At 45.2% G+C, this 230,686-nt stretch carries 161 protein-coding genes, 4 pseudogenes, 1 riboswitch and 1 other annotated feature (2 of these 167 only partly in view); of the genes and pseudogenes, 38 read left to right on the forward strand and 127 right to left on the reverse strand.

Going from position 1 to position 230,686, the window contains the following annotated elements:
- On the forward strand, positions 1-672 hold the 3' portion of the coding sequence (locus E8L90_RS08160) for a DUF4261 domain-containing protein (protein WP_137028810.1). Its footprint begins 264 nt before the window's first position; only the last 672 of its 936 coding nucleotides appear in the window; the start codon falls outside the window, past its left edge; it ends in the stop codon at positions 670-672.
- 112 nt (positions 673-784) lie between these two features.
- On the opposite strand, the gene E8L90_RS08165 is transcribed toward E8L90_RS08160, so the two are convergent.
- Complete coding sequence (locus E8L90_RS08165; RefSeq protein ID WP_137028812.1) at positions 785-2,020, reverse strand: hypothetical protein; 1,236 nt, start codon at positions 2,018-2,020, stop codon at positions 785-787.
- A 119-nt stretch (positions 2,021-2,139) separates the two neighbouring features.
- On the opposite strand from E8L90_RS08165, the gene E8L90_RS08170 reads away from it, so the two are divergent.
- The gene (locus tag E8L90_RS08170; protein ID WP_137028813.1) at positions 2,140-4,086 is read left to right on the forward strand and encodes a hypothetical protein; all 1,947 of its coding nucleotides are present in this window, start codon (positions 2,140-2,142) and stop codon (positions 4,084-4,086) included.
- Positions 4,087-4,264: 178 nt separating this feature from the next.
- Here the strand turns inward: E8L90_RS08170 and E8L90_RS08175 are convergent, their stop codons facing one another.
- Together E8L90_RS08175 and E8L90_RS08180 are read right to left on the reverse strand one after the other, a co-directional pair.
- Positions 4,265-5,296, reverse strand: a complete 1,032-nt coding sequence (locus E8L90_RS08175) for a YkvI family membrane protein (protein WP_137028815.1) — start codon at positions 5,294-5,296, stop codon at positions 4,265-4,267.
- A gap of 155 nt (positions 5,297-5,451) precedes the next feature.
- Positions 5,452-6,846 (reverse strand): hypothetical protein, encoded by a 1,395-nt coding sequence (locus tag E8L90_RS08180; RefSeq protein WP_137028816.1) that lies wholly within the window; start codon positions 6,844-6,846, stop codon positions 5,452-5,454.
- A 233-nt stretch (positions 6,847-7,079) separates the two neighbouring features.
- Between E8L90_RS08180 and E8L90_RS08185 the strand changes: the two genes are divergently transcribed.
- The 3 genes from E8L90_RS08185 to E8L90_RS08195 all read left to right on the forward strand — a co-directional run bounded on the left by E8L90_RS08185 (position 7,080) and on the right by E8L90_RS08195 (position 10,568).
- Positions 7,080-8,381 carry an AAA family ATPase gene (locus E8L90_RS08185; RefSeq protein WP_137028817.1) on the forward strand — a complete coding sequence of 434 codons (1,302 nt, stop codon included), beginning with the start codon at positions 7,080-7,082 and terminating at the stop codon, positions 8,379-8,381.
- A gap of 12 nt (positions 8,382-8,393) precedes the next feature.
- Positions 8,394-10,112, forward strand: a complete 1,719-nt coding sequence (locus E8L90_RS08190; protein ID WP_137028819.1) for a VWA domain-containing protein — start codon at positions 8,394-8,396, stop codon at positions 10,110-10,112.
- Positions 10,113-10,268: 156 nt separating this feature from the next.
- Complete coding sequence (locus E8L90_RS08195; RefSeq protein ID WP_069844930.1) at positions 10,269-10,568, forward strand: MarR family transcriptional regulator; 300 nt, start codon at positions 10,269-10,271, stop codon at positions 10,566-10,568.
- A 60-nt stretch (positions 10,569-10,628) separates the two neighbouring features.
- Here the strand turns inward: E8L90_RS08195 and E8L90_RS08200 are convergent, their stop codons facing one another.
- Complete coding sequence (locus E8L90_RS08200; protein ID WP_137028821.1) at positions 10,629-11,507, reverse strand: 5'-3' exonuclease; 879 nt, start codon at positions 11,505-11,507, stop codon at positions 10,629-10,631.
- Between the two features lie 249 nt (positions 11,508-11,756).
- Here E8L90_RS08200 and E8L90_RS08205 point away from each other — a divergent pair, with 249 nt between their 5' ends.
- The 9 genes from E8L90_RS08205 to E8L90_RS08245 all read left to right on the forward strand — a co-directional run bounded on the left by E8L90_RS08205 (position 11,757) and on the right by E8L90_RS08245 (position 18,910).
- The gene (locus E8L90_RS08205; protein ID WP_015891328.1) at positions 11,757-11,963 is read left to right on the forward strand and encodes an alpha/beta-type small acid-soluble spore protein; all 207 of its coding nucleotides are present in this window, start codon (positions 11,757-11,759) and stop codon (positions 11,961-11,963) included.
- 186 nt (positions 11,964-12,149) lie between these two features.
- Entirely contained in the window at positions 12,150-12,407 is a 258-nt protein-coding gene (locus E8L90_RS08210) for a hypothetical protein (protein ID WP_137028823.1), read from the forward strand.
- Between the two features lie 104 nt (positions 12,408-12,511).
- Positions 12,512-13,387, forward strand: a complete 876-nt coding sequence (locus tag E8L90_RS08215; RefSeq protein ID WP_137028825.1) for a M23 family metallopeptidase — start codon at positions 12,512-12,514, stop codon at positions 13,385-13,387.
- Positions 13,388-13,402: 15 nt separating this feature from the next.
- A complete protein-coding gene (locus E8L90_RS08220) occupies positions 13,403-14,218 on the forward strand; it encodes a GTP pyrophosphokinase (RefSeq protein WP_137028826.1) in 816 nt (271 codons plus the stop codon).
- A 71-nt stretch (positions 14,219-14,289) separates the two neighbouring features.
- Positions 14,290-15,504 (forward strand): D-alanyl-D-alanine carboxypeptidase family protein, encoded by a 1,215-nt coding sequence (locus tag E8L90_RS08225; RefSeq protein WP_137028828.1) that lies wholly within the window; start codon positions 14,290-14,292, stop codon positions 15,502-15,504.
- Positions 15,505-15,661: 157 nt separating this feature from the next.
- Positions 15,662-16,537: a glycosyltransferase gene (locus tag E8L90_RS08230; protein WP_137028830.1), complete on the forward strand. Its 876-nt coding sequence runs from the start codon at positions 15,662-15,664 to the stop codon at positions 16,535-16,537.
- Positions 16,497-17,252 carry a glycosyltransferase family A protein gene (locus tag E8L90_RS08235; RefSeq protein WP_137028831.1) on the forward strand — a complete coding sequence of 252 codons (756 nt, stop codon included), beginning with the start codon at positions 16,497-16,499 and terminating at the stop codon, positions 17,250-17,252. Before E8L90_RS08230 ends, E8L90_RS08235 begins: the two co-directional genes overlap by 41 nt.
- A 177-nt stretch (positions 17,253-17,429) precedes the next feature.
- Positions 17,430-18,137: a purine-nucleoside phosphorylase gene (gene deoD / locus E8L90_RS08240; protein ID WP_137028833.1), complete on the forward strand. Its 708-nt coding sequence runs from the start codon at positions 17,430-17,432 to the stop codon at positions 18,135-18,137.
- An 80-nt stretch (positions 18,138-18,217) separates the two neighbouring features.
- Positions 18,218-18,910 (forward strand): DUF4241 domain-containing protein, encoded by a 693-nt coding sequence (locus E8L90_RS08245; RefSeq protein WP_137028835.1) that lies wholly within the window; start codon positions 18,218-18,220, stop codon positions 18,908-18,910.
- A 1,258-nt stretch (positions 18,911-20,168) separates the two neighbouring features.
- Here the strand turns inward: E8L90_RS08245 and E8L90_RS08250 are convergent.
- From E8L90_RS08250 to E8L90_RS08260, 3 genes are all read right to left on the reverse strand, one after another.
- Positions 20,169-21,608 carry a competence protein CoiA gene (locus E8L90_RS08250; protein ID WP_162309066.1) on the reverse strand — a complete coding sequence of 480 codons (1,440 nt, stop codon included), beginning with the start codon at positions 21,606-21,608 and terminating at the stop codon, positions 20,169-20,171.
- Between the two features lie 121 nt (positions 21,609-21,729).
- Positions 21,730-22,173 (reverse strand): hypothetical protein, encoded by a 444-nt coding sequence (locus E8L90_RS08255; RefSeq protein WP_137028838.1) that lies wholly within the window; start codon positions 22,171-22,173, stop codon positions 21,730-21,732.
- Between the two features lie 216 nt (positions 22,174-22,389).
- Positions 22,390-24,000, reverse strand: a complete 1,611-nt coding sequence (locus E8L90_RS08260; RefSeq protein ID WP_137028840.1) for an RES family NAD+ phosphorylase — start codon at positions 23,998-24,000, stop codon at positions 22,390-22,392.
- A gap of 305 nt (positions 24,001-24,305) precedes the next feature.
- Between E8L90_RS08260 and E8L90_RS08265 the strand changes: the two genes are divergently transcribed.
- Together E8L90_RS08265 and E8L90_RS08270 are read left to right on the forward strand one after the other, a co-directional pair.
- Entirely contained in the window at positions 24,306-24,521 is a 216-nt protein-coding gene (locus E8L90_RS08265) for a hypothetical protein (protein ID WP_137028842.1), read from the forward strand.
- Between the two features lie 30 nt (positions 24,522-24,551).
- Positions 24,552-25,583, forward strand: coding sequence for a PIN domain-containing protein (locus tag E8L90_RS08270; RefSeq protein ID WP_137028844.1), 1,032 nt, complete (start codon positions 24,552-24,554; stop codon positions 25,581-25,583).
- Between the two features lie 450 nt (positions 25,584-26,033).
- On the opposite strand, the gene E8L90_RS08275 is transcribed toward E8L90_RS08270, so the two are convergent.
- The 10 genes and pseudogenes from E8L90_RS08275 to E8L90_RS08320 form a co-directional block, all read right to left on the reverse strand.
- Positions 26,034-27,050: a hypothetical protein gene (locus tag E8L90_RS08275; RefSeq protein ID WP_137028845.1), complete on the reverse strand. Its 1,017-nt coding sequence runs from the start codon at positions 27,048-27,050 to the stop codon at positions 26,034-26,036.
- Positions 27,051-27,115: 65 nt separating this feature from the next.
- Positions 27,116-27,295, reverse strand: a pseudogene (locus E8L90_RS30690) (thioredoxin-disulfide reductase); the annotation flags it as partial.
- A 59-nt stretch (positions 27,296-27,354) separates the two neighbouring features.
- Positions 27,355-27,816, reverse strand: coding sequence for an ArsI/CadI family heavy metal resistance metalloenzyme (locus tag E8L90_RS08285; protein ID WP_425267127.1), 462 nt, complete (start codon positions 27,814-27,816; stop codon positions 27,355-27,357).
- A gap of 17 nt (positions 27,817-27,833) precedes the next feature.
- On the reverse strand, positions 27,834-28,259 hold the full coding sequence (arsC, locus tag E8L90_RS08290) for an arsenate reductase (thioredoxin) (protein WP_137028849.1): 426 nt from the start codon (positions 28,257-28,259) through the stop codon (positions 27,834-27,836).
- A 37-nt stretch (positions 28,260-28,296) separates the two neighbouring features.
- Positions 28,297-29,595 carry an arsenic transporter gene (locus E8L90_RS08295; RefSeq protein WP_137028851.1) on the reverse strand — a complete coding sequence of 433 codons (1,299 nt, stop codon included), beginning with the start codon at positions 29,593-29,595 and terminating at the stop codon, positions 28,297-28,299.
- 16 nt (positions 29,596-29,611) lie between these two features.
- Positions 29,612-29,935 carry an ArsR/SmtB family transcription factor gene (locus E8L90_RS08300; protein WP_056487403.1) on the reverse strand — a complete coding sequence of 108 codons (324 nt, stop codon included), beginning with the start codon at positions 29,933-29,935 and terminating at the stop codon, positions 29,612-29,614.
- 240 nt (positions 29,936-30,175) lie between these two features.
- A complete protein-coding gene (locus E8L90_RS08305; RefSeq protein WP_137028852.1) occupies positions 30,176-31,792 on the reverse strand; it encodes a hypothetical protein in 1,617 nt (538 codons plus the stop codon).
- A complete protein-coding gene (locus tag E8L90_RS08310; protein WP_244297180.1) occupies positions 31,779-32,807 on the reverse strand; it encodes an ATP-binding protein in 1,029 nt (342 codons plus the stop codon). Before E8L90_RS08310 ends, E8L90_RS08305 begins: the two co-directional genes overlap by 14 nt.
- 13 nt (positions 32,808-32,820) lie before the next feature.
- Positions 32,821-34,803 (reverse strand): transposase family protein, encoded by a 1,983-nt coding sequence (locus tag E8L90_RS08315; protein ID WP_137028854.1) that lies wholly within the window; start codon positions 34,801-34,803, stop codon positions 32,821-32,823.
- Positions 34,781-35,458, reverse strand: coding sequence for a TnsA endonuclease N-terminal domain-containing protein (locus tag E8L90_RS08320; protein ID WP_137028855.1), 678 nt, complete (start codon positions 35,456-35,458; stop codon positions 34,781-34,783). The genes E8L90_RS08315 and E8L90_RS08320 overlap by 23 nt, the downstream gene beginning before the upstream one ends.
- Positions 35,459-35,898: 440 nt before the next feature.
- Here E8L90_RS08320 and E8L90_RS08325 point away from each other — a divergent pair, with 440 nt between their 5' ends.
- Positions 35,899-36,807, forward strand: a complete 909-nt coding sequence (locus E8L90_RS08325; protein ID WP_279633707.1) for a tyrosine-type recombinase/integrase — start codon at positions 35,899-35,901, stop codon at positions 36,805-36,807.
- 282 nt (positions 36,808-37,089) lie between these two features.
- Here E8L90_RS08325 and E8L90_RS08330 read toward each other — a convergent pair whose 3' ends face one another.
- From E8L90_RS08330 to E8L90_RS08355, 6 genes are all read right to left on the reverse strand, one after another.
- Entirely contained in the window at positions 37,090-38,874 is a 1,785-nt protein-coding gene (locus E8L90_RS08330; protein WP_137028859.1) for a M3 family oligoendopeptidase, read from the reverse strand.
- Positions 38,875-38,892: 18 nt separating this feature from the next.
- Complete coding sequence (locus tag E8L90_RS08335) at positions 38,893-40,047, reverse strand: M20 family metallopeptidase (protein WP_137028860.1); 1,155 nt, start codon at positions 40,045-40,047, stop codon at positions 38,893-38,895.
- Between the two features lie 90 nt (positions 40,048-40,137).
- On the reverse strand, positions 40,138-41,025 hold the full coding sequence (locus E8L90_RS08340) for a serine hydrolase (RefSeq protein ID WP_137028862.1): 888 nt from the start codon (positions 41,023-41,025) through the stop codon (positions 40,138-40,140).
- Between the two features lie 73 nt (positions 41,026-41,098).
- Complete coding sequence (menC, locus tag E8L90_RS08345) at positions 41,099-42,208, reverse strand: o-succinylbenzoate synthase (RefSeq protein WP_137028863.1); 1,110 nt, start codon at positions 42,206-42,208, stop codon at positions 41,099-41,101.
- Between the two features lie 27 nt (positions 42,209-42,235).
- Complete coding sequence (locus E8L90_RS08350; protein WP_162309067.1) at positions 42,236-43,093, reverse strand: MurR/RpiR family transcriptional regulator; 858 nt, start codon at positions 43,091-43,093, stop codon at positions 42,236-42,238.
- A 319-nt stretch (positions 43,094-43,412) separates the two neighbouring features.
- A complete protein-coding gene (locus tag E8L90_RS08355) occupies positions 43,413-43,967 on the reverse strand; it encodes a cupin domain-containing protein (protein ID WP_137028867.1) in 555 nt (184 codons plus the stop codon).
- Between the two features lie 155 nt (positions 43,968-44,122).
- Here E8L90_RS08355 and E8L90_RS08360 point away from each other — a divergent pair, with 155 nt between their 5' ends.
- A complete protein-coding gene (locus E8L90_RS08360; RefSeq protein ID WP_137028869.1) occupies positions 44,123-45,511 on the forward strand; it encodes a D-serine ammonia-lyase in 1,389 nt (462 codons plus the stop codon).
- 395 nt (positions 45,512-45,906) lie between these two features.
- Positions 45,907-46,839 (forward strand): aldo/keto reductase, encoded by a 933-nt coding sequence (locus E8L90_RS08365; protein WP_137028870.1) that lies wholly within the window; start codon positions 45,907-45,909, stop codon positions 46,837-46,839.
- Between the two features lie 163 nt (positions 46,840-47,002).
- On the opposite strand, the gene E8L90_RS08370 is transcribed toward E8L90_RS08365, so the two are convergent.
- From E8L90_RS08370 to E8L90_RS08385, 4 genes are all read right to left on the reverse strand, one after another.
- Positions 47,003-47,380 (reverse strand): hypothetical protein, encoded by a 378-nt coding sequence (locus E8L90_RS08370; RefSeq protein WP_162309068.1) that lies wholly within the window; start codon positions 47,378-47,380, stop codon positions 47,003-47,005.
- 53 nt (positions 47,381-47,433) lie between these two features.
- Positions 47,434-48,021, reverse strand: a complete 588-nt coding sequence (locus E8L90_RS08375) for a heparan-alpha-glucosaminide N-acetyltransferase domain-containing protein (protein ID WP_162309069.1) — start codon at positions 48,019-48,021, stop codon at positions 47,434-47,436.
- 257 nt (positions 48,022-48,278) lie between these two features.
- Positions 48,279-48,566 carry an NUDIX domain-containing protein gene (locus tag E8L90_RS08380; protein ID WP_137033337.1) on the reverse strand — a complete coding sequence of 96 codons (288 nt, stop codon included), beginning with the start codon at positions 48,564-48,566 and terminating at the stop codon, positions 48,279-48,281.
- 155 nt (positions 48,567-48,721) lie between these two features.
- Positions 48,722-49,513 carry a VWA domain-containing protein gene (locus E8L90_RS08385; RefSeq protein ID WP_137028876.1) on the reverse strand — a complete coding sequence of 264 codons (792 nt, stop codon included), beginning with the start codon at positions 49,511-49,513 and terminating at the stop codon, positions 48,722-48,724.
- A 417-nt stretch (positions 49,514-49,930) separates the two neighbouring features.
- Here E8L90_RS08385 and E8L90_RS08390 point away from each other — a divergent pair, with 417 nt between their 5' ends.
- Positions 49,931-50,587, forward strand: coding sequence for a UPF0016 family protein (locus E8L90_RS08390; RefSeq protein WP_137028878.1), 657 nt, complete (start codon positions 49,931-49,933; stop codon positions 50,585-50,587).
- Positions 50,588-50,613: 26 nt separating this feature from the next.
- Entirely contained in the window at positions 50,614-51,720 is a 1,107-nt protein-coding gene (locus E8L90_RS08395; protein WP_137028880.1) for a toxic anion resistance protein, read from the forward strand.
- A gap of 129 nt (positions 51,721-51,849) precedes the next feature.
- Here the strand turns inward: E8L90_RS08395 and E8L90_RS08400 are convergent, their stop codons facing one another.
- Together E8L90_RS08400 and E8L90_RS08405 are read right to left on the reverse strand one after the other, a co-directional pair.
- Entirely contained in the window at positions 51,850-52,506 is a 657-nt protein-coding gene (locus tag E8L90_RS08400) for a DJ-1/PfpI family protein (protein ID WP_137028882.1), read from the reverse strand.
- Positions 52,507-52,532: 26 nt separating this feature from the next.
- Positions 52,533-54,218, reverse strand: a complete 1,686-nt coding sequence (locus E8L90_RS08405) for an amidohydrolase (RefSeq protein WP_137028884.1) — start codon at positions 54,216-54,218, stop codon at positions 52,533-52,535.
- A 197-nt stretch (positions 54,219-54,415) separates the two neighbouring features.
- On the opposite strand from E8L90_RS08405, the gene E8L90_RS08410 reads away from it, so the two are divergent.
- Entirely contained in the window at positions 54,416-55,507 is a 1,092-nt protein-coding gene (locus tag E8L90_RS08410) for a LuxR C-terminal-related transcriptional regulator (RefSeq protein ID WP_162309070.1), read from the forward strand.
- Between the two features lie 138 nt (positions 55,508-55,645).
- On the opposite strand, the gene E8L90_RS08415 is transcribed toward E8L90_RS08410, so the two are convergent.
- The 12 genes from E8L90_RS08415 to E8L90_RS08475 all read right to left on the reverse strand — a co-directional run bounded on the left by E8L90_RS08415 (position 55,646) and on the right by E8L90_RS08475 (position 68,547).
- Positions 55,646-57,124, reverse strand: coding sequence for an FMN-binding glutamate synthase family protein (locus E8L90_RS08415; protein ID WP_137028888.1), 1,479 nt, complete (start codon positions 57,122-57,124; stop codon positions 55,646-55,648).
- 596 nt (positions 57,125-57,720) lie between these two features.
- Positions 57,721-58,287 (reverse strand): SLOG family protein, encoded by a 567-nt coding sequence (locus tag E8L90_RS08425; RefSeq protein ID WP_137028890.1) that lies wholly within the window; start codon positions 58,285-58,287, stop codon positions 57,721-57,723.
- A gap of 98 nt (positions 58,288-58,385) precedes the next feature.
- Positions 58,386-59,834, reverse strand: coding sequence for a YcdB/YcdC domain-containing protein (locus E8L90_RS08430; protein WP_137028891.1), 1,449 nt, complete (start codon positions 59,832-59,834; stop codon positions 58,386-58,388).
- Between the two features lie 177 nt (positions 59,835-60,011).
- Positions 60,012-60,794 carry a 2-keto-4-pentenoate hydratase gene (locus E8L90_RS08435; RefSeq protein ID WP_137028893.1) on the reverse strand — a complete coding sequence of 261 codons (783 nt, stop codon included), beginning with the start codon at positions 60,792-60,794 and terminating at the stop codon, positions 60,012-60,014.
- 12 nt (positions 60,795-60,806) lie between these two features.
- Positions 60,807-61,829, reverse strand: a complete 1,023-nt coding sequence (dmpG, locus tag E8L90_RS08440; protein ID WP_137028895.1) for a 4-hydroxy-2-oxovalerate aldolase — start codon at positions 61,827-61,829, stop codon at positions 60,807-60,809.
- Between the two features lie 25 nt (positions 61,830-61,854).
- Positions 61,855-62,742 (reverse strand): acetaldehyde dehydrogenase (acetylating), encoded by an 888-nt coding sequence (locus tag E8L90_RS08445; protein WP_137028897.1) that lies wholly within the window; start codon positions 62,740-62,742, stop codon positions 61,855-61,857.
- 23 nt (positions 62,743-62,765) lie between these two features.
- The gene (locus E8L90_RS08450) at positions 62,766-63,551 is read right to left on the reverse strand and encodes a 2-keto-4-pentenoate hydratase (protein ID WP_137028899.1); all 786 of its coding nucleotides are present in this window, start codon (positions 63,549-63,551) and stop codon (positions 62,766-62,768) included.
- 32 nt (positions 63,552-63,583) lie between these two features.
- Complete coding sequence (locus E8L90_RS08455) at positions 63,584-65,050, reverse strand: aldehyde dehydrogenase (RefSeq protein WP_137028900.1); 1,467 nt, start codon at positions 65,048-65,050, stop codon at positions 63,584-63,586.
- Between the two features lie 10 nt (positions 65,051-65,060).
- Positions 65,061-65,522 carry a RidA family protein gene (locus E8L90_RS08460; protein WP_137028902.1) on the reverse strand — a complete coding sequence of 154 codons (462 nt, stop codon included), beginning with the start codon at positions 65,520-65,522 and terminating at the stop codon, positions 65,061-65,063.
- Positions 65,519-66,523 carry an amidohydrolase family protein gene (locus tag E8L90_RS08465; protein WP_137033339.1) on the reverse strand — a complete coding sequence of 335 codons (1,005 nt, stop codon included), beginning with the start codon at positions 66,521-66,523 and terminating at the stop codon, positions 65,519-65,521. Before E8L90_RS08465 ends, E8L90_RS08460 begins: the two co-directional genes overlap by 4 nt.
- The gene (locus E8L90_RS08470; RefSeq protein ID WP_137028904.1) at positions 66,514-67,050 is read right to left on the reverse strand and encodes a 3-hydroxyanthranilate 3,4-dioxygenase; all 537 of its coding nucleotides are present in this window, start codon (positions 67,048-67,050) and stop codon (positions 66,514-66,516) included. Before E8L90_RS08470 ends, E8L90_RS08465 begins: the two co-directional genes overlap by 10 nt.
- 30 nt (positions 67,051-67,080) lie before the next feature.
- On the reverse strand, positions 67,081-68,547 hold the full coding sequence (locus tag E8L90_RS08475; protein ID WP_137028906.1) for a 4-hydroxyphenylacetate 3-hydroxylase family protein: 1,467 nt from the start codon (positions 68,545-68,547) through the stop codon (positions 67,081-67,083).
- A 333-nt stretch (positions 68,548-68,880) separates the two neighbouring features.
- Here E8L90_RS08475 and E8L90_RS08480 point away from each other — a divergent pair, with 333 nt between their 5' ends.
- Together E8L90_RS08480 and E8L90_RS08485 are read left to right on the forward strand one after the other, a co-directional pair.
- Positions 68,881-69,528, forward strand: coding sequence for a Crp/Fnr family transcriptional regulator (locus E8L90_RS08480; RefSeq protein WP_137033341.1), 648 nt, complete (start codon positions 68,881-68,883; stop codon positions 69,526-69,528).
- Positions 69,529-69,554: 26 nt separating this feature from the next.
- Positions 69,555-70,187: a Crp/Fnr family transcriptional regulator gene (locus E8L90_RS08485; RefSeq protein ID WP_137028908.1), complete on the forward strand. Its 633-nt coding sequence runs from the start codon at positions 69,555-69,557 to the stop codon at positions 70,185-70,187.
- A gap of 78 nt (positions 70,188-70,265) precedes the next feature.
- On the opposite strand, the gene E8L90_RS08490 is transcribed toward E8L90_RS08485, so the two are convergent.
- From E8L90_RS08490 to epsC, 16 genes and pseudogenes are all read right to left on the reverse strand, one after another.
- Positions 70,266-72,221, reverse strand: a complete 1,956-nt coding sequence (locus E8L90_RS08490; protein ID WP_137028910.1) for an elongation factor G — start codon at positions 72,219-72,221, stop codon at positions 70,266-70,268.
- Positions 72,222-72,751: 530 nt separating this feature from the next.
- Positions 72,752-73,225, reverse strand: a complete 474-nt coding sequence (locus E8L90_RS08495; protein ID WP_137028912.1) for a DUF4358 domain-containing protein — start codon at positions 73,223-73,225, stop codon at positions 72,752-72,754.
- Between the two features lie 5 nt (positions 73,226-73,230).
- The gene (locus tag E8L90_RS08500; RefSeq protein WP_137028914.1) at positions 73,231-74,370 is read right to left on the reverse strand and encodes a DHHW family protein; all 1,140 of its coding nucleotides are present in this window, start codon (positions 74,368-74,370) and stop codon (positions 73,231-73,233) included.
- A 15-nt stretch (positions 74,371-74,385) separates the two neighbouring features.
- Positions 74,386-75,792, reverse strand: a complete 1,407-nt coding sequence (locus E8L90_RS08505; RefSeq protein WP_137028916.1) for an MBOAT family O-acyltransferase — start codon at positions 75,790-75,792, stop codon at positions 74,386-74,388.
- Between the two features lie 21 nt (positions 75,793-75,813).
- Complete coding sequence (locus tag E8L90_RS08510; RefSeq protein WP_137028918.1) at positions 75,814-76,500, reverse strand: GDSL-type esterase/lipase family protein; 687 nt, start codon at positions 76,498-76,500, stop codon at positions 75,814-75,816.
- Between the two features lie 113 nt (positions 76,501-76,613).
- On the reverse strand, positions 76,614-78,434 hold the full coding sequence (locus tag E8L90_RS08515) for a sensor histidine kinase (RefSeq protein ID WP_137028920.1): 1,821 nt from the start codon (positions 78,432-78,434) through the stop codon (positions 76,614-76,616).
- Positions 78,431-79,105 (reverse strand): response regulator transcription factor, encoded by a 675-nt coding sequence (locus E8L90_RS08520; RefSeq protein ID WP_137028922.1) that lies wholly within the window; start codon positions 79,103-79,105, stop codon positions 78,431-78,433. The genes E8L90_RS08515 and E8L90_RS08520 overlap by 4 nt, the downstream gene beginning before the upstream one ends.
- Before the next feature lie 313 nt (positions 79,106-79,418).
- Positions 79,419-80,081 carry a hypothetical protein gene (locus tag E8L90_RS08525; protein ID WP_137028924.1) on the reverse strand — a complete coding sequence of 221 codons (663 nt, stop codon included), beginning with the start codon at positions 80,079-80,081 and terminating at the stop codon, positions 79,419-79,421.
- Between the two features lie 376 nt (positions 80,082-80,457).
- Positions 80,458-80,682, reverse strand: a complete 225-nt coding sequence (locus E8L90_RS08530) for a hypothetical protein (RefSeq protein WP_137028926.1) — start codon at positions 80,680-80,682, stop codon at positions 80,458-80,460.
- Positions 80,683-80,685: 3 nt separating this feature from the next.
- Positions 80,686-81,003: a heavy metal-binding domain-containing protein gene (locus tag E8L90_RS08535; protein WP_137028928.1), complete on the reverse strand. Its 318-nt coding sequence runs from the start codon at positions 81,001-81,003 to the stop codon at positions 80,686-80,688.
- Between the two features lie 458 nt (positions 81,004-81,461).
- Positions 81,462-81,587: pseudogene (locus E8L90_RS30695) on the reverse strand (ABC transporter ATP-binding protein); the annotation flags it as partial.
- A 231-nt stretch (positions 81,588-81,818) separates the two neighbouring features.
- A complete protein-coding gene (locus tag E8L90_RS08545) occupies positions 81,819-82,289 on the reverse strand; it encodes a hypothetical protein (protein ID WP_137028930.1) in 471 nt (156 codons plus the stop codon).
- Positions 82,290-82,906: 617 nt separating this feature from the next.
- Positions 82,907-97,558, reverse strand: a complete 14,652-nt coding sequence (locus E8L90_RS08555; protein ID WP_137028932.1) for a non-ribosomal peptide synthetase — start codon at positions 97,556-97,558, stop codon at positions 82,907-82,909.
- A 16-nt stretch (positions 97,559-97,574) separates the two neighbouring features.
- Entirely contained in the window at positions 97,575-100,865 is a 3,291-nt protein-coding gene (locus E8L90_RS08560; protein ID WP_137028934.1) for a non-ribosomal peptide synthetase, read from the reverse strand.
- 149 nt (positions 100,866-101,014) lie between these two features.
- Positions 101,015-102,028 carry a SagB/ThcOx family dehydrogenase gene (locus E8L90_RS08565; protein WP_137028936.1) on the reverse strand — a complete coding sequence of 338 codons (1,014 nt, stop codon included), beginning with the start codon at positions 102,026-102,028 and terminating at the stop codon, positions 101,015-101,017.
- Positions 102,029-102,105: 77 nt separating this feature from the next.
- Positions 102,106-102,606, reverse strand: a pseudogene (gene epsC, locus E8L90_RS08570) (serine O-acetyltransferase EpsC); the annotation flags it as partial.
- 342 nt (positions 102,607-102,948) lie between these two features.
- Between epsC and E8L90_RS08575 the strand changes: the two are divergent.
- Together E8L90_RS08575 and E8L90_RS08580 are read left to right on the forward strand one after the other, a co-directional pair.
- On the forward strand, positions 102,949-103,506 hold the full coding sequence (locus E8L90_RS08575; protein WP_137028940.1) for a PadR family transcriptional regulator: 558 nt from the start codon (positions 102,949-102,951) through the stop codon (positions 103,504-103,506).
- A 27-nt stretch (positions 103,507-103,533) separates the two neighbouring features.
- The gene (locus E8L90_RS08580) at positions 103,534-104,721 is read left to right on the forward strand and encodes an MFS transporter (protein ID WP_137028942.1); all 1,188 of its coding nucleotides are present in this window, start codon (positions 103,534-103,536) and stop codon (positions 104,719-104,721) included.
- A gap of 326 nt (positions 104,722-105,047) precedes the next feature.
- Here E8L90_RS08580 and E8L90_RS08590 read toward each other — a convergent pair whose 3' ends face one another.
- The 10 genes and pseudogenes from E8L90_RS08590 to E8L90_RS08635 form a co-directional block, all read right to left on the reverse strand.
- Positions 105,048-105,467, reverse strand: a complete 420-nt coding sequence (locus tag E8L90_RS08590; RefSeq protein ID WP_244297181.1) for a ribosomal maturation YjgA family protein — start codon at positions 105,465-105,467, stop codon at positions 105,048-105,050.
- An 87-nt stretch (positions 105,468-105,554) separates the two neighbouring features.
- The gene (locus E8L90_RS08595) at positions 105,555-106,790 is read right to left on the reverse strand and encodes a sensor histidine kinase (RefSeq protein ID WP_137028948.1); all 1,236 of its coding nucleotides are present in this window, start codon (positions 106,788-106,790) and stop codon (positions 105,555-105,557) included.
- A 4-nt stretch (positions 106,791-106,794) separates the two neighbouring features.
- Positions 106,795-107,493, reverse strand: a complete 699-nt coding sequence (locus tag E8L90_RS08600) for a response regulator transcription factor (RefSeq protein ID WP_137028950.1) — start codon at positions 107,491-107,493, stop codon at positions 106,795-106,797.
- Between the two features lie 53 nt (positions 107,494-107,546).
- Positions 107,547-109,535: an ABC transporter permease gene (locus E8L90_RS08605; protein ID WP_137033343.1), complete on the reverse strand. Its 1,989-nt coding sequence runs from the start codon at positions 109,533-109,535 to the stop codon at positions 107,547-107,549.
- A gap of 24 nt (positions 109,536-109,559) precedes the next feature.
- Complete coding sequence (locus E8L90_RS08610; RefSeq protein ID WP_137028951.1) at positions 109,560-110,246, reverse strand: ABC transporter ATP-binding protein; 687 nt, start codon at positions 110,244-110,246, stop codon at positions 109,560-109,562.
- Positions 110,247-110,272: 26 nt separating this feature from the next.
- On the reverse strand, positions 110,273-110,992 hold the full coding sequence (locus E8L90_RS08615; protein ID WP_137028953.1) for a lipoprotein BA_5634 family protein: 720 nt from the start codon (positions 110,990-110,992) through the stop codon (positions 110,273-110,275).
- Between the two features lie 190 nt (positions 110,993-111,182).
- Positions 111,183-113,372 (reverse strand): catalase/peroxidase HPI, encoded by a 2,190-nt coding sequence (gene katG, locus E8L90_RS08620; RefSeq protein ID WP_137028955.1) that lies wholly within the window; start codon positions 113,370-113,372, stop codon positions 111,183-111,185.
- A 305-nt stretch (positions 113,373-113,677) separates the two neighbouring features.
- A pseudogene (locus E8L90_RS08625) lies at positions 113,678-115,221 on the reverse strand (serine hydrolase domain-containing protein); the annotation flags it as partial.
- A 143-nt stretch (positions 115,222-115,364) separates the two neighbouring features.
- Positions 115,365-116,102, reverse strand: a complete 738-nt coding sequence (locus E8L90_RS08630; RefSeq protein WP_137028957.1) for a GNAT family N-acetyltransferase — start codon at positions 116,100-116,102, stop codon at positions 115,365-115,367.
- Positions 116,099-116,704 carry a class I SAM-dependent methyltransferase gene (locus E8L90_RS08635; RefSeq protein ID WP_137033345.1) on the reverse strand — a complete coding sequence of 202 codons (606 nt, stop codon included), beginning with the start codon at positions 116,702-116,704 and terminating at the stop codon, positions 116,099-116,101. The genes E8L90_RS08630 and E8L90_RS08635 overlap by 4 nt, the downstream gene beginning before the upstream one ends.
- Before the next feature lie 258 nt (positions 116,705-116,962).
- Between E8L90_RS08635 and E8L90_RS08640 the strand changes: the two genes are divergently transcribed.
- The gene (locus tag E8L90_RS08640; RefSeq protein ID WP_137028959.1) at positions 116,963-117,739 is read left to right on the forward strand and encodes a MerR family transcriptional regulator; all 777 of its coding nucleotides are present in this window, start codon (positions 116,963-116,965) and stop codon (positions 117,737-117,739) included.
- 34 nt (positions 117,740-117,773) lie between these two features.
- On the opposite strand, the gene pepT is transcribed toward E8L90_RS08640, so the two are convergent.
- From pepT to E8L90_RS08725, 17 genes are all read right to left on the reverse strand, one after another.
- Positions 117,774-119,006 carry a peptidase T gene (pepT, locus tag E8L90_RS08645; RefSeq protein ID WP_137028960.1) on the reverse strand — a complete coding sequence of 411 codons (1,233 nt, stop codon included), beginning with the start codon at positions 119,004-119,006 and terminating at the stop codon, positions 117,774-117,776.
- 320 nt (positions 119,007-119,326) lie between these two features.
- Entirely contained in the window at positions 119,327-119,881 is a 555-nt protein-coding gene (locus E8L90_RS08650) for a dihydrofolate reductase family protein (RefSeq protein WP_137028962.1), read from the reverse strand.
- Positions 119,882-119,985: 104 nt separating this feature from the next.
- Positions 119,986-120,828 carry a diaminopimelate epimerase gene (dapF, locus tag E8L90_RS08655; protein ID WP_137028964.1) on the reverse strand — a complete coding sequence of 281 codons (843 nt, stop codon included), beginning with the start codon at positions 120,826-120,828 and terminating at the stop codon, positions 119,986-119,988.
- 88 nt (positions 120,829-120,916) lie between these two features.
- The gene (locus E8L90_RS08660) at positions 120,917-121,900 is read right to left on the reverse strand and encodes an ABC transporter ATP-binding protein (RefSeq protein ID WP_137028966.1); all 984 of its coding nucleotides are present in this window, start codon (positions 121,898-121,900) and stop codon (positions 120,917-120,919) included.
- A complete protein-coding gene (locus E8L90_RS08665) occupies positions 121,897-122,892 on the reverse strand; it encodes an ABC transporter ATP-binding protein (protein ID WP_137028968.1) in 996 nt (331 codons plus the stop codon). The genes E8L90_RS08660 and E8L90_RS08665 overlap by 4 nt, the downstream gene beginning before the upstream one ends.
- A gap of 36 nt (positions 122,893-122,928) precedes the next feature.
- Positions 122,929-123,822: an ABC transporter permease gene (locus tag E8L90_RS08670; protein ID WP_137028969.1), complete on the reverse strand. Its 894-nt coding sequence runs from the start codon at positions 123,820-123,822 to the stop codon at positions 122,929-122,931.
- A 1-nt stretch (position 123,823) separates the two neighbouring features.
- A complete protein-coding gene (nikB, locus tag E8L90_RS08675; protein WP_137028971.1) occupies positions 123,824-124,762 on the reverse strand; it encodes a nickel ABC transporter permease in 939 nt (312 codons plus the stop codon).
- A gap of 35 nt (positions 124,763-124,797) precedes the next feature.
- Positions 124,798-126,099, reverse strand: coding sequence for a serine hydrolase domain-containing protein (locus E8L90_RS08680; RefSeq protein WP_137028973.1), 1,302 nt, complete (start codon positions 126,097-126,099; stop codon positions 124,798-124,800).
- Positions 126,100-126,131: 32 nt separating this feature from the next.
- A complete protein-coding gene (locus E8L90_RS08685) occupies positions 126,132-127,775 on the reverse strand; it encodes an ABC transporter substrate-binding protein (protein ID WP_137028975.1) in 1,644 nt (547 codons plus the stop codon).
- Positions 127,776-127,815: 40 nt separating this feature from the next.
- A complete protein-coding gene (locus E8L90_RS08690) occupies positions 127,816-128,895 on the reverse strand; it encodes a M42 family metallopeptidase (RefSeq protein ID WP_137028977.1) in 1,080 nt (359 codons plus the stop codon).
- A gap of 25 nt (positions 128,896-128,920) precedes the next feature.
- A complete protein-coding gene (locus tag E8L90_RS08695) occupies positions 128,921-130,492 on the reverse strand; it encodes an AMP-binding protein (protein ID WP_137028979.1) in 1,572 nt (523 codons plus the stop codon).
- 20 nt (positions 130,493-130,512) lie between these two features.
- Positions 130,513-131,283, reverse strand: coding sequence for an enoyl-CoA hydratase/isomerase family protein (locus E8L90_RS08700; RefSeq protein ID WP_137028981.1), 771 nt, complete (start codon positions 131,281-131,283; stop codon positions 130,513-130,515).
- On the reverse strand, positions 131,270-132,154 hold the full coding sequence (locus E8L90_RS08705) for an amidohydrolase family protein (RefSeq protein ID WP_137028982.1): 885 nt from the start codon (positions 132,152-132,154) through the stop codon (positions 131,270-131,272). Before E8L90_RS08705 ends, E8L90_RS08700 begins: the two co-directional genes overlap by 14 nt.
- Positions 132,141-132,803 (reverse strand): TetR/AcrR family transcriptional regulator, encoded by a 663-nt coding sequence (locus E8L90_RS08710; protein ID WP_137028984.1) that lies wholly within the window; start codon positions 132,801-132,803, stop codon positions 132,141-132,143. The genes E8L90_RS08705 and E8L90_RS08710 overlap by 14 nt, the downstream gene beginning before the upstream one ends.
- Positions 132,804-133,077: 274 nt before the next feature.
- A complete protein-coding gene (locus E8L90_RS08715; protein WP_137028986.1) occupies positions 133,078-135,330 on the reverse strand; it encodes an ATP-binding cassette domain-containing protein in 2,253 nt (750 codons plus the stop codon).
- Between the two features lie 281 nt (positions 135,331-135,611).
- Positions 135,612-135,803, reverse strand: a complete 192-nt coding sequence (locus E8L90_RS08720) for a hypothetical protein (protein ID WP_137028988.1) — start codon at positions 135,801-135,803, stop codon at positions 135,612-135,614.
- A 25-nt stretch (positions 135,804-135,828) separates the two neighbouring features.
- Positions 135,829-136,788, reverse strand: a complete 960-nt coding sequence (locus E8L90_RS08725) for a PLP-dependent cysteine synthase family protein (RefSeq protein ID WP_137028989.1) — start codon at positions 136,786-136,788, stop codon at positions 135,829-135,831.
- Between the two features lie 128 nt (positions 136,789-136,916).
- Between E8L90_RS08725 and E8L90_RS08730 the strand changes: the two genes are divergently transcribed.
- Complete coding sequence (locus tag E8L90_RS08730; RefSeq protein ID WP_137028991.1) at positions 136,917-137,474, forward strand: helix-turn-helix domain-containing protein; 558 nt, start codon at positions 136,917-136,919, stop codon at positions 137,472-137,474.
- A 61-nt stretch (positions 137,475-137,535) separates the two neighbouring features.
- On the opposite strand, the gene E8L90_RS08735 is transcribed toward E8L90_RS08730, so the two are convergent.
- From E8L90_RS08735 to E8L90_RS08785, 11 genes are all read right to left on the reverse strand, one after another.
- Positions 137,536-138,468 (reverse strand): D-alanine--D-alanine ligase, encoded by a 933-nt coding sequence (locus E8L90_RS08735; RefSeq protein ID WP_137028993.1) that lies wholly within the window; start codon positions 138,466-138,468, stop codon positions 137,536-137,538.
- Positions 138,469-138,514: 46 nt separating this feature from the next.
- Positions 138,515-140,005 (reverse strand): aminotransferase-like domain-containing protein, encoded by a 1,491-nt coding sequence (locus E8L90_RS08740; RefSeq protein ID WP_137028995.1) that lies wholly within the window; start codon positions 140,003-140,005, stop codon positions 138,515-138,517.
- A 199-nt stretch (positions 140,006-140,204) separates the two neighbouring features.
- Entirely contained in the window at positions 140,205-140,435 is a 231-nt protein-coding gene (locus E8L90_RS08745) for an aspartyl-phosphate phosphatase Spo0E family protein (RefSeq protein ID WP_137028997.1), read from the reverse strand.
- A 358-nt stretch (positions 140,436-140,793) separates the two neighbouring features.
- A complete protein-coding gene (locus tag E8L90_RS08750) occupies positions 140,794-142,191 on the reverse strand; it encodes a helix-turn-helix domain-containing protein (RefSeq protein WP_137028999.1) in 1,398 nt (465 codons plus the stop codon).
- A 213-nt stretch (positions 142,192-142,404) separates the two neighbouring features.
- On the reverse strand, positions 142,405-143,667 hold the full coding sequence (locus E8L90_RS08755) for an aminopeptidase P family protein (protein ID WP_137029000.1): 1,263 nt from the start codon (positions 143,665-143,667) through the stop codon (positions 142,405-142,407).
- A gap of 421 nt (positions 143,668-144,088) precedes the next feature.
- A riboswitch (SAM riboswitch) is annotated at positions 144,089-144,193 on the reverse strand.
- 95 nt (positions 144,194-144,288) lie between these two features.
- A complete protein-coding gene (locus E8L90_RS08760) occupies positions 144,289-145,080 on the reverse strand; it encodes a sulfite exporter TauE/SafE family protein (protein WP_137029002.1) in 792 nt (263 codons plus the stop codon).
- A gap of 33 nt (positions 145,081-145,113) precedes the next feature.
- Entirely contained in the window at positions 145,114-146,532 is a 1,419-nt protein-coding gene (locus tag E8L90_RS08765) for an MBL fold metallo-hydrolase (RefSeq protein WP_137029004.1), read from the reverse strand.
- Positions 146,533-146,558: 26 nt separating this feature from the next.
- Positions 146,559-147,125 (reverse strand): DUF1641 domain-containing protein, encoded by a 567-nt coding sequence (locus E8L90_RS08770; protein ID WP_137029006.1) that lies wholly within the window; start codon positions 147,123-147,125, stop codon positions 146,559-146,561.
- A gap of 34 nt (positions 147,126-147,159) precedes the next feature.
- Complete coding sequence (locus E8L90_RS08775) at positions 147,160-148,359, reverse strand: FAD/NAD(P)-binding oxidoreductase (protein WP_137029008.1); 1,200 nt, start codon at positions 148,357-148,359, stop codon at positions 147,160-147,162.
- A gap of 132 nt (positions 148,360-148,491) precedes the next feature.
- A complete protein-coding gene (locus E8L90_RS08780) occupies positions 148,492-149,136 on the reverse strand; it encodes a response regulator (protein WP_137029010.1) in 645 nt (214 codons plus the stop codon).
- Positions 149,133-150,209 carry a PAS domain-containing sensor histidine kinase gene (locus tag E8L90_RS08785; protein ID WP_137029012.1) on the reverse strand — a complete coding sequence of 359 codons (1,077 nt, stop codon included), beginning with the start codon at positions 150,207-150,209 and terminating at the stop codon, positions 149,133-149,135. Before E8L90_RS08785 ends, E8L90_RS08780 begins: the two co-directional genes overlap by 4 nt.
- A gap of 300 nt (positions 150,210-150,509) precedes the next feature.
- Here E8L90_RS08785 and E8L90_RS08790 point away from each other — a divergent pair, with 300 nt between their 5' ends.
- Both E8L90_RS08790 and E8L90_RS08795 read left to right on the forward strand, forming a co-directional pair.
- The gene (locus E8L90_RS08790; RefSeq protein WP_137029014.1) at positions 150,510-151,709 is read left to right on the forward strand and encodes an MFS transporter; all 1,200 of its coding nucleotides are present in this window, start codon (positions 150,510-150,512) and stop codon (positions 151,707-151,709) included.
- Positions 151,710-151,995: 286 nt separating this feature from the next.
- Entirely contained in the window at positions 151,996-152,277 is a 282-nt protein-coding gene (locus tag E8L90_RS08795; RefSeq protein WP_137029016.1) for a hypothetical protein, read from the forward strand.
- 320 nt (positions 152,278-152,597) lie between these two features.
- Here E8L90_RS08795 and E8L90_RS08800 read toward each other — a convergent pair whose 3' ends face one another.
- The 3 genes from E8L90_RS08800 to E8L90_RS08810 all read right to left on the reverse strand — a co-directional run bounded on the left by E8L90_RS08800 (position 152,598) and on the right by E8L90_RS08810 (position 156,044).
- On the reverse strand, positions 152,598-154,418 hold the full coding sequence (locus E8L90_RS08800) for a PAS domain S-box protein (RefSeq protein WP_137029017.1): 1,821 nt from the start codon (positions 154,416-154,418) through the stop codon (positions 152,598-152,600).
- A 156-nt stretch (positions 154,419-154,574) separates the two neighbouring features.
- Positions 154,575-155,144, reverse strand: a complete 570-nt coding sequence (locus E8L90_RS08805; protein WP_137029018.1) for a cupin domain-containing protein — start codon at positions 155,142-155,144, stop codon at positions 154,575-154,577.
- 216 nt (positions 155,145-155,360) lie between these two features.
- Positions 155,361-156,044: an MOSC domain-containing protein gene (locus E8L90_RS08810; protein WP_137029020.1), complete on the reverse strand. Its 684-nt coding sequence runs from the start codon at positions 156,042-156,044 to the stop codon at positions 155,361-155,363.
- A 127-nt stretch (positions 156,045-156,171) separates the two neighbouring features.
- Between E8L90_RS08810 and E8L90_RS08815 the strand changes: the two genes are divergently transcribed.
- Positions 156,172-157,068 (forward strand): LysR family transcriptional regulator, encoded by an 897-nt coding sequence (locus tag E8L90_RS08815; RefSeq protein WP_137029021.1) that lies wholly within the window; start codon positions 156,172-156,174, stop codon positions 157,066-157,068.
- Positions 157,069-157,215: 147 nt separating this feature from the next.
- Here the strand turns inward: E8L90_RS08815 and E8L90_RS08820 are convergent, their stop codons facing one another.
- The 3 genes from E8L90_RS08820 to E8L90_RS08830 form a co-directional block, all read right to left on the reverse strand.
- Positions 157,216-157,653: a hypothetical protein gene (locus tag E8L90_RS08820; protein WP_137029022.1), complete on the reverse strand. Its 438-nt coding sequence runs from the start codon at positions 157,651-157,653 to the stop codon at positions 157,216-157,218.
- A 135-nt stretch (positions 157,654-157,788) separates the two neighbouring features.
- Positions 157,789-159,153, reverse strand: coding sequence for a sensor histidine kinase (locus E8L90_RS08825; protein WP_137029023.1), 1,365 nt, complete (start codon positions 159,151-159,153; stop codon positions 157,789-157,791).
- A 12-nt stretch (positions 159,154-159,165) separates the two neighbouring features.
- The gene (locus E8L90_RS08830; RefSeq protein ID WP_137033346.1) at positions 159,166-159,852 is read right to left on the reverse strand and encodes a response regulator transcription factor; all 687 of its coding nucleotides are present in this window, start codon (positions 159,850-159,852) and stop codon (positions 159,166-159,168) included.
- A 147-nt stretch (positions 159,853-159,999) separates the two neighbouring features.
- Between E8L90_RS08830 and E8L90_RS08835 the strand changes: the two genes are divergently transcribed.
- The gene (locus E8L90_RS08835) at positions 160,000-160,707 is read left to right on the forward strand and encodes a C40 family peptidase (protein WP_208759419.1); all 708 of its coding nucleotides are present in this window, start codon (positions 160,000-160,002) and stop codon (positions 160,705-160,707) included.
- Between the two features lie 224 nt (positions 160,708-160,931).
- Positions 160,932-161,594: an S-layer homology domain-containing protein gene (locus E8L90_RS08840; RefSeq protein ID WP_137029025.1), complete on the forward strand. Its 663-nt coding sequence runs from the start codon at positions 160,932-160,934 to the stop codon at positions 161,592-161,594.
- Between the two features lie 55 nt (positions 161,595-161,649).
- Here E8L90_RS08840 and E8L90_RS08845 read toward each other — a convergent pair whose 3' ends face one another.
- The 14 genes from E8L90_RS08845 to tycA form a co-directional block, all read right to left on the reverse strand.
- Entirely contained in the window at positions 161,650-162,486 is an 837-nt protein-coding gene (locus E8L90_RS08845; RefSeq protein ID WP_137029027.1) for a M55 family metallopeptidase, read from the reverse strand.
- A gap of 24 nt (positions 162,487-162,510) precedes the next feature.
- The gene (locus E8L90_RS08850; RefSeq protein ID WP_137029028.1) at positions 162,511-163,932 is read right to left on the reverse strand and encodes a serine hydrolase domain-containing protein; all 1,422 of its coding nucleotides are present in this window, start codon (positions 163,930-163,932) and stop codon (positions 162,511-162,513) included.
- A 268-nt stretch (positions 163,933-164,200) separates the two neighbouring features.
- The gene (locus E8L90_RS08855) at positions 164,201-166,075 is read right to left on the reverse strand and encodes an ABC transporter ATP-binding protein (protein ID WP_137029030.1); all 1,875 of its coding nucleotides are present in this window, start codon (positions 166,073-166,075) and stop codon (positions 164,201-164,203) included.
- Positions 166,072-167,811: an ABC transporter ATP-binding protein gene (locus E8L90_RS08860; protein ID WP_137029032.1), complete on the reverse strand. Its 1,740-nt coding sequence runs from the start codon at positions 167,809-167,811 to the stop codon at positions 166,072-166,074. The genes E8L90_RS08855 and E8L90_RS08860 overlap by 4 nt, the downstream gene beginning before the upstream one ends.
- A gap of 171 nt (positions 167,812-167,982) precedes the next feature.
- Positions 167,983-169,095 carry an NADH:flavin oxidoreductase gene (locus E8L90_RS08865; RefSeq protein ID WP_137029033.1) on the reverse strand — a complete coding sequence of 371 codons (1,113 nt, stop codon included), beginning with the start codon at positions 169,093-169,095 and terminating at the stop codon, positions 167,983-167,985.
- Positions 169,096-169,384: 289 nt separating this feature from the next.
- On the reverse strand, positions 169,385-169,813 hold the full coding sequence (locus tag E8L90_RS08870) for a MarR family winged helix-turn-helix transcriptional regulator (protein ID WP_137029035.1): 429 nt from the start codon (positions 169,811-169,813) through the stop codon (positions 169,385-169,387).
- 209 nt (positions 169,814-170,022) lie between these two features.
- Positions 170,023-171,609 carry a lipase family protein gene (locus E8L90_RS08875; protein ID WP_137029037.1) on the reverse strand — a complete coding sequence of 529 codons (1,587 nt, stop codon included), beginning with the start codon at positions 171,607-171,609 and terminating at the stop codon, positions 170,023-170,025.
- A 51-nt stretch (positions 171,610-171,660) separates the two neighbouring features.
- A complete protein-coding gene (locus E8L90_RS08880; protein WP_137029039.1) occupies positions 171,661-172,389 on the reverse strand; it encodes a thioesterase II family protein in 729 nt (242 codons plus the stop codon).
- Between the two features lie 27 nt (positions 172,390-172,416).
- Positions 172,417-173,124, reverse strand: a complete 708-nt coding sequence (locus E8L90_RS08885) for a 4'-phosphopantetheinyl transferase family protein (protein ID WP_137029041.1) — start codon at positions 173,122-173,124, stop codon at positions 172,417-172,419.
- Positions 173,121-174,920: an ABC transporter ATP-binding protein gene (locus E8L90_RS08890; protein WP_137029043.1), complete on the reverse strand. Its 1,800-nt coding sequence runs from the start codon at positions 174,918-174,920 to the stop codon at positions 173,121-173,123. The genes E8L90_RS08885 and E8L90_RS08890 overlap by 4 nt, the downstream gene beginning before the upstream one ends.
- A gap of 2 nt (positions 174,921-174,922) precedes the next feature.
- Positions 174,923-176,704, reverse strand: a complete 1,782-nt coding sequence (locus E8L90_RS08895; RefSeq protein WP_137029045.1) for an ABC transporter ATP-binding protein — start codon at positions 176,702-176,704, stop codon at positions 174,923-174,925.
- An 83-nt stretch (positions 176,705-176,787) separates the two neighbouring features.
- Entirely contained in the window at positions 176,788-196,251 is a 19,464-nt protein-coding gene (gene tycC / locus E8L90_RS08900; protein ID WP_137029046.1) for a tyrocidine non-ribosomal peptide synthetase TycC, read from the reverse strand.
- 104 nt (positions 196,252-196,355) lie between these two features.
- Entirely contained in the window at positions 196,356-207,125 is a 10,770-nt protein-coding gene (gene tycB / locus E8L90_RS08905; protein WP_137029047.1) for a tyrocidine non-ribosomal peptide synthetase TycB, read from the reverse strand.
- Positions 207,126-207,219: 94 nt separating this feature from the next.
- Positions 207,220-210,498: a tyrocidine non-ribosomal peptide synthetase TycA gene (gene tycA / locus E8L90_RS08910; protein WP_137029049.1), complete on the reverse strand. Its 3,279-nt coding sequence runs from the start codon at positions 210,496-210,498 to the stop codon at positions 207,220-207,222.
- A 1,205-nt stretch (positions 210,499-211,703) separates the two neighbouring features.
- Here tycA and E8L90_RS08920 point away from each other — a divergent pair.
- Entirely contained in the window at positions 211,704-213,818 is a 2,115-nt protein-coding gene (locus tag E8L90_RS08920; RefSeq protein WP_137029051.1) for a hypothetical protein, read from the forward strand.
- Positions 213,819-213,890: 72 nt separating this feature from the next.
- Here the strand turns inward: E8L90_RS08920 and tyrS are convergent, their stop codons facing one another.
- From tyrS to E8L90_RS08960, 9 genes are all read right to left on the reverse strand, one after another.
- Entirely contained in the window at positions 213,891-215,153 is a 1,263-nt protein-coding gene (tyrS, locus tag E8L90_RS08925; protein WP_137029053.1) for a tyrosine--tRNA ligase, read from the reverse strand.
- Between the two features lie 63 nt (positions 215,154-215,216).
- Positions 215,217-215,446, reverse strand: a binding site (T-box leader).
- 75 nt (positions 215,447-215,521) lie between these two features.
- Positions 215,522-216,364, reverse strand: coding sequence for an ATP-binding cassette domain-containing protein (locus E8L90_RS30705; protein ID WP_244297182.1), 843 nt, complete (start codon positions 216,362-216,364; stop codon positions 215,522-215,524).
- A 164-nt stretch (positions 216,365-216,528) separates the two neighbouring features.
- On the reverse strand, positions 216,529-217,074 hold the full coding sequence (locus tag E8L90_RS30710) for an ATP-binding cassette domain-containing protein (RefSeq protein ID WP_244297183.1): 546 nt from the start codon (positions 217,072-217,074) through the stop codon (positions 216,529-216,531).
- A gap of 263 nt (positions 217,075-217,337) precedes the next feature.
- The gene (locus E8L90_RS08935; protein WP_137029055.1) at positions 217,338-219,002 is read right to left on the reverse strand and encodes a DUF6138 family protein; all 1,665 of its coding nucleotides are present in this window, start codon (positions 219,000-219,002) and stop codon (positions 217,338-217,340) included.
- A gap of 29 nt (positions 219,003-219,031) precedes the next feature.
- The gene (locus E8L90_RS08940) at positions 219,032-220,093 is read right to left on the reverse strand and encodes a suppressor of fused domain protein (protein ID WP_137033349.1); all 1,062 of its coding nucleotides are present in this window, start codon (positions 220,091-220,093) and stop codon (positions 219,032-219,034) included.
- A gap of 136 nt (positions 220,094-220,229) precedes the next feature.
- Positions 220,230-220,868 carry an RNA ligase family protein gene (locus tag E8L90_RS08945; RefSeq protein WP_137029057.1) on the reverse strand — a complete coding sequence of 213 codons (639 nt, stop codon included), beginning with the start codon at positions 220,866-220,868 and terminating at the stop codon, positions 220,230-220,232.
- A 14-nt stretch (positions 220,869-220,882) separates the two neighbouring features.
- Positions 220,883-221,845 carry an AAA family ATPase gene (locus E8L90_RS08950; protein ID WP_137029058.1) on the reverse strand — a complete coding sequence of 321 codons (963 nt, stop codon included), beginning with the start codon at positions 221,843-221,845 and terminating at the stop codon, positions 220,883-220,885.
- 110 nt (positions 221,846-221,955) lie between these two features.
- A complete protein-coding gene (locus E8L90_RS08955; RefSeq protein WP_137029060.1) occupies positions 221,956-222,774 on the reverse strand; it encodes a VHS/ENTH/ANTH domain-containing protein in 819 nt (272 codons plus the stop codon).
- A gap of 106 nt (positions 222,775-222,880) precedes the next feature.
- Positions 222,881-224,356 carry a protein adenylyltransferase SelO gene (locus E8L90_RS08960; protein WP_137029062.1) on the reverse strand — a complete coding sequence of 492 codons (1,476 nt, stop codon included), beginning with the start codon at positions 224,354-224,356 and terminating at the stop codon, positions 222,881-222,883.
- Positions 224,357-224,643: 287 nt separating this feature from the next.
- On the opposite strand from E8L90_RS08960, the gene E8L90_RS08965 reads away from it, so the two are divergent.
- The 3 genes from E8L90_RS08965 (at position 224,644) to E8L90_RS08975 (ending at position 226,590) form a co-directional block, all read left to right on the forward strand.
- Entirely contained in the window at positions 224,644-225,063 is a 420-nt protein-coding gene (locus E8L90_RS08965; RefSeq protein WP_208759420.1) for an SRPBCC family protein, read from the forward strand.
- The gene (locus tag E8L90_RS08970; protein ID WP_137029065.1) at positions 225,064-225,435 is read left to right on the forward strand and encodes an ArsR/SmtB family transcription factor; all 372 of its coding nucleotides are present in this window, start codon (positions 225,064-225,066) and stop codon (positions 225,433-225,435) included. It begins immediately after the preceding gene.
- A gap of 189 nt (positions 225,436-225,624) precedes the next feature.
- Complete coding sequence (locus E8L90_RS08975; protein WP_137029067.1) at positions 225,625-226,590, forward strand: DHH family phosphoesterase; 966 nt, start codon at positions 225,625-225,627, stop codon at positions 226,588-226,590.
- Between the two features lie 57 nt (positions 226,591-226,647).
- Here E8L90_RS08975 and E8L90_RS08980 read toward each other — a convergent pair whose 3' ends face one another.
- Entirely contained in the window at positions 226,648-228,126 is a 1,479-nt protein-coding gene (locus tag E8L90_RS08980; RefSeq protein ID WP_137029068.1) for an Lsa family ABC-F type ribosomal protection protein, read from the reverse strand.
- Positions 228,127-228,720: 594 nt separating this feature from the next.
- Here E8L90_RS08980 and E8L90_RS08985 point away from each other — a divergent pair.
- Complete coding sequence (locus E8L90_RS08985; RefSeq protein ID WP_137029070.1) at positions 228,721-229,350, forward strand: hypothetical protein; 630 nt, start codon at positions 228,721-228,723, stop codon at positions 229,348-229,350.
- Positions 229,351-229,482: 132 nt separating this feature from the next.
- On the opposite strand, the gene E8L90_RS08990 is transcribed toward E8L90_RS08985, so the two are convergent.
- Both E8L90_RS08990 and E8L90_RS08995 read right to left on the reverse strand, forming a co-directional pair.
- Positions 229,483-230,331 (reverse strand): VOC family protein, encoded by an 849-nt coding sequence (locus E8L90_RS08990; RefSeq protein ID WP_137029072.1) that lies wholly within the window; start codon positions 230,329-230,331, stop codon positions 229,483-229,485.
- 207 nt (positions 230,332-230,538) lie between these two features.
- Positions 230,539-230,686, reverse strand: partial view of a YdhK family protein gene (locus tag E8L90_RS08995; protein WP_137029074.1) — the final stretch only. It continues 347 nt past the right edge of the window; 148 of the gene's 495 nt are visible here — the last part of the coding sequence; the start codon falls outside the window, past its right edge; it ends in the stop codon at positions 230,539-230,541.

The following is a 230,686-nucleotide window of genomic DNA, read 5'->3' on the forward strand; positions in this document are numbered from 1 at the left end:
TCGATGGGCTTTTTCGGTCCGTTTACGTTCCCGAATAGCCTGGAGCGGGCAACTCAGCAGTCATGGGGATATCCCGAAGGGCGGCAAGCTGCATCCGAGCACGGAGCGTTTATCCGTATCCGCTCTTCTTTCGTGTTGGGCGAGTCGGACGATCAGGCTCCTGTAGTACCTGAGGATTATGAAGCACTCCCGGAGTTGATGACTGTCACTGCCATTGCTGAGTCGCTGTTGAAAATGCCAGAAGCCCTTTGCTTTTTTAATCCGAATGGGGAGTGCCTCGCGTCTGCCGAGCTGATGCAAGAGCTGAATCAACGCTATGAGGAAATACAGCTCCTTCCGCTGGAGCTGTGGTCCAATGTCCGGTTGTTCAATCTTCCAGAAGGATGGCTCTTGATGGATACAGTCGGCATGCAGCAGTTGGATGCGATCGATCATGAGGCGGTATTTAATGGGGATGCCTACGATCCAAATGAGGTCGCGAGTTTCCTGCGGAATATCTCGAACTATGTATACGAGAATGGTCCTGTTATCAATGACGGAGATACAACGGATGGGCCGGGTGAAGAAATTTGGAAGTGTGTCTTGTTGGAGGAAGGGTTGGCAAGCCCTCCGCGTGATGTGCTTCGCTGGTATCCATTAGATGGAAGGGAAAAGCCTGCGGGATTGGAATAATGAGCAAGAGAACTTGATAGGAAAAAGCACGACCATCCCCCTTTACCGGGCATAGTCGTGCTTTTATACGTTACTTTGAGTATTTTAGAGAAGCTAGGCTCACTGTAACTACTTATTTGATCATCTCCTCGTAAATTAGTTTGCCGTCATGCGTATATACGCCGATCTTTTTGGTCCCTGAGATGGTGTACTCGATGGCGACTGTCTCATTCGTAGGGCTAATCAGCAATTGATGTGGAAAGTTGAAGCTTTGATTGTTAACTGTGTTCGCAATGATCTGGGAATCAGTATGAAACACTTGTCCCGTCTGCTTGAGCTCTTTTATTTGTTCTGGCTTGGTTAGAACATATTGTTGCGGTGAGACGACTTTATCTGCCGCATTAATTTTGGTAAAGGTATATTGCTTGTTGGTTTTCGTCACAGCGAGAAAATGACCATCGGAGGTTGGGCGGATAAACGCATACTTTTTGGAAGCAATGAGTCCCTTTTTATTCATCAGCACATAAAATTCTTCGTTCCCCAGCTTGCCTGAGACAATAAATGCTCCACTGTGCATATTCGATTCGACTTTATAGTTACGGGAAGGCTTCAGCATAATTTTGCCTTCATTACTGATAAAATGCGTTTGGCCATTTATTTTCACACGATGCCAGCCTTCACCATATCCGAAATATTCATCGAAAAATGGCTTGCTCAGTATTTTTCCATGAATATTTCTCATGCCCATCTTGTAGTATTCGTCCCCTTTTGCGTCTTTTACCATTTCACCATAGGGCAAGTAATACGGATCAAACGTTTTCGTAGTCGGTTCGGCTAAGTAGTATGGATGATCCGCATCGGGAAACTTCTTGGTAATTTTCCCTGTTTTGGCATTGTACAGATACGGCAGGTTTCCCGGATAGTCCGTGCCCGTAAACCATTCCCCATGTATCTGCTTGAAAGTGCCAATATCGCAACAAGTAGTCATTTTCTTAACATTGCCCTGTTTATCGTAAAGGAAATAGTCCATATGTTTAAAAAAGGGGGAATCAAAATAATATCCGTATCCATTTCGGAGCGGGTACACTTCACTCTTATAAGCGAGATAATTGCTTTTTATTACTTTTCCAGACGGTGAAACCAATGACATGGTGTAACTCTTTGGAGGTGAATCATACTTGTAAAGTGGTTGCTTCGTGAAAAGAAAGAATGGCTCTGTCAAATGAGACGGTATTTGCAGGTTTTGATACACCACTGGTAATTGCTGTTCTCTTGATGGGTCTTGCTGCTCTTCGGCCTTGATTGGCAAAGTAGAGAAGAAGGTGAGAAATAGAATCAGCATGGTTTTTAATAGAGTAGAAAATTTCATGATAGGAATTCCTTTCTAGGAGGTTGATGAGTTGGCCTTAATCAATGACGGTTCAACTGTGACAAATGTTACCATTCGTGTAAAAATTAAATCAAAAATCTCGAAAGGAGGCTACGAATTTGCCAGACAGTGACAAATTGTCAGAAACAGCGAAGGCTTTTATTCAGCAATGTACAAGAAGGGAAACCATTACGGACAGAGAGCAAGTAAGAAAAATCCTACAACAGAAGGGTATTCCAGCTTTTGATGCTTTGTTGGATGTGCAGGAAAAGTATGGAGGTTTGAGCTATTCATTTGGGGGAGAGATTGACAATAGTTTTTGCATCGATTTATGGGGGAACTTTGCTCATCGAGATGGAGAGGAACGGAGAATACCCGAGGTTTTGAATTATGAAGGACGACCAGTGGTAGAGTGCTTTCATGTAATGGATGATCGGTTGAGTAAGGCTGGATATATAGATGAGGACGGCAAGCTGTATACGTTACTCTATACTACATTTCAGGTATTTGCTGAAAATATTGAGGAACTGCTAGAGAGTGAAGGTGTTAAATACAGTCTGCTGCGAGAGAAAAAACAATGGGTAGTAAAATGGATAGAACAGTCAGAAGTTGCGCATTGGCTCTCACGTATTGAACAGAAACCAATTCTTATTGAGCAGGCGAGTCAGGGATATCAAAAGTGGTGGAAGAGCCATGATGGCCGGTTATATGTTCATGTTCGAAATGGAAGGGGAATATATGCGGTGGCGTATGCGATGGAGGTCGCTGATCTTACGCAGCTCGGTCTTAGCAGTTATTCCATTCTGCGTGGGTTTCCGTTTGATTGCTCCTACCAATATGATCGTGAATGTGCCGAAGTCAAGAATACGATGGAAATGTTTCATTTTCAATCTCGTTTATATAAAACCTGCGATTATTCCATGATCACCGTTCCTCAAGTAAAGGAAGCGAAAGACATCTATTTGTATGTAACGGGACAGAAAACCTACCAAAGAGAGCGACCAATCGAAGACTTTTTATTGAAATTTCCAGCGCTTGAGCTGCCTATCGAAGATTTTGATCATAGTCTGCTGGAATTTGCTTTGTGTAACGGAGATGAACGGATTTTAAAGCTGATCACATATATAGCCAACCTGGCAAACCATCATAGCCATAGAAGTACTTCAGCTGAGAATAACGTGGATTATTTCCTGTTCCATGAATATTTGCGACGGATCCACGTATTCATCAAAGCTCATCCAATGAATGTTCATCCATTGTACTTTCATCCTTATCGTGCAGCAGGTGTACCAGCCGAGCATGATATCGTAAAGAAAAATACAGTCGTGGCAAGAATGAGGGGTAACCATGCACAATCCGTTAGTGAGTTAACACTGTACTATATGACTTGTGCCAAAGAAGGAAATGAGATCGCTGCTCACATCTATCGAATCTATGAACCTATCCTTTTACTATTTGCACTCGAAGGAAGTATACGTGTAGATCATGGGCTTATTGAGGTTGGCGGGAACGCCTTTCATCCCTCAAGTTGGCAGGCGAGGGCTGGTAAAGATCCATTCGATGTGTATCACAGAACAGCTGAAGCCTGGAGAAATCGGAATGTTGAGTATGCCATTGATCAAATCAAACGCGTGAAATGGGATAAGAAAATCAGGAACACGGTGGAGTGGGACTTTGGTAAATCAAAGAGAAGTGACGAAGCGTTGAAAGCTGCGTTTACACGTTTAGAAAGACGTCTAGGGAATGCTCTTTCTGAATCGCCTTTCGCTTCTGTTCATAGAGATCAAATCCTGTCAAAGCTATGCTATGATTACCCGCTGTTACAGACTGATGACGGCACCCTCGCTTACTCGATTTGCCAACGATATCTAGAGTGGGCTCATTTAGTGGACCGAAAACATCCTGCCGCAACCAAAAGCCCGTGTTTGTACGAACCATTCATTGAAATGCTATATGAAGAGGATCAAATAGAGAAATGGGAAAGTAAGGCGATGAATTTGATTCGGCTCATGGAACTGGAATCCATAGAAAAGTATGCAGAAGTATTACGAAAGAAAAATGTATGAGATAACGAACTCCGTACTTTGTATCGATACAAAGAATAATTGTTCGGTTTTTAAGGAGGTATTTTGCTCGTTGTTAAAAAAATTACGGGGGTAATACTTTTGGATGGACCATTCGATCACCTTAAATCCGAACATTCTTGACATGGATGAAGAGTGGAACATTTTAATGGTCGTCCAATCAAAACCGCTTTCTGATTACATTCCCTGGAAGCGAGATCCGACAGAGCGTAGACAACCCCAAATACCCAAACAGCGGATACAAAAACATGAGCAACTGACTATACCCAATCAGGCACAATACGAAAGCACTAGAAAACAAATACAAGTATAGCTGCGTTTCCGGAACATCCAATAATTCACGCAGCTGCTGACCAATCCCGAACACGTTGGAAATCAGTGTGGTAAAAATCTCAGAATAGAGCACGAAAACAAAGAACAGCTGGAGCCACTCGTTCCATTGGTCTGTTACAAAAAGGATCGGGATATTCATGAGACGGACATCGTCCCAGTTGGCCAACATGGCAGTGTGGACGACGAGGAGCATGAATCCAAGTACGACCCCGCCAATGACGGCTGCCCGAAACAAAACAACCTTGTCGCGGATCGCATAGCCGATCGGGATGAGAACGGATTGGGCCATGGCTAGATTAAAGGACACGTATAAGACGGTTTTCCATAAGAAGGAGTAATCGGATGGGGTCGAGAGAGGCATGGGAGATTCTGCGGTGCCATCCAGCAAAATGAGCAAAGCGAACAATACCATGGACGGAACGACAATCGCATTCACGACGAGTAGCTGCTCCAACCCTTTTCGTAAAATCAACAGGGCGAACAAAACGGTGGCTGTGGTTCCGACCAAATACGGAATGTCAAACTGCTCCTCCAAGACTGAGCCCGCTCCTGCCAACATGACAGTCGTGACGCCAAAAAGGGTGAGAAAGACCAAAATATTCATCGTACGACCGATCATCGGTCCAAACAGTTTTTGATTAAACGATTCATAGGAGGGTGTGCGCAAATGATGAGCGATTAGCATCATCTTGTAGCCCAGCCAAACAAAAAGAGATGTTGCGAGCAGGATGCCGATTGTTCCGGCATGGCCGTAGGCGGTGAAAAACGCGAGTATTTCTTGACCGCTCGCAAACCCGGCGCCCACGACGGTTCCAATGTACGTTGCTGCGACCTGGATACTTTTTCCCCACAACTTCATACTGTTTTTTTCCTTTCCCATCCAAATAGATGCTAGTACAAGTGTATGAGTCTCGGAGAAAAACAGAATGGGAAAACTCGTCTATCTCATAACCTAACCAAGGAAAAAAGCGAACGGCTCGTGTCCATTCGCTTTTTCGCATAGATACCGACATTTTACAGAAGAAACATCGCTACGATTGTCGTCACCAAAAGTCCGATCGCTACGGGATACAGATTTCGTCTCGCCAGCTCAAAAGGGTCTACGCCACAAATCGCCGCAGCGGGAATCAACGCCCAGGGAATAATCGTTCCACCGCCGACCCAGATGGCGGCAATTTGTCCAAGCGCTGTTAACGTAGCCACACCGGCACCCAAAGCAGTTGCGAACAGTTGAGCCAAAGAGCCAGCCAGGGTAATCCCGGAGAAGCCTGAGCCATCCAGCCCTGTGATGACACCTACGGCGGATACAGTGAGAGCAGCTATTTCTTTGCTAATAGGAATCGTCTGTGCAAGCGCCATGCCGAGGTCATTTACGATTCCGTGCGAACCTTGCGGCAGGACCTCCCCAAACACCTTGTTAAACCCACTGTCCCCCATATAAAAGAAGGCAGCAATTGGGATGACCGGACCAAATACTTTAAAGCCGAACTGAAAGCCTTGAATGAGATGTGTGGTTACCTGCTCGAGACCACTTTGCTTATGCGCAAGCATCGTTGCGATGATGAGAATGAGCAAGGCGGTTCCGCCCACTAGCGCCGTTGCATCGCCTCCGCGTAAATCAAAAGCAAACATGGCCACGACATCGAGGACAAATAATACCGGCACAAGTCCAGCCAAGGAACGCCGCACGCCATCTGACAAAGGGACTCGTGTGGAAGTAAAAACAGCATCGGGTACAACTGTCTCTTTGGGGGATGCAAGCACGCCGAGCTTCATGTCTTTTTTCAAATACCAGAATGCGATTGCAGTTGTCACGACGCCCATAATAATCACAAGAGGGACACTGGCTGAAATCACGTCCGAGACAGGAATCCCTGCGGCTTTAGCCGTTAAAGTAGGAGCCCCTTGAATAATATAATCGCCGGACAGCGCAATCCCGTGTCCAAACAGGTTCATCGAAACGGCGACACCCATCGCTGGCAGACCAGCACGCAAAGCCACAGGCAACATGACGGCTCCGATCAGTGCGACAGCTGGAGAAGGCCAGAAAAACCAGGAGATGACCATCATCACGATCCCGATAACCCAATAAGCCAATGTAGGATTTCGAACCAAATGGGTCATCGGCCGAATCATTGTTTCATTTACGCCCGTATCGGTCAAAACGTGACTCATGGCAACGATGATGCAGATGACTAAAATCGTCGGCAATAGCTCGGTAATCGCATAGATGAAGCTACCGAATATTCCGCCGACGGCTGTTGTCACAGAGCCTGTTGCGACGAAACCGAGGATCGCTATGCCCACGATACTAATCAGACTCGTGTCTTTTCGCAAAACCATCACGAGAATAATGCCAATCACGAACAAGACATACACACCATGTATCCACAAAAGCTCGATTCCCATGTCGCACCCTCCTTTTTCGTTACTCCGCTGAAAGTACATTGATGCCACAATATATGCGAAAAATAGGCCATGGGTGATCCTACATCCTCGTGCAGACGGGTGAATCAACTGGAAACTGGCATTTTTGTCCATGATATGCCACTATTAATGAATGACGTACATTTGGGTTCCAAGCAAGAGAGGGGGATCGGCACAGCGACGTACGTAACCAGTCCGTCGTGCAGCCAACTACGATGAATTCGACTACACCCATCCAACGTAAAATGGACCAGGCAATTGAGCTTTTGGAGCGCCGATTCCTGGAAAGAAGTGAACTGATTCGCCTTTTAATGCTCGGCATCATGAGCGGGGAAAATGCTTTATTAGTCGGTCCGCCGGGTACAGCCAAATCTCAGCTAGCACGATCAGTCTCTCAGCTTTTTGGATCGGAACATTGGTTCGAGTATTTGCTTACCCGTTTTACGACGCCTGATGAGATATTCGGTCCAGTATCTCTTCAGCAATTGAAATTGGACCAATACGTACGAAAGACAGCAGGCTATTTGCCCAACGCTCAATTTGCGTTTTTGGACGAAATTTTCAAAGCGAACAGCGCGATTCTGAATGCGCTGCTTTCTATATTAAACGAGCGAATTTATTTCAATGGCAGAGAAAAAGAGGAGGTTCCGTTGCAGTTTTTAATTGCTGCTTCGAATGAACTTCCGGATGACGATGATCAATTGACTGCTCTTTATGACCGCTTCCTGTTTCGCTATGAGGTTCACTATTTGAAGCATGCTGCAAGCTATGAACGCATGTTTTCATTGCCAACGACGTCTCTTCCTGTTGTGTTCTCTCTATACGACGTGAAGGATATTCAAGCGGCAGCGAAGCAAGTGGTCATTCCAGAAACCATTATTTATTTCTTGTACCGCCTAAAACAAGACTTGGAAGCAAGAGAGTATGTGCTCTCCGACCGTCGCTGGAGCAAAATAGCTCATGTATGGCGTACTTCTGCTGCCTTGCATGGGCGTGAGCAAGTGACGATCTGGGACACGGTTTTCACTCCGCATATGCTGTGGAATGTTCCTGAGGACTTGACGGTCATGCAAGAAGCGTTTGAACAACAATTTACGGAAATGCTGAAGAATGATATGGAGAATGAATTGCCACTCCAACGCTTCGGACAAATTGCGGATAAATGGAAGGAAAAAGAATCCGAGCTGCATGCTTTCCAGTTTAAAAAGGAAGTGGGCGCAAAGCTCGGCAAGGAAGCGATGGAGCGCAATGTCCGGTTGTTAGAGGAGAGTCGCGATGAGGTAGAAGACACGGCGCGAGATTTGCGTAATCGTCTCATTCAGTGGGAGAAGCGGGAGCATGATCTGCATGCCTATGTCCTGGAAAAAAACCGTTTGATTCCCTATGCAGAAAAATACGCGGTCAAATATTCGTACCTGCGCATTGAAGGCGAACGGATTTTGCAGCAACTCCATCGCACGTATCAGACGATTTTTGACAAGGAAATCCCCGGAGCGGATTATGATTTTACGTTGTAGGGGGTAGCTCGTATGATCATTCGCGCTAGTGGTGTTGATCGTTATGTATTTGAAACATACCTCGCCTCTTCGCGCACGGCTCAGGAATGGGTTCATGAAGCGCGGGCACGAGCAGCATGGTTTAATTTGGAGCTCTTGGCCGATTTTTTCCTCGTCTTTTATTTGGAAAAGCCAGAGATCGATCTGACGCAAGAATCCACTCCTTTTCATCATTGGATGATTCGTACGCTCATGAAGCAGTATTTTACACGCATGATTCATCCGCGGACAGTCGGGCAGGAAAGTGCGTCGTTCAAAACCGCAATCAAGGCCTTGCTGTGGCTGACAGAGACGTTTTCTGAGGAAGTGAAGCAGCGGGAGAAGGATCAACGGCCCTCTCCGCTCTTAACTGGCTTGAAAGACCAGCAAGGCCAGGAGGGAAGTCAACAAGCACAGCTTTCCGAGCTGCTGACAGAAAAACAAAAGGCCAAGCTTGAGTTAGTTGGTTATACGCTTCAACAGGGGAAGCGGGTCGTGGAAGACAAGCAAGAGGCTATGGACACTAAGCCGTTAGTGAGGGCAGAGGTAGTATCTTTGCAAAATCGGATAACGGAACTGCAAGAAGAAATGAAAGTCCACTTCACGAAACGGACCAAGCTCCTGCAAAAGGTCAAAAAACTGGAGAGTGACCTCGCTCAGAGGGAAAAGCAGCTAGATCGACTGCAAAAGCAAGAGAAAGAAGCGATCGCCGCTTTTGAAAAAGAGCTGGGACAATGGCTGGAGCAATCGTTAAAGGCGACGCTATCCACTGAAGAACTCGATACGCTTTTTGTTGAAGAGGTATTTGCGGCCAGTCAGCGTTTTGCTAACCGAAGCTGGGGCCATGAGCTAGGTAAGCTGCGCAGGCAAAGCTTTGAGCAGTATTTGAAATGGATTGAGAAATTGAAGCGCCATCCCGACCTAGTCGCTTTTCTGAGCGAGGTAGGTAGGCAAGTACATCGCTTCCGTGTAAAGCGCAAAGAAATTCGCTCCAGGCATTTTCCTGAGGAATACTATGATTTGCGGCAATCGAGCGATATTGCACACATGCTGCCTGGTGAAGCTGTGCTTCTCGCTGATCCGGACTTCGAGAACTACTTCATGCTCAAATGGCTGGATCAAAAGCTCATGACCTACGATACTGCGGGATGGGTAGAAGAACCGCCAAAAGGTCCGGTGATCTGCATGCTGGACACATCCCATTCGATGCGCGGAAGTAAGCTGCGGCTTGCGCAAATCTTCCTCATGACGTTTGCCGCCCTGTCGATGCTGGAAAAGCGTGATTTTATCCTCCTCTTGTTCGGGGCAAAAGGCGAAATTAGAGAGCAACCGCTCTATCACAAAAAGCCAGATTGGGCTGCCTTTTACGGCCTGGCGCAAATGGCATTTGGCGGTGGGACTCACTTCGACGCCCCGATGAAGCGAGCTATTGAGCTGGTGGAAAAGGAACAAGCGTGGCGTGGTGCAGATTTTGTCATGGTAACGGATGGAATTGGGGGCATTTCTCCTTATGTCCAAGAAAAACTAATCTCTTTGGGCCAGCATAAACAAGTTCGCTTGCACAGCTTGATTGTGGGTTCTGCGAGGCAGCATCTTGTTCAAGCGTATAATTTGCTGGGCGTTTCTCACCGTGTCAAATTTGCGACGAGCTGGGAAGCGGATGGGGAGGAGAATACAGGGCTACTCCTGGATGTATTTCAAACAGCTAAATAAGTGGTTCGACGTCACTTCCAAATCTCGTCTCCTCTCGTGGGACGGGATTTTTTAATGAAGCTTAAGAAAAAATTTATCTCTTACCCACTTTTTTCTTTAATGATTTGGCCTATGCTAAGCGTAGCTAGGCAAGGAAAATGGCAAAAGGAGGACACCATGAAGGAACTAATAAAGTTGGCCAAGCTTATACGAGGAGCTAATGTCTTGTTTTCAAATATTGCACAAAAAGAGCTGGAGACAAATGAAATCAATTGGCAACAAGTATTGATTCTCGAAATTCTTGGAAATGGGCCAAAAACAATGGGGGACATCAGCAAGGCTGTCGATTTGTCAAACAGCACAACTTCAGGCTTGATTAGTAGGCTTGAGGAGGAAAATTTGGTACGAAGATTCCGAGACCAAACGGATCGCCGAATCGTGTGGGTTTCACTGACGGAGAGATTATGCAGTGCATAAAAAAATCGGCTGAAAAAAGTGGATAGACCGCTCCTTCTCAGCCGATGCTCATGATCCCAATTAGCCAACTCTCGCTGCCATCGTACGTCCGAATTCAAGCTCATCGAATTTGTTCTGAACGACTTGACGATCGTATTCCCATAAGGCATCCTCCAGCGCATACTCCACCGGAACATCCCGAATAATCGTAGCGAGCTTTCTGCTCAAGTACACCTGATCGCGGTTCTCTTCCAGCTTTCCGCGCATTTTAGGCGTACAGCTTGCCAGATTTACATATAGGTTGTCCAGATCACCATGCTCAGTAATCAGTTTTGTCGCTGTTTTCTCACCAATTCCTGGACAGCCTGGGATACAGTCAGATGCATCTCCCATTAAAGCTTTGACATCAACGACCTGTTCAGGTGTAATTCCACGCAATGCCAAGAGGCTCGCTGGATTATAATGCTCATGTTTGCCACCATTTTTGAGGATTTTTACGCTGACTCGCTCAGATATCAACTGCAAGCTATCGTAATCACCTGTTGCAATGATGACCTCGTGTCCTTCTTCGGAAAGACGTGTAGAGAGCGTACCCAATACATCATCGCCTTCAAAGCCTGGGCAGCCCAAGTTCGGAACTGAGAACGCATCCGTTACTTCTTTTACCAAATCGAATTGTGGAATGAGCTCATCCGGTGCTGCTTGGCGATTTGATTTATAACCGTCATACCATTGACTGCGCACTAAGGACTCGCGCGAAGCGACATCCCAGCCGACCACGAGATGAGTAGGACGTGTCAACTCTGCGTAATCGAGCATCATTTTGGTAAATCCATAAACCGCATTTGTGTACACACCTGTTGAAGTCTGGCGATAGGCTCCACCCCAAGCAGAACCATAAAAGGCGCGAAATAAAAAGCTCATGCCATCGATGAGCAGTACTTTTCCTGAATTACTCACAAAACCTTGCCCCTCTCACTACCAAACTATACGCACCATTATAGCATAAAGGAGCGGGACAACCTTGTCAGATTTTACAACAGAAATATCGTGAGAAACGTGAATGTACTTTTGTTACGGTGGGATGATAGTACCACAAGAGGTCAACAACCACCTCTTGAATATAACTTCCGGTCTCAAAGCGAGAAGCAAAACGCAGACGGTTCAAACCCGTCCCGGGAGAAAAAAACGCGTCGGGAGGAATCAATCATGGCTAACAACAACTCTGGCAGCAACAACCTGGTAGTTCCTCAAGCGAACCAAGCTTTGGATCAACTGAAGTATGAGATTGCATCTGAATTCGGTGTAAATCTCGGACCAGACACTACTTCTCGCCAAAACGGTTCTGTTGGTGGAGAAATTACCAAGCGTCTGGTAAGCTTCGCAGAGCAACAATTGGCAGGTCGTCAAGTTTAACGTACTGACAAGTAAATAGCTGGATGAAGAGAGGTCCCTTTTTAGGGGCCTTTCTATGTTTCCCATGAATAGCCCTTTTCTTTCCTGTGTGGTGCAAACACACAAGCACATTCGCGGACTAGTCATATGGTGTAACGAACAGTTAACTATCCTCGTTTGTCCAGTGGAAAGGAGAGACGTCCGGCTATGAACAAAAAAGAAGTCAAGCAGCTTTTAAAAATGCATCCCGAATTTGAAGCGTGGGTCCTCGAAGATTCCATGCGGATTAGAGCGGTCAAAAGCAACCCCGGTATGGCGGAAGAATTGTTTAAAAGATGGAACGACCGCAAAAAAGGGATATTTGATTTTGAAGGCATCTCGCAAAAAACCAAACGTGCGAGCGAAATGCTGACAGGCGTGCAATCCATCATGGATATGATGTCGGATTATTCGAAGAAACAGTAAGAGTACATTTGGAATGATTGGAGAAGGCTAGCTCATTAGCCTTCTTTTTCTTTTTCCTTTCAGGGTGTGTTTTGTTATACTAGATAATGGGAGGGAGCATGTCTATGTTCAAATCAATGGTTAGTCTCATGTTGGTCTCAGCATTGACGCTCGTCTCTGGGACAAGTATATTCAGCCAGACAGTAGAAGGGGTTTACGCCCAAACAACGAAACAACAACCAGCAATCAGCGTAACGCCAGCCAAAACATATCCTGGGGACGTTATTTTTGTACGCAGTAAAGAGCCACAAACCGTAACGGTATTCTCTCAGAATTATCGTTTGCAAAAGACACAGGATGAGTATGCCCGGTTTATCCCAATTCCTTTTGACATGAAAGCAGGGACCTATAAAGTCACCTCTGCTGACAACAAGCATTCCGTAACGGTGACAATCGCACCGAAAAAATTCGAAGTAGACAAGCTCACGGTAAGTAAACAGCTCAACAAAATGCGACAGGATACGAAGCGAATCAATGCCGATCAAAAAAAGATCAATGCAGCCAGATCAAGCTCAAGTGCGATTCCGTATTTCTCTGAGCCGTTTCAACAGCCAGCAGTCGGAACATTAACGACTCCATTCGGCTACCAGCGCGTAGTAAATGGTGTACCAGCCAACCGGCACGCGGCGATTGACATCGCGAACAAAACAGGAACGCCAATTGGGGCGAGCAACCACGGGAAAGTGGTTCTGGCCGACTCTTTATACTTAACAGGCAATACGATCATCATCGATCACGGGTTAAATATTTTTTCCATATATGCTCACTTGTCCAAGCTAGATGTCAAGACAGGGCAAGAAGTGAAACAGGGACAGGTGATTGGACAAATAGGTAGCACCGGTTTTTCTACAGGTCCTCACCTTCATTACGGTATGTTAGTGGGTAATACGTATGTAAATCCGCAGCCGTTTTTTGATGCATCACCTTTCCTCTGGAAGTAATTTGGAGGTGTCTTCATGAGAGTCACAAATGTGCCAAGCAAAGTGCTCAACAACATGGTTCATTTCTTGGCGCCGTATGAACAGGCAGTTGAAGAGCTAAAGTTAAAACTAAAGGGAATTAAATACGGCTTTCAAAAAAGCGGCCGTTATTCTCCCATTGAATTTGTTGTCGGACGAGTGAAAAAAGTCGACAGTTTAGTAAAGAAGGCGAACGAAAAAGGAATCGACTTTTTGGGAGATCATTGGCAAAGTGACGTCGCCAAGGAAGTCCAGGATATCGCGGGCCTTCGAATCGTATGCCGCTATGTAGACGACGTGCGCGAGGTGCAGCAGTTGTTGCAGGAGCGGGAGGATATTGTCATTCACGATGTCAAAGACTATATAGCAGCTCCGAAGGAATCCGGCTACCGAAGTATTCACATGATCGTTTCGTATACGGTCTACCATGGCAGTGAAAAGAGAACACTTTTTTGTGAGATCCAAATCCGTACATTGGGAATGAACTTCTGGGCGACAAATGAACATGAACTGCGCTACAAATATGCGGGCAATATTCCGACAGACGTGTTGGAGCAGCTTCATGAAGCGTCTGTAATCACACATCAGCTCGACGTGTTGATGAACAATTTGCGCCAAGAGATTCTCACACCGGCAGAAGTTGATACGACATTGGAAGAAAAATTGGAAGAAATATTTTCTTTGTACGTTAAGCAGGATTTGGATTCCGCGGCAGCCTTGTACAGGGAACATGTCAGTGGTTTCGAAGAGGCTTTTGCGGACAATCCTAAGTTTAAAATGATTCACGATTTGTTGGGAATACGGTTGAAATAACGTCTTTTGTTGTCTACAGACTAAATGTAACCTGAAAAAACGCGACAAAGTAGGAAAGGATATAGACTAACATGCGCTTTTTACTAACGAACCTACTCGTTGTGGTGATGGTTTTGTTCAACCTAGGCATGCCTTCTGCTTTTGCCGAGGAGACATCAAGCCTGGAGCCTAACACTCTCACTGGACAATCAGCCATTCTGATTGATGCTACAACGGGACAAGTCTTGTTTGAAAAGAACCCTCATGAGAAGTTGTACCCTGCTAGTATTACGAAAATCGCAACAGGTATTTACGCGATTGAAAAAGGGAATCTGGATGACACTGTCACCGTCTCAAAAAAAGCACGTCGTGAAGAAGGAACACGTGTTTATTTGGAAGAGGGAGAAAAGATTTCCCTCCGCAATTTGTTGTACGGACTGCTCATGAATTCGGGTAACGACGCTGGTACAGCGATTGCGGAGCATATGAGCCAGACGACAGAGCGTTTTGCAGTGGACTTGAACGCCTATTTGAAAGAAAAAGTAGGTGTCACCGAAACGAATTTTAGCAATCCACACGGACTGCATGATCCGAATCATTACACGACTGTCGCTGACATGGCCAAAATTTCACGGTACGCGATGAAAAATCCCGTTTTCAGGGAAATTGTCGGTACAAAGCGCCTGCCTTGGCATGGGCAAACGTGGGAAACAGTGCTAGTGAATCATAACAAGCTCTTGCGCGATTACGAAGGGGCGACTGGCATCAAAAACGGTTTCACAGATCAAGCGATGCATACGCTGGTAGGCTCCGCCAAGAGGGGAGACATGGAGCTCATCGCTGTCACGATGAAGGCCTCTACGAGTGCAAATGCATACAAAGATGTAAAAAAGCTACTGGACTTTGGTTTTCAAGGATTTGAGACCAAACCAATCGCCAAAAAAGGCGATTCCTTTTCAGAAGCAGCTGTTCCGGGCAACAACTCGGCTGTGACTTATACAGCCAAGGAGGACTTGTATGCGACGGTTCCCAAAGGTGTGGAGCCTTTGGTAGAGCTAAAAGCAGATGGGAGCCTGTCTGTCCAGGCTGGCAAGCTAGCGATCTCTTATCCGTTGCTTCGTCATGATCCGCCAGCTCCAGCTCCTGTATTTGGGGATGCAGAAAGTGGCAACGCACATCCACTGGCCCGCTATAGCGTATTAATCGTCTGGTTAGGAATGAACCTTTTCTTAATCGTGTATACGTTTTCCCGTGTGCAGAGGAATAAACGAATTCGCGAGCGCAGTCTTCAACGGCGGTTCTACTAATACAAAAATGAGAATCCAAACAGGACGTGGTACTATGCGCGTCCTGTTTTTTTGTTAGGTCATCTCTTATTGAATTGTGAGGGATAGATGCCGTGTCCAATCGTGGAAAACGAGCGTACATTAGAGTAATAACTTATCTCTGGTGAGGGGGAGTGAGATGGACAACCGAATCTTTAATTGCCCTGCCGTGTCCGTCATCATCCCAATGAGTGACAACGCCAGGAATATGAAGAAACTGCTCACTTTTGTCAAAAGAATAGATCCACACACGGAAGTAATCGTCGTGTGCAACGGAGTCGGCTCCCAAGAAGCTATCCTGTCCAATGAATGGGGAGCACAAGTCATTTCAACGGATTTGGACGTAGACAGCCATGAGGCAAGAGTGATCGGCTCTGCTCACGCGAGGGGAGACGTTGTTCTTTTTATCGACGAGTACCTCGCCATGCCTCTCTTATACTTGAAGAAATATGTCACCCTGGTTAAAAAGGGATCGGATGTCATTATCACAACATGCCCTGACCATTGGGTAACGAAAAGAGGAAAACGTTCAGCACTCAGTGCCTATTGCCTGTTGAATCATCTTCTATGTCAAAAAAGCATGGGCTCGGCTTCCTTTGAAAATATTCCCTTTGCCTTGAGCAGAAATGCTCTGGAGGCACTTGGTTCCAAGAATTTATGCAATCCAGCAGTTGCGTTGGTTCTAGCGTCTGTCTTGGGGCTCAAAATAACGACAATCGCCCCGTTTGCCGCGGAAAAACAATCAACAGGCACTCGTGATATCCTGCGAAAAGACATCCGTACGATTTTTCGGGAGCATGCGAAGGCAATCCAGTTACTAACGGGTGGAACGAAGCTGCGAAGCGCAGAGCAGGATGGCCAACGACACCGCGACTTGGTGCTTTCATCGGACGTTTTGCATTTGCGCTCGGTCATTCATCTAGAATCGCGGGTTAAGGAGGGCGGTGGATGGGGTGGCAAACGCAAAGCGAAATATGCGAGATCCCACAAAAAAACGCAGAGAAGAGCACATTAATGACAAAGAAAAATGTCAGAATATAAATCGATTAAGTGTCATTCTCTGTGTTCACCACGAGCAGACGATCCAAAAAGTACTCAAACAAATTGAGAAGCTCCGGCCCATGGAAATCGTACTCGTTGTGGATGGTTGCCCAGATCAATCGGTGAAAAAGATACTGACTTATTCCACTTGTCCACTCACAGCGTTTGTGTATCCGTTTCCTTTAGGCGATGATGTATGGAGAGCAATTGGTGCCAAGGAGGCCACAGGAGATGTGTGGCTGTTTCTCGATGCGGCTCACGTCGTAGCTGCAAATGACATGCAGTCATTTGTCAGAACGTGTTACCAGGGAGCAGACATCGTCTTGAGAAAGCCCATGACACCACTTCGACAACAACCATCAATGGAACCGGATACCGTTTTGCTAGCGAAGACATTTCTCAATACCTTGGTTTCACGGCATGAACTTGGAACCTCCTCGATGTACGATTTACCTTTTGCCATGACGCGACAAGCTGCCTCTATCATCGGCGTTCAACATTTGGTCGTACCTGCCGTTGCGCACGCCATTGCTCTGCATAATCAATTGCGAGTCGTGCCATCTCCTTACATTGCCTCAGCAAAGCTTACAAAAAAAAGAGCGACACAAAGAAAGAATAGACCGAGCGTTAACTGGACGATCCTGGGAGATCACCTGGAAGCAATGGATTATGTAATGTCCCTCAAATGAATGAAACCGTTGTCGAGGCGATGCCATCTATGGGTATCGCTTATTCATTATTCTCAAAAGGCAAACGCGCCATCATAAGTAGCTGGAATCATTTGATCTCTTGACTTTGCATTGTTCGGTTTTTGTAGTACGATAGGCAAGTAGGTCATTTTTTCTTGATAAAGGAGCAAACAGATTATGAGTATTCATATTGGAGCACAGCAAGGTCAAATTGCTGAAACCATCCTACTGCCGGGCGATCCGCTACGGGCCAAATACATTGCTGAAACTTTCCTCGAAGGAGCGGAGTGCTACAACAACGTGCGTGGCATGCTCGGCTTCACAGGTACATACAAAGGTAAGCGCGTTTCTGTACAAGGAACGGGCATGGGAGTTCCTTCTATCTCGATCTACGCCAATGAGCTCATGCAATCATATGGCGTTCAAAACCTGATCCGCGTAGGTACTTGTGGCGCGATCCAGGAAGACATCAAAGTACGTGATGTGATTATTGGTATGGCTGCATCATCCGATTCCCAAACGAATCGTCTCCTGCTTAATCAGGTTGATTTTGCTCCTACTGCTAACTTTGATTTGCTGCACAAAGCGTATCAAGCAGCGACAGAGCGCAATCTGTCTGTTAAAGTGGGCAATATCTTTACGAGCGACAGCTTCTATCGCGAGAACTTAGATTTGTACAAAAAATTGGCTTCCTATCAAGTGCTTGCTGTTGAAATGGAATCTTCCGCGCTGTACACATTGGCTGCAAAATACAAGCGCAACGCATTGTCTATTCTCACCGTAAGTGATCACATCCTGACCGGTGAAGAAACTTCCGCGGACGAGCGCCAAACAACCTTCAATGAAATGATTGAAGTGGCGCTGGAAGCAGCTCTGATCAAGTAAATTAGCATGCAGACGACATCCCACTGGCAAACTATCGTCAGTGGGATTTTATGTAGAGGATAGAAGAAGGGGATGGAATCATGAAACATAACTGCCCTGCCTTTTTTGAAACGGCATTTGACGAAGGGTATACGCAAGAGCAGGATGGCTATTTATATCGGTTTTTCCGCCAAGATATGGGCAAGCTTCAGATAAAAACAGGAAAAATTGTGGCGAACGATCCGTTTGTCATGTTTGAAACGGAACCGTTTGTGGAGGTTTTCCCAAAGGGGAGCTTCACCGTACAGCTTGCTATCGCGCAGGTTCAATCCCAGTCAAAGGAAGAACAAACGGCTGACTCTCTGGAGCCAGATGAACGGGTAGCATTGGCACGGATTGTGTTCTCAGAGAAACCTGTCGTGTCTTGGAAAATGGCTGTTTGGCCGGAGTCAGATGTGTCACAGCTTGGCGAAGGTGAATTTTTTGGCTACGGTGTGGATGCGGGCACAGGCTCGTTCATGGATGCAGAAGCTTGCGCGCTTTTGGAACGAGAAATGGAGAAGGACGAGCTGTTCTTTGAGACGTTGACGAAGAAAATGGATCAAACGTATAAACATACGCGGAGTTGGGGGCTAATAGATTTAGCGGAAGGCTGTAATGTTGCCATGTTTTCAACAGGTTGGGGAGACGGCAGCTACGCGAGCTATATCGGTTATGATGCCGAGGGACAAATCGCACGTTTGGTGACAGATTTTTACTTGCTGGATTGGATGGGAACGGCTGCTGAAGAATAGAAGTCGGGGTAACAGGGAAGGAAGAGAGAAGAAAAGCTTATACACGCCAAAGTAGAGTGCCTCCAGTGGCACTCTTTTTATTGGTTATTTTTTCTTATTTCGTTCGAGGTACTGTGCCAGGTTATTTAAAGTATTTTCGTACGATCTTTTTTTCAGTGTAGTGGTGATCGTTTTGGATTTTGGGATTACTTTGGTCATTTGGGACCTCCGGGCGTTTTTTAGTTATAGTGACCTTAATTATACTATATATAAATTTACAATAAATGTAAACAGTATTTTTTACTTTTAATGAATTTTTTTATTCTAGTGAAAATACGTTGTCTTATTCGATGATGGATGGTTCAGACAGCAGTTTTGTTGCTGCTTGTTAATGTGCTTACAGTGAAACTGACAAACATATTGGAATCGCTCCTGATTATTAATCAGGTTTTTTATAAGAGCAAATTTCCGTGCATGTATGATGTCGTATGGCAGTGACAGATGAGAAAAAGCTAATTATTTTGCAGCATCATTCAATTAGATCCATGCACGAACAAGTTTATAACAATAAAATTTATAAACAGGTGAGTACCCCTCTCAGAAATTATGCATTTCATTTTGAGTCCGATAATATATATTATGTAAACTCATAAAAAGAGCAAGTTGGACAATAACTAAAGGCTTTAAGTTCCGATTGTCTAGTGACACAATCATGTATACCAAAGTGACACAAACATGTATACTAACAGTTCTTTGTGGTTACTGTGACACAAACATGTATACTAAATTTGGATCATTGGTATACTTGTTTGTGTCACAGTTTTAATGATTGTTTACGGACACGAGTGCCTGACGACACCAACATACCGCTATAACATACGTGATTATTGCATATAAATACATTGGAGGGTCTTAAAGCCCACAAGTACAAATGTAGAGGCACAATGTACAGGTTCTTCTCCTAGTGAATGATTCATTTTGTTTTCAGTTCATGAAATGTAGTTTTCATGAACTGAAATGAAACAAAAAAAGAACCTTCTTTTTTTACAGAGCACTGCAAAAGTCCATTTTTTTCAGAACAACATATCAGTCAAAGAAAAACGAGCGTCTAGAATCGCTTCTAAGGCTCGTTTCACGTTTAGGGAGACATATTTGTACCCCCTAAAATCTTTGGTTTTTCAAAAAACACGACTTTTGCAGCAGTCTCTTTTTTATGGGTTCTTTTTTTGTTTGTCAATTTACTTTATTAAATTCATGTTATTGTTTTTCTAAAAAGTTTTCATTCATTTTTCAATAAGTACTTTTTGAGATTTATATGATACGGAGATTTTCTTCTGTAATGTGAGTCCCATTGATCTACTATTCCTCCACCTGAAATATCCTCCCATACTCCCTCCCAATGCATCTGTAACAGGATATTTTCCTTGTGGTTATGAATAAGAAAATCTAATGGATGAACCAATTCCTTCAGATCTCCTAAAAACTCAATTAATCCTATTTTGTTTATTTTAAACTTATAATAGTGTAGCGGAATTGCAAATTGCTTTCCAAGGATCTGTGCTCGAAATACCCTTTTTAGCATATTATTCACAAAATTTCGTTCTATAGTATCCCATGGAATTCGGCTATCCCTTGTTGTTTCAAAAAGTTGATCATATAGCCATAATTGCCACAGTTGGCTGGGTGTTTCTATATGCTCTTGCCCTTCCACTGTTAATAAAAATAATCCAGGAAAGCTTTCTGGAGTAAGTTGGTATTTTTTTGTCAAAGCTCGGAAAAGTTCTGATTCCTCGTCCGTTAAATTCTTTAATAAGTTACCTCTTCTGTCCATAAGATTTTGAAAATATGCCTTTTGAGCAGCCTTTTTTTGTTTAACTTTCTCTTGTTCTTGTTGTTTAGCTAGCTCTTCTTCTGCATGTTTGCTTTCCACATAACCGGTTAGATGGTTTCTAAATTTCTCTTCTTGTTGTTCATAAAAATCGTTTAGTTCTTGAATCCATAAAGTTAAAGGACTCTCCTGTGATTGAAGCTCTCTGATTGCCCCGGGGCCCTTTTCCGGTTGAATTAAAACTGCGGATAAGTTACTTGTTATGAATACATCAGGACTAACATCAAAGTTGAAACCGTTAAACTTATATAGAAAACGTTCATGTAGTATTACTTTTTTCGTTATGGTATCTAAGTAAAACACACGTTGGTTATCTTGGTAGATTGCATTTTCTAACGGGGATTTTTTCTCCTTGTTTCTGTGTAATACAGAGATCCCTAGCATCCAAAATGCTTTAATTCCAGCTGATTTATATAAATTGTTTCTCTTACTCCAAACGTCTTTAGAGATTGGGGAGCATTGAAATTCAATTGCCCATTTTTCACCATTTGGATGGATAACGATTACATCACTACGTTGTTCGGTTTCTTTAACACGATATTCCAACTCTACTTGCGATTTAGGATACAATTCTTTCAAATGTTTATACAGTAGATACTTTCCATTTTGATGCTCTATTGTTTCGTTTTCGCCGTATTTATCATCTAAACAGTTTTCTTTTGATTTATGCTTGAAATGTGGGCGAACACTATCTGTTTGAGACCAATATCGTACTTCCTCATGGCAAACTGGGCACATCAATTCCCCACTTTTAGCTAGTGGCTGTAGTTCATCTTTCGATTGTTCTAAGGTACATACACGATACCCTGCAATCGTTCGAGCAACAAACATATCTTCACCTGCTCTCAACCGCGTAATTAAAGTTTGGTTATTGCCCTACTATTTACATTTCAATGACCAACAATCGATACAAGACTTCTCCATATGATTAGTGAAGCTAGGATAAGTCCCATTATATTCTGCTGTATTTTTCTCTATGATTCTGATTCAAATATGGCTTATACACACTTTTTATAGTTCTTTTTTTCTCTGCTTCAATTAAATTATCGATTAGCTCGTTATACAAAAGAGTTCCTTTTAATACTTTTGTTGGTAATGGATAAAAACCAACCCAAGGAAAATGATACCGCATATGCCAGCTGTTTTCATCCACGTACTTTGAAAAAGTCTGTCCGTGAATAGATACAAAGAACGTGTTGAGAACAAGTACAATTGTACATTTCCGGTTTACTCTTACATTGCAGAACTCTTTTGCAGATCTTATTGATGTATTTTCGAACAAACAATGTTTCTCATACCAAACGGAATAGAGGTTTAGATCATCATACATGATTTTATAATCACCTATGCTTTCAATGAAGATGGGCCTAAGAATACTTGCTATTTGATAGTACATGAGATTGCTCCTTATTAGATTCTTGTTATCAGTCCTTTCCAATAAAAGCTCACTTTAAAATAGAAGATGTGGAATGCATATATGTGCTGTCTCCTCCCCGTTGTCACGTTAGTACTTATTTCCTCTTTAGGCGGAGGACTAGAAGAGCAAAACAAGCATTACATTAAAATAAAAAAAGGCAGCCGTTAGAAGGCTGCCTCAGATAAGAGTAAAAACTCAATTAAGGGTGATATAATTCCGTTCTAAGTTTACTGTTTTGAAGTAGCTATGCTCAAAATCAAAAAAGACATAATTTATGACTTGGTTATTCATGCTACTTCTAAATCTAATTCCATGAATGCCAACAAATTTTGCACATTGGGAAAGGAAGTTAGGGACTAAATATTCTAGATTTGTCGCTGTTTGTTTAGTATAACTACAGAATCGTACGAGTGGTGAATCGACCTCAACAAGATCTAATACATCTAAAGGAGTTTGTAATCTCCACGTTACCACATCAACACATGATGTACTCGAAACTTTCAATTCTTCGATGGCAGTTTCTTTACTATCACAAGTATATAACTCTCCTTGTCCCCAAACATTAAATCTTCCATGCCCAGCTAATCCAAACGGAGCTTCAAACATTTCAATGTCCGAAAAAGGTAATTCACGCTTGCGTTCCCGAGCTCGATATATGGTCAAATCTGTAGCTGTAAAACGTTTAGAATGTTCTATCTGTTCCAATATTCGTTTTCCTACTTCATGCTCTAAACCCAACATCGGATATTTTACCAAATGATCATAGAAGGAAAAGATCTCATCACTCGTAATATTTGAAACTACATCAATGACACCGAGAGTACTAGGAACATCCCCCAAAGGAATACTAACTTTTGATTCAGTACTCTCGATATGACAACTTTTTTCATACTCATCATTCTCATCAATTTTTAGTTTATAGGGTTCTGGTAATGTGGCCAGGGCATCTCTTACTTTATCTTCTTCTTCATCTGTTAAATTAAATGCCCAGTTATCCCTTAGAGACTTCCAGCGTTCTATATTATTTACGATCTCTGATAATCCATTTCCACTCAAGGATAGTAGTTTATCCATACGCTGTTGCTGCTGAGCAATCGCGTTTAAGGGTGAATTCTGTATGTGACGAGTATATCCAGTTGCACCTAATAGTCTTTCCATGTCTAGTTGCTGCTGAGCAATCGCGTTTAAGGGTGAATTCTGTATGTGACGAGTATATCCAGTTGCACCTAATAGTCTTTCCATGTCTAGTTGCTGCTGAGCAATCGCGTTTAAGGGTGAATTCTGTATGTGACGAGTATATCCAGTTGCACCTAATAGTCTTTCCGTGTCTAGTTGCTGCTGAGCAATCGCGTTTAAGGGTGAATTCTGTATGTGACGAGTATATCCAGTTGCACCTAATAGTCTTTCCGTATCTAGTTGCTGCTGAGCAATCGCGTTTAAGGGTGAATTCTGTATGTGACGAATATATCCAGTTGCACCTAATAGTCTTTCCGTGTCTAGTTGCCACTGAGAAATGGCGCTAACGGGTGTATTTTGTATGAACCTAGCCATACTCTGTTGTTGCGCAACTCCTCTTAGGCCTAGATCTATGAGTTTTTGCATATTCTCTTGTTGCTGAACTAATGCACTTACGCCAACTTTTTTTTTGACTTTGCTACGGTTCGGTTGTTTCTGTACTACTGAAGCTTTGCTTTGGAAGTTCTCGTCTGATTCTTGTTTTGTTGTTTCTCCGTTGTCATTCTCTTCGTCACCTTGGGCGGTGTGCTCTAAATTAATATGACTTGTAGTAATATCTTTGCGTTTCAATACTTGTACCCCTCCCGAGAGTTAAATTTACCAAATATATGGATCTTAATAAAATTCAATCAGTCTTTTTATGTATGTAATTTAATCTTACACAATTTATTTAATCGTTATCAAGGTTTGGCTCAGTCCTTATTAGTGCCCTTCAAGTACCATCAATGATATAATAAACTGAAAATGGTCAACCAGTAAAAACTGGCTGACCTAATAATACTAGCGTTAGAAATAGATAATATAAGCGAATACAAGTAAGACGTAAACCAAATTTATTTAAAAATTATTATGATCGCCTGGTAAATGGCAGAGGAATGAGCAAACGGAAAGCAATTGGACATGTTTGTGGAAAGATTGCTCAAGTAATGTACTCCTGTTTAAAAAATAACGCTATGTACGACCCATACGTTCATGCCAAGCAATTAGGGGTTTCCTGGGGTGAGACGGAAGTCAACGTAATTAAATTACCTGACAATATTGATGAACTTGAAAACGATGCTTCTGAAATGGCTGAGGAAATAGATTCCTAACCGTTTGATGTAGAAAAGGAGTAGTTACTAATGTATAAGATTCTTATTGATACTTGTGTTTGGCTTGATCTCGCGAAGGATTATCAGCAACAAACAATTTTGACTGCTCTTGAAGAATTAATTCAACAGGGAGAAGTAGAGCTGATTCTGCCACGTATCATTGTTGATGAATTTGCGCGCAACAAAGATCGTGTCATTGAGCAGAATAGCCGCAGTATGTCTAGTACTTTGAAACGAGTAAAGGATGTAGTGGAGAAATTTGGCGATCCACAACAAAAAGACATTGTAATTTCACAGCTAAACGACGTTGATCATCGGCTTCCTATTTTGGGTGAGGCTGCCGTAGATACGGTTAGCCGGATAGAAAGGTTATTTACTAACACACCAATAATTGGAATTTCGGACGCAGTGAAGATTCGTGCAGCACAGCGAGCTATCGATAAACGCGCTCCCTTTCACAGACAACGTAATGGAATTGACGATGCTATTCTGATTGAAGTATACACAGATGTGCTCGAAGAAGAAGAGTTGGCTGGAAATCGGTTTGCCTTTATCTCTCATAACACTAATGACTTTAGTCACCCGACAGCAAGTAAAAAGTTACCTCACCCAGATATTGAGGCTTGTTTTTCACGGGCTAAATCGTTTTATTTTATAGCCTTAAGTGAAGCTCTACGACATATTCTTCCAGATCAATTTGATGACATTATGACTGAACAATATTGGGGTGAAGAACCGAGGCGGCTGACTGAAATAATCGAAGCTATGGATGAACTTGTTACCAAAGTTTGGTACAACCGACATCAGATTACGCGAGAAAAAATTGAAGCAGGAATTATTCAAATTGTCGAGAAAGAGAGCTTTCCCATTAAAGATCATGCTACTCGACCGATCCAACGTAACATCTGGGAAGGGGCACTTAGAGCGGCTGAGAGGGTCGAAGAAAGATTTGGTTTAGACACCTTAGGTCCATGGGATGACTTTGAGTGGGGAATGATTAACGGCAAGCTTTCTGCATTACGATGGGTTCTTGGTGATGACTGGGATATGTTGGATACATAACACTTGAATTTACTAAAAGCAAACCTAAGAAGGCTGCACTAACCGGTTCAATGGTTAAACAAGCACAACGGATAGCTGCAAAAATCTGTTGTGCTTATTTGTTTTTTCGTATCCCCTACACGTACTTAAAAATACAAAAATGATCACACGTTATCTAAAATTCGGTATTATAACAAGGTAAAAATTCGAGGTCCTAATCTCATAAGCAGTACACTACATTGTAGACTGTAAAGCTTGATATTACGGGGATTAAAAGATTGAAAATTGACAGCCTTATAATTTTAAGTATTAGACTTGACCAAAAATCAAACAGCAGCGGACTAAGGCCTGAAAAATAAAGTCTTAGACTGCTGCTATTATCATTGAACTATCCTTCTTGCGTGAGTTTGGAAAACGACAGGGGTTAAACAGCTTCGTCTTATCAATGTTATTACTTAATCTGTACCCGGGTTACATTGTAAAATGAGGGAGACGAAGCCAATTTATTAACAAATATGAAGTGGTAAAATACCAAAGTTTAAAAATTTTAATGAATTGTTCGTCAGTAGGCAATTGGTTGTTCTTCCACCATTCATCAATAATCTTCTTACAATCAATATCGCCCTGATTATTTACACCAGTAATGCTTACAATTTCACCACTACTATGACGAGAATATGCACCTAATAAATTTGAAGCGTTAAAAATACCGAAGAAGTATTTTCTCCAAGAGCTTTTATTAACTTGTGTATCAAGTGAATAAACTAATTGATTAATCATGGGTTTTGTAGATTTGCGATCATATTCATCTTTATTTCTTTGTATATCATTTGTAATAACTTCTAAAATGTTGCTTAATCTCTTTATGAAATCAGGTTGAAGAAAACTAGTTATGTTAGCCCACTCGTATAAAACTACACTGATTTCCTTTTTTACGATTGCACCTTTAAATAAATAGCTCGAATCCAAAATATTATCTCTAGTTATAGTAACCGTATCAAAAGCTGAAATGTTATACGAATTGAAAAGTTCATTCATCTGTATTGACCATAAATATTCTTGAAATGGATTTACTTCCATGTATTTTTTGTGGCCATTGTTACGTATATAATTTGCATATTTTAGGGCAATTGAGTCGTTAATGTATAAATCATGCGATTTTAGCATATTTTCTATGTCACTTATTGCTAAGTGTTCACCTTTTTTTGTAATTTCTCTAGTAATTGGATAATTCCAAAAGTCTCTAAGCTTATTCAATGCTTCGTAGTAACTCAAAAAAACTCGATGCAAAGAAAAGAAATTACTCTCGCCCATTTCTGCTATGAAACCATTTAATTGTTTATGATTGATCCAAAACAATCGTTCAGGTTTAGTGTCATATCCACCTTCAACATTTTCTGATTCGTCGCATTCATATTCCATATAAAAACTTTCTAACGAAGGTAAAGTACGAAGTCTTGTATCAACAATAAGTCCGAAGTCATGCATAAAATTCCTCCATCAACATATATTGAATACCTAACTCATAACATTATAATCGAATACAAGAATTTTAGCTCTGCCCCCATGATTCCATCAGGGAATCCCAGAAAGTTCACTACTTCTGTTGTGAGGGTCAATTGACATCCCCGTTCATTTCCTTCGATCACAAGTGGATTCATATTCGCTCGGGCAAGATAAATAGCAGCAGTTAGACCAGCAAGGCCTGTATCGCGGACAACAACTTTATTCAGATTTCCCTTCCTGATTGGTTTAGTAAAATACCCCTCATTAGAGAGGGGTATGAATGTAATTACTTTTTCCACGAACCGAATTCAATGGATACAGGACCAGAAGAAGGTGTACAGCATAAGGAAATATCTCGTTGTTCCCCGGCCGATTCAAACTCAGAATCCGCCTTTGTATAGAAGATCTCCCACGCATTACCGTCTGGATCATATACCCACACTTTATCTTGGATTGCATAACAGCACGTGGTACCCATTTCGTCAATTGTCAGTAGATTTGCCTTGCGCAGGCGTTCTCCCATTGCTAAGACATCCTCCGTATTATCCACTTGAAAACCAAGATGGTTTAGCACGCCTTTCTTTTCAAATGGTCGTACATTTAAGGAGAAATGCAAAGCCGGAGAATCTAGCTCAAATTTAGCGTAGTTGTCTTTTACTTTAGTCGGTTCAGCATTGAAAAAAATACGATAGAAGTTCAGAGAGGCTTCCAAGTGGCTGCAATTCACAGCTACATGCATCCGTTTGATCACATTTATCCCTCCAACTATTTACTTTCTTTTACGAACTGCTCCATTCGGTTTTTGATGGCGTCACGGACCGTCCGGAAGCTATTCATAATTTCTTCTTCCGAGCCGGTTGCTTTCGCTGGATCGTCAAAGCCCCAATGCCACTTCACTACATTTTTGTTAGGGATCACTGGACAATGCTCATCAGCGTGACCACACAGAGTAATCACATAATCCGCACCTCCCAAAATTTCAGGGTCGATCACATCAGAAGTGTGGTTGCTGATGTCTACACCAGCCTCTTTCATTACCTGAACAGCTTTTGGGTTCAGACCATGCGCTTCGAGACCAGCGCTTTTCACTTCGTAACGCTCTCCCCCCAACGCTTTTAAAAAGCCATCTGCCATCTGGCTGCGGCAAGAGTTCCCCGTGCAAAGGAAATAGATAAGTGGTTTTTTCTCCATGTTGTTCAGTCTCCTTTATTACGAATAGTCGTAGATGTTAAACGATGATTTGTAGCCACAGATATAGCCCAACAAGCGTGATAAACAACGTTGGAATTGTCAGGATGATTCCTGTTTTGAAGTATTGTCCCCACGTAATCGTAACGTTCTTACGGGACAACACATGCAGCCATAGCAATGTTGCGAGTGAACCGATAGGAGTAATTTTAGGCCCCAAATCACTTCCGATCACGTTTGCATAAATTAACGCCTCTCGAATAATACCAGAGGTATTCGTTCCTTGGATGGCCAAAGCGTCAATCATTACGGTTGGCATGTTGTTCATGATCGAGGAAAGGATCGCAGACAGGAATCCCATGCCTACTGTTGCTATAAACAACCCTTGGTCCGCAAGCGCTTGAATCAATTGTCCAAGCATGTCAGTCAATCCAACATTACGCAGGCCGTAAACAACGACATACATCCCGATGGAGAAGACCACTACTGCCCATGGTGCATCTTTGATGATTTTCCTAGTCTCAATACCTTTACTGCTCCGTGCAGCCACGATAAAGATAATGGCTGCAATCCCTGCTGTGACAGATACCGGGATGGCTACGACTTCATTCATCAAGTATCCAATCAGAAGAATACCTAAAATGATCCAGGAGAGACGGAAGAGACGAACATCTTTTATCGCTTCATGAGGTTGTTTTAACGCATCCAAATCATATTGTTTGGGAATATCGTTTTTGAAATAAAGATACAACACAAGTAAGCTTGCACCCAGCGCAAAAAAGTTGGGTACAATCATACGGGTAGCATACTCAACAAAACCGATATTAAAAAAGTCCGCGGAGACAATGTTGACAAGATTGCTAACGATCAATGGCAACGAAGTAGTGTCCGCAATAAATCCACTGGCCATAATGAACGGCAAAATCATTTTATCCGGGAACTTCAGTGCTCTCACTTGTGCAAGAACAATTGGTGTCAGTATGAGTGCCGCGCCATCATTTGCAAAAAAGGCTGCAACTGCTGCTCCCAATAGAACGACATAGACGAACATCCGGCGACCATTTCCTTTAGCCAACCGAGCCATATGCAAGGCAGACCATTCAAAAAATCCGATTTCGTCCAAGATCAGCGATATCAAAATAATGGCGACAAACGCCAGCGTTGCATTCCAAACAATTCCCGTTACCGTCACAACGTCAGCAAAACTGACAACACCAAAAACTAAGGCTAGGATAGCACCACCTGTTGCCGACCAGCCAATGTTAAGTCCTTTCGGTTGCCAGATGACAAAGGTCAATGTCACAGCAAAGATCAGAAAGGCAATCCATACAGAAAACATGCTCTCTCTCCTTTCGCTATTCGCAGGTTACGAGGAGTCCCTGTGCCGCCAACTTCTCGAACTCCTCTGAGTAATCGGGGAGATTCCCTAAAGCGAAGCGAAGTTGTTCTAAACGCTCTTGATTCAGAGTGTAGATGACCCACTGTCCTCTTCTGGATTCAATGACTAAATCTGCACTTTTTAACTTACTCATGTGCTTAGACACGGCAGGCTGCGAAATGCCAAAAATGGGAACTAGTTCACAAACACAGCAACTTCGATGGTTTAATAAACTAATTATTTTTAACCGGGTAGGGTCCGCAAGTGCTTTTAATGCGTTGACCATTTGCTTTGTGTCCATGTCTATTTTTTACCTCCTCTCCATTCATCAACAATAACCTTATACTATTATAACCATATGGTTATTTAAATATGTCGATTGTAAAGATTTCAGTCCCTTCTTCTTTCTATTCAACGTTACAGCTTCTTCATAATTTGCAATAGATCTGAGAAATTCGCATTAGCAATACGTATAATACTCTAATTATGTCAGGAAGGTTCCTCGACCTTAATCAATCGATTTAATAAAGCTGTTGTGGTGTTAATCCCATTTTAAAGAGTTGGAATAATTCGGCTTACTTATTTTGTAGTAGCGTAGTTGCTGTTTGGCATGTTGTATCTTTTCTCTCCTTTTAGGATCTCTTCTGCTCTTTACAGTTTGAAAAGGGCATATTTGCTCACTGATAATTTTTATTTTGTCAGGAATTGCTTCAGAATGAATCTCATATACCTTTTGTTCACCGAACGGAAGAACGAGAAAAAACGGTGACAGGTATTCGTATGAAAACGGTGGCAACTGTAACATTATGAATTTAGTCATAAGCTTTTTAGCTATAGATAACCACGTCCAGAAAAGGGAGATGGAAACATGAGCAATGCTCCGTCCCAGTACCCACTTTAACGAAGCTCTACTTTCATTGCTAATATCTTCTACTTGTGATCTCCATAAATCCACTACATCCTCAAAAAACTCTGAGTACAAGGTAAACGGAAATTGAACAAATCGATGATCAACCGTTTTAGGGCGTTTGTATCTAGCCGTGACATGTCTTGGCGATTGGAAGCCTTGGACAAATGATCTCCAATGTACATAAGCAAACGCATAAGGACATTTAGGGGCTGCATTGTCACCAAGAAAATAACGTTCTATGCAAGTTTTGTGTTTCATTAGTACGGTTTTACGGAGATTTCTTGCGATAGAAGAAATTAGCTGATTATACGAAAGGAATAAGTCCTCTTGTTGTACACGCAATCGACTTTTTCCCAATGAATACTCACCGATATGGGGATAACTTTTCTTGGAATATGTCATATTTTCATATTTCTCTTGATCCCCTTTAATCATACTAATTTTTGGGGTAGTTATCTGAGATATATACCGTTTTGGTGTCTTGCTGTTTTCATTAGTAAGAAAACTTAATACTCCATCAAACAGAGTTGGAGATTGATGTAATCCCTTTTCTGTAAACAAATAGATAGATTCCATCTTCTTACTGTTGTAATTAACTTCGGATAACCAAGTTTTTACCTTGTTACAGCGAATAGCATCATCTGTCCCCCATTCCTTATAAAAAAAACGAGCAGCGCTTTCTTGTAGATAAAAATGGCCACATTTGCACACATAAGGGGATAGAAATCCATCATCAGTCATTTCGTATGTATAGATTTGACTACAATTCGGGCATGCGAAATGTAGTGGAGATAAGTGAAAGGGGCAGTAGTGTAGGAACCTCCATTGATGGAATATGCTATGGTAGCCTGTTTTAAGACATGCTTCACAAATGGCGAGATCTTCGCGGAGAAAAAAAGTAGTACGATGCCTTTCTAATAACGGTGATAAGAGTTGGTTTATTATTTTTTGATGGAAAGAAACCATATCAAAGCCTAGCACATCTTGAACTGTATGTGAATCAAAGCCTGCTAAAGTTATCAGATTTCGATGGCAACTCCCAATTCCTGCCTTCAGACTTTTTACCCGGTCCGTTCCGAGTATTTTCAATACTTCTCTGGCTGTTAATGTATTGGCGAATTTGAACTTTTCAAGAATAGACCAGGATGATTCATACGGCCGTATCCAATTTTTTCTCCATGTGTAGGGATTCATCAGCTTTTTATGGACCTCACTTTCTGATGAAATTGATATGTCATAAGGATTCATCAAATTCTACTGCCGGAATGCGAAGCTCAGCATGAATATAACCACTGGCGTATATCGCTTCTTCCCACAATGCCTTCGTTACCCAACCAATATTCCGACCGTTTGCTCCGAACTCTAAGAGAGCGTATTCAATCGTGGTTATTAAATATTGCATAGGGATCTCAAAGGTTCCTCGGATTTTAGCTTGCTGGCGCAAAGAAGAGAAAACATCAAATAGTTCCTCGGAACAATCTTGAAGCCGATTTCCCACCGCATAGGCTTCTGGGAAGAAATACCGCGTGTATGACCATCCTGATCCTTTTGGAAACTCTGCAAGCTGATCAAAACCACTAAGACAAATGCTTAAATCTTCTTTGGTTTTAATTCCTGTAAAACGATGCTCATGTACCATGAAACGACCAATAATCTGGTGTCTTTTGGTTTCCATGAACAGAGTCCTACGGTGTAACAATTCTTCTTGTCCCACTAATATCACTGTCATTGCAATTCGATTCTGGTCAAGTTCATTGTAAATATCCATTAGCCAACCATAGTTGAGTTCATGCAAACATTGCGCTTCATCAATAAACATGACAATCCTCTTATGTCTGGATGTGTCCCCTTTTTCTGCTAGGAATTTGGCTAAACGATCCCTTTTGATACTGGGTTTTCCGGAAAATGGGACTCCATGACCAACATCTTTTAACAGTGTTTCAAAGAAAACACCTTCATTGGCAAGCTTCGTATGTAAAGTGCGAATGTGGAATACGGGTAAATCATTCCCAAATTCGTTTGGCAAAATTCGTAATAGATATTCAATCGCACGTGTTTTTCCTAAGCGTGGTCGACCGTAAATAATCCCTCCTGGTGAACGGTATTTAATCCATTTTGAAATAGCTTGAAACATTCGTAAAACTTCATTTGTTGGGATAATGTAGGACTGTTCTTCAATTGGATGCGTTCCAGTAGGCACATGAGGTCGAGGCTGCTCTAGGAGGTTCTCAAAGGATATCTGTTCGTAATGATCTTTGGACACCGAGTACTCCCCTTTATAAATTTATGGTTTTAAACTTTTCACGTAGTTTGGATAGATCTGATGTTTGACTACCACCCTTATTGGATTGTTTCGATTGTCTATCATGATTTAAGGGTTTCGCATGTTCTGAAGGTTTCGTTTCAGACAGGTCCTTTTTTTGTTCTGGAACCTGGGACTCCATTTGTTTTTTGTATCTTTGATGTGTAGCTAATGAATTACGGACCTTTTTATTGTTGCTCGCTTTTTCTTCATAGTATTTATTTAAAGCCTCAATTGGATCAGCGTTATTAGCATAGTGCAAAAGTTTATTTCTCTGTAGCGCGTTAATTTGTTTTCGCATTTGCAATGTGTGAGGAGTAATACCCCATCTACCCGTAGCGGTAATGTACCCCAGTTCTCCTCCATCTTTGAGGAACGCTTTTAAATACCGAATGTCATTTGTGTTGACTAGTAAATAAATTTCTTCCCCGATGAGATCAAATGTATTAGAAAGTAGTTCATTTCTATATTCAACTCCTTCAAATGTGATGTACGGTCTTTTCCCCTTTTTAATATTTCCACGAACAGTTCGAATAGCAGGTACACCAAAAAATTCAACATCTTTTCTTAGCTCTTCAGGCAACCATCTTGGCTCCATACCTCTATGCACCACCCTTTGTTCCATGACTTCAAGTGGACTCAGATATCCCAAACTACTGTGTGGCTCATGATTGTAATTTGCGATCAGGACAGCTGTGATCTGTTCAAGCTCTTCCACATCCATCTCATACTTGATTGCCAACTTTTCTGGTTGAGTTCGACGGGGATCAGATGGATGACTCCCAGTTGTATTCACAAAACGATGATAGCCATTTTCTTCTAAAAGCCCGAAGAATCTCTCCACAAATGGCCGTCGCTCCGGCATGTTTACGGGACCAGGATTCATAGCACAACCGACGACGTTAGCTAGTCTGTTTGTCACAATCTTTGCTAGATTGGCCTTTCCATTGTCATAGCAGAACTCACTCCAAAGCGCCCATTGTGTTTGAGGAACGGCTTCAAAATGAAAACCGCCTTTTGCAGGATATTTCAATCCTGGAATGGTGAGCTTTTTAGGTGATGTTGGAACAATTGCATTACGAATGCAAGCTAAGACGTCACTTGCTGAATACTGTGATTGAAGACAGATATGGTAACCAATAACGACTCGAGTGGCAACGTCTATAATAACGAGTAGCCATATCCTTTCTAACACATCAACACACTCGTCCCCGAATTGATTTCTAAATTTGATCGTGAGAATAAGGTCAATTTGATGTCCGTCAAACTCAACTCGTTGGAAGGGTTTTAGGATATGATCTGCATTTTTATGACCAATACCAGTGTGCCGAATATGTCGGGCAGCTTCGTCACCGTATCGATTAGCAGCTTGATTTGGAAGATTTAGCTCCAGTTTTTTTAAGTACCGATAAAGCGATCGTCTCCCTAAGTCCCTTGTACTAAAGGGATAGTCTTGCATGGATAAACCTAAGGATCTACAAGCATTTAGGAATGTTGAGTGAATATGTTTGGGTTTTTTCACAGGATCAGTGGCTCTTCCTTGTTTAGTTGTCAAAAATTGATCGTGTATAAGATCCTTAATATGCTTGTGTTTGTTTAAGAAATGGTTGAAGATACCTGTGAGTTTTTCTGATTTTGGGGATAGATTGGTACGAGTATAAGACTTTAGATTTTTTTGGGGGATCAAGGCACGATAGCCCCAAAGCAAACCGTTTGAATCTTCCGATAAACAACGTTTTACAAAGCTTATAAGACGATTCTTTGGAACCCCTGTCTCGCGCATTATCTGATCTAAAGTAAAGTGAGGAGACATATACATTTCAATAGCTCGTTTTCGAGACAAAAAAGTTTCCCTGTCACTAGCAGATAGGGTATCGAGTAAGACTCCTGGCCATGCGGACAAATCCAAGTCTGAAGGTTCAATAGATAGCCCCTCAAGTATTTTCCTGTGTGCCATGAATCCAGACCTCCGTATCTAATCCCAAAAGCGCTTTGTGAATATTCGAGTACAGAACCCCAAAATAGATCATATTGGCTATTGTTTCATTTAGGCGGGAGGGAAAAAAGTGTGGAAGTTCTGTGCGAAGTTGTCTAATTGACTTTCGGTGTTTACCTACTGCTTTCAATATTTGGTACTGATCAATTTCATTAGGAGTTAATTGATTTTTTATATTTGGAATTAACATTCTTAAGTTATCAAGAAGTATTTGATTTGAACGAATATCTTTCTCTGTTTTGATTTCATAGTTAAAATCGTTTTGTTCGCACCATTTTCTTTGAATAGTAGTTTGCCTAATAGCCCGCTCGGATCTTTTGTTTCGCGGATCTAATTCTTGTGTATATTTAATTTCAACAAAACTCTGGCTCCCGTCTACTCTTTCAATCCACATATCTAAAATACTACTTACCTTATTACCGTTGTACAAACCGTCAATTTTAATGGGTTGTTCACAGAATCGCTTAACTGTTTGGTCAGCTTCTACTAGTAGCCAATGTTCATACTCAAGGTCACTGAAGAAATGAACCATTCGTTGGAGTTTGGGGCTAAAAACATGCCAATAGTTACTGCCATACCTAGTACTTCGTTTCGTAATTACCGGTTGTTCGTACATAAGTCACCTCCACCTCAAGCTGATGACCTTATTTTTTCTGAAAATGTTAAAAATTATACCTTTTTGTAGAAATTCTACCTATTTTTATCTTATCCTCCCAAACGATAACAGAATTTCGTTCCGCACCTTCGGTATACATGTTTGTGTCACAATTTGTGCTGGTATACTTGTTTGTGTCACAAAAAAATGACACAAACAAGTATACTACATGATGCTAAAAACTTGATTTAACTTCGTTTTCAGCTACACTTTTGGTATACATGTTTGTGTCACTAGACAGATGAGCTACATTATCAGGAATCTGGTTGGTAAAGGTTCCTAATAATCATCAGTTGCGTCCGGATAAGTTTCGGAGCCGTTCCAATAAGTTTCGTGGATGGTCCATAAAAATCGGTTGCGTCCTTATAATCGATTTATTAGGAGGAAAATTAAGTTTGCAGGTGAAACAAGCGATGGATGAATTCTTGTTTTATATGGAGGTTGAACGCAATGTATCAGTGAATACGATACGTAGCTATGCGTACGATTTACATGTTTTTGAGGCTTTTCTAACGAGGGTCCATGGCACATCGGCACTGGAACAAATTCGTAATTCGACGGTTCGGAGGTTCATTCAAGACCAGGTCATTGAGCACCAGACACATCCGCGCACGCTGCAAAGACGTATTTCCTGCTTAAAATCCTTCAGTCGTTTTTGTGCAAAGGAAAACTGGATATCGAACGATTTTATGGTTGGTATTCATGCACCGAAAACAGACAAAAAAGTACCGGTTTACATGAAGTTAATCGAATTACAGATGCTATTTCGGTTTTTAGAGAATGATCAGCGTAAGTTATCGTTACGGAATCATTTGATGTTTAAGCTGTTGGCGACAACTGGGATGCGTCGCCAAGAATTAGTTGATTTGTCTTGGGGGCAGATTGATTTGGAATGGAATTCCATACGGATTCATGGGAAAGGTAATAAAGAACGTATACTCCCGCTGCATCCGATGGTGATTCCATTGATCAAGCAATACCAGGAACACTTGGAAACGTTTCAATTGCATACTTCCGAGCCAGTTTTTACGAATTACATGGGTCAACGGATAGATCCTCGCGGCTTACATCGGATCTTTAAGGAAGTCCTTCAAAATGCGGGCTTACCCCCTCACCGGTTTACACTGCACCATTTGCGACATACCTTCGCGACTCTGCTCTTGCGTTCCAATGACGGGCCTTCAAAGGTAGATATTCGTACGTTGCAGGAGCTTCTTGGCCGTGAAAGTTTAGCGACAACGTCTATTTATACTCATGTCGACCTAGAACAAAAGAAACTAGCAATTGAGACCTTAAAATTCGAAAGTTAGTTAATCGTATAAAACCTCCTCTCTAGTAATTATCATAGTTCAGAGAGGAGGTTTTATAAAATGCCGTTTCAGTTCATGAAATAGCAATTTTATGAACTGATATTCAAACACATTATATTTTGTGTATACTTTCATTTTATCTGTGCTTCAATGTTCGGTAAGATATCTCTCCCTCACACCATTATATTCGGTAGTGATTAGAATAATTATTAACCGTTATTTGCCATTCTTTGAACATCCCTCTCCCCCTCAGACTAAATGGCTCCTGATTAGCGACGAAGATTATTCAATAATACCTTTTCCATTTCTATAGAGTAGAAAACGATTGATATCTTCCTCAACTATACGTAGAGAACCTCTCCAGAAATCCATTGACTCGACATCTATGTCTAACTTCTTTGCCAATGTTCTAATACTCATTTGTCCACTCACAGAAAGAAACTGATCATACAATTTGACAAACGCAGATTTATTCTCAATGTATTTCTCATAAAGCACTTTTGAAAACAATAAGCCAAAGGTATACGGAAAATTATAAAAATTATTATCAGCATAATAGTATTGAGCTTTACATACCCACATATATGGATGTAGAAAATCAGGATCCAGGCTAGTGCCGTATGAGTCGATTTGGCTTTTCTTCATCATGTTTTTCAGATCAATCGGGGATAAAACTTTGTTTCTTCTTCTCTTAAACAGTTCACTTTCAAATAAGAAACGACTATGCACATCAACTATTGCTTTGCTTGATTGGGAAACATCATTTTCAAGAATAATGTATTTTTCCCTTCCCTCTCGTTTCTGGAGCTCTGCCTGTTTTACGATTATTTCACTGAAAATTGAAGCTGTTTCTGCGATCGGTAATGGAGGTTTACTATTTACATAACTTTGATTTCTAAGGCATTCATTATGATAACCATGGCCTAACTCATGCGCGAGAGTTACTACATCACTTAAACTCCCAGTGAAATTACACAATATCCTACTTTCTCTCACACTGTAGAGGTTAACGCAAAGAGCCCCTCCCCGCTTTCCTTTCCGCGGCTCAGCATCAATCCATGACTCTTGAAATGCCTTTTTAGCAAAGCACCCCATGGAATCACTAAAAGCTCCGAAATTTTCTATAATTAGATCTTTTGCTTGCTCAAAAGTGAAGGTTAGCGAGCCGGTATCCAAGGGAGCGAATAGTTCAAAAAAAGGCAAACCATTCTTTGCGTCTAATAATTCTGCTTTTCTCCTATAAAAGGCATGAAATGAGGGTAACCTCTCTTGAATGGCATTAATCATCGTATCTAAAGCCGCTTCGCTCATTTTCTGATCCAATAATGTTTTTTTAAGAGGAGATGAGTAGCCTCTCATCTCAGATAAAGTAATCACTTCTCCTTTAATTCCGTTTAAACAAGCGGCGCAAGCATTTTCTATTTCTGAATAAGCCTTCATTTCGGCTTCATAAGCATTTTTTCTTACTGTAAAATTTTTATCATAGGCCATATTCCTTGCCATCGATAAAGGGATTAACTTTTGTTCATCATTTATTGTCACATTTACCATAAGGTTAGAGGTTAATTCGTTGTGCATTCTCGTCCATATGTTTGAACCCATATTTTCCATTTCAGCAATGAATTCTTCGCTTTTCTCAGTTAATACATATTCATTCTTTTCTACTAATTCCGTTAGATAAAACTTATGCTCTTTTAGGAATTCAGATGACTGAATCAGTTCATTTAGATTTCCCAAAGTACTGATCCACTTTTGGAAAGCTACAAGTGGCTTCACACTTCGAGCTTTCATTCGCTGTAAATCAGCAATTGCTTCCAACGACTTTTGGTTTTCATTGTCTTCGTAGAAAGTCAAATCAGCGAATTGGTATAACCGATCAAACCGATCGTAAAAACTATTTAACCTATTAAGATAAGTCTCTATTTTGTTACTTGCATCAAAATCACTGTTCGAATTTGTTTCTATCCACTTTTCTATGGCATTCAGATCTTCCTTACATTTTTTCATGTCATCACAGAATTCGTATGCATCAAAAGAGGTATATAAAACATCCAGCTTCCACCTCATGATTACAATCTTCCCCCCTTATGAATGTCTTTTTTGTCTTGCCAACTCCTCAATCAGGTATCCAAGCAACGCACTTCTTACGGGAATGTCCTGAATCAGTACATGCTCGTGCACTGCGTGAGCTCCATCTCCAACAGGACCAAGTCCATCAAGCGTAGGCGCTAGAGGAGCTGTAAAATTCCCATCACTAGCCCCTCCAGTCTCAACTTCGACCAAGTCAATTCCCAATTTTTCCTTCCCAATATTCCTGGCCAGTTCAAACATGTTGCCAACTTCCTTCGTGCGTTCCAGTGGCGGACGATTTATTCCACCTTCTATCTCTATCCTAGTTCCTTCAATCGCAGGAACGATATTTTCAATTAGGGGAATAATCCGATCAAATTCAGCTTGTGTCCTCACTCGTACATCCACTTCCGCTTCTGCTTCCGCAGCTACTACATTCCCGCGCGTTCCTCCATTCACAGTTCCAACATTTACCGTTGTACCAATTGTGTAATCAGTCAGTTTATGAAGGTATAGGGTTTGATGGGCTAATTCTTCGATGGCGCTTTTCCCTTTTTGATGATCAATTCCTGAATGTGCAGCTTGCCCTGTTACTTTTAGTTTGTACATGCCAACTCCTTTACGGGCCGTTTTTAAAGCACCGTAATCGTACATGGGGGGCTCAAGGACGAGGACGTAATCACTTTTCTTAGCTTCTTCCTCAATGATTTGCCGAGAGGATGGACTTCCTATTTCTTCATCTGAAGTAATTAAAAAAACAACTTGACAATTTGGATTTATTTGAAGGTGCCGTAATGTGTGTAACGCATATATTCCTTGAACGATTCCGCCCTTCATATCGAAAATTCCCGGTCCATAGGCTTTATTACCTTCAATACGAAAAGGGTTTGTTAGCAAATCGCCGCTTTGCCATACAGTGTCTCGATGTGCGAGTAAAAGAATCTGATGATCTCCCTGTCCCCATCTTCCACGAAGGTGGTTCCCATACGTTTGATTAGGAATAATCTCCATCGTTCCACCAGTGAAAGAAAGAAAAATCTCCGTTATCTTTTTACCTAATAAATCATTCATTTCTTTTTCGAGAGAAGGCGATTCTATTTCTACCAAGGTTTGTAACATTTTTAGCATCTCATTTTGCTGACTCTTCAAATATTCCAATAAGTCCCCCATGTTTTCTCCTTTCATCAATCACTTTCATTCTTACAAATATAGGATGGTAAGCTTATCGACACGTAGTAATTCTGGTTGGTTTGTATCTGATTACCTGTTAACAAAATAGTCGTAAGCGGTTTTTGCTACTCTCGCGATCATATGTGCTGCTTCCAGTTGTGAGCTGTTATTTTCAGAGAAAGCCGAAACAATGACGGTACCTTTTTCTTCCGGTAAATAAATGATGCCAATATCATTATGAACACCACCGACTGAACCCGATTTACAAGCCACTGTGGTTCCGGCAGGCAATAAATTTGGAATCCGGTCGCGGAAATGCTGTCTTTTCATAATGTCAATCATCTGCTCGCAAGCTTTCTTTGAAATCAACTCTTTTCTGGCTATTTTCTCCAACAAAAATGCCATATCAGCTGGGGTTGACACATTATTCTCTATACTCTTGGTAAACACGATGCTTCTTTTATCATGCTTTGCCTGGAATAGACGCAGCGACACTTCTTCATACTGCTCGTTGCTATGCAATTCAGGGTCTAGGTTTACAACCAAGCTTAATAACTGCCAGCATGTCAGATTCACATGGGTATCCTGTAATCCGATACTCTTCATATATTGGTCAGTACGGTTCACACCTACCAGCTCAAGTATTTTGTCTGTTCCGACGTTATCGCTAACAATAATCATCAGAGTTGCCAAATCCTTCAGCGAAACCTCAGATCCAGGATCGAATTCTTTTAATATCCCCGAGCCTGGGACTCTATCGGTCAATGAAAGACGGACTCTCGTATTTAAATCGATTGCCCTTGCTTCCACTTCACGAAATAAAGTCGCCAGAATCGGTACTTTATAACAGCTTGCCATCTGAAAGAGATGCCCTTCATTAATCTTCACCTCTTCATCTGTCTCCAAATGTTTGATGACAATCCCGAATGTTGCGGTTGCTTGTCCAACTAGTTCTTCGATTTTTTTTTGCAAGTCCATGTTTAACTCATCCCCTCCCTTATTCAAGTGTAATTCCCGGATCTATCATTATTAAATGAGATCCACTTCTTTGTTATGGGTGGAAAACCTCTGAATAGAGCGAATTTTTCTCGATTTTTTCATGGTTAGGCTCGTATCCAATTCCCGGTTTATTGAGCAATGTAATAACTCCATTGTGAGGCGTTACTTCCGGGTCTATAATGTCTTCCTCCCAATAGTTTTTTGATCCAGCAGTATCACCAGGGAAGATAAAATTGTCCAAAGTAGTAATGGCAATGTTATGCGCTCGTCCAATTCCCGACTCCATCATACCGCCACACCAGACTGGAACATTCTGTTGCTTGCAAAGGTCGTGAATTCTCTTTGCTTCAGTCAATCCTCCAACACGTCCGATTTTGATGTTGATGATCTTGCAACTTCCCAACTCAATCGCTTTTCTGGCATCTTCTACAGAATGGATACTTTCGTCGAGACAAATAGGTGTTTTTAGTCTTTTTTGAAGAGCAGAATGATCGATGATATCATCATGTGCGAGTGGTTGCTCAATCATCGTCAAGTCAAATTGATCTAATTCTTGCAGTAGGTCGCTATGTGCCAGTGTATAAGCGGAGTTTGCATCTGCCATTAGCTGAATATTGGGAAATTTATTTCGAATAGCCTCCATTACTGCAATATCCCATCCAGGTTTTATCTTCACTTTTATCCTCTTGTAGCCCAAATCTAGGTTTTTGTGAATGACATCCAAAAGTTTAGGAATGGAAGCTTCGATCCCGAGACTTACCCCCACCTCTACTTCCTTCTTCGTCCCTCCAAGGGCTTGTGCCAAACTGACTCCTTTGTGCTTGGCAAACAAGTCCCAAACAGCCCCTTCCAATGCGGATTTTGCCATGTTATTCCGCCGTACCTTTTGGAAAATGGTGGACACATCGGATGGGTCTTCTAGGTGTTTGCCTATCAGCATGGGAATGAGGTGTTCTTTAAGCATTTGCCAGTTTCCTTTTACTGTTTCTTCACTGTACCAAGGAAGGACCATCGCCACCGATTCCCCCCACCCTATTACTCCATTCTCGTCCATTATTTTGACTAAAATAAATTCCTTATCTGTTACCGTTCCAAAGCTTGCCGTAAAAGGTTGTTTCAATTGCAGTTTCATGTAGTGTAAGATAACTCTCTTTATTTGCATCACTAATAGCCCCTTACATCCAGAAATTTATTCTTCCATTATCGTTCTGTAAATCTCGAAATTGTGTTCATATTCCAATATTCTTTGCCTAACTTGCTCTGAATCAATCACAGACATACCAGCAACAATTGCATGAAGTAACACAAAAAGTGGCGGAGTAACATCGAGTGTAGAGGAATCCGTACTTGGAACTTGCAGCACGATATCAGCGTTTTGGCTGACTGGTGCTAGAACATCATCGGTAATAGCAACTATATATGCTCCCTTGTTTTTAGCTATCCTTACAATATCCAGTGTTTCTTTGCTATATCTTTTGAATGAAAAGGCGATCAATACCCATTGTTTATCCATTCCTGATGATAATTGGATAATATCATCCGTATTCTGGTTATACACCTGGGCATCTTCACAGAGCATACGTAAGCTGAATGCCAGCCAATGTGCCGGTGCATATGATGACCGCAAGCCTACTGTAAGGACCTTTTTTGATTTGCTAATGCTTTGCAATACTTTCTCAAATGCTGTTTCTGAAATAGTTCCAAGCATCCCCTCGATTCGGGCCAAACTTTCTTTTACCACTTCGCTAAAAAAATGCTCATCATTTTTAAAACGTTTGGCGGTTTCCTGATGATGCGTAAGCGTATTCTTTTCATTTCGTAGCTGCTCGGCAAACACTTCTTTTTGTAATTGACTGAAACCGCTATACTCCAATGCGTAGCAGAACCGTATAATAGTTGTCTCGCTAACACCGATCTGTTCCCCTACACTCGATGCAGTATTATTAATAAACAGTTCTGGGTTTTCCAGAAGATGTTCTGCCACCTTTTTTTGTTGCTTAGTTAACTGAGCATAGTGTGTTCGAATTTTTTCTCGTATCGTAATCATTATTCGTCTAAATCCCCTCCAGGAAGTGTTGATTCTTTTTTTATTCTGTTTTGAAGTTACACTTCTTTTTGCTATTCTAAATAAAGCAGGATAAAAGATCAAGTGTTTTTCTTCCATTTTTATAGACGCTCATATTAGCCTCTTCATAGAATAACCAATCTTTTCTTCTTTAACTTACTTACTCATTCCAGAAATAAAGAGTCCTGGTATCTTCTCATGCAATTTAGACAGGTAACTAGAATCAGATTGAACGATCGAACTCTTTAAAACACAAAAAGGTGCTTCTGTCATCCAAGCACCTTTTCCAATTTACATTTAGTTAGAATGAGGGAGGTGTAACTGCGAATATAACTACTACGTTCTGATCAAACGTATTTTTCCACTTATGTTTCATGTACGGCGGTATTCTTACACTATCCCCCTTACTCAAAATATGAACTTCGTCATTTAGATACAGCTTTACTTCCCCTTCTAGAATAAAAGCTGCTTCCTCTCCTAAGTGTTCCATCAATGCTTCAGAAGATTGAGTTCCGGGTGTCAATTTCATTAAAGCATACTCGATTGCCCCGTTTAAATCAGGGGATAAAAGCTCATATGAAAGATGTTCAGATTCTGGAAGAATCATTTTCTTTCGATGATTAGATCGAACAATTAAATTTTTTGTGTTTTCCTGCTCCAGAAAGAAGTTAAAAACCGGAATCTCTAATACTTTAGCGATTAACTTTAGTGTATGAATAGAAGGGTTTGCTATCCCTCGTTCAATTTGGCTTAGTAACGAAGGTGTCACTACTACCAGATTTGCTAGTTGACGAATGTTTAATCCCTTCTTTTTCCTGTATTCTTGTATTTTTTGCCCTACATGAATGTCATTCATAATAAATACGCTGCTCCTCGAGTTGAATTTCAGTTGCAAACAAAATAAATTATATTGACTTTTATTAAATACATTTTAACATAAAAAGAATCATGTAATACCTTTATATTTTGAAGCGTATCCAGGAACCATTCAAAGAAGAGAGGAAGTTACCGATGCCAATGAATCAGACAGTAGCAGGGAAATCGATTTTGCAATGGCAACTAGAATACCCGATATTACAAGATGTAGTATCATTAAAAGAAGTGCTTTGGACAAATGCTAAGTATAAGTCATTAAGTATGGATACTCTTACCATTGATGAAAAAGATGTGCGTGATGCCGAGGAAAGATGGAAACGATTTGCACCTTATCTTGCTAAGGTATTTGAAGAAACCCAAAGCATGAACGGCATCATCGAATCTCCTTTGGTACCTATTCCCCATATGCATCGCTATCTTGAAAAAAAGTATCAGCAGGCACTTCCTGGGAAACTATGGTTAAAATGCGATAGCCACCTCCCTATTTCTGGATCGATTAAAGCGAGAGGTGGGATCTATGAGGTTCTCAAGCATGCAGAGGATCTTTTGTTTAAGCATAACCTGTTAACAACTCAGGATGATTACTCCATTTTAGATACGAAGAAGTTCAAAGATTTTTTTTCGCAATATTCGATCGCTGTAGGCTCTACCGGTAACCTGGGTCTGAGTATTGGAGTAATGAGTGCAAAAATGGGTTTTAAAGTGACTGTTCATATGTCAGAAGACGCAAAACAATGGAAAAAGGACTTGCTCAGAGAAAAAGGCGTTACTGTAATTGAGCATCGTTCAGACTATAGCAAAGCAGTTGAGGAAGGAAGAAAACAAGCAGAAACAGATCCAGATTGCTACTTTATTGATGACGAAAATTCAAAGCACTTATTTTTAGGGTACGCTGTAGCAGCTATTCGTTTAAAAAATCAATTAGATGCAGCAGGCGTTATTGTCGATGAAGACCATCCTTTATTTGTATATCTTCCGTGCGGTGTAGGTGGTGGTCCGGGAGGCGTTACTTTTGGTTTAAAATTGATTTACCGGGAACATGTGCACTGCTTCTTTGCTGAACCAACCCACTCTCCATGCATGCTGCTTGGATTGTTAACAGAATTACATGATCAAGTATCTGTTCAGGATTTTGGGATAGATAACAAGACTGACGCAGACGGTCTTGCAGTAGGGAGGCCTTCTCGATTTGTAGGTAAAGTAATCGAGAGCTTATTGAGTGGAATTTTTACAATTGATGATGAAGAATTATATATTTTACTACATGCTCTAAGTAACAGCGAAAATATTGACCTTGAACCCTCTGCATTAGCTGGAATGCTAGGAACGGTCAAACTGCATCATACAAGAGTCGGTAAGGAGTATTTATCTGCAAATACATTAGAAGAAAGGTCGGAAAACGGTACACATATTGTTTGGGCAACTGGCGGAAGCTTGGTTCCAAGAGAAATAATGGAAGGCTACTATAACAAAGGCTTACATTTATCAACACTGAAAGATTCGCTTACGGAATACGATAGTTGAATAAAAGAAAAAGCGGCCAAAGACTGTGAACAACATAGTCTGAACCGCTTTTTGTTGTTACGCCCACCATAACTGGCCGGAAAATAAAGTCTAAGACGGCCGGTGTTTAGCTGTCACTATCTTACTCTCAACCCCTTTAGCATCCTTGCCCTTAGCTAATCGCATATATCATCCCATGCTGGAGCATTCTTCCACCAGTCAATCAGAATCATTCTTCCACCAGTCAATCAGAATAATTCGTGCCTGTTATTAGGTGCAACTTTATTGCATTGGGCCATTAGGCTCCAGGTCCCTAAAGAAATCATTTTGCACTTGAAACTTACGTAACGTAATGAATTATGATATTGATACCGATAAAAACCTAGCACAAAAAAAATGAGAGGGAGTTGAAGAGAATGACGAAACAAACACGAATTGGTAAAACGGAGTTAGTTGTCAATCCAATCGGACTTGGAGCAAGCGCTGTAGGTGGGCACAATATTTGTCCGAATGTAAATGAAGAAGTAGGCAAAGATTTGGTGCGGGCTGCGTTCAACCATGGCGCGAATTTTTTTGATACAGCGTTTTTTTATGGAACAGGACGTTCAGAGGAGCTAGTAGGCGAAGTGATAAAAGAAGCAGGAAAGCGTCATGAACTCATCCTTGCGACAAAAGGCGGCCTTACACCTGTCGGCAATGATGTTGTTATGGATAATTCGCCTGACCATTTAAAACAAGCCGTTGAAGATAGTTTGAAAAGGCTACAAACAGATTACATAGATTTATTTTATATTCATGCTCCAGACCAGGATACACCAAAGGATGAAGCGATTGGAGTCTTAAAACAGCTAAAGGACGAAGGGAAAATTAGAGCAATTGGCGTTTCTAATTTCTCACTGGAACAATTAAAAGAAGCAAATAAGGATGGATATGTCGATGTATTACAGGGAAACTACAATTTGCTGCAGCGTGAAGCGGAACACGAATTCTTTCCATATACGACAGATAATAATATCTCGTTTATTCCATACTTTCCACTAGCATCAGGCTTGCTGGCCGGTAAATACAATAAGGATATGACATTCAATGATCTACGCAAAAATATGCCTCACTTTCAGGGTGATAAATTCCAAAAAAATCTAGAAAAGGTAGAGCAACTCCGTAAAATGGCAAATGTAAAAAATGCCGAAGTTGCTCATGTAGCCCTTGCTTGGTACTTAACACAGGATTCAATTGATGTGGTCATTCCCGGAGCAAAAAGTGCAGAGCAAGTGCTGGATAATTTAAAAACAGTAGATGTCTACCTGACAGAAGAAGAAATCAACGAAATTGATCGTATTTTTAAATAGGTTCTTTGTGACGAACCTTCGTTCTTGAAAACCTACTATTTCATCGGAAACATCCGCGAATGAACGGTACAAATTGCCTTCCGTCAGAAGAGACATGTTGCTGTGATTGAACGGATGGATCAGTGACTGAGTAAAATTAGGAGTCACTTTGCTTGAAGCAGGGCTACAGCTTAGGTAAAATACGGTTCAGATTCGTAAATCTTAACAAAACGTCCGTTAGAAGCAAAACAACGAAACCAAAGATCATAGCTGTATAATCCGTCAGTTCATGTAAACCCAAGAGCAGCACGCTCCAGCCAAAGAGTACCCATTGAATGATATAGATCCCAGTGACATGACTGCTCCAGAAATATATTGTATTTAACAGCTTCTGAAATCCGGCTTTATTTAACTTAGTAACAAAATAATCAGCTAGAACCATCCATAAAAAGATAAAACTCATCATCAGCAAATGAATAGCCAGTCCACTTCGGTTGTAATCACCTATTGGAAATAGCGGAAACATTGCAGCACCGGCTATCCCTAAAATCTGACTTCCCATTACATATTTTTTCTTGATCTGCTCCTCCAATTTTTGCGTTTGAAGGTGTTTACTTACATACCTAAAAGGAAGTACACCTCCCATGGAAATATTGGGAATTGATTATTGGCCCCAGCCCCCCAAAGCGGGTCGAAAATATACAAATCGCTTTTCACTCCCCACAAGTAGGGTGAGATCAGCAGTATGCCCACGATGAATGCTGGCAGAATGAATGCATGCTCTGCAATCTTTTTAAAAGCGGAGAAAAAGATCAGCGACAATCCTGCTAATTGAAAAATATCTACCATGAACAATAGTGGCACTGCTTCCCCAGTATTACCGGCCAATGAAAAAGGAATGGTAAATCGAAGTAGATTTAAAACATAACCAAAAGCGAATATTTTACAACCACGTATCATATTTTCTGCTACGCTTTTCTTGGAGCGTACTGCGAAACCCCCCATAATAAATATGAATACAGGCGCAGCAGGTGCGGTACCTAATAAAACAAACAGATTGCCCAACAGAGTGTCGCCTCCGCCTGATGTTCTTTCATGCATGATCATACTATGCTGCATAATCATAAAAAACACAGCCAACCCTCTGGCAAAATCCAGATAAAAAATGCGTTTTGATTCTCCTTGAGCCAGATTTTTCTCCATAATATCCACCTCCGCAGGATATGTATTCATTTTGACATGTTGCTTTGACTGTTTAATAGAAGTCTAAACTTTAGGTCAGACCTAATGTCAATAAAGATTAAAGTGGAGCCCTCCTCATTTGGAAGCTCCACCTTATCCTTATAGTGTACAACCCTATTACCCTAAATTGGAAAAAGGCAGCCGTTAAAGCTGCCTCAGATAAAACTCATTTGATGATTGGTGGCTGTATTCCATGTAACCAGTCTAAAAAAATGGGCTTAATGAGGGTTTAGGTTACTTGGCATATCCTTTTTATGTATGAATTGAAGTCGTGTACTAGCAAAGCCATTCTTTCCGGAATATATTCCAAACAACTTTATTTGACTGATTTTAAGATTCGTTACCTCTAAAACTTCCCGTCTAACAGTCTCTTCGAATGTTTCCCCAATTTCTAGTAGGCCACCAGGAAGACCCCAAATATCTCTTTTTTGTTGTAGTAGAATTCGTCCAGAGTCGTCTTCGATTATTGACCAAGGTAATTCGTTCTGCTCCCTTCCCCAAAAAATTGTTCGATTAGATGTGGGAGCCTAATCCAGTGCGGTACAAATCGGATGGCTCTTACATCAGTAGGCAACTCCCCAAACTAGCAGTTACCTGCTAACGGGGCGTGCATGAACAAAAAAACCAGCCAAATTTTATTTGAGCTGGTTTCGATTTGTTACTACTTAATTAAGCCTTTGGAACGAGCTTCAGTGAGATACGATGGGAACTCTGCAAGAGAACGTTTGAACAACTCTTCGTCTGAGATCTGATTAAGATCGGTGCAAGTAAAGAAGTTTGCGTTGTCGATAAATCGTCCCGGAAGGTTATCGAGCTTACTCAAGAATTGGAATCTCTCATTTCCGATTCCAACGAATTGCCAAAAGATGCCCAATTTAGATGCTTCCCGAATGACTAATTCCGTTTCACTCTTATCGCCATTATCCCCATCTGTAAGAAAGTAAACGTAAACTGGTTCACTATCTTGGTAACGCGCTTTATACGCATTCTGGTCAATTGAAAACTTTTGCGATCCACCAAATAGCTTCCCGAAGAATCCTCCACTGGTAGCGGAACCCTCAAAAGCTTGTGGGTAATACTTTTTAGCGATACGTTTCATTACTCCCGCGTAATTTGTGTAACCCTCAAGTTGATATTTCCTCACAATGTGATCATTTACGTAGTTGAAGAAATCCCTTTCAGAGAGTTCTCCTACTTCGTAATCATTATTGCCAAACAGAAAGATGTCAATCGAGCGATTATCATCAAACTTCACACCAAGGGCAAGCAAACGCTCAACTGTACGTTGAACTACACCATTTCGGTATAGAGCACTCATCGAACCAGAAATATCAATAGCGAGTGCTACCCGCGCTGTTTGACCATTCAAACCGACTTTAGAAACTGCTTCATCAGCTTTTTTCTTCAGACTAATAAAGTTCTCTTCTGCTTTCTTTTTCAAATCAATAGACACTAAGAACACTCCCTTTAATTATGTCGAGGCATGGCCTCTCATTACGAATATCTAGTTGCTCGATAGAAAGCTGTGGTTCGACCAAACAAAGCGTGCCATAAATCGCAAAAATCATTATGACAATAGCGTTTTCTTTTTTTTGTTCTTCATGCCATACACACTTTTAGTTGGTCTATAAAAATATGTAGAATCTATTAAACAAATAATACCATAAAGTGCTAAAATTAAGAATACATAGGGAACCCACTAGAATGCGTCAAATCGCATACCCAACTCATGGTTCTTCCCCTATTGATGGCTCTCTTATTTGAGAATTTTTTGTCTAAAGACGAAAAAGACATCTTTACATATTTTTTTGTCATGTTATATATGGTTTACAAGGTTTCCGATAAATCAGTATGAAAGAGAGGATAAATAATGAAAAAAAGAATTAGATACAGAAAAAGATATGCATTTCTTGGTGCTGTAGCGGGATACTTCATAGCTTTACTTGCATCCCCAATACTTCCGACTTTTATCATGTTAGCCATACCGTTGCTAACAGTAGCTATAGGGGTTGTCTTTGCTGAAAAGAAAGAGCAGCAATTTAGTGGATTAACGGTACCAGAACCGGTCCAGAGAATTCCTTCTAATGAAGCTGAAAGTGAACAAACGAAAAGGGAACCGGAATCTATCTACTCATCAGAAATACGAGAGTATCTACAAATTATTAAGGAAATTGTGATTAACGAAAATGAAAAGCGCAACCTCGATGATGAAATATCCGAAAAGACAACAAGCCTTTGTTCGAAGATCGATACTCTCCTCCCCTACATAGAAACGCTCGGTAGTGCGCAAACGAAGCATGATATTAAAATGATCGTCATGAAAGACTTGAATAGTGTCATCAACCCCTTCTTGAGGCTGAGTGTTGAAAACAAGCTGAAAAATAGGCGGAAATTATTAGACGGTCTCCGTGACATCAACCTAAAGCTGAAAGTGATCTCTACATCCATTGAACAACACGACATCTATGAGTTGGAGAGAAAGCTTGATCTTATTACCGAAAAATATAATGCGAAAGAAATTTACTAATCACTTTTAAGGAGCGTGTTATAGCAATGACGACACAGACTATCCAATTAGTTAAACAAGAAGACATCATCAAGATCCAATCTGAAGCAGAAAATGTGGTGCGCCAGCTGCAAACGGATAATCAAAGCCAGATGGATTCAATTTTTGAGCAGCTGGGTAATTTGGGCGAAAGCACCCAACGAAATGCCGCTGAATCTCTCGAAATTCTAAAACGACCTGTGAAAGATCTGATGGAAGGGAAAAACAATGATATTCCCAATACACTCTTAAAGCTTCGTTCTTGCACAGAGGAATTGAATCCTAACAAAATCTTCCAAAGCGGTGGGATCAGCAATCTTTTCAACAGAATCTTAGGGAAAAACCCAATTTCCACCTATATTCGAAAATATGAATCCGTTAGCACACAAATTGATAACATCATTGCCTCCTTGCTTACTGGCAGTGACAAGTTAAAAGAAGATGTCATTAACTTGAAATACATTAAGAAAAAATCCGGTGAAAATATTTATGAATTGGAGAAACGGATTTACTTTGGTAACAAGTTGCTTGAGATGCTTGAAGTTGAAAGCAATAAGCCTGAAAATCAACTTCGCAAACCCGAATTTGAAAAAGCAATGGTCAAAGTCGTAACAAGAGTAAAAAATATGAGTCAAATGATCAACATTTTACAACAATCCATCGCTTCTGTTGATGTTATTGCGGACAATAACGAAAAGTTGGATGAAGCGGTCTTTAACGCGATTACGATGACGCAAAACGTTGTCACAGTGTCCGCTGCCATTCAGTTGGCCCTGAATAATCAGAAGAAGGTAATCGAAGCCGTACAAAATACCAATCAAGCGATTGAGGATATGCTGGTAGCCAATGCTCAAAGCTTAAAACAGAATACACAAGAAATCACCTCGATGCTGGAGCAACCAAGTATCGCAATCAATAAACTGCAGCAGGCATTTAATGATGTGTATAGTGCAATCCAAATTACCGAAGATTCAAATCGGAGAATTATCGATTCTAGCAAAAACTTCATCCAAGAGATGGATAAGCTCAATGTAGACATGAGAGCAAAACTCGGTATGGCAGATCCAAATCAACTTTCTGCACCAGCCAATCAGCAAACCTCACTTCTACAGTAAATAACAAAAGAGGAAACCAAGTGATCTTTCCTTGGTTTCCTCTTGTCTTTTCTTAGCGACCTATCGCTCCCCGGGAGATGACGCCTTCAAGGAGCTCTCCGACACCTGATGAAGCTTTTTCACTGAACATTATTCTACAAAAAAGTTTTCACTGCCCATTAGTTCCGTGTAAACTTTTTTCGTGTATTGTACAATCGCTGGCGGTGCCGTCTTAACCGATCCCGCATCAAAAGGGGGCTTCGGATCGTACTCAAGCGTCAACTGCGTTGCCTGTGCTATCTCTACTCCAAACTCCCAAGCTACAACTTGGAGCGCCATGTCAATGCCGGAAGACACGCCCGCTGCAGTGACAATCTTCCCATGGTGCACGACCCGCTCCTCCTGCGGAATCGCACCCAGAGCGCGAAGAGATTCGCATACAAACCAGTGGCTCGTTGCCGGTACTCCTTCCAGCAGACCTGCAGCACCGAAAACCATTGAGCCTGAACAAACCGAAGTCGTCCATTTCGATGTCTTATGTAACTGGCGAATCCAGTTCAGCGTCTCTTCGTCATTCATTAGCTCCTTACAACCTATACCGCCAGGAACGATTAAAACATCCGCAGAATGGACTTCCGCATAACAGTATTCTGCATGCAGGTAGCCCATCTTTGAATCGAGTTGAATCAATCCTTTTTCTTTCGCGACAAATTTGATTTTGCATTTCATACTTCCAGCGAACGCTTCATAAGGACCAATTGCATCTAATGCTGTCACACCGTTATACAACAAAATTGCGACTTCCATAGTGTCATTCTCCTTTTGTTCTGGTTCTAAGTTGTAGGTAAATTAGTTGCAATCTCATAAACGGTTTTACCCTCCAAAATCGTACACAGGACTTTTGTGTTTCGAATGTCGGTTGGCGGTATCGATAACGGGTTTCGGTCGAGAACAATCATGTCGGCTGATTTCCCGACCTGGATTGACCCGGTTATGTTATCCAGATACATCGACCGTGCGCCATTGATCGTAAACAGTTCGATAGCTTGAACGACGTCGAGGGCCTCGCTGGCATTAACTGTCCCTGGATAAACGATATACGGGTTTTGACGGGTAACCATCGCTTCGAGGCTCGGCCACGGATTAAACGACGGTACGACAGGCCAGTCCGTTCCATAGACAGCCAAAGCGCCAGTATCTACCACACTACGAATCGGATACTTGCCATCTGCGCGCTCGGGCCCAATCACCACTTTATCCTGGGTATGAAAATCGGAAGGGAACCACATCATCGGTGAAAATTCTGCTACGGCATCTAGTGCGCAGAAACGATGAATGTCTTCAGGATGAATAAAGGTCGTATGGGCAATCTCATGCTTCAATCCAGAGAACCCGTTTACCGCTCGAGCAGCCTCAATGGCATCCAGTCCGACCCGGATCGCTGCGTCTCCAACGGCGTGCATTTTGACTGTGATACCCATGCTGTCTAAATAAGCGAGATCCTTTTTAAGCTGTTCGGCATCAACTAAAATGTTGTCGTTGGCATCTTCGTCTCCGAGATACGGCTGCATAAAGGCCGCAGTCTTGAATGCAGGGACTCCATCTATAAACATTTTCGCAAAATCCGTGAAAATGTGGGAAGAAGCGTACTTCTTGCGGTCTTCGATCAACGCATACTGCTCTTCCATGCTGATCTCTAATGGCACCTTGTACATAAGGTTGGTAACTACCCGCAAATGAAGTCCGTTTTCATCATCCAGCCGCTTATAGGTCTTCAAGATTTCCCGATCCGTCATCGGTTCTTTAATGCCCGTAATCCCATGGGAATTGAGCTGGTTCACGATCCACTTCACTGCTTCAAAATGTTCTTGCTCACCGCCTTTGGGAAAATGTTTGGCGACAAGCTGTATCGCAGGCAGCTCGATCAAGACTCCTGTTGGCTCTCCACTTTCATCGCGATGGATGTGACCGCCCTCTGGGTCAAAGGTATGGGCGTCGATTCCTGCAATCTCTAATGCCTTACTATTCACCCAAGCATTATGATGGGAGAAGTCATATAAAATGATAGGACGTGAAGAATCAATACCGTCTAACTGGCTTTTGTTTATGTACGGCATTATCTCGGGCTGCCAGTCCACCCCTACAATCCATGGCTTGCTCGGATTATTTTTGGCATATTGTCGGACGCACTCCAAGATGTCTGTTACAGTCATATGAGATTCGCGAGGAAGGTGGCATTCATTTAACGTGGAATAAGACCCCAAATACGCATGTATGTGCATATCATGCAAGCCAGGTAAGACCGTCTTTCCGTTCAAATCAACTACTTCGGTTGTTTGAGAGATCAGCGACTTGATTTCGTCGTTACTCCCCACTGCAACGAACTTTCCCTCTTTCACCGCTACTGCCTCAACGTAGCGATAGCGCGGAACTACACAATAAATCTGTCCATTCAAATAAACCGTATCCGGTGCCACCAAATGAACAACCCCTTCGCAAGAAAGTAGAATCGCAGACAATCAGATAGCTAGCCACCCTCCTTCCCTATCCATACGGGTGCTTGCTTGAGCTTTATTATGACAAAAGCAGAAAACGCTGCCTATTACCCAAAAGGGTGATTTTTGCGCTCGTCTCCCCACCCCGTCTGGCCATGTTGCTGCCAATGGGCGTATATATTATGATTGTGGAAACCTGGTACCATAAGGGGGAAAACAATTTGCTGGATAAGGGCGCATCGAAAACAGATTATTTGAAAGTTCTACAATTTATCGACTCCATTCTGGTTCCCGCAGAGAGTTTTCGCAAGCAGGTATTGCTTTCGCTGTCACAACTATTTGGTTTTAACAGATCTATCTTTTGGACAACTGACAGACAAGGCAATTTATGTGATCCACTCACCTACAACGTGGAGGACCGACTGATCCAAGAATATGTTTCCTATTATTTTCAATTCGATTTGCTACATCCCCAAAAGATTCTTCACCTGATTTCTACCAGCAAGGCTTTGTGGATCAAGGACATCATGTCCTATGAGGAATATGAACAATCTGTTTACTATAAACAATTTATACAAGTATATGGAAACTACGATATGATTAGTGTTTATCTGGAAAAGGAAAACAAATTGGTGGGCGGTATTGGATTGGCACGCTCCAAACAGGAAAAAGGGTTTACAGCTGATGATGCCCAAGTATTGGGGATCCTTGCCAAGCATATTGCCAATACTTTGGCCATGCATACACGTGTGGAAGAGATGGAGAATGAAAAAATACTGTTTGAGACCCATTCCAATATGTCATCCATCGGCATGATTATCGTCGAGCCTCCTGCCTTTATCCGCTATGTGAATCCGGCGGCCCGGGACATTTGCATCGAATTGACCCGTGGGAATACATGGACGAATCCGATCAAAGCCTTTATTGAACAGCTTTTGGCAGACCATTCTACTAACAGGCTCCCTGCTTATGTCACGACAGTCCATTCACCTACACTGCAGGAAGTAACGATACGTGTCCAGCACTCGTTTCAGACTCAATCTGCCTATCAAAGAAAGCTTCAATATGTTATATACCTTGTCCCAAAAAGCAAAATAGCCAGCCGAATTGCATCGCATGACAGTAACAAGCTTGCTCTCCTGACCCCGAAAGAGTGGGAAGTTTACGAGCTTGTGCAGCAAGGATCTACAAACAAGCAGATTTCGGGTGAATTACATATTAGTCTGAATACGGTTAAAAGGCACTTGCAAAATATTTATAAGAAAATGGAAGTAACGAACAGAACGAGCTTGTGTTACAAGATTAACTGGTAGTCATCTTTTTATGACGCAATGATAAGCGCATTCGGCAGGGGATTTTGTCGTATTGTGTCATTCGCAAACATGAATAGGTCAGTTAATTAATGGGATACAGCAACTTCTACACTAAAAAAGCTGTGAATGCATTCGCACTCACAGCATAGGCCTCAATTGATCAGTGCCATCCTCGCTCGGAATCAATAGCGAGTCCATAAACTCTTTAGTCAGGATATACGGTTCATAGGCAAGAGGGACTTTTGTTACCTTGCTCGTCAATTCATCAAGGGCTGCAAGATCATCTACGCCAACTTGATGAACAGATGTTTTTCCCAGTGCAAGAATCGCGACTTTCATTTCTTCCACAAAAGACGTAAGAAAGTTCTCTAAATACTTTGCTGCTTCTTGCTCATCAAATTGAGCAGTTAAACTTCCCGGATAAAAAACAAGTTGAGTAGGAGGTTCCCAAGGAATTGCTTTTGTTACCTGATCATGCGTCATCGCCCAAAGGAGTGCCGTCCCCATATAGACACCATCAACGCCCAACGCAAATGCTTTCAAGCAATCAGATGGCGTGAAGTATCCTCCTCCGCTTAACAAGGTGATTTTTTCTTTCACCCCGCGTTTTTGTAAGTAATGTACGGCACGTGAAACGGCATAAATGGTGGGAATTCCAAAATCGTCCTCCAAGATGGGAGGTCCGCCCTTAGATCCCGCCTGTCCGCCATCGATGCTTACAAAATCAACTCCTGCAAAAATGGCGACTTCTAAATCGGCTTCAATCTTTGCGCTTGCACATATTTTAACTCCAATGGGGATTCCACCAGTAAGGGCGCGGAGATGATCAACTACTTTGCGAAGATCTTGCGGTTTATTGATATCCTTATGCCTGGAAGGAATCACGACATAATCATCATTCTCCACTTTCAAGATTTTTCTGGCTCTTCCCTGAACGTACTCCGAAGGGATAAAACTCCCCGCACCAGCAATAGCTCCTTGCCCGATATGGATTTCGATTGCATCGGCCTGTTTAAGAATTTCTGGCTCTTTTGACCACTTACCGCTGTGGTATTGAATAATTAGATGTTTGGCGTGTTGTCTCTCTTCGGGTAAAAAACCCCCTTCACCCGTATTTGTTAATGTGCCGACTGCAGCGGTTCCTTTTGCAATCGCTATCTTTGTTTTCTCTGACACACCAATCCCATACCCCATTCCCCCTGCCATAATGGGTATTTCCAGCGACAAAGGTTTTTTTGCCTGAGGTCCGATGGTAATCCGCATATCTATATCTACATCTTCAGGGGTGACTAACGTGGCCAGTTGTGCCGGAGAAAAGATAAGTCCATCGTAAGTAAGAAATTTACGCGGACTCCCAAACGGTCTTTCAATGACTGCCCCTTCTGAAGCTCGCAAGCTATTTTCAATCAAAATTCTTGGTGGCAGGCGAGTTAAAGCCGTTACCATTTCCCAAATGTTTTCGGGATACCGTTCATTCATGAGCCGCTTCGTGAATCGGCCAATGATCCATTGCAGCAATGACCTGGAAAAAATGAGCGCTAGAATTCCTGAAAATAGAATGGCTGTCATTGTACCCGTAAATGATCCGATGTCAAAAGACATCCATTTACTTCCCATTATACTTCTCCCCTTCGATACCGTTAGCAAAAGCGTACATGCAGATAAGAATGATCCATGCGCAGGTTAGCGATAGTAGCCGATTTTCAAGAATTTTGTGTTTTACCATCGCTTGGCTTACCGCAGTATCGTTTTCTTTTTTTCCTGCTTGTAGTATAAGCCAGTTAGACAAGTTTACTCTCACAAAAACGTCGTTGAGCAATAGTCAAAATAATTAATCAGAACGATAGCCGCCATTGCAATGGCTTTCAATGGTTTTGATCCATAATTGCAGGGAGATTTACTGATCTTCCCAGATGAGGCAGAGTACATCCTGAGACAAACAGATGCTCAGGTGCGGAAGGCTAACGGCGAAAAATGCAAAAGGAGCTGTCCCAGTGCGACAAGCTCCTAGAAATCCATTTGATTAATATTTGAATCATCGAAGACCCTGCCGTTCAATATTCATATGAATGCTGTATAGCTCTTCTCTGTATTTTTCGATTTCAAAATCCGGAATCTGCCACAGAATGGCTTTCAAATTCTAGTACAATCTCTATTGCCTTAAATGGGAGAGGAAGTTTGGAACTAAATAACCTAGGTTTGTCGCTGTTTGATTAGAAGTAGTCATTGTATAATTCTTGCTGCTGTTCCTCTGCAATGGTCTGTAAGTCATATGCGTTAATTCGAAACAACTGATAATCGCCAATTTCCGCTTTTTTTGCGGCAAGCTTACTCAAAAATTTCGGGGAGCCTTCGTTTTCTTCATCGTAAACTAACAAGATACCATCTGAATTCGATAGCAAGAATTTGTCTTTCTCTCCAAGCTGCCATACTCCTTGGTAAGGTGTTTGATAGACACTATTGATATAATCGGCTTGCGTCACAATATTTCGGTAGTAATCCTGTGTCTCTTCTTTCCACTTTTCCTCTTGATTCAAAAACGGAGTAATTACCGCTAGTTTTAGATGTGGATACTCCTTCTTTAATTCCAGAACAGTTTCGGCTGCCCACATTTCTACCCCGAGTTGGCCAGATATGATGACCCATTCCAATTCTTCCTCAAGGAATCTTACGAGTTCCCGCTTCAGTGCTTTCTTAATAATGGCTAACCCCGGATTTTTTTCATCGAAAATGCCAAGCTCGTGAGCCTTGTATCCTGAAACAAATAAACGTTTTAACATGTTGCCACCTCTAGTTTAAAAGAACGCTAGCAGATAATAGATTTCTTTTTCTTATCTTATCACAAATGATGTGTTCTAACTGTCGATTTTCATTCTACCTACTCTTCGACCTTACCTGTCAGGGCATTGATATTTTTACCGTTACCATTAATTGAATAGGCAAGGACCGGTTTGGCTAACCTCTCACCATTAATGAATGGGTAGATGTATTGCAGTTCCATGGGCTGTGCCAGCACCGCCTTGGCTGCTGTATCTATGGAGACAGCCTTCCTCTTATCCGGGAGCTTGGCGGGCTTTGGGTCGAGTTGTTGATGGTACTTGGTGATTTTCCCCGTGACTCCATTTACACCAATACCAATGCTTCGTCCGTATTCCAGCGGAAGTCCCTCAACAGATGTCACAAACCCTACTTCATACTCATGTGCATTCTGCGTATTAGGATTCACCTTGTAGTAGAACTCCTTTTCTTCGTGTTTGAGATATGGTTGCAGGAACTGAACAGCTTTCTCAAGAGCCTGCTTTTCCGACAATGTTGGCTTCCCTTTTTTGGGTTCGGCGTTCGAATAGCTTATAAAACCGATCACGACGCCATCCTTCGTAAACAAAACCTCATTTTCATCAGGGGAAACATAGACTCTTTCCTTCTCGTCTCTGACGCCGTTGAAGGTACTACCATTCAGGCTGATACCAAACTCGCTTTCATAAATCCGAATTGCCTCCTGCTCATTCTTCACCTTTACTACCTTTCCACCAGGTGTGAGGGAGATTGGGTTCCACCTCCAGGTTATGTATTGCCGATCAGGGATCAACTCAGCTCCTGTTACTGCGTCCAAATAATGGGAGCCTACAGTGTCGTAGACGAGATCGGTTTTATTTTCACCAAGGATGTACATGAGTTGCAGTTGAGGTGGGATAAAGGGACTGAGCTGATCTTTCTTCATCGCCTGGGCTGGAGGGAGGAAGTCAGCTGGATTGATGTTTGTCAGCGTGTTTTCTCCTGCCATAAGGCCGGTTACCTGTCCCGCACTGTTTACTGCCACCTGAAACTGATCACCAACTACCTCAATGCCATTTACATAGCGACTATAGATGACATCGCCTGCATCAAGCCGCGTTACCTTGTACAGGCTGCGCATTTCACCGATCCACCCCTCCATGAAGGTATCGGCGCTCTTATAGGCCAGCTTGTCATCAGGAATTTCAAAATCCTTGTCATGCAAAAAAAACGAAAGTAGTTTCCCGGTTTCTGCATGGATATAGGCTCTGGCAAAGATTTCATTATTTTTTTCATAACCGATATTGTACACAGGCTGGTCTTTCGTTTCCAAGGTAATATCCCTTGATGTGTCATCCAGCGCTGGGAAGAGCATTTGCAGCTTTTGCTCCGTTCGTTGTGCCTTTTCACTTAACTGATTTTCCTGAAGGTGAGCGGCTGCTTGTTGGTTGCCTGCCTGATTTGCCATGACTGTGCCCGAGACTGGAGACAGGAGCAGTGTGGCTGTTAGTACGCAGCTTGCCAGTACAGGATAACGCCTTTGAGTGGTCATACGTGTATCCTCCATCTTTTTTGATGTTGAAGCTCACACAATAAGACGATGTTTGGAAAAAATAGTCACCTTACCTTACCTAGCAAGTAAAAAAGAGGCTATCCATAGTCTGAAGACTCGTGGAATCGCCTCATGCCTGATTCAAATTCGTGTTTAACGGAAAAATCATTCATGGTTTCATCTAACCACAAACTCAATGCTTCCGAGGCCACCCCATTTGGCGCTTACGACATCCCCTTCCCGTAGCTGATGAGAACCGGTAATGCCCCCGGACAAAATCAAATCTCCCTTGTGTAGCATGCGTCCTTCGCGAGCAAGCATGTTCGCCAGCATCGCGACTGAGTGGGCGGGATGACCGAGAACTGCCGCACCAGCCCCCAAGTCTTTGAGCTCGCCATTGATCGAAAGAGTAACACCTACCAAATCAAGTTCAAGTTCAGCAGGCTTTCTCCAGGTCGATCCGATAAATACACGGGAAGACGAAGCATTGTCGGCAATGACATCCGGCAAGGTAAACTGGAACTGCGCATACCTGCTGTCGATAATCTCCAGTGCGGGAACCACATAGTCAGTGGCTGCCAGGACATGAGCCTCAGTGATGCCGGGTCCTGCCAAATCCTCACACAAAACAAAGGCGATTTCCGCTTCGACCTTGGGATGAATCAATTCATTGATCGGCAGAATGCCGTCCTCGATATTCATATAGTCAAAAATGTAGCCTCGAATCGGTTCATGAACATTCATCTGCTTCATTTTCGCCTGACTGGTCAAACCCATTTTAGCGGCAAAGATTCGATGTCCCTGCTCAAGTTTGAGGGAGACCAGCTCATTTTGAATACGATAGCCATCTTCCACGGTCAGCTCAGGGTATTCAGCCGTCAGTTTCACGAGCTCCTCTCTATTCAACTCCGCATCCACCAGCTTCTGAGCCAACCTTTTGTACACTAGTTGCGATTGCACGCTGATCACCCCCTATCTGATTTTGGTAGAGCCGTACCGTTGGGCGATTTCCGCTGCGACATCCACGATCATGTCTTCTTGTCCCCCTACGGCCTTTCGTCTTCCCAGCTCGAGTAAAATATCCCGGGAATCAATGCCGAATTTCCTGGCTGCACGCTCGGCATGAAGCCGGAAGCTGGAATAGACACCCGCGTATCCGAGAACCAGAGCGTCTCTGGTAATTTCCTGTGGTACTTGAAGAATCGGCGACACGATTTCCTCTGCCAGGTCCATCATTTTGTACAAATCGACGCCCGTCTGAATGCCCATTCGATCCAGTACAGCAAGAAGAACCTCGGTTTGTGTATTGCCCGCACCTGCACCCAAGCACCGAACACTGCCGTCAATCCAGGTGGCCCCCTCTTGAATGGCGATGAGCGTATTGGCCATGGCTAAAGACAAATTGTTGTGTGCATGAAAGCCGACGGGAATATTCAGACATTGCTTCAATGCACGGACTCGTTCCCCTGCTTGATCAGGCAGCAGAGCGCCAGCAGAATCGACGATGTATACGACATCGGCTCCATAGCTCTGCATGAGGCCAGCTTGCTCCGCCAGTTTTTCCGGAGCAGCCATATGCGACATCATCAAAAAGCCAACTGTCGTCAAGCCAAGCTCTTTCGCCACATAAATATGCTGTGCGGAGACGTCCGCTTCGGTCGCATGTGTGGCGATTCGTGCCATGCCTACCCCTAGCCTTGCTGCCGTCTTCAAATCTTTGATCGTGCCGATTCCCGGCAGTAAGAGCACGCCCACTTTTGCTTGTTTACAAACGGAAACGGCAGCCTCGATCAGCTCCAGTTCAGGGGTCCTGGACAGTCCATACTGCAGGGACGATCCCGCCAATCCATCACCATGGGAGACTTCAATATACGGTACGTTTGCTTCATCTAATGCGCGCGCCACCTCGACTACTTGCTCCACAGTAAACTGGTGATTGATCGCATGGCTCCCATCTCGAAGCGCTACCTCGGTGATCACAATATCACGACTCATATGCGGTTCTTCCTTTCATTCGTGGCTAAATATCCGTGCCGATGCCGACAGCATGCTTAGCATATTCCTCTGCTACCTTCACTGCTGTCGCCGTCATGATATCCAGATTTCCTGAATACGTAGGGAGGTAATCACCCGCGCCTTCCACTTCCAAAAAAACGGTGATTTTGTTTTCATCAAAGATCGGTTCTGAGCGCAGGCGGTAACCAGGAACGTATGATTGAATATCGGCAACGGTCTGGTGGATAGCCTTCACGATCGCCTGTCGGTCCGCACCTTCCTCCACTATTGCATAGATCGTATCTCTCATCAGGATCGGCGGCTCCGCCGGATTCAGGATGATGATTGCCTTGCCTTTCTTTGCTCCGCCGATCGCTTCGATACCATGTGCGGTCGTCTCCGTAAATTCGTCGATGTTGGAACGTGTGCCAGGCCCCGCGCTTTTGCTGGAAATAGTAGCCACGATCTCTGCGTAGCTGACCGAACTCACATTCCCTATGGCATGAACGATCGGAATAGTAGCCTGGCCGCCGCATGTGATCAGATTGATGTTCGTTTCATTCAAATGCGCACGGAGATTCACAGATGGTACTACATAGGGACCCACAGCAGCTGGCGTCAGATCGATGGCGAGCTTTCCTGCCTCCTTGAGCGCCTTGGCATGACGAATATGTGATTTGGCTGAAGTAGCGTCAAAGACGATATCCGCAAGATCCGTACCGCTTTCCAAAAACGGTTTGAATCCCCCGTCAAATACGTAGTATCCAGCTGCCTTTGCTCTACGCAGACCATCCGAATCAGGATCGATTCCAATCATGGACGTCAGTTCAAGAATGGGCGACCTTCCAAGCTTGATCATCAGGTCTGTCCCGATGTTCCCCGAGCCCAGTATGGCTACTTTTATTTTCTTCATGCATGGACTCCTTTCCTATTTTTTCACTTGCCAAACCTGACTCCTACCGAACCAAGTTCAGTAATCCGAGTTTGAAATACATCGCCAGGCTTAGCTTCAACCGCTGCTGATAACGCACCAGACAAGATGATTTCTCCTGCTTTGAGTGTAATCCCTAATTCATACAGCTTGTTCGCTAACCACGCCACACAGGATGCGGGATTGCCCAATGCGGCGGCACCCACACCGGTATTGACCAGCACCTGATTTTTATAAAACGCCATTCCAACCAGAGGAAGATCCAGATCTTGCGGTTTCACGGGATGTCCACCCAACACATAGAAGCCCGAGGATGCATTGTCCGCAATGGTGTCTTCGAGTTTGATTTGCCAGTTGGCGATACGGCTGTCCACGATTTCCAAAGCAGGCACTACATATTCTGTTGCCATCAAGACGTCATAGATGGTTACATGCGGTCCTACCAGATCGCGCTTCAGCAGGAAGGCAATTTCTGCTTCTACCTTTGGTGAAAGGACATGCTCGAAAGGCAGTTCACCGTTGTTTTCCACGACCATATCATCCAATAGATGTCCATAGTCTGGTTGTTCCACGCCAAGAAGTGTCTGCATGGCTCGAGAGGTCAGGCCGATTTTCTTCCCTGTAATCCTCGCGCCATCTTTCACTTTTCGCTCAATTGTCTTTAATTGAACGTGGTAAGCCTCTATCTCGCTGATTTGCGGATCCAGTACGGTGAGTGGCGCTACTCCCACCCCTTCACGACTCGCCGCTGCTAAATGATCGGCGAATCTCGTAATCTTTTCTATGTCCACACGGCTCCCTCCCTGATTTGCAGTCCTTCTTGCTACAATTTCATGGTGACTGTCTTGACCTCCGAGTAGAATTCGAAGCTGTGACGTCCGCCTTCGCGGCCAATCCCGCTGTCCTTGGCGCCGCCAAATGGAGTTCGCAAGTCGCGCACATACCAGCAATTGATCCATAAAAGACCTGCCTTCACTCGATCAGCCACGCGATGCGCGCGCCGCAGGTCGTTGGTCCAAACCACTCCTGCCAAGCCGTATGCCGAATCATTGGCGATCCGAATCGCGTCCTCTTCTGTATGAAAAGGAATGATCACGATGACCGGGCCGAAAATCTCTTCCTGCGCCACCCTCATTTTGTTGTCTACATCATAGAGAACGGTTGGCTCTAGGAAATTGCCGTCCCCCAGCACACTGATCCGTTGTCCGCCATAACCGAGCTTGGCTCCTTCTTCCAGTCCGATCTGGATGTGGTGCTCCACCGTTTCCAAGTGACTGCGGGACACCAGCGCTCCCATATCTGTCTCTGGTTCCAGAGGATTTCCCACCTTGATCCTTTGAACTGCCGCCACAAATTTGTCCAGAAACTGATCATAGACGCTTTCTTGCACCAACAAACGCGATCCAGCCAGACAAATCTCGCCCTGGTTGCGGAATATCGCCTCGATCGACCCTTTTACCGCTTCATCAAGATCGGCATCCGCAAACACGATATTGGCTGATTTGCCTCCCAATTCGAGCGATACTGGAATCAATTGCGAAGCGGCATTCTGCATGACGGTCTTGCCGGTGTTAGATTCTCCTACAAAAGATATCCGGCGCACATAGGGATGCGTCGTCATCGCCGCTCCGACAGTCCCGCCCGGACCAGTGAGGATGTTGAGCACGCCAGGAGGCAAACCTGCTTCATTGGCAATCTCTCCGAGCATTACCGCAGAGAGAGGCGTGTACGAGGCTGGCTTTACAACGACGGTATTTCCCGCCGCTAAAGCCGCAGATGCTTTCCAGGTCATCTGCATGAAGGGCAAATTCCATGGAATGATCAGACTTGTCACACCTGCCGGAGCATATTTGGCGTAGGACATAAAATGGCGCATTTCATAATGCTCATGAACCATGTATTTGGCCATTTCGGCAAAGAAGCGCAAATTGGCCGCCGCCCTCGGAATATCGAAGCCTCGGCTTTCTTTGATCGGCTTGCCAACATCGAGCGTCTCCACCAAAGCGAGTTCGTCCACACTCTCCATCACCAGGTCAGCCATTTTACAGAGAATCTTGGCGCGCTCATCTACCGACATCTCACTCCAAACGCCTGACTCAAACGTACGCTGCGCCACGTCGATTGCCCTATTTGCATCCAGTACACTTGCATTGGCTACAGAAGCCAGCTTGAGATTTGTCGCTGGGTTGATCGTATCGAAGGTTTCACCGGAAACAGCGTCCACGTAATCGCCATCTATGAATAGCTTGGCGTCTTTTCGTACCTGGTTTTCCTTGGCAGTCAGACTCATGGGAATCCTCCTAATTCTCGATTTCCAAGATCATCTCTACTTCTACGGCGTTATTTAGTGGGAGCTGGGCCATCCCTACAGCGGAACGTCCATGCCTGCCTTTCTCTCCAAATAGCTCCACCAACAAATCGGATGCCCCATTCATGACTGTAGGCTGATCCGTGAAAGCTGGATCGCTGTTAACGAATCCGAGTATTTTGACCACTCGTTTGACTCTAGTCAGTTCCCCTAGCTCATGTTTGGCAACAGCTAGCAAATTGAGCATGCACTGCCTAGCAGCCAGGTAGCCTTCCTCTATCGTGACATCCTGTCCCAGCTTCCCTCGATATTCGTTTGTCCCTTGGCCTGCCAGAAAGAGGAGATTGCCCGAACCGACACAACCGACATAATTACCGGCCGGCTGTCTTGGTTCGGGCAGGTCTAGGCCCATAGCCTGTAGACGTTGTTCCGGTGTTTCAGTCTGATGCTTCACAATCCGTTCATCTCCTTTCTATTCAGGAAGCGAAGCGCGTTTTCACCCAGCAACGCCCGCTTCTGTCCATCCGTCAGCTCCAAAGTATGATCGATGACTTCCCCGGGAGGTGTTTCACGAAGCAGGAAGGGATAATCCGATCCCATCATGATTCTATCTTCGCCAAAGCGCTTCATCATGTATGTGATATTTAGCGGGTCGTACGTCAAGGAATCAAAGTAAAATTGTTTCGCGTACACACTAGGCGGTTGATCGGTCAGTCGCAGATGCGGCCATACCTTCCAGCCTTGGTCCAGCCTCGGTAGAATATAAGGAAAAGAGCCGCCGCCATGGGCAAAGCAGATTTTCAGACGCGGAAACTTCTCGATCACGCCTCCCAAGATAAGACTTGCTGCGGCAAGTGCTGTCTCGCTTGGCATCCCGACGGTGTACATCAGGTTGTGCCGCGGCATCCGTTCTCTGCCCAGCGTCTCCCATGGATGTACGAAGAGTGGCACATCCCATGTCTGACACATCTCAAAAAAAGGAATCAGGTCCGGTTCGTCCAGATTGTTGCCATTTACGTTGGTACCGATTTCGATCCCTCTCAGGCCGAGCTCGTGCATACAGCGATCCATTTCCCGAATGGCTGTCTCGGTGTCCTGCAATGGAACTGTACCCAATCCGATGAAATGATTCGGATGTTGGTTGACCGTCTCTGCGATAAAATCGTTTTGAATCCGCGCCATCACTTCCGCTTCGGCTGCCTTGGCCCAGTAGGAAAACGTGACCGGAATGGGTGATAACACCTGCATATCCACGCCTTCTTGCTGCATGTCATGAATCCGTTTTTGGGGGTCCCACACCTGATCCGTCACTTCGCGAAATACTTTTCCCCCGACCATGATAGATGCCCCGCATGTGCAAGTGCGGTGCAGAACTGGCCAGCGCTCTCCATGAAATCGTTCAGCTAGGTTGGGGATATCGTCTGGAATAATGTGGGTATGGAAGTCTACTCGCATTTCCACTCACTCGCTTCCGGAGGCATGACGTGCCCGCATTTTTGGCATGTCCTCAGCTCCAGATTGCTATTGAATCCTTCGATTGCCTCTTTTACCTGCACCTCTATGTTGGTCAGTTGAATCCGTACGCGATGCATTTTTTGGTCGCAGTTTTCGCAGAACCAAGCAAAGTCCTCCAGTTCTCCCTCAGCTCTGTTGCGCTCAATCACGAGTCCGATCGTATCCGCGATCCGGTGTGGGGAATGCGGGACATTTGCAGGAAGAAGGAACATTTCGCCTTCTTTGACCGTAATGATCTCACGCTTTCCATCCTGATTGATGATCTCGACAAAGCAATCACCCTTGAGCTGGTAAAAGACTTCCTCAGATGGATCAATGTGAAAATCCCGTCGTTTATTCGGTCCTCCCACTACCATGACCATTAGTTCTGCATCTTTCCAAATCACCTTGTTATTCACCGGTGGCTTGAGTTGATCGATGTGATCCTCGATAAACTTCCACAAATGGATAGGCGCCATTGTACGCATGCTCTATTCCCTCCCTTGTTTTATGAACTCTTAGCGAGTTTTGGCAGCAAAAACGCTGAGCGCATCATCCACCATCGTACAGGCATGAAACTTCTTATAATTGTTGTAAAAAATCGCTAATTTGCGCACCGGATCACCGGTATAGTAGCGCTCGTATTGCAGCAAACGCTGTCCGAAAGCTTCCCCGCACAGGTCCCACGCGAGCTTAAACAGGCGAACCCGATCTGTACCGGAGATACCCACCCGTCCGGCATAAAACTTTTCCATATCCGCGACCAACTCAGGATGTTCCAAATCACTGTCGGTCGGAGACATGAGCAAACCGCCTGCTCCTATAATTTGGATGACTTCGATTGCCCGTGGGTACAGCTTCGGAAGTAGTCCGCGAATGGTTTCGAGCTGCACGTAACCTGGCATGAGCTCGCCCGACGGCAAGGTCTCGTATTCCAGCTCAGCTGTCCTCAGGAGAGCTCTGAGCGATTCCAGCGATTGCGCTAGCTCCCCGAGATTGTTTTGGACATTCGGATAGACGTCTACCCCGATGGAGTCTGCCAGCCGCATGGCAACTTCCGTGGCAAATTGGAGCTTCAACAGTCCTCTCACCCCTGTCTGGTGCGCCGGCTGCTGTCCGATGCCTGTCTTTGGATAAAGCAGGTTGGCTGCTTCTACATTGTTGTACAGGAATAAGCGCTCCCAAGGCACAAGTACGTCATGAAAGACAAGAAGAGCATCCATTTCCTCGAAGCGCGATGCCAAAGGATGGTCATAAACGGAACGAATTCCATCCTGCATGGGCTCCCTGCAAATGATGCGCAGGCCAGGAGTGTCAATCGGAATGGCAAATGCCAAGGCATAACGCTCATCTCCTGGCTGAAACCCGGGGAACGAATAAATGATAACTTCATCCGTAATCGGGGCCAGTGTCGCGAGCATTTTCGCTCCTTTGACGATCAACCCTTCCGGCGTCTCCTCTACTGCCCCCAAATGGGTGTACACATCGCTTTGTTCGTGCGAGGACTTGCTGCGGTCATTTTGCGGATTGATAATCGCATGCGTTAAAAACAGGTCTTGGTCGCGAACAACCTTGTAATAATTTTTCGCGTTTTCCGCCCACTGCGGATTGTACCTTTCCAAGAAAGACGCATTGCTGTATAGCGACGTCAAGACGATATTGAGAAAATCCGGCGTTCTTCCCATCAAACCAAAAGTGGCTTTGGCATAAGCTTCGTACACGGCCCGTTTCGCCTGCAACTCCTCAGGGGTCTTTGCAACGAGAAAGGCGTTGTTCACACGCTCGCCAGTCTCCTGACAAATATGGGTTATCTTCTCTTGGTACTTCTCGTCATGCTGCATGTCATACAGCTTGGCTATTTCATGAATCGGCTGTCGAAAAACAGCTTCCTCACATACATTTGTGACCTTTCTGCCTTGTAGCCAAATCTCCGGTTGCCGTGATCTCAAGCCCCGTATGTATTGGTCACCTGTACGGATTCCCACTACAATTCCTCCCTGTTGTTTTTGGTTGGTTGCGTCGTTTTTGCACTTAAACCGCATTATAATGTCTGTCTTTTCTGGAAAATGTAACCCAATTAACATCACGGCTGAAAAATATAAAATGTCGCTCACCTGATTCATGGGCAACTGAAGATGTGTAAACGAATTAACATCCATTCTGTTTTTTTTCGAATGCACGTCATTTTCACGTTGAAATATTGGTAAGGAGCTTTTTATATTCATATAATCAAGAATAGTAAGTCTGAATATTAAGACTCGAGCCTAGGTAAATGATTAGAAGAGGCAAGATCATCGATGAGGAAAGGAGCGGTGATGATGGTATCTCCTTTTGAAACGGATTTGAAATGGGAAACCCTTTTAGAATACGGCACCCGTCAATTTGTGAAAGGAAAAACAGCTATCTATAGGCAAGAGACGATAGGAGAAGGATTTTATTATCTACATAAGGGATTAGTCAAGATTGTGACCTCTACTCTCAAGGGGAAAGATCGCCTGGTGAACATCGTAGTCCCTGGTCAAATCATGGGTCTTCAAACGATGGATCAACAACCTCATTTCACCACGGCGATTGCTGTAAAGAATGCAGTCGTCTACCATTTCTCCTGTTTGCAATTCCTCGAAATGCTGAAGGTACACCCTGAACTCTTGTCTCTTTTCACCCAAACCATCCATCAAAAAATGCGGATTCTTCTAACCGCCATCAACATGAAGACACTGACCTCAGAAGAGCAAATCGCTCGTCTCCTGCTTAACATTTGCGAAGACTATAAAAACCACGAGGTGCCCCTCACTCAACAAGAGCTAGCTGAATGTGCTGGCCTCACTCGTATCACGGTCTACAAGATCCTGAAGGTATGGAAGGAACAGGGCATCATTGAAATCAAAAACCGATCCTTTGTCATCAAACGCCCAGATATGCTGAAGCCTCCACAACTCACCGCACACACTGCTCGCACCGTGTAAGCATAACAATGTGAAAGGTGGTCACTATGACCTGTCTCCGCTATCAGTGGACCCCGTACCTCATGTATGGCAAGAAGATCGAAATGGGAAAACAGACAACGATCTACCATCAAGGCGAAGTGGGAACTGGATTTTATTATCTAGACAAAGGGAGCGTAAAGATCACTCTCTTATCTGAGAACGGGCATGAGCGGTCTATCGATTACATTCCCACAGGTGGGTTGTTTGGTGAGCACGGCGCCTACAACGGGTCCTATCTGACTTCAGCCATAACTACGTCTCCTTCCGTCATTTACTTTTTCTCCGACGAGGTCTTATCCTGCATCTGCCAAGACCACCCTCAGTCGGCCGTGATCTTCACCCATTCACAAATCTATAAGCTTCGTCTCCTGGCTGAAATCATCGCGTTCACTGACAGTCCCATTGAGCTTGCGATGGCTAATTATCTGCTGAAACTAATAGCTGTGCACGGAAATAATCATATTCCGATCGATCAGATGTCTTTTGCTCGCTATATTGATACGTCTCGCATTACGGTGAACAAGACTTTGCAAAAATGGCGACAGCAAGGTTTGATTGAGCTATCTGAGCGTAGTACCATTCGAGTTGTGGATGTAGAGGGATTGCGGCGGATTTATACTCGCACTCAATGTAAATAGGGCGAAGCCATAGCAGGCTCGCCCCAATTTATTGAAATAACCTTTTGAAAATCTTAATACAGCCCTGTTCGGATCTGCTTAAAGCAGATGCATCTTGGCTTCTACCTCGTCCCACGGCACCGAGTAGCCAGCCCCCTTGGCGCAAAAGATCGAGGAGGATGTATAAGCTGGATCTGCATCCTTTTCATAGCCTTTCCTTTCCATCACTTCCTTCGCATTATGACAGCGATCGTATCCGCCAAATACACAGCGAATGCTGCCTCGTCCATGCGTGAAAGAAGCGAATTCGGTGCTGTAATTCATGAATGTTGCTACGGGCACCCTTCCCGTAATGACCGCATGCGTATCCGACATCTGCGGCGGCAGAAACGAACCTGAGGCGCGCTGAACATCCGAAAGTACCCTCCCCATTTCGTTCATCCCCACCTTTATTTTGAAGTCATAATAGGGTTCTAACAGCATATTTTCCGCTTTCTCCAGCCCCTGCCGCAGTGCGCGGAAGGTAGCCTCACGAAAGTCGCCCCCATGCGTATGTTCGTTATGCGCACGGCCTCTTAGGAGCGTAATTTTCATGTCGGTGACTGGCATGCCTGTCAATAGCCCATGATGCTCTCGTTCGTACAGATGAGACTGAACCAGATTCTGGTAGTTAAAACTCAGTTCATCAGGATGACATACGCTAGTGAAGTGAATCCCGCTGCCTCGCTCTCCCGGTTCAAGCAGGAGGTGCACTTCCGCGTAATGCCTGAGCGGCTCGAAGTGTCCATATCCCGTCACAGCAGACTGTATCGATTCTTTATACAAGATCTCTGGTTGGCCGAAAGAGACAACGAAACCGAAGCGTTCCTTCACAACCTGCTCCAGCACTTCTAATTGGATCAGTCCCATGACACGAATGTGAATCTCCTGCACACTCTCTTCCCAAACCACATTCAGCGATGGGTCCTCCGTATTCAGAATGCGAAACGCACCGAGCACTTGCTGCACGTGAAGCGAACCGTCAAACTGTACTTTTGATTGTAATGTCGACTCCGTCTCATAAGCAAACTTGTCTGAGTAGAGCCCCACCCCTTGTCCAGCTTCGGCCTCGGACAAGCCTGCGACCGCGAACAAATCGCCAGCAGCTACTTGTTCAACCGACTGTGATTTCCTACCACTAAACAGTAAGATTTGTGTAATCTTCTCTTCGTATCGATGTCCACCGCTCTCATAGCTAAGCAACTCCCGTACCTTTAGCTGGCCGCTGAGCGCTTTGACGAACGTTAGCCTCAATCCGTTTGCTGCGTGTCGAATTTTATAAATGCGCCCCCCGAACGGAGCCGTCTCGTCATAAGACGCAGTCGTCAACAAGGACAGTTGATTCAGGAACTCTACAACGCCATCATCCTGCAGTGCCGAGCCGCATGCGCAGGGGAACAGACGCCCATCTCGTATCATTTCCTGTAAAGCACCCAGCCAAAAAGCTTGATCGTCCCTTTCCTCTATGAACGCTTCTAGCAAGGACTCGTTCCGCTCCGCCATCATCTCTCGTAGCTGCTCACCCACGATACCGTTTGCGAAGTTGTCCTTGACGGAACAGACATCCATTGTCAACTGACTGCGTATCTCCTCTTCCGTCCTGAACGCATCCGCGCCGATCCGATCTGTTTTATTGATAAAGAAAAATGTCGGTATCCGATGTTTGCGCAACAACTGCCAGACTGTCTCTGTATGACCCTGAACACCTTCTACGGCACTGACAATCACGATCGCGTAATCCATTACCCCGATCGCCCGCTCCATCTCGGAAGAAAAATCGACGTGTCCAGGCGTGTCGATCAAATAATAAACGTCGCCCTTATGGTGCATAACCGCCTGATCGGCGAACACAGTAATGCCTCTTTTCCTCTCGATATCGTGGCTGTCCAAAAAGGCATCTTGATGATCCACCCGGCCCCGCGACCGGATGCTGTTCGTATGATATAGCAACTGTTCGGCGAACGTAGTCTTGCCCGCATCCACATGGGCAAACAAGCCGATCGTTAGTCGTTTCATGTTATCCCTCTTCCATAGCTACTCGACTGCCATTTCTTTTCTCATTAAAACATAGGAATGGAGAAGAAGAATAGTTGTCTAACGCTTTCTTGTAAATTGCCGTATCCATTCGCACATTTTCATTTACTACAGGCTCGTATCAGTTGCCAAGCTTCCCCCATTTGCATGCACTATACCATGCAGAGAGAAACGAGGTGATGAATATGACTGACATAGTAGTAATCCTATTCAGACGTATCAGAGTGAATGGCGTACGTAGGCGAATTATTCGCGACGTTAGCATCATTGGAAGTGCCGCACCATGCAACCGATTTTTAATGATTGGTAGACGTGTGGGTCCAGCTGCACGTTGTCTTTTGAATAACGGGTTCCAACGTGTGTTATCAAGAGATAATGTTTTGGTGTTTATCCGAGTAAGATAAATGGGTCCGTATGAAAACGGTAGCTAATTGGGTTACCGTTTTCTTTTTTTACAACTGTGCAGCTACACTTATTTGCATCCCATACCAAACGGATCTGTCATCGTGTTTTCACTTCAGCGCTTCTTTAAACACAGATTCTATTTGATCCACCTCTTTCGACGCCGCGAATAAAACAAACGGTCCTTTCGTCTTCAAAACATGCTTTTCGATGAGAAAATACTCCTCTGGGCGATAGTCTTTCAATTTGATTGTTTGTGCCTCGATCCGTTGTTGTATTTTCTCTTTTATATATCCGGTGTCGCTCGCATCTTTGACTTTGATAACAGCGAGTTCATCCGCTTTCACATTGGATGAAGCTGTGTACAGGATGAAATCCTCCACTTTTCCTGCTTCGATCTGATACAACTTTTGCAGTTTTTCCAGATCCCCTTGCTTCATATCCTGAAAACTTACTGTTTGGTGAATTCTTTCTCCCACTTCTGCGGCGGAAAGTTCTTCGGAAGTCCCGCCGTCACTGGAGCATCCGACCAACATTCCCATTCCGATAGCAAACATAAGCAGTACAGACAAAAATCGCTTCATTACATTCACTCCATGATGTTCAGAATAGAGGTGTCTTCAAAAAACGTTTTGACGTTGTAAAGGAATAGCATGTCATGAAATTGCCGATCTTGTATGAGCTTTGTTACGGATTCCTCATAATAGCGAAGGTCAACGACATCGATCTCTGCGAAGTGTTCGGTCAAGAAGGGAATCAGGCTATTTGCGTACGAATCTTTCACGACCAGCAGCTTCTTCCCGTCCGGATGGTCGGTTGTGATTCGGACCAGTGCATGGTTGCCGTTCAGGAAAACCGCATACTTATCCTTTTTGGACAAATTGTCCGTCTGGTACAAGGAATCCGCAGTACGTCCTTCGTCCACGTACTCCACCTTCTTTTTGCTTTCCTCTTTTGGCAGATAAAGATTGATACGATCAGGCTGCAGATGACGGAAGCCGCTTTTCGAATAGAGCGAACCGTAGAATGCATCCGTCACCTGCCGAATGTTGAACGCAGCTTCGTCTTTTGGAACAATCCCCATCTGTTTGCACAACACCTGATACGCATAATAAGCGCCTTTGCTTGTCCAATGATGATCCGTTTTATAAAAAATGGCATCTTCGCGTCCAGCATACAACGCGGGATAGACATCCACGAAGCGAATATCAGGTGGAAGCGATTGCCGAACTCGATTGAGCGCAGCCTGTTCGTCGCCCATTGGTGCGTAGGCAGGCAGTTTATCCCGAAGCAATGCGGCGGCAGTCGGTACTAGCATGATGTACTTACGAAGGTCTGGCGTTGTCTGGTGAATCGACTGGATGGCCTGAACTCTGTCATTCACCCCGGTGGCCAGCGGCGATGAGAAATGTTGAATCAGGTACCCATCCTTGCCCAGATAAACACCGTTGCTGTCCTTTTTGCCCATAACACGATCCGCATCCGTTTTTAGCCCGATCCACACGTCCCGAAAAGCAAATTGATCAGTGATATAGGTCTCGTAATCAGATGTGAACTTCCCCGCCAGCAAGGATCGTAGTGAAAATGGCGGCCTCCTCTCGAGCACCCTGTTTTCCGATTCCGAGAACGCCTGCTCAGGGGTCAGTATGTTCAAAACGGCCACCATGAGGATAAACAGCAAGAACAACAAGCCTGTCACGGCTCGTGTCCATTTGTCATAGCTGGTCAAGATCGCTCCCTCCCCTCAAAACCGAAAATATAAGAATGGATTGTAATCCTCAAAGACCAAATAAGCGGACGACAAAACCAAACTGATGATTGAAAGTGCCAAAGCAGTGATCATGCCTACCGAGTTCCATCGGGCTTTCATCTGCTCCCCTACTTTCCGGGGCAGCGGTGTCGCGCACAAGGCCAACAGAACGAGCAATCCCCCATACGTCGTCAGGTCGTAGAGCGCCTGGCGATCTGCCCATTCGTGCGCCCCGAAACCAAACATCGCACGGATGAACATCCACGTGGAAGGCAAATGTTCGAATTCAAAAAGGACCCATCCGACAACGACAATCAGCAGCGTGTAGAGATGTCCTGCCCAGTTCGGCCAACGCTTCAGCCACTTCAGCAAAAACAGCTTCTCAAACACAACGAAACAGCCGAAATATAAGCCCCATACGATAAAGTTCCAGCTCGCCCCATGCCACAGACCGGTTAAGAACCAGACGATCAAGAGGTTACGGAACTGCTTGCCCAAGCCCATCCGGTTGCCGCCAAGCGGAATATAGACATACTCCCGGAACCAGGAACCGAGGGAAATATGCCATCTGCGCCAAAATTCTGTAACGCTTCGTGAAATATACGGATGCTTGAAGTTTTCTGGGAATTCGAAACCGAACATTTTGCCGAGCCCGCGTGCCATATCCGAATACCCGCTGAAATCGAAATAAATTTGAAACGTAAATGCAAGGATGCCAAGCCACGCGGAAAGGACAGTCAAGTCCTCAAACGGCGTCGACTTCACATTGGTCCATAGCAGTCCGATATTGTTGGCTAGCAACACTTTTTTAGCCAATCCCCGGATGAACCATTCCGCTCCTTCTCCGAACCGCTCCAGTGTCACTTTACGAAAAACCAGTTGCTCCGAGATATCTCCATATTTGACGATCGGACCTGCGACCAGTTGGGGAAACATCGTAACGTAAGTGCCGAAAGCGACGATATTTCGTTGTGCCGGTACTTTTCCGAGGTATACATCCACTACATAGGACATCGTTTGGAACGTATAAAAGGAAATACCGACCGGCAGTGGTAGATCAGCCACCTGTATATGCAGACCGAATAGATCATTCACATTCGAAACGACAAACCCGGCATATTTGAAGAAACTGAGAATCGCCAGACTGCCGCAGATAGAGCCGAACAACACTGCTCGGGCGATTGGCTTGCGGTGACTGTACTTATCGATCAGGAGCCCGTTGATATAATCAAATACAGTTGTAACAATCATGATGATGATATATACCGGCTCGCCCCATGCATAAAAGATGAGACTCGCTGCGAACAGAACAGCATTTCTCAGCTTATTGGGCGACACATAATAAACGAGCAGCACGGCGGGCAGAAATTGAAACAGGAAAATCAGACTGCTGAATACCAACGTTCGTTTCCTCCCGCGCCGTTATTTTGCGCTCTTCTGACGACCCAGCTCATTTTTTACGTAATCGAGCAGAATTGGATAAAACTCGGCTTGGAAATGAATGCCGTCCGCATCGTACATGTCAGGATGATCAGCCACGATTGATGACACATCGACGTATCCGACTTGTACCTTGCTCGCGAGCTCCTTCAGTCCCTTATTGTAGTCGCGGATATTTCGATAACGTGGCTCCGCTTTTTCTGCCTCTGCCGTAACCGGGGTAACGGATAATATCGTGATGGACGCCTCTGGAAGCCTTACTTTGATGCCATCGATCAATTGGCTGTAATACGACAACGAATATTCCTTGGGATTGTCGGTCGGCCATAAAATGTCGTCTGAACCCAGCTGGATAAAAATATGCTCGGGCTTTCTCTTGACCAATTCGTCCACGTCTTGCAGCGCGAATTCAGCCGTTTTCCCTGCACCTGCGAGCACGTTCTCCTGTTTCAACACATCATGGTAAGACAATCCCTCTGTAATCGAATCTCCGAGAAAAACGCTTTTTTGATACTGTGCTGCATAGGAGGTTTGCTGCGGAGTGGAGATGTCCACGGCCTGCCTAGTAATCTCGAAAGTAGGTGGTTGTCCATTGCTACCGCATGCCGCAACCGATAAAGCGAGCATTACGATCAGTGTAATACCCAACATTTTCTTTTGCACTTTCATCTTTCCCCTTTCTGCTTGAACAAGGTAAAGAGTAATCGTCGGAGATCAAGATCAGATGCAGATCGTGTGCAGATTGGGTAGAAATCCAATAAAAAAAGTGCAGAACCGAGGTTCTACACTTTCTTTTTCTTTAATTCAAAATAGAACAAGACGCCTTCTTCCGTATTCATTGCCCCATAGAACGCCCCATGCAATTCTAGTATCTGCTTGGAGATCGCCAGGCCCAATCCGGTTCCTCCGGTCGCACGGTTGCGGGAATGCTCGCCGCGGTAGAAACGATCCCATATCTTTTCCAATTGCTCGGCCGGAATATGGACGCCTTTATTTTCGATGCAAATCTTGACGGTATCCTCCCGTTCAACCGTTGAGATGACAATGTCCTCTTGTTTCGGCGTGTAGCGTATGGCGTTTGTCAGGAAATTTACGATCACCTGCTCGATTCGATGCTGATTGGCGATGACTTCGACTGGGGCTAAACGGTGATGCAACTGCAACTGCTTGCCCGCGAGGTCCGGTGCCAACTTTTCACAGATTTGCTCCACTACCACATCAATCCGGAACGAATCCATCTGCATTCTATACGTACCGGATTCATATTTTGCCAAGTCCAGCATATCCGCAACCAGCAGGTTCATCTTCTTCACTTCATCTTCCATCGCAGCAAAATAGTAGTCCCGCTTCGGGCTGTCCGCTTTATCCTTCAAGATGTATAGGCAGCTTTCCATGACGCTAAGCGGAGTTTTCAACTCATGCGACACGCCAGCTATAAATTCTTTGCGCGTTTGCTCCAGCCGCTTTTCTTTCTCGATATCCTGCTCCAACCGGACAATATGGGCATGCAGCATATCCGAAAGTCGATTAATATTCCGTGACAGGCTGCCGATCTCATCCTCTGTCTTGATCGGAATTTTTTCTGAGAAGTCCAGCTTTGCCATTTTTTGCGTCATGTCGTCCATACGGAGCAGAGGAGCTGCTATTCTGCGGGAATAATAGAAGGAGGCGAGCAGAACGAGCAGCAACGTACCTGCAATGATGTAGCCGTAATAACTTCTCATGACCTCCGCAGCTTCGTTTACGGGCTGCAGCGATGCCATGGCAAACAGATAGGCGGGTTTCCCTGTTGGATCGGTCACGCGCTCTACGAATATTTTGTAATTCATATCGTTCTCTTTGTAGTCCGATATCGTGCTTATTTGCTCCACATCATCACCGTATAGCAACTCCGCTTGAAAAGCTTTCACCCGTTCAAGAAATAAGCGGTTCGTATAGCGGGATACATCCGCTCCTTGCGGTGTCCGAACCTGTGTGATAGTTCCGTGCACCAGAACGCTGGGATAACGCTCATGGTATTCGGTGGGACTTTTGAATCGCGGGACGACCTCATACTCTTTTTTGACGAGTTGCTGATTCTCCAGTCGATTTTCCTCTCTGAGATTGGAGACACTCCTCCCGATCCGCTGCGGAAACAATTGCTTGTCGATCATGATCCCTTCCATGGCAATCTGTTGCCCCGCTTTCACAAAGGTATCCAGGAAGGGGTTATCGGCGCTTACATCCTCCACATCCATGACCGTATACAATGGAACGACAATCGACTTGCCAGAAAGTGCAGGTGTGGCGCCCGAGTGCTCCAGACGGACCTCCATCTCGAAATCGTCCGTGTATTTCAAATGGCCTCTATCATCCAATCGAGCGAACCAGGCATTCGTCTTTTGGTAAAACTCCTGTTCCTTCCTGACTTCATCCTGAGAAGTCCCGGCATGAGTCAACTCGTTTTGCCGATAGGATTGAAGGGCTTCCGTCACCTTCTCTACCTTTTGATGCACATAAAACTGCTCGAAAAATACGGTTTGTCCGATAAAAATGCTCGCGATCACAATAAGGCATAATCCCGTCGTGAGCAGAAACAGCTTGCGTACAATGCTTGTTCTCATGGCCGATCCTCAAATTTATAACCGGAACGAACAACAGTGACGATATGCTTCGCATGCTCTCCCAGCTTGGAACGCAAATTCCGAACATGGCTGCTGAGCGTACGATCCTCGCCGACAAAGTCGTAACCCCAGATTTTTGTAAGGAGCTGTTCTCTAGTGAGGATGATGCCTTTGTTTTTCATCAAGTAAGCCAAAATTTCGAATTCCGTGTGCGTCAGGCTATAATTCATTCCCTCAATCGAAACGGTTCGGGACGGCAAGTGAATCGTAATCCCGCCGCCAGACAACATATCCCCCGGTTCGTGCATTTGCCGGTTTTCCAGCAACCGTTTGGCGCGTGCCAGCAGGATAGGAGGACTGCACGGTTTCACGACATAATCGTCCGCCCCGAGCTCGAATCCGAGCAACGTGTCATCCTCATCCGCACGAGCTGTTAACATCAGAATGGGGACGTTGGAAACTTTTCGAATGCGTCTGCATACTGACCACCCGTCCATTTCCGGCAGCATAACATCCAGAATGATCAAATGCACTTCATGCTCTTGAAATAACGTCAGCGCCTGATTCCCGTCCCCCGCTTCCAGCACTTCGTGTCCTTCGTCCATCAAGTATTCCTTCATAATCTCTCGCAAAACCTGCTGGTCTTCCACAATCAGTATCGTTTTCGTCATGCTAATGACCTCTCGTCCTCTATCTCTCCAAAAGATATTTTTTAGAATGTTATCATGACTTTGGGGTCGTCACAATATGGCAGTATTCACAAACGCACGGCAAATGGTATACCGCATGGGACTATTCACCATTCATGAAAATTTTCCTCGACTGGCTTCGTTTATTGAACTCTCGAACCCGTTGAACAACAAAACTTAAAGGTTGTAACACAAAAAGTGACCAAATGAATGGTCACTTTATTGGTGTACCTGTTGTTTTATTAGTTGACGATGAAGAAAAATGGAGTGCAAAGACATGAAGAACTTGAATTTATTAGCGCTTTGTGATTAATATGCTGGATGTAATGTCGTTAAATCCGTATGGAACCAAATCGAGAATCGTGGTGCCCTCTGGATTCGCATTACCACTAAAATTCAAACTTCTTCCAGTAAAGTTTGCATGTTCGAATATCGTTATATCATATGGTCCAACGATACGAATGGATGAAATCTTGTCATTAAGTGGGATAGTGTTCGCGTTTGAGGTAACCTTGATCCAATCACCGCTCATGCCGTAGTGATCGTACAAGTAAACTCCATTAAGTTCTTCTTGATTTGCAGAAACGACAAGAGAAGAAGCTTCATCGTTCCCAATATTTTCGTCACTCATGTCACGATCACTGAACAAATAAGTAGTGCTACGTCCAGTCAAATTTGAGTGTTCGTAAACGGTTACGTTGTATCGATTATCTAAAATCTTGATCGAGGAAGCTTTGTCATTGAAGAATTTTTCATCAAGTTTATTAATTCTAGTGCCCTCGTATAGACCTAAGCAGTAACCTTGATAGTCTGCATCTTCGCACAAATATGCTACTGGTGGACCTGCCAGACCAATCATTGAACCTGTCCCATTCGCGGATACTGGACCTGTCCCTAATGCAATGAATGCCAACACGAACGTTGTTAAAGCGCTTATTAACTTAACTACACCTTTCATTTTAAATCCCTCCTATTAGCTAATGTTTAATACAAATATATGCTATTACAATTTCCAAAAAATGACAATGAGATATTTGTAAATTTTTGGTATACTCTTCCCCATACTGATCTTCCACAACTCCTACTTGAAGTCAGCAGAGCGTCTTGTAAATTTCATAGCCATTTACCACTTACACAGATATGGAACTGCGGTGAAGTTGCTTTTGCTGTTTGGAACGGGTCGTGGTGTCACCTATTGCCAGATATTGTGACATTGTTTTCGGGTTTGGACGCACAACAAAAGCCAAATCTTGTCCTCCAAGATTTGGCTCGTTTCTACTTAATCTACTATCTAACTATTTTCCTGCCCCATGAGTTGGGCAGTCATCCTCATCTTATTTTTCAATTTTGTAATAGCGATCTCCGGTCTTTGGATTGAAATATACACGACGCTTTTCCTGACTTACTGGATCGATCGTCACTTCATTCGTCGGCTCAAATCCGGGCGGGACGATTTCTCCGTGGTCTTGGTGCAGTCGTTTGTCCTTGATTTTCGAAATGATTAGCAAGATGATGAAAAGCAAGATCTGAAAAACGATGTAGGAAATGATATAAATCATTCCTTACACCTGTTCAACGACAACTGCTGTACCGTAAGCGACAACTTCCCCCATATTTCCCATATTTCCAGAGTCATACCGACACATTACCACAGCGTTAGCTCCCATGGCAGTTGCGTTTTTTATCATGCGGTCAAGCGCCTGTTTTCGCGCATCCTCTAGGAGCACCGTGTATTCCTTGATTTCTCCGCCAACTAGTGAACGAAGACCTGCCATGATGTCTCCCCCAATTCCACGTGCTCGAACGATTAAGCCGAATGTCGTTCCTTTTACTTCAACGACACGATATCCTGGAATGTTTTCTGTTGTTACTACTATCATTTGCTTCTCCTACTTTCTATGTTTTATTTTTCGAGATCACATGTAGCACGATGTCAGCACTAAAATGACTAATGATCGCAGCTTCTAAACCGTAACGCCAATATAGGAAGCCGCATGAGCACGTCTTCGCAAACCCCTCTGTAAAAAGAAGAGAGGAAGCCGAAGAACCGTGATGAAATCAGTTCTTTACCCATTATTGTGGTCATTTGTTGTTGAAAGAATAAACGGTTCATCCATTTTACCAGGAGGCTTACAGCGAAACCTGACCCAATAGATACCGTCCAAAACGACCAGATGGAAAAAGGCAGCTCCGCTCCGTACACCCAGTGATCGGGAATCCAGCGACGAAGACCAGTGAAAGGCGTGAGCCATAGTCGCCAGTGCCAGAAATACGCAACTCTGAATGATCATTATCGTGAAATAGGTGGGACTTTGTTAGTAAAATAGAGGGCGGCTTGCAGCTGTTCGAGCGCGGAAACTGACTCGTCCAAGACGAGTAGCTCGGGGTTGTGAATGAGCACCTGGGCAATCCCCAGACGCTGATGAAAGTTGATGGAAACCACACGTAACGCATTTTGGTATGTAATTCGTCAAGAATTTGGACATAAATAAGCACTTGAGTTCCCATAACGTTTCTGTTCTTTCTTTACAATTATGTTAATAGAAAGGACATCGGTCTGCTACTTATTTGGTTTGGCTAAATATTTGAATTACATAGCACTTTCCGAAGTATGTATCATGTCGAGTGACATAAGCATTTTCTGGCAACACGCAGTCAGTATCCTTGGTTACATCACTCGACAGCAACTTGTCAATTACGATTCGAAACGTGAATATCTAAATGTATGCCAAATTTCATTATCATCCTTAATGGTTAGATAGATTTGCCCCGCACCATAATCCGCCATGGCTGCGTATACTTTTTCAGGGGTATATTCGCCTACATATTTACCATAATAATCGCTATCAAATGTTAATCTTCTTTCCGATATCTCAAAGGTTACCGATGTCCCTGTCGCTGCTATACATTTGACATTTACTTTATCGACTGCTGGCTGTTGATAGGTTTGATCATTTTGAGTTTGCACTGGGCTTTGCAGCCTAACCACTTCTAAATCCTTTTTTAATCCGTCATTCTTTTTCATACATGCTGACAAGGCTTCTTGTACTTCTGCCAAACGTCGCTCTAATCTGGCGATGTGTCTCAGTAATTCGTATTCGTTGTAGCGTCTGCCTTCTCCCGCCGAAATTGGATAATAACCCTCTTGTGGATACCACCCGTACATAATTTCCCTCCTCCATTGGCTTAGATACACTTTACGTTATGGTTTTTCCACCTATTCGTTCGCCTATTTCACCAGAAACTGGTTTTAATCTAACTTCACAAACGGTCATCACTGATAGGCGTTGTTATTTTAACAATATTTTCTGTAGATGTAGACATCTTTCCAGGTTAAATCCTTCTCTTTTTCAAATAGAAAAGCATAAACATCTACTGATTCTTTGTGGCTTTCTAAGAATACTAGCTAGCTCTTAATTGGTCACCATTAGGTGTCGTGTCAACATCATTGTGCAATTCATATGAAAACTGTCAATGGAAGGGTAAGCCCAGAAAAATAAAGATCAGGCATATAAACTAGCCTGATCTTTACGTACTCCTTTGCTCCTTGTGTATTCAAGAAGGAATCGCGATTCTCACGGTTGAATACATCGAAGACGCTTCTGATAGTACGGCTCTTTCAAATGTCCTACTAAGCAGGTTACGTTTGTTTTGACAGGTTTAGCTCCATGTCAACCAAATCGAAACCAAAGACGTAGCCATCCTTCACGATTCGGACGTTGTTCACGAATGAATATCGGTGTAGCGCACGTCAATACTCGCGTTACACCATTTTGAAATCCCTTACTTCAAAAAATGGTTGATCAGCGTAGCGTTTTGCTCGACAAAACCTGTATCTAGCATTTTTTCATGATCACCGTATCCGTCACAAGCTACATATGTGCCTGTTGTGGATGAGCCCCACAGATTGATATCGCCCCGCACATGCTTGCTCTGACTCGTTGGCGACTTGATCACATAAAGATTGGCAGCCACCTGTCCGTCATTTTTTAGATTGTCGAGATATGAGTAGTAGCTTTCGATTTTCTTCCCAACCTGTTTCTTGAAGAACTCTCCTTCCCCTTGCAACTGTGGGTACGCTTGAAGCATGTGCTCAACGGTTTCCTGGGCATATTTGTGGCTTTCTTCTGGCGTAAGTCGCTCATCATTTATCTCCTGAATATAGAACGAGTCTAGCAATATTAGATCCGAGACGCGTTCTCCCTGCTTCTCCAGAAGCTTCGTGATTTCAAAAGCCAGATTGCCCCCGGCTGAAATACCAAGGAAGGTATAAGGTCCATGTAGTTGGACTTGCTTGATAAGACTAAGGTAAGCCTCCATACGAGCCTCTGATTCAATGAAGTTAAAGCTATAGAACGTATAGTTATCCAATGTTTCCGCCAGTCGCTGATAGACGACGCCCAGTGCCACTACAGGCGGGAAGCAAAAGATGATTTTTTTCCCTTGAATTTCCTCTTGAGCCGGGGAAGAAAGCAGTATACGCTCTGTGGAATAATCGGGCATGGATGTATCCTGATTCGCAAGGAACTCCGCAATCTCACGGATCGTAGGGGTCTGGAAGGCTTGATGAATCGGTATCTGGAGCAAAAGCTCTCGCGATAGACGGGCAGCGAATTTAATAATACTCATAGAATCGGCTCCTAGTGTAAAGAGATGGTCGTTTGCGCCAATTCGTTCGATTCCCAATAAATCGCCCCAGATCATCGCAAGCTGTTTTTCCAGCTCACTCTCTGGTTCGGTATAGACAGTCGCAATCAAAGAGTCTATGTCTGGGTTCGGCATCGCCTTGCGGTTTACCTTACCATTTGGGGTTAGCGGCATTTCATCTATGTGCATGAAATGCAGGGGCACCATGTAGCTAGGTAGAACTTCACCGAGCTGTGACTTAATCTGCACGATGTCGATCGATTGCTCGGAGACGATATAGCCACATAGATATTTCCTGCCTTTGCTGTCTACTTGATCCAGTACAACGGCTTCCTTTACCTGAGGAAGCTGCAAGAGCTGGTTCTCAATTTCCCCAAGTTCCACCCGATAGCCACGAATCTTCACTTGAGCATCTTTTCTTCCCAGAAACTCAATGTAACCATCTTTATGCAAAATCCCATAATCCCCAGTCCGATAGAGTCTGCCCAACTGCGAATGTAGTATGAAAGCTTCCTCTGTCTTCAGCTTATCCTGCAAGTATTCCTTCGCTAAACCGATGCCGCCAATGTACAGTTCGCCCTGAACGCCGAGCGGGCAATAGCCAAGCTGCTCGTTCAGTACGTAAAACTTCTGGTTGGCAAGCGGCATACCATAAGGGATAGAAGTGTTGGTTTCAGCCACTTCGACTACGGGATAATAGATGGACCAGATCGACGCTTCTGTAGCTCCACCCAGACTGACTACATCGGCATGCAGGAAATGCTTGGTGATTTTTTCTGGCAGTTTCACAGAAATCCAGTCTCCACTTAACAGTACGAGTCGCAACGAACTGTTCCTTCTGCGCGGCATAGAGCTAGTGTACTGGCTTTGCATCCAGTAAAACAGCTGTTCCTCGTCCCCATGATCGCTGCCAAGAAGCTCTTCCATCAGCAAATCCATGATTGCAGGTACCGAGTTCCAGATGGTAATCCTCTTCTCTTCGACCGTACGGCGTACCTCTGCCATATCGCGTTGATCTGCAACCATGACAAGCGTCGCCCCTGCTCCCAAAGCTCCAAAAATATCGTAGACGGACAGGTCGAAGCAAATGGAGGAGAGTCCGATTATCCGATCATTCTCATCGACTGTAAACTTGCGATTGATATCCTGGATCGTATTGGCTGCGGCACCGTGGGTAATGACTACTCCTTTTGGCCTGCCCGTACTTCCTGAGGTATAGATGACATAGGCCACATCTTCTGTGTGGTGATTTTCTTCCAGTCCGCCTGCGTGATATGCTGCTAATCCTTCTTGGTCGTACAGTTCAGGTCGAAGCAGTCTTGCACATTGACTATGAGAGAGAATGTAACTTACCCTCTCTTCGGGATACTCCGGATCAATTGGCACATAGGCGGCCCCTGCTTTCACAATACCCAGCAGATTAACGATTGTCTCTATTTGGCGGCTAGCCAGTACAGCAACCCGATCATTTCGCGAAATCCCTTGCTCATGTAAATAATGAGCTACCTGATTGGAACGCTCATCCAACTCGCGGTAGGTAATGGCCTGCTCTTGGAAAATAACGGCTATGGCTTCAGGTACACGCATGGCTTGTTCAATAAACAAGGCATGCAGCGTCGTGTACGGAATCGCTTCATCCGTGTCATTATAGGCAGCAATGAATTGCTGGTCTTCCACCTTTCCACTCGGGGCATAGAAGACCTCCCCTTCTAAGACCCGATCAAGCAGGACAAAATACTCTGCAAACATGGCGGAGATCATACTTTCCTCAAAAAGCTCCTCCACATAATCCCACGTAATCGTCAGGCCCCCATCTGCCTCCAGCACTTGATAATCAAGGAAGACCTGAGAGGTTTGGGATACGGCCATTTTTACATCTCCCAACTGCTCTTGTTCGTTATGTTCGGGATCACCTGTATCAAGCAGCATGCTAGTGAAGACAATCGGCATGACAGCCCGGTTTCCTTCCAGTCCATGATACCTGACGAGATCGCGTATGAATTGGATGCCATCGTAGTGTCTTCTCTCTAACGCTTCCATCAACACATCCTGCACAGCCTTGGCCTGCTCCCAGAAGGAGGATCCCCGAGAGAGTGACAAATCCAGCAGCATGACGGAGGTGAAATCTCCTATTAAGTGCATCACATCTTCATGGAACGGATATCGATTGAAAATGGTGCAGTTCAAAGCAATATGGGACTGATTGCTCCAAAATGCCAACACCTTGGCGAATGCTGTGCACAGTACAGCTGTTGGTGTGATCGAATGCTCTCGCGCTTTGCGTTTCAATTGTTCGTATTTGTCTTTTTGCACTTGCATGTTTACCCGTTTGAAATGCGGGCTTGTGACCAGCTCGGGACTCGTTCTCAGCGGAAGGGCCGGAGCGCTTGGAAAATCTTCTAGTTTGTTAAGCCAATATTGCTTATCGTCTTGATAAGTGGGTGACCCTTTAAACGCCTGATAAGCGATCATATAGTCGCGGAATGTAATCCCGATGTCCGGCAGTTGTCGTTGTGGATAATGGTACATTTCAAGCAATTCTTTATGAATAAATTGGAAGCTAGCTCCATCGGTGATTAGCATGTCATACCCGATAAATAGATAATGTGTATCGGCCGAGAGCTTGCATGCTTTATATTCAAATAGAGGCCACTGGTCAGTCGGGAAGATATAATGAGACATTCGCTCCCGCTCTGTCTCAATCCACTGTTGCTGTGCGTCTTTGTCCAGATGCGTCAAATCCGTGATTGGGATCTGGTATGCAGGCACATCAGGCAGGATCTGTTGCTCGCCACTTGGTAAAATAACGGCGCGCAGCATTGGATGACGAGTAATGACTGTCTGTAGAGCTTGTGTGAGTCTTTGCATATCCAATTTGGTTTCCAGCTCCAGATAGACGTGGGTCGAGACTCCTCCCATTTCAAAATGATCGTGTCTCCCCATGAGGTACGCCATCTGTACATCTGTAAGCGGGAATGGTTCATACAAGCCAACAGTATCGGCCGTAATCTCGGGATAATTAATGATGTTCGTCGATGCGGACTCCGTCAGTAGCTGAGCCAGCTTGGAAATCGTCTGGTGACTCAAGAAATCACGCAGATTGACATCGACCCCCAGCTCTTTGCTGATACGCGTGCGGATCTGGACCATAAGGACGGAGTTGCCACCCAGCTCAAAGAAGTGATCCTCCACACCGACACGCTCAAGCCCTAACACTTCGGCCCAAATCTGGGACAGCTTTTCTTCATAGGCGTTGCTTGGTGCGACATACCTTGATTCCATCTCTTGTTTCGTATCTGGCTGTGGCAACGCCTTGCGATCCACTTTCCCATTAGGTGTCAATGGGATTACATCCAGTTCGATGAAGTACGTAGGCACCATGTACTCCGGCAGTTCACGCAAGAGATAGATGCGCAGCTCCTCTGCAGTCACTTCTTCCTCTTCACTGCTGTAATATGCGCACAAATATTTTTTACCGCGATGGTCTGTCTGGTCGATTACGACAGCTTGACGGACGAAATCATGGACCAAGAGTCTTCCTTCGATTTCTCCCAACTCAATGCGATAGCCGCGGATTTTGATTTGATGGTCTTTTCGTCCCAAAAACTCGATAAAGCCTTCTAGGCGGAACACCCCATAGTCGCCCGTCCGATACAATCTGCCCAGTTCAGGATGGAGGATGAAGGCTGCGCTTGTCTTCTCCTCGTCATGCAGATATTCCTTGGCGAGACCAATACCTCCGATGTAGAGTTCACCTTGCACGCCGACAGGACAATGCTGCATTTCCTGATTTAACACATAAAACTGCTGATTAGCGAGTGGCATACCATACGGAATGGAGTACATGCCTGCTGGCAAAACTTCTGGGATCGGGTAATAAATCGACCAGATGGATGCCTCAGTTGCTCCACCCAAGCTAATGACCTGGGCTTGGGTAAAGTGACGCTTGATCTTCTGCGGCAGATGCAGAGCGATCCAGTCTCCGCTGAGCAGTACCGTCTTCATCTGTTCCTGCACAAAGGAGGAGTCGATATTATCCAGCAACATCTCCATGATCGCGGGCACCGAATTCCAAATAGTAATCCCATGTTCTTTTAGCGCTTGACGCACCTCAAATACGTCACGCTGATCTTGAATCATGACCAAAGCCGCCCCTGCTCCCAGCGCTCCGAAGATGTCATAGACGGATAGATCGAAGCACATCGAGGACAGGCCAATAATCCGATCCGTCTCATTCACCCCGTATTTTCGGTTGATGTCCTGAATGGTATTGGCGCAAGCTCCATGGGTAATAACAACCCCTTTTGGTCTACCTGTACTGCCAGAGGTATAGATGACATACGCTATGTCGTCAGGATTGTGGTTATCCGTCAGATAATCTGGAGCAAAGCTAGCCAAACCTTCCTGTTCGTACAGGTCAGGCTGCAGTAACTGCTTGCAGTCGCTATTTTCCAAAAGGTAGCTTCTCCGCTCTTCTGGATACGCAGGGTCAACGGGAACATATGCTGCTCCGGCCTTGAGGATACCCAACAGATTCACAATGGTTCCAACCTGATGGCTTGCTAGGACCGCTACTCGATCCTGCCGCCCTATTCCCAGCGCTTGCAAATAACGGGCTACCTGATTGGAACGCTCGTCAAGTTCACGATATGTGATGTGTTGCTCTTGGCAAATTACAGCTGTTGCATCCGGTACCCGCTTTGCCTGTTCGGCAAACAAGGCATGCAGAGTCGTGTAAGGGATTTCTTCTGCTGTCTGGTTATAGTTGTGAATGCTCTCTTGCTCCGAGGTGCTCAGTTCGAAGATAAATTCTTGTTGTCCTTCGATCTCTGCCGCCAAGATGCCTGTATATTGCGCAAACATGGTGGAGATGATCTCAGGCTCAAACAATTCATCGACATAGTCCCACACAAGACGCAGGGAACCATTATCCTCAAACACTTGATGGTCGAGATAAACCTGCGAGGTTTGGCCTGCGCCCATTTTGATTTCACCTAGTTCATACCAGCTTACTTCCCCAGATTCCTTGTTGCCAAGCAGAATACTGGTAAAGACGATCGGCATGACGGAGCGTGTCCCATACTGGTGATATTTCGACAGCTCCCGGATCATTTCGATTCCATCGTAATGACGATGCTCCAATGCTTCGAGCAAGCGTTCCTGAATCGCGACCGCCCTTTCCCAGAAAGTGGGATATGCCCGCAAGTCAATCTCTAACAGGATCACGGAGGTAAAGTCACCAATCAGGCTATTCACATCGTCATGAAAAGGTAGTCGGTTAAAGACAGTGAGATTGATCGCAAAATGAGATTGGTTACTCCAGAAAGCAAGAACTTGAGCATAAGCCGCACACAGCACGGCAGACGGTGTTACATTATGCTCATGCGCTTTGTGTTTCAATTGCTCCCAGTCTGCTTTGGCAAAAGTTTGCTCAAATCGCTTGAAGTGCGGCGAATCAATGGTGCTTGGTTCCTGCTTCATCGGTAGTATCGGTGCTAGAGGGAATGTGGATAGCTGATCCAGCCAATAAACTTTATCTCTTTCATAGGTGTTCGTCTTTTTAAATGCTTCCAAGGCCAAAATGTAGTCGCGATAGGTACTTCCCAACATCGGTGCCTGCCAGTCAGGCTGTTGATAAAATTTCATTAGCAGCTTGCCCATCAGTTGGATACTCGCACCATCAGCGATCAGCATATCGTAGCTAACGAACAGATAGTGCGTATCGGCTGACAGCTTGAACGCTTTATATTCAAAGAGTGGCCACTGGTCGGTAGCAAATACACAGTGCGACATGCGCTCGCGTTCTTGCAAAATCCACTGCTGTTGAGCATCAGCATCTAGATGCGTCAAATCAAGGATTTCTATCTGATAGGGTGGTACATGCTGCAAAATTTTCTGTTCGCCTGTAGGCAAGATGATCGCACGCATCATGGGCTGGTAAGCAATGACTTTATTCAATGCTTCGTTCAGTGCAAGTATATCTGCTTGTGTTTCCAGTTCCGCATAGCCATGAGTTGCGACTCCGCCCATTTCAAAATGATCTTCCCTACCCATCAGATAAGCCATTTGCACATCTGTGAGCGGAAACGGCTCATGCATATTGGCGGGATCTGGCGTGAGTGACGGGTAAACGATTGCTTGGGTCACATCTCCACTATTAAGCAACTGAGCCAGCTTAGAAATCGTCTGGTGACTCAAGAAATCACGTAGATTGACATCGACCCCCAGCTCTTTGCTAATACGCGTGCGGATTTGGACCATGAGTACGGAGTTGCCGCCCAGCTCAAAGAAGTGATCCTCTACTCCGACACGCTCAAGCCCTAACACCTCAGCCCAGATTTGAGCCAGTTTTTCCTCGATGTTCGTACGAGGGGCCACATATCTGGCATCCAGCTCTTGCTTCGTATCCGGCTGTGGTAACGCCTTGCGATCCACTTTCCCATTGGGTGTCAGTGGGATTACATCCAGCTCGATGAAGTACGCTGGCACCATGTATTCTGGCAGTTCACGCAAGAGATAGATGCGCAGCTCCTCTGCTGTCACTTCTTCCTCTTCACTGCTGTAATATGCGCACAAATATTTCTTGCCGCGATGGTCTGTCTGGTCGATTACGACAGCTTGACGGACGAAATCATGCACCAAGAGTCTTCCTTCGATTTCTCCCAGCTCGATGCGATAGCCCCGGATTTTGATTTGATGGTCTTTGCGTCCCAAAAACTCGATGAAGCCTTGGTGATGGAACACCCCATAGTCGCCCGTCCGATACAATCTGCCCAGTTCAGGATGGAGGATGAAGGCTGCACTTGTCTTCTCCTCATCATGCAGATATTCCTTGGCAAGACCAATACCTCCGATGTAGAGTTCACCTTGCACGCCGACAGGACAATGCTGCAATTGCTGATTCAACACATAAAACTGCTGATTGGCGAGCGGCATACCATAGGGAATGGAGCGCATACCTGTTGGCATGGTTTCTGGGATCGGGTAATAAATCGACCAGATCGATGCCTCGGTTGCTCCACCCAAGCTAATCACCTGGGCTTTCGTAAAGTGGCGCTTGATCTTCTGCGGCAGATGCAGAGGGATCCAGTCTCCGCTGAGCAGTATCGCTTTCATTTGTTCCTGCACAAAGGAAGACTCGCTATTATCCACCAACATCTCCATGATCGCGGGTACGGAGTTCCAGATAGTAATCCCGTGTTCTTCTAAAGCCTGACGCACCTCCAATACGTCACGTTGATCCTGAATCATGACCAAAGCCGCCCCAGCTCCCAGTGCTCCAAAGACGTCATAGACGGATAGGTCGAAGCACATCGAGGACAGGCCAATAATCCGATCGCTCTCGTTCACTCCGTATTTCGAGTTGATGTCCTGAATGGTATTGGCGCAGGCGCCGTGGGTGATGACAACCCCTTTTGGTCTGCCCGTACTCCCAGAAGTATAGATGACATACGCCACATCGTCAGGATAGTGGTTTTCCTCCAGCTCATCTGCTGCATAGCTGGCCAAGCCTTCCCGTTCATACAGGTCAGGTTGTAGTAACTGCTTGCAGTCGCTATTTTCCAGGAGGTAGCTTCTCCGCTCTTCTGGATAAGTGGGATCAACAGGAACATAGGCTGCCCCTGACTTAAGGACACCCAATAGATTCACAATGGTTCCAAGTTGACGGCTTGCTAGGACTGCTACTCGATCCTGCCGCCCTATTCCTTGCGCCTGCAAGTAACGGGCTATCTGATTGGAACGCTCATCAAGCTCACGATACGTGAGATGCTGCTCTTGGCAGATTACAGCCAGTGCATCCGGTATTCGCTGTACCTGTTCGGCAAACAAAGCATGCAGAGTCGTATACGGGATTTCTTGCTGCGTACGATTAAACGCAGCAATCTGTATCTTATCTTTCTCACCAATCTGGAGTGGTTCAGGCGTATTCCCTTGTAACAAGCTATCTACCATGCTGGAAAAATGAACAAACATCGTCTCCATCATCTCTGGATCAAACAATTCATCCACATAATCCCAGAAAATCCAGAGTTCATCCGCTAGCAAGGTTGCCTGAAAATCAATATAGACTTGTGATGTCTGAGTAATCCCCGTCTTGAGATCGCCCAATTGCTCCAAGCCAGGACGACCCGCCTGCTGCTCTCCCGTCAATACAGAGGTGAATACGTAAGGCATGACCGCTTTACCATGCATCCAATCATGATAGTTGACCAACTCGCGGATCAGTTCAACGCCTTCAAAATGTCGATGCTCTAATGCTTCAATTAGCATCTGCTGTACATTACGAGCTTTCTCCCAAATCGTTGGCTGAGATGCACACTGAATCCCCAATAGTAAATTGGACGTAAAGTCACCAACCAGTTGGTCCACATCAGGATGGAATGGATAGCGGTTAAAGACGGTCAGATTGATCGCAACTTCTGACTGGTTGCACCAGAGTGCCAGAATCTCTGCATAGATCGTGGCAAATAAAGCGGAAGGTGTAACCCCGTGCTCAAATGATATACGCTTCAGCTTCTCCCATTGCTCCCTGCTGTAGATTCGTTCTTTACGTTGGAAGGTGGGAAGTTGAATGTCATTCGGGTTGCATCTGAGTGGCAATGCCGGAGCTTGCGGAAAGCTTTCCACCTTTTGCAACCAAAACTGCTTGTCCGTTTCATAAACTTCCGATTGCTTCAATGCTTTGTACGCCATCATATAATCGCGGAAGGTAAACGTAGAATTAGGCAACTCCGCATCGGGATTCTCATAATATCTCATCAAATCCTGACCGATGATATCCATACTGGCCGCATCGGCAATCAACAGGTCTCGTCCCATACATAAAAGATGCTTATTCTCAGAGAGTCGATACGCTTTAAATTCAAACAGCGGCCATTGATCGGTAGGAAACACGTAGTGGGACATACGATTGCGCTCGTCTAGAATGCAAGCCTGCTGTGCCGCTTCATCAAGCTGACGCAAATCCACAACCTCAATCTGGTACGCTGGAACATGCTCCAGAATTTGTTGCTCGCCGCTCGGCAAAATAATCGCGCGCAACATGGGATGACGGTGGATTACTTTGTTGAGGCTGGTATTGAATCGCACTATATCAATCGTGGTCTCCACTTCTGTATAGACATGTGTAGATACTCCGCCTAATTCAAACTCGGCATTTCGGCCCAAAAAGTACGCCATCTGTATGTCCGTTAATGGGAAGGGCTGATAAAGATGTTCTGGATCAGCCTTCGCTTCCGGATATGGAGAGACTTCTGCGCCAGCTTCGCCTGTAAGGGCATCCTCTGATGCTGCTTCCCTAACCGTTTCTAGCTGGGAGCAATAGCCCGTGAGCTGCTGCAGATAGTAGATAAAATCATCAGCAACCCTGCTTATTGTCTCTTCCCGATATTCCTGCTGGTTGTAATGGATAGAAAGGCGGAATTGGCCCCCCATGACCATGCAGGTGATATCGATGGCGTAGGCTCTTTGTGAAGAAGGGTCGAGCATTTGCCCTGTGCCCATAGGAGATACGCTAAATACATTATCCATTTCCTGATCGAATTGTCCCAAGTAGTTGAAACAGATTTCTGGTGCCTTAGAAAACGTCAACTCTCGTTTATTTTCATTAGTAGTCAAATATTTCAGGATTCCATAGCCAATCCCGCGATTCGGAACACCTTGTAGCGTCTCGTGAACCTTGCTAATTTGCTCACCCCAATCATCCGCATCGCTTATTTCCAGAGCAAGCGGATACATCGATGTAAACCATCCGATGGTTCTGCTAACACTTAGCTCGGACAAAATTTCTTCACGTCCATGCCCTTCCATGCCGATTAAAAAACGATTCTCTTTTGTCCATTTTTTTAGAGCCAGACCAAGAGCCGCCAAGAGTATCTCGTTTGTTTCCACGCGTAAGGCCTTGCCGGCTGCACGTAAGAGGTGCAGAGTGTCTTTTTTGCTTAGGTCCCGTTCCAAAATGAGTGTATCCTTGACAAGATTACTCTTGATTTGCTGTTCTTTGGGCAATGGAAAGAAGCTGTATGTTTCAAGCTTGTGCCAATACTCTTTTTCTTTTAATAGCGGCTGCTGATTCGCATATGCTGCTAGCCCTTTTGCCCACGCTTGATAAGAAGACGTCTTTTTTGGAAGATGAAGCTCTTTTTGTTCCAAAGCTTGTTTATATACTTGAGCCAAATCCTCGAGTAAAATGCGCCAAGACACTCCGTCGATGACAAGATGGTGAATGACAATTAACAGGTGGTCTCCTGTTCTTGTCTGGAAGAGTCCTGCCTTGACGAGTGGGCCTTCGGTGATATCTATGCTTCTTTGGATTTCGTTCGCTTTTTCCAGTATCGTCTGCTCGATCTCGTTTTGCTCGCGAAGATCGAACAACGCCAATTCATAGAGAGGCTCTTTCTCTCCTCTGTTGATTTGAATAATTTGTGTCCCGTTTGTCTGGTAAACCATCCGTGAAGCATCATGATGAATAAACAAATGGTTCAACGCTTTTTCAAGCGCTTCTTTTTCAAAGCCTGATTCTCTATACAGCATGAAGGCTTGATTCCAATGTCCGCGGTGCGGAATCTCCTGGTCAAAGAACCAATGCTGGATCGGTGTAAGCCCCACCTCTCCTTTTACTACACCTTGGTCATAGCTTTTGGTAGAACGCTTCATTGCTTTCGCCAATTGCGCAACCGTTGGATGGTCAAATAAATCTTTGATGCCGACTTGCAGTCCATGTTTTTGCAGACGGGAAGAGACTTGAATGGCCTTAATCGAGTCACCGCCAAGCGCGAAGAAATGATCGTCAATGCCAATCTGTGTGACCCCTAAAACATCTTGCCACACCTTAACCAGGTTCATTTCGGCCTCGTCACGCGGTGCTAAATATTCAGTATTCCTCTGCTCCTGAATGGTTGGCAGCGGCAATGATTTGCGGTCGATTTTGCCACTCTGGTTTAACGGGTAGCTCTCCAATGGAATGTAATAGGAAGGAACCATATAACTAGGCAAACGCGACAGCAAATACGCGCGCAAATCCTCTTCATCGAGGGGCCCGGTCATGATCAAATAGGCACACAGATACTTCCCTCCACGGGTGTCTTCATTCATCGTTACCAACGCTTGCCGGATAGAGCGATAGTTAAACAAATGCGCTTCGATCTCACCCATTTCAATACGGAACCCTCTGATTTTTAGCTGGAAATCCATCCGGCCCATGTATTCGATATTGCCGTCCGGAAGCAATCGGCACAAGTCGCCTGTTTTGTACATTTTTGCTCCGGGGGTAAACGGATTTCGGACAAAAACCTCTTCTGTCAGTTCAGGACAATTCACATACCCTCTGGCCAAACCTGCTCCTGCAATGCACAGTTCCCCCGGTACGCCCAACGGTTGAAGCTGATGATCCCGATCCACAATATACAACTGGATATTCTCCACTGGCTTCCCGATTAGAACGGTAGACACCTCTGTCCCAGCCGGACAATCATAATAAGAGACATGGATAGTAGCTTCGGTTGGTCCATACAGATTTGAGAGGATGAGCGAAGTTTCACCTCCCCATAGCTGATTAAAACGATTCACATGCTGAGAGGTAAGCGCCTCTCCGCTAGCGAATACTTTTTGAATGGTAGAGAGTCGCTTCACATGATTATCGCCGTATTCGAGATAATCCAAAAAAGCTTGAAGCATGGATGGGACAAAATGAATGACAGTCACACCCTGTTGTTCGACAGTTTGAATAATCGTCTCAGGCTCTTTTTCTCCGCCTGGTGCGAGAATGCAAAGCGTTGCTCCCTGGAAGAACCACCAGCATAGCTCAAAGACAGAAACATCAAAGGTATACGCCGTCTTCTGCATGATCACGTCATTTTCAGTAATTGGATACTGATGTTGCATCCAGCACATATTGTTGATCACAGCATGGTGTTCAATCATCACGCCTTTAGGCATCCCTGTCGAGCCAGAGGTATAGATGACATAAGCGAGATCGGCCGAAGTATTGATACATGCCAGATCGGAACAATCTCCTTGGTAAAGGGAGATATCATCTAGATCCATGACGATTTGTTCCACATCCAGTTCTTGTATGAACTTCGACTGGGTCAGGAGCAATTTGGCTTCACTGTCTTTGAGCAAGTAGCGGCTGCGCTCGGCCGGGTTGGCTGGATCGATGGGAACATAAGCGCCGCCTGCCTTATGGATAGCTAGAATGGCAATCATCATCTCAAATGATCGTTCAACCATCAATCCGACTATTTGATTGGCCACGATACCCTCTCGACGCAATACCCGGGCCAACTGATTGGAACGTTCATTCAATTCCCGATAGGTCATGGACCGATCTCGGAAAAGAAGCGCCGTTTTTTCCGGATGCCTCCTCGCTGATTCTGTAAACACCTGATGAAGCAGCTTGTCTTTGGGATATTCCACCTTCGTCTGGTTGTAATGATGTGATAGCTCATTTTGCTCTGCATCTGTGAGAATACATAGTTTGCCTATTTCTACCGAGGGTTCACTAAGAATTGTCTTTACTACTCGCCGGATATGGCCAGCTACTTTTTCCATATGCCCTTGCTCGTAGACAAGGCCGTTATATTTCAGTGTGATGGATAACTCCTCTGTCGGGATCACAATCAGATTAAAATCATAGTTGGTCTGTTCAAACAGATCAAAATCATATAGCTTTAGCCCCTGAAAATCATGGCCGCCTAGCAAATCAACTTCTAGCGGGACATTTTCAAAAGCGATAATGTGATGAATCAGCCCTTGTGACAGTTCGGAAGCAGCCTGAATCTTGGCGAGTGGGAAATAACTATGCTCTTCCGAAGCAAGCATCTGTGTCTGCATGCGCTTCATTAGATCTGCAAAGCACAGCCCCGCTTCAAATTGGACACGCACAGGGTTCGTATTAATAAATAGACCAATCATCTGCTCAATTCCTGATATCGGAGCTTGTCGACCAGATACAACTGCGCCGAACAACACATCGTCAGCGTTGTTATAACGCTTCAGGATGATACTCCAGATGGTTTGAACAACCGTATTGAGCGTTACATGCTGCTCTTTCGCCAACCGTTTTAGACGTGCTGTTTCCTCTTTGGATATCGTGAGCTGTACCTTTTGTTGTTGATAGCCAGAAGACTTTTCCTTCTTCGCCCATGGCAATAAGGTAGGCTGGTCTACCCCCTCTATGTAATTGCGCCAATATGCACCCGCCTCTTGTTGATTCCGCTGATGCAACCATTGTAAATAATCGGAAAACGGTTTCGGCTCCGGCAACCGGGGATCGGTGTTTTCCGCCAAGGCCTGATAAATCGCAAAGAGCTCCTCTATAATCGGCCCGAGGCTCCATCCATCTACAATAATATGGTGAAAACTAAGCAGAAGGTGAAAATCGGCGTCTCCCTTTTTGAAAACAGAAAGGCGGATCAGCAAGTCGCGCGTCAGGTCAAAGCCTTTTGCCCGATCCTGCTCTTTCAAAGAGGCAAGCAAATCTGCCTGCTCCTGCCCTGAATAGAAAGAGAGGTCCGTATAGCTAAGCTTGCTTTTTCTTTTCTCCAGCACGATTTGGATCGGTTTTTTTGCCTTATCTGTATTGAAAACCGTACGAAAAACATCATGACGCATGATCAAATGTTGCAGGCTTTGCTCCAATAGCGATTTTTGGAGATCTCCTTTGATGCCAAAGGAAAGCTGAACGAAGAACGACTGATCATTGGGATCGAGCAAGGAATGGTAGAGAATTCCTTCCTGCATTGGAGTTAATGGATACACTTTTTGCAGCAATTGCTGAGAAGACATATGTTTACCCCCATGATTATTGAATAGTGACTTTTAATTCCTCTTCTAATTCTTTCATTTCATCTAGGGACAGACCCAGTTCATCCAGTAGAACAGGCGTCGTGTCAACACTATCGACATTTGCGCTATGCTCTGCAGCATGAGCCTGATTTCCTTGTAAAAAAGAAGAGAGACCTGCAATAGTAGGTTGATTAAACAAATCTTTTACTTGAATCATGACATCCTGCTCACGAAGGCGTGCGCATATCTGGATCGCCTTGATCGAATCTCCCCCTAGTTGATAGTAATTGTCCATGAGGCCAACCCGAGAGATTCCCAGCACTTTTTGCCAGATTTGGACAAGCTGTTGCTCTGTTTCATTGCGTGGAGCCATGTACGCTTGGTTTTGTAAGGCCTCCCAGTCTGGCTCCGGCAGAGCACGACGGTCTACCTTGCCATTTATGTTTAACGGGAGAGAAGCCATTTGGTGAAAAGTAGATGGTAGCATATAGAACGGAAGGGACTTCGCTAGCTGGTCACGTAGCTCTTGGACATCTACCGCGTGATTCGCTACAAAATAGGCACATAGTTGATCCAATCCTGTAGTCGACTTCCAATCAATCACTACCGCCTCTTTTATTCCTTCCTGCTGCAGCAAGCTATGTTCGATCTCCCCCAGCTCGATGCGAAAGCCTCTACGCTTCACCTGATGGTCTACCCGCCCAATGAATTCGATGGTCCCATCAGGCAACCAGCGAGCTAAATCCCCTGTCTTGTACATCCGCTCCCCAGGGTAAAAGGGATGTGGGACAAACTTCTCGACGGTAAGCTCGGGATTGTTCAGATAACCGCGAGCCAGACCATCCCCGGAAATACATAGCTCCCCAATGGCGCCATAGGGCTGTAAGTGATTTTTCTTGTTGAGGATAAACACCTGCGTATTGGCAAGTGGCACACCGATCGGGACAGTTCCAAGCGCCTCGTCTATCTCGTCCACCGCATGATAGGTAGCATAGACTGTACTCTCCGTTGGCCCATATACATGCAGGAGTGCTCCCTTGCCCATATATGCAAGTGCTTTTTGGACATGGCGCAGAGAGACTCGTTCTCCGCCGAAAAGCACTTTGCGCACCCCGGAAAAGCTTTCGATATTGTGATCTACCAGTGTATTGAACAAGGCTGTCGTTACGAAAAAAATGGTCACTCCCTGCTCTTTTATTTGCGAGAGCAAACCGGTCATATTGAGAAGTGTCTCATGATCAAGCAACACAAGCTTGGCGCCATTTAGTAACGCACCGAAAATATCAAAGGTGGAGCCATCAAAAGCGAAGTTGGACAATTGCAAGATTGTGTCGTCCGACGTGATTTCGATATAATTTGTGGTCTTTATTACCCTGGTTACATTAAAGTGCTGGGTCAAAATACCCTTGGGCTTCCCGGTCGAGCCAGAGGTGTACATCACGTAGGCGAGATGATCAGGTTGACAAGTGCGTAAGGGATTATGATTCCACTCAGGATTCGTCGCTGCAAGCAAATCCTCCAGCACAAGCACCTGAAAAATCTCTTCATGCTCTATCCCTCCTTCGACCTCCCTCCATTTCTCCAACATTTCTCTCTGGATCAGTACCATTTTAGGTTTGGCGTCAGACAAGATCATGCCAAGCCGTTCAGGAGGAGTTCTCGGATCGAGCGGGACGTATGCAACGCCTGCTTTAAGAATACCGAAAATTCCGGCAATCATAGTGGGAGAGCGCTCTGTGAAAAGCCCGATCAGTTCGTCAGGCTGGACCCCTTTTTGCTGAAGCTGATGAGCAATCCGGTTTGCCCGCTGGTTAAGCTCCTCATAGGTTAGCGTCTCTTGACCGTATACAAGAGCGGCCTGTTTCGGCACTTCTTTCACCTGTTGCTCAAATAGATCAGCGACCGTCTGGTGTCTGGGGTAATTCGTATTCGTCCGGTTCTTTTCTGCTAGAAAGTGGTGTTTTTCTTCAGCGGTAAGCATTTCGATCTCATCGAGACTTATCGAGACATTTAGGCTTACAAGCTCGGCAACGGTTTGGATATGACCTGCGATGCGTTGGATATCCTCGCTCGAAAAATGCTCTTGGCGGTAGATTAGGCGGAGCATTAGTTGATCGGCTTTTGGCATGACCGTAATACTGAGCGGATAATGGGTATGTTCAATGACACGCTTCTCGCCTGGATGTACACCGTCCTCTTGCCACTGCCTTCTCCACGTTTGGTTCGCAGGACTGTTGTCAAAAACCAACAGATGATCAAAGAGGGGAGCCCGTAATGTTACACGCTGTATCTCGGACAAAGGCACATATTCATGCTTTTTAGCTAGCCTTGTTTGTTCGTGAATGTTTTGCAACAACTCCTGAAATATCAGCTCTTGTGCCCTTTTTACGCGCAGAGGCAAGGTGTTGATGAAGAGCCCAACCATCCTTTCCACCCCAGAAAGCTCGGCTGGACGTCCAGCTACCACCGTACCAAAGACAACATCAGTGCGGTCGTTATAGGTTTGTAATACCACCCCCCAGATCGCTTGGAACACGGAACTCAAAGTCACCTGATTTTGTCGGGCGATATGTGTAAGCCGCTGTGTTACCGCTAGATCTAGGAACACATCATACTCTCCAGAAGCAGAGGAAACATCTCGTAGCTTGCTCCCTACTGGCAAGGTGGCGATTTCCTCATAACCACGCAATTCATTCTGCCAATATTCGAGCGAACTGTCCCGATCTTGTTTCCATAGCCATTTCATATAGTGGCTGTATGGCTGAGTGGGAGGCAAGTGGTCTGGCGTCCTGGTCAATAATGAATGATAGATCTTCACCAGATCATCCAAAATGATATCCGCGCACCACCCGTCCATCAGAATGTGATGGAAGCTGATCAGGAGTGTCCATTCCTTTGCCCCTTTCTCAATAATCATCAAGCGGATCAAAGGGTCTTTTGTAAGATCAAAACCACGCTCGCGGTCCTTCCTGATTAGCTGCTCTGCCCATTCCTTTACGGGAAAATCAACTGATTCGACAGGGGGTTTTTGAACTTGTATCATTAACGGTCGCTCACGGAGGACGACCTGCATCGGGTGTTTTACCTGTTCATGTAAAAATGTGGTGCGTAGTACATCATGGCGTTGGACCAGTAATTCGAAGCTTTTCGCTAGTACCGTTACATCTAGATCACCTGCAACAGGCAGGACGATCTGCACTTGATAAGAGGTATCCTCTGTATCTGCCAATGCATGAAAGAGCATTCCTTCCTGCATCGGTGAGAGCGAATAGATATCTTGTACATGGTCTTTGGAAAAAGTCTTCATGTCTTTCACCCGCCTCACTCAAAATGCTTACTGTAAGCTTTGCAGTAGAATATCGTAGATTCGTTCATCTCATCCTGCTTCAGATCAGTCAACCCGATCGATTTCCTTGCTAAAATCAATAAGGGAAGTGCCCACTATCAGCTACTTTCTTATTGCGGCTGCAAGCCCACTTCAATGGAGTGAATGAGCACTTGCCTGGGGGATAACTTAAAGTATTTTTGTATCCTTCTGAAATTTATATCGCCAATGGAACAGACCCCTACCTGATGCATTCCGGCGACATGGGTCAATAATTGGACCATGATGCCACTGTCAATCCCAGCATAGAAATACCCCATTCCACCGTATTTCGGCATCGTCACTTCCGCGTTATAAATGAGATAGATAGAAAACGCAGATGACTGAAAGATCTCCTTATTCATGGAGTAATGCGCATCCTCAGTAATTACGCAAGTATTGCTGACCATTTGTAGGATATTTTCAATCGGGTTGAAGTAATAAAGCCCCGCCTTCACATTTTCTACACGATGATCTTTGATATAGATGTACAGATCAATTGGATAAAGGCCGCCAGCTGATGCATAGTAGTAGTGAATTTCGTTCTCGCATCGATATTGTTTGAATACGGAAATCAGACTGGAAAAGGTATCGAAGGAAACCTTTTTCTTTTCTTCAAAGTGACGGCAGGTTCTACGATTTGTAATGACCTCGGGAAACACACTCTCTGCCAAAGGGACGTTGGTTTGGGATGTTTGAGGAAAAGATCGAGACAATTTTTCTTGCCGAAATGCCTCGTATTTCGCCGGATCAAGAAAGGTTTCTGGCGAGTACGGATGAAAGATGAGATGTTCTTGGGGATAATAGATCTCTTGCGGGGTTAGAAGCGAATGAACCAAAATGCGATTTGTGATCAAGTCACGTACAAAATCTGCGACATGATTGGGATTTACCTGAGGAAAACTTGAAATGAGATCGGGAATCTTGATTCCTTTTTGTGTCAAATAATAAAACGTCGGAAACAATGCCAGTACAGTACCTGAATAAGAAAGCGATTCAATGCAGATTTCCTCACCCTGCTGTTCCCACCTGACGGAAGGCGACCAAAAGTAATCGCAATCTTCGTAGAAAGGTTTCATCATTTTTTTGGCTACTTGTTGTTGCATGACCTTTATCCCCTCTTCTCATAATTTTTTCATCTTGATATAAGGCTCGCCACTACAGGGGCAGGCTCCTCACACCGAACGATCTTACCAGGTACTCCAACGACTGTGCAGTTAGGAGGGACTTCCTTCAGGATGACCGCTGCTCCAGCTCCAATTTTGGCGTTATCTCCTACCCTGATCGGTCCCAGTACTTTTGCTCCTGCACTGATGATGACGTTGTTGCCGATAGTGGGATGCCTTTTACCTGTATCCTTGCCAGTTCCTCCGAGGGTGACACATTGATAGAGCGTCACATGATTAACGATTTCTGTGGTTTCCCCAATAACAATGCCCATACCATGATCAATAAAGACAGCCTCTCCGATCTTTGCTCGCTGATGAATATCAACACCAGTTAGAAAACGATTACGCACAGAAATCATCCGCCCTGCGAGAAAAAAACCTTTTTCATAGAAGGCATGAGCAATACGGTGAAGCAAAAGGGCATGGAAGCCGGGGTAACAAAGAATAATCTCCAAGGTGTTTCTGGCTGCTGGGTCCTTATAATACGTTACCCATACCTTTTCGACTTCTGCAATTTTTGCTCCTCAGAGATCGCCATCCCCTTTCTTTTCCATTTGTTTTGAAAATCCTAAACGTTTAGAATTCATACTTTAGTAAAAAAATATGAATACTAAATGTATAGTATTTAATCCAGACATTATTCTACTACGCAATTATTAAAAAGTAAATATTTTACAGTAAAATTTTTACAATTAAACAGCGTCTCTGCTTCTATTTATTCTTTTTGTAAATGGGTATATTTTCCATTTTATCAGAAATAAGGGCTTTACATGCCTCCCTGGATAATGTTAGAATTCGAATGAAGATGATACTAAACATTTAATATTAAATATTTAGGAAGATGGTGAGGTGCAAACATGACGAGAGCTATGGTACTAGGACTTTTATTAAAATCTGGACCGATGTCCGGCTATGAGATACAGCAGAAAATGATATCGGCTCAAACAGATAAGTGGGCTTATGTCCAGCCTGCTTCGATTTACCATGCATTAAAGAAGCTGGATCAGGAGGGATTTGTAGCTTTGGAAACGCTGGAGCAAACCGGGAATCGTTCCAAGGCAATCTATTCGATTACAGCAGAAGGAAAACAAGAGTTAAAACGCTTGCTGGTGAACGCCTTTCAGAACTCATCTGTGTCATTTCCCACAGATTTATACACCGCATTAACCTTTATGGATGAAGCTGAGTTGGATGACATTATCCTCGCCTTGGAAAAACAGCAGCAGGCCATCGAAAAAGTTTATGAGGACATGAAAGCAGGTCAGGAGGAAAAAGCCAAGATTATGGAAATCCCGCAAAATGTTCTGTACATCTTCCAAAACATCTATGAGCAATGCGAGCTACAGATGGGCTTTATCAATAAACTGAAGGAAGACTTTTTGACGCTAAAGCAGACTGGTTCCCACATAAAGTAGATCTTAAATCGCTTAGGAGGAGTTAAGATGGAGCTGGCAAGGAGCACTGCTCGTATGCAAAAATCCGCCTTGTTTGTCGTTGGATTGGCTGTATTCATTGACATGCTAATCTATGGTATGATTGTCCCCATTTTACCCAGATACGCCTCTTCGCTTGGTGCTTCACAAACAGAAATTGGTCTCTTGTTCAGTAGTTATGCTATTACGTTGTTCGTAGCAACCCCGATATTTGGGGCGCTCTCAGATCGAATCGGACGACGAGGGCCGATGCTTTGGGGCTTGCTTGGACTTGCAGGTGCCACATTGCTTTTCTCGTTTGCCGATAATTTCTGGCTGCTTGTCCTCGCACGAGCTATGCAGGGCATTTCTGCTGCAGTAACATGGACAGCGGGTCTTGCTCTTTTGGCCGACATTTATCCATCGGAAGAACGAGGAAAAGCGATGGGTATCGCTCTGTCCGGGCAAGCTGCCGGAACACTCATGGGGCCTTCTGCAGGAGGTTGGCTATATGAACTTGGGGGTTATCAGACACCGTTTCTTTTCGCCGCGGGGTTGGCAGTGCTCCTTGGAATATTATTCCTCACCTTATTGCGCAATCTTCCTGAGACAAAATCTGAGAAATTCACTTCTTCTTTTGGGGTACTACGGAATCGGCAACTGCTGATAATTACAGGTGTTGTTGTGATTGGTGCGGCAGTACCCAGTGTTTTGGAGCCTACTCTCCCTCTGCATTTGCAAAAAGTGTTCCAGGCTTCACCCGGATTCATCGGTCTGCTTTTTGCGATACCAACTCTAGCCTATGGTCTAGCCACCCCGTTTATTGGTTCTTTTTCTACACGGATCGGTCATGTCAAATCCATTTTAATTGGGCTTGTCATGGTAGCAATCTTTTTACCTTTGACCGCACTACCTGATGCCATATGGATGCAGGCTGGTATGCTTGCTCTTCTCGGTATTAGCATGGGAATGGTGCTTGCTCCATGTCTTCCGCAGCTTGCCGATATTGCCCAGAAAAGCGGTGTCAATTCCTATGGCGTTACCTTTGCGATCTATAATACGGCATATTCCATTGGGATGATGATTGGACCTCTGGCCAGTAGCGTTCTGACACAAGCGGCAAACTTACAAATTGCCTATGCAAGTCTTGGAGGACTGGTCCTGATTTATATGTTTTATCTTTTGGTGACCACTCGCACACCTACTGGTAGCAGATAAAGGAATCTTTCAGGCGGCCTTTGGCCGTCTATTTGTATGAGAGCGTTGCTTCTTTTTCCACTTTGTAATAGCGATCCCCGGTCTTCGGATTGAAGTATACACGACGCCTGATCGAGAATCGATCTGGGAACAGACTCAACAATTTCCCCCATTCTTGCTCTGAAGTGACACTCCGCTGCATTGCCAGCAGATTTTTGGAAGTTGAACATGTAGATGAGATTAAGGAACGGCTTTACGTCCTGCTTAATCATATCGTTAAAGATCTGCTGCAACATGATCCCTCCTCGGCGGCTAAAAGATTGAATAAATCGGACATCCGCCAAAAATCACAAGCGCTTACGCCAATGCCAAGCTAGGTCGAGCAGAGCAGCGACGGCAGCTCCCGCAGTGTACCGCACAAGGTCCGCTGTCAAAAAGCCCTTTCCTAATACCAACGCCCCAAGAGTTGTCTCCCGGATGGAATTGATCCAATCGGCCTGATACAATTGGCTGGCCTCGATCGCAAAGCAAAACGCGAGGCTGCACCACAGCGAGAAAGAAATCTCTTTATGAGCATAACAAGTGCGAAAGCCGAAGTAGATCATGCAAGCCCATAATGCATCGCCAAAATGCTCAGCTACAAAGACAGGCAACACATCGGCGAACGCTCTGGACCCTAGGCCCAAAGCCATGACAGTAAAAACGGCCACGATATACGCGACCCTGGCTCTCCATCGACACGTGGAGCGCTTGTTACATATGCCCATAGGTATCGTCCGGTAGTCCTTCCATTCGGCTTTGTGCATACACCATCAATCTTCCTCTTTTCTTTATGAATTTTTTGATAAGGGTACTTAAAACTTCATGAAAGTAATCGTAAATCTTGTAAAGCTATCTTTCTCACTCTCTACTTTAATCAAGGCATGATGTGCTTCGATAATGGCTTTGACTAACGCCAACCCAATCCCTGTCGAATCATGTTTTTTAGATCCTGTTGCTTTGTAAAATCGATCAAAAATATGCGATAAATCTTTAGGTACAATTCCTTCTCCAAAGTCTTGAATCACCAACTCCGTATAGATCGGCGTATCTTTTATTTGAATCATGATTGGGCTGCTGGGTTTGGAATGCTCGATCGCATTCTTCAGCAGGTTCAACAAAGCTTCCTGCATCCATAGTTTATCGTGGGCAACGACGATTTCCTTCGGCGCATCCCAGTTAATCGCAATATGCTTATCACTGATCATGCCTGTCAAGCGATCCAAAACTTCCTCGATCGTCTCCACCAAATTAGCTGGCTCTTTATCAAATGAAATAGCTCTCGCGTCGATTTTTGCTACCTTTAACAAATTTTGAATTAAGACATTCATTCTGGAAATTTGAACTTCATTATTTTGCAGGAGTTGAACTTGCTGCTGGCGAGGCAGTTCTGCATTCAACAACATTTCATTGTAGATGGATATCGTTGAAAGCGGCGTTTTTAATTGATGGGAGATATCTTGCAGCATTTGTGCTAAAAACTCTTTCTCTTCCAGAAGATCCTGCATGCTTTTTCGAATAATATCTTTCATGGAACGAAAGGAAGCCGCTAGTTTAGCAAGATCCCCTTCTTTATTTTCATTGATGACTACCGTGTAGTCCCCAACGATTATTTTTTTAGCTGCAGAAGTAAGTTGTCTAATTTTATGAAAGACCATCTTGTGTTGCAAATAGCTTGCACCTAGCAGCATCAATCCGAAACAAAACAATCCCCAATAAATCAATTGATTATGGCTGGAAATATGTTTATTTAATAAGGGAAAAAGCTCTGATTCCAAATCTTCATATAATCCATACTGCCTAAAAATCTCTCTTCCTTTTTCCTGATATGCACTTGAATAAGATGCGTGACTTGTTAAGACTTTCATAATTTCCGCTTCATTCTCTGGATTTTGTTCAACCAATCTAGCTGTAATCTCACCCCAGGTTGTAATGGTGTCTCTTTTCAAAGCATCATAAAACAGTTGGTGTGCAATAAACTGGTAAATAGTAACTAGAGATAACAGAACGGCCAGTACCGTCATATACCCTTTCCATTCGGTATTCTTCATCATCTTACTCTCTACTCACATCCTTATTCCACCGGTAACCTAATCCTCTTTGGGTGACGATAAACTCCGGATTTTTGGGGTCATCTTCCACTTTATCTCGTAGACGCTTAATGTATACAGATAGCGTATTTTCATCAAAAAAAGCATCTTCTCCTTCCGATACTTTCATCAGGAGATCATCTCTTTTTAGTGCTTTATGGGCGTTCATCATGAAAGTTAGCAGAAGCTTGTATTCAAGATTGGTTAATGGAATGCTTTCCTGATTTCTATAAACCTTGACGAGATTCGTATCTATTTTTATATTTTCAGATGCTAAGGTGATAGAGGAATTTTCCAACCTGCTACGTTTGCGCAATTGCACTTTCACTCTGGACATGAATTCCTTGACTCGGAAAGGTTTCGTTATATAATCGTCCCCGCCAATATCTAAGCCCATGACTATATTTGCTTCTTCATCCAAGGCCGTTAAGAAAATAATAACCGATGAATCGTTTTGTTTTTTGAAATGCAGACATAAATCATAGCCATTTCCATCTGGAAGGCCAACATCTAGGATCGCTAAATCAAAAGTATGATGATCAAACTGGTGTTTCGCTTCTTTTACACTAGAGGCTCTGACTACCGCATAACCTTCATTTCTCAATGAAAATTCGATGGCTAGACCAAGCGCCTCATCATCTTCCACAAGCAATATTTTATGCAAGGTTGTCCTCTCAATCCGAATAGCCCGACTATAAAATAGCCAGGCCCATTCTATTATTGTTCCCTGATCACATCGATAAGATTATCTTGTTGGATTTTTCTCAGTGGTAGCAGAACAGATAAAAAGCTGATGAACAAAGCTGAAACAAACGTAATGAGACAAGCTTTGTACGGGATCGTCCATTCAACCCTCAAGACACCGGAAGCCGCCAAATAGATAATATAAGAAAGTATACAACCGAAAAAGATCCCTTGCAAACTTCCAGAAAAACCGTAAATCAGCGCTTCATAGATGATCATTCTTTTCAAATCCCTTTGTGACATGCCTATAGATTTTAACGCAGCGAGTTCTTTTCGTCTGATGATGATGCTGATCGTAATCGTATTCAGGATATTGAGACTGCCAATCAAAGAAATGACTGTGATAAAACTGTATACCAGCACTTTTATGACGAGCTCCGAATCTTTCTTCACTTTATTCTCATCGGTGTAATTCACAATGGTAATGGCGTGTTTTTTGCCAATAGACTCCTCGATGTGAGCAACAGTTGCAAGTGATTGAGTCTTATCCTTCAAATCGATTTCAAAACGGAGGTCCTGTTCCTTCACTCCGGATACATTTTCAACAGACTTCAAAAGCGCCAAAATTTGCTGGCGTTCTGCTGAAAAATTTTCATGATCTTGTTCCAGATAGACGGATAGATCTGATTTCGTGGATAAGCCCTTCATATATTTGGATGCAAATGCGATATCCATCATAGACGAGAAAGTAATAAACAATACACTGGATATAATGATAGATAGAATCGTAATGGTATAACGATTTTTATTTCTTTTGACATTTTTCAAGGCTAGGCTCAAGGGAAAAGATAACGGCTTTCTCAGCACGATATTCTTGTGTTTTTTGATCGCCTCTTTTTTAATGGACAACCTGCTGCTGATGGCCAGCAGTGGGGATATTCTGCCCGCAAAATAAGCCGGATAATAACTGGACGCTAGTACAGCCGTCAGCGTAATGATTGAACTGATAAATAAAATCCGCCAATCGATATGAAAGAAAGAAACATCTGCACCATCTTCTAAAATGAGCGAGAAAATGGATTGGAGAGCAGCAACTGCCAATATGCTACATACAAGTCCAACCGGTATGGCGATAACAGCCAGCACAGCAGCTTCTCTCATCACGATTTGTCTAATTTGCTTTCGCGTAGCGCCGATGCTTCGGAGCAAGCCAAACTGCTTCATTCGCTCTACGACGCTGATTTGAAAAGCGTTGTATATCACAACAACTGTCGCGATCACAACAATACTGATGGCGATGACGAGCACGGCCAAAATCGATTGATTCGATCCCGGTTTCAAAACTTTGATCAATTCTTCATTGATAACCAGATTCTCGTCTTCTGTAAGTGATTTTATCTCCTCTAAAACCTCTTTAAAGTTCCCTTTCTCGTTTATTTCGGCTAAGATCCTACCCTCTCCCATAGCAAAATCATGTTTATAGGTTAGGAAACGGCCCACTTTATTTTTCTGAGTGAACGCGCGATTATCCAGTAAACCAACCAGTTGATAGGTTTGACCATCGAATGCAAATGAGTTGCCGATCTGCAGACCCTTTTTCATATAAGGAAGCGTCCATGAATCGACAACTGCTTCACGGTCATTGGCTGGTAATCTGCCATCAACGAGACTGTAGGTTAAAAACTCCATGGCGCTATGATCAGCGAAATTCTTTTGAACAGAAACATCTCCATCTCCAACCGGAACGATCCCGCCCTGAGACATCAAACCATACGAAGCTATTTGGGGATTATATTTGATTTTGTTTACTAGTGCTTCATCGTAATTGGAAATACCGATATGAAAAGAAAAGCCGTTTAACTTCTTGACGTTCTCGATTTGGGATAGTTGTGATCCTTTCATAAAAAGGCCGACTGTGGAAATTAATGCTACAGAGAGTATGATTCCGATCAAAGTCAAAATTGTTCGTTTCATATTCCCCTTTAAATACCTGCTGCTTAATTGTTTATAGCTGCTGACCAAAATCATTCTCCTCCAGTCTTTTGACTAATTCGCAGCAAGCCGTTGGTCTGAAATGATCGTACCGTCTTCTATCGTGATGATCCGGTCAGAAGCCGAAGCAATCGCAAGATCGTGCGTAATCAAGACAATGGTTTGATTGTATTTCCTGGCAGTCAATCGTAATAAATCCATGACTTCCTTCGTATTTCGTGTATCCAGATTACCTGTGGGCTCATCCGCCAAAATCAAATGCGGCCGATTCATTAAGGCTCTGCCGATGGAGACCCGTTGCTGTTGACCGCCCGATAATTCGGAAGGCAAGTGGTCTTTTCGTTCATGGAGACCCAGGATTTCAATCAGTTCATCCAAATACGTCATATCTATCGGTTCATCATCCAATAACGTGGGCAACGCGATATTTTCCTGGACATTCAATACCGGGATCAAATTAAAAAATTGAAAAATAAACCCGACTTTTCTTCTTCTAAATATCGAAAGCTCATCATCTGTATAATCGTAAATATTATGATCCCCAATGAATACTTGTCCTGAAGTTGGACGATCCAACCCGCCTAAAATATGCAGCAGTGTACTTTTACCAGAGCCGGAAACACCAACGATGGAAACAAACTCTCCTTGCTGAATCGACAGGTGAATCCCTTTTAAGGCATCCACCCTGCTATTTCCTTCCCCATAACTTTTCACCACGTTTTCCATTCGTACAACTTCCACACAGCTCATCCTCTCATCACTCAAACTCAATCTTGTACGTCTACGAAGTTTACTTTGTCTTCGCTATTTGCATATACGTCCCCGATTTCCTGTAAGACCTGGTTCACCTTATCTTTCTTCTTATAATCGAAGCTTCGATTTTCAAACTGGATCAAGGAGAGCGTAGACTCTGCTTCGGCTAATTGGTTGTAAGTCTGGTCGTCAACAATAACAAGATCAGCTTGTGGAATATACCCGATCCACATCTGATGTTTCACATACGCAACAGGTACCATCTGGCCGTTCAAATCGATTTGGTTATTCTTCATTTCATAATCACTTAAAGAGTAAAACAGATTTTGACCATTCGATAATTGTTTGATGCTGGTGACAGGGTCTGAAATAATGGATGAGCTGTCTGGATCTTGTCTAGCTCTGAGAATCCCCTTTTTGACGAATTGCTCAGCTGTGGATCGAGTAACAACTGAATACTTGATATCTCTTGTTTCAAATTCTTGACCCGTTTCTTTCTGATCTTGCTCTGACAATTTCGTCACTTTTTTCGTTGTAACCAATTTCATTTTGTAGTCAATCGTCTGTTTGGTGTTCTCTTTATACAACTCCTTGACCTTATTCGCATCGTTTTCTGTGCCAATAACGAGCACGCCATCGACCGCTTGTGATGGACCTTCTACAAATCGTTTTACTCCGAATCCAATCCCTGCAAAAATAACAATAACCACCAAGAAACCTATTACTTTTTTCATCTTAACTGCTCCCTTATAAACTATTTATGTCTGGATTATAAACGAGACTTTCCTGCAATTGAATGACTCTTGTCTAACGATTTTGACCTTCTTTCTTACATTTTAGTAAGAATGGAGATGAGGGAAAATAAAAAGGCTATCCTCCAGTCATTGTTCATGACTTGTGGGACAGCCTTCTCTACATTTTTGATTATGCTTCTTTAAGATCGAAACGATCTGCATTCATTACCTTCACCCATGCCGCTATGAAGTCACGCACAAACTTTTCTTTGTTATCGTCTTGCGCATAAACTTCTGCAATGGCACGTAGAACGGAGTTTGAACCGAACACGAGGTCTACAGCTGTTGCTGTACGTAGGACTTCTCCAGTTTTTCGATCACAGCCTTCAAATACGCCTCCGTCTACAGGCTTCCACTGTACGCCCATGTCTAGCACGTTAACAAAGAAGTCGTTCGTGAGTATACCTACGCGATCCGTGAAAACACCGTGTTGTGTGCCACCGTGGTTTGTACCGATAACACGCATACCGCCAACGAGTGCAGTCATTTCCGGAGCAGTCAGGTTTAATAGCTGTGCCTTGTCTATCAAGAGCTCTGCAGGACTTACACGATATTGCTTCTTCAGATAGTTCCGGAAACCATCAGCGATTGGCTCGAGCACAGCAAAGCTTTCTTCATCTGTCTGCTCTTGTGTTGCATCGCCTCGTCCTGGGGCAAAAGGAACCGTTACATCAAAACCAGCATCATGTGCAGCTTTTTCGACTGCGGCACTACCGCCGAGTACAATCAAATCAGCCATGCTGACTTTTTTACCAAAGTCCTCTTGAATGACTCCCAGGATCGTAAGCACTTTTTCTAGTTTTTTAGGTTCATTCACTTCCCACTCCTTTTGTGGAGCAAGACAGATACGAGCACCATTTGCGCCTCCTCGCATGTCAGAGCCACGGAAGGTACATGCGGAAGCCCAAGCCGTTGTTACCAGCTCGCTTACGGTAAGGCCCGAGTCTAAGATCCGCGTTTTTAGTTCTGCTACATCGGCATCTGTTAATGCATATTCAGCAGCGGGTACAGGATCTTGCCAGATGAAATCTTCTGCTGGAACTTCTGGGCCCAAATATCTTGAGCGAGGCCCCATGTCACGGTGTGTGAGTTTGAACCATGCACTTGCAAATGCATCTGCAAACTCCTCTGGATTCTCATAGTAACGACGAGAAATCTTTTCGTATGCTGGATCCAGACGTAAGGCCATATCCGCAGTGGTCATCATCGTTGGTACACGAACGGATGCATCTTCTGCATCTGGTGCAAGATGCTCATCAGCAGGATTTACAGCAGCCCATTGGTATGCACCTGCAGGGCTCTTGGTCAGCTCCCATTCATAGCCGAACAATAGTTCAAAGAAACCATTATCCCATTGTGTCGGATTCGCAGTCCAGGCACCTTCAATACCGCTGGAGATGGCGTCGCGACCTATACCGGAACCGTGTGTGCTCTGCCATCCTAAGCCCATTGCTTCCACAGGAGCAGCTTCCGGCTCTGGGCCAACAAGAGCTGCATCTCCAGCACCGTGAGCCTTCCCAAATGTATGGCCACCTGCCACGAGTGCAACGGTTTCTTCATCGTTCATTCCCATGCGTTTGAAGGTTTCGCGGATGTCACGAGCACTTGCAAGGGGATCTGGATTCCCGTTCGGACCTTCTGGGTTCACATAAATCAGACCCATTTGAACAGCAGCAAGCGGATTCTCGAGCTCACGATCTCCGGTGTAACGCTTATCGCCTAGCCAATCCTTTTCAGCACCCCAGTAAATATCTTCTTCTGGATGCCAAACGTCCGCGCGTCCGCCTCCAAAACCGATTGTCTTCCCGCCCATGGATTCAATAGCAGCATTACCTGCTAAAATAAGCAAATCGGCCCAAGAGATCTTGTTTCCATATTTTTGCTTGATCGGCCATAGCAGTCGACGAGCTTTATCAAGGTTGGCATTGTCTGGCCAGCTGTTAAGTGGCGCAAAACGTTGTGTGCCGGTTCCAGCACCACCACGGCCGTCTCCTGTACGATATGTACCAGCGGAGTGCCAAGCCATACGGATAAATAATGGCCCGTAATGTCCGTAGTCGGCAGGCCACCAATCTTGGCTGTTTGTCATAAGATCATAAAGATCCTGTTTTAGAGCCTGGTAGTCCAGCTTTTTGAACTCTTCTGCATAATGAAAATCTTCGCCCATCGGGTTCGATTTTCTGTCATGCTGATGCAGGATGTTCAAGTTCAACTGGTTGGGCCACCAGTGTTTGTTCGACGTAGCACTAGGGTTGTGATTTGTAGTGCTACCGTGTGAAAACGGGCACTTTCCAGTGTTAGCTGTTGCCATAGAGTCCATTTGTCCCTCTCCCATCATTTAGATTAAGTATTAGATAAGAATCCTTCTAATTAATTTATATAGCAGTTAACAAGGGAAATCAACCTCTTTTTGCTTACGATAAAATATATGAACTCTTTCATTTTCCATAGTATGCTGATTCTAACGTATGCATGGACCGGCTAGATTATGATCTTGTCACCAGCTCGTTAGCCTCTTTTCCTTACGGTTCCAGCTTGCGGTCAAGCTCCATTGTTCGGAATGGAAAACAAAAAGCCCACTATTCTCCCTGTAACGGAATGTGTGGGCTTTTGTGCGTAACTGTCTTACTTGATTGTTATTTGAAATTCTGATCCTGGCGCACCAGCAAATACGATTGTTCCGCGCTTCGGCAGAGTCATTTTGTTATTGCCGCTAACGATGGAATAGTTGAGAGGGTATTCTCCTTCCTCATCATATACCGTGAAAGAACCCTCCTTTGGTAGTTTGACCGTCATCGTTTTGCCTTCTGCCTCTGCCGGGACGGTAAACCATTGGGCATGCCCGTTCGCCGGTACCTTCACCTTTGCGTGATTTCCAGCATGGATTGGTTTTACATTCGCCTCGCTGACAAGTATGTTGGCGTTTAGCTTCAAATATTCGATGCCGTCTTCCGTGTAGAACTGGGCTTCCGTCGTATCTCGACCTGCCAATCCTGGGATCTGGATCTGACTCGTCGCTGTATTCGGACCTGTGATCTTTTTGTCCTCCCAATAACCCGGTTGACCGTTGGGGAAGCTAATTTCGATTATCGGTTGCTCAAAGAAATAAGACTCGGAGGTGTATTTCTCGTTCACGAGATAGTACTTCTTGCCTTCCCGTTTTGCCCAAGCTTCGACGGTTTCCTTCGGCAGCACGTTGGCTTCTAGTTTCTCCGCCGCATACTCTGACAGGGCTAGCTGCCCAAATCCCGGCAATGTCGTATAGCTTCTCTTCCACAAATACGTGCGTCCGTTCTTCTCGGTGACGAAGGTGACCTTGGACGTTCCGTTCTCGTTGATAAAGCTTCCGTCTGAAGCATATAAATATTTCGTCTCCATATCGTCTAGCATGGACAACTTTCCGTCCTCGCTGATTTCTACTCGGAACTGCAAATCATTGCTGGCGTAATAGCCTGCTGGGTTTATTACATCTTGGGGTATCTTGGTCTTCACTGGCTTACCGAATGATTTGTCCGGCTTGATGTTCTTGATTTCGCCTTTTACTTTCAGTGCTTGTAGCAGCAATTCACTTGCCAACAGTTGATTTGTGCCACTGTTGCCACCGGATGTTAACACGGCAGCTGCCATCCTTTTCTCAGGAAGCACAACGAGAGAAGCAGCATACACAGACAAGTCTCCGCCCTTGGCCAATCCCTTTATTCCGTAATATTGGAATACACCGAAAATGCTCCGGGGTCCGCCTTTAAGGTCTATTCAGACAACGCCTTCAGAAAGGTATCATGGGCATAGGTGTCATTATCCTCGAATAAAGAATCGCTCATTGATCCAGTTCCTCGCAGACCGGAGGAGTGATTCAATAGCATGCGCGGAGTAATGCACTTATACCGTTCGTCCTTCATCTTGAAATCGGTTATGTATTGGGCAACGGGAGTATCCAGATCAATTTTCCCTTCGTCTACCAATTTCATGACGGCTGCGGCCCCAAATACTTTGCTGACTGAACCGATCCCGTACATGGTATCCTTGGTCAGTGGCTTATCGTTCTTGCCGATCTGACCAGACACTGTGATTTTTCCGTTGTCAATTAGTGCATACTGAACGCTAAACGTTTTGGTGGAGTCGATAAGCAACGCAGCCTTCTCGGCAGCGGTTTTCGCCAATCCTTGGCTATCCGCAACCACAGGGGTAACGCTTGTAGCCATTGCTCCAGTTGGTGCCATCATAGTTAGGGCAAGTGTAGCGGATAGCACCCAAGATTGCTTTTTCTTCATGATAAATTCCTCCTGCAAATATAAGTCATGACATGGAATTCTCAGTCAGTTGAGTCCGGAGAAATCACTTCCCATTTTCCAAACAGTGTGAAACCCGCTGCCTTCGCCAATGCAGTAGACACATGGTTATCGAGTTGGCATCGGTACTGCGGTTCGTATCCTTGACCATAGGCGTATTTGCAGATGGAACGCACCACTTTGCGGGCGTGGCCTTTTCCTCTAAAGGACGTCAGCGTCAGTACACCAAGATCTGCAATTTGCACTTCCTTTTTCCATGGGTACATACTGGCAGCGCTGACCAGGCGATTTTGCTCAAAAGAACCGAACACTGCCCAGTGATCCAATTCAACATAAGCGTCATCCAAGTCTTGTTCCGAGGCGGATGATGTGAACTCGAAAAAAACCGACTCATCTTCCTCAGTTAGCCGGCGCAAGTCACCTTCGAGGTTTTCTTGCAACATTGCGTTCTTATCAGCTTTTGAAAAATAAAAAAGATAGTCTGCGCCATGCAGCGTGACGCCCGCTTCAATCAATTTCTGGCGAAAGATCGACTCAGACAAGGACTGTTGTTGAGAAAGGTCTATCTTATCAACCAGCGCAGGCGTCAATACCGCCATCACACGTCCGTCGGAGGTTTCCAGCACCATGACCCGACTGTCTTCTTCAAGTGCAGGGTTTATAGCAACAGTAAAAGATTCGTCGCTATAGAGGACGTCACCGTTCAAAAATTGCTTCCGCCAAAAGTCAGTGATCGTTTGAGAAAATCCGGGTACAGTCATTGTGTACACTTCCTTAATACAAGCTGAATGACATGGGCTAAACCATTGTGCGCCTTACCTGCCACACGCTCTTGTTCACCATAGAAGAAATGGATCACCTCATGACCTTCGCACCAAGCAAGAATATCTTTGGGATCATATAGCATTTCAATTTCTGGAGGGCCGCCCGTCCTATACTTTACTTGTTCCTTGGAGAAGACCTCAAGCATCAGAAGTCCTTTGGGCTTTATCGCCTTTTTCATTTTATTAAGAACCGAGGTCTGCGCTTCTTTATGAAAATGTCCATATACCATAATGGCGGCGTCATATTCCTCACGCGGGACATCTTCCTCCAAAAGGTCAATTTTTTGGGTCTGTACGTCAACGCCATGCTTCCGAGCCAGTTTTTTCGTTTTCTGCAAGCCGCTCTCCGCATAGTCAATCGCTGTCACAATATGATTTCTTTTTGCTAGAAAAACAGCATTCCGGCCTTCACCCTCTGCAAACGCAATCACTTTTTGACCTTGTTCTAGCCGAAACGCTTGTTGTTGAATAAAAACGTTAGGTTCTTCCCCGTAATAATATTCATCCGAATGAAACCTCTCATTCCAAATATTCCCCATGTTCACCAACCTCCTTTGATTAAATGCAATCATGATGGTAGATTTCTGTTGCATGTGTGCAGAGAACGCCGTGGTGATTTTAAATGACTATTATAGAGTTATTATATCCATGATAACTTTGAAACAGATGGCGTGTCAAGGTCAATGACAGGTCAGATCACCTACTCAAGAGCCTTTCTTTAACCTACCTCTTGACCTTAGGTCTGACCTAAGGTGTATGGTTGAGATATTCCACCACATCTCTAGGGAGTAACGTTTATGAAGAGTGAAATCACCATTAGCGAATTAGCCAAGCTTATGAATGTGTCTGTTCATCAGATTCGTTATTTTGAAGAGAAAGGAGTTCTTCTACCTGCTTACGTAGATAATAATCAGTACAGGATGTACAGCATGGATCAAGTTTACCAGCTCGCACATATTCTGCTGCTGCGCAAATTGGGGGTGCCTGTCCAGTCGATTAAAGAATGTATGACTTCCTATTCTGCTAATCAATACGGGCAGCTACTCCATCATTCTTTACGAGAAATAAAGGCAGAGATACTTCGCCTTCAAGAACTTCAAGATTTCATAAACAGGGTATTGCATGAACAAAAGAATTTTATTTCGCACTCCAATGACTACCAAATAAAGTGTCGTGAAACTACCTATTTGGCACGGTGGATAGAAATGGATTCACAAATGAAGCTAAACGCCAAACTGTTAACTGAACAGGCCAAGTCTGTCCCGAACTTGTTCGAATCGGACATTCATTTTATCGAGGATGGTTCCGGAACCATTACGTTATACACGGAAACAGAAGCGCCAGGCGACTTTACGTTGCCCAGCGGCAAATATCTTTCTACCCAGAGGCTGATCCATGAAGATGATGAGCTTGAACAATTGATTGAACAATTTTACGCCTATGCTGTAGCACAGTCTTATGGTATCCAGGGACCCTTGATCCTCATTGAAAGATCTTACTTATCCCTATTTAGTCCAAGCCAACTGCACTATGATCGGCGAGCGCTCCCTCCTGTGAAACTCAAGTCTTTTTGATAGGAAAGTGAGTTTTAATAAGAATACCCCGCCATCAAGATCTCTGTTCATACAGCTTAACGATTTCGATGATGGTGTTCACAGCCTGCATCATGTTGTCAACGGAAACATACTCGAACCGCCCGTGGTAGTTTTCCCCGCCTGTGAAAATATTTGGTGCTGGCAACCCCATGTAGGATAGCTGGGAGCCATCCGTACCACCGCGAATTGGTTGAATAATCGGCACGATTCCGAGGTTTTCTAGTGCTTGTGTAGCGATGTCCACTACTTCCATTACAGGCTCAATCTTTTCTCGCATGTTGAAGTATTCGTCTTTAATTTCGAGCTCAATTCGCTTCTCACCGTATTTTTTCTGTAATTCTTCTACGATACGAGTTAGTTCGGACTTTCTTTCCTGATACCGATTTCGATCGTGATCCCGAATCAAATAACGAAGCTGCGTCTGCTCGACGTCACCTTGAATGGAAGACAGATGATAGAAGCCTTCGTAGCCTTCCGTCTCCTCAGGTGTTTCATCAGCCGGTAGCTTTCCATGCAGCTCCATGGCTAGTTTAGCAGCGTTGACCATCTTGCCTTTGGCCGAGCCGGGGTGAACGTTCTTCCCTTTACAGGTAATGGTGGCTGTCGCAGCATTAAAGCTCTCGTACTCGATCCCGCCGAGAGGACCGCCATCCATCGTATAGGCATATACTGCGTCGAAGGCGGACACATCAAATTTATCAGGGCCTCTGCCGATTTCTTCATCCGGGGTGAAGGCCACTCTTACTCTCCCGTGTTTCAGTTCTGGATGTCGAATCAGATAAGCCATAGCGGTCATGATTTCGGCAATACCGGCTTTATCATCAGCGCCAAGTAATGTGGTACCATCTGTCGTGATTAACGTGTGGCCTTTGTAGCCAGCCAGCTCTGGAAACTCGTGTGGCGTGAGGACAATATTCTGTGCTTCATTCAAAACAATGTCTTGTCCATTATAATTTTCAATGACTTGCGGCTTCACGTCAGCGCCGGTAAAATCGCTGGCCGTATCCATATGAGCAAGAAAACCGATTGTTGGAATTTCTTTGTCTGTATTGGACGGTAGGGTTGCCATTACATAACCGTACGAATCCATCGTAACTTCCTGCATACCTATGGCTTTCAGTTCGTCTACGAGCATTTGGGCCAACACTAGCTGCCCTGGTGTAGACGGGCACGTTTCGCTGTTCTCATCGGATTGGGTGTCAACTTGTGCGTAAGAGATGAATCTATTTATGATTTCGTTTTTCATGGTCTTATCTCAACTCCAGTACAATTAGTCAAACCGATTCAAAAAAGGGTCAATCTCGTGACAAATTCTACCACGACCCCCGTCGATTCTTCAATCATTACGCCATATTGCTTGCTCGAATAGAAGAGTAAATCAAGCATTAACTGTATAGTGATGAAACCAACGAAGTAATCACCATTCTCATAAAAATCGGTATTGAACTGACTCTGAAAAATAAAACAGCGGCGATCCAGACCAGAAAATACAGTCTTAGACTCACCGCTGTTTTGATCGAAATAGCTAACCTCGTTCGTTGAAGAAGTGACATACTATCCAGTAACTTATTCCCCTTTCAATTGATAGGTGAGTTGCACAACCCCAGAGGAGAAAGTTCTTGTATTCACCAATTTTACATTCACCCTCTGTTTTATATCGATAAATAGCGGTTTTCCTTCTCCCAAAATCACAGGGTGAACAGATAATCGAAATTCATCTACAAGCTCTAAATTGATAAAAGTTGTAATCAGACTAGCTCCACCATATAGCCAGATGTCTTTACCAGGTTTATTCTTTAATTGATTGACTACTTCAAGAATATTTTCATTGATGAATATTGCTTTATTATCAGTCCCTTTTTGTGTCTTGGAAAACACATATTTTTCTTTACTATGAACCAATCCCCAAATCTCTTTTTCCGTATCCGTATGTTCCATTTCTGGCGAAAATTGTCCCCATAAATCATAACTTTTTCTTCCATATAGAATCGTGTCAATCTGATGTAAGAAAGGAACAAACCCCATCTCAGCGTCCATTATGCACCAATCAACTTCCCCATTTTTCCCTTCAATAAAACCATCTAAGCTAACGGCTAAATCTAAAATGATTCTTCGTTTCATGAATCGTTACTCCTTTCGTTGATCATCTACTCCCATTTTAGACCTTGAAATATGTCACCTTGTGTCTTATTTGTAGCAGAAGGGTTTATCACTATGGGGCGTTCTCATGTCCATGCATCCGGCAACAAATGTCCTTCTGCTACCAGCTTTGAGTTGCCTTCCAAGTAAACGGATTCGGCAGCATAATCTGTGAGATGGTAAGAAATTTTAAGTGGTCCCCCTCGAGTAAGCAGGTTCACAGAGGTATCTACATGTCCTAAAATACCGGCAATGACTGCTGCGGCAGTCGATCCGGAACCACAAGCATAGGTCTCTGCCTCTACTCCACGCTCATAGGTTCTAATGCTAAGCGTTTGTCTATCAATCCGTTCCACAAAATTTACATTGGTACCATTGGGAAACTGCTGCTGATCATTTCTGACCATTCGTCCCCATTCTCTGAGCTGGTCGTCCGCTATCGCGAGAACATTTTCGACAAACCAGACCGTGTGGGGAACTCCGACAACCCCATAGTGGTAGACGCCGCTCGGTCCATCCCATTCATATGGCTGATTCAGCTTCAGCGCTTGCAATTGAACGTCGGGGAACTTGACCTTCACATCGTTCTGATTGAGCTCTGCCTGATAGATTCCCGCCATCGTTTCAAAACTCATTTTCGTCTTGGCTGCTCCGATGTGGTAAGCAAAACGCGATATGCACCTTGCACCATTGCCGCACATTTCTCCTTCACTGCCATCTGCGTTGAAATACCTCATCTTAAAATCGGCGATGTTGGAATTCTCCAGTAGCATAAACCCATCCGCACCGATTGAAGTACCTCGCCTGCATACCTTTTGGACAAAGGCTGAAAGCGCTACCACGTTCAACAGACCATCGCGATTGTCTACTACAATAAAGTCGTTGCCACAGCCATTCATTTTTTTAAACGGGATTCCACGTTCAAACATTTCGCTCCCCCTTTTTTTCGATGATCAGTTCCTTATTTTCATCCAAGCGACTGCTCCACAGGTTGGACTGGGGAGCAGTCACCTTGCTTTAAGAAGGATGGATTGGAGCAAATGATTGATAGAGATGACAAGCGACCGATTGCCCTTCTATTTCACGCAGCTTTGGCAACTCGACTTTGCATATTTCCATCCTGGAACGGCAGCGTGGATGGAATTTGCATCCCTGCGGCGGATTAGACGGAGACGGGAGCTCCCCCGACAACACAATTTGCTCTCGCGTATCATCAGGATCGGTAATGGGTTTGGCTGAAAGCAATGCTTGTGTATAGGGGTGCAGCGATCGTTCAAACAGCTTCTCTTTCTCAGCATACTCGATGATTTCACCTAAATACATGACTGCCACCTTATCGGCAATGTGCTCCACTACGCTCAAATCATGCGAAATGAAGACATAGGTCAAGGAAAATTGTTCTTGCAAATCCTGTAGCAAATTAAGAATTTGCGATTGAATCGACACGTCTAGTGCGGAGACAGGCTCATCTGCGATAATCAGCTTTGGCCGAAGAATCAGGGCGCGGGCGATGCCAATTCGTTGTCTTTGCCCTCCGGAAAATTCGTGAGGATAGCGAGATAGATGCTGCTTGCTCATGCCGACAATCTCAATCGTTTCTTCCAATAGCGCTTGTCGCTGGCCTCGGGGAATACCGTGCGAAATCAGTGGCTCCGTCAAGATGTGCCCGATTGTTAGCTTCGGGTTCAATGTTTCAAATGGATTTTGAAAAACCATTTGCATATTTCGCCTTACTGCACGCATTTCATTTTTGTTCATTTTTCCTATATCGTTACCTTGGAAACGAATCTCGCCTTGGACCGGCTCCAGCAAACGCAGAATACATTTTCCCAATGTAGACTTTCCGCAGCCTGACTCCCCGACAATCCCCAGCGTTTCTCCTTCATGTACGCTCACGTCAATCCCGTTAAGAGCATGAACATCATGCGGTTTTTGAAGCCACCCTTTTTTCATGCGAAACAGTTTACGCAGCCCTTTCACTTCCATGATTGGAGTCGTCATCCACCTACCACCGAGCTTTCCTGTTCATGATCCTTGTCTTGGGTAAATAACCAGCATCGACAAGAAGTATGCTGATCCACTGGAAGGAGCACAGGATTCTGCTCCCAACATATCGCCATCACTCTATCGCATCGCGGGGCAAACCGGCACCCATTGGGTTTGTTTTCCGGTGACGGCACACTGCCTTTTATGCTGTGAAGTCTCTTTGCACGTTTCCTTGGCGTCGATTGTAGCAAACCTACGGTGTACGGGTGCTTCGGATTGCGCAGCAACGACCGTACGTCCGCTGTTTCAATCGCTTGGCCCGCATACATCACCATGACGCGGTCGCACACTTCAGCGACCACCCCTAAATCATGCGTAATCATGATTACTGACATGCCGATATCCTTTCTGATTTTTTTGATCAGATTCAAGATTTGCGCTTGAATGGTCACATCCAATGCGGTCGTCGGTTCATCAGCGATCAGCAATGACGGATTGCATGCGATCGCCATGGCAATCATCACCCGCTGCCTCATTCCTCCTGACAAACGGTGCGGGTAATCCCTGTATATCTCTTCTGCTCGGGAGATACCTACCACGGTAAGCAATTCCAGTACCCGTTGCTTTACCGCCGCTTTGCTTTTACCCTCATGCTCGTGCAGTACTTCACTGATTTGTCGGCCGATTGTCAACACCGGATTTAACGAATGCATCGGTTCCTGAAAAATCATCGCCATTTCCTTGCCTCTGAGACTGCGCATCTCGTCTTCACTCAGCGCAAGTACTTCTTTCCCGTTGAATCGAATGCTTCCAGTCAAAGTGGCATTATTGTCCAACAGTCGCATGAGCGAGAGCGAAGTGGCGCTCTTGCCGCACCCCGACTCTCCGACAATTCCCAGCGTCTCCCCTTTTTTCACATGCAAATCAAGCTGATCAACAACCGTAATCGTACCCGACTCTTTCGAGAACCGGGTTGTCAGCCCTGTCACTTCCAAAACATTGTCCATAAATGGAGTCCCCTCTCCCATCCTCTTATTGCCCATTTACTTTTGCGTACGAGGATCAAAAATATCACGCAAGGCATCTCCCAGCCGGTTTACTGCCAATACAACAATGGTGATGGCCAATCCCGGGTATGTCGCAAGCCACCAGGCATCGGACAGATAATCTTTTCCTTCGTTCAACATGGTCCCCCATTCGGGAGTCGGCGGCTGGGCACCCAAGCCGATAAAGCCCAATGCAGCCGTATCCAGAATCGCTCCCCCGACGAACAATGTCATGTAAACGAACAACACATTCGTAATATTGGGAAGAACCTGAAAAAGGATGATCCACCAGGTCGGCGTCCCGATCGATCTGCTGGCTTCCACATATCCAGACGACATGATGACGAGCGTCGCTGCCCTGATCAGACGCGCAAAGCTGGGAATCGAAGAAATGCCGATTGCGATCATCGCATTGGTTTGACTCGGTCCAAGCGCCGCGACAATGGCCAAGGCCAAAATGATCCCCGGCAAGGCGAGCAAAATATCCATCATTCGCATGAGCAGGTGATCAATGAATCCTCCCACATACGCACTGATGACACCGATTATCGTTCCTGCCGCTACTGTGATGCCGACCGCCATGACAGCAACCACAAGCGTAACGCGCGTTCCATATAAAATACGGGAAAACAAATCGCGGCCGATCGCATCCGTTCCGAGAACATGCTTGGCAGACGGACCTTGCAAAAAGGCTTCGTAGTTACTTTCAGTAGGGTCATAAGGAGCGATCCAAGGCCCGACAATTCCAATCACAGAAATGAGTAAAAGCACCACCAAGCTTAGTTTCGCTGCTCGCTGTTTCTTGATTTTTTCCCAAAAGGCAAGCTTGGGAAAAATTCCGAATTTGGCATGCGTCGCCCCATGTGCGACGGTTTTGCTCACCTCATTCAAGTTACCGCCCCTCCTTTTCCGTAATGAGGTCAATACGCGGATCAATCAAACCATAGAGGAGGTCGACCATCATATTTACCACGACATAGACAAAACCCATAAGCAGCACAATGCCCTGAATCATCGGAAAATCACGGGCTGAAATCGCACGGATAGCTAATGTGCCGATTCCAGGCCAGTTGAACACTTGTTCGATGATAACTGCCCCGCCCAGCAGAGTCGCGATTTGCAAGCCTACCACCGTTACAACAGGAATCAGGACATTGCACAAAGCGTGTCGGAATAGGATGATCGACTCCCTCAATCCCTTGGCCCGTGCCGTTCGAATGTAATCGTGGGAAAGCACTTCGACCATACCTGAACGCGTCAGTCTGCTAATCATCGCGGAAGACAAAACGCCTAAGGTACAAGCAGGCAAAACAAGATCCGTCCATCCCGTACCGCCCGCGATTGGAAACCAACCTAATTGAACGGAAAAGAACATGATGACGATTAACCCAAGCCAGAAGCTCGGCAGCGATAATCCGATCGAGGCTGCCGCCATTAGCATAAAGTCCAAGAGCGTATTCTTGTATTTCGCAGCGATCATTCCCATCGTTAAGCCAATCACGACTGCGATGCCAATCCCAGCAAAGGCTAGCTTGGCCGTTGCCGGAAATCGTTCCATGATTTCCACGATGACAGGTCTTTCTGTCTGTAAGGAAGTCCCGAAATCTCCTTGGATGACTTTTTCCATGTAGGTCAGGTACTGATGAGGAAGGGGCTGATTAAGCCCCATTTGTTCACGTAACTGTTCAACTTGTGCTTTTGTAGCCTTTTCCCCTAACATGATCCGTACCGGATCTCCAGGAATAAAATGAACGAGCGCAAACGAAAAGATGGAAATGCCGAGGAGGACAATCACTCCCGATAGCATCCGATTCAACAAATACTGTTTCATGATTCGATCACTCCTCTCTTCCGGAATGCGTATGGCTAAAATCGCTTGGGAATTTGGCGATAGGAGCCCATCATGCGAATTACCGTTTGATTTCCGTCTCGTATAAAGCGTACGGTTTGATCCGACCCTTCAACGTTCACGAGAAAAACGTCTTCGTCGATCGCTTTTAAAGAGAATGAGTCCGAATGATCGACCGTTACGATCAGCGCGTCTGCATCCACGCTTACCTGAAGATGAATTCCGTCCATAGAGCCGTACTCGCCCGCATATTCAAGCAGATGATCTGTCGGGAGGTCATATTCCTTATAGGTGACAGGTGTTGATTTCGCCGGACGATTCTCGATGCAGTGAAACGTGCCATGTGCCAGTGCAGCAGCCGGCGATCCGCTGAGATTGGTGAGCGCCACGGCAGCCAATCCGTTCTCGGGAATGATGCTCATGTGGGCTTGGATCCCTTTCTCTCTGCCGCTATGGCCCAGCATCACAGCACTGTAGAAATTGGGGGTAATCGCTACACCATACCCGTAATATTGGTTATATTCGCATCGGAAATAAGGGGTGGTCATCTGCTGCACACTTTCCGTGCGAAGAATTCGTTCCTTGCCAATCATACCTTTCGTTCGAAACAGCTCTGTGTATCTCATCATGTCGGTGAGCGTTGATTTTAATCCGCCGGATGATTGAAACGGTGGTGTCTCAAATAGCGTTGTTCGATCCTCGTACCCATCCAACTCCACCAAGGAAAAGCAACTATGCTGCATTCCCGCTGGTTGGAGAATATGCTCCTTCACATACGTTGAATAGGGCTTGCCGCTTGCCCGCTCAACAATTGCTCCCAGTAGCGTATAGCAATCATTGGAATAACTGAACTCCGTACCTGGTGTACCCAATAAAGTAAATTCCAGTTGTGCCATATAGGTCATCAATTCCTCATAGGTGTTCATCCCACGCTTGAGTGCTTCATCGGCGCAAGATAATGGCGGCAAACCGGAGGAATGGGTTAGAAAGTTGTGAATGGTGATTGCTTCCGTTGCACTTCCCGTTTTCACATGAAACTCCGGCAAAAAACGGGAAACAGGATCGGCAACCGTCAGTTTTCCCGCTTCCTGTAGCTGCATGATCGCAATAGCGGTAAACGACTTCGTAATCGAAGCGATTCCGAATAAAGTATCAACTGTCGCTACCTGACCTTGCTCGGCATTACGATAGCCGAAGCCTTTGGCATAAACGAGCTGTCCGTGTTTGGCCACTCCAACTGCAGCTCCAGGCACCTTGCTTCCCAACATTGTTTCTCGTACAAACTCCTCATAACTCACGAACCATTCCTGATTGTTCATGACCTCTTCCCCTTGTTTTTTTGTTTCCTCGCTTACTTAACCCACACGTCCTGATACAATTTCAGTCCGGATGGATCAAGCATCAGTCCCTGAACACGGTTGTTTACCACGACAAACCGTTTTTCCGTGTAAATGGGAATCCAAAATGCCTCCTCCACAGCACGCTTCTGAATATCTTCATAGACTTTCGCCCTATCGTCGCTCTTCATCGTCACCTGTCCCTTTTCCAGCAAGGAATCGATCGTTTTGTCATGGATGGCTGAACGATTCATCCCACCGATCTGAGTTGAATGCATGAACGCAAACAAGATATCAGGGTCATCAGCGACGTATCCGTCCAGCGCCAAGTCAAATGTGCCGGCAGCAGTTAACTGGTCGACTGCGCTACCTTCCAGCGTAATGATTTTCACGTCTACCCCAATCGCTTTGAACATTCCTTGCATCAACTGGGCAGGTTGAGACCATACTTCCATACTCAACAATTCGAGATGAAGCGGTTTTCCTGCTTTTTCCCTTATCCCTTGTGCATTCAGTTCCCATCCGGCTTCTTCCAGGAGCTTCACCGCTTCCTCGGGGTTGTATTTGTATGCATATTGGGCAATGGATTGATCGTATCCGAACAAGTTTGCTGGCAGCGGACCATCTGCAACCATTCCTTCGCCTTGCAGATGCGACTGCACGATAGCATCTTTCTTTACTGCCATTTGCAACGCTTTGCGTACGTTCTTATCTTGTAAAATCTCGTTCTTCAAGTTCAGCTCGACAAACAGCCCCAAGCCGCGCTTTGTTTGCTCAAGTACCGTAAAACGATTGTTGTTCTTGAATTTCTTCGCGTCTTTCGCAGGCAGATCAGCGATGTCGATGGTTCCGCTTTCCAAAGCAGCGAGAGCCGTTTGCGGATTTCGAATCAATTTCAGAACTACTTTATCTGGCCTCGGTGGTCCTTGATTTTTAAAGAAGGGCGTTGCCCAGCGATACGCATCATTTCGAATCAGCGTGATCGAATCTCCTGATTTCCAGCTCTCCATCTTCCATGGACCGACACCGAGCGGATTCCTTCCGTATTGATCCCCAAATTTTTGTACCGCGTCCACCGAGAGCGGCTGCAAAAAGCTCGCGGAAGTGAAATAGGTGACGAGCGTGGCAGACGGTTCATTCAACTCCAAAATAAGGGTCTGATCATCTGGTGTTTGGATCGATTTGATGATGCCAAGAACCATCCCTACACCTTTCGGAGCGATTTCCGGGGACATAGCCCGCTCAAACGTTCGCTTGTACGCCTGTGCCGTAAGCCGTGTCCCATCATGAAAGGTAACGCCTTGGCGAATGCGAAATCTCCATGTCTTCCCATCTTCCGAAATAGAATACGATTCGGCCAGATGGGGCTTGACCTCATTTGTTTGGGGATCTCTGTAAAGGAGAGCCCCCCCTAGATTGAGCACGACCCCCTCCGTGCTTAACGCTGTCGATTTGTGGATATCCAGTGTATCGGGTTCACTGCTGATCGCAACGGTGATCGTTCCGCCCTTTTTCTCGGATATGTTGGCATCATTTTTTCCTTCATCAGTATCTGGTGTCGTCGCAAGCGTCCCGCAGCCGGCCACACTTGCCAGCAGTACGAAACAGGAAAGGACAATGCTCACAAACGTGGCGGTTCCCCGCTTTCTTATCCCCATGAATGACCCCACTCTCTTGTTTGGGACATATCCTTGCCGCCTACGATCTGAGCCAATCAACCGTTTTCTGATCCAGCTTTTTGACGAGAGCCGTCAGCAATTTCACCGTATTTTCCACATCATCATGATGGAGAATCGAAGCGTGACTGTGAATGTAACGCGCTGGGATTGCAATGACGATAGATGGAGCCCCTTTGCCAACCATATGAGCAGCTCCTGCGTCCGTACCCGCACCTGGAATAGCAGCATATTGATACGGGATGCCTTCCTCTTCAGCCGTATCAAATAACAGATCCCGCAATTTCCGATTGGGCACGAGCGAGCCGTCGAATAGACCAATCGTAGGCCCGCCACCGCACTTGATATCAGGCAAATTAGGAGAGTCGGCGCTTCCCGGCGTGTCAAACGTTATCCCCGTCTCCAATGCAATAAATAAATCTGGCTGCACCATATACGTGCTCGTGAATGCGCCGCGGGCCCCCACTTCTTCTTGTGCAGTAGCGCCGCTAAATACGATGTTGGGGTGATCCGTTTCTTGCAATTGTTTCATTACTTCAATGGCTGTCAGGCAACCGCCGCGATTGTCGAGCGCTTTTGCCATATACATCTTGTCATTCGCCATCACCGTGAAAGGGCAGATTGGCACAATCGGATCACCTGGGCGAATTCCCAGCTCCTTTGCCTGTTCTGCACTGGATGCTCCGATATCGATGAACATCCGCTCGATCTCAACCACTTTCTTTCGTTCTTCCGAAGACAGCAGATGCGGCGGTTTTGACCCGATTACGCCGACAATATCCCCTTTTCTTGTTTTAATGTTCACGCGCTGAGCCAGCATCACCTGCGACCACCAGCCACCAAGCGGCTGGAAGGCGATGAATCCATCCTTCATGACACGCGTTACCATGAACCCCACTTCATCCATATGGCCCATCATCATGATTTTGGGTCCATTAGCCATGCCTGTTTTCCGCCCGATTATGCTTCCCAGATTATCTGTGAACACTTCTTCTGTAAGCGGTTCCAAATAGGTGTGCATCAATTCTCGCACTTCCTGTTCTTGTCCGGGAACTCCGGAAGCCTCTGTCAGCTCTTTTAGTACCTTTACCCAACTATTCATCCATATCTTCCTCTCCATTTGGATGTTATCTCCAGCTATCATCCATGCGATCATAGGAACCGATGCGAAGATCTGCTTTTTCGTTCGCCAGTACATGCTTGGCTATACGCTCAGATGGGGTACGAGGCAATTCACTGCGGTATTCCCAATATCGTGGAACCTTGTAATGAGCAAGACGCTCGGTGCAATAAGTGATCAACTCATGAGGTGGCACCGTTTGGCCCGCTTTCACTACCACGTATGCCTTGATTTCTTCCCCGCGTATTTCGTCCTTCACTGGAAGGCAGGCAGCATATTGCACAGCCGGATGCATTTTCATGACTTCCTCAACCTCAGTAGCCGAAATATTTTCCCCGCTCCGGCGAATCATCTCTTTTTTTCTGCCGACATAATAGATGTATCCGTCTTCGTCCATTCGCACCAAATCTCCAGTGTGGAACCAGCCGCCCTGAAAGGCTGCGGAAGTCGCATCAGGATCTTTATAGTAGCCATCCATCATCCCCAAGCCCCGTAGGACGAGCTCGCCAACCTCTCCCCTCGAAACGGAGCGGTTGTGAATATCAACAATGCGGACGGTCCGGTCTCTATCCGGTTTTCCGATGCAGCCTGTTCCGAGCAAGCGGTCATGATCCTGTGGTTTTACCGAAATATCTCCACCTGTCTCTGTCATGCCAAAAACCTCATACCATGGAGCACCCCATCGCTCTTCCAATTCACGGTGCAGATGCGGGGGAATGGCCGAGCAAAAGATGGTGCGAACGTTATTTTCCCTGTCTAATGGAGAGCGTGGTGCTTTGACCATTAACGTAGGCATGATTCCTAGGCAGTAGAAAAAGGTAACGGCATATTGCCTAACTTTTTCCCAAAATGTAGAGGGATGAAATCGATCGAGAACCACAAGCTTTGCCCCCACAGCGATTGCACCCAGCAAATTCCATTGCGGGTCCATATAGTAAAAGGGCTGCGCCGTTAATAGTACATCTGAATGGGTCAAATTGGGGTGCTGCTCGACCACCTTTTTTGCTATGGTGAGCCAATATTCATGGGAAAGCATACACCCCTTGGGGAAGCCTGTCGTGCCGGATGTATATTGGATGTTGACTAACGTTTCAGGAAAAACGGTAAGTGCTGTTGGAGTCGTGGGCGCTGTTTTACACATCGTGCTGAAATCGACAACGTTGGGATCGTCTGATTGGTCTACTGAGAGTATTGTTTGGAGGGTTTGTAAGGAAGGTCTGATCTTATGTAGCAGGGATAAAAACTCCTGTGAAGTTACGATAACGATTGCTTCGGAGTGCTGGAGGATATACTGTGCATCGTATTCCTTGTAATTTACATTTATCGGCACGATGGTCGCACCCAGTTTTGCCAATGCCAGCCAGGTAAGCGGGAATTCCGGCTGGTTCCTCAGCATGACGGCTACCCGATCCCCATAGCCTACGCCCAGCTCTTGGAGCATGTTGGCGATCTGGTTGGAACGGTCTTCCATCTCCTTAAATGACAGTTGTTCATTCCATTCATCAAAGACAAGCCCGATTTTTTCTCCCCATCGTTTGGCCGCCCGTGCCGTCAAAGACTTGATTTCTTGCGTGTCCAAAAGCTTTCAGCCCTCCTTCTCTATACCGATCTTTTTTTTCGGAACCCTTCAGCCGCCTGCTTGGACTCGATCGTTTGCACGGTTGCCAGCGCATGCTCGATCTCCAATTCAAAAGCTGCCTCCAAATCGGATTGTGCCCCTCGATTTAGCGCAAATTTGGCTTTTGCAAGCGCTACTTGCGGGAGCTCAGCTAACCGTTTCGCCCACTTGTCAGCTTCTTCAGCTAACACTGAATGATCCACTACCTTGTTGATGAGTCCGAGATGCAGTGCTTGCGGCGCACTAAATCTTTCGCCCGAAAACAGCAACTCTTTTGCCCGGACCAATCCGATCGTGATGGGAAGGATATGCGAGATCCCTCCGGTAACACTAAGTCCCACACTCACTTCCGGAAAGCCGAATTCGGCATCTTGTGCGGCGATGATCAAATCGCATCCGAGCGCAAACTCACACCCTGCTCCTAATGCATAACCATGGACCGCAGCGATCACTGGAAAAGGAACACGCTGGATCTTTCGTGTTATATCCTGAATCTTCTGTAAATTAAGGCGAAGCTCAGCCTCATTTGCAGGCTGTTCTTCATGACGCAAATCATGTCCTGCACAAAAAGCATTCCCGCGGCCAGTCAGTACTGCTGCCCTTACTCCTTCCCGTTCCAACTTTTCGAGCGATCCATACAGCTCCTCTACCAATTGTGGAATCACCGCATTTAACCGCTCGGGGCGATTCAGGTGAATCCAGCCTATCTCTTGATGGACCTCACACTCTACCACCGCCTTACGTGTTGTCATCCTTTTTTACCTCCGCCTTTATTTTGGAAAACAATGTCTTTGCATTCGAACCGAGCACCTTCTCTAGCACCTCGGGCTTTATGCTTAATTCCTTCCATTCTGCAATCGCGCGTTTCAGAGGAAATACAGGCCAGTCTGTTGCAAAGAGGATTTGATCTTGCAAGAGGTTGTTTGCTAACCTGTACATCATCTCCCACCCTGCTCCTTGCACCCCCAAATACTTTGGAGAAAGCCCGCCCAAATCCATCAGAACATTGGGGTGCTTGCGCGCTACGGCAACCATTTCAGGCACCCAGGGCCACCCCCCATGACACGCGATCAATGTTAATTCTGGAAAATCACAGGCAACTTGATCCAGTAGCAGCGGGTGTTCATTTCGGATGGGATGAATCGCCGAATAATTAATTCCCGTATGAATGGCGACTGCTAAGCCTAACTCGGCAGCTTTTGCGTATACGGGATATAATTTGCGATCATCGATTGGCATCTCAAAAAACGCAGGCTGGATGTTTACTCCCAGAAAGCCCAGCTCTCTGATGCGGCTCACTTGTTGGACAGCGCGCATCGGTCTGAAATGCTCCATTGAAATCGTACCGAATCCTGAAAAAAGCTCGGTTTGAGCGGATATGACTTTTGCCAATGCTTCATTCAGCGCATCCCCATCCTCGCCGAATTCGTATTCTGCATGCATAATGGCGTGGTCGACTCCTGATTCTTTCATTTCTTGTATCAAATCGTCGAGCGTTTTCGCCATAGTCGATCTTACTTGTAACACCGCATCATATTGAGCAACGTACTCCTTTCGCATTTCACCTATGCGTGCCTCACGGAACTGCTGTGGCAAGCGGACACGGGCATCAAGAATGTTCATGCGCAGCAGCCCCCAGCCATGGTTTCATAAAAAAACGAGCGGGTTCAGGCAGATTCAAATCGGAGACAGTCAGTTGCTGACCGTTTCGCTTTGCCTGAACGAGTGCAAGCGCCATATCGGAAAAATTCAAGCTGATTTCTTCCAATGAATTTGGGCCATCGGGCGAGTACCAATGGGCGACACCCGTGCACATTTGAAGCAAAGCCAGGACGGCAAGCTTGCTATTTTCTATCGTAAATACGCCCCCCTCTAATCCGCCCGTTAAAATACGCTGCCAGAGCAGCTCATATTCACTGCGCAACCTGGCAATTTCTACGCGTGTATTTCCAGTCAGCGCACGGAACTCGGTATCTACTACGAGCGCTGTTAGCTTGTCGATGGCATGGCTGGTAACATGCAGCTGTACAAACGCTACCAATTGTTGTTCGGGCGCTTCAAGTTCAGCGAGCACTTCCTTTGCATTTCCAAGAAGAGTCTGTAACCCTTCTTGCATGATGGCAACGAGCAGATCCTCTTTTGTTTTCATGTAATGATAGAGGGTGGAGGAGGTTACCTCTGCTTCTAGAGCGATATCACGTATGCTGGTTGCTTCAAAACCTTTTCTTGCGAATAGCCGTAATGCTGCTTCAAGTATTTTTTCTTTCGTCAAAAAAGCGCGCTCCTTTCTACGGATGATTGCAGGAAACTAGCGTCTCTCATGTCCAGTTACTTGTGGCGGTTCCATCATCTGCTTTTTTGGTTTTGTCGATCGATCGATCGATTGGTTGCTTGTGATCACCACTTTACTAGTGATTTGTTTTAATGTCAAGATTATTTTTTATTTTCTGACATTTGTTTTTGCATAACAAAAATCTCCCCCGGTTTCCCATGAGGAGATCTGAATTCGTTATGCCATAGCCGCTTTTACGTTGCAATCCTATACATTACTTCAAGTACCTTCCCGTGATCGACTGTTCCGCTTGGATGATTTGTGAAGGTGTGCCCTCGAAGACCACCTGACCGCCGTTGCTGCCTCCGTCCGGTCCCATATCGATTATCCAATCTGCTTGGCTGATCACATCAAGGTTATGTTCGATGACGATTACCGTATTGCCGGTATCTACGAGGCGGTTCATGATCTCCAGAAGGTGACCGATATCTGACATATGCAAGCCAGTTGTCGGCTCGTCCATTACGTAGATGCTGCCCTTCTTATGCAGCTCGCTGGCCAGCTTGATGCGCTGACATTCCCCGCCCGAGAGCGTGCTGAGCGGCTGGCCGAGTGTAATATAGTTCAGCCCCACATCACTCATCGCTTGGAGCTTGCGCACAACCTCACTTCGCTCAAAAAATTCTAATGCCTGCTCCACCGTCATCTCCAGCACTTCTGCAATTGACTTGCCGTTTAGCTTGTATGCAAGTACCTCTTCCTTGAACCGTCTACCTCCACATACTTCACACGGTAGCTTTACGCTTTCAAGGAATGCAAGATCTGTATACACAACACCTAGCCCTTGGCAGTTCTCGCAAGCCCCCTTGGAGTTGAAGCTGAATAAGCCTTGGTTGACCTTGTTCGCGGAAGCAAAAGCCTTGCGCACATCATCCATGATCCCTGTGTAGGTTGCGGGATTCGAACGCGTTGACACGCCTACCGCCGATTGGTCGATGACGATCGCATCCGGATGGTTGCCGAGGAATACTTCGTTAATCAGCGTACTCTTACCAGAGCCGGCGACACCCGTAACTACGGTCAGCACTCCGGTTGGAATATCAACACTCACGTTCCGCAGATTGTGCAGTGTGGCATCCTCGATGGACAGCTTACCGGACGGCTTCCGGGAATCTTGCTTCAATTGGATCGACCGCTTCATGTGGATACCTGTCAGTGTCTCTGACTCCAGCAGACCTTCGAAGCTGCCTTCATACACGATGGTACCGCCGTGGCTGCCAGCGTGAGGACCGACGTCGACGATATGATCTGCCACCTTGATTACATCGGGATCATGCTCGACGACAATGACGGTATTGCCCTTGTCACGCAGCTTATGAAGCAATTCATTTAACCGGTGTACATCACGGGGGTGTAGACCAACGCTGGGCTCATCGAAAATATAAGTAACATCCACCAGACTGCCGCTCAGGTGCTTCACCATTTTGACGCGCTGTGACTCGCCGCCGGACAAGGTATCCGTTTCGCGGTCCAGCGTCAAGTAGTCCAGTCCAATATCCACCAAATGCTGCAACCGCTCCGTCAGCGACTTGACCATCGGCGCTGCGACCGAATCGTCAATCTCAGCAATGACGCGGATGAGCTGACCGACCTCCATGGAGGACATCTCTGCAATGTTAAAGCCATTGATTTTGCAGTTGAGTGCGGCCTGATTGAGTCTCGCACCATGACAGCTGGAGCAAGAACCTTCGGTGATGAACGGCGCAACCGCTTTTTGTGTACGCTCAGATTTCGTCTTTAGATCCTGTTTGATGTATTTATTGGTGAACTTCTCAATGACACCTTCTACTGTAATATTCACGGCTTTCCCGGCAAACTGCATCTCCACTTTCCTCGCCTTCGCGTACAACAGGTGCTCAAGCTCCTCATCCGAATAATTGCTCAGCTTCTTGTCAGGATCGAAGCCCGTCTGCACGAGCATATTCCATTCCATGCCATCTACCTTATAGTCCGGCAGCATGATTGCCCCTTCCTTCAACGACTTTGACATATCCAACGCCTTGCTCATGTCGATGCTCAAACTGCGACCGATCCCGTTGCATTCGGGACACATGCCTTGGGGATCATTAAAGGAGAACATATGCGCTTGTCCAACATGAGGCTGACCTATGCGGGAGAAAAGTAGGCGAAGAATGGGAGAAATATCGGTAATGGTCCCCATCGTGGAGTGGGAACCGCCACCCAGTCGCTTCTGGTCCACGATAACCGCCATGCTCAGGTTCTCGATTGCGTCCGTATCCGGCTGCGGGTAGCGCGGCAGGAAATTTCGCACAAACATGCTGAAATTCTCATTCAGCAAACGCGTGGATTCTGCGGCGATCGTATCGAAGACGATTGATGACTTGCCGGATCCAGATACACCGGTGAAGATCGTAATCTTTCGCTTGGGAATGCGCAAGGATACATTCTTGAGATTGTTTTCCCTCGCACCGGAGATTACGATATACTCCTGATTAGATTCACTCATGCCCATCATCCTTCCGATAGCATTCATTCCTACTTATATTCACATTGTACCATTCAGAAAAAGATCTTTCGTACCGATTGCTGTTCTTGCTTACAACACGCGTTCCTCTACCTATTATTTCCAAAACAATTTTTTCGTGTCAATCATCCCATGACGCTTTGCTTGTGTACAGAAGAGGAAAAATTGCGGTCGCGTACGCCTGGGCACATTGGTGAAAAAAATGCTTGTGTAGGACGAAAAAAGAGGACCCGTATTTAGCGGCTCCTCTTTTTTTATGTTGGTCACGGCATGATATACGGTTGTTCGAATAAAATATCTCGACTGCCTCTACTACTTTTTCCGTCTACTCCGTACATTCTCTTCAGTATAGTCGACAAGATCATGATGCCCATTGCTGTAAACGCCTTGGAGACCGATGCCGGTTCAAATATCGATTGCGGTGACAATCTCTCAGCTGTTTCCAGATTGGCCAAAATCGAAAGGTTGCCACTCCAATAGTTACGTTGGCCAGAGATCAGTACTTAGATATTTAAGACCGGAATCATTAATCGTTAACACAATATTTGCCCCTTTTTCTTTTCCTTTCAAAAGCTGTAAGGCAGCCGCAACATTCGCTCCTGAAGAAAATCCTGCAAATATTCCTTCTTTTCTTGCCAGTTCTCTAGCAACTCGTATCGCTTCTTCATCTGTCACATGGATGTAATCCGTGACGAAGTTCTTATCCAGAAGAGGTAAATCCATGGAATATCCCCCACCTTGGATCTTGTGATTGAGGTTAGTAGCGGTTTTACCAGAATAGAACGGTGCGGTATAAGGTTCAACTAAATAACACCGAATGTTCGGATTATACTTCTTTAACGTTTTTGCACAACCTGTAAAGGTGCCACCAGAACCAGCAAAATCAAGGAAAACGTCTACTTTTCCATTCGTTTGTTTCCAGATTTCTTCCCCCGTGCGAAATTCATGTGCATGAATATTGCCCATGTGATGAAATTGGTCTGCACGAAACGCATTTCTTTCTTTTGTTATTTGTTGGGCTACTTCTTCCACTTTAGCAAGGTCTTCTCCAGATACTTGCCCTATAGGTGAACCAGGCGCTTGGTCTACTAAAACAACCTCTGCTCCCAGTGCTTGCATCATCCTCGCTCTTTCCATTGAATTTCCTTTGGACATGACAGCAACAAATTGATACCCTTTGACTCCGCAAACAATCGCAAGCCCGGTCCCTGTATTGCCACTCGTTAATTCCACAACGGTATCATTCGGTTTTAGTATTCCAGCCTTCTCAGCCTCTTCAATGATTTGCAAAGCGATTCTATCCTTTTTGCTAAAGCCTGGATTTAAATATTCCAATTTAGCGAAAATATTTCCATCGAGATTTTCGGTAAGCCTGGAAAGATGAACCATCGGCGTGTTACCAATCGCTTGATGAACGCCTGATAAAATCGTGTTCTCCATAGACATAGCACCTCTTTTCGTATATTTTGGACTATATAGTGTCTATCCCGAACTATATACAGTTTAATTTAAAATATAACGTACATACGTGCAATATAACGTCCGAATGTAATGGAGGGCATTTATTTATGGAAGAGTTTCACACAAATATTGGGGAGAACATAAAGCGTATCCGGAAAGAAAGAAACTTGAGCTTGGATAAAACTTCTGAAATAACAGGGGTTAGCAAAACGATGTTAGGACAAATTGAGAGAGGCAAGTCTGCTCCAACAATCACAACCCTTTGGAAAATAGCAAGTGGGTTGCGTTTATCCTTTTCTTCACTCGTTAGTCAATACAAGCCGAATGTTACGATCGTAAAAAAGAAGGAAGTAAATCCTATTATTGAAAATGACGGACAATATCGTGTGTATCCACTTGTCCCCTATAATCCTGAACAACAGTTTGAGATCTTTTCAGTAACCCTTGATCCTGGATGCGAGCATATAGCAGAACCGCATTCAACAGGGGTTGAGGAATTTATTCTCGTAAATGAAGGCACGCTAGAGGTTGTTGTCAATGAACAGGTTTATGTAGTTGAGCCAGAGGATACTCTTATTTTTAAAGCAGACAGGCCTCACATTTATCGAAACAACGGAAATCATATCGTAAAGTGTTCCGTAGTCATTCACTACTCCAGTCAATGAAAACAAAGAGAAACCCCACTACATGTCGGGTTTCTCTTTTATTCGTTCACTAGGAGAGATGCTATCCGTTTGCAGGGTTCCCCCATTCCTGTTTCCGCTCATGGAGCGAGCTTGCAATAATACGGTCCAGCAGCTGTGTAAAGGTTATACCTGCTGCAGCTGCACTCTTTGGAAACAGGCTGTTGGCGGTCATCCCCGGTAAGGTGTTCACTTCTAGCACGTAAGGCATATCCTGACACAAAATCATATCAACCCTTGCATAGACCTTGCACTGTAGTAGTTGGTAGCTAGCGAGCGCCGCCTCGCGCACTCGATGCTGGGTATCCGGAGGAAGCTCGATCACCTTCTCCTCCGCGCCGCCATCCTCATATTTCGCTCGGTAGTCGAACCACTCGGAATGCGCGGAGCGAATACCAATAATCGGCAGTACCTCGCCATCCAGAATCGCGCAGGTTAGCTCGGTCCCTTTCAAATAGGGTTCAATCAAGATTCCCTGATCCAAATGGCTGGCTTCCTGAACTGCCGACAGCAGCTCTTTCTCATTCTGCACGAGCTGGACACCGATGCTGGATCCCCCCAAATTTGGCTTCACAATCACCGGGTAACCCAATTGCTCCACCGCCTGGGGATCATAAACGTCCTTCCAGTAAAGACCTGCAGGCGTTTGAATACCCGCCGTCTTCAGCAGCAGCTTGGACAGTTGCTTATTCATGCATAGGCTGCTTGCCAGGACACCGCTTCCTGAATAAGGAATACCGAGTGTCTCCAGCGCGCCCTGCACTGTGCCATCCTCGCCATATTGGCCATGCAGCGCCAGCAGCGCGAAATCTATGCCTGCCTGCTGAACCTGTGTGATTAAATCCGCTCGCTGCGTAACGACAATGGGAACTACCTCATAGCGACCGTGATCCAAATGATTGATCATCTCTTGACCAGTCTTCAGAGAAACCTCACGCTCCGAAGAAATACCCCCCATAATAACGCCGATTTTCATGATGACACCTCATGTTTCTTCAAAATGGTTGTGCGGTTTGAAATCGTTATGTCTCAAGAAAGCGTCGCGCCTGTTTGCCGATTATCTGAATACCCAATTCGATATTTTCATCTGTTACTCGTGAAAAACCTAGTCGCAAGGTATTCGACCCTGTTCCTTCTTGAATAAAAAATTTGTCCCCTGGTGTAAAAATGACACCGTGTTCTGCGCAAGCTTCTAACAGCTCCCGTGTATTTACGCCTGAAGGAAAGGTAAGAAACAAGTGCAAGCCCCCGTCGCCGGATAGCTGCGCCGCAGGGAGATGTGCCTCACAGCATGCCTTCGTCAGTTCATATTTGCGTTTATATTCCATACGTGCCTTTTTGACATATTTATCGAAATTTCCATTTAGCAAATATTGATATAAGATTGATTGATCAATGGTCGATGTATGAATGGTTCGTGCACGTTTCATGCTTTCCAGATTGTCGATCAATGCCTTGTCTCCGAGCACCCAGCCCACTCGCAATCCAGGAAACAGTACCTTGGAGAAGCTACCAATATAGATAACTCCGTTCCCTTGCCCTGCTATCGCGATTAATGGCGCAACATGCGCTCCCGAGTAGCGCAGCTCCTCATTGAATCCATCCTCGATCACTGGAATCTGATTGTGCATCAGTAATTTCATCACAGCACTGCGCTTCGCTGGCGACATGACAATGCCTGTCGGGTTGTGATAGGAAGGAGTCAAATAGGCCAAATCGAAGCTGTTTGTCTGCTTTTGCAATAACGCCTCAAGCTGCTCCACATCAATTCCATCACTCTCCATCGGAATGCCAGTAATCTCAAATCCTTGCAGCCTCAAATTCTTAATTGCAGTATGATGGGTCGGATTTTCACAAATGGCTCTTCCACGGCGCGCAGAAGGGCGCAGTGCGGACAGTACTATGTCGAAACCTTCAGTAAACCCGCTTGTAATCAGCATATCCTTGCCGCGTAAATCGACGCCCTTATTCTCCATATAACGCATCAAATAATCAATCAGGGGCTTGTAGCCCTTGGCATAGCCGTAGTTGAGCAGCACCTGTCCTTCGATTGCCATCCGATCCAAAAAAGCTCGCCTAACATCCCCTAAATCAAACAACTGCTCATCCGGCGCGATGCTTGTGAATGAAATGGTCCCTTTTTGGGCGCGAATGCCCTGCTTCATCATGTCGAGTTCTGCAGCGGATACTGCATATTCGTTCATTCGTGCCTTCCAGTCGATTTGCCATGAAGCAGAGCCGTCCGTTCCTCCGTAATTAGCAGCCAAATGACCCACCATAGCGGTAACATAGCTACCTTTTCCCGGAGTCGCATACGTAAATCCATCATCCTCTAAGCCTTCATAGGCTGCAATGACTGTATTGCGACTCACCTTGAGCAGACTGCTCATTTCTCGTGTGGAGGGCAGCTTTTGATCTGCCTGAAGCGCGCCTTTGATTATTAAACGTTTGACGTATTCTTTCACTTGTATTGCGACTGGACGGTCACCAACAAGCTTGAAATCCTGGAACATCCTTCATCGCCCCCATCTCTAATGATGGCATGGAAGACGAGAGAAAAAAAGAACCACCGCACTGGATTTTTCATCCTTCGGTGGCTCCTCTGAAGAGGTCAGCATCTATCCAGCGGTAAAAATGAACGTAAAAAAGAACCCATTTTTTCTAAGGGTTCCTCTTTTGCAATCATTTTTCAGTAGGTCGCTAGTGAATCCATTACCAGATGCTATCCATTTTATGGTTATTTTGCGCCATTACAATATATTTGTCCAATTGCTGGCTCACTCCCAAAACTGCGTCACTTGTAAGACCATGTTTTCCTGCCAATTCAATCATTTGCTGTCGTAGTTGTTCGATGCTTGTTTCTAGATCCAAGTGGTGGCGATTTGCTTCTACTCCCGCGCCCCAGATCGTGCACTTGCTTTTCGGGGATGTTCCTAGGTGCACAGGGACTTCCCTTTCTAATGAACTTGCGATAGCTTTTATGTTAAGCACCTCCCGCGTTTTACATTTTATGACAATTATAACTATAAATGAATATGCAAGAATTCACCAACTAAGAAAAAATTGAATAGAAAAAAACATCCTATCGAAAGGATGTTTTTTTGTGTGTCTTATCAACTATTACTAAAAGTCTGCACCATGCTGATAACTAATGATGTGTCTACTATCAGACTTTTGTGGTTCGGAAACGATACCACTGCTTAACCCAAACATTAGAAGAAGTGCTAGAAATACATTTTTCATTCTTTTTCATCCTCTCTACTTATCATTTTTTTGTGATTGCTGATACATTGTCTTACCACTAGTTTATAAATGAAGCTTCAGCCTTCTTCTCTCCAATTACAATGTCTTGATATTGTTGGATTTGTGATGGCGAGGCAAGATGGCGATATTTTTCAAACAACTGTACACATTGCAAAGCATCATGATGTCGATTCATCAAATCCGCTAGAACTAAACAGTGCAGGGTTTCATTGAGTCCACTTTCAATGCGTCCCTTTGTAAAATCATATGTTGCTTTCTGATATCGATATTGGAGGTGCTGAACCATATTAACCAACAATGTTCGTTCATGGAATCTAGCAATATCTTCAGAGAGGCGTAATAAAACCTCATCTACACATAAATAATATTTATTAGCAGCTTCCATAATCGTAACGAGACCCGGAAGTATTTCAACAGGCTGCTCCGCCAGATAGTCGGTATATTCCTTAATGATCTCTTCATTCCCCATTAATACTTCCAGTGTGTAAAAATTCGCCTTTGCAAAGACAGCAAACCGCTCAACGATTCTTATCCCCTCATCCTCAAGAAGTTCAAACCAATGTAAATCGGCGTAGGCTTGTACATATTCTTTGGATTGTGAATAAGCGCCTTGCATCTGTAAAACTAATCCTTTATATAAATAACCCATTCCGTAGTAGTAGACGAGCGGACGTTCTGTTTTTATCAACTCTGCCGCTCGATTTTTTCTGTGTTTTTGGAGCTTATCTTGATAGATAATTTTGGAAAGCTCTCGTAGCTCATCTGCGTAGGTTTCTGCTTCACTCCATTTTTGTAAAGTGAAACAAACCTTCGCCAAATTTAATAAAGCGTCTAATCGATCTGTTTCCGATAATCGCTTTCGATATGGGGAAAAACGAATAACAGCCTTCTCATTTTCATCAGCATTTGTCCCGAGAATTGCCTGAAATAATCGGTAGTGACTCATCACAAACTGGGTAGAGTAGCTATCTTTCTCGTTCTCTATTACGTACTCATAGAATGGCACCGCCTTTCCCAGTTTTCCATCCTCGTATAATTGCTCTGCCACAGTAAAAAGGATGGAGATATTTTTGGGATTCTCCAATAATTGGGAGGCAACAGCTTCCATGCAATCCTTTCGCCCATTCTCAGCGCTTCGAATCAAGTAAGGTATCAATCGGGGGCGCGAAATTTTCCCTTCATATAAACATTCATCGGGGTATAGTTCATACATCCAGCCTGGCTCGTAGCCAAACACCGCAGCGAGCGCGTCTAATTGACCTATGGTGATAGCCCGAGGAGGATTCCCATTTAGAATCTCACTCAATGTCCCTGGATTAATACCAGTTAAATCTCCTAGTTTGCTCAATGTATAACCGCGCGCCCGCCGATGTTGTTCGATTTCTGACCGCAGCGACTGGTGCAATGTCCCTAGCAGTACCCCATAATGGATCACCCTTTTTGTTTTGCTTTATTTTACAACCAAATGGGTTTTTTTGGAAGGTATACAAAGCATATTTTTATCATTTTAATAGTTTTTGTAAGGAGTTGTTCACATACAAGTAACCATAACAGAGATTGTTATGGTTACTTCGGGATGGTGTTATGGAAAACTCGCTTTAGCCTGGTCATGATAGGCGAGCATCGTACCCCTTCTAGTAAGCGTTCGCTATTCCTTTTTCCCGATCAACAATTCCATTGCTTCGATTTCCTTTGGGATTTGCGATGAGAGCACCTCGCAGCCGTCTGCTGTTACTAACACGTTATCTTCAATCCGAATGCCAATCGCTTCTTCCTCTATGTACAGACCAGGTTCAATCGTGATTACCATACCAGGTTGTAAAGCAACACTGTAATCCGGGATATCGTGCGTATCCAATCCAAGATGATGAGACACGGGATGATAGTAGTATTTGGCCAGGTCACTGCTCTCTTGGATGAGACCAAGACGTAGCAGGCCATCGGTCAAGACTTGTTTCGTGACATCATTGAGTTGCGGCAATGTGACACCAGGCTTCACTGCTTCGATGGTCTTGATTTCGGCTTCGAGCACGAGTTGATAGATTGCTTTCTGCCGTTCTGTAAAGCGACCATTCACGGGAAACGTTCGCGAAATATCAGCTGCATAGTAATTCGATGCTGCACCGAGGTCGAGGAGGACCAAGTCACCATCTTCTGCACGGTGATTATTCGCTTCATAGTGCAAAATAGTAGCATTGATTCCGCTAGCAATGATAGGCAAATAAGGAAGCTCGCGAACACCATGCGACTTCAATGTGTAATCGTAGTGTGCCTCTAACTCATATTCCATGATTCCAGGACGTGCATGCGACCACATGCGCCGGATTGCTTCATCCGTGATCGCAATCGCACGTCTGATTTCTCCGATCTCTGCTGGACTCTTTACCATACGCAGTTCTTTCAGCCATGGGCCCGCATCGTGAATCTGCAGGGTCCGGTATTTCTTCTGAACGTCTTCGGCAAAAGTCTCTGCAGGGGTTCGCTCGTCGCTCCACTGATAGCGATACACGTCAAGATAAAGCGAGTACTTGCCTTCGCAGCGCCTCATAAAGGTTCCAAATGACTCCAACCACTCATCCAGATAGTCAAAGTGCTCGATACCAGACTGCTCTTTCGCCTCTTGATCCGACAAGACGGCCCCTGTCCATTTCGCTTCCAGTTCATTTGGGCGCTGAAGAAATAACGTTTCGGTCACGATGCCAGCGCGTTTCGTGATCATGAGAATGAGGCTGCTGCGCGCAATGCCGGTCAGATAATAGAAGTTGCGGTTCGGTGAAAACGGATATTTATCGTCATGGCTGCGTGTCTTGACAACTCCTGAAAATAGGACAAGTGCGCTGTGGTCAGGCATTTTTTCCGCGAGTTTTTTACGGCGATTGATGAACTCTATTGAATTTATGGTTATTGTCATTTGTTTTATACCCCTTCGTTCATGGATTTCTTCATAGATTGATGTAGCTTGTGAAAGGTTCTCTTGATCGCATTAAGTTCAGTATAATCTGACAATTATCACATGTCCTCCTTTCTTCTATATTTTAGGATACTTTCACGAGGTTCAACAAGGATCAGTTGCTATGGGCAAACTGATCCTTGTTATCGTAGATTAAGACCGCATTTTATGAAACGTTATTCTGCCACTCTTTTCGCCCAACGTAGGTCCGGGGTCCCGGTTACACTGAAGCGGATGCCTTTGATCTTTTGCTGTTGAGGTAGTTTTCGTTATTGAAATAAACCGGGATGACTGCATAAAAAAGCACGTTGTTGCATCCTTTGCATAATACGAAGGAAAACCCCTCTCCGAAAAGAAGAGGGGCAATACCAGGGTTCTCACCTTCCCCTCTCGCAGAATAACTCCGCAGAAATTGGCACCATAGGGTCAATCAGACCAAGGTTGCCGGGTTTCATCGAGCCAGTCCCTCCACCACTCTCGATAAGCATATTCTATGAAATTTAATTTCATCGTAAAAATTTTTTCTCATTTTACTCGGATATATCAAGCCTGTTCTATCACATTTAGGTGAAAAGTAAGTCTTCACACACGTGAGAATAGAAGGATGTCAACCCAAATCTTAATCGTGGTAGCGAGGATCAACAGGGCAAGAATGGTTTGGAGAATCCGGGTGTCCAAACGTTTACTGATCTGCGTACCGAGTGGCGCTGCCAGTATGCTGGCGATTACCATGATCACGGATGGCCACAGCAATATGTCCCCTGCCATCCATTTCCCTACCGTCGAACCGATGGAAGAAAGAAAAGTGATGGCAAGAGAAGAAGCAATCGTAACTCTTGTCGGAGTCTTGAGGATGTTCAACATGATCGGAACCAAAATAAAAGCGCCAGCTGCCCCGACAATTCCGGAGGCGCCTCCGACAATCAAAGCGGATAATACGGCTGTCGGTTTATGAAAGATAACCTCGGTCTGTTCACGTTGGTCCATCCGCTTTTTTGGCAGGAACATCAAGATTACAGCAACGGTGGCCAGGATGGCATAAACGAAATTGACGGCTTCTGCCGAAAGAAATTGTCCTCCATACCCTCCTAGCAAGCTCCCGACAATAATGGCACTTCCCATGTACAGAACGAGCTGGTAATGAATAAGCTTATCTTTGCGCAGCGTCCAAACAGCAGCGAGAGTGGCAAAAAATACTTGGACGGCACTTATTCCGGATACTTCGTGAGCTGTGTAAGCAACGAACCCAAGGGCGGGCGGAATATACAGAAGCATCGGATACTTGATAATGGAGCCCCCGATTCCGACGAGACCAGAGATAAACGATCCCACGAAACCGATAACAAACAGTGTGATCACAAGGTCGATAGTCATAGGCTCACCCTTTGCAATACCTCTCGCTTCGTTTTATGCTTGTTCTACGACTGCCAAGCCGTCTATTTGCCATTTCAAGATTCCGCCGCTCAAATTCATGACGTCCTTGAATCCGTTTGCCTTTAGAATGCTTGCGCCAATAGCGGATCGGGCACCGGAACGGCACTGTACGAGAAGTGGCTTGTCGTGTGGAATCTCATCCAGCCGCATGGCGAGTGTACCGAGCATGATGTGTTGTGCATTTGGAATGTGACCTTCCTTCCACTCAGCCAAATTACGTACATCTACTACGTGAACCTCTCCCTTTTCCACCCGTTCTGCAATCTCCAGAGGTGTTACCTCTTCGATTCTCTCGAGCGAAGACACTTCCCTTTCCAGTAGCTTGCCGCTGTCGATAAAGCCTGTGACATGATCAATCCCTACTGCATGCAAGGCTTGCAAAATCTCGTCCAGCTCATCTGGGGTGGCCAGGATGTGAACCGGGCGATGGTAATCGACAATCCAGCCCGCCCAGTTGGCGAATGACTTATTAAAAGGAATGTGAAGGGTTCCCGCCAGATGCCCCTTCGCAAATTTCTGGAAAGGACGCGTATCGATCATCTGCCCGTTTTCCAGCGATTCCTTTGCCGCTTCAAGCGAGCTGAACTCTTGAACAACAGGGAGTTCCTTGAGTAACGCAGGGCCTTCCTTATTCACGCGTTTCATCACTGCAAAATACGTCGGCGGCTCTGGTTGTCCATCCAGGAGTGCCTGAACGAATTCCTCTTCACTGGAGTGTGACATCGCCCAGTTAAAGAGCTTTTCATAGCCGACCGTAGAAGATGGCACGGCCCCCAGTGCTTTCCCGCAAGCACTTCCTGCTCCATGAGCTGGCCATACCTGCATATAATCCGGCAGTTGTTTGAATTTTTGGAGGGACTGATACATGGCTCTTGCACCTGACTCGGACGTCCCCTTCATTCCCGCCGCTTTTTCAAGCAAGTCCGGTCTGCCGATATCGCCGACAAAGACAAAATCACCCGTGAAGATCCCGATGGGGCGATCTGCATTCCCACCAAGATCTGTCAAAAGGAAGGAGATGCTCTCAGGCGTATGACCAGGGGTATGCATGACTTCAAATAACAAGTTCCCGATATAAAAACGATTTCCATCGTGCACAAGCTGATGGTTCAAGCCCTCCAAATATTGATATTTCCAATTTCCATCGCCTTCATTGGATAAAAACAGCTTCGCCTGATGAGCTTCGCCCAGTTCCCTGGCACCAGACACAAAATCAGCGTGAATGTGGGTTTCGGTGGCGGCTACAATGGTAACTCCCTCTGCTTTGGCAACTTGAAAATAAGAAGTCAGATTGCGGGAGGGATCGATCACAATCGCCTCCCCGGTTTTTTGGCAGCCGACCAGATAGGATGCATGGGCCAGTTTTTCATCATAAAAGTAACGCAACAACATCGTGCATTCCTCCGTTTACACATCTATTATTTGTTTGATTTTTCCGCGAGTACTTCGAGCAGCGATTGGGTAAAGCGAAGTGACTTTTGGACGGTGGGATCTTTCATGAGCTTGTAAAGTGTGAACACCGAAACGGGTTCGTTTTTACGTTCGGCTCGTGCTTTTGCTTCCTGAAAGACAGCCACTCCGTGCTCCACTTGCGCGGACACAGGAGCGATGTACGCTTTCATGCTGTTAAGCAGGTATTGCTGCGATTGCTTATCCTTTCCGATGCTCTCCAAAAAATCAGCAACTTGTTCGAGAACACTAACATATTTAACAAGCTTTGGCAGTTTATCAAGCAAAGTGAATAGGGCATCTATCGATTCTTTTTCCACAAAGAACCGGGACAGTTGACCATCTACCCGCTCAAATAGATACCGTAGTGATTCCTGATCGCGCAAAATAGATGTGGCTACTTCAAGTCCCTCTTCGGCTGCAAGGACGGTATCTTTTATCTTCGGGAGCTTTCGGATCAATATGGTGATCGCTTCCTGAACTTCTGGATCAGATAAATCCTCTAAAAACATTCTCTGTTCCTGCCTGTCGTTCAAAATGCTGCTCTCCCCCTTTCTTTCAAAGACTGCCTTACATCAACCCTTTAAGCATGCCATTCCAATAAAGGATGGGAAGCAGCTCTCTTTTCATCAAGTACATACTGAATCTCTCTTCGGATTGGTCAAAGGGAAAGGTTTCGCACGGCGTCAGGTTGTAATCAAATTCGGCTAGTACCAGTTTGTTGTACCCCGTTACGAGTGGACAAGATGTATAACCGTCGTACTTGGCAGTCAATGGATTCCCGTTGATCAGTGCGAGAAGGTTTTTCTCGACCACTGGCGCCTGTTTGCGAATAGCAGCTCCGGTTTTCGACGTAGGAAGATTCGCGCAATCTCCAATACCGAAAATAGTGGGAAAACTTTTGTGCACAAGCGTAAATGGATCGACATCCACCCAGCCTCCTGTATCTGCCAATGCGCTGTTTGCAATGAAATCGGGAGCTTTCATGGGCGGGGTCACATGAAGCATGTCATACTTCCATACTTCCTGCTCTTTGGTGTCCAGATTCTCGAATACGGCTTCCTTGCTATCCGCCCGCACTTCCATCAGGTTATGCTTGTATCTGGTTTCGATGTTCTTGCGACGAATGACGTTATTGAGGGTATTTGCATACGTGGGAACATCAAAAATACTTCCCTTCGCTGATGCAAAAATAATTTCTGACTGGTTGCGAACATGTGACTTGCGAAAATAATCATCGGCCAGATACATGATTTTCTGAGGGGCTCCGCCGCATTTTACAGGTGAGTTCGGGTGGGTAAAAATGGCAGTTCCGCCTTTAAAACTCTGGATCGCTTCCCACGTACTTTCTACCGTTTGGTAAGCGTAGTTGCTGCAAACACCGTTCTTACCGACGGCGTCTTTCAGGCCCTTTACCCCCTCCCAATCTAGTTGCAGACCGGCAGCAACTACGAGGTAGTCATAGGAGAGGATGGTTCCCTGTTTCGTACACAGCGTGTGTTGTTCCGGTTGAAACATGGTGACCTCATCGCAAATCCAGTCAACGCCTGCGGGAATCAGCGAGGAAAGGTCACGCTCGGATTCCTCCTTTTTCGCGGCACCACCTCCAACTAATGTCCACAAAGGCTGGTAATAATGCTTGGATGCAGGATCGATGATGGCTACTTGTCCCTTGAGCCTTTTGGAAGCCCGGACGATACGGGCAGCAACAGAAATACCGGCTGAGCCTGCTCCCACAATAACAACCGTATAATGAACCTGTTTTGCCATAGTTCCTCCTTCGACTACGATATAGTTTCCACTCGTATGATGATGGTACAAGAGTTGTAGTCTCTCTATTCAGTTTATTCCGCTGTCATTTTTTCCATATAGGGGAAGTCCCCTACTTTTTGATCCAGGCGATTAAAACGCCAGATCGAGATATCTATTTTTTATGGCGTATTGGATCAATTGATGCTTGGAATCCAGTCCTAGTTTCTGCATGATATTCGTTTTGTGGTTCTCCACCGTTTTGACACTGATCAACAGCTTATCTGCCATTTCCTTATTGGTATAGCCAAGCACAATGAGTCTGACAAGCTCCTTTTCACGTAGCGTTAAAACAGAAGGCAACATCTTGGCATCCGATTTCAGCCATAGTTTGATGATCTCTTGCGATACGGATGTTTTGTAAAAGCACTTCCCTCTATAGACCTCAACAATGGCTTGAAACAGCAGCTCGCCATGGCTGTTTTTTAAGATGTACCCATCGGCTCCGACAGTAATAGCCTTCTGGACAAAAATCTCCTCGTCATGCATGGTCAATATGACAATTTTCACGAAAGGATTCGACTTGCGAATCTCATTGCTCGCGGTAAACCCATCCAGCCCATTCGGCAACGACAAATCCATCAGCACCACATCGGGTTTTAGCTGATTAGCTTTGAGGATGGCATCGTTGCCTGTATGACTCTCTCCGACAATTTTGATTTGAGAGTAACTTTCGAGAAGCACACGCAATCCCTTCCGAATCATCGTGTGATCATCAACCAAAAGCACTCGTATCACTCTGCTCTCCCTCCTTGTCCTACTACCGTTACCTTGATCGATGTACCTTTGCGGGGCACGGATTGAATCTGAAGAGTCCCCTCCATCTGATCCACTCGTTCTTCCATATGTTTAAGTCCCAAACCGACCTGAACCTGATCACGCACAAATCCGATTCCATTGTCCTGAATCAGCAAAGTCAATAGGTCGTCTTCCTTGTACAAGATGACTTCAATGAGTGACGCCTTCGCGTATTTCAGTGCATTATGTAAGGCTTCTTGGATGACACGGTACAGATTGATTTCCAGAATTGGCTGAAAATGACCGCTGACATTGCTGTAAGAAAAGGTGATGGAAACTTCCTGATGTGCTTTGTTCAAGCTAGAAACAAGATGCCGTATGGTAGGAATCAGCCCCAGTTGATCGAGACTATGCGGGCGCAGCTGTAGAGAATACAGCTTGACGTCTTGTATCGCTTTTTCCAGCTCATTCACAATTTCTTGCATGAATACCCGAAAATGTCCTTTCTCATTAAGGCGCGCTTGAATTGCTTGAATGCCTACCGAAACGGAATACAAGGATTGACCTACGCCGTCGTGCAGCTCCCGGGCTAGGCGCTTGTGTTCATTTTCTTGAGCTTCTAGTGTTTTTTGCAGTACCTGCTTGGAGATTCTGACCTCCTCTTCTTTTTTCTTGGCCGTCATATCTTTCAAGACCAAAAGAACATCCTGCATGTTTTGTTCCCCATTTTCATAGATGACAGCCGTGCTCATCTCCATGTCTATGTACCGCCCTTCATATGTCGGCATCGCGGAAAGAAAATAGGGAATCTCCCGCTTGGCGAGCAAATAACATCGTTCTTCTCCCGGTTCCAACTCTCTGTTTTGGCAGTAGGAGCAGAACGGGACCTTTTCTCCTCGTTTCCAACCGGTCATTTTCTCTGCGGATGGGTTCATCACCATAATTTTTCGTTTCTGATCCATGAGAATAATCCCGTCCTGTAAGTGATCGAAGATTTGCTTCAGATACCCGTTATCCATTGCCTTTCCTTCATCACTATAGCGTTCAAAATAAGTTGGACTTTGATGCGTCATAGGTCCTCCAAGCTACAAGTTTTGTTTTTATCCAATCGTAAAAGACAGGGGCAGCGTTTCAAATAGGTACCTTCCCCTATCTTTTGGGTTTCTGGCACAATGCGAATGTCGATGGATGATCGAAAGTTCTCCTGCTAGCGAATAAAGCAGCAATTCCTACATCAAGGAATTATCATTTTTTACATATACGCGTAAAAAGATTACCTTGACTTAACAAAGTAGAACAGGTAATCTTTACCCGCTACGATAAAACGGCAATTCAACAGGGATTTTATACGGCAGAAAGGTTGTATTGACTTCATGGAGTTATCTCAAACTACTACAAAGAAACAAGTTAACAAGGATAAACCTTCTATCTCTTTGCTCTCTCTTACCGTGGGCTCTTTTGCCATTGGGATGACGGAATTTGTCATCATGGGTCTACTGCCGAATGTTGCAGAGGATTTGAATGTGAGTATCTCATCTGCGGGACAACTCATTACCATGTATGCACTAGGCGTAGCCGTCGGTGCACCGATACTGACAGTCCTCACTCACCGGATTCCCCAAAAGAAGCTACTCTGTCTCCTTATGGTTCTCTTTATTCTCGGGAACGGAATCTCTGTTTTTGCTCCTAATTACGAGATATTGATGGCAGCACGCCTGATCACCGCTTTGACGCATGGGACATTCTTTGGGGTTGGGGCTGTTGTAGCCTCTAGTCTTGTAAGTCCTGCCAAACGTGCAGCAGCCGTTTCCATTATGATGGCAGGTCTGACGATTGCTAATATTATTGGTGTGCCTTTGGGGACTTTCATCGGTCAACACATGGGGTGGCGAGCCTCATTTGGCTCCATTGCGATCATGGGAATGATAGCGCTAATCGGAATACTCGTTTTCGTGCCAAACATGCGGCAAGAGAACACGGGGAGTATCACTGGACAAATTACCGCTCTTCTCAAGCCCAAGCTCCTTCTGTACCTCTTGATCGGAGCACTTGGCAATGCAGGTTTATTCACCGTATTTACGTATATTGCACCTCTGCTGACGCAAATTACCGGGTTTGCTGAGTATCATGTAACGTGGATTCTTGTCCTCTTCGGCTGTGGAGTGACCATCGGCAATATCGTGGGCGGAAAGCTTGCGGATTGGAAGCTGATGCCTGCTGTACTCGGACTTTATTTTACGATATGCATCATTCTGACGCTGTTTACGTTTACAATGTATAGTCCAATAGCTGCCGTATTGACCATCTTTCTTTGGGGAGCTGCTTCTTTCGCTGTATTTCCAGGGCTGCAAGTACGCGTGATGAATCTCGCACAGAATGCACCAGCGCTTGCTTCTACCTCCAGCCATTCTGCAGGAAATCTAGGAAATGCTGCTGGTGCTTTCATTGGCGGATGGGTTATTACTCATCTTGCTATTACCTCCCTCCCATGGGTCGGTGCTGTGCTCGTCGGACTGGGTCTGATTTTGGGAATCGCATCCTATCTGGCTGAACGCAAGCTGCAACAAAGTTGAAAAGGGTACTCCATTTGAGTACCTTTTTCTTTTGCTCTGGTTTAAGCTGTTTCGTACGGTCTTGCCAAAATTCTCTCCCACATCTATTCCGTAAAAATAAAGTACTAGACTGAGAAATAAAGTGTTAGACTGGCGCCTCTTATTCAACTAACGGGCATTTTCGATACTCTCACAATACTTTTATGAAGGGGAGGAATCATGTGATAAAATGGATATGGTTGGATATTGAATTCATTGGGTATTCGCAATATTGAAATGAAGATGAATAAAAACGGAGGGATTTCTTATGACGCAAAATGAATATATTGCATTAGGACTAAATGGAGAAGAAGCCTTAAAAATTATAATGAAAGGTTCTATAGAAGCACTGGAAAATAATAAAGTCGGTGTTGTATCAGTAGTATTTGCTACAACCAATAAGGAGTTAGCTCAACAAAAAATAGAAAAACTAGTATCAACTTCCGATTCAAAAGACTACTATATGGTTTATAGTGTGCCATTGGACACAGACCTAACAACTCTTGAACACTACCCGTCTATAGCGATCAGAAAAGAAGAGTTCTCTTAATCAAATTCACATTTTTTCAGCAAAATGAAGCTACAAATTTCGATTAATAGCAAGCCGATAATACCCCTATTATGAACAATAAGGAACTACAGAGCTGCTTATCCATTACGCTAACGGGCACGATAGCTCAATCAACCAGGCCAGTCTAACACTTTATTTTTGTGTTTTGACTGGCCTTTTGTATGGAAGGATTGAATAGTCTACTACTTTATTTTCTCTGAACAACATCCGAATAAACTGCTTGATCAGCGGTCCAATAGCAAGGGCCGTCACAAATGTTAGGTGGGGATTTGGTGAATGCACTCATTGGGACCACCTTCCTATTTCGAAATGGGAAACATGATTTCTACGGTGGTACCCTTGTTAATCTCGCTTGAGATGGTAATGGTTCCTTGATGATCTTTCATTATTTTATGGCTGACAAGTAAACCTAAGCCCGTTCCTTTCTCTTTCGTGGTATAAAAAGGTTCGCCGAGCCTAGGCAGCAACTCTTTGGAAATGCCACATCCATTGTCGGTAAAGCGAATCAGCACTTGGTTATTCTGTACACATGTCGTTTCTATGCTGATAATGCCATTCGCTGTGATAGCATCCAGGGAATTCTTTAATAGATTGATAAAGACCTGTTTTACCTGATTTTCTTCTCCATTAATCGCTATCGGAATATGGCTGAATATTGTGTTGATCGTAATGTTATTTAGATTTGCTTCTGATTCAAGGAACTTTACCACACTTTCAATTAGAGGATGTAAAAGAATCCGCTTCACATTCAGCGTTTGCGGTTTGGCCAATACTAGTAGCTCACTCACGATAAAGTTGATTCGATCTAGCTCGGACAACATAATGTCTGTATAAGTGGCGCCCCCCGATAGTGTTGGCCGCAAATATTGGATAAAGCCTTTCAATGCCGTAAGCGGATTTCTTATTTCATGCGCGATACTTGCAGCCAATTCACCGATTACGGACAACTTCTCTGTTCTGCGGAGAAGTTCTTCGTTCTGCTTCCTCTCCGTTATGTCACGTGTAATGTTGATGAAGTATTGATTTCCGCCATCTGAGCTAAAGAACGGCATCCCTCTTGATTCGAGGTAGATCCATTTCTCGTTTTCCAGTTTGTATCGATACTCACATGTAACAGGGATATCGAACTGAATCATCGTGAGAAATCGCTCCCAGACGAGTGCTGCATCTTCTGGATGTATGTTTTCAAAAATAATTTGGCTCGTCCCTAATTTCTTCACATGTGAAGGTGAACTATACGAGACATGACCGTGCTTATCCATCACGGAAATGAAGTCTGCCGTGTGTTCAGCAATGAATCGATACTGTTCCTCGCTCTTGCGCAAAGCCTCTTCGGAGTGTTTTCTCTCGGTGATATTGCGTGAAACGAATAGAAGGCTTTCAACCACATTGTTCTCAGACATGATTGGTACACAACGCGACTCCCAATTCACCCATGACCCATTTTTATGTCGTAATCTGATCTCCATTTGAACATTATGGGAATGCGTCGAGATTAAGGAACGCATATCTTTCACGATATGGACATCATCAGGGTGAATGAGATCAAAACTATTCGTTTGGAGGAATTCATCCGGTGTGTATCCCAAGTGGTGTTCGATAGAAGGAGATACAAAAAGATTATTCATGTGTACATCATATTGACAAATCACATCGCTCGTATTTTCTACGAGGATGCGGTACTTTGCCTCGCTTTTCACGAGTGCTTCTTCCGCCATTTTGCGGTCTGTTATGTCCCTGGCGATGACTGAAGTGCCTACGATTGTTCCTTCCGTATCTCTTATAGGGGAAGCGGTTAGACCAACCTGCACGATCTGGCCATTTTTTCGTTGACGCACAGTCTCATAGCCCGTAATATTACTTCCTTCATATTTAATCTCGTGGAAAATTTCCTTTGTTTCGTTAATGAGGTCTTCAGGTACGAGACAGTACGGATCATTCAGCAGGTCTTGATATGTCCAACCATAGATTTTTTCAAAAGCACTATTCACAAAAAGTATATTACCCTGCATGTCCCTAATTGAAATCGCATCTGTAGTCGTTTCAACCAGTGACTGAAGCAGCTCGTTCATGTTGATCTGTTCTCGTCTAAGGTTGATTCGCTGAGCTTCTTTATCCATAGGTTTATACCTTCCTTAAATAAAGATTGTGAATAAGGATAATATTCTATGTTAGTTGAAAATATCCTTGAGAAAATATCTATTCCACTAAAAAATACCGCCCCTTAAATAGGAGCGGCATCGATCCGTACTGACCATTTCTTATGCACTCGATTCTTATTGATGGCTTTCCTCAGAAGCCATGGCACTGGCTTTCGTCTCATAAACGGTACCAAATGGATGTTGAGGTGGCGCGTAGATTGAATATACTTTAAGCGGCGTATTACCCGTATTGATCACATTGTGCCACATGCCAGCAGGAACCATGATGGCATCGCTATCGTTGACTCTTTGTTCAAAATATAAATGATCTCTGCGATCCCCCATCCGCACAAGTCCTTGACCTTCTTCCACGCGGATGAATTGATCCGTATTCGGATGAATTTCTAAACCAATGTCGTCTCCAACGTTTATACTCATCAGCGTTACCTGCAAGTGCTTCCCTGTCCATAATGCCGTACGGAACGTGTTGTTTTGCTTAGTGGCTTGCTCAATATTCACGACAAATGGATTTGGTCCATAGTCTCTCAATTCGATGGTACGCTGATAAGGATTCAGGTTTCTATTCCCATTTGCATGGTTCCAACTGTAATAATGAGGACTCCAACCATAGTGAAAATGGTTATTATTCCAGCTGGCAAGCATGGGATAATGCCATTGGTAGTAATAGTAAGAGTTGTTGTACATCTCAATCTCCTCTCCCGTGTAAAGGATTTACCCTTTAGCCTATGTGGTTACCTGATGGGAGGGAACTATCTGAAGAGCAATTTCGGATGGTTCTTCATTTTGCCTCCAAAATTGGCAGTAAAGACTGACCCCTAGGCGTTAGCGAATACTCCTTTTAGGGGGATTCGAGATCACTTCCATGCAAGCTTGTTGTCCGTATTACTGAAATGGCTGTTGCTATGATTGGTTGCCTGTCAGCCTTTCGCGCGTATCAATTTCTATGCCGGATAATCGTTTAGTAAAGGTCGCTCGCCAATTTGAGGACAGCTCCTCTACTTCCAACAGCTTTTTCATGCCGTCCATATTCTCTTTTTCTTGATGCATGATTCGGTTTGCATAAGAGACTGTGATCGCTTTTGGGTGACAAGAGAGTCTTATCAATCCATCCGTATGAGATACAAGCCCTTCTTTTAGCACCCGAAAATAAAAGCCAGTATAGCCGGTCTCTTGGACCTTACCCAACATTTCAGGCACACCGTAACGCACGGATAATTTATAACAAGGCTGTCTCGGTTGACTGACCTGTACAATTGCTTCCCCTAGCTGAAAGATATCGCCGATGCATACGTCCGTCTCAACTAATCCCCGAATCGTCAGATTTTCACCGAAGGCACCGATTGTCAGCTCTCTCTGTAATTCAGCTTCCCAAAATGGGTAGTGTTCATACGGATAGACGCATACGGCCTTCTCCTTGCCCCCATGGTGGACCAGATCTGCCTGTCCATCTCCCTCGAAATTCAAAAAGGATAAATAAAGAGCTTTTGTTGCAGGGGTTTTGTAAATGCCAGTAGAAACCTCTTTGTTTTGATATTGTACTTGTTTGGGTTTACCTACATTCAGTGACATGATTTCGATATTCACAAGCGATCACCTCATTCTTTTATGGAAATGCTCATTTGGCACTACATTCATACTAAACCATAATGGTTTGTTCTATAATGATAGGAAAAACCTATTATTTGATCATAAAACGCCGGAGGGATGGTCATTGGAGCTCAAGCAATTAGAGTACTTTATGGCATTGTGCCAAGAGTTGAATTTTACTCGCGCTGCCGAGAAATTGGGCATTGCGCAGCCTTCACTCAGTCAGCAAATCCGTCTGCTTGAGCATGATATCGGTATGCCCTTGTTTGATCGCGTCGGCAAACGAACCGTTATGACGGAAGCAGGCAAAACATTGCTTCACCATAGCTATCAGGTGTTTCATGAGTTGTCACAGGCACGTGCAGCGATTAGCGAGCTACAAGGCTTAAGCAGAGGCGCATTAAAGATTGGTGTACTGCTGACCGTTGTCAATTACTTGCTCCCGCCTACTGTTATCAAGTTTCACCAGCGTTATCCCAAGGTTGAATTGTCCGTTTTCGGTTTAAGAACTGGCGATATTTATGAAGGACTTTTGAAAAACGAACTCGATCTGGGGATTGTTTTTTTGCCTATGGAGCATGACGATCTGGAAACCATTCCGCTCTATACAGAGAGTCTGGCATTAGGAGTACCTGTGGATCATCCGATCGCGAAGGAACCGTTTGTTTCGCTTGCGATTTTGAAAGAAACCCCCGCCATTTTATTGCCCAACACGTACTTTTTGCGTCAGTTGATTGATGAAAGGTGTCAGGAGCTGGGCTTCTCGCCCCAGCCAGTTTTGGAGATGACCACAATGGAATCGATTACCAATATGGTCAGGCAAGGAGTCGGTGTCACGGTACTTTCGAAAGGCTACCTCGACTATATCGATGATAAACGGATTCGCACGATTCCGATCCAACAGCCCACTATCACGGCGCAAATCGGTATCGTTTACCGGAAAAATAAGTATTTGTGTGCAGCAAGCCGAGTCTTTATGGAGCAGTTAATTGCCACAGTAAAACACGATGATGTTCGATGATGCGAGAGTCATGATCAGTTTATGACGAGAAGAATTATTGTTCAATAGCATCGTTGTTATCATTTCGATAGGTAATGCCTATCATTATTAATCATTCCCGCAGGAAATATGATCAGGGCATTCTTTCACGGGTGCTTTATACGTAAATTACTTTTGAATAAAACCTTTGAACGCTTCAACAAATTCTCTATACAGGTCTTTTTCAAATGTTAATGGAGGAACATTAATCGGTTTTGACATGTCCACGCCATATCCGAACGTTTTCCAAATGATGTAATCCTTCGCTTCCTCTACATTCGTGGCGACAACTGTACAAGAGAAATCCATGTCATCCGAACAAACCAAAATAGGAAGGGCTACATTTGTAAAAGAAAGCAATTCAAGGACTTTTTGCTGATCCCGATTATCAAAAAGTCCGATAGGTGGAACTAATAAATCAAAAGAACGACTCTGCGTATTTTGATTCAAATAGTCATTCAAAGTGATGTCATTGATTGTAATGACATATTGGGGATGCTGAAAACCCTTCAACTGATCTTTGCGAATTTCGATTTTGCTTTGTATGTATTTATGTGTCTTACCCACTTTGAGCACCTCCGTCAAGAATGACTCTTTGTATTGACTCCCTTTCATTTTACAGGTTGATAAACGAGAACACCATGAGAAACGAAGGCTCTGGAACACACGCTCACAAAGCCCCATTGTTCATCATTCGTGTCGTCAATCCATTTCCGCTTTTTTCAACAAAACATGAACAATCAAGCCTCTATCCTTGGAAGGAGCAATAGAAATGCTTCCCTCGTGATCCGCGACAATCGCTTGGGCGATGGCCAGACCGATCCCGCTTCCTCCCCTTTTTCGCGTACGGGATTTGTCCACACGATAAAATCGCTTGAAAAGGTGGGGAATCTCTTTTGCTTGAATACCGATCCCTGTATCCTCTACTACAATGTGCACGGCCTCTTCATCCCCATATGCTCGTACCTTCACTTGTCCTTCATCTGTATATTTCCGTGCATTGTCCAAAAGGATGTCCAATAACTGTCGAATCCGCTCCCGATCCATCAATAGGACAAGCGCTTCTTCCCATTCAAAAAGCAGCTTAATTTGTGGAGGGAAAATGGGTACCCACGCTTGCTTTACTTCAAGAAGCAGAGGGGTTAATGGCTGCACGACTTTTGATGACCCTAGTTGAGAGGTATGTTGCAATTTGGCTAAAGACAGCAGGTCATCAATGAGTTTGAACAGTCGTTTACACTCCTGCTCAACAGCAGCGAGTGCTTCGTCTCTTACTTCAGGTTTGTGCTGCCCCCATCTTTGCAGAAGACTTACATATCCTTCGATAATCGAGAGCGGTGTACGCAATTCGTGGGAGGCATCTGTGACGAATCGCTGCTGATAGACCATTGCTTCTTCCATACGATCTAACAACAGATTAAAAGCATGGATTAGCTCGTAGATTTCAGTCTCTACGTGATGATGGTGAATTCGTTGGGAGAGACGTTGAGGGAAAATAGAATGGATTTGCTGGATAAGATGATCGAGAGGCTTCAGTCCCCAGTTACTCAACCAATAGCCTCCAATCGCCGAGAGTAGCAAGGTAAAAAAGGAAGAGAGAAAAAGAATCGTGAGCAAGATGGAAAAATACCATTCAAGCGCTTCTGTCGTAGTAGAAATTTGTACAAACAAAAGCTCCGATGTGAACGGTAGCTGTACAGATTCTTTTGCGACCAAGGTCCTTGTATAATAGTCTTCCGGCTCTTTTTTCCAATTGGCTCCCTGTATCGAGGCGATTTCCTTGCCGGTTTGGTCGCTGATGTTGATGAATTGATTGACGTCAGCGTAATTGGTTAACAAACGAGTTAAATAGGTAATCGTCAGCGATGCTTCTTCGGTGATTTCCGTTTTCAGGTCGGCTGCGATGGCCGTTGCTTTCTGATTGAGTAATTTTTGCTCATGTTGATGGACGAGATTGGAGGTGCTGAAAAAAATAAAAAGGGACAAGAAGAAAAGCAAAACCAGCATACCAGAGCTAAAAAAAAGCGTCAGTCTCCATTTGAGTGAGTATCTACGATGTATAAGCACTGCGTTCTCCTTTTAATCTCGTAGTGTATAGCCGATTCCTCGAACAGTATGTATCAGTTTGACGGATGGATCACTTTCAATTTTGTTCCGCAAATACCGGATATACACATCCACGATGTTGGTATTCCCCATAAAGTCAAAACCCCAAACGGCTGTGAGAATTTGCTCTCGCGAGACTGCTTGCTCCTTGTTCTGAACCAAATAATGAAGCAAATCAAATTCGCGTGGGGTCAACATGATTTCCTCTTCACCGAGGAACACTCGCCGCGCGTTGGGCTGGATACGCACGGGACCCACCACTATCTCCTGGTTCGCTTTTGAGTCCCGCTGACGCAATAAGACCCGAATCCGGGCAAACAACTCCTCGATGGCAAACGGCTTTGCCAGATAGTCGTTGGCTCCACTGTCTAATCCCGTCACGATATCCGGAACCTCTCCACGAGCCGTGATCATGATGATGGGGACATCTTTGGTTTCCCGAATGCGTCGGCATAATTCTATCCCCGATAATTCAGGCAGCATGACATCTAGGAGGATGAGATCGTACTCAATCGTCAGTGCCTTTTCTAATCCGGAAAGTCCTTCGTATTCAATATCCGTCGAAAATCCTTCATTCTCCAACTCCAACTGCAGGTATCTGGCCAAGTTATGTTCATCTTCAACAAGCAGCAAATAGCCTTTTCCATCTGGCGTAGGCATGCCTATCATCTCCATTTGAATATCTTACCAACAGTTTTCTCAGGAAACTCTCATGAAATTCTACCGGGAATCTAAGTTTTATTCTGTACGATAAGAGCGTGGATGAGAAACATACAACAAGTTCAACCATTCAGAAGGAGGAACATCATGACAAAGCGAAACTGGAAAGGTACCACTACTACGGTCGTAGCTATTTTAATGGGAACTTCTCTTCTCATGAACGGACAAGCCTACGCGGCTTCTGAGACAAGTCTCACCTTCACAACTACACATAATCAGGATAAACAGCAGAAAAAACATCAGAATGATCTGAACCTGCAACAAAATATCGAAGAAATGGTGCAAGATGGGACTACCTTCGACCCGACACCCAATATGGATAGTACTACCGATAATAGCCAGAATAAACAGTTAGATGCTATCACTGCTCCATCAGATCAAAATGCAACAGATTCAACTTCTACTCCCTCTTCCGACATCGCCGATCAGGTCATCGCAAAAGGATTGGAGTATAAAGGCGTACCCTATAAATACGGTTCGAGCAAAAAAACAACACGTACATTTGATTGCTCTTCCTTTACACAACGAGTGTTTAAAGAGGTCGGAGTAAATCTGCCGCGAGACTCGCGACAACAGTCCAAAGTCGGTCAAAAAGTTTCGAAGGATCAGCTACAAAAAGGAGATCTCGTTTTCTTCCGCAGCTACGGTAGCTCCTCTTCTCGCATTACCCATGTTGCCATCTACGCTGGAGACAATAAGCTGCTGCATACGTACGGGAAACCGGGTGTTACGACTACAAACTTCAAAGGGACTTCCTGGGAAAAACGTTTTGAGCTTGGAAGACGTGTGATTTAATCATCTTCTTGGACGAAACACAAAAAGGCTGCTGAGAGCTTCAGCAGTCTTTTTCATGATCTCCTCAAAACTGACGCTGTGCGGTATACCTACAAATCGGTGTACCCAGATGATGTTCGGTGTGGTCCTTTGAAAGTCGATCAGCATGCAAAAGAAAGCTGAAACGTTGTCAATTGTTCCTCGTCAAATGGAGTGAAACTTCAAAAAATACGAGGTGGCTGCCCATGAATGTCAGACAAAATCTGGTCTCTCTATCCTTCCTTGCATTGTTAACCGTGTCATTCGCCCAACCAAGCTTTGCCGCAACGACTCCCTTTACGGATCTTGCCCAATCGGGAGCGAAAGATAAAATTCTTGCCTTACAGCAACAAGGTGTAATAAAAGGCGTGGATGATAGCAAATTTGCACCTGACGAAACGATAACGGCGGCTCAAGGTGTTCAACTGATGGTAAATGCCTTCGATTTGAGTCTGGCAGCGATCCGTTTTATAAAGGCTCCACAAGCCACTGACTTTTTTTCCAAAGCGGATAACGATGCTTGGTATGCAGAGAGTCTGATCATAGCGGCTGTGAACGGATTGGAGTTACCAGCTGATCTCGATCCGAATGCAGAATGGACCAAAGAGCAGTTCATTCACCAGCTAATGAGAGTCATGGAGACCAAGGGTAATCTGCCCATGATCAAACTAGTACCAGTAGAAATCCGAGATGATCACGAGCTCACCGTGGATTATCAAGGCTCCATTCAACGGGCTTTGGCAAGAGATATTATCGGATTGGATAAGGAAAACAGGCTCCATCCGCAAAAGCCCATCACGCGTGAAGAAGCAGCCGAAATGATATATAATGCCCTTGCGTATTTGAAAAACCATAAGCCACAGACCTAAATCGAACAAAAAATGCAGCGATCCTCGTGATGAGGGGCTGCATTTTTTGGTTTACTTAACCAGTAATCATCCGATTCACTTGCCCGGTTATCAACAGCATCGCTTGCAAGACGGGCATCATGCTGACAAGATCATGCGAATGGAAGCGTACTGTCCGTCCTTCGATGAGTTCAATTCCTGGCATCCAGCTGACTGCTGTGGCAAATTGTGACTTCGTAAACTCGACTTCTATCGTGTTCTCTATTTTTTGTTCAAGCGGTTTTACTGTACTGCGTTGGAGCAATGCTTCTTTTGCTTGCTGACGGATCAGCTCTCTCGCACGAACGGGGTGCATCGCTTGCGATGAGAGTCCGGTTATCCCTGTTTTCACGGCGACCGTAAAGACTCCGGGGATATCTTCTTCCACCTCTTTAGCCGTTTGGGAATCTCCGGTAACGAGTACGATAGGGACACCAAAGGCTCCAGCGATTGCAGCATTTAACCCTGCTTCGCCCACTTCTTTGCCATTTAAGATAAGCCGATGGATAGCGAGGCCAGACAATGTATGATTGAGTACCGCATCTCCTGTTCCCGCCCTTCCATGATAACCGATGAAAAATGCGGCATCGCAGCTACTATCGATCCCCTGCATCATACAGAGAGGCTTGAAAAAACCACGGATGACATCTGCCTGTGGATGCAATTCTTCCAAAATGATATTGTTCATCGGTCCATGAGATTCATTGACGATAATTTGGGTAGCTCCGGCTTCCAGTGCACCCTCAATCGCCGCATTGACATCTTGTGTCAACAGTCGTCTCCCCGCTTCGTAATGTCTGCGACCTGGGATCACATCCTCCCATTCGCTTAGTCCGGAGATCCCTTCCATGTCCAACGAAATAAACACCTTCATGAGAAACCTCCTCCCTATCTTTGATTAGATTGCTTTGGGCAGTTGGCGCGATCCCAACGCCAAGCGCTTGATCTCACCGTCTGGATGGCGAACAAAGCGGATGAGTGAATCGATGCTGTGGCGCGTGAACAAAAACGTATCTTCGCCAACGGAATGCAGCGGGAAGACTTCACTGCCTTGAATGAGTACGAGCTGTTTCTTTGCTTCATCCAACCTGATCTCTACTGCGTCCCCTTCTCCGGATTTATATGTACCGGGACATTGCTGCAAGTAAGCAAGCGGTACTTCGCATTCGGAAAACGTGGCGAACTGCGTCTCGAGCGGGCGACCGAACATGCTATTCAATAATCCTAATGTCAGATTGGAAATGGGGGCATCATCCATGTTGGTCAAAAGAATGCCAGTTACTCCCGCCTCTGGGACGATGAACATTTGCGCGGTCATCCCTTTTAAACCGCCGGTATGGGTAAATAACGTGTAATCTTGGGTAAATGGAAACACGCCGAGTCCGTAACCATAGCTGCGACTCAAATCAATACGGACATGAGGTGCCGTCATTTGTGACGCGCTATCTCCCGAGATGATTCTCTCTCCATTTGAAAGCCCGCCTGTCCGATAAACATCCGCATATCGAAGCATGTCACGTGCGGACGATTTGAGGAAGCCTGCTGCACGCATGGAGGGAGCATCCCACCAACCGGGGGCCCGCACTACTTCACGAGCACCATCATTCATGCGCGGTGTGTACAGCATGGTAGCATTGTCGTCCTCGCCTAATTCCTCCACATGAAAAATGGTTCGTTCCATGCCAAGTGGCTGTAAAATATGCTCTTGGACATAGGCTTCGTATGTTTTGCCGCTGACACGCTCAATAATTGCCCCAAGCAAGCCAAAAGCTTCGTTCGAATAGCTGAATTCTGTCCCAGCAGGTCCCAGCAATTCAAAGGGCAATTTCTCGATATATGCCATGAGGTCTTCGAAGGTATCGATTGAATGCTTACATTGCGCTTCAAAATGCTGAAGTAACTCTTCTGCTGTCGAATCGGCTTGTAAGCTAGGTAGCATTGCGGGAATGAGAGATGGAAGTGGTGGAAATCCGAGGGTATGTGTCATGAAGTGATGAATGGTAATGCTTTTTGTTTGGGCTTCGTCCGGTGTGCGAAACTCAGGTAAATAGGTGATAACCGGATCATGCACGGAAAGCTTTCCTTTTTCCTGAAGCTGCATGATCGCCATGCATGTAAACGACTTCGTAATCGACCCGATGCCAAATACCGTATCCAGATCGATGGGAGTATGCATTTCGCGGTCCCGATAACCAAACGCTTTTTCATAAGTGAGTTCCCCGTCTTTGGCTACGGCAATGATCGCACCCGGAACCTGAAAATCATCCATCAGCCTTTGGACGTATGCTTCAAATGATGCTTCCCACTCATACATCTTCATGTCATGCCTCCTTAGGTTCAATACTTGCAAACAGGAAAGCAATTTCTGTTTCGATTCAGAAGTATACACTTCAAAAAAATGAGGATATGAAGTTCATGCACTAGTAGAATTATAAGCGGCAGATGAACAAACAGCAATATACAATTCTGAAAATAAGGAATATTAATAACACGAACATCAATCTTATTTAATTACACATTCTATTCTAAGTCCTTCTACCAACAAAAAACCGCCTACACATTTGGCGGTTTCGCGTAGAGCTTCGTTTTTAGCCTGCTGATGTGGTCTCGGCAAACTGACTGTTGTATAAATCAGCATAAAACCCATCTTGCTTCATCAACTCGTCATGTGTTCCTTGTTCAATGATCGTTCCCTTGTTCATGACGAGGATTAGGTCTGCATTTCTGATCGTAGATAGTCGATGGGCGATCACGAAGCTGGTGCGCCCATTCATTAGCTCATTCATCGCTTCCTGGATATGCACCTCGGTACGTGTGTCGACGCTGCTTGTTGCTTCATCCAAAATCAGAATCGTAGGGTCTGCCAAGATAGCACGAGCGATGGTCAATAACTGTTTTTGTCCTTGGGAGATATTGGTTGCCTCTTCATTTAATACCGTCTTGTATCCTTCTGGTAACGTGCGAATAAAGTGATCGGCACGAGCCGCCTTCGCTGCGCGAATAATATCCGTATCAGAAGCCTCAGGTTGTGCATACGCCAAATTATCATGGATGGTTCCGTTAAACAGCCACGTATCTTGCAGAACCATGCCGAACAGGGAGCGAAGATCGCTTCGTTTCATGCGTGTAATATCGACGTCATCGATCAAAATCACTCCGCCATTGAGCTCGTAAAAGCGCATAAGTAAATTAATCATGGTCGTCTTACCCGCACCCGTTGGACCCACGATCGCAATCTTTTGTCCAGGTTTCACTACGAGATTGATGTCTTGCATCAGCAAATGCCCTTCTTTATAACCAAACTTGACATGCTGAAATTCGACTTTGCCTTTAGGCGCTGCGATCGTGACTGGCTCTATGCTTTCAGGTACTTCCTCTTCTTCATCCAAAACCTCAAAGACCCGCTCCGCTGAAGCGATCGTCGACTGAATCAGGTTGGCGATGTTCGCTGTTTGTGCAATTGGCATCGTGAACTGACGAGTATATTGGATAAAGGCCTGGATATCCCCGATTTCAATGGAACCGTTCGTAGCGAGAATCCCGCCGACAATGCTGACGAGCACGTAGCCGATATTTCCGATGAAGCTCATAACCGGCATGATAATCCCTGATATAAATTGCGCCCTCCATCCGGCTTCGTAGAGCTTCGCATTGATTTGATCAAATGTTTGCTGTGACTTCTTCTCATATCCGAATGCCTTTACAACCTGATGCCCCGTAAACATTTCTTCTACATGCCCATTCAATTCACCAAGCGCGCTCTGCTGACCGATGAAATGCTTTTGTGACTTCGAGGCGATCTGTTTCGTGGCAATGGCACTGAGCGGCAATGTCAAAATCAGAATGAGCGTCAATAATGGGCTAATCGTCAGCATCATAATGATGACACCAATGATCGTCACGATGGAAGTGATGAGCTGTGTCAGGCTTTGCTGGAGCGTGTTGCTGATATTATCTATGTCGTTCGTGACACGACTCAAAATATCCCCATGCATTTTCGAATCAAAGTATTTCAGCGGAAGACGGGACAATTTCTCATTTACCTGCTTACGCATGTCATAGACGATCTTCTGCGATACTCCTGCCATCACATATTGCTGCAAATAGCTGAACAGCGCACTGATGACATACAAGACGATCAAAAGGAGCAGGATATTTGCGATATATGCAAAGTCAAAAGCGAATTCCTTTTGCTGTCCCTGCATGAGCCCGATCATGCCTGCGAAAAGGCTTGTCGTCGCCTTTCCCATCAGCTTGGGACTGACAATAGCAAAGATCGTACTCAAAATCGCAGCCAGAAACACAATGATCAGCTGTCCACGGCGTGGCCGAAAGTAGCCGATCAAGCGCTTGAGTGTACCTTTAAAGTCCTTTGCCTTCGCTCCTGGCATCGCCATTCCCATCGGACCACTCATGTGGCCGCTACCTCTTGGCGCTTGATTACCTCCTCGCGGCTCTCTCATGCGATCTCCTCCTCTGTTAGTTGAGATCGAACGATTTCCTGATAGACTTCGCAGTTTTGCATAAGCTCATGATGTGTTCCCATACCCGCAACCGAGCCTTCATCCAGCACGATAATCTGTTCTGCGTCCATCACAGTGCTAACCCGCTGAGCCACGATGATTAACGTGGATTGGTTCTTCTCGATCTCCTCTTTTAATGCGGCTCGCAATAACGCATCTGTTTTGAAATCCAACGCAGAAAAGCTATCATCAAACATGTAAATGGACGGCTGACGGACAATTGCCCGTGCAATCGATAACCGTTGTTTTTGTCCACCCGACACATTCGTGCCGCCTTGGGAAATGTGTGCCTCGTATCCGCCATTCATACTCGCAATAAAATCGCCTGCCTGCGCAATTTTTGCAGCATGCTCGATTTCGGCATCTGTCGCGTCTTCTTTACCGAAGCGAATATTGTCGGCGATTGAGCCTGAAAAAAGCAGCACTTTTTGCGGGACATAGCCAATATTTGCCCGTAATTGCTCTAGAGGCAAGTGACGTATGTCAACGCCATCAACCCGAATGGCTCCGGAAGTCACATCGTAGAATCTCTCAACTAGATTAAGTATCGTCGATTTACCGGAGCCTGTCCCTCCGATAATCGCGGTGGTCTGCCCCGGACGAGCTGTAAAGGTGATCGAAGACAGAGCAGGGTTTTCAGCGCCTGGGTAAGTGAACGTGACGTTTTCGAGCTCCACGAGACCATTCGTTTGCTTTGTCGTTTTCACACTAGCTTCCGGTCGATCGAAAATGGTCGAATTTACATCCAACACTTCATTAATCCGTACAGCGGATGCCGACGCCCTGGGAACCATCACGAAAATCATGGATAACATGACTAAGGAAAACATAATTTGTGTCGCATATTGAATAAAGGCCATGAGATCCCCGACCTGCAAATCCATATTGCTGATCCGGATGCCGCCATACCATAGAATGGCAACAGCGGACAGATTAAAAGTCAGCATCATAATTGGCATCAAGGCAGCCATGATTCGGTTTACTTTAACAGCGGTGTCCATCAAGTCGGTATTCGCTTCCGTAAAGCGGTTTTGTTCTTTTTCAATCCGGTTGAAGGAACGAATGACCCGTATCCCTGTCAAACCTTCTCGGACGACGAGATTCAGCTTATCGAGTTTTTTCTGTATGGCCTTGAAGAGAGGCAATCCTTTGCGAGCGATCAAGAAGATGGCTAAAGCTAAAATGGGTACGGCTACAGCAAGGACAATTGTCAGCTTGGCATCTTTTGATAACGCCATGATGATTCCTCCGATACACATCATCGGGGCTGCCACCATAATGCGCAAAATCATGATTAAAACTTGCTGCACTTGATTAATATCGTTAGTCGTCCTCGTGATTAGTGAAGCGGTTCCGATTTGATCTATTTCTTGCATGGAAAAATGTTCAACCTGTTTGAACACCCGTGCGCGTAGCTTCCGCCCAAAGCCTGTGGCAACCTGGGAAGAAAAGTAGCTGGCACCGATGGAACAGAAACCGCCGCCTGCCGCAACAAATAACATAATGCCACCAATTTTCCAGATATATTGGGTATCTCCGTGCACAATCCCAATGTCAACAATATCGGCCATCAATGTGGGCAAGTACAAATCCGATAACGATTGGACGAAAACAAGTGCCAATACGATAGCGATTGGCCATTTGTATGACTTCAAGTACCGGAACAGCCTCATCATATGGTTGCATCCTCCTTTCCTTCCTCTTCCATACTACAATTCCAATTGGGATGAAGTTGTATTCGTAAAAAAAACGACCCTTTATCTGGATCGTTTCGAGGTTTGTTCCTATTCATGCACGAACACAACAGGCAGCTTCTCTTTACATAAGCCGCACGTTCATTCGATCGATCAGCTCAATGTTGTTAATGCTTCTCGCGTAAATGGTTGTAGTTCTTCGGTGTTGCCCTTACGAATTTTTGATACCCAAGCTGGATCACTCAGTAGCGCACGTCCAACTGCCACAAGATCAAACTCTTCCTGCTCGATCCGTTCAATCAGATTATCAATGTTAGCTGGCTGACTACCCTTGCCCTCGGTGAATAGACTCGTGAACTCAGAGTCCAATCCAACAGATCCAACGATGATGGTTGGTTTACCCGTCAGTTTTCGAGTCCAGCCTGCCAAGTTTAGATCAGAGCCTTCAAACTCCGGTTCCCAGAAACGTCGGGTGGAAGCATGGAAGATATCCACGCCGGCTTCGGACAGAGGAGTAAGGAAAAGCTGCAATTCCTCAGGCGTCTTTGCCAGTTTGAATTGATAATCGAACGGTTTCCATTGGGAAAATCGGAAAATAATTGGGAAGTCAGGACCGACTGCGTCCCGTACTGCCTTAATCACGTCTACAGCAAATTTTGTTCGGCCTACGAGATCACCGCCATATTCATCTGTACGCTTGTTGGTCACTTTCCAGAAGAACTGGTCAATCAGGTAGCCATGTGCTCCGTGAATTTCCACTGCGTCAAAGCCAATATTCTTAGCTTGAAACGCGGCTTGTGCGTAAGCCCGAATGAGATCGTTGATTTCTTCGATGCTAAGTGGTTCTGAAACCTTTTCACCAGTAAGACTTAGACCAGAAGGACCGATTGGTTCGGCATCTGATTCTGGGAATTTCTCCTTTTGGCGCGCCATCCCGGTATGCCAAATCTGCGGAGCAATTTTCCCGCCCGCCTCATGTACTTCTCGAACAACACGTGCCCATCCGTCCAGTGCTTCCTCTCCATAGAAATGTGGGATATTCTGGTCTGAACCAGCAGCTGGATGCTCGATTAGCGTTCCTTCTGTGATGATTAAGCCCACCTCGTTCTCTGCGCGTCGACGGTAATATTCAGCTACATTCGGCCCTGGAATCCCTTTCGGTGAAAAACTGCGGGTCATGGGTGCCATAACAAAACGATTTTCAAGTTTCAGCCCTTTGTATTCAAACGGGTTGAATAATGCTGCTACAGATTTTGATGAATTCATGTGATTCCCTCTTTCTTTTTACAATTTTTTATGCTCATTTTTCCTTACCAATCTTGAGCGGTAGGTCTAACCATCACATTATATGATGATTTATTAATGCTAAACCTTTGACCCCCCCACTCCTTTACTAACTTTTGTGAGTAGAGCTTTCTATTGTTTTTAAATGCATGCGCACGCATAGAATTTACCATCATCCTTTTTCACCTGTCAACCGATAAAGTGTAACGGCGATCCTTACACGAAAAAAGCCGCTATTCCCGATAGTTAGGAAATAGTGGCCTTTTTGCAATTACTTCTTTTGCACTAATAATTGTAATGCTTCATCAAATTTTCCATCTGAAAAAGCAGATTGGAGAATTTCATTCATCGTCACGAGGTATCTCTGGAGTTTTTCTTCACCTAATTCGGTTAGCTGAGTATAAACGCCTCTACGGTCGTCTTCACATACATTCCTCTGTAGGGCTCTGCAGTTTTTTGCCTCAAGTCTTCCAACCAGCCTTGATATCGCACTTTGACTTAATCCAACCCGTTCCTGTAATTGTTGTAACCTCAGTGTTTTATTACTTTCTTTCGATAAAAAGTAAAGGACGTAAAACTCTTTTAAAGAAAGATTGTAATTTTCTTGTAAAGCTTTTTCAAGCATATTGGAGATACGTTCAGTAATGTGAGTAAGAGACAACCAATCGTTTATAAGTTCATTAGTAGGGTCGGTTTTCAAAGTAAATTCCACCTGTTCTAGACTATATATCATGCTAATTCGTTTCATTATAATACATAATGGTATCACGCTCCAAACTCTCGTCACGAATACTTCTTTCGCCAAAACAAAAAAGCCCTCACTTTCCGCGAGGGCTGTGAAAAATGAAAGCGAAAATCGAGGCTCATTTAACTCGTTCAAGTATCGCCAATTGGTGATGATACTTCTTCTTAGTCTTCGATTTCTCCATCACGTTCGGTTACCGCAAAGTTGTAATTAATAGAGCGTGTAAATGGTTCGCCATCCTCATTGATGCCGGTTACGTCAAAGGAGAGATTATAAACGCCTGGCTTCGTCGGCACAGTAAAATTGCCAGTAAGCTCATCTTCTTTTACGGCAAACTTCACTTCATCAAGGACGCTTGCTTTTTCGCCGTTCAGTGAACGAGTCAGGTTTGCTTTTTCCAGTAACGATTGATCAATTTCGTTTTTGCCAAGGTCGACAGAAATCTTCGCTTTGTCTCCTTTCTTGAATACCTTTTTGCTCGCTTTTACTTTCGCTTCTTCTCCGCCATCCACGGAACCAACCATGAAAAAGGCGTCGTCAGAGCCCTCCAGTTCAAGTTTCCATTCGCCTGCTTCTGGCTCCTCTACTTCAATGAAGTGGTGAACAGCATCTTGGAATATCCCGGGTTCATCCTCCAATTTGCCTTTTTTACTGCGGTCCACTTCATACTTTTTGCCAGACGGACTGATTAAGGTCACAATGGTGTCTTCCGACGAGGTCATCGTATCAAGATTCAGCTTATCGATTCCGCTCTCCAGGAAAAATGTTTCGGAGACGTTGTCCTCCACTTCGCCGCCTCGGAGAATGACGGAGCTCTCTTCCACAGTGGCTTCTTTCGATTTGTCTTCGCTCACTTTATTTGCACGTTCTTTCATGGATGCCTTTTGCAATTTTGGCTGGACCAGATCCCATGTTTGCGAGGCTTTCGCTATTTGACCGTGGGAAATGTCTTTTGTAAAGCTCTTGATCCCATACGGCAAACCAAAGGCAGACTCAACGGAAACAGCGCCATCATCTTCACCGGGAAGAACCGCATGAGCAAACCAGGTAGCACTAAACATGCCATCATCCCCTGTTCCGGCAGCCATGTATGTCTTGGTTGAATGAATTTCGGTACGTTTGTCAGTCTGGGAACGGAAGTTGGCCATATATGATGTTTGCAGGGAATACACCGCATCGTCTTTTTTGCCAAGAATATCAGCAAGCCATCCTGCCCAATTGCTGTAAGCTAAGTCAGCCAATTCTGAACCTTTGTTTGGCGTGGAAAGCTGGTGAACAACATTGACATACGGATGTGCACCATAGTGGACGAGTGCTGTCTGTGTATCGATACCACCTTTGGAATGTGCAATGATATTGATTTTGGAGACACCGTAATAATCTGCGACCTTTTTAATGACTTCGGCGAGCTTGGCTCCGTTTGTCCACATGTTGCCACCAGTACCATCCGCATCCTTCAACTGTACAAAGGCAGTACGATACCCGGCGTTATAGGCTGCATCATAAAATCCGTCTGTTGTATACCAGGTATTGTAGGTGGAGTGCAAACCTTGGACAAACAGGATCACGGGCTTGTCTTTGGATGCATTGGGAGGAACCGCACCTGTGTACCAGTCACCAAAATGACCGCTTGGATTGTCGTCATGCAAAACCGGAGCTGGAGCTGCTGCACTTGCGGCTTGCGGGTAGACCAGCGCCGTTGATAATGTAACGGCCGCTAGCAAACGAGATAGTGCTTTCTTCTGATTCATGAAAAGAACACCAACCTTCACCTTAGGATTTATTGTTGCCGTGCACAATCGTTAAGATTGTGCACGGATTGCAACTGTCCGTTCTACATTCAATGTGTCTTGAATGATCGCTAGGATCGGATTCATTTGGTGATGAATGAAGAAATGCCCACCAGGCATTGGAAAGAATTTGCATTCTCGCCCGCAATAGTCTCGCCACGCCACTATATCTTGGAATTCAATAGAATCTTCTTTCCCAAACAAAACCGTCATGTTGACAGGGATTTGCTGAGGCAGCTCGTTATTCATTTCGTAAGTTTGCACGGCTTGGAAATCAGCGCGAATCGTAGGCAAAAATAGCTCCAAAATCTCCTGATTATCCAAAACTTCATGGGGCGTGCCTCCAACTGTACGTAATGATTCGATGAACTCGTTATGCGGCAGGTTGTATGTTTTCTCAAGTTTGTGATACGCATGTGGCACGCGGGATGCAGACAGGAACAAGTGCTGGGGCAGTGGCTCTCCATTCTGCAACAGCTTTCGCGTCAGTTCAAACGCGATTAATCCTCCCATGCTGTGTCCAAAAAAAGCAAAAGGTTCTTTCTCGAGCTCTGGTGAGATCCGTTTGTATACATCCTCCAAGACCTCATAAAACGAGGTGAAAAGAACCATGCCATCGCTCTGTAATGTAGGCCGTACCTCGAATGGATCAATTTCCAATAACGCTGGCGACAATCCCCGCTTCCAACCGTAATAGATAGTGGGAAGCCCACCTGCGTACGGAAAGCAGAACAATTTCATCTCTTTTCCCGCCCTTTCTTTACGTCATTACCTCGACATTTTTCTATGAAAAATGTCCTGATGCAAACCTTTTAAATCCTTCATGACTACTTGAGCAGCAAACTGATTGGTAGTCGCGCATACGGACAATTTGTAGCCTGGATCGATCTCATACTGATGAAACGACCAAGCATCGCGGGAATCATTTTGCGATATCGTAATCGATTGGTCTGGTTTTTTTCTAATGGCGAATGATTGCAACGGGATAGACAACCCCATGCCTCTCGCTTTTATATAACTCTCCTTCAAAGTCCAAAGGTCGTAGAAATACGAAACCTGATTTGCCGGATGTTTTGCCAAGAGATCCTCTACTTCGATTGATGCAAAATAATGAGTGGCAATATCCAAATCAATCGGACATATTTGCTCCACATCAATCCCCACCTGCGAGTCATGGGTAGCGCAGACTACCCATTCTCCGGAATGCGAGACATTAAAGCAGAAGTTGGGAAATGTCTTCAAAAAAGGTTTTCCGTATGCATTGTAGTCATACTCGATTTCGTCATTGGAAATCGAGTATGCTTCACAAATAAGAGAGCGTACGAGCACGTCCGCGAGCAACGTCCGATAGGAATCAGCCGGATTTCTGAAACGGTTGACCCGTTCCCGCTTTTCTTCGGGTAGTGCTAGCAAAAATCGGTTGAACAACTCTTTCTCCATGACAGCAGGACACTTCAAAGCGTAAATGGCAATCATGTAGCACTCACCCTCCTTTCTGTCAACTCAAGACTACTGACTTGTTCTGCTCGATCCTTTCGCTGCTGCACTTCATACAATTTGGCATACGTGCCGTTGTACTGCATTAACTCAACGTGGCGACCTTGCTCGATGACCTTTCCTTGATCCATCACGTAAATCACATCGGCATCCTCTACAGTCGACAGGCGATGAGCGATGACGAGTACCGTTTTATCTTTCATGAGTGCAGTTAATGCTTGCTGCACCCAATATTCCGATTCTGCATCCAAAGCGGAGGTTGCTTCATCCAGCAGAAGGATCGGTGCATTTTTCAGGATGGCTCTGGCAATGGCAATTCGCTGACGCTGTCCGCCAGATAGCTTGGCACCGCGTTCTCCTGTTTTGGTCTGGTAGCCGTCTGACAGTTCCATAATAAAATCATGCGCGTACGCTGCTTTGCTTGCCTTGATGACATCCTCTTCCGAAGCATCCAGGCATCCGTAGCGGATATTGTCCTCGATGGTTCCTTCAAACAAAAAGGCATCCTGAGGCACGTATGAGATCAAGCTTCTAATTTGTGCAAGAGAATAAGCTCCCATGGGTTTGCCCAATAAATACAGAGATCCGCTCGTAGGTGGGTAATACCCTAACAGAAGTTTCATGACCGTGCTTTTTCCACTTCCACTCGTTCCGACTAGCCCAGCCATTTGGCCTTGCTCGACTCGTAATGAAACCCCATCCAGCACATTTGCAGCTTCGTTGTATCCGAAAACGACCTGCTCCAACTTCAGCATGCTTTCGCAATGCTCGTGTTTGTCGGAGCTCGTTTGATACTCTTCCGGCTCGAGAGGTTCATTCAGAAAATCGACGACCCGAGAAGCGCCTGCTAGCGAGCCCTGCAACGCTGTGATGACTTGGCCAAGCTGGAGAAATGCCAATGTCACAAGCATCTGTTGTTGAACCAGGGCGACCAGCACGCCCAACCCAATTATTTGTTTGGAAACCATCATGATTCCAAAAACAAGCATTCCTCCAAAGCTTAAGAATTGGATGAAAAAATTGGTCCCTTCCAATAATCCGTGTTTATGCCCTTGCTTGATGGCAGACAAAGCTACTTCTTCGTTTGCTTCCTTGTAACGTGCGGTCACAACGTTATGTAAATGAAACATTTTGATGATGGGCAACCCAGACAAAAAATCGTTTAATCTTTCTGTCCCTACCCCCATCTGCTGCTGCATTCGGTCTCCAATACGCCTGACTGACTTGGCAAACAGCGTATTCACATAAAGAGTCAATGTGCTTACGAGCAATAGGGCGACGGCAATTTTCCAATCCATCGCAAACATTCCTATGATCGTGCCGATCAGCGACAGCAGGATGATGCTTAACGTTTTCAATTGCTCAGCGTACGCATTTTCCATGAGGACAACATCGTTGCCCAGTCTCGACATCGTATCTCCCGAATGGTGCTGCTCATAATAATCGAAAGGCAGCTTACTCAAGCGTTGATAGACTTGCAGCCGAATGTTGGCAACGAGCTCGCGAACGCATCGTCGATAGATATAGCTAAAAAATGGAGACAGGATACTCAGCAAGAGGAACATCACAGCCATAGTGGCAATCGCTTTGGTTAATAAAGCAGGGTCTTTTGTGTTCGCAAAATCCGTCAGATCCTTGAACACGAAAGGCAAGGATACCAATACAGCTGCTTGACCGATTCCGTCACCCACGAGTCCCAATATATACGCTCGCTTTTTCGATTTCATAAACGACAGCAGTTGAAGTAGTTCCCGCATCAAATTCTGGATGAACATGCCTATACCCCCCCTGCAGCCAGCGAGCTGTGCGCCTCTGTGGCAAACTGTTTTTGGTACAATCTGCTGTAAACGCCGCCTTGGGCAAGCAAATCGTAGTGTGTACCTCGTTCAACAATTTGTCCTTGCTCCAAAACAAGCACTTCATCCGCGCCTTTTATCGTCGACAGTCGATGAGCAATGACAAGAACAGTCCGATTTTTCATCACATTTTCCAACGCTTCCTGGACCAAAGCTTCCGATTCTGTATCTAGAGCAGACGTTGGTTCATCCAGCAGCAGAATCGGGGCGTCCTTCAAAATCGCTCGGGCAATCGCGATGCGCTGTTTCTGTCCTCCAGATAAACGAGAGCCTCGTTCCCCCACTTTTGTTTGATATCCTTGCGACAGCTCCATGATGAAGTCATGCGCATTGGCCGCTTTTGCCGCTGCGATAATCTCGTCTTGTGTCGCATGAATGCGTCCATACGAGATATTTTCCGCTATAGACACGGGGAATAGAGTCGTATCCTGAGAAACCATGGAAAGATTACTCCGCATGTCCACCATATTCCAATTCGTCAAGGAATGCCCAAAAACATTTACTCTTCCGTTGCCCGGTTCCATTTGATAAAACCCGCACAGCAACTTCATGATGGTGCTCTTTCCACTTCCGCTGGCCCCTACTAACGCAACGGTCTTGTTCCGATGTAGCGTAAAGCTAACGTTATCAAGAATCCTTGCCTGATCGTAGGCAAACGTAACGTTCTCAAACTGTACAGGAATCTCCTCTGTTTCAATTGGGATCGCAGGCTGATCATTTTGTTCCACTGGCTGTGAAAAAATTTCTTTCAACCGTTTTGCTGCACCTGAAGTCTCTTGTACTTGGGCAAACAACACGGGTGCGAGTGAAAGTGGTTCGATAATAAAGTGAAGCAAATAGCTGAAGATGACCAAGCTGCCCAGATCCAATTCTCCCGCCTGAATCAAGTATCCGCCATATGCGACAAAAAACAGGATTGGGGAGGTAAACAATAAAATCCCTGGTGCTGTCATCCACGCGCGTTTCTTCTCTGCCTGGAACGCATTTTTCAATACCTGCTTCATACCCGCATGGTATTTACGATACAGGACGCCTTCCAATTGAAAAGCTTTGACCATGTGAATCCCGGAGAGCGTATCCTGCGCGATGGCGTTCGTTTGACCCAGATGGTCCTGCATTTGCTCCGAATATTTTTGAAGCGGTCTACTCATCCACCCTGTGATAGCGATGGCGAAGGGAAGGATTGCGACGCTGAAGATGATTAACTTCCAATTAATCGTCAACAACAGTCCAAGAGCCCCGACAAAAACAACTGGCAAATAAAAAAGCTGGAAAAAATGCTTTTGCAAAAAGCTTTGCAAAATTTGAGCATCCGTTGTTAAACGAGAAACGAGATCGCCGGAATGATATTTATCCATGGTGGACATGGGGACTTTTTCGAGATGAGATGCCATGCTGTTTTTCAAATCTCTCATAGCTTTCGAACTGAATCTAGCTGCCGAATACGTGATGAAATATTTCGAGAAAAAACCGACAATGGTCAGACAAAAAATGATGAGAGCAATACTGACCAGCTTATCGAAATTGTTCGTATGTTCGACCATGGTTTTGATCAGGATGCCCAGCCAAATGTCTGCCACAGCCACAAGAAGCGAGGCAATGATGCAAATCATGACCCAACCTCGATAAGGCTTTACATATGAGAGTACCCAGCCAAACACGGGTTCTTTCTTTTTGTGCTGAGCTTGCTTGGTAAAAATCATTTGCTGCTCCTCTCCAAGGATGTAATGGATGAACTCCCCTTGGAAAACCTGTTCCCAAGGGGATTCATCACAAAGCCGCGATCTTATTTCAGAATGAACAGCTCTTGCAGGATGTTTCGGAGGATGGAGGCATTCATCGACACGTAATTTCCTCCCAACATTCTGGAGTGGATTCCGTACCCTTCGTACGTCATCAGTTGTTTCGTAGCCTGTGTCCAAGCGGCTTCATTCCACTTGACTGCCACCAGCTCTTCCCCACCCGATTCCAGCTCTGATTGAATGAGATGGATCGCTGCGTTCGTTGCACCCGTATTGATCAGTTGATTGTGGTGCATGACGTAGCTGACCGTTTTTCGGATGAAGCTTTGCTTGACGAATTCATTGGCAGCGTACAAATTGAAGTCTTCCTGTGTCATGTTGAACATCTCGATGTTTTCTCCAATTTCGGCAAATAACTGGGCAATGTCACTCTCTGTTTCCGCAAGAGTCCTCTCCATCACCTTGTCTTTCCAGTACGAATCGAACAAGATGAGGTCGGTCACGACATGTCCTTGGTTCTCTAGTTCTTTTGCGACATCAAAAGCCAGATTTCCTCCCGATGAATATCCCATGAGGGTATAGGGTCCTTTTGGATCAATCTCGAGGATGGCTTCGATGTACTGCTCAAGGCGATTGTCTTCTTCGATGAAATCAAAGCTGTACAGGGAAACGCCCTTGATTTCATCAGCAAGCTTCTGGTAATAGACACTTTGGGCTCCAATAGGCGTAAAGCTGAATACCTTTCGCTCCGTCGCTTCATTTAAGAGAATGGCTCTTCCATAGTTGCCCTCGAAGTTCTTGTGCGTGATAAAATCCGCTACCTTCTCAATGGTTGGGTGCTGGAAGATGAGGTTTAACGGCAATTCAATCTGCATGTACTCATACACCTTTGCAATCAGCAGCGTTGCTTTCAATGAATGTCCACCCAGTTCAAAGAAATGGTCAGTGATGCCGATTGGGTCTATCCCCAAAACTTCTTGCCAAATGGCAGCCAATTGATGCTCGGTCGCAGTTCTTGGTGCCACGAACTCACGTGTGGTCGCATCCGATGGCTGTGGCTTCGGCAACGCTTTGCGATCCACTTTTCCATTGGCCGAAAGCGGCAGTTGATCCAACTGAACAAAATAGCTTGGAACCATGTAAGCAGGCAGTTCCTTCGCCAGATGCCTTCTCAGCTCAGACACAGATACCTCTGCTACTGGGATGAAATAAGCGCAAAGATACTGTCCGGCAGTTAACTCATCCTCTTGCACAACCACCACTGCTTGATCGATGCCATCGTAAGCGAGGATGGTGCTCTCGATCTCCCCGATCTCGATGCGGTACCCTCTCACCTTTACCTGTTCGTCAGCCCGACCGATGTAATCGATCGTTCCATCTGTCCGCCATTTCACCAAGTCACCCGTTTTATACATGAGCGCTCCTGGCATAAAGGGATTCGGAACGAACTTTTCTTGTGTGAGCTCTGGTTTGTTCAGATAACCTCTTGCAAGTCCGGGTCCTCCGATGCATAGCTCTCCCACTACGCCAATCGGTTGCAAATGATGGTGTGTGTCTACGATGTAAACCTGTACATTGGCTAGCGGTCGTCCAATCGTGATATCTTGACCTACTTCGATCGAACGAGAGATGGTGGTGACGACACTGTTTTCAGTCGGACCGTATTCATTGTTGATCTCGATTGCCGGATACTTTTCTTTCGTTTTTTGCACGAGCTGCGCGGGTAGCTTCTCGCCTCCCAATGTTACGCAACGCAGTGGAGCGAAATCGGCAGCAGTCGAGCAATCCAGAATCGCTTGGAACAGACTCGGTACACCGTAGTAATGTGTGACTCCCGCCTGGGCAATCAGCTTTTTCAGTGCTACCGGATCTTTGGCTTCTCCCTCTCTCGGCAAGACGCAAGTAGCACCTCCGAGAAGCGGAGCGAACAAGCTGGCTACAAACCCGTCGAAGGCAAAAGAGAATACCTGCAACGCCTTGTCTCCCGGTCCGAAACTATATTCATCTCTTCTCCACTGCAAGCAATTGACGATTCCCCGATGTGGAATCATGACGCCCTTCGGCTTACCGGTCGTCCCCGATGTATAGATTACATAGGCGAGGTCAGTCGGTTGATTGAATGATGCGAGATTGGTGCCATCCATCTCGACGTCATGCTCTGCGTTCAGATCAAGCCAGTCAAGCCCACTAGACACGCGAGACAATAGTTCTGACAAATCAGATTGGCAGAGAAGCAGTGCTGCGTTGCTGTCCTCAAGCAAGTACTGAATGCGTTCTTGCGGATACGCCGGGTCGATCGGAACATACGCTCCGCCTGCCTTTAAAATACCGAGGATGCCAATGATCATCTCTGATGAACGCTCCGCCATGACCGCTACTAGACGATCAGGTCCGACTCCCTTGGTTCGCAGAACTCTCGCCAGTCGGTTGGCTCGCTCATTGAGCTCGCTGTACGTCAATGACTGACCGTTAAAGAGAATCGCTTCCTGATCCGGCGTCTTCGCGACTTGCTCTTCGAATAATTGATGTAGCGTTTTGTCTTGTACATAGCTGACTGCTGTATCATTGAACTTCTCGAAGATTTGCTGCTTTTCCTCCGCCCTGAGCATGTCGATTTCGCTCAAGCGGATATGCGGATTTTGCACAATGATTTGGGCAATAGCCATGAAGTGGTTGCTTACCCGTTCAATCGTTTCTCTCGTAAACAGACTTGTGCTGTACTCGACGCCAATGTTAATCTCCTCACGCTCTTCTGTGGCAATCACCGTCAAATCAAATTTGGAATGGTTGCCAGCCTGATCCGTCATGAAAGGAGCAAATGTCAAACCGGGCAGGTCGATGGACTCATCCATGTTGTTCTGCACAGTAAACATCGTGTCGAAGAGCGGGTTTCTGCTTAAGTCTCGCGGAATGTCGAGTTTTTCCACCAGTTCCTCGAATGGATAATCCTGATGAGCGTAAGCATCCAGTGCATTCTGCTTGACTTCCAGCAACAACTCGGTGAATGTTTTTCCAGCATGCGGCTTGTTTCTCATCGCCAATGTGTTCACAAACATACCAACGATTGGTTCCAGTTCAGCATGAGATCTGCCTGTAATCGGTGTACCGACGATGATGTCCTCCTGCCCGGAATACTTGGAAAGCAGTACGTTGTACGTTGCAAGAAGCACCATGTACAGCGTCGTTCCTGTTTCTCGAGCCAGCTGGTTCAAGCCTTCCATGAGTTGTTTGCCGGTTCCGATTGTATACTGATCCCCTGCGAAGTTTTGGATGCTTGGTCGGGTGAAATCCGTTTGCAGATTTAGCACAGGAATTTCGTCTGCAAACACTTGAGCCCAGTACTGTTCTTGTTTGTTGAATGCATCGGATTGGAAAATCTCCTGTTGCCATACGGAGAAGTCCTTGTACTGGATTCGTAGCTCTGGCAAAACCTCCCCTTGGTATAGCTGCACTAAGTCTGTCAGGAGAATACCAGAAGATACACCGTCTGAAATGCTATGATGCATGTCGGTAAAGAGCACATGTCGATCTTCTCCGATATGCAGAAGCCGGACGCGAATGAGCGGCGCTACCCCCAGATCGAATGGCTGAACGAGGGAGGAAAGAACCTCTTGTGCCTGGTCTTCTGTGATCGTTGTATACGAAAGTTCAAAAGAAACTTCCTCGTGAATCTTCTGAACAGGTTCTCCATTTACAACGGCAAAAGAAGTACGAAGACTTTCATGTCGCTCAATCAGCTGCTTGAACGCTGTCTCTAATCGTTCCGGTTCCAGCTTCCCTTCGATCAGCATAGTCGAAGGCATATTGTAACTAATGCCCACTCCCTCAAATTGATGGAGAATATACATGCGCTTTTGAGCCGATGAAACCGGGTAATACTCTTGCGCAGGTGCTGGTTGAATCGAAATGACATGTTCTCTTGCTGTCTCTTCGATGTGTGCGGCCAATTGCTGAATTGTCGGTTTTTCGAACAAAACACGAAGCGGAATATCGACTTGATATTCGTTATGCATGCTCGAAATCACACTCATCGCACGCAGCGAGTGACCGCCAATTACAAAGAAATCATCCAGAATCCCTACTTGCTCCACATTCAGCACTTGCTCCCAGACGCGGGCCAATTGCGTTTCCAACACTGTACGAGGTGCTACGTACTCTGTCGTTCTGAGTAAAGATACATCTGGCGCTGGCAAGGAACGTCTGTCGATCTTCCCATTTGCGGTAAGCGGCAGCGCTTCAAGCGTTACGAAATACGATGGAATCATCGCTTGAGGCAATTCTTTTAGCAATTCCTGGCGTAGTTGTGCTGTGTCAATCTCATGGTCTGCCACCAAGTACGCACATAAATACTTTTCCTGTCTCTGATCCTCTCTTGCGATGACAACTGCTTCCAAGATTCCGTCCAGCTTGCGCAGCTGTGTCTCGATTTCGCCTAGTTCGATACGGACACCCCTGATTTTCACTTGATGATCGTTACGACCCAGGAATTCCATATTGCCATCGGCGCGCCACTTCGCCAAATCACCCGAACGATACAGTAACTCACCTGGAGCGAATGGATTCGGTACGAACTTCTCAAGCGTCAGCTCAGGTCTGTTCAAATAACCGCGAGCGACCCCTGCTCCACCGATGCACAACTCACCCACGACTCCAACGGGCTGTAGATTCAATTGTTGATCCATCACATACATCTGCATGTTCGGCAGCGGTTTTCCGATCGGTACCGTGCCCGAGCGAATGGATGAGACATCTGTTTCTTCGTAATAGCTGGAATCGATGCATGCCTCTGTTACCCCATAACTGTTAACAATGCGCAAGGTATGGCTGAATCTCGCGAGCAAGGTCTTGAAGTCTTCGGCTGGACAACTGTCCGCTCCGAGAATCAGGAGCTTCATCTGACTGATGTCGAGCTTGTTTTCATAAATGTAATGCATCAACGGCATAATCAAAGCTGGTGTCGCTTCGAAAATCGTGATTTCATACCGCTTGATGATTTCGTACAAGGAAGCAGGGTCCATTTTGACCTCATTTGGGCAAATGACCAACTGTCCTCCTGTGAGCAATGCTCTGGCAAAGTCGCCAGTCGAGACGTCGAAGGCAAAGCTCGCCATTTGCAGCAAGCGAACCGGGAAGGTATCCAAGTGATACTCATCCTGCCAGGCAAACGCGACATTCGCATAGCTCCGGTGCTCGATCACGACTCCTTTTGGCTTGCCAGTCGTACCGGAAGTATAAATGATGTAAGCGGCGTGTTCCGGCAATGCCACAGGCTCCAGATTGCTCGCATCTCCCTGATACAACCCCTCTGCATCCAGATAAAGAGTTTCGTGAGGGAATACAAGTTGTGTATTCATCTTTTGCAAGGTAAGGAACAGCTTCGCATCGCTATCTTCCAAAATGAATGTTTGACGCTCCAATGGGTAATCGGGATCAATCGGGACATAGGCGCCACCGGCTTTCAAAATACCGAGCGTCCCTACCACCATGTGCAAGGAACGGTCTACCATGATTCCGACCGTGCTCTCTGGCTTGACTCCCATTTGGCGCAAAACACGTGCGAGTTGGTTCGCTTTTTCATTTAATTCCCGATACGTTAGCTGTTCATCATCGAAGATGACAGCTACCTGATTCGGTGTTTTTTCGACCTGCTCTTCGAATAGCTCCTGGAACGTTTTATTCGTTGGATAAGTGGCTTTTGTCGCATTGAAATCCTGCAACATTTGCTCCATCTCATCTTTTGACAAGACACTGATCTCTGCCAGCTTGCAATCTGGATTGGCAATGATCGACTTTAGAAGATTGACGTAATGAGTTGCCATGCGATCGATTGATTCTTTTGCAAACAACTTCGTGCAATAGCTGAACTGCACGAGAAGCTCATCCTGTTGTTCCATCGCATCCAGAGCGATATCGAATTTCGCGATATTGCCATCTACCGGGTAAGGAGACATGTTGAGTCCTGCAATTTCTAAAGCAGATGAGTCCGCAAGCCCCAGACTGAACATCGTGTCGAACAGTGGATTTCGGCTTAGATCGCGCCGCACTTGCAGCTTATCTACGAGATGCTCAAACGGATAATCCTGATGTTCAAACGCATGTAGCGCATTTTGTCTCACATCACCCAAAAACTCGCGGAAGGTCAGGTTGCCTCCTACCACATTTTTCAAGGCGAGCGTGTTGACGAACATACCGACGATTCGTTCCACATCTGCGTGGGATCGACCTGCAATCGGTGTACCGACAACGATTTCTTCCTGTCCTGCGTATTTGGACAGCAGTACATTATAGGCTGCCAAAAGCACCATAAACAGAGTTGAGCCCGTATTTGCAGCGAGTTGCCGCATCTCCTCAAGCAATTGATTTCCTGTACCGATCGCTACCGTGTCGCCTTCGAAGCTTTGAACAGTTGGTCTTGGGAAGTCATTTGGGAGGTTGAGTAACGGGATCTCCCCTGCAAAGACATTCGTCCAATAATCCTCCTGTTTTTGGAAACGCTCAGACTGGGATAGCTTCATTTGCCAAGCAGCAAAATCTTTATACTGGATGCGCATATCTGGAAGCTGCTTTTCTTCGTACAAGCTCGCAAACTCCTTGGCGATGACTGCAAGCGATAGTCCATCGGAGATAATGTGATGCATATCCATGAAGAACAAATGTCGTTCTGCTCCCAGTTTGATCAAGTCAACTCGGAACAACGGAGCCACTTCCAGATCAAACGGCTGGACTAACTCCTGAATCCGTTGCTCTACTTGGTCTTCTGTCGCCTCGGAAATACCGATGAGCAGCGTGACATCCTCATGGACTCGTTGCACGGGTTCCCCATTTATCGAATGGAAGGATGTTCGCAACGATTCATGTCGTTTTACCAATGTGCGGATCGCATGTTCAAAGCGTTCGTAATCCAGATGTCCATCTATTATCAGCACATTTGGCACGTTGTAGCTGATCCCGCTTCCTTCAAACTCATGCAGGATGTACATTCTTTTTTGAGCGAACGAGACTGGGTAAAATTCTGCTTGCTCTACTGGTTGAATGGTCTCGAACTGTTCAAACTCACTCGCGGTAATATAGACAGCCAGCTCATGGATCGTAGGAGATTCAAACAGTGTTTTTAACGGAAGCTCGACCTGAAATGCTTTGTGCACCTGCGTGATCACATTCATGGCCTTCAGGGAATGTCCGCCCAGTTCAAAGAAATTGTCGTGAATGCCTATCGGATGTATACCCAGAACCTCTTGCCAAATTTCAGCCAGCTTCTGCTCAGTCGCGTTTTGTGGAGCGACATATGTGGAGCTTTGAACCCGATCACCAGCTGGTTCAGGCAACGCTCTGCGATCGAGCTTTCCGTTTGCAGTCAAAGGCAGTTTATCCATTTGGACATAGAAGGCCGGTACCATGTAGCTAGGCAATTCCTTAGAAATCGCTTCTCTCAACTCTACTGCGTCGAGTTCCGTTTCTGGAACAAAATAGGCGCAGAGAGCTTTTTGGCCGTTCATATCATCCATCACTGTAACGACAGCTTCTTTTACCTTTGCCAGATTGGTGAGAACAGTCTCAATTTCCCCAAGCTCGATCCGATAGCCTCTGATCTTTACTTGTTGGTCGATACGTCCCAAATACTCAATCGTTCCATCCGTCTTCCATCTCGCCAAATCCCCTGTGCGGTACATGTTTTCACCAGAAACAAACGGATTCGGAACGAACTTATCGACAGTCAATTCCGGCTTGTTCAAATAGCCTCTGGCTACCCCGTCTCCACCTACGCACAGTTCACCCGGCACCCCGATTGGCTGCGGCTGATTGTAGCGATCCACGATATAAGCAGTGGAGTTCGTGATCGGCTTGCCAATCGGAATATTATCTTCGAATTCCTTCTCGATCAGATAGCACGTGGAGAAAGTTGTGTTCTCGGTCGGGCCATATCCGTTCCAAATTTCCAAAGCCGGATAGGCGTTGTTCACTTTGTTAATGTGTCTCGGAGACAGCGCTTCGCCACCGACAATTAACGCACGCAAGCCTTCAAACATCGCCGGGTTGTCTTGCGAGAGCTGGTTAAACAGTGGTGAAGTTAACCACATTGTTGTAATCCGATTCTCACGCAGAAAGCTGCCCAGCTTCTCTGCATCCAACAGAACATCCTTGCTCACCAGGAACAAGCTAGCACCATGCAGCAGAGCTCCGAAAATCTCAAACGTCATGGCGTCGAAGCCAATAGCGCCCGTTTGAATCATGCGATCTTCTTCGCGTACTTGAACGTAATTCGTATTTTTGACCAATCGGGTGACATTGCGATGCTCGACCATGACTCCTTTTGGTTTTCCCGTTGAACCCGAGGTATACATCACGTAGGCCAAGTCTTTGGCGTCATTGAAATTGGTCAGGTTGCTGGCATCTTCTTGCTCCAGGCTCTCGTCTTCCAAAATGATTGGAATGAGACCTTCTTCGACGAGATGCAACAGATGTCTTTGAACAAGGACAACCTTCACGCCGCCATCTTCGAGCATGTAAGAAATGCGCTCGGATGGATGCTCTGGATCAATCCCCAGGTAGGCACCTCCCGCTTTGATAATCCCCATGATGCCTGTGATCATCTCGAGAGAACGATCTGCGATCAGTCCGACCACGGAATCTTTCCCGATTTCCTCACGGCGAAGAGCACTTGCGATCTGATTGGCTTTTTGGTTCAGCTCCCGATAGGTCAGCATCTGTTCGTTCATCACAACTGCCGTATGCTCGGGCGTTCTTTCCACTTGCTCCTCGAACAGCTCTTGAATCGTGCTTTCGCGTGGATACGCGGCAAACGTGTTGTTGAATGCAACAGTTACAAGGTGTTTTTCTTCCTCACCGAGCAAGTTGATTTCACGCAACGCCGCTGTTTGGTTTGCAATGACCCCTCGAAGCACCTCGAGGAAATGACCTGCCATTCTTTCCATCGTGTCTCTCTCGAACAATTTCGTGGAGTACACGAGACCAAATTGTATTCCTGTCTCATCTTCATACGCTTCCAGTGTGAGATCGAATTTGGCGTTGCCTTGCTGCCCATCTCCGGAGTAGGCTTCAAATTTCAGCCCATCCAGCTCATATGCTTTTTTATCCAGGTTTTGCAAAATAAACATGGTGTCAAACAGTGGGTTTCGGCTGAGATCCCTCTGGATTTCCAGTTTTTCGACCAGCGCTTCAAACGGATAATCCTGATGGGCGTATGCTTGCAGTGTATTCTGCTTGACATCATCCAAAAATGCCTGGAACGATTTCGTTCCGTCAGGGTAGTTTCGCAATGCCAATGTATTGACAAACATCCCCAGGACTTTTTCTACATCCGCATGAGATCTGCCAGCAATCGGCGTTCCCACTACGATGTCTTCTTGGCCGCTGTATTTGGAAAGGAGCACATTGTAAGCCGCTAACAAGACCATAAACAGCGTGGTTTGATTCTCATGAGCGAGCTTGTATAATTCGTCCATCAGCGTTTTGTCTGTTTGGAACGAAATGCAATCTCCCTCAAAGCTTTGAACCAGCGGGCGAGAATAATCGGCGGGCAGATTCAGTACCGGAATGTCACCCGCAAAGGACTTCAACCAGTAGTTCTCGTGCTTTGTATAGATGTCTGTTTGGAACAGATCACTCTGCCAGACAGCAAAATCTTTGTATTGAACAGCCAGCTCTGGCAAATATTCGTTTCGATACAACTTCGAGAATTCTTCCATGATGATTCCGACAGAGACGCCATCCGAAATGATGTGATGCATATCCATCAGGAAGAGATGTCGCTTCTCTCCCAAGTTGAAGAGTCCGACCCTCAACAACGGAGCCTTCTGTAGATCAAATGGTTGCACAAATGATTCGATGGTTTGTTCGACTTGGTCTTCCGTCAAATCCTCATAGCGCACATCCAGTTCGACTGCCTCATGTACACGCTGAACAGGCTCACCATTCACTGTGTGGAAGGATGTCCGCAACGATTCGTGTCGCTTGATAAGCCCCTGTATCGCGGTTTCAAAGCGTGCACGATCTAGATCGCCTTCGATAAACATCACGCTTGGCATGTTATAGACTGTGCCGGTGCCTTCAAACTGGCGCAGGACAAACATCCTTTTTTGTGCAGAGGAAACAGGATAATACGCTTGCTGTGGTACAGGCTGAATCGGTACATGTGTGTCTTTTCCACTTGTCTCGATATACTGTGCCAATGCCTGGATGGTAGGTGTCGCAAAGAGTACTCTAAGTGGAAGCTCGACCTGATACTCTCGATGGATCTGTGCGGCGAGCGACATGGCTTTCAAGGAATGCCCACCTAGCTGGAAGAAGTTGTCGAGAACACCGATGTCGTTTACCCCTAGCACACGTTCCCAAATCTCTACCAGACGGCTTTCCACAGAACTTGCTGGCGCCACATATTCTGCTCCGGTTACAGGTCTGCCTTCTGGTTTTGGCAAGGCTTTCCTGTCGATCTTTCCATTAGGCGTAAGCGGGAGATGATCGAGCTGGACCAAGTACGTAGGAATCATGTAAGACGGCAAGCTTTGTGAGAGATACGACCACAGATTCGAGACTTCAAGCTTTTCTTCCGCCGTGTAATAAGCTGCAAGCGCCGCTTGGCCCTGTTGGTCCTCATGGACTATCACGACAGCCGAACTCAGCTTTTCAAAGGAGAGCATAACCGACTCAATCTCGCCGATTTCAATCCGATAGCCCCTCACTTTTACCTGTTCATCCAAGCGACCGACAAATTCAATTGTTCCGTCAGGGAGCCACTTTCCTAGATCGCCAGTCTTGTACATCCGCTCGCCTTCCAAATAAGGATGGGAAACGAACTTCTCTGCTGTGAGTTCCGGCTTGTTCCAATATCCACGTGCCAAACCGTGGCCACCGATGCAAATTTCCCCGACGACGCCGATTGGCTGTAGCTGATGGAATTTGTCCACGATATAGATGCTGGTGTTGGCAATGGGACGTCCGATCGTTATCAAAGAATCCAGTTGCGAAATTCGCTGCCAGGTGGCGACGACACTGCTTTCTGTCGGACCGTATTCATTGACGATGACCAATTGCGGATTCTGCTGATTGCTCTTTTCAACGAGCTGAGCAGTTACTTTTTCGCCCCCAAGTGTGACAGTTTGCAGGGAACTGATATCCGCAGCAGAACCGCATTCCAATATCGCTTGAAACAAACTTGGCACGCATGTCATTTGAGTGCATCTCGCAGTTGCAATGAGGTTTCTGAGAGATACAGGGTCTTTGGCTTCTTCATCCTCCGCCAGAACGACAGTAGAACCGGAAAGGATCGGTGTAAAGAAGGAAAGAACAAAGGCATCAAACGCAAAGGATAGGGGCACCAGACTTCTATCATCGACGCTAAACTGATACTCCTCTTTCTTCCACAACACGCTGTTGACAATGCCACAATGCTCGATCATTACTCCTTTTGGCTTGCCTGTTGTCCCTGATGTGTAGATGACATAAGCCAAATCAGAAGCGGTTTGAATCGGCTCGAGATTCGAACGGTTGGGAGAATAGTTATTCTCCTCCTCCAGATACAGGCATTCCACGCTCACACTAGAAGCCAGCTTAGCTCCAAGATGTTTTTGGGTAAGCACCAGACGGGCTTCGCAATCCTCCAGCATGTAGGCTATACGTTCTTCCGGATATTCGGGATCGATAGGCACATAGGCTCCACCTGCTTTCAAAATGGCGATGATTCCCACAACCATTTCTACAGAACGGTTTGCCATGATTCCTACGAATTGGTTGGCCTTTACTCCCCTTTCACGCAAGGTAACGGCAAGCTGATTTGCTCGCTCATTCAATTCGTGATAGGACATCTGCTTGTCGCCGATTTCAACTGCAGCAACCTGAGGTGTTTTTTCCACTTGCTCCTCAAATAGCTCATGGAGTGTCTTGTTCTGTGGATATTCCTTCTGCGTCTGGTTGAATTCTACTAACAAGCGATGCTTTTCTTCATCGGAAAGCATCATGATTTCGGACAAAGTAATGGCTTGTTGCTCCATAACGACATGAAGGATTCGGATGAAATGTGCTGCTATTTTTTCAATCGTTTTTCGTGTAAACAATTTGGTGCAGTAATCGAGGCTAAAAATGATCTCCTCATCTTCTTCGTACGCCTCTAATGACAGATCAAACTTGGCCTGATTCACGTCTGCCATATAGGGTGTAAACGTCAGTTGCTCCATTTCGAACGGCTTTTGATCCATATTTTGCAAGATAAATACGGTGTCAAACAAAGGATTGCGGCTCAGATCCCGTTGAATGTTCAGCTTATCGATCAGTTCATCCAGTGGATAATCCTGATTCTCAAAGGCTTTCAGCGTATTGTTTTTCACTTCTGCCAAAAAGCTAAGGAAGGTCTTATCCCCCAAAGGCTCGTTTCGCAATGCCAGTGTATTGACAAACATACCGATGATCGAATCCGTTTCCGCATGGGACCTGCCAGCAGTAGGTGCACCAACAATAATGTCCTCTTGTCCAGCGTATTTGGAGAGAAGTACATTGTAGGCAGCCAGCAGAACCATGTAGAGCGTAGCTCCTGTACTATGGGCAAGTCGATTCAATTCTTTTTTCAAAAGGGCACCGGAGCCGAAAACAAATCGCTCACCCTCGAAGCTTTTCACAGAAGGTCTCGGATAATCCGTTGCAAGATTCAATACAGGAATTTCTCCCGTAAAGGTATCGATCCAATAGGCTTCCTGCGCAGCAAACTCTTCCGTCTCGACCCATTGATTCTGCCAATGGGCAAAGTCCTTGTACTGAATGCTCAGTTCTGGCAGCTCTCCCCCGTGGTAAAGCTCGCCAAGCTCTTGAACCAGAATGCCAATCGATACACCATCCACCACAATATGGTGCAAATCCAGCATGAAGAGATGGCGTTCTGGAGCTAGTTTGACCAGTCCAGCGCGAATCAGTGGCGCTTTTTCCAAATCGAATGGTTGAATAAATTGCTCGACGATTTGTTTGAGCTCTCCCTCTGTTGACTCCATCAGCGAGATTTCCAGCTCGACATCTTCATGTACGCGCTGAACAGTCTCCCCTTTCATGGAGTGGAACGAGGTACGCAGAGATTCATGGCGACTCACCAGACTCTTGAGCGCTTGCTGCAAACGCTTTGTATCCAGCTTGCCATCGATGTACAGGATACCCGGCATGTTGTAGCTGATGCCTGCACCTTCCATCTGTCGGAGAATAAACATTCTCTTTTGTGCAGAAGACACCGAGTAATACTCCTGCTTTTGGACAGGCTCAATCGTCATATACTTGCCTTTGCCAGCAGTTGCGATGTATGCCGACAAATCAGCGATTGTAGGCGATTCAAACAGTGTTTTCAACGGCACATCTACTTGAAGGGTGCGATGGATCAAAGAAATGACGTTCATCGCCTTCAACGAGTGTCCACCCAACTCGAAGAAATGATCGTATACCCCGATTTGGTTCACGCCAAGTACACTTTGCCAAATGTCTGCGAGCGTGGCTTCCACTTCATTGCGCGGCGCTACATACTCTGCTTCAGATGAGGATGCTCCCTCAGGTTGAGGCAATGCTTTGCGATCTACCTTGCCATTTGCCGTGAGCGGCAGCTTCTCCAAGTAAACAAAATAAGAAGGAACCATATAAGATGGCAAATGGGAAGCCATGTAAGCTCTCAGGTCGGCTGTCTTGATTTCCTGATCGGAAACGAGATAGGCGTACAAGTTGCTTTGCCCTTTTTCATCTGGACGAGCAAGAACAATGGCCGTTTTTATCCCGTCATGCTGCAAAAGCCTTGCTTCGATCTCACCCAGTTCGATCCGGTGGCCTCTGATTTTGACCTGATGGTCGATGCGTCCGAGATATTCCACGTTGCTGCAGGCTAAGTACCTTACCATATCGCCAGTACGATACATCCTACTACCCGGTTCAAACGGATTGTCAATGAAGCTGGCTGTTGTCAGGTCTTCACGATTCCAATAGCCGCGGGCCAAACCATCGCCAGCAATGCACAGTTCTCCTGCAACCCCTACAGGCTGGAGCTGGTTGCTCGCATTTACAACATACAAACGGACGTTATCAATCGGTTTGCCAATAGGAATCACGCCATACTCTGGCAAACGAGGGCAAATCCAGTATGTCGCATCAATCGTGGATTCTGTAGGTCCATAGAGATTAATTAACTGTGCTGTTTGCGTCTGGTAAAAGCGCGAAACAAGTGCAGGTGTCAATGCCTCTCCACCGCAGAAAACGCGTTGCAAGCTCGTGCAAGAGCTCCATCCCGGTTCGGTCATGATCAGGTCCAGCAAGGAAGGCACCATCTGTAAAGTCGTGATCTTCTCCTCGCTGATCATACGCGTCATGTACTCGATGTCACGATGCCCGTCTGGCTTTGCAAGGACCAGGCGTCCCCCCGTGATCAGTGGCAAATAAAATTCCCATACGGATGCATCGAAGGAAAATGGCGTTTTTTGCAAGACAGCATCCTCAGTAGTCAGTGGGAAGGCATTCTTCATCCAAAGCATGTGATTGCAAATCGCTTGATGCGCGATCATAACCCCTTTGGGATTTCCAGTCGATCCAGATGTATAGATGACATAGGCCAAGTCATCCCTGCCAGAGTCATGGTCAAGATTGGTGTCGTCACCTGCATAAATCGCTTCATCGTCTACGTCGATGATTTCTCCCGCATACTCTACTGTCTCTTTTAAATGACGCTGTGTCAGTAGAATCGGAGCCTTGCTGTCGCTGAGCATGTATTGGATTCTTTCTGGCGGGTAGGTAGGATCAATTGGCGTATACGCCCCACCTGCTTTTAACACGGCCAACATGCTCACGACCATCCCAATGGAACGGTCTACCATAATTCCGATCAATGTATCTGGTTGCGTTCCTTTACTTCGCAGCAAACGAGCTACTTGATTGGCTCGGGAGTTCAACTGTCGATAGGTCAAGGTGTATCCGTCATAGACTACAGCTACTTGATCTGGCGTAAGCAATACTTGGTCTTCAAACATTTGATGCAAAACCTGATCAGCGGAACGTTCGACAAAAGTATCGTTGACGTTCAGGATGAGAGCGCGTTTTTCTGCTTCTGTCATCATGTCGATTTCTGCTAATTTGGCATTCGGTTGTGCACTAAGGGTACGCAGGATCTCCAGATAATGATGGGCCATTCTTTGGACGGTTTCTTTCTTGAACAGCTTCGTTCCAAATATGAATTGGAATTGAATGTCGGATTGCGATTCACTCGCATTCAAAGCAAGATCGAACTTTGAAATTTTGTTAAACAACTCATACGGAGCTGCTGTAAGCTGCTCGATTTCCAGCGACTGCTGATTTGCATTTTCCAAAGAAAACATGGTGTCAAACAAAGGATTTCGGCTAATGTCACGTTGAATCGCCAGCTTTTCCACCAGCTCCTCAAATGGATAATCCTGATTGTCATAGGCCGCCAGTGCATTTTGTTTCACTTCTTGCAAGAATTGGGTAAAGGTTTTGTCGCTCGCAGGCTGATTTCTCATCGCCAACGTATTCACAAAGATCCCCATGATGTTTTCCACATCGGCATGGGAACGACCAGCGACAGGCGTACCTACAATGATATCCTCTTGGCCGGAATACTTGGACAGAAGCACATGATAAGCCGCGAGCAAGACCATATACAGGGTTGTTCCCGTATCTGTTGCCACCTTGCGCAAACGCTCCGCCAATTCTTTTCCTGTGTCAAGAAGCACAAGATCCCCTTCAAAGCTTTGAATGGTTGGACGCGAATAATCCGTCGACAGATTGAGCAAAGGAATTTCATCAGCAAACGTATTCAGCCAATGGAGCTCCTGCTTCTTATACACGTCTGTCTGGAACAGCTCATTTTGCCAGGCAGCGAAATCCTTGTATTGGAGAGAAAGAGGCTGCAAGGCTTCCCCCTGGTATAACTTGGCAAATTCACTCAGCAAAATTTGGGATGAAACACCGTCCGAGATGATATGGTGCATGTCGAGCAGGAACAAATGACGGTCTTTGCCCAACTTGACCAAGCCAGTTCGAATCAACGGAGCGATTCCGAGGTCAAAAGGACGGACAAAATCGCGCATGATCTGCTCCGCCTTGTCTTCTGTAGACTTCAGCATCAGGATTGGTACTTCGACCTCATCATGGACTTTTTGTACAGGCTCACCATCGATACGGTGGAAGGAGGTGCGCAAGGCTTCGTGGCGCTTCGCCAATCGTTGGACGGTGCTCGCAAAACGATCGTAATCTAGCTTTCCTTCCAGTAACATTGCACCCGAAATGTTATAGCTGATGCCGTTTCCTTCAAATTGCTGAAGGATGTACATTCTTTTTTGAGCAGAAGATACGGGATAAAATTCTTTGAACTCAACCGGTTGAATGGCTGTGTACTTGCTTTTCCCCGATTTCGAGATAAAGGCAGCGAGCTCAGATACGGTCGGATTCTCGAACAGCGCCTTTATTGGCAAATCCACTTCCAACGCTTTGGAGACTTGAAAGATGACTGTCATAGCCTTCAGTGAATGTCCGCCCAAATCAAAGAAATGATCGTGAACGCCTACACGGCTAACCCCCAGGGCCTGCTGCCAAATCTCAGCCAGTTTTGTTTCCGTTTCATTCTGCGGCGCGACGTACGCTGTTCCCGTTACAACTGCACCATCAGGCTTCGGCAATTTCTTCCGCTCTACTTTTCCATTGGCTGTCAGCGGAATTTCCTCCAAACGGACAAAGAAGGACGGGATCATGTAGGAAGGAAGTGTACTTCCCAGATGCTCTCTCAATTCCGATACGGTCAACTCTTGCTCGGAAACAATGTAGGCATAGAGCACATTTTGACCACTGTCATCCTTGTCAGCAATGACGACAGCTTCCTTGATCCATTCATGCTGCGTCAAACGCGTCTCAATTTCGCCCATCTCAATCCGATGGCCACGAATTTTGACTTGATGGTCGATTCTTCCCATGTATTCCATATGGCCGTCGGGCAGCCATTTCGCCAGATCGCCTGTTCGATACATTTTGGTTCCCGGACGGAACGGATTATCGATGAATTTTTCCTGGGTCAGCTCTGGTCTATTGAAATACCCTTTGGCTACGCCATCTCCAGATATATACATCTCGCCAATGGAGCCAACGGGTATCGGCTGCATAGAGGAATCAAGCAAATAAAGCTGGACGTTGTCAGCAGGGACTCCGATTGGTACCGATTCTTGAATGGTTTTTTTAGGGTCATACAAATAAATCATGCAGCCTACAACCGTTTCGGTAGGTCCATACTCATTGAAAATCTTGACATTCTGTCCAAAGTTCTCATAGATTCTCTTCGCCAATTGGGTTGGCAAGTTCTCACCACCGACAATAAAGCGTCGGATGCTGCTGTTTGTTCCATCTATTTCTTCAATTAGCTTCAGATGTGTTGGCGTCAGCTTGATGATTCCCACTTGATTATCTTGAATGATGTCTAAAATGACCTGTACTTTATCTGTTCCTCTGTACACATAGATCGTATTGCCTGACAGAAGCGGCGTGAAGATCGAGGTGACAGTCAAATCAAACGAAATGGAAGAGTATAGCGGAAAGTCTACAGCTTCCCCTTGGACATACTCCTTGTTAGCCCACCAAATGTAATTGACTAGACCTTGGTGGGTAATCATCGCACCTTTTGGATTCCCCGTGGACCCGGAAGTATAGATCATATACGCCAAATCGTCCGGTGTGCATGCTATGTCAAGATCCGTACTGTCTCCTTCAAACAAGGAAGGATTGTCTAGGTAGAAGATATCACCTTCAAACTCGACTTTTTCCTGAAGATGAGACTGCGTCATGAGAATCGTCGTCTGACTGTCATCCAGTAAATACTGAATTCTCTCTATCGGATACTCGGGATCAATGGGCAAATAGGCCCCGCCTGATTTTAGAACTGCCAGAATAGCCACGATCAACTCGAGTGAATGCTCCGCCATAATGGAGACGATACTGCCTTGGATAATTCCTTTCCCATGCAAAGCTCTGGCCAACTGGTTGGAACGCTCCTGAAGCTCCTGATAAGTAAGGCGATCTTCACCGCAAACAACCGCAACTTTCGAAGGCGTCTGTCTTGCTTGCTCCGCGATCAGCTCGAAAATCATTTTGTCGCGTGGATAATCGGCGGTCGTGTCGTTATAAGCTACCAGCAATTGCTGTTTTTCCTCATCCGTGATGATTCCGATATCTTCAAGCAGTACATTCGGATTGTGAATGACCTGCTCTATGATCGTTTTCAAGTGCCCTTCTACTCGGTTCATGAATGACTCTTCATAAACCGCTGCGTTATAGCTCAACTTCACATACATCTCATTCGAAGGTGCGACCGCTACTACAACGTTAAAATCATAGGAGGTCTGTTCTTCCCCATTCTCCACGTTGAATTGAAATCCTAAGGAGTCCTCCAGATCATTCAAACCACTATCCGGGTAGTTTTCATACGTTACCAAATGATCGATTAACTCCTGTTTTAGTACCGTCTTGCTCTGAATCTCGTACAGCGGAGCGAAATCATAAGAAGCAGAAGCCAAGGCTTGCTTCTGAACTGTTTGTAGAAGCCCACTAAAGGTTTGTTTCCTAATCGTTTGCACGCGGGTTGGAATCGTGTTAATGAACAATCCAACCATGCTCTCAATCCCCTGGATCCCTGGCGGACGACCTGATACAACCGAACCGAATACCACATCGTCTGAACTTTTGTACTTGCTCGCCAAAATACCCCAAAGCGATTGAAACACGCTGCTCATCGTAGCCTGATTTTGGTTGGCAATCTGCATCAGCTGCTGAGTCTTCTCAGGTGCAACGGTGAAAAGATTCTCCACATGTACATAATGGCCATCTTCCGCTACATTCTTCTTTTTAGGGAAATCAGCCTGATGGTCATAGCCTTCCAGGTAGTTCTGCCAGTAAGTAAGTGCTTCTTCTTTGTTTTGCTTATCCAGCCACTTGATGTATTCGCTGTATGGTTTGGTCGCTTCCCGCGGAACTGCCTCGCCCTTACGAATTGCGGCATAGTACCCGAGCAGCTTATGAAGCAATACGCCCAAAGACCAACCGTCGACGATAATATGGTGGAATGCCCAAACGAACTGATACTGGCTCTCGCCCGTTTGGAAAATCGCTGCCTTCATCAAGATATCTTTCGTCAGCTCAAACGTATGGTGCTGGCTGGTATACGCTTTTATGTATTCGTTCTGATCATCTATTAGCAAATGCGCAATGTTTTCGAAATGAACGGTAACTTTTTTCTCTTTAAAAACAACCTGTCGAGGTCGCTGCAGGTTTTGATAAACAAACACAGTACGCAAAACCTCATTATTCTCTACTAGCTTGTTCATGCTCTCTTCAAAAATAGACAGGTGAAAATCGCCTTGGAGCTTTGCCGACATTTGGAGGCAGTAGGCGCTGCTGTCTGTATCTTTGACAGCATGAAACAACATACCCTCTTGCAATGGGGTTAACGGGTAAATTTTTGCAATGTTCTCTTGCTTATTCATTCTGCACCTCAACTCTGTGATTTATCGATTTATAGAGGGTTCCTCCAATAAAAGCGAAATGACACAGCTTTTATTGGAGGAATAGCATTTCCTATGTCGCCTGATTAAATTAATTCCAGGATGTTCTCCAATTCTTCCATGGAAAGGTCATCATCACCGAGATCGCTCGGGGTCAATTCTCCATTTTCTTTTGACATGCAATGCTCAATAATGCTGAGCAAGTGATTCCGATAGCTGTCTGCCAATTTCACAATGGTCTCTTCCTTATACTGGAGGCTGCTGTAACCAAAACTGATTTGGAGCTTTCCATCCTCGATCAACCCGGAAATATCCAACAAGAATGCTCTCTCCGATTCTGGACTGAAAAGCTGCCCCGTACCGATTGGCGAGAAAGTAAATCCGCCAGATTTTACATCCGAATCAAATTGCCCGAGGTAGTTAAAGCTGATTTCCGGTTGCAGGCTAAATTGCAAGGATGGACGCAGTTTATCCCCAGTCATCGTACGTAAAATCTCGTAGCCAATTCCTTTTTTTGGAATATGGCGCAAACTTTCTTTGATTTGCTTGATTTGGTATGACAAGTCCTTTGATTTTTCCATATCAAGCACGACAGGGAACTGGGATGTGAACCACCCAATCGTTCTGGTCACATTCATTTCATTCTGAATATCTTCGCGACCGTGGCCTTCCAGGTTGATGACAGCGTAGTTGGTATTCGCCCACTCTTTCACGGTTAATCCCAACGCAGTCAGCAACAGGTCATTTATTTCTGTGTGATAGGCATGATGAACGTGACGTAAAAGGTTTTCTGTCTCTTGAGCAGTCAACTCGATCTTCGCTGTACGGGTGTGCTTTTGTTTACGATCTGCTGTAACAAAATCGGTTGGCAACTTTTCTGCCGTGGCCGTGCTCTCGAGGTTGTGCCAGTATGCAGCTTCTCGTAAAAGCTCGTCACTCTGCGCATAGTTTTGCAATTGAGCCGACCAATCCTTGAAGGAATCTGTCTTTTTCGGCAAGACGATCTCCTGATTGTGGAGAGCCTGCGAATAGGCAGATGAAAAATCTTCAAACAAGATGCGCCATGAGACGCCATCCACGACTAGATGATGAATGGCAATCAGTAAATGGTCCCCTTCCGTTGTGGAGAAGAGTGCCAAGTGGACGAGTGGTCCCTGTTCCAAATCGATACTGCTTTGGATATGATCAGACAACTCTAGAATATGAGCTGTGCTATTTGTATGGTCTTTCAAGTCATACGAATGGAAGCGGAATCGCTCACCTGTCAGCGCTCGATTGATTTGCGTGATTGTCTCATTTTCCTGTTTGTATATCATGCGCAACGCATCGTGGTGCTCGACGATTTTATAGAACGCCTGCTGAACAAGTCCCGGATCGAAGCCATCCTCTCGGAACAGCATGACAGCCTGATTCCAGTGATGACGATCAGTGAAATTGCATTCGAAGAACCACTTCTGGATGGGCGTCAAGCTAATCTCGCCGTCTACTACTCCCTGATCGCTCTCTCTATTGTTCGGTATGACATGGGCTGCAACTTGTTCAATGGTCGGATATTGGAACAGTTCCTTCATCGCTAGCGTCCAGCCTGATGCGTGCAAACGCGTGGATACCTGAATGGCCTTGATGGAATCTCCGCCCAATTCAAAGAAGTTATCTTTCATTCCCACTTGCCCAATTCCCAATACCTCTGCCCAAGTCGTTGCAAGCAAGTGTTCCAGTTCATTTTGCGGTGCTTCATATTCTCTGCCCGATTTCTCTTCGTGACTTGGCTTCGGCAATGCTTTGCGGTCAATTTTGTCATTCGGTGTCAACGGCATCTTATCCAACTGAACAAAGAAGGAGGGAACCATATAATTTGGTAATTCTTTTCCCATGAATTCTCGCAGTTGAGCCGGACTCGCATCCCCATCGGCTACATAGTATGCGCACAGGTAAGGTTGCCCCTGGTCATCCGAATGTGTGATGGCTACTGCCTCCATAATCGTCTCAAATCGCAACAGAACACTCTCGACTTCGCCCAACTCTACCCGATGACCGCGTACCTTCACCTGATGATCGATTCTGCCGAGATACTCGATATTTCCGTCCGGAAGCCATTTGGCCAGATCCCCGGTACGATACATCTTCTCTCCTGGCACAAACGGATTGTCGACGAATTTTTCAGCTGTCAATTCTGGTCGATTCCAATATCCTCTGGCTAGCGACACCCCGCTGATGCACAATTCACCTATTTGACCGACTGTCTTCAATTGCATTTGTTCATCCACGATGAACAGCTTCGTATTCTGAATAGGTTTGCCAATCGTAATGCTCTGACCAACTGGTTCATGCGGCAAAGCTTCCCAGAGTGTCGCGCAAACCGTACTCTCTGTAGGGCCGTAGCCATTGATATAGGTCACTTTCTCTTTCCATTGCTCTATCAACGCGATAGAAGCTGCCGATCCAGCAGTAATCAGGATACGTAATGACGGCATACGTTCAGGCTCAAGATAAATGGCATACGTCGGCGGCAACGTGAGAATGGTAATACCGTTTTTGTGGACGTATTCCTCAAATTTGCGGAAATCGTTGATCGTATCGCGGGAGATAATATACAAGGTCGCTCCTGCCAAAAGAGCTATAAACATATCCCACACCGATGCGTCAAAAGAAATACTCGCAAAATGCCCTGGGCGATCTTGTGGTGTTACGCCAAGTTGATTCCTGAACACCGCTTGCAGATTGGCCGCTCCTTTGTGCTCCAGCATGACGCCCTTTGGATTGCCAGTGGTACCGGACGTGTAAATGATATAGGCAAGATCAGACGGCTTGTTAATGCAAAGCAGATTGTCTGTATGCGACGAATAGCTCCCTGCATCGTCCAAATCGATAATTTCTGCCTGACTGGAAACCTTGTGGATCAAGTGATTATGCGTTACCACGAGCTTTGCTTGACTGTCCTCGATCATGTAACGGATTCTTTCTTCGGGATAATCCGGATCAACCGGCAAAAAGGCGCCGCCAGCTTTTAAAATGGCAAGTGTGGCAATGGCCATTTCCAAGGAGCGTTCTACCATCATGAGGACGATTTGCGATGGCCCTACTCCTCTTTCACGCAATACGGTGGCTAGCTGGTTCGCTCTTTCATTGAGCTCTTGGTACGTCATCTGATTCTCTTCAAATACAACGGCCGTATGATCAGGCATGTTCGCTGCCAGTTCCTCAAAGAGCTGCTGTATAGTCTGGTCTTCCGCGTACTCTCTGTCTGTATGATTGAACTCCACCAGCAACAACTGCTTTTCTTCTGCCGTCAGCATCTCAATCTCTTGAAGCTGCCTATCAGGTTCTGCCGTAACATTTCGTAGAATTTGCATGAAATGACGCGACATTCTGTCTACAGTATCTCTTCTAAACAGCTTGGTGCTGTACTCCAGTCGCAGCAACAGGTCTGTTTCCCGTTCAGTCAGGTGAAAAGACAGGTCGAACTTTGAAATGGCAAGCGCGCTCGTCGATTCATAGGGATGATAGGTCAGTTGACCCAGTGTTTTTCGGTAAAGTTCGTCGGTTTGCAGAATGAACATGGTATCAAAAAGTGGATTGCGTCCCGGATCACGTTGAATGCCAAGCTTTTCAACCAGATGCTCCAACGGATAATCCTGATGACCATAGGCATCCAGGGCATTCTGCTTGACTTCCATCAGAAACTCCTTGAAGGTCTTCTCTGCTGTCGGTTTGTTTCTGATTGCTAGCGTATTGACGAACATACCGACAATCGGTTCGAGCTCAGCCCGTGTCTTGCCCGAGATTGGCGTTCCGACAACGATATCATCCTGCCCCGTATACTTCGAGAGCAGCAAATTGTATGCGGCTAGCAAGACCATAAACAAGGTCGTTTTCGTTTCTGCAGCCAGCGCGTGCAAAGCTTCCAGTAGAGGTCTATCGGTAGCAAGTACGATTTGATCACCCTCAAAGCTTTTCACAGTTGGGCGTGGAAAATCTGTCGGAATCTCCAAGACCGTGTAATGCCCCTCAAACGCATGGCGCCAATACTCTTCTTGCTTCTTGAAGTCATCTGACTCGTTAAAGCGTTTTTGCCAGACAGAAAAATCTTTGTATTGGATACGCAGCTCGGGTATTTGTCTGCCTTGATACAATTCCGCCAGTTCATTGAAGATAATCGTGACAGACGAGGCATCCGAAGCAATATGATGCATGTCATACAAGAGCAGATGACGTTCATCCGAGATTTGCACGAGACCCATGCGCAGCAGTGGCGGAACAGCCAGATCAAATGGACGGACAAACGTATGGAAAATTTCATCGATCTGATGTTCTTCCGCACTCCGATACTCCATTTCCACTTCCACGTGGTCATGAATTTTTTGGACCAGCTGATCTCCTACCATCTCAAAGGAGGTTCTCCAGATTTCGTGACGATCTACCAATGCTTGCAGGGCATGAACCAATTGATCGCGATCCAGTTGACCCTCTAGCATGATCATCCCAGGCGTATTGTAGCTGATACCCGCGCCTTCCAACTGATGGAGGACGTACATCCGCTGCTGGGCAGATGATACTGGGTAGTAATCTTGTGGTTCTGCTGGTTGAATCGATGCATCTGGCGCATTCTCACTGCTTGCTATCAGCCTGGACAAGGCTCGAACGGTGGGATGTTCAAACAAATGCTTCAAAGGAAGATCGGTTTGAAACTCCCGATGCACATGCGCCACTATCGTCATCGCTTTCAAGGAATGTCCACCCAGCTCAAAAAAGTTATCCATCACTCCGATACCGGAGATGCCAAGGACGTTTTCCCAAATCTTGGCCAGTGTTGCCTCTACTTCATTAGCAGGCGCGACATACTCCACACCTGTTGTAGGCTTTCCTTCAGGCTTCGGCAGCGCTTTGCGATCGATCTTGCCATTAGGCGTGAGCGGGAAAGCATCCAGTTGAACCAGATAGGTTGGGACCATATACGCTGGCAGTTCTTGTGATAGATGGATTCGAAGCGCCACTTCCGAGATGTTTTCTTTCCCGGTGAAATAGGCCGTCAGATACGCGTCCCCGCTTCCATCCTGATAAGCAACGACAATCGCTTCATTTGTCGTTTCATAGCTGAGAAGAACCGATTCTATCTCCCCGATCTCAATCCGGTATCCTCTCACTTTTACTTGTTCATCCAGGCGTCCTGCGAATTCAATCGTACCGTCTGGGAGCCATCTACCAAGGTCGCCCGTCTTATACATGCGTTCACCAGGCTCAAATGGATTGGAAACAAACTTCTCCTCGGTAAGCTCTGGTTTGTTCCAATACCCACGTGCCAAACCGAGCCCGCCTATGCATATCTCTCCTACTACACCGATCGGTAGCAGTTGATGCGAATGGTCCACGATGTATATGCTTGTGTTTGCTATTGGCTGTCCAATCGTGATCGGAGCATCTGGGAGCGTATCGCACAGATAGGTGGCGATAACGCTGCTTTCTGTCGGACCGTACGCATTGACAGCAATCATCTGCGGATTCATCTCTTTGCACATCTCAACTAACTTCGGTGATAGCTTTTCTCCCCCGAGCACAGCCATTTTCATTGGACTGATCTCGTCGGTGGTGCTGCATTCCAAAATCGCCTGGAACAAACTCGGCACGCATAACGTGTAGCTGCAACTCCATGTTGAGATCAGGTTTTTGAGCGCTACTGGATCTTTGGCTTCTTCATCCTTTGTCAAGACAACAGTTGAACCGGATAGAATCAACGCAAAGAAAGTAAGGACAAAACCATCAAAAGCAAAGGATAGAGCCAGCAAACCTCTGTCATGGACAGATAAGGCAAACTCTTCTTTGTTCCACGTCACACTGTTGACAATACCTCGGTGTTCCACCATGACCCCTTTTGGCTTGCCTGTCGTACCCGATGTGTAAATGATGTAAGCCAGATTGGTAGCCGTATGAATCGGGTCAAGGTTTGTGGTGATACGAGAATAGTTACTCTTATCCTCCAGATACAGGCATTCCACGCAAGCAACAACCTTTGTTCCAAGATGCTCTTGGGTAAGCACCAAACGAGCCTCGCAATCTTCCAGCATATAAGCAATGCGATCATTCGGATATTCTGGATCGATAGGCACGTATGCTCCGCCAGCCTTGTGAATGGCAAGGATTCCAATCACCATCTCCATGGAACGATTTGCCATAATCCCAACTCGTTCGTCAGCCTTTACTCCTTTTTTCCGTAATGTACGAGCAAGCTGATTGGCTTTCTTATTGAGCTCTTGATATGTCAACTTTTCGTCCCCGCAAACCAGCGCGATTTGATTAGGGGTTTTCAGCACTTGTTCTTCAAATAGCAGTGGAAGTGTGCTTTCCAACTGAACAGGCTTAAATGTGTCATTGAACTGGACCAGCAATTCCTGCTTTTCTTGGTCGGTAAGCATCTCCATCTGATAGAGAGCCAAGTCCGTATTCCGGATGACTTCTTGCAAGATTTGGATGTAATGACGCGACATGCGTTCGATGGTCTCCTGCTTGAACAGCTTGGTGCAAAATTCGAAGCAGAATAGGAGACTAGCATCGTTTTGGGTTGCTTCGAGCGTCAAATCGAATTTCGCCATTTTGCCCTCTGGCACGTAAGGCGTCACTGTCATGTCCTCGATCTTGATTGGATCGGCATCCATGTTTTGCAAAATGAACAAGGTATCAAACAATGGATTGCGGCTTCGATTTCGATTAACCGCCAGCTTTTCGACGAGCTCCTCAAACGGGTACTCCCCATGCTCAAAAGCAGCGAGTGTATTGTCTTTCACTTCTCGTAAAAATTGCTTGAAGCTTTTCGTTGCCACCGGCTGATTTCTCATTGCCAGCGTGTTGACGAACATACCCGTGATGCTTTCCGTGTCAGGGTGTGTTCGTCCAGCTGTCACGGTTCCGACCACCATGTCTTCTTGCCCGGAGTATTTGGCGAGCAAAACATGATACGCTGCCATGAGCACCATGTAGAGCGTCGTACCAGTATCGGCCGCCACTCGTTGCAAGCCATTCAGCAGATGTTTTTCTGTGCGGAATAGATAACGTACGCCCTCAAAGCTTTGAACTGAAGGTCGAGAGTAGTCCAAAGGCAGGTTCAAAACAGGAATTTCACCAGCGAATTGCTCGGTCCAATACGCTTCTTGTTTTCTGTATTTGTCTGTCTGTGCCAGACCTTTTTCCCAAACCGCGAAGTCTTTATATTGAATGCGTTGCTCTGGCAAGGATTTGTCTTGATAGAGCTGTGCAAGATCATTCAGGATGATTTGCGATGACACGCCATCCGAGATGATATGGTGCATATCGATGATCATGACATGGCGCCGATCTCCCAGTTTGACCAGTCCAACCCGACTTAATGGAGCCTTTTCCAAATCAAACGGACACATGAAATCCGTGATGACTTGATTCAAACAATCTTCTGTCGCTTCCATGTAGGCGATTGGCAGTTTGCATTCCGGATGGATGCGTTGAACCGGCTCACCGTTGATGGTATGGAAGGAGGTTCGCAGCGACTCATGTCGATTCACTAGATTAGAAATGGCATGTTCCAGCTGCTCCACATTCAATTCCCCATCGAGTACCGTCACAACGGGCAGATTGTACACCGTACTATCCGGATCAAGCTGGTTTAATAGGAGCATGCGTTTTTGCGCTGAGGATACAGGATAGTGCTCTTGCATGACGACCTGCGGAATAGCGAGATACGTTCCTTCCTGTTCACCTTCCACATACTTGGCGATTTCTTGAATGGTTGGTCTATCAAACAACACGCGAAGCGGAACATCTGCTTGGCAGTCTTTTTGCATCCGGGAAATGAGATGAATCGCCTTTAGCGAATGACCCCCCAGTGTGAAAAAATTATCCTGAATGCCAATCGGAGACACGCCGAGTACGTTTTCCCATATCGCTGCCATTTTCTGTTCCAGTTCGGTTGTCGGAGCGAGGTAATCCGCTCCCGTAAATGCATTGCCCTCTGGTATGGGCAAAGCTCTTCTGTCTGTTTTCCCGTTAGGTGTGACCGGAATCCGCTCCAGCTTCATAAAGAACGAAGGGATCATATACTCCGGTAGCGTTCGTGATAAGTACGCACGCAGCTCCTCGTTGCTGACTTCCTCTGTCAAAACGACATAGGCGCACAAATACTTTCCGCCTGTCTCATCCGTTCTATCGATGACTACGGCTTCCTTAATCAATGGGTGGTTGAGCAGGTGCGATTCGATCTCTCCCAGCTCAATACGATGACCCCTGATTTTTACCTGATGGTCGATTCGCCCTAAGAACTCGATATTGCCATCCGGCATCCAACGAGCCAGATCACCCGTTCGATACATTCTTTCGCCTGATTGATACGGGTTCTCGAGAAACTTCTCCGCAGTCAGCTCCGGATTATGCAAATAACCTCTTCCTACGTTCGCACCAGAGATATACAATTCCCCAACAATGCCCTCTGGTTTCATTTGCAGGCTTTCATCCAGGATATAAATGCCTGTGTTGCTGATCGGTTTACCGATCGGTGGTAGCTCTGGTATATCCATGCTTGGGTCCATCGTGTAGGTGGTTACCACATGTGTCTCCGACGGCCCGTAATGATTGTGCAAAAATACGTGATGGTTCCGCAGATATTTCTGAAGCTCATGCGTGACGACGAGCTGTTCCCCTGCTGTGATAATGTGCTTGACGCAACGCGGGAAGCTTTGCGCATAATCTTTTTCGTTAAAGATAAATTTCAAGAAGGATACAGGGAGGGACAAAGTGCTGATCTGTTTTTCCTGAATAAAGGCAAACAGTTTTTCAACATGACGTCTCATCTCATTCGTGATGAGATAGAGCTGTCCCCCGGAAAGTAGCGTGGAGAAAATCTCCTGGTAGCAAACATCAAAGCTGCATGTGGTATACTGCAATACTTTTTCATGAAAATCGATGTTGGTCTTGGCAAACGTAAAGTGCATCAGATTTGCCATGTTTTTATGCTCAAGCATGACGCCTTTTGGTTTCCCTGTTGTTCCAGAAGTGTAGATGATATAAAACAAGTCATCTGGTTGATTGATCGTTTCGACGGACGCACGGCTCTCTTCCCAGATGGCTGGAGCGCTCATATCTATTTTTTCAGTAGAGGCCGAGACCTTCCCTAGCAGATGCTGCTGGGTCACTACCAATTGAATCCCGCTATGCTCGAGCATGTAGGCAATTCGTTCTTCTGGCAGCTCCGGATCAATCGGTACAAACGCACCACCAGCTTTCAAAACCCCAAGAATTCCGACAATCATCTCGATGGAGCGATCCATCATCGTACCAACAAGACCGTCTGCTACAATCCCTTTTCCTCTCAAAAATCTGGCGAGCTGATTGGACTTTTCATCTAGCTCCCGATACGTCAACTGCTGATCTCCGAATACGACAGCAACTTGCTCGGGAGTCTTTTCCACCTGTTCCATAAAGAGCTCGTGCATGGTTTTCGTTGGATAGGCAGCGGAAGTAGCAAGATTTCTGGCCATTAGCTGTTGTTTTTCCGTTTCTGTCAGCAAGGTAACCTGTTGAAGGGTGACCTTCGGATTGTTTGCCACGCAAGCCGCGATCTGTTTGAGGTGCCCAGCCATTTTTTGGATAAAGGCTTCATCGAAAACAGCAGCATTATAATCAAACCGCATCGCAATCTCTTCTTTGGGCATTACCATGACGGTCATGTCATAATTGGTAGGTTCAAACATCTCGACATCGGAAATGGCAAAGCCTACTTGCTGTGTCGAGGCCTTTTTCTGCAAGGCCTCGACTAATGGATAGTTTTCGATGACCATCAGGTGATCGATCAAATCTTGCTTCAATACGGAATCGTTTTGAATCTCGTACAAAGGCACATGCTCATATCGCTGGGATTGCAGTGTTCTTTGGTGCACATCCTGTATCAAGTCGACAAAGGTTTGATCGTTTTTCGCTTGAATGCGGAATGGAATGGTATTGATGAACAACCCAACCATTTTGTCGATTCCGACGATTTCAGTTGGTCGCCCGGATACGACAGTGCCGAATAGCACATCATTCGTAGTGTTATAGGATTGGAGGAGAATCCCCCATATGGTTTGAATCACAGTCGGCAATGTCACTTGATTTTGACTTGCGATCGCAGAAAGCTGCTGCGTCAGCATGCGGTCCATCACAAAACGATATTGCGCTGGTAGAAAGGCAGTGCTAGAAGACTTCCTAAATTTCGGCAAGGACGTTTGTTGTTCAAACTGTTCCAGATAGTCTCTCCAATATACGAGAGCAGCGTCTTTATCTTGCTTATCCAGCCAGCGAATAAATTGGCTGTAAGGCTGCACTGGCTCAAGGGAAATCGGAGCCCCGTTTTTTAAGGATAAATAGACGGAAAGCAAGTCATCAAAAATAATGCTAAAGCACCAACCGTCCATGAGTATGTGATGAAAACTCCAGATGATTTGGTATTCACTCTCTGTCATTTGGAAAATAGCCACTCTCATCAACGAATCTTTCGCCAGATGAAAGGTTTTCTCTTGGTCATTCCTTTTGTATTGTGCGTAGCGCTGCTGCTTTTCTTTCTCGTCGTATGCAGTTAAATCGCAAAAAAGGATGGGAATGGGCCGTTCCTTCAAGACAACCTGCAAAGGCTGCTTTACTTTTTCATAGAGAAACAAGGTACGGAATACATCATATCTCTCTACCAGCACATGCAAGCTATTGGTAAACAAACCAACATCAAGATCGCCCTGAATCGAAATGGACATTTGTACAAGATGAGAGTTATGTTCTTCATCTAGCAAGGCGTGAAATAACATTCCCTCCTGCATGGGCGTCAATAAATACATATCTTGTACTTGTTCTTTGTTAAAAACACTCATTCCGGCACCTCGATATCTACATTATTTGTCATGTTTGTATGAAAATGTAAACTAAGAGCATAATTTACCCTATGAAATTTTAGTAAGTGCTTCTTTATTTAAGTGTATTGGCAAGTAGTTCGAAGATGTCGTCCATTTCTTCCATTTGAAGTTCTTTTAGACTAAAGTCACTGGGAGTCCGTTCGACTTCTTTTTTCTGCGAGCAATGTGTAATGATCGAACGGAGATGTTTTTGATAGTTCTCACTCAGTTGATGAATGGACTCTTCTTTAAACTGCTCCTCACTGTAAGTAAACGTGATGAGAAGCTCCCCACCTTCAATTCTTCCAGTAATATTCAAGGTGGTATAAATCTCCGAATCGGGACTCAGATTGTTCTTCCCATCCGCACCAAGTGAATTGCCTGAACTATAAGGAGAACGGGTAAACATTTCACTGGTTAGGCCTGAATCAAACTGCCCTAAATAGTTAAACGTCACTTCCGGTTGCAAGGAAAAGGACAAAGAACGTCGTTTTTCCGGTTCTGTCATATATTTTAATATTTCATAGCCAATGCCTTTATTAGGGATCTTTCTCAGGTTTTCTTTTGTGCATTTGATATGGTCAGGTAAGTGATTCATTTGACTCAAATCTAGTAAAACCGGATATTGGGACGTAAACCATCCGATTGTTCTTGTCACGTTAGCGTGTTCGATCACATCCTCGCGCCCGTGTCCTTCCAGATTAATCACGATTTGGTCGAGCCTGCTCCACTCTGCAATGGCCAGCCCCAACGCTGCCAGTAACAAATCATTGATTTCGGTTTGATAAGCAGAATTTGCCTGTTTCAACAACTGTTCGGTTTCCTCTGCTAACAATCCGACTTGAATGTTTCGGATACTATTCTGTTTGCTGCCCACCGTTTCATAGTCTTTTGGCAGAGAAGCATATCTAGCTCGGGACTCAAGATTCTCCCAATACGGGATTTCACTCAGCAATGCATCACTATTCGCATACTCGTTCAGCCACACTGCCCAAATTTTAAAAGAATCCGTTTTTTCTGGGAGAACGATTTCTTTTCCTGCTAGAGCCTGACTGTAAGCAGTTGCTAGATCCTCAAACAGAATGCGCCAAGAGATTCCATCCATGACTAAATGATGGATGGCCAAAAACAAATGATCGCCTTGGCGTGTGTGAAACAGCGCTGCCTTTACCAACTGTCCCTCTTGTAAATTCATACTGCTATGCAAACGTTTCGTCTCTTCTTCGATTGCTTGCTGGACATCCGAATGCGAGGTCAGATCATATTGAAGGAAATCGTATAATTCGCTACCCCATCCACGATTCTGTTGAACGATTCTTCCATTCTCGTTCCGATAGACCATTCGTAGCGCGTCATGATGGGAAAGGATTTTATCCAAGGCCTTTCGGGTGGCTTCAGGATCAAATCCCTGTTTTCGATACAACACATACGATTGATTCCAATGGAACATATTTGTAAAGTTCTTTTCAAAGAACCATTGTTGAATGGGCGTTAAGGTAACAGGGCCTTCGATGATTCCCTGTTCGCTTCTCCTCGTCGTATTTTTGACATAGAGAGCAACCTGTGAAATTGTCGGGTAATTCAGTAAATCTTTCGTGTCTAGCTTTCGTTGATAGGCATGCAGACGAGCAGCGACCTGGATCGCATGAATGGAATCCCCACCGAGTGAGTAAAAATTATCGCGAATTCCAATTTTCTCGATTCCCAATACCTCTTGCCATACGGTTGCGAGAATCTTTTCTGTCTGATTTCCGGGAGGTTCGTATGCGGGATTTGTCTCAACAGTAACCTCAGGTTCTGGTAATGCTTTGCGATCAATTTTGTCATTCGGCGTGAGCGGCATTTTATCCAGCTTCACGAAATAAGAAGGAAGCATGTACGCAGGAAGCTTTTGAGCGGCATATTCCCTAATCTGTGCAGGAGTTACTTCCTTTTGCGAAATAAAATAAGCGCATAAATAGGGTTGAGCATTTTGGTCTTCTCTAGCGATTACCACTGCCTCTTTTATTTGTTCATGTTTCAGCAAAACGGACTCGATTTCTCCCAACTCAATCCGATGACCCCTGATTTTCACCTGATGGTCGATTCTGCCGAGAAACTCGATTTCTCCGGTCGGCAGCCATTTAGCCAAGTCTCCTGTCCTGTACATCTTCTCTCCTGGTACGAACGGATTATCCACAAATTTTTCGGCGGTCAAATCTGGACGATTCCAGTATCCTCTGGCTAAGCCTACTCCACCTATGCATAATTCGCCTTCACTGCCAATTGGCTGGAGTTGCAGCTCTTCATTGACAATATAAGCGGACGTATTTTGAATCGGTTTGCCGATTGGAATCGTTTGGTTGAGAAGCGCATTGGAAGGTGCCTCCCATATTGTCGCGCAAATGCTTGTTTCCGTAGGTCCGTATGCATTTACGTACCTAACTTTATTTTTCCATCTATTTACTAAAGGGAAGTTGGCAGCTGAACCTGCCGTAATCATGATGCGAAGTGTTGTAAAATGATCTGGATTGAGGTGAGTTAAATAAGTGGGTGGCAACGTGATGATGGTCAATTCATTCTCATTCAAATAGTTTTCAAAACTGATGAAATCATGAATCGTCAGTTTGGAAAGGATGTAGAGGCTGGCACCGGTTAGTAAAGCCATGAACATTTCCCATACCGATGCATCAAAAGACATGCTGGCAAACTGTCCAATCCTGTCTGCAGGTGTTACACCAAACGTATTTTGAAAGAATGATTGCAAATTCGCGATCCCTTTATGCTCCAGCATGGTTCCTTTCGGCTTGCCAGTTGTGCCTGAAGTATAGATGACATACGCCATGTCAGTAGGCTTGCTTGGCAAGTGAAGATTGGAATCTGAGCGAGAATCCAGCTGTTCTTCCTCGAGTACGACTACAGGACCATGGTATCCGACGTCGTATACAAGTTGGCTAACGTTTTTCTGGGTAATGACGATTTTGGTTTGACTGTCTTGCAGGATATATTGAATCCGATCTCGGGGATATTCGATATCGATGGGAACATACGCTCCGCCAGCCTTGAGGATGGCCAGAATAGCTGTAACATTTTCAATCGATTTCTCCATCATTACACCGACAATGCTGTCTGTCGTAATCCCTTTTTCGATCAGTACTCTTGCTAATTGGTTGGCCTTCCTGTTGAGCTCCCGGTAAGTTAAGCGCTCATTTTCATAAACGATGGCAACTCGATGTGGCACAGCCTCTGCCTGTTCCTCGAACAACTGATGAATCGACTTATCCTGTGGATATTCCACCTTTGTATCATTAAATTTGACTACCTGCTCTTTTTCCCACTCCAAGTCGATAAGATTGGCCTGATTTGCTAACATATGTCCCCTCCGATAATTGGAAAACTTTTGTCTATCATGAAGTATGACAATACGATGTAATGGCCAAACAAGTAAACGAAACTACAAGGAAATGGTCCGCTAAATTCTGAAGATGGAGCCTCCGTGACGAATGGATCATATTGGGAATTTCCTCATCAACACCATTTAATATAATGGCCAAATGTAACGAAATATGTGGGTTTTTGTGTCTTTTTTGTAACTATTACCCAATTTTGTATTACTATGGTCATGAACCAATTTTCACCTACAAATTCTCCACCATTTTACATTTTTTCACAATGGGAATAATTCCCTGTTTGCTCAAACCAGTTTTCAGGACAAAAGTCACTTTCCATTTATTGGTGGAACCATGTACGCTGGTTCTGACCCTTTTCGAACGGCAAAATACAAATGTGCTGGCCTGCACACCTCCTTACAATCCGGCAGAATAACGTATTCATATGCACCTGTTTGAGAAACTGTTATTCATTATAACAGAGAGTGTTTTGGAAATCAGTTAAAAAATAGTCAATTTTTGTTAATTGTGTTACCTTTTTACCAAACCATTCTTCCATCCCTACAAAAAAGGCTCACACTTTCTGCTTCATTCGAAAGTGTGAGCCTTTTGATTTACGATTTCATGGAGGAAGCGAAACGGCCGTATTCCATAAATCGCTGGACAGTTAAACCTCTCTGCAAAGCCATCGACGAAAGCCTTTGATGATTGCATGTCGATTGTAAAAGGACGTCTAGCTTTTAACCAGATTCGATTGTTGAGGCGATTAAGGGGTTAGAAAAGTCTATCTTCATAAAATCTCATGAAAATGTTCAAAATGTAAGCAATGGCAATCCATAAATCACAGGATCTACTAAGTCAAATATTTCATAGATAAATTACTTTACAGAAGGAAAATTCTAGAACACAGCAAACAGAAATACAGTGTAAGTCACGATTTATCATGTATTTCTTTATATCTCGCCAGTGTACATTCTCCATCATTTTCTAGCTGACTCCAAAGCTTTGTGAGTTCTAAGTTGATCTGTTTATTCATAAACTTTTCCATTACTAGCCTAACTCCCCTTTTTACTTGGATGAGTTAGGTAGCACGGATATATATTCCGAATGGAAGTGACTCCTCTTGCAATTGGTTGTTGTACATTCGTTGTTTGGGCTAACCAATATCATCATACACAAGGAGAAAATCATGCTGCTGAAAAGGTTTTCCGCCATTACCTTCTTATTATTGCTTTTCTTGGTACTATCTTCTCCAATACCTACGCTTGCGAAAGAATCCTCCATTCAAAATCCATATTATGTATTTAACTGGAATGAGGTAGGCAATGTCCGCATTACTGATTTGGCAAAAAAAGAAATCCTCTCTTCCATTCAGTACCAAGCCGAATATGGCACGATTTACAATGCAATGACTCCTTCCCTTCCGAAAGGATCCAGTCAAATAACGTTGGATCAAAGTCCACCATTTCAACCAGGAGCGCCCATCGAAATTCGCTCCGAATCGTTTGGAGGCAGAATGAATGCTCCGCTTGTCCATCAGGCTAAAGTAACTGTCGTCCGGGAAAATGACGTGTATTTCTCTCCACCTACGACGAAAGTGATCGACCGGAACATATTTATCAAACGGAGCAGCCACTGGGTTCGCAAATGGGATGACGTAAAGGTGGAACACCAGGAAACGGCTACTGGTAACACAGTCATTGTCACAGGTCATACTCCGATTGCAGTGGTTACAACACAGTATGCACTGCAAAAGAATAGCCCAGCTATCGATATCACCGTAAAAACCACCTACAAACGAGAGGCAAACGTTTTTCGTGAAGTGTTCTCCCTGCAATTCAAACCAAATGTAACAGAGGTATACCGCAAGAATCGGAAAGTGGATACACAGAAATTCCAAGCTTCTTACTGGCTGGATCGCCAAGGTGCGAAATTTGGTCAAGGGAAGCAAACAGCTTTTTTGTACCATGCCCCCAACGTGTCTTCACTTGAATTGAATGCAACGAAAAAACAGCTTATTGTGAATCTGGATCACATGAACGATCACAGATACGTACAGCAAGGCTCTACGAATCAAGTCGGAAAAGTCCGCCACGCTTCCGAATATTGTGCAAACGATGAACGGACGAATTCCTTCTCGCTTGTAGTTGGATATCAACCGAAACTCATGCCTCGTTTTATGAGTCAGCCTTCTGGTTATTTGGCGACACACGTATGGACAGAGCATGCTGACGAACAGACGCTGCAAACGAACCGGGCTGTTTATTTCGGCTCTGAGAAGATTACATCGTCGGCACAAGCGACAGGCGGTTTTGTCAAACACCGGATTCCGGTTACGAAAAGCGTCTTTTACTCGAATCCTTATTTTCAGGCGAACTCGCCTGTCAATGTCGCTATTGCGCAAAGCCCTGAATTTTTACAGTTTCTGGATGATCTGAATCACAACGGTAATGAAATTGGTCTACACACCCTCTATCCTTACGAAATCAGGCATTATCAAAAGACTACAGAAGATGCGTTGCAAGTAATGAAAGATCACTTCCAAAGCCGTACATGGATTGACCATGGGTATTTGAAGTCCAGCTTTGCGTTTAACGCACTCGACAACCAAACTGCGAATTACTTGGCGCATCAGTGGAAAAAATACGGCACATCGTATTTTTGGCACTACAGCTCAGAAGATATCGACAATCCGTATAATGGCCTTGATCTGTACCAATCCCATAGAGGCGACGCCCTGCACACTCCTCTCTATTGGTCGCATCCCACAGTCACTGGCCCGTTTTATTCATGGTCGGCTGCCACCATTCCGGAAGTTACACTGAATCTGTATCGGGAGCAAAATCTCCAGCAGCTCATTCAAAATCGTGGGGTTTTTATCAATCATACTTACTTGGCAAGAATTCCGTCCAAAAAGCAAGGCGGGAAATTTGTTATTCGAGATGCAGAAGGTAACTGGATCATTCACCCCGATTTTGACCGCTTGTTGAAGCGAATGGATGCGCTGCGCGAGCAAGGCAAATTGCATTTGACGACCGTGCGTGAAATCATGGATTATTGGCTCGCGCTCTCTCAAGTCAGAATGGAATATGCACCAAACGGCTCGATTGTTCTGCACAATGATGGTATGCGCAAGATTTCTGGTCTTTCCATGGCGACAACAGCTTCGGAAGTCTATGTGAACGGGATGAAGCCATCGCAGAAGAAAGCGGACGGCGATCTTATCTTTTGGTTCGATCTAGAGGCGAATGCAGTTGCTGTCATTGCAGCGAACAAAGTGGATAGCATTGCACTCCCGAAATAAAAGGAAAATAGTGACCACAAATACAAAAAAAGCTTCCCTAGCGGTTCTTAGGGAAGCTTTCTATTCCTTCATTTATTTAGACAATTTCACCAAGCTGTAGTTTTTCTTGCCTTTGCGGATAATGATGAAGCGACCGCCGATAGCGAGACTTGAAGTTACTTCCAGTTCCAGATCGGTAACACGCTCGCCATTCATGGAAATAGCGCCTTTTGTAATATCCTCGCGTGCTTGACGCTTGGATGGCTCAATGCCGATCTCAACGAGCCAGTCGACAATGTTCTTCGTTTCGAGGGTAGATTCGTACGTCGGCATTTCTTTGAAGCCTTGCTCGATCTCATCTGCCGATAGCGATTTAATATCGCCAGTAAACAAAGCTGCTGTAATGCGCATTGCCTGCGCAAGCAATTCCTCGCCGTGCACAAATCTCGTCATTTCCTCAGCCAGCGCTTTTTGCGCCTCGCGTTTATGTGGCTCAGACTGTACTTTTTCAGCCAACTCGTCAATTTGCTCTTTGGAGAGGAACGTGAAGTATTTCAAGTATTTTACAACATCGCGGTCATCGGTATTCGCCCAGAATTGGTAGAATTCGAATGGTGTTGTTTTGTTTGGATCAAGCCAGATGGCTCCTCCTGCTGTCTTCCCGAATTTCGTACCATCTGCCTTCAGCATCAGAGGAATGGTCAGACCGAACGCTTTTGCTTCTGGTCCTTCTTTTTTGCGGATCAGATCGAGACCGCTCGTAATGTTACCCCATTGGTCGGAACCGCCGATTTGCAGCTGAACATCTTCATGTTTGTACAGATGCAGGTAATCCAGCGATTGCAGAATCTGATAGGAAAACTCCGTAAACGAAATGCCGCTTTCCAGTCTGCTCGACACAACATCCTTGGCAAGCATTGTATTGATGCTGAAGTTTTTCCCGTAATCCCGCAAAAATTCAATGACATTGATTTTGTGCGTCCAATCGTAGTTGTTCACCAAACGGATTTGGTTATCGCCTTCTGTAATGAACAGCTTTTTCATCTGAGCGGTAAGTTTGTCGACGTTCTCCTGAATCTGTTCCAGTGTTTGCAAAGAGCGCTCGGATTGACGGCCGCTCGGATCGCCAATCGTACCTGTTGCACCACCGATCAAAATGACCGGACGATGGCCAGCGAGCTGGAAGCGTTTCAGTACCATGAAAGGAATCAAGTGACCGATATGCATACTGTCACCTGTTGGATCGACACCACAATATAATGAGACTGCTTTTTCGTTCGTTAATTCTCGCAGCCCTTCTGCATCTGTTTGCTGATTGATGGCTTCGCGCCATTCGAGTTCGTCGATAATATTCACTGCTATACACTCCTTTAATCTTCTATGGTAAAAAACAAAAAATCGCCCCTTGTCTATTGTAGACATAGGGACGATTGAATAACCGTGTTACCACCCAACTTGCACCAATGGACCCAAGCGCTTGCGCAGGCCATTCATGCCACTCGTCGCGAGTTATCGTTCGCGATTCCGCTCGGCATTACCCGAGATACTCCAGAGTGTATTTCGCTCGCTTATTTTGTACCGGGTTCCATCAACCCCCGGCTTTCTAGGACAGGGAATAAGCTGCTACTGGGCTCTTTCAACGTATGTTTCATATGAAATTAAAGTCAGTATATTGAATTCAAATAGCAATGTCAACCATGTAGCAATGATTCTGCCACGATCCCTTATTTTATTTTCGTGAGACCATCGGAAGTTAGTTCATAAACAGTTATTGCGACTTCATGTAAATACCGTCGATCATGCGAAATACTGATAATCACACTGTCAAAAGCCGTTAAGGCGTGGCACAGAACAGGAGTTGTCAAAGGACTGAAGTTTCGGGTCGGTTCATCCAGTATTACTATTTCGCACTGATCCCAAATCATTTTTACCAGGAGTAATTTTGCTTTCTGTCCCCCAGATAAGTTTTTTATGGGTTGATGCATATCCTCTTTTGTAAATTTCATACTGCCTAAATGCGTATACGCTTTTGTCATCGCATCTTTCATTCCCGTTGTTTCCAAGTATTCAATCGGTGTTTTGGTTGAATCCAGCCGCTCTTCATAGTTTTGGGGCATATAACCGATCTTGAATGACGAGTGCTGGACGAGCTCATCCATGATCTTTTTCAACAACGTCGTTTTTCCGATCCCATTTTCCCCAATAATCGCGACTTTTTCTGGCCCCTTGATCGATAAATGAATCTGTTTCGATAGCTGTTTGTTCGCTATTTGCAGTACTTCCAATGAAAAGTCGAGGATTTGTTTACTACCAGCTACATGTACCCCAGAATCAAATCGGAAGTCGCTTGCTTCTTCCACACTTGGAGCCTCTACAAACGTTTCCGATGCTTTCTCCATACGCTCTCTTTGATTTTTCAGAGACTTGATTTTCTTTTGCAGACGCGGATCTGACCTGGACACGTTCCGATGTTGATGCTCTGCCTTATTCCAAACGTCATGCCATTTCTCCATTTGCTTTCGATGATCAGAAGCTTGCTTTCTGGCGATCTGTTCTTGTTTGTTCAAGTGGCTCATGCGATTCGCGATGTAATTCTCATAGGGTTCTCTTGAAAACGTATATTTGGGTACTTGTTTTTGCGCTTCGTCAGTTCCATATGAAGGATACCGTTTGCTGTATTCGCAATAAATGTTTCGTCATGCGATACATATAGGACGGGAATAACCGTCTGTTAAACAAATCCTTCCGGAAATTCCATTTTTTGGATATCCAAATCATTCGTGGGTTCGTCCAGCAAGAGAACATCAGGCTTCTGTGCCAGCAGACTTAAAAAGCGGTATTTGAAACGCTCACCACCAGACAGAACACCCAACTTTTTATCTAAATCCAATGCCTGAATGCCGAAATCATCCATCGCTCTCACCAGCTCTTTGGTCCATTGATTTTCGGCAAAAACGTTGGCGATGGTCATTTGTTTTTCTTCATCCGATAGCTCCTGAGAAAGAAAACCCATGGAACAATCGGTTCTCAACACGTTACCTTCATATGTGCAATACTCTGCAATCATTTGTTCCGCGTAAATCAATTTTAATAAGCTGCTTTTTCCATTTCCCTCTTCCCCGATGATGGCAATCTTGTCACCGATTTGCAGGGTGAGATGCAGATTTTGAATGAGAGTCCTGCCGTCTTTTTTGGTAGTAATCGTGCTATTATGCAGTTCAACCATTTGGATTCCCCATTTCGTTTTTCCATTTCTCGTCCTTTGCTTGTTGTTCATCTGTATCACCCCTCTTTTTTGACAACAAAAAAAGATGCTCCTGTCCAATAAACAGAAGCATCTTGCTCTCGTACTAGAAATCGCTATATGAAAAATAGAACATACAGGAATTCAAGCTATAGATTTGCGGGTGAATTTGACTTCTTGTTTATTTATTATGGAATTGGCTTTTCCAATAAATAAACAATGGCGCAAATGATTCACCCTCCGTTCCAAGTAGTTGCCTTCAATATAGCACGGTCTTCTAAATATTGTCAATGAAGCTATTCAACCAAGGTTAGCAATTGGGCAAGCTTGTCTTTGATGGGGGAAGATTCCTTTTTCACTGCCTGTGCAAGCTTTTTGTTCCCGCCGAAAAGGCGATAAATAACGCTTTCCCGCTGGTAATCCTCCATCGCTGCAAGCTCCCCTATGAGTGCATCCACCAGTTCGGCACGATTGAATGTGAAAGCTTTCAAAGGCTTCGCCGAGTCGCTACTGCCAAGCACCAGAGAGACGAGTACGGGGATATTCTCTACGGTTACACCATGCGCCTCCATAAAAGCTAGGGCAAAATCGTCCTGAGCAGACTGATGCTCCGTGTCGACCAGCTCCAAATAACGCCGAAAGAGTGGAAAATAATCGCTGCTAGACAACCCGAGAGCCAATACCGCATAGGTGCCAGGCATGACGGATTTCTCACTAGGCTCTACATCCCCGTACCATGCGAACTCCTCCATCGCAAGCTCAGCATATTCGGCGATTTTCGGATATAACGCAGGATACCGAGAAGCATTGGCAAAAAACTGGTGGAGACCTGACTTCGCCAGCTTTTTTACTGGGAGGTAGTGCTTTTCGCTGCTTTTTAGCTTGAGCTTGTACCCTTTGGGAAAGCCTTCACGCAAAAGACCGTTGATAAAATCGATGGCTTCACCATAGGCAGCTTCTTCCTCAGATAGGATACGAATGTCGATCAATTGTAAAACGTCATTGGCTTTTGCTTGAATCAAACTGCTTTTATACTCGCTTTCAAAGCGACCGCTGCCACGTTTTACATAGTCCGCAGCCCGCTTGGAGCCAAGCTGAACTGCGAGGTCCAAAAACTTCTTGCGGGTGTCAGGTTCCTTGTTCCCAATTGCGAGAGCGACGTATAGGAAAAAGTCCAGCTCCTCTGCTTTTGGTTCCTGACGCTCCTGCTCGGGTTTCAAAACCCAATCCAATCCATAATGCCCGGTACGATCGAAAAATTTGACTAAAAAACGCTCATCCGCCCAGCCTTTTAAAGCCAAGGCAGAGTGGTATGTCCACGAATCACTGCGTTCTTTATTAGCGCGCAGCTTTTCGCTAAGGCGCTGGATGAGCGGTTCGATAATTTCCTGCTTTTGTTCCATCAAGTCGGGATTGACGAGACAATGAGCAAAGAAGAAATCGTCTCTTTCTTTCGGACGCACAGGAAGCTCCGCTTTAATTTTTGTCTCGATAAATTGATCCAGTACTTGTTTTAGACTCTCGCGTTTTCGCTCGTTTATGAAATGGCGAGAATGGCGTTGCACCGATTGTTTCCACTCGAATTCGAAAACGAGCTCGAAGCGGTAATTAAAAAAGTGAGAATCATAGTCGGTGGAATGGAACAAGGATTCCATTCGATCACACAGTGCGGGAAAAAACTCTTGCATGAGGATTTCCTCTGTAAGCTCCTCGATATAAGAGCCCGCATCGTATTTGTACGAGTCGTCACTCCAGCTGAATGGTTCATGGACATCGATATGGATTTTACCATTGGGCCAATTGAGCTTTCCTTTTCTCCACGCCACTCTCAGGTAGTCTTTGACCCCTGCCTGCAGTAGGCTCCAGTCTTTGATCCCGTTGATCCGTTGGTTCTCTTTTTGGTAAATTTCTAGGATGGAAGTCCATACTTCGTTTAGAAATGCTTCTGCTGCCTGATTCATTGACTGACTCTCCTCCTTGCCCAAACACCTTAGCCGATGACCTTTACGACATTGCCCTCGCTATCGGTAATATTGGTTTTCAAAATGTTGATAGCAATTCCTTTTAGGGAAGGGATCTCAAAGCTGCTTTCCTTTGGAAGCAAATGCTTGGTAAGCACAATCGTTGTCTCTTCATCGAGGACAAATCGAATGGCATCCTCTCCTGGAATACATGCAGGCTTGTCTCCTGCCTCAAATACAACGCGGACATCAGGGCCCACAAGGCTCAGGCTTTCCCCTTTTCGCATACGTCCGCGGAGAATTTTTCCGATGACTTCCGCTTGCTTAGCTCCCAGCCTCAAAGTCGAAGGCGTTTTTTTCAAGAAGCCATTTTTTCCTGGCTCCCATCCAAGCTGGCTGACGAACAAATAAGCCGTGCTGGAGCCTTCTTGTTCCATTCCATTTTGAACAGCATCAGAAACCGTAGAATGGCGAAGGAGAGAATCCCGCTCGAGATCCGTTATGTAGGAAGGCATGTACGGCAAGCCAGATTGAAGTACGCCACGAGTATTCCAAGCCATCATCGCATCGAGTTCATCACCTGTGATCCCAACCATTTGCAAGAATTTCACCCGCCCATTCGGCGTATCCATTTCAGCAAGCTGAGGGTCTGTCACAAAAGCGAGCGCAGTCAGTTGGGTATCGGCGCCCAAGCATATTGGACCGTTTGCATCCAAATGATCACCTGCGTGAAAAACATTGCCCGTGTTGAATACGTAACGCCCCATATTTTGAAGCAGATTCAGCGCCCAGGCAGGCGGTTCTTCCTCGTCGTCCTTTCGCGCCAATCGAAAAGTCAACTCAAAACCAAAACCGCTTTCCTCTTCATTCTCGGACTCTTTTTCATACAACTCGGTAAATCCATAGGTCACAAAATGCCAATGCGGGTAAGGCTCGTCCGCTTTGTAGGCGCTAATTCCATCTAATGGATCGGGGCCACCCAGCGCATACGAGATAAGCGTACCGTAATGCTTAGGCTCCTGCTCTCCGTAAATCTTTCTCATCTCCTGGTCAATAGCATCCCAGCCCGCTGACATCATTTCATCGTTCATTTCTTCGCTCATCTCTCTTGCCTCCCATGTAATGACTGTCTTAACAATAGCCAAATTGAATTTTTGGATACTCTATTAGACGGTCAATACCTCTTAGCAAATTACATCGTTCTCATTCCCTTCTATTCAAAAGTCATTAATTGCTTTCTGCTACCCCATTCGGAACGACTGGCTTCGATAACCAATGCTGGTCGGTTTGCACATGATTTTTGCGCACAAACTTGGCGGCAGAGTGTTTAAAATCTTCGGACGGAAACCTCTCCGTTACTCGTACCACGTACCCCTCTTGTTCCCCACCGAAGACAGATTGTTTGGTGTAGCAACTTTTTATGGTCTCTTCCTTCCAAATCCCTCTGTATAAGACAGGTGCTGTTTCCAAGCCAAGTAGTTCGGCCCATTCTACCGTTTCATCCCACGACAAGCATTCATTGTTTTCATTCCAGATCGAGAACACGTAGAAATAGCTCGTTAGATGTCCGTAATAGATGGAGTGCAGCGCATATACATTTTCCCCACAAATTCTCCAGCCTTCCGGGATATGAAACGAAATCATCCCGTGCAGCATCTTTACCCAATGTCTGGATGCATGATCTTTGCTATCCAGTGACCTTGCATGGATATGGTTTCGGTACAGCGTGGTATTTTCTCCATCCAGCTTTTCTGTCACGACTACTTCTTTTCCCTCGAAATGACAAACCGTTCGCAAGATTTTATCATCGTCGGTTCTACTTCTTGACCAGGGTAAATGAAAGGTTCTCGGGTATTTTTTCAACATCGTTATTCACCTCCTTATTTGGCATAGGCATCTCCTTCCTTGAAGAAGTACAGCTTCCACAGGTACTCTTCGCCCAATAAATGATAAATCTCGGAAATATCTTGCTGCGTTCCGTAGTTAATCTTCATGTGCATTTGAATCAGGTTGACGACTTCGAAAATAAAATCATCGTCGAATCCTAATTCTTTTAAGAAATGGCAAGCAATTTGTGCAGATACATGCTCATGTCCGAAGTAGGAGTAATGGCCTTTCATCGGCTTGTAGGTCTTGCAAAATGGTTTTCCTGTATCGTGAAACAAGGCGACCACTTGCATGAGAAATTTGTCATCTTCCGTGTAAAAGGCGTTTACATAATCGAAAACATGATAGGTATGCTTGCACAAAGGGTACTGATGATAAGGATTCTCCTGATTAAATTGATACATCTCTTTGAAGATCGGAATGGCATTCAGCCTATCGAACAGCTCTTCATAGGAGGGTTCGTTTTGAAGCAACTGAACGAACTCTTCTTTTTCAATGGCATATGAAACTGGCTCGTGCAAGAGATGAATGTGATCCCAGCCTTCATTTTTGATCGGAAAATGGAAGTTCTTCCGCATCTTCGCCAAGATGTATTCGTCTACGGTTCTCTTTCGGGATCGATTGCGCTCTAGGCAAACGGAATAGGGAACATCGACGTAATAGCATTCCTTCTGGACATCGGGAAATTTGGCAAGGACCTTCATTCTCTTCTCTCTGTCAATATTGGTTGCGTCTAAGATGACATTCTTTCCATTCGCCAGCTCCGTTGCGATTTTTGAATAAACCTCAAAAAATACTTGGGCTGACTTTTTTTGTTTCCGCTCATCCCCGAATAAGTTCTGGCGAATTTCATCCGTAGACACGATGATTGCCCGTTCCTTTTTGGCAATTTCTTGCGCCCACTTGCTTTTGCCACTGCCGGCGATGCCTGACAGGACGATCAATTTCTTTTTCACTTTTATCTCACCTCCTTTCAATAGAAACTAATTTTTCGACACACTTTTCCAATATTATACACACTTCGCGTAAAGATGGCACCCTTCTTTATTCCTAGATTTTCCGTTCTCTACAGCCACGGACCAAAGAAGCTCTGGACAGCTTGCTCGGAGTAGCTATCTTCCCCCCGCCAATTCACGACGGCGAAAAAGTCGTTCTTCCCGCCACGCCCTGGTCTGTCCTTGCTTGGTGCCAAGATCCCGGTGGATGCAAGAATTTCCATGAAGACATCCCGTTCGTTCTTGCTAGATGGAAAGACCCCATTAAGGCGCTTCTCCAGTTGACGGGCAGCATCGGTTGGTTCACTGCTCGCGATGATGTCTAGCACCTGACGGAGGATGGCTACATCTTCTCCCTGTACCGAAAGATTCTCTTCCTTGCTTAACAGCTCCAGATCAAGCATGAGGTACGGTAGATAATTCAGTCGGATACCTCCCCATTTGATTCTCTCGAAATTCAGGACATTCAAATCTTCATTGGTATATAGCTCTCGCCCAGCGATATGGTAACGGTCGCATTTATAGCAGTCTCCGTACATGGCGAAGTAGATGCCGTTTTCTGGATTCGTATATTTGCCGGCATTACTTTCGAACGCATGGGCTGTCAATGGCTCCGTCAAGGCCCAGCTAGACAAGGTACTGCGCAGGTGCACCTTTCGCGTCGAGAGACTGTGCAAAAATGCTGTGGCGACTTGCTCTTTTGTCACTTTTTCATGCAGAGCAATGATTCTGTCTATGCACTCCTCGTGACTCATCGTCAGCGGGTCAAACATGAGACCTTTGCTTTTTGCGTAGTCAAAATCTGTTCCCGAAAAATCGTATGGGCGACTCTTCCAGCCGTTGCTGCTCCAAAATGTTTTCATCAAGATTTGCTTTGCTTTTTTATCCATAAACGTTTTCTCCTTATTCTTAGCTTTCCATATTTTAGCGCGAATCGGACGTGTAAAAAAAGAGTCCAACGCATGAAAGATTGTTGGACTCTGATTCATGTTTCTATTACGTACCGCAAAACGTTTGATAAGGACATGCTGATTCCGCGGGCAAAGTCGTGTATTCTACCTGTTCAGGCGTGTACGCATATGGATCAGAAAGGACTGCCAAAAGCCGTTCCATCACAGTATAGTCGCCCTCTTTCCATGCTGCTTCCAATGCTTCTTCTACACGATGGTTGCGAGGGATGACTGCCGGATTACTCTTTTTCATTAATTGTTGTACCGCTGCAGTGCCTTCTGTCTGTCTCGTTCGTCGCGCCCTCCACTGCTCATTCCATTCCGTGAATTCGCTTGTGCCAAAAAGCACGGTATCTTCTGGTTGATTAAGCGTGAGCGCTCGGAATGTATTCGTATAGTCTGCACGGTGGTCCTTCATCATGTTGAGCAGACCTTCGATCAACGCTTCGTCTTGTTCCTCTTCGTTAAACAATCCGAGTTTTGCCCGCATACCAGTAAGCCAATTGCCGTGATACAGCTTGCTAAATTCGGCAAGGGCATCTTCGGCCATTTTTACAGCCTGTGCTTCGTTGTCATGCAGCAACGGCAATAAGCTTTCCGCAAACCGCGAAAGATTCCACACGGCAATGTACGGCTGATTTCCGTAAGCATAGCGGCCCTGAACATCAATGGAGCTAAATACAGTTGCGGGATCATACGTGTCCATGAAAGCGCATGGACCATAATCAATGGTTTCGCCGCTGATTGCCATGTTGTCGGTGTTCATTACTCCGTGAATGAAGCCAACGAGCTGCCACTTGGCAATCAACGAAGCCTGCCGCTTAATGACTTCCTTCAGTAGGAGGACATAGCGGTTTTCTTCTGCTTCGATCTCTGGAAAATGTCTTTGCACAGTGTAATCGGCCAAAGCCCGGAGATCTTCTATCGAGCACCATCTTGCCGCGAATTGAAACGTGCCTACTCGAATATGACTGGCAGCGACCCGCGTCAAAATGGCACCTGGCAGCTTGGTTTCGCGATAGATAGACTCGCCGGTCGTCACTACTGCAAGACTACGAGTAGTTGGAATCCCTAGTCCATGCATGGCCTCGCTAATGATGTATTCGCGCAGCATCGGCCCCAGCGCTGCTCTCCCATCTCCGCCACGGGAATAAGGCGTTCTGCCTGATCCTTTTAGTTGAATATCAAAGCGCTCTCCGGAGGGTGTCATTTGCTCGCCAAGCAGGAGTGCCCGTCCGTCGCCCAGCATCGTAAAGTGACCGAATTGATGTCCGGCATAGGCTTGTGCGAGGGGCATTGCGCCTTCTGGCGTCTCGTTTCCCGCGAGCATCTCCACAACATCGGCGCTTTGAAGGGCTTCGGCGCTCAGTCCGAGCGACTTTGCCAAGGGCTCGTTCAGAATAGCGAGCTTCGGTGCAGGCACAGGGGGTGGGCTCAGTCTGGAAAAAAATGATTTCGGCAGCGTTGTATAGCTGTTGTCGAAGTTCCATCCCGGATCGATTGCTGTTTTCTTGTCTGTCATTGTCTCTCCTTTTAACCATTGACGTTATTTGAATGGAGGTAACCGTACTCCTGATACATTTTGCCAGTTTATTATACCCTTTTCATACAGGATTAGAGCACATTGGTCAGGTGAAAAAACAAAAAAACGCCGGATTTGTCTGTAAGCCCAAGCAAATCAATGAAATAATGAATAAGGAGCGCCATTTGGAGGGAAATTACCATTTACATGATACCAAAAGGTGTTATATCATCACAAAGTGAAACCAAAAGGTGTTATATTTACAAAAACGAAATGGAGAGATTTTTGTGGAGCACGTGCAAGATATTAAACAAACGATCGTTTTCGAGGCGCCTATTGAAAAAGTATGGGAAAAAGTATCGACTGCTGAAGCGATTTCTGCATGGTTCATGCCCAACGATTTCCAGCCAGTGGTAGGTCATGAGTTTCATATCCAATCTCCTTTTGGGCCTTCGCCATGCAAGGTGTTGGAGGTAGAAGCTCCTCATCGCCTTTCTTTTGCTTGGGATAATGACGGTTGGGTGGTCTCGTTTCTTTTAAAAGACTTGGGAAATAAAACGGAGTTTACCCTGATTCATGGTGGATGGAAAGCAGCGGATGAGATCATTGGAAAAGCAAACGAGAAGAGCTCTGTCATCCGCGACAAGATGAATCAAGGTTGGGTTGGTATTGTTCACGAGCGTCTGAAAAAGGTTGTGGAAGGCTAAATGTCTGCTTCAGCAGAAAAAGTTGATGTATTTCAAGCGATCGCTGACCCTACTCGTCGAGAAGTACTTCGCTTGCTCGCTGAAAAAGAGTTGCCTATCTCAGCGATCACCTCACATTTCCCCATAAGCCGAACTGCTGTGGTCAAGCATCTCCATATTCTTGCAGATGCAGATTTGGTCACCGGACATAAGGTAGGTCGGGAGAAAATCTATCGCTTACATCCTGGCCCCTTGACTGAAGTAAAACAGTGGCTTTCTTTTTACGAACAGTTTTGGAACAACAAGCTGTCCATGCTCAAGCATTTGGTGGAGACGGATGGACAAACCGTGCTTACGATCGTGCAGACAGAGCCGGATCAACAAAGGAAATAGTTGTGTCCCGCTCTCCCCCTTGATTGTTTTACGCAAATCAAAGGGGGATTTTTGATCCATTGAAAGAAATAGCAAAAATGGCAAATAATCGCCAGTAGATGTCTTCCCTTATCGATGATGGGTAGAATGGGAAAAATATTCGTGGTAGTAAAATAGAAACGACGGAATCGTGTCATAAGGAGATGCCTAATGAATCATCAAAAAATTGTTCATTTCAGTGATAAGGATTTGGATGGCGAGTCGTGTGCAATCCTGAGTCATCTTGCTTTTTCCAATCATGAGGTCGATTCCCGTGGGGTGACTCCGTACACGGTCAATCAAGAAGTACAAAAGTTTATGGAAGAAGAGCTTACCCGTGATATGTATGTTGTGATTACTGATGTGAGTGTCAGTGACGAGGTGGGTTCGCTAATACAGAAAAAAGTCGATGACGGGCATGCTTTTGTCTTGATCGATCATCACCCTACCGCATTGCCTTTGGCTTCCAAGTACGAATGGGCAACCGTTATCACGGAAGAATCGGGAAAAAAGACCTCGGCAACCAGCCTTTATTATGATTACCTGATAAACCTAGGGCATCTGACTCCTACAGGCATTCTCTCTGACTATGTGGAACTGGTTCGTTCCTTTGATACATGGGACTGGGATGCGACCGGGCTTGTTCAAGCAAACCAACTCAACATTTTATTCTATATGGTCGAACGGAATACGTTTGTACAGAACGTGCTCGAACGATTGCGTGGTGAAGGTGTACATACGGATCAGTTCGTTTTTAATGAAATAGAATCGATTCTCATCTATACAGAAGAAAAACGAATCGATGAATTTGAGCAAAAAAAGCTGAAGCAATTAAAGGTGGTCCCCGTAGAAATCGATTTAGATGAGCCAAAAACGTATCAAGTGGGTGTTGTGTTCCTCGAACAATATCACTCCACGACAGGAAATTTCCTATGTAAGAATGCGGAGATGATCGATTTCGTCGCGATGCTGGATCCGGGGAAAGGCAGAATCAGCTTTCGCACCGTTCGAGATGACGTGGATCTGTCCGTGATCGCACATCATTATGGAGGCGGCGGTCATCCAAAAGCTTCCGGGTGTTCCTTTACGGGCGTCACGTTAAAAGCCTTCGTGTACCCTGCTCTGAAAACGAACTAGAACAAGAGAAAGAGCCAAGCATTCGCTTTGGCTCTTCCTGTTGCTAGGTACTGTATGTTACAGTTCAACAATCTTCGTAGCAATGTTATTGCAAAACTCCCTGTCATGCTCGACAAAAAGGATCGTAGGTGAGTGTTCGAGAAGCAGCTCTTCAATTTGCATCCGCGAAATGACGTCAATAAAGTTAAGCGGCTCATCCCAAATATGGAGATGGGCTTTTTCGCAAAGACTTTTCGCAATCAATACTTTCTTCTTCTGGCCGCCACTATAAGCGGAAATGTCTTTCTCAAATTGCACGCGGGAAAAATCCAGCTTTCGCAAAATCGATTTAAACAGACTTTCCTCAATCTCGTTGTCTCGCGCAAAGTCCGTTAGATTGCCCTTTAGATGGGAAGTGTCTTGAGATACATACGAGATTCTCAGCTGACTCCCCTTTCGGAAGATGCCTGTATGATCGATGTTCTCCCCGCAAATGAGCTTGAGAATGCTGGATTTACCAGAGCCGTTTTTTCCTGACAGCGCAATACGCTCTCCCTGTTCAATCGTAAAGCTAATATCTGAGCAAACCAGCTTCTCTCCATAATGTATCGAGACCTTTTCCAATTCAGCGAGTTGGTTCTTATGGTAAGTAAGCTGCGAAATCTTTAAGCTATCCTGGTTTTCAATGTTTTTCAGCAGCTTCGATTTTTCATCAATCGCTGCTTGTTGTCTTTGCTCAATCGACTTGGAGCGTTGCATCATTTTCGCTGCCTTGTGTCCAATATATCCCTTATCAACCTTCGAGCCGGAATTTAAGGTACCATTTTTCGTTTTTTCCACGGCGTGCGACCAGTTGCTCGTTCGTTTGGCTGCATCCGATAAGCGTTTAATGTCTTTTTTCAGCTTCTCGTTCTCAGCGAGTTCATAGTTATCCTGACGCTGTTTATTTTCCCACCAATCGGAGAAATTTCCTTTTTGAACTTCAATGTTCGTCTTATTGATGGAGAGAATGTGATCGACGCAGTTATCAAGAAATGCTCGATCATGCGACACCAGAATATATCCGCTTTTACTATTGAGGTAATCACTGACGAGCTGTCGCGCATGCATATCCAGGTGATTGGTTGGTTCATCAATTAACAGAAAGCTATTTTCCTTAAGAAATAAGGCAGCCAGCAATACTTTCGTTTGCTCGCCATTGGACAAGGATTCGAAGGGTCGATACAGGACATCCTCTGATACCTTTAGAAGCGAGAACTCACGCATTAATTCCCAAAGCTGATAGTCTGGGACAATGTCTTGGACAATATCACTCGTAAGATATTCCTTGTGCTCGACTTGGAAAGGAAAGTATTCAAAGGTCACATGCGCCGTGATCTTTCCGCTGTATTCATATTTTCCCAGCAACAGATTGAGGAAAGTCGTCTTCCCTCTTCCGTTTCTTCCCGTAAAGCCCAATTTCCAATCTGTATCGAGTTGGAAGCTCACGTTTTCAAAAATGTTATCGAAGCTGCCATCATAGGCAAACGTCAGGTTGTTTACATTGATTAATGACATACAATCATCCTCCTGTATAAAAAATCAAAAAGCTACAAGAAAGTTACCCTCTCTTGTAGCTCAAATAAATACAGCAAATCCAACTCGAAAAGGAGTTAGATAAGGATATATTGATTGAGTGAAAAGATAATGTAACTTTCTTGCATAGAAAGAATAAAACATGCGAAGGATATCGCTTTTCTGTTTTATTTTTTAAGCAAGAAAAGAATCCATTATACCTTTCAGCTCCCGTCATTAATGTAATAGGATCTTATCATAACCATCTTGTCATTTCAATACAAATCATGGAAAAATTCGTCATGACAACTTTTCTCAGACTCCAGTCCCAAGTATAGATTTTCATACTGCTATCTGATGAAAATATTTGAAAAGCACCGCTTATCCCGATGGGCGGTACGTTTCGGCTTCTAGACGGCTTGGCCAAAGTGCCGAGCTATTTGTGTTCGCTCTTAGGCTCAGACTTACTCCTATTCTAAGTCATAAGGGTTCTGTAATTATTTCCAACGCAAGAAGGAATTTACATAAGTGTTTTGAATTTATCTAATTGCAAGTGAATTCATTTTATTTCTTACATACACATGGAGGAGATTAGCTATGAAAAAATTGGCAAAAGGCTTGGGTATTCTCGTTTTGGCATCATCATTCTTGATCGTCCCCACTCAAGCAGCAGATGCGGGAGCAAAGGGAAAAGACTCTATCGTCAGTCCACAAAAATACATCTTTGATGGAAACTGGAGGTACGGTGATACGTTAGTAGTGGCATACGATACGTTCTTTCCTAATGGATGGATTTCGATTGAAAAAGAGCCACATCGTGGAACACAGCTTGGATATGAAGTAGCGAAATATATTAATGGCGCTAATTATGGGCAAGTGGAAAGAAGCTTGAGCTTTAACATCCCTTCTGGTTGGGTAGAAATCGGTCGAGGTTATAACAGCAAGAGACAGGCTTATATAGATATCAGAAATGAGAATAAAAAACGTTACCAGCCTCAAGAGCTGGAGAATAAATGGGTCGGTACCGGCCAGCCTGTACCATATGGCTGGGTCGTGGTAAATGTTAATCTCTATGAAAAACATATCGTAAATATTACCAGTATCCCTACTGAATCCAGCATTGAAGCGATCAAGCATCCTGCTCCAGCCTTTGCTTATGAAATACCAAGAGGCTGGGAAATCACTGTAGACGGAGAGCATTCTCGAATTCTCACGAGAAAGTACTAATGAAGCGCATACAATCTGTTACGAAATAAATAAGATAAATAAACGACCCGTAGGTAGCACGATGGAAAACCATTCGTACAACCCACAGGTCGTTTTCGTTATTCGAAAGGAAAGCTCTCCTGCATCTTTCAATCAAATGTGTAGTTGAATCCGATTGCCAGAAGGATCCTCTGTAACAAAATGACCGCTCTCCTCCCGAACGGACGCACCGATTTCTCTTACCTGAGTGATTACACGATTCCTCGCTTCTTCATTTGGGAGCACCAGGACAAACGATTCGAGTCCTGGACTCTTAGGATGTGGGGGTGGAGCACCGACACCCGCCCATGTATTCAACCCGATATGATGATGATACTTTCCAGTGGAAATGAACAGTGCTTGTGTTCCATAGCGATTCACTACCTCAAAGCCAAGCCCTTTGGTATAAAAATGTTCAGCTTCATTTAACTTCGATACATGCAGATGAATATGTCCCATAATGGTACCAGCAGGAAGCCCCTTCCAGGCGGCTTGTTCCCCACTGGACAGCAAATCCGTAAAATTCAATGGTTCTGTTGCCATGTCTACGATCCCTTCATGCCAATTCCAGCTATCAGGATCACGATCGACATAAATTTCAATCCCATTTCCATCCGGGTCCGATAAGTATAAGGCTTCACTAACAAGATGATCCGAGGACCCGATGCGCAAATTCAACGCTGAAAAGTGTCGCTCAACGCTTGCCAAATCAGAGCGTTTTGGCAGCAATAGCGCAAAATGATACAAGCCTGTCGTATGATTTTGTTTCGGGAATGCGTCTTCGAGTTGCTCAATGGAAAGCAACGCGGTTTTACCGTCAGCAGTCAGCTCTGCCTTTGTGGCAGATTGGTTCAAGATTTTGAATCCGATCACTGCCTGATAATAAGCCAGGGATCGCTCTAGGTTTTGCACCTTGAGATTGACCTGTCGGACAAACGTATTCGGGCTTTGATGAAAATTCATGGGAGTATTCCTCCTCGTTTATAAATATTCGTGTTCTCTGTACAACTCACATGCTGACAATAAGCACTCGTCTCTATTCAGCATCAAACTTACTATTCGTAATAAAATTACTATAATATATCTATTGCGAATTGTCACGAAAAATCCTTGCCGCACGTATAATAGGCCTCCTCTTGGTTACAGAGGAAGCCTTGGTATTTCTTTTGATCACTTTACAGGCGATAGCTCATCTTCGGTTACCCATTTGTAGTTCTTTACTTCTCCTCCCCCTGTCGTAGGAGTGTAATCGATCATATAAACTGTCGATGTATTTACCGTATCTAGCTTGCCAGATGCATCGAGCATCCCTTTCACA

Origin of the sequence: Brevibacillus antibioticus (assembly GCF_005217615.1) — a bacterium.
GTDB lineage: Bacteria > Bacillota > Bacilli > Brevibacillales > Brevibacillaceae > Brevibacillus > Brevibacillus antibioticus.

Bases quoted from the DNA above. Each gene is read 5' to 3' on its own strand.
- E8L90_RS08595 (WP_137028948.1), bottom strand. From the start codon at position 106,790: ATGAAGAATACCGAATGGAAAGGGTATATGACGGTACTGGCCGTTCTG.
- katG (WP_137028955.1), bottom strand. From the start codon at position 113,372: ATGGACTCTATGGCAACAGCTAACACTGGAAAGTGCCCGTTTTCACAC.
- E8L90_RS08785 (WP_137029012.1), bottom strand. From the start codon at position 150,209: ATGACGCATCAAAGTCCAACTTATTTTGAACGCTATAGTGATGAAGGA.
- E8L90_RS08185 (WP_137028817.1), top strand. From the start codon at position 7,080: ATGAATTCGACTACACCCATCCAACGTAAAATGGACCAGGCAATTGAG.
- E8L90_RS08920 (WP_137029051.1), top strand. From the start codon at position 211,704: ATGCTGCTGAAAAGGTTTTCCGCCATTACCTTCTTATTATTGCTTTTC.
- pepT (WP_137028960.1), bottom strand. From the start codon at position 119,006: ATGAAAAACGAAATCATAAATAGATTCATCTCTTACGCACAAGTTGAC.
- E8L90_RS08445 (WP_137028897.1), bottom strand. From the start codon at position 62,742: ATGAAGAAAATAAAAGTAGCCATACTGGGCTCGGGGAACATCGGGACA.
- E8L90_RS08885 (WP_137029041.1), bottom strand. From the start codon at position 173,124: ATGATTGCCATTTACGCTTTGAAGTGTCCTGCTGTCATGGAGAAAGAG.
- E8L90_RS08735 (WP_137028993.1), bottom strand. From the start codon at position 138,468: ATGAAAATCGGCGTTATTATGGGGGGTATTTCTTCGGAGCGTGAGGTT.
- E8L90_RS08495 (WP_137028912.1), bottom strand. From the start codon at position 73,225: ATGAAGCGATTTTTGTCTGTACTGCTTATGTTTGCTATCGGAATGGGA.
- E8L90_RS08530 (WP_137028926.1), bottom strand. From the start codon at position 80,682: ATGATTTATATCATTTCCTACATCGTTTTTCAGATCTTGCTTTTCATC.
- E8L90_RS08490 (WP_137028910.1), bottom strand. From the start codon at position 72,221: ATGAAACGACTAACGATCGGCTTGTTTGCCCATGTGGATGCGGGCAAG.
- E8L90_RS08340 (WP_137028862.1), bottom strand. From the start codon at position 41,025: ATGGACTTGCAAAAAAAAATCGAAGAACTAGTTGGACAAGCAACCGCA.
- E8L90_RS08895 (WP_137029045.1), bottom strand. From the start codon at position 176,704: ATGATTTTTACCAAGCAAGCTCAGCACAAAAAGAAAGAACCCGTGTTT.
- E8L90_RS08680 (WP_137028973.1), bottom strand. From the start codon at position 126,099: ATGAACAATCAGGAATGGTTCGTGAGTTATGAGGAGTTTGTACGAGAA.
- E8L90_RS08555 (WP_137028932.1), bottom strand. From the start codon at position 97,558: ATGTCTTCTCAGCAATTGCTGCAAAAAGTGTATCCATTAACTCCAATG.
- E8L90_RS08690 (WP_137028977.1), bottom strand. From the start codon at position 128,895: ATGAATAGTTGGGTAAAGGTACTAAAAGAGCTGACAGAGGCTTCCGGA.
- E8L90_RS08880 (WP_137029039.1), bottom strand. From the start codon at position 172,389: ATGAAATTGTTCTGCTTTCCGTACGCAGGTGGGCTTCCCACTATCTAT.
- E8L90_RS08865 (WP_137029033.1), bottom strand. From the start codon at position 169,095: ATGAATTCATCAAAATCTGTAGCAGCATTATTCAACCCGTTTGAATAC.
- E8L90_RS08725 (WP_137028989.1), bottom strand. From the start codon at position 136,788: ATGGAGAACACGATTTTATCAGGCGTTCATCAAGCGATTGGTAACACG.
- E8L90_RS08800 (WP_137029017.1), bottom strand. From the start codon at position 154,418: ATGGATAAAGAAGCTCAGCGAATCAACCTTAGACGAGAACAGATCAAC.
- E8L90_RS08395 (WP_137028880.1), top strand. From the start codon at position 50,614: ATGACGACACAGACTATCCAATTAGTTAAACAAGAAGACATCATCAAG.
- E8L90_RS08980 (WP_137029068.1), bottom strand. From the start codon at position 228,126: ATGTCATTAATCAATGTAAACAACCTGACGTTTGCCTATGATGGCAGC.
- E8L90_RS08205 (WP_015891328.1), top strand. From the start codon at position 11,757: ATGGCTAACAACAACTCTGGCAGCAACAACCTGGTAGTTCCTCAAGCG.
- E8L90_RS08730 (WP_137028991.1), top strand. From the start codon at position 136,917: ATGGAAGAGTTTCACACAAATATTGGGGAGAACATAAAGCGTATCCGG.
- nikB (WP_137028971.1), bottom strand. From the start codon at position 124,762: ATGAAACAGTATTTGTTGAATCGGATGCTATCGGGAGTGATTGTCCTC.
- E8L90_RS08705 (WP_137028982.1), bottom strand. From the start codon at position 132,154: ATGAACATTCTTGATGCCCGTGTCCGCTTGCCACAGCAGTTCCGTGAG.
- E8L90_RS08270 (WP_137028844.1), top strand. From the start codon at position 24,552: ATGTATAAGATTCTTATTGATACTTGTGTTTGGCTTGATCTCGCGAAG.
- E8L90_RS08305 (WP_137028852.1), bottom strand. From the start codon at position 31,792: ATGAATCCTTATGACATATCAATTTCATCAGAAAGTGAGGTCCATAAA.
- E8L90_RS08535 (WP_137028928.1), bottom strand. From the start codon at position 81,003: ATGATAGTAGTAACAACAGAAAACATTCCAGGATATCGTGTCGTTGAA.
- E8L90_RS08615 (WP_137028953.1), bottom strand. From the start codon at position 110,992: ATGAAAAAAGTAATAGGTTTCTTGGTGGTTATTGTTATTTTTGCAGGG.
- E8L90_RS08250 (WP_162309066.1), bottom strand. From the start codon at position 21,608: ATGTTTGTTGCTCGAACGATTGCAGGGTATCGTGTATGTACCTTAGAA.
- E8L90_RS08455 (WP_137028900.1), bottom strand. From the start codon at position 65,050: ATGAGTCTGACTGCCAAGGAAAACCAGGTACGAAAAGACGCCAAGCTA.
- E8L90_RS08575 (WP_137028940.1), top strand. From the start codon at position 102,949: ATGACGAGAGCTATGGTACTAGGACTTTTATTAAAATCTGGACCGATG.
- E8L90_RS08510 (WP_137028918.1), bottom strand. From the start codon at position 76,500: ATGAAAGTGCAAAAGAAAATGTTGGGTATTACACTGATCGTAATGCTC.
- E8L90_RS08320 (WP_137028855.1), bottom strand. From the start codon at position 35,458: ATGTACGAACAACCGGTAATTACGAAACGAAGTACTAGGTATGGCAGT.
- E8L90_RS08355 (WP_137028867.1), bottom strand. From the start codon at position 43,967: ATGAATGACATTCATGTAGGGCAAAAAATACAAGAATACAGGAAAAAG.
- E8L90_RS08565 (WP_137028936.1), bottom strand. From the start codon at position 102,028: ATGCAACAACAAGTAGCCAAAAAAATGATGAAACCTTTCTACGAAGAT.
- E8L90_RS08485 (WP_137028908.1), top strand. From the start codon at position 69,555: ATGACCTGTCTCCGCTATCAGTGGACCCCGTACCTCATGTATGGCAAG.
- E8L90_RS08335 (WP_137028860.1), bottom strand. From the start codon at position 40,047: ATGGGGGACTTATTGGAATATTTGAAGAGTCAGCAAAATGAGATGCTA.
- tycA (WP_137029049.1), bottom strand. From the start codon at position 210,498: ATGTTAGCAAATCAGGCCAATCTTATCGACTTGGAGTGGGAAAAAGAG.
- E8L90_RS08265 (WP_137028842.1), top strand. From the start codon at position 24,306: ATGAGCAAACGGAAAGCAATTGGACATGTTTGTGGAAAGATTGCTCAA.
- E8L90_RS08665 (WP_137028968.1), bottom strand. From the start codon at position 122,892: ATGGACAATGTTTTGGAAGTGACAGGGCTGACAACCCGGTTCTCGAAA.
- E8L90_RS08635 (WP_137033345.1), bottom strand. From the start codon at position 116,704: ATGGGGAATATTTGGAATGAGAGGTTTCATTCGGATGAATATTATTAC.
- E8L90_RS08860 (WP_137029032.1), bottom strand. From the start codon at position 167,811: ATGATGAGGCTGTTCCGGTACTTGAAGTCATACAAATGGCCAATCGCT.
- E8L90_RS08935 (WP_137029055.1), bottom strand. From the start codon at position 219,002: ATGAATCAGGCAGCAGAAGCATTTCTAAACGAAGTATGGACTTCCATC.
- E8L90_RS08855 (WP_137029030.1), bottom strand. From the start codon at position 166,075: ATGAGAGAGCCGCGAGGAGGTAATCAAGCGCCAAGAGGTAGCGGCCAC.
- E8L90_RS08970 (WP_137029065.1), top strand. From the start codon at position 225,064: ATGTCTGCTTCAGCAGAAAAAGTTGATGTATTTCAAGCGATCGCTGAC.
- E8L90_RS08165 (WP_137028812.1), bottom strand. From the start codon at position 2,020: ATGAAATTTTCTACTCTATTAAAAACCATGCTGATTCTATTTCTCACC.
- E8L90_RS08175 (WP_137028815.1), bottom strand. From the start codon at position 5,296: ATGAAGTTGTGGGGAAAAAGTATCCAGGTCGCAGCAACGTACATTGGA.
- E8L90_RS08630 (WP_137028957.1), bottom strand. From the start codon at position 116,102: ATGACTGTACCCGGATTTTCTCAAACGATCACTGACTTTTGGCGGAAG.
- E8L90_RS08835 (WP_208759419.1), top strand. From the start codon at position 160,000: ATGACAAAGCGAAACTGGAAAGGTACCACTACTACGGTCGTAGCTATT.
- E8L90_RS08580 (WP_137028942.1), top strand. From the start codon at position 103,534: ATGGAGCTGGCAAGGAGCACTGCTCGTATGCAAAAATCCGCCTTGTTT.
- E8L90_RS08370 (WP_162309068.1), bottom strand. From the start codon at position 47,380: ATGGGAAGTCAGATTTTAGGGATAGCCGGTGCTGCAATGTTTCCGCTA.
- E8L90_RS08520 (WP_137028922.1), bottom strand. From the start codon at position 79,105: ATGACGAAAACGATACTGATTGTGGAAGACCAGCAGGTTTTGCGAGAG.
- E8L90_RS08640 (WP_137028959.1), top strand. From the start codon at position 116,963: ATGAAGAGTGAAATCACCATTAGCGAATTAGCCAAGCTTATGAATGTG.
- E8L90_RS08975 (WP_137029067.1), top strand. From the start codon at position 225,625: ATGAATCATCAAAAAATTGTTCATTTCAGTGATAAGGATTTGGATGGC.
- E8L90_RS08660 (WP_137028966.1), bottom strand. From the start codon at position 121,900: ATGACGACTCCAATCATGGAAGTGAAAGGGCTGCGTAAACTGTTTCGC.
- E8L90_RS08480 (WP_137033341.1), top strand. From the start codon at position 68,881: ATGGTATCTCCTTTTGAAACGGATTTGAAATGGGAAACCCTTTTAGAA.
- E8L90_RS08830 (WP_137033346.1), bottom strand. From the start codon at position 159,852: ATGCCTACGCCAGATGGAAAAGGCTATTTGCTGCTTGTTGAAGATGAA.
- E8L90_RS08180 (WP_137028816.1), bottom strand. From the start codon at position 6,846: ATGGGAATCGAGCTTTTGTGGATACATGGTGTGTATGTCTTGTTCGTG.
- E8L90_RS08525 (WP_137028924.1), bottom strand. From the start codon at position 80,081: ATGAAAGGTGTAGTTAAGTTAATAAGCGCTTTAACAACGTTCGTGTTG.
- E8L90_RS08990 (WP_137029072.1), bottom strand. From the start codon at position 230,331: ATGAATTTTCATCAAAGCCCGAATACGTTTGTCCGACAGGTCAATCTC.
- E8L90_RS08360 (WP_137028869.1), top strand. From the start codon at position 44,123: ATGCCAATGAATCAGACAGTAGCAGGGAAATCGATTTTGCAATGGCAA.
- E8L90_RS08955 (WP_137029060.1), bottom strand. From the start codon at position 222,774: ATGGATAAAAAAGCAAAGCAAATCTTGATGAAAACATTTTGGAGCAGC.
- E8L90_RS08470 (WP_137028904.1), bottom strand. From the start codon at position 67,050: ATGCGTACAATGGCGCCTATCCATTTGTGGAAGTTTATCGAGGATCAC.
- E8L90_RS08210 (WP_137028823.1), top strand. From the start codon at position 12,150: ATGAACAAAAAAGAAGTCAAGCAGCTTTTAAAAATGCATCCCGAATTT.
- dapF (WP_137028964.1), bottom strand. From the start codon at position 120,828: ATGTTTGAACGTGGAATCCCGTTTAAAAAAATGAATGGCTGTGGCAAC.
- E8L90_RS08375 (WP_162309069.1), bottom strand. From the start codon at position 48,021: ATGGAGAAAAATCTGGCTCAAGGAGAATCAAAACGCATTTTTTATCTG.
- E8L90_RS08195 (WP_069844930.1), top strand. From the start codon at position 10,269: ATGAAGGAACTAATAAAGTTGGCCAAGCTTATACGAGGAGCTAATGTC.
- E8L90_RS08560 (WP_137028934.1), bottom strand. From the start codon at position 100,865: ATGAAGACTTTTTCCAAAGACCATGTACAAGATATCTATTCGCTCTCA.
- E8L90_RS08945 (WP_137029057.1), bottom strand. From the start codon at position 220,868: ATGTTGAAAAAATACCCGAGAACCTTTCATTTACCCTGGTCAAGAAGT.
- E8L90_RS08225 (WP_137028828.1), top strand. From the start codon at position 14,290: ATGCGCTTTTTACTAACGAACCTACTCGTTGTGGTGATGGTTTTGTTC.
- E8L90_RS08300 (WP_056487403.1), bottom strand. From the start codon at position 29,935: ATGGACACAAAGCAAATGGTCAACGCATTAAAAGCACTTGCGGACCCT.
- E8L90_RS08350 (WP_162309067.1), bottom strand. From the start codon at position 43,093: ATGATTACGATACGAGAAAAAATTCGAACACACTATGCTCAGTTAACT.
- E8L90_RS08840 (WP_137029025.1), top strand. From the start codon at position 160,932: ATGAATGTCAGACAAAATCTGGTCTCTCTATCCTTCCTTGCATTGTTA.
- E8L90_RS08765 (WP_137029004.1), bottom strand. From the start codon at position 146,532: ATGTTGTTGCGTTACTTTTATGATGAAAAACTGGCCCATGCATCCTAT.
- E8L90_RS08845 (WP_137029027.1), bottom strand. From the start codon at position 162,486: ATGAAGGTGTTTATTTCGTTGGACATGGAAGGGATCTCCGGACTAAGC.
- E8L90_RS08390 (WP_137028878.1), top strand. From the start codon at position 49,931: ATGAAAAAAAGAATTAGATACAGAAAAAGATATGCATTTCTTGGTGCT.
- E8L90_RS08715 (WP_137028986.1), bottom strand. From the start codon at position 135,330: ATGAGTGAATCTAATCAGGAGTATATCGTAATCTCCGGTGCGAGGGAA.
- tycC (WP_137029046.1), bottom strand. From the start codon at position 196,251: ATGAATAAGCAAGAGAACATTGCAAAAATTTACCCGTTAACCCCATTG.
- E8L90_RS08685 (WP_137028975.1), bottom strand. From the start codon at position 127,775: ATGGGGATAAGAAAGCGGGGAACCGCCACGTTTGTGAGCATTGTCCTT.
- E8L90_RS08255 (WP_137028838.1), bottom strand. From the start codon at position 22,173: ATGTACTATCAAATAGCAAGTATTCTTAGGCCCATCTTCATTGAAAGC.
- E8L90_RS08545 (WP_137028930.1), bottom strand. From the start codon at position 82,289: ATGTACGGGTGGTATCCACAAGAGGGTTATTATCCAATTTCGGCGGGA.
- E8L90_RS08425 (WP_137028890.1), bottom strand. From the start codon at position 58,287: ATGTTAAAACGTTTATTTGTTTCAGGATACAAGGCTCACGAGCTTGGC.
- E8L90_RS08235 (WP_137028831.1), top strand. From the start codon at position 16,497: ATGCGAGATCCCACAAAAAAACGCAGAGAAGAGCACATTAATGACAAA.
- E8L90_RS08330 (WP_137028859.1), bottom strand. From the start codon at position 38,874: ATGAGGTGGAAGCTGGATGTTTTATATACCTCTTTTGATGCATACGAA.
- E8L90_RS08245 (WP_137028835.1), top strand. From the start codon at position 18,218: ATGAAACATAACTGCCCTGCCTTTTTTGAAACGGCATTTGACGAAGGG.
- E8L90_RS08275 (WP_137028845.1), bottom strand. From the start codon at position 27,050: ATGCATGACTTCGGACTTATTGTTGATACAAGACTTCGTACTTTACCT.
- E8L90_RS08760 (WP_137029002.1), bottom strand. From the start codon at position 145,080: ATGACTATCGACCTTGTGATCACACTGTTTGTTATCGGTTTCGTGGGA.
- E8L90_RS08230 (WP_137028830.1), top strand. From the start codon at position 15,662: ATGGACAACCGAATCTTTAATTGCCCTGCCGTGTCCGTCATCATCCCA.
- E8L90_RS08775 (WP_137029008.1), bottom strand. From the start codon at position 148,359: ATGGCAAAACAGGTTCATTATACGGTTGTTATTGTGGGAGCAGGCTCA.
- E8L90_RS08215 (WP_137028825.1), top strand. From the start codon at position 12,512: ATGTTCAAATCAATGGTTAGTCTCATGTTGGTCTCAGCATTGACGCTC.
- E8L90_RS08465 (WP_137033339.1), bottom strand. From the start codon at position 66,523: ATGCGAGTAGACTTCCATACCCACATTATTCCAGACGATATCCCCAAC.
- E8L90_RS08650 (WP_137028962.1), bottom strand. From the start codon at position 119,881: ATGAAACGAAGAATCATTTTAGATTTAGCCGTTAGCTTAGATGGTTTT.
- E8L90_RS08220 (WP_137028826.1), top strand. From the start codon at position 13,403: ATGAGAGTCACAAATGTGCCAAGCAAAGTGCTCAACAACATGGTTCAT.
- E8L90_RS08740 (WP_137028995.1), bottom strand. From the start codon at position 140,005: ATGTTCCAGGATTTCAAGCTTGTTGGTGACCGTCCAGTCGCAATACAA.
- E8L90_RS08515 (WP_137028920.1), bottom strand. From the start codon at position 78,434: ATGAGAACAAGCATTGTACGCAAGCTGTTTCTGCTCACGACGGGATTA.
- E8L90_RS08875 (WP_137029037.1), bottom strand. From the start codon at position 171,609: ATGAATCAGAAGAAAGCACTATCTCGTTTGCTAGCGGCCGTTACATTA.
- menC (WP_137028863.1), bottom strand. From the start codon at position 42,208: ATGCAAATAAAGAGAGTTATCTTACACTACATGAAACTGCAATTGAAA.
- E8L90_RS08805 (WP_137029018.1), bottom strand. From the start codon at position 155,144: ATGTACAACAACTCTTACTATTACTACCAATGGCATTATCCCATGCTT.
- tycB (WP_137029047.1), bottom strand. From the start codon at position 207,125: ATGAGTGTTTTTAACAAAGAACAAGTACAAGATATGTATTTATTGACG.
- E8L90_RS08850 (WP_137029028.1), bottom strand. From the start codon at position 163,932: ATGAAGATGTATGAGTGGGAAGCATCATTTGAAGCATACGTCCAAAGG.
- arsC (WP_137028849.1), bottom strand. From the start codon at position 28,259: ATGGAGAAAAAACCACTTATCTATTTCCTTTGCACGGGGAACTCTTGC.
- E8L90_RS08890 (WP_137029043.1), bottom strand. From the start codon at position 174,920: ATGTTCATCCAGAATTTGATGCGGGAACTACTTCAACTGCTGTCGTTT.
- E8L90_RS08315 (WP_137028854.1), bottom strand. From the start codon at position 34,803: ATGGCACACAGGAAAATACTTGAGGGGCTATCTATTGAACCTTCAGAC.
- E8L90_RS08415 (WP_137028888.1), bottom strand. From the start codon at position 57,124: ATGGGAAGTAAATGGATGTCTTTTGACATCGGATCATTTACGGGTACA.
- E8L90_RS08940 (WP_137033349.1), bottom strand. From the start codon at position 220,093: ATGAACGATGAAATGATGTCAGCGGGCTGGGATGCTATTGACCAGGAG.
- E8L90_RS08755 (WP_137029000.1), bottom strand. From the start codon at position 143,667: ATGACAATAACCATAAATTCAATAGAGTTCATCAATCGCCGTAAAAAA.
- E8L90_RS08430 (WP_137028891.1), bottom strand. From the start codon at position 59,834: ATGACCACTCAAAGGCGTTATCCTGTACTGGCAAGCTGCGTACTAACA.
- E8L90_RS08590 (WP_244297181.1), bottom strand. From the start codon at position 105,467: ATGGGCATATGTAACAAGCGCTCCACGTGTCGATGGAGAGCCAGGGTC.
- E8L90_RS08700 (WP_137028981.1), bottom strand. From the start codon at position 131,283: ATGACAACACGTAAGGCGGTGGTAGAGTGTGAGGTCCATCAAGAGATA.
- deoD (WP_137028833.1), top strand. From the start codon at position 17,430: ATGAGTATTCATATTGGAGCACAGCAAGGTCAAATTGCTGAAACCATC.
- dmpG (WP_137028895.1), bottom strand. From the start codon at position 61,829: ATGAGTCGTGATATTGTGATCACCGAGGTAGCGCTTCGAGATGGGAGC.
- E8L90_RS08365 (WP_137028870.1), top strand. From the start codon at position 45,907: ATGACGAAACAAACACGAATTGGTAAAACGGAGTTAGTTGTCAATCCA.
- E8L90_RS08400 (WP_137028882.1), bottom strand. From the start codon at position 52,506: ATGGAAGTCGCAATTTTGTTGTATAACGGTGTGACAGCATTAGATGCA.
- E8L90_RS08790 (WP_137029014.1), top strand. From the start codon at position 150,510: ATGGAGTTATCTCAAACTACTACAAAGAAACAAGTTAACAAGGATAAA.
- E8L90_RS08190 (WP_137028819.1), top strand. From the start codon at position 8,394: ATGATCATTCGCGCTAGTGGTGTTGATCGTTATGTATTTGAAACATAC.
- E8L90_RS08795 (WP_137029016.1), top strand. From the start codon at position 151,996: ATGACGCAAAATGAATATATTGCATTAGGACTAAATGGAGAAGAAGCC.
- E8L90_RS30710 (WP_244297183.1), bottom strand. From the start codon at position 217,074: ATGAACAACAAGCAAAGGACGAGAAATGGAAAAACGAAATGGGGAATC.
- E8L90_RS08295 (WP_137028851.1), bottom strand. From the start codon at position 29,595: ATGTTTTCTGTATGGATTGCCTTTCTGATCTTTGCTGTGACATTGACC.
- E8L90_RS08985 (WP_137029070.1), top strand. From the start codon at position 228,721: ATGAAAAAATTGGCAAAAGGCTTGGGTATTCTCGTTTTGGCATCATCA.
- E8L90_RS08960 (WP_137029062.1), bottom strand. From the start codon at position 224,356: ATGACAGACAAGAAAACAGCAATCGATCCGGGATGGAACTTCGACAAC.